Origin of the sequence: Psychrosphaera aestuarii, assembly GCF_017948405.1 — a bacterium.
Classification (GTDB): Bacteria; Pseudomonadota; Gammaproteobacteria; order Enterobacterales; family Alteromonadaceae; genus Psychrosphaera; species Psychrosphaera aestuarii.
In genome coordinates, this window is the sequence record NZ_CP072844.1 from 1557133 (window position 1) to 1787818 (window position 230686).

A 230686-nucleotide genomic window follows, 5' to 3' on the forward strand; every position below is an offset into this window, starting at 1 on the left:
TTACCAAAACAACACTTCACCAAGCCAGTGGCCAGATTCTCCGAAGCTAGTCTTGTAAAAGAACTTGAAAAACGTGGTATAGGCCGACCATCAACTTATGCATCGATTATAGGTACTATTCAAGACCGAGGTTATGTTCGGTTAGAAAGCCGACGCTTTTATGCAGAAAAGATGGGTGAAATTGTTACTGACCGCTTAGTAGAAAATTTCACTGACCTACTCAATTATGACTTTACGGCTCGAATGGAAGGCCGTTTAGATGAAGTTGCTCATGGCGACTTAGAGTGGAAAGCATTATTAGACAGCTTTTATGAAGAGTTTAAAGGTAACTTAGAAGTTGCATCTAGAGAATCAGACGAAGGCGGAATGCGCCAAAACACGCCAATTGAAACTGATATCGAGTGTGGGAAGTGCGGACGAAATATGAATATTCGTACAGCAAGTACGGGCGTTTTTCTTGGCTGTTCAGGTTATGCTTTACCGCCTAAAGAGCGCTGTACAAATACCATGAATCTTACTTCTGGTGATGAAGCTGAAAATGTCACTAGTGAAGAGCAAGAAGCAGAAGCATTGCGTCATATGAAACGTTGTCCAGTATGTGCCACGGCCATGGACAGTTACTTAATTGATGAAAAACGTAAGATTCATATTTGTGGTAATAATCCTGTTTGTGAAGGGTTTGTTGTTGAAAAAGGTGAATTTAAGCTTAAAGGCTATGATGGCCCTCTAATCGAATGTGATAAGTGTCAATCAGACATGGAGCTCAAATCTGGTCGTTTTGGTAAATACTTTGGTTGTACTAACTCTGAGTGTAAAAATACTCGTAAGCTGTTGAAAAATGGCGAAGCAGCGCCACCAAAAGAAGATCCAACGCATCTTCCAGAATTACCGTGTGAAAAGTCCGACGGTTATTTTGTATTACGTGACGGAGCTGCTGGTCTTTTCATGGCTGCATCCACTTTCCCTAAATCGAGAGAGACTAGAGCACCATTTGTTGAAGAGTTACAGCGATTTAGAGATAGAATTAGTCCTAAGTTTTACTATTTGGCAGACGCGCCAGCGCAAGACCCAGATGGTAATAAGTCTAAAGTTCGATTTAGTCGCAAGACGAAACAACAGTACGTTATGACTGAAGACGATAACGGCAAAGCAACAGGTTGGGCTGCATGGTTTACTGACGGTGAGTGGACTGTCGATGATGGTCGTAAAAAACCAAAAGCAAAAGCAAAACCTAAAGCTAAAAGTAAAGCCAAAGCCAAAGCAAAATAGTGCTAAGTGTATATAATTAAGTTTATGTAGCTCAGTATGAAAAATTTAAAGGCCCTCAGGAGTAAGTCACTCTATTGAGGGTCTTTTTGTAAGTAAAAACCCAAAGTTGCTCCTGCTAAGTATAAGTATAATTATAAGTATAAGTATAAGTATAAGTTTAACTATCCATGATCGATATTAGTGATATTCATTTAATACAAGTTGTCAGCCAAGTTGGAAGTATCACCAAAGCCGCCGAGCTACTTCACATATCTCAGCCAACATTAAGTAAACGTATTAGTCGACTCGAACAAAAGCTTAAGATGGCTTTGTTTTATCGAGACACTGGCGGTATGGTCCCTACAGAAGCAGCAAAACTATTAACTCACCGTAGCCAAACACTGACTTCACAATTAGCTCAGTTGGAGCGCGAGCTTGAACTAATGGCTAATTTAAAAGGCGATATGATTTCTATTGGTGTCGGGCCAATAGTAGAGCAAGACATTTTGCCAAAGGTGTTACTAGATTTTGTAGAGCACGAATATAATTTTAAAATCTCAACCGTGACCCTGTCATCAGAGGCGTTACTAGAAAACCTAATGAATGGCCGGTTAGATATAGTTATTGGAACATTTGGCGAAGAAGACGTTCCGACAAATTGTTTAGCGCCACTAAAATATAGCAACCGTTTTGTAGGCGTTGTACGAAGCGGCCATGCTTTGAGTAATCATAAAAAGGTTCACTTAAGTGAATTGATGGAATATAGGAATATTTCTCCAAGTATACCTAAAAACTTAAGTTTTAAGGCTTCTTTATTGATAAAGGATCGTGACTTCACGCCTTCTATAGCCTGTGAAAGTTACGATATAGCCAAGCGAGTAGTATTAAACTCTGATTACGTTACTTCTGGTCCAGAGGTACTATTTAGAAATGAATTTCTCTCAGAACAGCTAGTTAAGCTTGAGTTAGAGTCAGACTTGATTTGGGAGTGCCGCTGTTTAGTGAAACCTGAACGCAGTCTTGCTCCAGCTATACAAGAAGTCATTGGCTTATTTTCTCAGTACATGTCGCCCGTTGAAATGCCTTAAAGTTTGTTTTCAATTCAGATTGACTAAATTAGTCGCATTTAGATTGAAATTACCGCGACTAATGACATTTCTTTGTTAGGGGTATGAAAAAAGTTTATTACACCTTAGGCTGTTGCACCTTTAAACTCCGCTATCCAAATTTCGGCCTGCATTACAAAAGCGCCACGTCAAATTCAACATAAAAGGGTTTACAAACTCAATGAAAAATAATCAAGTACCGGCTAAATCTATTATCGCCTTATCTTTAAGCGCATTATTCATGTCGGAGGCTACAATAGCTGCCGGCTTTTATTTAAATGAGCATAGCGCGAACGGGTTGGGTAGAGCATTTGCAGGGCAAGCTGCTTTGGCTGAGAATGCAACGGTATTGTATTCAAACCCTGCGGCAATTACGCAATTTGATGCCGCTACGATGAGCCTATTTTTAAGCTACGTTGACCCAGGTATTAACTCTACAGGTTCTGTGACGCTTACTAACCAAGGGCAAAACTTGACGCTAAACGCGGATCAAGATGATGTTGCTGGCAGTGCTTTTATTCCAGCAGCTTTTTATGCTCGTCCATTAAACGAGAAATGGTCTATTGGTCTTGGTATGTATAGTAACTATGGCTTGGCCTCAGACTATGACGACAGTTTCACGGCATTACATTTTGGCGACCGAGCCGAGATTAAATCCGTTAACCTCAATCCTACCGTCGCTTACCGCCTATCTGACACAATTAGCCTAGGACTGGGGTTAAACGCAGTTTATAGCGAAGCTGAACTTAGTACGTCGGTTCCGGCTGTTATATCCGGCGCAATCGGTGGTATTGTGCCGCCATTAGCCTCTATTGCTAAAGTACAGGGTGATGACTGGTCATTTGGTTGGAACATAGGTGCATACTGGTTGCCTACTCCAAACACTACAATTGGACTTAGTTACCGCTCAGAAGTTGCTCTATCACTATCGGGCGATTTCAAATCTGATGTGGTTGCTGCATATAATCAAGCTGGCTCAGTAGATATTGATTTACCTGCACTTGCAGAGCTAGCAATAAGTCAAAAAGTATCAGAACAACTTTCTTTCCAAGCTAGTATCAACTGGTTTGGATGGAGCAGTTTTGACGTACTTGAAGCCAATTTAGAAAACGGTGTTGATGTGTTGTTAAAAGAAGAGCAATTTCACAACGCTAAAAAGTACAGTTTAGGAGCAACGTATATTCTGAATGCACAATGGGTTTTACGAACCGGTGTTGCCTATGATGAAGGTGCTGTTTCAGATGAGCACAGAAGTATAAGTATTCCAGATACTGACAGACGTTGGTTGAGTGCGGGCGCAAGCTACACGTTAAACGACGCACTATCTATCGATGCTGGTATTGTAAAAGTCTATGGTAAAGAAGCGAAAGTAAATGAACAAACAGCGTTTGGTCCGTTAACATCGACGTTAGAAGCGACCCAAAAAGCCTCTGCCACTATTTTATCCGCCCAAATAAACTATAAGTTTTAAAAACGAGTTTTAACGTTTAAAAAGGAGTTAAACCACTTTACAAAGTTATTTAGTGGTTTAACTCTGCCTTTTCTCTCATCAAACCGTCGGTAAGCTTTTCATCCAGTCCTTTAACCATGGTAAGGCTTTAGTTTCAGGCTCCAAAGTTTCACAAGCGTCTATTTTCAACATCGGTACTGGCGCAATGCCTTGTAACTCATAAAATAGCTCTTCCATTTTCTCGCCTGCACCACAAAAAGTAGGGTAACTTGAGTCACCCAGCGCAATCACACCAAATGGTTTTTGTTGCTGCATTGGCATAGTGTCGCGTGCTGAAAAGTAAAAACTTTCCAAATTTGAGGGTAGGTCGCCTTGCCCTGTAGTCGAGGTTATGACTAAACAAGCGTCAACATCATGAATATCGGTAACTAGTGCAGAACTGTTGTAAACGGTTGTATGCCCAGCGTCATGCAATGCTTGTTGAACGGTATTTGAAAGTTCTTGCGCGGCGCCGTAAACGCTCCCCATAATTAATGCAACTCGAGCCATGATGTGAATCTCCTAAACTTTGATAACAGCCATGTTAGCTAAAATAGTTAAACGAACAATAGCTAAACGAACAATAGTTAAACGAACTGAGGTAAAACATTGTATCGAAATTTATGTTGTCGGCCACCGACATTGTTCAAAAACGCTGGTTAAAGCCTCATCAAGAGGTGCATGTATACTGATACACTGTTTTGTAGTCGGATGTACAAAGCTAATACTAGCAGCATGTAATGCAAGCCTGTTGAGCGCTAAATGCTCACGAGCAGATTTATTTTGTTTACCATCACCGTGGTTAGTATCGCCAATAATCGGGTGTCTTATATGTGCCATGTGTCGCCGTAATTGATGTTTACGTCCCGATTTAGGGTTCAGCTCTACCAAAGAGTAGCGACTTTTTTCATAGCGTCCAGATGGAAAGGGTAGTTCGGCTGTGGCAATCGTTTTTAAATAGGTCAATGCTTCTTGTGGAGCTAGATCGGTTGCTCGGTTTTTATCTGCTATTTTGTCAAAGATACGTGTAAGAGCGTAGTCAATGGTAATTTGCTCTTGTGTATGACCACGAACCATAGCCAAGTAGGTCTTCTGTATTTCATCGTTTGCAAACGCTTTACTCATGGTGGCTGCAATTTCGCTACTTAATGCGAACACAAGCACGCCCGACGTGGGTCTGTCTAAGCGGTGGATTGGAAAAACGTGTTGACCAATAAGATCTCTAGTGAGTTGAAGCGCAAACAACGTCTCTCGTTTGTCAATTTCGCTTCGATGTACAAGTAAACCTGACGGCTTATTAATAGCAACTAAATCATTATCTTGATAAAGAATAGAAATCTCTGGGGCTTGATCAAAAACTATATTACGCATTATTAACTATTCAGTGAATATTTTACGCTAAGGATACCACTTAACGTCGCTAGCCCCTATAATTGGCAGGCTAAATAATTAAAAGGAAAACTAATGTCGACCGCGAACTCTAATAATCCAGTCCCAACAATTGCCGATTTAATGTTGCAAGCTGACGCCAATTGGCGCGTTTTTGATATGGGACGTCGTATCCAGTCGATTAGTAAAAGTGACTTTGCCGCTATCGAGAATGGCGAAAAACCGTATCCATTTCCTCTTCAGCAAAAAGCGAGGTTTGCTGTACTGTTTTGGGATCAAAAAGAGTCAAAACAAAGTGGCATGACAAACCCTTTTATTTGGTTTCTTCAATTTGAAGTTGATGAATTAGGCTTACTAAAACTGCAACAAAGAGATCATTTTATCTCTATTGTTATTAAAGAGTTAGGTTCATCAATAATAGGTGCAACAGACTCGGACAAGTTAGATAATCACCCTTATTCATTTACACCGGATCAAAATAGGCAAGCTGCGTTTAACGCGACGATAAAAGTTGCTTTGAAGCAACCGGCATCTATGTATTACGAACATGTGCAAGCTTATTTCACTAATCAGATTAGTATTGATAAGTGGCAAGAGTTGACGGTTCAGGGTATTGCTGACTTTGCCGCTCGTATTAATGAAAGTCAAAATGATTTAGCGTTGATAAATAATTTAGATCAATTGTCAGTTCAAATACTTAGCGTTTTAGGCGCGACGTTGGAGCATTCGAAGATTGGTATTAAATTAACGGAAAAATTGATAGTGCAGCAAAAGTTGGCGCTTGAAACATCTGATCACGAAGAAGTATTCCATTTATTAAGATGTATGGCAGGAAGTGAGTCTAAGTCATTAGTTCAGCAACAATTAGCTTTTTTACTTTCATCAGACGCGCTAAATGAGGAATCGTTATACTTGATAATAGCGGGTCGCTTTTGGAGTTATTTGACTGACGACTCACTACGTCATCTGTACTTTGATAAAATATCGCAACATACCAACCAACAGTTGTTTGCTGGTATATTTGCAGACTTAGTCGCAATACCAGAAACGAGACAGTGTGTATTAAGTTTACTTAGAGACCCATCTCGCTCTGCTTCAGTATCAAGAGCGATCGGGACCTTGTTCGGCCAATAATAAAATACGATTAATAATTGCTTTTATGCCGTTGCCTCTTGATGGACTTAATTGGTCCATCAAGCCTAGCTGATCAAGATAAGACGGCATATCGAACTCTAGTACTTGGCGATGAGATTTGCCATTAAACGCCGCGAGCACAATGGCGATTAAACCTTTCACTATTTTTGCGTCTGAACTGGCTGCTAATAGAAGTTGATCTTGGTGCCAGGAGGCAACTAACCAAACCTGACTTTCACAGCCTGCAACTTGGCTTTCCTCACGCTTAAGCGTTTCATCAAACGCTGGTAATTCTTTACCCATCAACATAATGCGTCGGTACTTATTTTGCCAGCCATGTTCTTTGTCCATTAGTGATAATACTGAGGCGTCGTTCAAGGTAAATGAGTTTGAAAAGTCCGCTATTGCTTGGTTCATATTGCTCTACTTGTTTTATATATCTAATAATTCTATGGTGTTTTTAAGGGCTTTTACGAACTGGTTTACGTCATTTAGTTCATTATAAACAGCCAATGATACTCGGATTGTACCGTCTGTACCGAGCGCCTGCATGAGTGGCATTGCGCAATGGTGGCCACAACGAACTGCAATTTGTTGTTGGTCTAACAGCATACCAACATCAGCGACTGATTCATCGTTTAAAGTAAATGAAACAACCCCAACATTGGCAGTCAAATCACCATATAGCGTTATGTTATCGATTGATTTTAGTTGGTTAAGGAGCGCTTTATATAAGTCGTCAATATGACTATGTTGAGTTTGGTACAGTTCGCTGTTCACAAAATCCAATGCGGCTTTAAGACCAATAACACCGGCAATATTTGGTGTGCCAGTTTCCAATAACGCAGGAATTGGTCTAAACGACGTTTTATCCCTTGATACTTGCGTGATCATTTCTCCACCAAACTGAACTGGATGCATTTCAGCCTTTTTACGTTCGGCAATATATAAAACGCCAATTCCTGTTGGACCATAAAGTTTATGACCCGAAAAGGCATAAAAATCGCAGTTTAATACGCTCACGTCAATTGGTAGGTGAGCAACAGCCTGTGCGCCATCAACTAGGGTCGTCGCACCAACTTCATTGGCTAACTCAACCATTTTCGCTACTGGATAAATACTTCCCAGTGCGTTTGATACGTGCTGAACCGCAACTAGTTTTGGTTTTGTTAATAAGACTTCTTGGTATTGGCAAAGATCTATTTGCCCGGTAGATGTTAATTCAATAATGTGTAGTTTAAGCTGCTTTTGCATAGCCAATTGTTGCCACGGCACAAAATTGGCGTGATGTTCAGATGCCAACACCACAATACCATCGCCAGGCATAAGGTGGTGCATTGCCCAGCTTTGAGCGACTAAATTGATAGAGTCAGTAGTACCTTTAGTCCAAACTATGTTAGATGGGGAGCCGGCACCAATAAAATTTGCAACCGCACTTCGAGCCTGTTCATATTGAGCCGTTGTATTTTTAGCAGCTTGATAGGAGCCTCGGTGAACATTGACGTTATTACAGCTGTAAAAAACTGACATTGCTTCGATGACAGATTTCGGCTTTTGAGTTGTGGCAGCACTGTCCAAATAGATCAAATCTGGATTGTTTGCAAAAAAAGGGAAATGTTTCTTTAGGCTCATAAATAACAGACATAAAAAAGGGCAAACTAAGATGAACCTAGTTTACCCGAATTTTATAAGGGCGTAAAAATTAACACTCGATTATATTAACCGCTAAACCACCTCTAGCGGTTTCTTTGTATTTGGATTTCATATCGTTACCAGTATCCCACATGGTTTTGATAACCTTATCGAGAGAGACTTTCTGGCCACCACTACCACGAAGCGCTAAACGAGCGGCATTAATGGCTTTGATTGATCCCATCGCATTCCGCTCAATACATGGCACTTGCACCAACCCACCAACTGGGTCGCACGTTAAACCTAAATTATGTTCCATACCAATTTCTGCTGCATTTTCAACTTGTTCAACGCTGGCACCTTGAATTTCGGCTAACGCGCCGGCCGCCATTGAGCAAGCTACGCCAACCTCTCCCTGACAACCCACTTCAGCACCTGATATAGAAGCGTTCTTTTTGTATAAGATGCCAATCGCACCTGCTGTTAATAAATAACGGACAATTAAGTCTTCGTTTAAAGGTTTAACAAACTTATGGTAATACATTAGTACTGCCGGAATAATGCCTGCAGCGCCGTTTGTTGGCGCAGTTACGACGCGACCACCATCGGCATTTTCTTCATTTACAGCGAGCGCAAAAAGGTTTACCCAATCCATAACAGTTAACGGGTCGTTCGATTGTTCGCTAGATAGTTTTCTGTGCAAAGCCGGAGCTCGACGGCGTACCTTTAAGCCTCCAGGTAATATGCCTTCAGTACGAATACCGCGATCGATGCAGGCTTCCATTACGTTCCAAAGTTCAACCAGTTGCTTGCGGACCACATTTTCATCAAGCCAAACTTTCTCATTGGCCATCATTAAGCCAGGAATGCTAACACCATCACGTTGACACATTTCTAGCAGTTCTGCGCCTGTTGAAAAAGGGTAAGGTACTGGTTGTGATTCGACTTGCTGTTGGGCGGTTTCTTTTTGAAGTTCAAAGTCTTCATGTTTAACAATAAAACCACCACCAATGGAATAATACGTCTGACTTAATAGGATGCTGTTGCCACTTTTAGCCGTTAATGTCATGCCGTTTGAGTGCAATGGTAATGTTTTCCGGCGATGAAAAATGATGGCATTTTTACTAGGAAAATCGATAGATTGTTTACCTAATAAAAGTAAGGTTTGACTAGACTCGATGTGAGCTAACTTTGTTGCTACCGTATCTGGGTCAATGCTTTCTGGCTCATCACCAAGTAGGCCTAAAATAACCGCTTTACCAGAGCCATGGCCAATTCCAGTTTGACCTAAAGAGCCAAATAACTCTGTTTGTATGCTTGTTACTTGTTCAAGCACACCTTGTTCTTTTATTAAATCGGCAAATTCTTTTGCTGCGCGCATCGGCCCAACGGTATGTGAACTGCTCGGCCCAATGCCGATACTGAACATATCAAAAACACTTAACATTATATTTTTCTATTTTTAGAAAACGATAAATAGATTGTAACTCAGTTTGTTATTATTCACACCATCATACACATGAGAATAACTTATTCGATATGGCGGATAAGTTTTTGTAAGATTGCAGCGGTGGCACCCCAGATAAGCTTGTTTTCATAACGTATAAAGTGAATTTTATGAGGCTTGCCTTGCCAGTTTGGAGTTAAATAAAATTGATGCTTGCGCTGTAAAAGGTACGAAAGCGGGATTTCAAAAATATCACTAACTTCTCCTTCATTTGCAACAAACTCTTGTGCTCCATCTACCAAAGCAACTAAGGGTGACATAGTAAAATGACTCACTGTATGAAGTTCGGGTAACCAACCTAAAGGTTGAATTTTTCGAGTGTCTAAGCCTATTTCTTCTTCACTTTCTCGAATCGCAGTATCTTTTAAGGTGTCGTCTGTTTCATCGTGTTTGCCACCGGGAAAACTAATTTGTCCGGGATGGTTTCGCAAATGATTTGCACGTTGAGTAAGTAGGATATGTAGTCCTTGAGCTCGCTCTATAACGGGAATTAACACCGCCGCTCTTTTTAATGGTTCGGCAGGGCCAAATCGACCATAGTCGGCTTCGTACTTTTGTTCAAAAGGACGTAAACATAAGCGAGATGCGAACTCTTCAGGGCTCATTTTTCTGTCATTCACCTTATTGCTGGTAGTTTATTAATCAATCGTTCTTGAGGTTATTGAGAATAGGCAATATTTTATTTACTTTGTCTAATGTTTCTTGATACTCATCTTCACAGACAGAATCAGCAACTAAGCCACCTCCAGCCCAACAATATATCTTATTGTTGTTACAGACTAGTGTTCTAATGGTTATATTAGTATCCATATCGCCGTTTGGTCGGATATAGCCTACCGAGCCACAGTAAACACTCCTCGGGTGCGGTTCGAGCTCATGAATGATTCGCATCGCACTTATTTTGGGTGCACCAGTTATAGAGCCACCAGGGAATGCCCCACGTAGCAAGTCTAACGAACTGGCAGAGTCTTTTAGTGTTGAGGTTATGGTACTCACCAAATGATGTACAGCGGGGTAACTTTCAATCTCAAAAATTTTAGGTACTTTAACTGTGCCGGGCTTAGACACTTTGGCAATATCGTTTCGCAACAAATCAACAATCATCAAGTTTTCTGCACGGTCTTTTTCTGCCGTTGCTAAGTCCATCGACATTTGTTCGTCTAACAAGTGATTATTACTGCGAGGGCGGGTGCCTTTAATTGGCTTAGTTTCAACTTCCCGGTTTTTGACCTGCAAAAAACGTTCTGGAGACAGACTGAGCACAGCGCCTTCCTCTAATCGAATAAAACTTGAAAAAGGCGCTTTATTTGACGCTCTTAGTGCTAAATATGCTTGCCATTCACAGCCACTATAATTGGCGTCAAAACGTTGTGCTAGGTTAATTTGATAACAATCACCAGAGGCTAAATACGACTTTACCTTGCCAAATTTATGTTGATAATCGGCAAATGTCATATTCGATAACCAAGGGCTGGTTAATTCAAATTTCGCCTCTAGTTTCTCTTTCGACGTTGTTGACGCAATTTCAGCAATTAACGCCTGCAACTCTGCAAAGTCTTTATTGGCTGTTTGTGATTGACTAAAAAACTCAATTTGATCATTGCTGTGGTTAAATATAATGCCGCTGTGGTAAATCCCAACAAACATATCTGGTAAGGTAATATCATGAGGCTTTGGTTGGGGCATGGCTTCAAAGCGGCCACCTAATTCGTAACCCCAATAACCCAGTGCGCCACCACAAAACGGTAAATCCTCTGAGCTATCAACAGTCAGCTTTTCTAGCTCTTGGTTGATCAGTTCAAGGGGGTCCTCTAAAGATGTTTTTGATTCTCCATCTTGCTTAATTATTTGGGTCAAATTGCCGGTTGTCTTAAACAGCACACTCGGTTGCCATACGCATAAACTAAATGCTTTAGCACCTTGTTCGGCATTAGCGCTGTCGAGAATAATAAACGAAGGCTTTTGCTGCAACCGAGACAAGAGTTGCTGAAAGTCAGGCTCAGACAAAAGTAAATTTTTTCGAAAAAGAGAATGCGACATTAGGTTTGATTAACTTATTTAGAATTCAATTAAACTATAGGCCAACAAAATTATACAGTTAACTTAAAAATTGCTGGTTTATTTGTTGGTTTCAATGGGCCAGAAGAGTATCATTATCAATATTAATTTTCAGTAATCATGATCAATTATTGAATCTTTGCCAAACTCGACGACAATAAACAATACGTTTTGTTTACAAAATCATATCAAAATAATTAGAGGTCGCTATGACGGTTATTCGCCAACAAGACTTAATCGATAGTATTGCAGACTCATTGCAGTACATGTCTTACTACCATCCACTTGATTATGTTCAAGCTGTTGAAAAGGCTTATCACAAAGAACAGAATCCAGCTGCTAAAGATGCGATGGCTCAAATTTTAATTAATTCCCGAATGTCTGCAGAAGGGCATCGTCCTATCTGTCAAGATACTGGAATAGTAACTTGCTTTGTAAAAATCGGTATGGCTGTGCAATGGGACAAAACCGACATGACAGTGCAGGAGATGGTTGATGAAGGCACTCGTCGTGCATATTTGAATCCGGAAAACCCGTTAAGAGCATCAATTGTTGCTGATCCAAACGGCGCACGAAAAAATACAAAAGACAATACGCCTTCGGTTGTGCACGTCGAAATGGTGCCTGGCGCAGGTATCGAAGTCATGATTGCTGCAAAAGGCGGTGGTTCTGAAAATAAATCAAAAATGGTAATGTTAAATCCATCTGACGATATTGTTGAGTGGGTTACTAAAACGTTACCGACTATGGGTGCAGGCTGGTGTCCACCAGGTATGTTAGGAATAGGCATTGGCGGCACAGCAGAAAAAGCAGCAGTTATGGCTAAAGAATCCTTAATGGATCCAGTTGATATTCAAGATCTTATCGAAAAAGGCGCGGAAACCTCAGACGAGCAATTACGTTTAGACCTATTAAAAGCAGTGAATGATTTAGGTATCGGTGCTCAAGGTCTTGGTGGATTAACAACCGTTGTTGATATTAAAGTTAAATCTTGCCCAACGCATGCCGCGTCAAAACCTGTTGTTATGATCCCAAATTGTGCAGCAACTCGTCACGTACACTTTCATTTAGACGGCAGTGGTCCAGCTAAACTTACACCGCCTAAATTAGAAGATTGGCCGGAAGTAACTTGGGAAATGGGGAAAAATGTTCGTCGCGTTAATGTTGATAGCATAACGAAAGAAGAAGTGTCGACCTGGAAAGCGGGCGATACAGTTTTACTAAGCGGAAAAATATTGACGGGCCGAGATGCGGCGCATAAGCGCATCAAAGACATGCTGGATAAAGGTGAAGGTTTGCCTGAAGGTGTCGACTTTAATGGCAGATTTATCTATTACGTTGGTCCAGTAGATGCTGTTGGTAATGAAGTCGTTGGCCCTGCAGGACCGACTACCGCCACACGAATGGATAAGTTTACAGACCTTATGTTAGGCGAAACTGGTTTAATGGGAATGATTGGTAAGGCCGAACGAGGTCCTGCTACTGTTGAGTCAATAGCGAAACACGGTTCTGTTTATTTAATGGCCGTTGGTGGAGCAGCCTATTTAGTTTCAAAAGCGATTAAAAAGTCGAGAGTTGTGGCGTTTGAAGACTTAGGAATGGAAGCAATATACGAATTTGAAGTAGAAGATATGCCTGTATCTGTGGCGGTTGATAGTACGGGAAATAACGTACATGTGACTGGCCCTGCGATGTGGAAAGGTAAAATTGCTGAGATGAACAAAAAGTAACGTAAATGTTTAAACAACCTTACTTTTGATATTTTATTGATAAGTTAATATGCCGAATAAAAAAGCCAGTTACCCCAATGTGACTGGCTTTTTGTTTATGGCGGGGTACAAAGTATGCACATTAAGCTGTTTGGAAGGTTATTCGCTTATTTAGTTATTCTGGTTATTGCTTTTACTGCAAAAACGGAGAATTTAGACGTCGTTACACAGCCAGCACATAATTCAGAATTCCTAGCTGTTTCAGCTAATGTAACTATTGATGCTCCAATTCAAAATGTGTTGCCGTTTTTTCATGGCGGTAATGCTTGTTGGCAATGGCAACTTAGGTGCAAATCGTCAAAAGTGTTAGCTAAATTAGATTCGCGACATCAAATCGTTTATACGGTTATTAATATGCCTTGGCCATTATCCGACAGAGACCTGATTTTTGATGTGGCTGTAAAAGGCGCGACGGCAACAGCTACCGGATTAATTTTGGACTCAAATGAAAACAGTTTTGATGAAAACAAAGAAAATAATCCCGTTTTAATATCCTTGAAACCCTACTCGGGCGAACTAGATCAATTAGTACAGAATGAAAAACTCGTTAGAGCGATGTCAACAATTGACTACTCGCTTTCGCCGATAAGTGAGCATCAAACCCAGCTATCTATTTATATGCATACAGAGTTTGGTGGCAGTGTATCGCCATCAATGATCAACACTCGACTCGAAAAGTCAGTACGCAAAGACATTAATGCTTTGTTACAACTGATTAACAAGAAAACACGACCACCTTCGTAGACTTAGTGACCACGGCGTAATATCTTAGCGTAATTAAGATATGTCATCTTTGACAGCAGGAAGTCATGCTAAAAATAAACAATATAGAAAAGTCATTTCGTAATGGTGATGAAGTAGTAAAAGCCCTTAACGGAGTATCATTAGAGGTGAAAGAAAATGAGTTTGTCGCTTTTATGGGCAGCTCTGGTTCTGGTAAGTCAACACTAATGAACATTCTTGGCTGTTTAGATACACCTACTCACGGCGAATATTACCTAAACGGTGAAAATGTTGCGCTAATGAGCGATGAGGATTTATCGAAAGTTCGAAATGAACATATAGGATTCATATTTCAAACCTTTCATTTACTACCAAAACTAGATGCGGTAGGGAACGTTAAATTACCCACTCGATACTCCAATATCTCAGATGAAGAAGCAACGGAAAAAGCCAAAGCCTTATTAATAAAAGTTGGATTGGAACACAGAATGTTTCACAAGCCCTTCGAAATGTCCGGTGGTCAGCGTCAACGTGTTGCCATTGCCCGGGCGCTTATTAATGAGCCGACCGTTATATTAGCCGATGAGCCTACGGGTAACTTAGATAGTAAAACATCAGAAGAGATCATGTCGTTACTAACAGCGTTACATAAGCAAGGTCAAACCATCGTCATGGTGACGCACGAAGACGATATTGCTGCTTATGCGCAACGAGTGGTTAGAATGAAAGATGGGCGAGTGTTAAGTATCGAGTCAAATGATGGAGAAGTGAGTAATGTCTAAACGTTTAATCATCATTTTACTATTGTCATTGTCCCTACCTACGGACTTGTTGGCAGAGCCGGTGTTACTTACCGGAGAGATTGCTTCGCTAGAAAAACAAATTGTATCGGCACCTAGAACCGATCGCTGGCAGATTCAAATTCAATGGATGCATGAGGAAGGCACCATTGCAAACGAAGGTGATTTGATTGCTGTTTTTGACTCAGGCTCGATTAAGTCACAAATTAAGCAAAGTGAGGAACGTCTTGCCGCCGAGCAATTAGTGCTAAAAAAGAAAAAATTAGATCTGCAACAAGCCGTGGTTAATGCTGAAGGGCAATTAAAAATAGCAAATCTAGAAGTTGAAAAAGCTAAGATAAACGCATCAGTTGTGTCTACTGATGTTAGCAAATATGACAAAGGTAAGTATCAACTTGATCTTGAGCGTGCACTCCTTGGAAAAATTCGTGCAGAACAAAACCTCGCAGTAAAAATAAAAGAAAAAGAACTAGAGTTGGTAAAACAAAATATTAACATTACAAAAATACAAGAAAATTTAGCTTACCAACAAAAGACGCTAGAGCGAGCGTCGGTTACTGCTCAAATTACAGGCCAAGTTACCCACATGATGCATCCTTGGAACGGAGAGAAGATTACTGCGGGCTCAATGTTACAGCAGTCGATGAAAGCAATGTTGGTGCAAGGGCAAGGTAGCTATCGGGTGCAAGCTTGGGTTCATGAAATTGATGTGAATAAAATTAGCGAGGGTGATACCGCAAGTTTAAAACTTGATGCATTTCCTAATAAACAATATCAAGGCGTTATATCTTCTATAGCAAGCCAATCGGAAAAAAAAGAAATGTGGAGCAACAGCGCTTATCACCGTCTATATCTTAGCTTTAACGAACAGCCAGAAGTAGAATTGTTACCGGGTATGAGTGTTCAGGTTGTTGTTGAGGAAAACAAATGAGACTACTTACGACTATTGCAGTTATCGCACCATTCTTGTTAGCGGCTTGCGGCTCACAACAGGAAACGGAACAGAGTAACAACCTTGTTACCCCTTTATCAGCAACAGGAACATTGATATCTACCGACTCCGCCACTATTTCTCCACCTAGCGTTTCTAGAATGTGGCAATACAAAATTCAATATCTAGCCAAAGAGAACAGCAAAGTTAAACAAGGCGATATTGTAGTTCGATTTGACCCTATGCAATTACGAAACGACTTAATGAGCAAGCAAAGTGAACTTGATGCCGCTATCAAGGAAAGAGAACAGTCAGATTTGATGCAAGAGCAAACACTTCAAGACCTAAAGCTCGCTAAAGCAGAAGCACAAATGAACCACGATAAAGAAAAACGCAAAGCGGAAATTGTCGATGCGTCGCGTTCCCGATTAGAAAAAGAGCGACAAATAAAGCAATATGAAATTGCCACTGCGATATTAGATCAAACAGAACAGCGCCTTAGCAACTATTTCGCTAGCAAAGTAGTTAATCAAGAAGTGTCTGATGCCCAAATTAATCGACTTACCCTTGAAGTAAATCGCATCAAGGATGAAATTGCATTATTAAATGTTAAGGCTCCTAAAGATGGCATTGTTATGTATGTCACGGAACAAAATGGTGAAAAGCCTGCCGTCGGTGAGTCAATTTGGCAGGGGCGACGAGTATTAACCATACCATCACTGGATAAAATCGCGATTCAAGCCCAGTTTGATGAGCCTGACACGACGAAAGTACGAGTTGGTAACGAAGTAAAAATAACGTTGGATGCTTATCCCGAGTTGCCATTTGTCGGCAAAATTACAACCTTAGGCCAATCGTATAAAAATAAATCAAATAGAAACCCGAAAATAGTTTTTGATGTCATTATTGATATTGAAAGTGTTGATCCAAAAATCATGAGACCAGGAATGAAAGTAAAAGTGGAACTTACATCAGGCATTAGCACACAAGGAGAAGTGTGATGAAATGGCGAATTGGAATTCTGATGTGGGCGGTGCTTAACATTGGTTGTTCGGAGCAACAAGACACAGTACCGACTTACAAGGTGGTTAAATCATCGCTAGATGTTGTGGTTCCTGCGAGTGGTGAGCTCGAGGCGGCATCAGCAAAAAAAATAAGCTCGCCTGGACGTCAACCTATGACAATTGCCTGGTTAGCAGAGGAATATAAAGAAGTGAAAAAAGGTGAGCTAATTGCCAAGTTTGACGGCGAACAGCTCAGCATAGACTCAAGAAAAGAGCAATTGGATATCGCACTTATAGAAAAAGACGTATTACGTAAGTCTGCCGAAAAAAGTCAATTAGAAACTGAACTTACTGCAGAAAAAGAACTTGTTGGTCAGGAGTTTGATTTTGCGAAGAGCTTTACGATAGATGATTTGCGTATTTACTCCCAGTTAGAAATCATAGAGTCAATGGAAAATACTGATTTCTTAAGTGCAAAAGATGAGTTTTTAGATTGGAAACAGGGCAGTATTCAATCGCAAAATCAAAGTGCGGTTGAAGTACTGGATATTCGAAAACAAGGCCATAACGCTAAACTAAAACAGCACCAACAAGCACTTGCCTTACTAGAAGTTAGAGCTCCCTTTGATGGCCTTTTAGTATTCGAAAAGAATTGGCGAGGTGAGTCATCAAATGTCGGTGATACCGTTTTTCCGGGGCGAACAATTGCCAAAATACCCAACTTAGAAAAGATGCTGGCACGTTTATTTGTTCTTGAAAAAGAAGCAATTGGATTAGCAAAAGGTCAACATGTGGAAATGACTCTTGATGCACTGCCTGACGAACGTTTTTACGGAACAATTATAGAAGTATCCGGCTTTGCACGAACTATAGAGCGCGGAAGCCCGGTTAAATATTTTGAAGTGACCGTTGGATTAGAACAAGCTGGAGATGAAGTTTTTAGACCCGGTCGTAAAATGAAAGCAAACATTCAAGTTGAAAACTACCCAGCCGTAGTTGCAGCACCTATTCAAGCTATTCACAATGAAGATGGCAACAATTATGTCTACTTGAAAAAAGGAAATGCTTTTATCAAACAAATAGTAGAAACCGGGGTGAAAAACCTCTATCTCGTAGAAGTTGTATCAGGTTTGTCAGAGGGAGATGAAATTGCTCTAAGTATTCCAGAGGGTCAAAAAAATGGATAAGTTTAAAGTGTTAATGCTTGATGCAATTGCAGAGTTGGCGTCACAGAAATTAAGAACATTACTGACTTTACTAGGCATGATATTTGGTGTTGGCGCCGTTATCGCCATGTTAAATATTGGTGATGGTGCAGAAAAAGAAGCACTTAAACTCATTGACTCTATGGGTGTGAACAATTTAATTATTCAAGGCAAACAGTTTAACTCAGATGAATTAAAAGAAGTTCGTCAAGATTCGCTCGGTTTGACTAAATCGGATGTTGCTGCGATTAATGCAACCTTACCATTTGTAACTGGTTTTACTGTTGAAAAATATATCGAAACTCACTCTTTATATAGTCAAGAGGGTAAGTCTGATGCAGTAGCAGTGGGCGTAAATGAAACATACTTTCAGTTAGCGAACCTGTCTCTTAGTCAAGGCCGAGTTATTGATGTTAATGATATTAAAAAAGTCTCACAAGTCGCTGTCCTTGGAGCTGACGTGGCAAAAGCTTTGTTCCCAAATGGGCAAGCGGTTGGACAACTTTTAAAGCTAAACCATGTCTGGTTAGAAGTGATAGGTGTATTGCAAGCACCGCAATTAAACAAAGATGAGTTTCAAGGAGTAAAGTTGGGGGGAGATAGAAATCGTGTCTTTATCCCATTATCAACAAGCTTGAAGAAATTTAGCTCAGATAAATTGGCCAGTGAACTTGATGTAATTAAAGTTTCCATTGAAAAGACATATAGCCCAATTTTAGCGTCCAAGGCCATTTCACAATTGTTATCGGCCCGTCACAGTGGTGTTGTAGATTACGACTTATTGATCCCATCGGAATTGCTGGCTCAACAAGAACAAACTCAACAGATCTTTAACATCGTAATGGCATGTGTGGCCGGGATATCATTACTCGTTGGCGGGATTGGCATCATGAATATAATGCTGGCTAACGTGTTAGAACGTACTAAAGAAATTGGCTTGTTACGTGCTGTGGGAGCCACAAAACAAGACATTAAGATGCAATTCATTACGGAAAGCTTTGTGATTTCTTTTTTAGGAGGTGTGCTTGGTGTCGTATTTGGTTTGTTACTCTCTGAAATTATCGGCTTTTATTCGCAATGGGCGGTAACGTGGTCAATGTCGGCTATCGTTCTGTCGTTAGGCATTTGTATGGTGGTTGGCGTGTCATTTGGGGCATTCCCAGCGATTAAAGCCTCAAGACTAAATCCTATTGAGGCACTACACTCTGACTAAATATAAGGAAAATCGGCCGTAAAGTAGCGGTCGATTTTAATTTAGCATAGTAATTTAATTTACATCCGTTACTATGCGCACTTATTTTTTTGTTAGGAGTGAAAATGGCGACGTTAGCTGGCTTTATAGCTATTTTTATGTGGGGTATGTTAGCAGCGTTAAGTGTTTTTACTAATCGTATTCCACCTTTTCAGTTATTATTTATCTGTTTTTCAATTGCGGCATCGTTAGTCTATTTTAAACGGCTTATATCCCGAGAACCGCTATTAAAGATGCCTTCCATGAATGTAAACCAATGGGCAGTAGGCGTTGTAGGCTTATTTGGTTTTCATATACTTTATTTTCTAGCTCTTCGATTTGCTCCACCAATTCAAGCAACCCTAATAATTTATTTATGGCCTTTAATGTTAGGTGTCATGGTTGCCAGCAAAGGTAATAAACGTTTTGCAATACTAGGCGGTGTCATCGGCTTTGCAGGTACTATTGTAATGATTGCTGGTGGTTTGGAAACAGCTCAAACTAATAGCGAACAAGCCTTAGTCGGTTATCTTTGTGCGGCAGCGTGCGCGGTTATTTGGGCCAATTACTCTTGGTTTTTATCTAAATCGGCAAGTGACGTCGAAGACATATCATGGGTGGCATTAGTAGTGGCGATAATATCACTGGCCTGCCACTTAATATTTGAATCTGGTGTTTGGGACCTTACTACAACTGAACTGGTAATGGTTATTTTGATAGGTATTGGACCGACAGGTGGTGCTTTCTATTTATGGGACATAGGGATGAAAAAAGGTAACCAGTCCTGGATTGCGTCTTTTAGTTTTGGTACGCCGGTTATTGCATCGCTAGCTTTGTTTTTGTTTGGTTTTAGTGATCTAACACTATCCATTGTTATTGCGGCTAGCTTGATTGTTCTTGGTGCCGTAGTAAGTAATAGTTTGAGCAAAAAGCAAGAGCTTGGTTAGGTATAATTAGAAGCAATGATTTGCCTTGTTTAGAAAATTGTTACTTGTCCAAAAGTAAGGAGCAGGCTTTTAATGCTGTGCTCCTTAATACTATTGTAGTCATTACCCTTATATGCGTTTAACCGACAAACCCTTCATCCACTAACAAATCTGAAGACTCAGCTGCGGCCCTGGCTAGGTCATCGACGATTTCATTTTCAGTATGTCCGCTATGGCCTTTTACCCAATGCCAAGCAATCGTGTGATCCTGAACCGCGTTGTCCAATGCTTTCCACAAATCTACATTTTTAACGGGCTGCTTTGATGCTGTTTTCCAGCCGTTACGCTTCCAGTTTTTAATCCACTTTGTTATGCCGTCTTTAACATAGTTACTATCTGTAGTGATATCTATTTTACAAGGCTGGCTTAATGCTTCTAAACCTTTGATAACTGCAAGTAATTCCATGCGGTTGTTGGTCGTGTTTTTATAGCCTTGTTTCAATTCTTTTTTATGGCCATTATAAATTAATAACGCACCGTATCCGCCGGGTCCCGGATTTCCTAGACAAGAACCGTCTGTAAAAAGTTGTACGGATTTCATAAACTCATTGATCCTAATGGGTGATTTTATTTTTAATTACAGAGTATACTCTAAGTATCATTTGCATAGAACATAGTAAACCATGGCTAAACGACAAATTATTTTAGATACAGAAACGACCGGTATCGACCCGAGAGCGGGACACCGAATTATTGAAATCGGTTGTATCGAGATGGTCAATCGCCGATTAACCGGAAATAACTTTCACGTTTATATCGATCCTCAACGTGAAATTGAAGATGAAGCCATAGGTGTCCACGGCATTACTAATGAGTTTCTGAGAGGAAAACCTTTGTTCAGAGATATCGCCGATGAATTTTTTGATTATATTCGAGGCGCAGAGTTAGTTATTCATAATGCACCTTTTGATATTGGGCATATGGATAATGAGTTTGGTATTTTGTGGCAAGACTGGACACAAACTTCAGAATTTTGCGCAGTAGTCGATACCCTTGTAATGGCTCGTGATAAGCACCCAGGCCAAAAAAACAGTTTAGATGCATTATGTAGAAGATATGAAATCGATAACTCTCATCGAATGTTACATGGCGCATTGCTCGACTCCGAGATACTAGCTGATGTCTATTTACGTATGACTGGTGGTCAGGTAGCCATGGATCTCGCACACCAATTAAAAGCTCAGCAGTTTGATGCGAGCGGTACAGTGCAGACTCAAATTAGACACCTAAAGGTAGTACAGGCTACAGACACAGAATTACAAGAACATCAGTCAAGGTTAGACATAATAGAAAAAGAAGGTGGTACACCATTGTGGCGAACGTCTCAACATTAAAAAACACTAGACATAAAGGCTTTACCTTTTCGTCCATTTTCCAAAAAGTGAAAAGTCTTTTTATATTGACTTTTTTGCTGAGCTACACCGTTTCGGCTATGCCAGGTGCTGCGCTACCAAAGGTTGTTAACCCCTTAAAGGCAGAAGCCCAACCAACGCTAGAAATGTTAAAAAACTTCAAAGGGCAAAATCAAATAAAGCTATTAAATAATAGATTTAGAATTGACTATGAAGTTGACGAGCTATTGTTGCTTTTATTTCGAAAACACGGGTCATCACCCGTTGTATTAGTTAGACCGGACGGCTCTAAAATATATGTAACGGCAGCTGAGACAGGCGAGGTAGACTGGCATGCCGATGTTAGTTACGACTTAATCAGGCTAAAAAATCCTATGCCAGGTCCTTGGCAAGCATTAGGTCGAATAGAAGATACCAGTAAAATACTCGTCTTATCAGACGTACAGCTTATTGTTCAATCACTGCCTAAACAAGTTTTTCAAACAGAGCGGATCAAGGCCAAAGCAAATATTACTAATGCTAGTGCCCTTATAAAAGATCCCGCACTTCGCGATGTAGTGCGTTTACGTGCCTATTTATACTCTACTAACGACTCAACCTTAGAAAACTTTGGTGCTGGCATATACACCTTAGGGGAGTTTTTCGATGACGGTCGTGTCTTAGATGAACGTCCAAGAGATGGAGAGTTTACCGTACAATATGACTTTAACTGTGAAGTTGGTCAATGGACGCCGAAATTTAGAGCAAATGCTGAGTTGTTCACTAGGGAATTAGTTCAAGAGGAAATTACGGTTTTACCCTCACCAATTAGCTTTTCTGTGGTCAAGGCCGAAGGCGACGAAAAATATCATTATGTAACCATAGCGGCAGATGAAACTTATCTCGATAATGACTCACTGGTATTTCAAGGAACAATAACTTACCCCAATGGCGATGTTGAAACATTTCATTTAAATGAAAAACAAAGCCGAGAGTTGAGTTTGTTTCAAGCGGATTACGGTCAGTTTGAAGTAAAGACAGATGTGTTTGGTGTAGATAAATCGGGCCGAGAGTTTGTGCTGTCGCCACCATCTTTCACTTTTGCGACTGAAATACCTGATCCTATAGTTGCAGAATCTAGTGGAGCGGGTAGTGAACAGGATAATGCAGTTACCGCAGAAAATATACTAACCGAGACTAACCAGTCTAACGACTCGCTCTCCCAGGAGCCTGTTGAGGAACCAGTGCCTGTTGCGCTAATTGTAATACTTAATTTAGTTATTTTAATTGTTGGCTTCTTATTTATATGGATCTTCGTTCTTAAAAACTCAATCCCAAATCCACTTAAATTAATAAAATTTAAAAAGAAAGCAAAAGATGCGGAAAAAGGCGATAAAGAAAATAAAGAAAAAGTGAGTGAAAAAGCACCAAAACAAGAAGGTTCTGATGATATTTTAGACCTTTCTTTGCCAGATGATTAGAAACTAAGCAAAAGAATCACTTTTTTACAAAAAGGTGTTGACGGTAGTGATTTCAAACTTTAATATTCGCGCCGTTGTTTAGCAAAGCTGACAACAAGTGATAAGCAACGGAGCGGTAGTTCAGTTGGTTAGAATACCGGCCTGTCACGCCGGGGGTCGCGAGTTCGAGTCTCGTCCGTTCCGCCAACATCACTTGTGCAATGCTAAATAAGTAAACTAAGCTGGAGCGGTAGTTCAGTTGGTTAGAATACCGGCCTGTCACGCCGGGGGTCGCGAGTTCGAGTCTCGTCCGTTCCGCCACTTAGTTTACAAAATATTATAGATTGGAGCGGTAGTTCAGTTGGTTAGAATACCGGCCTGTCACGCCGGGGGTCGCGAGTTCGAGTCTCGTCCGTTCCGCCATCTATAATGTCATCAAGGCTGGAGCGGTAGTTCAGTTGGTTAGAATACCGGCCTGTCACGCCGGGGGTCGCGAGTTCGAGTCTCGTCCGTTCCGCCACTTTGATGAAATCGATAAACTTTATTTTATCCCGAATAAAGAACCCATCTCCATATTCAGATAAACCGCACTTCAAATTTTGATATCTATCTATGCAGTAACATTTAATTTATGTTAATTCCTTAAATCCTTAAATCCTTAAATCCTTAAATCCTTAAATGTGACATTTAACTTTTGTTAGCTAAAACCCGTCACTGAACGTATTTTTCTTGTTTCATTACATCAATTTTTTAATTATGTTATACCTATAAAAATAACTAGATTTAATAATAACAAGAGGAAACTGCCATGCGTAAAATCGCATTTAGTACGACCTTGATTGCTTCAGCTATTCTTGCCGGGTGTACGGGCATTGAAGCACAAGATCCGAAAGTAGAAATCGATCCGAATCCATATCCAAGTACCTACCAACCGATGACACAAATGACGACCTTAATTAAAGGCGCAACCGTGTTAACAGGCACAGGTGAATTATTAGAAAACTCAGATGTATTGCTAGTAGACGGCAAAATTTCTGCAGTAGGTGCTGATATAGAGCATGGTAGTGCCACCGTTATCGACGGTAAAGGTAAATGGGTAACACCTGGAATAATTGACGTTCATTCACATTTAGGCGTTTATCCATCGCCAAGTGTTGAATCGCACAGCGATGGTAACGAAGCAACAGCGCCAGTAACTGCTGAAGTTTGGGCAGAACATTCAGTGTGGCCACAAGACCCAGGTTTTGAAGCTGCACGTGCAGGTGGTATCACAACACTTCAATTGTTACCAGGCTCTGCCAATTTAATAGGCGGTCGAGGTGTGACCTTAAAAAATGTTCCTTCACATACTATGCAAGGAATGAAATTCCCAGACGCACCATATGGTTTAAAAATGGCTTGTGGTGAAAACCCGAAGCGTGTTTATGGCAGCAAAAGTATTTCTCCATCAACTCGAATGGGCAACATGGCTGGGTATCGCCAAGCTTGGGCAGATGCCGAAGAGTATAAACGTGCATGGGAAAAGTATGAACGCGACTATCAAGCGGGTAAAAACCCAGAAGCGCCTGCTAGAGACTTAACACTAGATACGCTAAAAGGTGTATTAGACGGTGATATTAAAATTCATAACCATTGCTATAAAGCAGAAGAAATGGCGATGATGATTGATCTTGGTAAAGAGTTTAATTATCACTCGGGCACATTCCATCACGCAATTGAAGCCTACAAAATTGGTGATTTGTTGGCTGAGAACGGCAACTGTGCAGCAATGTGGCCAGATTGGTGGGGTTTCAAGATGGAAGCTTACGACATGATACTAGAGAATGTTGCCGTGGTTGATTCGTTCAAAAACTCCTGTGCAATTGTTCACTCCGATTCAGGAACAAGTATTCAGCGTCTTAACCAAGAAGCAGCAAAAGTAATGTATCGAGCCAATGAAAATGGTTTTGAGCTTACCGAAGCCGATGCTATTAAGTGGATAACTTACAACGCGGCGAAATCACTTGGTATCGAAAACAAAACCGGCTCTTTAGAAAAAGGCAAGGCGGGCGATGTTGTCATTTGGAATCAAAGCCCGTTTAGCTCATATGCAATAGCAGAGCAGGTATTTGTTGATGGCGCAAAAGTATTTGACGCAAACGACGATGCTTACAAAGCGAAGAGCGACTTTTTACTAGGTCAGCAATAAGGAGATAATCATGAAAAAGTTAAAATTATCATTAGTTTTTGCTGCCTTAACTGCAAGCTTTACTACGCTAGCGGACTCAGTAGCAATCACCAATACAACAGTATACACAGGTACAGAACAAGGCGTATTAACTGGCGCAAATGTTGTTATTGAAGACGGAAAAGTTGTTTCAATTAACCCTGCAGAATTGAATGTAGACTCAACCGTTGATGGTCAAGGTCGTATATTAACGGCAGGCTTTATCTCTTCTTTAAATCAGCTAGGTTTGGTTGAAGTAGATGCAGTATCGGCTTCTCGTGATATGTCGGCGAAAAAAGGCGGTATATCATTTGAACCATTTTTAGCCTTCAACCCAAATAGCACCTTAATTCCGTTCTCTCGCAAAGGTGGCATTACTCATAGTGTGATTGCACCTCGCGGCAGTGAAGGGATTTGGGCTGGTCAGGTATTTACAGCTAGCCTTTCAGGTGAGTACGACAGCGTTGTTGATACGAACACGGCAACATTGGCCTATTTTGGCTCTGAACGTCGAGGCTCACGAGCATCTAGCTTAGCAACATTTGAAAAAGAACTTCAAGATCAGCTAGATAAGCTTAAAAAAGCGAAAGAAAAGTCGAAAGACGATGATAAAAAAGACAGCAAAGCTCCAAGTAAAGAAGAGCAAATCTTAACTTCACTGCTAGATGGTTCAAAGCCATTAATTGCTGACGTTGAGCGAGCAACTGACATTCTTCACTTGCTTAAATTAAAAGAGCGCTTTGGTTTAAACCTTGTTTTGTCTGGTGCCAAAGATGCTGTTCGTGTAAAAGATCAAATTGCTGAAGCGGGTGTTCCTGTAATTATGGAAAGTCTATCAAACCTTCCAGGCAGTTTTGATTCATTGAATGCATCGTTAGAAAACGCGGCGGAATTAGAGCGAGCAGGCGTAAAGCTAATACTGACTCAACCTGATACCCATTTAAGCTATAACCTTCGTACAGACGCCGGCGTTGCAATTGCAAATGGCTTATCGCGAGAGGGGGCATTAAATGCGGTAACGAAAAATGTTGCTGATGTGTTTGGGCTTCCTGGCGGTGTTGTTGCTGAAGGCCAACCAGCTAACCTAGTACTGTGGAGCGGCGACCCGTTTGAAATTAGTACAAAAGTTGAAAATATTTGGATTGATGGCGAACAAGTAACAACTGAATCTCGTCAAGACAAATTACGCGATCGTTATACCTCTAAAGAGAAAAAACCACGCGGTTATATAAAGTAAATATTCAAGCATTTACTTATAAATCACAGGTCAGCTAGTCAGCTGGCCTTTTTTTATTCCAAATTTGCATATCGTGTTTGGCTTTTGGTTATATTAATTCTAGCGAATAGCTTTTATATTAGGTTCCTCTAATATAGTATTGTCGACTATAGTATTAGTGACATACAAACGAGAAACCTTTATGAAACCCGTAATATCTTCCTCCATCCAGCTAAGTTTAGATCACGCTAAAAAAATCTATGCGCTAATGTTGGTTTTTGTCATTATCGCGCTTTTCCAAATGCCATCTATTCAAATAGATACTGATCCGGAGAATATGTTACCGGCAGATAACGCTGCAAGAGTTTTTCATAATCAAACGAAAACAGATTTTTTAATGCACGACTCGATAGTTGTTGGCGCGGTAGAAAAAACAGATAACGGGGTATTTAACCCGGCAACGCTTAATGAAATAGCAGCGCTTACAAAAAATATAATGACGTTAGACGGTGTGATATCAAAAGATGTGATGTCGTTATCAGTTGTCGATAATGTCACACAGGAGTTAACACCTTCCGGTGCGAGCGCAATTCGCTTTGAATGGTTAATGAATCAAGCGCCAGATAATATAGAAGCCTCTCAAGCCGTTTTAGAAAAGATAAAGAAACTTCCTTTATTAAATAATACGTTAGCATCAGAAAACGGTAAGGCTGTTGCGATTTATGTGCCGATTGCCGACAAAAATAAAAGCTATGTAATTGCGCAGCAAATTCAACAAAGCATCGACGGTTTTGATACTACGGCTCAGTGGCATATAACTGGACTGCCTGTAGCAGAAGATAGATTCGGCTATGAAATGTTTGTGCAAATGGGTATTTCAGCGCCATTAGCGGGGCTTGCGATATTTATTTTATTGTTTGTATTGTTTAGAAACTTTAAGTTTATTACCGCGGCAATGGTCGTGGCGATGACAACTGTAATTATAACAATGGGTTTGTTAATTGGTATGGGCTTCACGGTGCATATTATGTCATCCATGATTGCAATATTTCTTATGCCAATCGCCGTCGTTGATTCAGTGCACATTATGTCTGAGTTTGCTGATCGCTATAAAGACGGGCAAGACAAAAAAGCAGTAATAAAAACAGTTGTTGAAGAACTATTTAGACCTATGCTTTTCACATCAGTAACGTCAACAGTAGGCTTTTTATCTTTAATGTTAACGCCAATACCGCCGGTACAGGTGTTTGGTGCATTTATTGGCTTTGGTATTATTTTGGCTTTTGTAACCACAATACTGTTTGTACCGGCTTATATAAGTCGTATGTCTACCGAGTCTCTTAAAAAATTACAAGAATCACATCAGCATAGCTTAGAGAACAAGAGTGGTTTGTCAGCCTTTGTACATGCAATTGGTGAAGTTGCGAAAAAGCGTCAGTTCTTACATATCGTCATTTTTGGATTAGTGTTTGTTTGGTCGGTTATTGGTATAGGTAAAATACAAATAAATGATAATCCGGTACGATGGTTTAAAGCGGATCATCCTATTCGAGTTGCAGATAAAGAGTTAAATGAACAATTTGCTGGCACATACGACGCTTATTTTGTACTAGAAGACAATAGTGAACTACCTACCGTTGAGAGCCTATTCAATCAAGCTTCATTGCCTAAGTCTTTAATAGATTGGAGCCAACAGGCATTAGATGACGTTTTAGCGAACGATCGTTCTAACAAAAACAGTAGCGATAAATTAAGCCAATTAGTCTACAAAATTGAAGATAAACTTTTTGAAACAACTAATGATGACGAAGTACGCTTTTTAGAATCTACATTAAAAACAATAGAGTCGGCTCAGCAGTCGGCGAAACGATTTACCTCACCTGAAGTGCTCAAATATATAGAGAACTTACAAACGCATTTATCAACAACCGGTTTGGTGGGTAAATCAAACTCACTTGCGGATATTGTAAAAGTGGTGAATAGAGAGTTGCGTAGCGGAGAGAATAAAGATTATCAGCTACCGAATTCGGCCAATGGTGTTGCACAGACATTAATTCAATATCAATCATCTCATCGTCCAGGCGACCTATGGCACTTTGTAACGCCAGATTATCGAAAAAGCTTAATTTGGTTACAATTAACAAGTGGCGACAATCAGCATATGACAGCAGTGATCGAGTCAATGGATAGCTATATTGCATCTAATCCACTACCAAAAAATATTTCAACGGGATGGGCTGGCAAGGCTTACTTAAATGTAGCGTGGCAAGAGCAGATGGTAACGGGCATGTTAGATAGTTTGATCAGTGCTTTTGTTATTGTCTTTATTATGATGGTTTTATTATTTAGATCAGTTCTTTACGGCGTCTTGGCCATGTTGCCACTAACCATTACTATTTCGTTTATTTACGGCTTAATTGGTTGGATCGGCAAAGATTATGATATGCCAATTGCCGTATTGTCTGCGTTAACATTAGGTCTATCGGTCGATTTTGCTATTCACTTTTTAGAACGCGCCAGAAGCGCTTTAAAAGAAACCGGTTCGATAAAAGATACCATCAATGTAATGTTTGGCGAACCGGCCAATGCAATCACCAAGAATGCTGCGGTAGTGGCATTAGGTTTTACACCATTGTTGTTTGCACCATTAGTACCGTACGTCACTGTAGGCGTGTTTTTGGCTAGCATAATGGCAGTATCAGCTCTGGTTACACTAATATTATTACCCGCTGTACTTACTCTTATTAACCGAGGTAAAGCATGAATAATTTAAAACAACTTTCTCTAACTGTCGCGACTGGTTTATTAGCCATAGGGCTGCAGGCACCGTTTAGCTTTATTACGCAAGCTCAAGAGGCTGATAAACGTACAGATGTAATTAGTGCACAGGAAATTATTAATAAGGCTGAATTAGCCGCTTATTATGCCGGTAATGACGGTAAGACTCAGGCTAGAATGATGATCATTGATGAGCAAGATCGTCGTCAAGTCCGTCAATTTACTATTTTACGTAAAGACGTTGAAGATGGTGGCGATCAAAAAATGCTTGTTTTTTTCTCTCGCCCAGCCGACGTAAGTGGCATGGTTTTTCGTGTCGAGAAACGTAACAAAATATCAGAGGATGATGATCGCTGGTTGTACTTACCTGGTTTAGATTTAGTAAAACGAATTTCAGCTGGGGATAAGCGCACTTCATTTGTGGGTTCTCATTTCTTTTATGAGGATGTGTCAGGACGCTCAACTAAAGCAGATACCTTTGAGCTCATTTCACAAAATGATACTCGATATATATTGAAGGCAACGCCTAAACAGCCAAATGAAGTGGAATTTAATTACTACCAGATCGAAATTGATAAACAGACCTACTTACCTATGCTTATTGATTTTTATGACTCAAACAATAACAAATACCGTAGTGTGGAGACGCTAGAAACAGAAACAATTTCAGGTCACGTTACCGTTACTAAGTCAAAAATCACCGATCTCAAGGCGGGAGGTTACACCTTGATGGAGTTTCGTAATATTAGCTATGACATTGGATTACCAGATAGCATATTTACCGAGCGTAGCTTAAAAACGCCACCTGTCGAATGGTTAAGAAAGTAGAGTGTGAGAAGTTGATATGAAATTTGCGCCGCACGATATTGTTGCTCAAGGTAAGCGTCTGTTTTTACAATTAGGCTTATGCACTGCTTTGTTGCTGACCGCGACTGTCAATGCAACAACAAGTAGCAAAGATGATTGGGGAGACGAGTGGGGCGATGATCCCTGGGCGGAAAAAACGCAATCTAGCTGGTCCAATATAGTGATGTTTGCGGAGTTGGCGTGGGGCACACGTTTAAATAATGATCCTGTTATTAATACCGACTCAACACTTCAGGACATTAGATTGCAAGGGCAAGCCGATTATAAGTTATCAAATTCAGCAATAAAAATGCGAGGTCAGGCTTTTTATGATGGCGTTCAGTCCAAGTGGCGAATGCAAGTTAGAGAGCTTAATTGGCAAGGAAAAATAAGTGAACGCTGGGATATTAAAGCTGGCCAACAAATATTAACCTGGGGCACCGGCGACTATCTATTCCTTAATGATATGTTTGCAAAAGACTGGCAAAGTTTTTTTTCTGGTCGCGATGATGAATATTTAAAAGCGCCACAATTTGCTTTTAAGGCATCAGGCTATTATCAGTTCGCCAATATAGATATTGTTATAACGCCAAAGTTCACTCCAGATCGCTACATCAATGGTGACGTTTTCTCTTTTTATAATCCATTGGCCGCACAAGCAAATGGTGGTGTCAATGTAGCGCCAGGTTTTGATGTGGGTAGTGACAATACGCCAGACAAACCTGAATACGCACTTCGGATAAAAAAACAAGTTGGCGCGACAGAATACGCCTTTTATGGATATAAGGGTTTTGATAAATCCCCCAATAGTATGACGGACGATTTTCAACCTACTTTTACTGCATTAAATGTAGTAGGTGCTAGTGTTATTGCGCCTTTGTTCGATGGCCTAATCAACGTTGAAGTGGCACATCACGATACAGTGGATGATTCAGGGAATAACCCGCTAATTCCAAATAGTCAAAATAAGCTTCTAATCGGCTACCAACAAGAGTTAATTTCGAACTTAACTGGCTCTATTCAGTTTCAATTTGAAAAAAGCTTAGACTTACCAAGCCAGCCCAATTCCGCCACGTCGACGTTACCTGAGAGCGTTAGGACACTGTGGACGGCGCAGCTCTATTATCGCTTGATGCAAGATACTCTTAACTTACAGCTGTTTAACTTTTACTCACCCTCTGATGAAGACGGTTACAGTCGTTTTAAAGTCAATTATCAACCTATTCAAGACTGGACAGTAAGCGCTGGAATAAACAAGTTTTGGGGTAAAAGAGCAGATAGCTTTTTTGGCCAGTTTGAAAATGCATCCAATGCGTATTTTACAATACGCCATTATTTTTAATTTATTAGTAGGAGAAACATTATGTCTTTAGAAAAAGCAGTCGCAGCCTTTGCGGGCTTTATGGTGTTGTTATCTGTAGTACTCACTGTTTACGTTCATGAAAATTTTATGTGGCTTACCGTTTTTGTTGGCGCCAACCTATTTCAACAAAGTTTTACTGGATTTTGTCCAGCGGCTATTGTCATGCAAAAGTTTGGCATTAAGACTGAAAAGCAATTAGCGCAGCAATAGTCATCTTAATTACTAGGGTACGCTAATATTTGTATGCCCTAGTAACTTTCGAACGAGGCCAGTTTAGCCTCGTATAATTTAACTTCGTTTACTTTAATCGGCGATTCTAAAGCTTTTTTTAAGTACTCTTTAGATGCCTTTTTCTTTCCTAATTTAAAATATGTTTTAGCCTGCGCGAGATAAACCTCATCGAGATAAGGCGCTAATAATTCAGCTTTCTGATAATACCTTAAAGCGTTGCTATACTCTTTTTTATCAAACTTAGTATGACCAATATCTAGCCAACGATATGGATTGTCATCATCTATATTTTCCATCTGTTCATTTAATACATTTGCTTTACTAATTTGATTTGTTTTTTCCAAAAGTATCTTGTAGCTATTCAGCAAGTTTAAAGAAGTTATGTTTTGCTCTAGCGCTTTTTCAATTAACATTATGCTCGCATCTGTATCTACTAGTTTGTCTAAAATTAAAGCGTGAGTGTTTATATTCTCGGGTGAATTAGGAAACAATTTCATAGCATTTGAGGAATATTTTAACGCTAAGTCGTATTCCATATTTGCATATGCGTCTGCTGACAAGTTCGCATAGTACATAGACAAAAACTCTTCGCTAGTGATAGTTCTACCAGGCAAATCTAATTGGTTTTTATAGTAGTCAATAATGATATGAGTTTTTCGAAAGTAAACCATGCCTTCTTCTTCAGGCTCTGGGGCTGCGTATATTTTTGTGCGAACATGTTGAGACGTCACTATATTTTTGCCTTGTTTATAATACAGTGGAGCTCCATTTATAATTTGATAGCTAATCTCAAGACCAACTAAGTTAGCAAAAGAGGTTGTTAGCATTGCTAAAGACATACAGTTTCCAGTTCTCTTCGCTAGTGCTTGAGTGGATGGTAGTGTCATATTGTTATAGTCAAAATTATTTATGAATTGATCGAGATAATTAAAAATTCGCTTGTGAGGTTGTACGGACGCGTTATACGAGGCATTATAAAAATCGAGAAATTTTTGCTTTTGCTTGTCACTTAATGTGAGTGCGTGGGCTGTAAACATGCGTTCATAAGGCAATATAGCCCAATCAGTCTCTTTTATTTTTTGTGGTTCAGAGAGCGCTGAAATGATTTCTTTAGGCTTTTGCGCACAGCCAAATAGAGAGATGCTTAAAAAGCATAAAATGAGCTTGTTAACTTTAATTATCATTAGATTACAGTTCCTTCTGAGTTACCATACTGATCTCCAGTATGCATTACTTAAAGGTGTAAGCAAATGAAAAACTACCTTTATAAAAAAGCGACCCTTAGGTCGCTTTAAAGTAATTTAGCCAAATCAGCATGCTTTACAAGGCAATAGCTTGCTTTAACTCAAACTTTCCTTCAAGCAGAGAACGGCCAAGAATGACGCCACTTGGTGAGTCATTGTTTAAACCAGAACCCTTAATATTTGTTAAAGCTAACTCGATATCAGCAAGGCTACTGATTCCACCAGAGGCTTGCCAGCTAATTTGTGGGTATTGTTGAGCTAACGTTTTATATAATGCTTGGTTTGGACCCTGAAGCGTTCCATCTTTACTAATGTCGGTACACAGCACATGTTTTAATCCGACAGATAAAAACTGTTCTACAACCGACTCTAAAGTAACGCCAGAGCTTTCTTGCCAGCCATGTGTCGCAATGTATTTATTGCCTTCACTATCTATATTCACATCAAGCGCTAATACAATGCGCTCGGCACCGTACTTTTCAACCCATGACATAACTAGTTCAGCGTTATTTACCGCAAGAGAGCCAATCACTACTCGAGTCACGCCAATTTCAAACAAGTCGATAATGTCTTGTTCAGTTCGAATACCGCCACCGGCTTGAAATTTCATTACCTCTAAATCAACCATCTGTTTGATCAAGGTTAATTGACGCTTAGTGGTATCTTTCGCACCGGTTAAGTCAACAATGTGCAACCATTCAGCACCATCAGATGCATATTGCTTTACCAGCTCAACTGGGTCGATTTTATATTCTGTTTTTTGTCCATAGTCGCCCTGGTATAAACGGACTACCGAGCCTTCAATTAAATCTATCGCAGGGATAATCATGACGATCCTATTTATAATTCAATAAAGTTTTTTAGTAATTGTTCGCCTGCTTTTCCACTTCGCTCTGGGTGAAATTGCACTCCAAAGAAATTATTATGAAATATAGCAGCTGAAAAAGGGTTCCCATATTCACATTTTGCTAAAGTGTTTGCCGATAAAGGAGCACAAAAGCTATGAACAAAATAGAAAAATGCACCTTGGTCAATATTATTAAATAGCGGATGTGGCTTATCTAACGTCACCTGATTCCAACCCATGTGAGGTAAGACTAATTCACCAACTTCCATACGCTCAATCGTTGTCGGAATTAAACCTAAGCATTTGACCGTATCGGTTTTTGAGGCAACCAAGTGTGAACCCGGTTTTTCGTTTGACGTTTGCGCCATCAACTGCATGCCCAGACAAATACCAAGAACGGGCTGAGTTAAGCCTTGTATGACTTCAATAAGCTGCTTCTGTTCTATGCTTTTCATTGCCGCAAATGCTGAACCAACGCCAGGTAAAAGCACTTTATCAGCGGCTTTTATCACAACTGGATCATCGGAGACAGTTACTGCAACGTTCAGTCGTTCAAATGCACATTGCACCGAGTAAATATTGGCGCAACCTGTATTTACAATAACTAAGTTCATTGTTTTTAGCTCGCTCGCCATTACAACGCCCCTTTTGTCGACGGAAGTACATTACCTTCAACTTTAATGGCCGCACGAAGAGCACGACCAAATACTTTAAATAAACTTTCTACTTGGTGATGTGCATTACCCTTTGTTGTAGAAAGGTGAAGTGTTAGCCCCATAGCCTGACTTAACGAGAAGAAAAAGTGCTCAACCATTTGTGTCGACATATCACCAACTCTAGCGTCGGTAAATTCAGATTTAAAAACTAAAAATGGACGGCCAGAAATGTCTAATGTTGCTTCCGCTTTACATTCGTCCATAGGTAATACAAAACCAAAACGTCCGATACCACGTTTGTCACCTAAAGCTTCTTTTAATGCCTGTCCTAGCGCGAGGGCTGTATCTTCAACAGAATGGTGATCATCTATATGTAAATCGCCATCTGTTGTTAAATCTAAGTAAAAGCCTCCGTGCGACGCTATTTGGTCTAACATGTGGTCAAAAAAGCCGATACCCGTTTGGATGTTAGACTTTTCTGTACTGTCTAAATCAACAAATACCTTAATATCTGTTTCTGAGGTGGTTCTTGTTACCGAAGCCTGGCGGTGATTTTCTTTTTGTTGCGTTAAAAACTTCTCTATTGCTAACCAGTCCATTTTTTCAGGAGAGTACTGAATTCCAACAATGCCCATATTTTCAGCTAGTTGAATATCGGTAATTCGATCGCCAATAACATAAGAGTCAGTAAAATCGACTTTACCTTGTTGAAGGTAATCTTTTACCAAGCCAAGCTTCGGCTTGCGGCAACTACAATCTTCGTGATCAAAGTGTGGACATAATAAAACATCATCAAAGGTGACACCCTGTGATTCGAAAAAGGCCATCATTTGATTATGAGGCGCATCAAAGTCCGCCTGTGGGAATGAATCAGTGCCTAGACCATCTTGGTTAGAAACCATAACCAGGCGATACCCTTTTTGTTGTAATCGTGTCAAAACGGGCACTACAAGAGGCTCAAAGACTAACTTTTCAAGTGAGTCAAGTTGCTTGTCGACAGGTGGCTCCTGTACTAAAGTTCCGTCACGGTCGATGAATAAGATTGATTGTTGCTTGCTCATAATGTTAATCCAGTGTTGATTCTAATTGAGTAAATACATCAATGACCGCATTCATTTCAGCTTCGCTGCCAATAGTGACTCGGATTGTATCATTGAGTAAAAGTTGTTTTGACTGATTTCTCAGTAGTATGTGTTTTTTGATAAAGGTGTTCATAACAAAGTCAGCGCTTAGTTTGCTTAGCTTTATCAATACAAAGTTTGTTTTGGAAGGATATACCGTTTGTGCGAAAGACCATTGCTGGGCTTCCTCTATAAAGGCATCACGCCTATTGTTCAATTCTGTAACACGAGTTTGCATCCAGGCAAGTCCTTTGTTTGACAATGCTTGAGTGGCCATTTGTGCAACTGGAGCAGGAATTGGATAGGGTGCAATAACTTTCTTTAATGCATCAATAATAGAGGCCGACGACAGCGTAAAACCGCAGCGTAAACCCGCTAAAGCAAATGCCTTAGATAAAGTACGTAATATGACTAGGTTAGGGTACTCTGACAGTAAGTCGACAACCGTCGCTTCACTACAAAACTCGATATACGCTTCATCGGCAACCACAATTGATTTCTCTTTGGTGGCGTTTAAAACAGCAATCAAATCATCCTTATCCATAATGTCACCTGTTGGGTTATTTGGTGAGCAAATAAATACGATTTGTGCATTGTTAGCTTGTTCAACAACAGAACTCACGTCTAATTTAAAAGTGACAGTTTGGCCACTATCAACTTCTAATAACGGCACTTTTAAAACGTTTACACCTGCAGTTTCTGCACTTATGGCATACATGCCATACGTTGGCGGACAAATTAAGATATTTTGGCCTGCGCTACAGAAGGTTCTAATTAATAATTCTATCCCTTCATCAGCACCACGAGTAGCTAGAACTTGATCGGTTGAGACCTGGGCATAACTGGCATAGGCATTTATTAATGGCTCAGGTTGAAAGTCTGGATATCTGTTATAAAGACTAGGGTCTGCGCTCACCTCTGGACTATACGGGTTTTCATTGGCATTTAGCCAAATAGTATCAAGGTCGTCACTTCCAGACATACTAAATAAACGCCTAGCAGATTCATAAGGTTTTAGTGACTTAAGCTCTTCACGAATTAAGCTTTCAACTAAATCGTTTGAGCTCATTTCATTTTTCTTTAATTGTGACGTGCTGGTTTTCATTTTTTTGTACCGCTTAGATTCGAATCGCTTACCGGCGAATCGTTTAATGTGTCTAACTTCGCAGTCAATGCATCTAGTCTAAGTCCCACGGCATTTCTATGCGCGTCTAGGCCTTCTGCTGCTGCTAATGTCATAATTGCTGGTCCAATTGCTTGTAAACCGCTAGGCGTAATCTCTTGAACGGTAAACTTACGAGTGAAGTCAGCGAGGTTTAATGAACTTAGTACTTTTGAATAACCATACGTAGGAAGTACATGGTTTGTCCCACTAGCATAGTCGCCCGCACTTTCGGGTGTATAAGCACCTAAAAACACAGAGGCTGCATTATCTAGTTTGCCAAGCCAATCTCTGGCGTTATCAAACTGGACAATTAAGTGTTCGGGAGCATATTGGTTGCTGATCTGTACAGCATTCTCTAGCGAACTTGCCAAAATGAATCGACTATTCGCAAGTGCTTTTTTAGCGATTTCAGCTCGAGGCAAGAGTGTCAATTGAGACTCAATATCCTGTTTGGTTTTTTCAATTAGTATTTGTGAGTCTGATACTAAAATTACTTGAGAATCTGGGCCGTGTTCTGCTTGAGATAGTAAATCAGCGGCAACGAATGCTGAATTGGCGTTCGCATCAGCTAGTACTAGCACTTCTGAAGGTCCCGCTGGCATATCAATAGCGGCACCTGCAGGATCTTGAGCGACAAGTTGCTTTGCTTCGGTAACAAAGCTATTACCAGGTCCGAATATTTTATCTACAGCAGCAATAGAGTTTGTTCCATAGGCCATTGCTGCAACGGCTTGAGCACCACCAGTTCGGTAAATTTCATTAATTCCGCATAATTTAGCCGCGTAAAGTATCTCAGCGGTTACGCCACCCTTGTTGTTAGCCGAGGTATCCGGCGGTGTACAAAGGACAGTTCGTTTACATCCCGCAATTTGTGCTGGCACACCTAACATTAGTACGGTTGATGGCAATGGCGCACTGCCACCTGGTATATATAAACCCACAGAGCTAATTGCTTGGGTGATTAGCTCACAAACAACACCTGGGCTCGTTTCAACTTTTACATTAGGCTGAACTTGCGCCTCATGGAATCGTTTTATTTGGCCGTATGCTAATTCTATCGCTGCTTTTTGTTCAGCACCAAGTGTAGCGATAATAGCGTCGGCTTGCTCTTGCGGGAGTGCTACCGAGTCTAATGTTAAGCCATCAAATTTCGCAGTTAACTCTAATAAAGCCTCATCACCTTTATCCTTAACTAACTGGATAATATCGGCAACCTTACTAGTTAAATCAGCTCGGTTTGCGATAGCTGGTCTAGCCAATGCGTCTTTTTGCTCGTCTAATGTCAGATCTTGCCACGTAATCATGTCGAAATTTACCTTTAGTAACTAACTTATTAGCCCATCATTTTTTCAATTGGCATTACCAATATCGACGTACAACCTAATGCTTTTAATTGCTCCATCGTTTCCCAAAATAGGTTTTCTGGACTCACTACGTGAATAGCGGCTTGTTCACTATTTGCAGATAATGGCAATACGGTTGGATCTTCAGCTCCAGGCAATAATTTTTTAACTTCTTCAAGTTTTGCAATTGGTGCGTGCAACATGATGTACTTAGACTCTTTGGCTTGCATTACACCATTAATACGCGGCAGAAGTGTGTCCACTAATGTTTGTTTTTCCGCTGTTAACGAAGCTGACTTCTGTATTAGTACTGCTTTTGAAACAAATATTTCAGTAGCTTCTTCCAAGCCGTTTGCTTCTAAGGTTGCACCCGTTGAAACTAAGTCACAAATAGCTTCCGCAATACCTGCTCGTGGAGCAACTTCTACCGATCCCGTTAGCATAACTGGCTGCGCGTTAATATTGTTCGCAACTAAAAAACGTTTTAATAAATATGGGTATGTAGTTGCAATTTTTGTATTATTTAACGACTCAAGGCCTTGATAATCAAATTCATTTGGTACTGCAATTGATAAACGACAGCCACCATACTCTAAGCGTTTAAGCGTTTTGTATTCAGCCGGTTCATTAGCGGCTTGACGCTCTAACATTTTTTCTTCTAATTCGTTTTCACCAATAAAGCCCAAATCAGCAATGCCATCCATTACCAATCCAGGAATGTCGTCATCACGAACCAACAGCAAGTCGATAGGCAAATTTGTTGAGTGTGCAATTAATAGCCTGTCACGAATCGATAATTTTACGCCAATGGCTTTCAGTAATTTAATTGACTCGTTGCTTAATCGACCTTTTTTTTGTACTGCAATTCTTAATCTATTCTTGTCTGTCATGTTCATTCCTAAATAATATTAATTTTAAATTTCAAAAGGGTAAAACCAAAATATTAAACTCTAAAACGAAAAAACCCCGGAAGATATTATCCTCCAGGGCTCAATGAATTTGTGCTTGGAGGACTTACAATAGCCTCCAGCGAAATTAGCCGAAAACTATTCCGTTGGTACGTGATGATGGAACCAAATTGTATTTACGTTTGACGAGTTCATGTTTCGATTTCTAATTTCGTTAAATTGATGGTGACAAACTAAACGGTATAACGAAAAAAATCAACCCTGCGTTTATAACAAATTGTAAAAAAAGTTAATCTATTTGCATATTGGTCGATAACTGGTTAATAATTAACCACAAGAGCTTGTTGACTGGCAACAAAGCCTTATGTCGTCAATTTAAATATATATGCTTAAAGGAAGAGGGTATAGATTATGGTGGACTTTATTTATAACGTAATTCGTCGCCCAATAGCGAACGATCCTGAACAAAAAGATATTTATCACGTTGATAAAGCGCACAAGGATGCAAAGACAAAAAGGATTGAAGATGATGATCCTAAACAACAAGGTAAACAAGGTTCCTCTTCAGAAGAACAAAGCTCGTCAAAGACTGATGTGGCTGATGCAAAATTAGCCGATTTAGAAAAAGATAAAGAACTCACCCCTCCAAAAAAGGGGCGAGGTAAATATGTCGATGAAAACGGAGTAGAGCATCTCGACTTTTACGCTTAGCCCTACAAATTATTTTATCTAGGCTGCATTCGTATTGCCCCATCCAAGCGGATAGTTTCGCCATTAATATATGCATTTGATGCAATATGAATGACTAAATCAGCAAACTCTTTAGGTAGGCCCATACGTTTAGGGAATTGAATATTTGCCACTAGACTTTCTTGAACATTGTCAGGCATTCCTAACAACATTGGTGTGCCCATTATGCCCGGAGCAACAGCATTAACTCGGATGCCTGTTCGCGCTAAGTCTCTTGCCATTGGTAGGCTCAAAGCAATAATGCCACCTTTACTTGCTGCATACGCTGATTGGCCCATTTGACCTTCATACCCAGCAACCGACGCCGTATTAACAATAACACCACGCTCTAACGCTTCGCCAAGCGCTTCATTTTTTGCCATTTGTTCTGCAACTTGAGATGCAACGTTAAACGTACCAATTAAATTAATATTTATGGCAGTCGCAAATTTACTAAGTGGCATCGCTTTTCCTTCGCGATCAAGTACTTTCGCCGCCGGTGCTATGCCCGCGCAGTTCACCAAAATATGAATAGCACCGTAAGCTTCCATTACTTTAGTTATGGCAGACGCAACCGATTCAGGGTTGGTAACGTCAACACTAACAAACATTGCATTGTCCGCTCCAAGCTCATTAACAGCTTGAATACCAGACTCTTCATTTAAATCAAAAATAGCTACTTTAATTCCTTTGTTAACTAAGCCTTCACTAGTTGCGCGGCCTAGGCCAGACGCTCCGCCAGTTACAATTGCAATTTTATTCTCTAATTCCATTATTGATCCTTATATCTCTTTTAATAATTCACGAGCGATAACAATTTTTTGAACTTCGCTTGTGCCTTCATAAATTGTTGTAATTCGAACATCTCTTGCCATGCGTTCAACTGGATATTCACTTATATAACCATATCCACCTAATAACTGAATTGCGTCATAACAAATTTCGTTGGCTTTTTCCGTTGCAAATAGCTTAGCCATAGAAGCCTGTTTTGAGAAAGGTAAACCTTGTTCTTTTAGGTAGGCTGCTTGTAAAAGAAGAAGTTTAGCCGCTTCTAATTCAGTGTAACGGTCGGCTAACTTCCACTGTAAACCTTGGAATTTGATCAAGGCCTGACCAAACTGTTCTCGTTCCGCAATGTATGCCCGAGCATAATCCATAGCAGCTTCAGCAATACCTAAAGCTAAAGAACCGATGCCAATTCGACCTCCGGCAAGCTCAGTTACCGCAACTTTAAAACCTTGGTTTTCTGTTCCCATAAGCGCTGAGGCTGGAATTCTGCAGTTTTCAAAACGAACTTCATTGGTCGCAGACGCTTTTTGGCCCATTTTATGTTCAGCGGGCGATATAACTAAGCCTGGAGTACCATTTTCAACTAAGAAGCAAGATATACCTTTTCCTTTAGGTGCAGATTTATCGGTGACTGCCCAAACCACAAACACGCCAGCATATTCAGCGCTAGTTATAAACATTTTAGCGCCATTCAGTATATATTCATCGCCATCTTTTATTGCCGAAGTTTTCATACCTGCTGGATCACTACCGGCCCCTGTTTCAGTTAAACAAAAGCCAGCGGCAGGGTATTCACCTGAACAAATTTTTGGAAGGTACTTTTGCTTTTGTTCTTCATTTCCAACAGCCTGTATTACTTCTGCAACCATATTAGTCACTGAGGTAGTTACGGCCGTGGAGGCGCATCCTTTTGCTAATTCTTTAATTGCCAAGCTGAACGCAATTGTTCCTACTTCGCTTCCACCATAGTCTGCACTGGTATTCAATCCCATAAATCCTAGCTCAGCAAGTTGTTGCAGGTTTTTTAACAGTATTTCTCGGTTGCCAGTTTTGTCGAGTTCTGCAGCATTAGGAGCAAGCTCATTTTCTGCAAACTGTCGCGCAGTATCTTGAATTAATTGTTGTTCTTCAGTTAAAGAAAGATTCATCGTTATGACTCTAGAAAAGTGCACCTAATTAGGCGCTATTGAACTTGCTCGACAATTTGCCAGAAAGCCAAGTTAATGAAAAGTTTAGGAATGAAATAGGTTGAAGCTGTATGTATTGAAAATTTTACTTAGTTATTAAAGTAGATCAAAGAGTCGTCGGTTAGTTAGACGGGCACAAATTAAGAATGCTTAATAAAAAGTATAATGAAATTTTGATATTAAAATTAATTTTCGATAAAAAGAGAGAAAGATAAAGATAAAGATAAAAATATAGAAAGTAATTAGGTTTTTTAAAAACAGAGGCTTTGAAAGTGGTGGGCGGTACTGGGCTCGAACCAGTGACCCTCGCCTTGTAAGGGCGATGCTCTCCCAACTGAGCTAACCGCCCACTTTCAAAGAGTGATTTTAATTGGTGGGCGGTACTGGGCTCGAACCAGTGACCCTCGCCTTGTAAGGGCGATGCTCTCCCAACTGAGCTAACCGCCCAATTAAAATCTGATAAAGTTGAAACCAAAACTTAAGGGTAAAGTAGTGGTGGGCGGTACTGGGCTCGAACCAGTGACCCTCGCCTTGTAAGGGCGATGCTCTCCCAGCTGAGCTAACCGCCCAACTTTATCTCTTAAACAGCTTTGCTGCTCAAGTGGTGCGTATTATAGGGAGGCCATAAAAAGAGTCAACACTATTTTTAAAAAAGAATTCCGTTCGAACATTTCTTAAACAAACTGCTCAAAAAAAACAAATTCAGAATAAATAACAGTCAAATTTAAAATGAATATATGTAATTTTTAGACTCAAGAGGTATTAATCACATTTATAACTACATGCATTTTGAGAATCACTAATCGTTTTCACTTAAAATACCGCATGCGCTCAATATTATTTCCCACTCGTGTTTTTTTACTGGTTGAATCGATAATCGGCCCTGTTTAACTAGCGTCATATCACTAAGTTCTTTAGTTGCTTTAATAGTGGTTAATGTTAAAAACTTTTTAGCGTGTGCATTGTATTGAATATCTATACTAAACCAGCGCGGATTATCCGGTGATGATTGTGCATCATAATATTTGCTCAAAGAATCAAACTGTAAAGGATCAGGGTAGGGCTCAGACACAACGATAGCGGAACCCGCGACACCCACGTTTTTACAACTAGAGTGGTAAAACAAAACACCATCACCTACTTTTATTTCGTCGCGCAATAAATTTCTAGCTTGATAATTACGTATACCGTCCCATCGTCCCGTACTATTCTTCTCCGCTTTTAAGCTATCGATGCTATATTCATCGGGTTCTGATTTAAATAACCAATATTGCATTTTAAGTCCCTCACGTTTTTCTATAGAATAGCGTGCAAATTTTAATGAATAAACTAAATGGATACATTAATGAGCGTTGTTACTCGTTTTGCCCCAAGTCCTACGGGCTATTTACACGTTGGTGGTGCACGTACTGCACTTTATTCTTGGTTATACGCTAAGCGTCATAACGGTAAATTTATTTTACGCATAGAAGATACTGATTTAGAACGCTCTACGCCAGAAGCCGTTCAAGCCATATTAGACGGAATGTCATGGTTAGGCATGGAAGGTGACGGAGAAGTTTTTTATCAAACTAAACGTTTTGATATTTATAAAAAATACGTTCAACAATTGGTAGACGACCAAAAAGCCTATAAATGTTTCTGTTCAAAAGAGCGATTAGAAACATTACGTTCTGAACAAGAAGCAAAGGGCGAACGCACTAAATATGACGGGAAATGTCGCGATTTAAGTGAATCGGAAGTTGCAGCCCACGGTGATGCTCCATTTGTAATTCGTTTCAAAAATCCACTAGGTGGCGCGGTTGAGTTTAAAGATTCAATTCGTGGTGACATGAGCATTTCGAATGAAGAGATGGACGATTTAATTATTCAACGTACTGATGGCACTCCAACATATAATTTCTGTGTTGTTATAGACGACTGGGAAATGGGTATGTCGCACGTTATTCGTGGTGAAGATCACTTATTGAACACGCCTCGTCAAATTAATATCTTTAAAGCATTAGGTGCAACCGTTCCTCAATATGCACACTGTTCAATGATTTTAGGTGATGACGGTAAAAAGCTATCTAAACGTCATGGCGCTGTAAGTGTAATGCAGTACCGTGATGATGGTTACTTGCCTCAAGCCGTTATTAATTATTTAGTACGCTTAGGTTGGTCGCATGGCGATCAAGAGATTTTTAGCTTAGAAGAATTATTTGAGTTGTTTGATATTAACGATATTAATAATTCTGCATCAGCGTTTAATACTGAAAAGCTAAATTGGATGAATCAACAATATATGAAGTCTTTACCTGCTGAAGAAGTTGCGACTCACCTGCAGTGGCATTTCGACAACATGAATGTTGATACAACAAAAGGCCCTAAATTAGCGTCTATTGTTGAAATTCAAGCTGAACGCGTTAAAACATTAAAAGAAATGGCTGAAATTAGCACTTATTTCTATCAAGATTTTGATGAGTTAGAAGAAAAGGCCGCTAAAAAACACCTACGCCCTGTAGCTAAAGAAGCGTTAATAGTTGCAAAAGAAAAGTTAGCAGCGTTGGACAACTGGCAAGCGGCTGACATTCAGGCAGCTATTAATGCGACAGCTGAAAAATTAGAATTAGGCATGGGTAAAGTAGGCATGCCATTACGGGTAGCAGTCACAGGTGGCGGTAATTCACCTTCATTAGATGTTACCCTTGAACTTATTGACCAGGCTAAAGTTGTAGAGCGAATTGAAAATGCTATTCATTTTGTTGAACAACGAGAAGCAGCTCAATAACAGGTGTTTCAAAAAGAGCAGGGTGATCGAAAAAGCATTTCGATAAAATCTATGTTTTTGTAGATGATAATAATAAGGCCGGTCAAATGATCGGCTTTTTTAATGATTTTTAACCATCTTGTTAAAAAAATAACCAAACAACCCAAACTTAGGTATTTTTATTAAAATAAGGGTTGACGAAAATATTCGGAGTGCATAGAATGCGCCCCGCAGTTGAGGCAAACATGCCGACGCTGTAGTTGATACCAGTTTTGTAATAAAGGGGCTATAGCTCAGCTGGGAGAGCGCTACACTGGCAGTGTAGAGGTCAGCGGTTCGATCCCGCTTAGCTCCACCAGTATCTATTACAAAATTGATTGATAAGTCTTAGTGCTCCCATCGTCTAGAGGCCTAGGACACCGCCCTTTCACGGCGGTAACAGGGGTTCGAATCCCCTTGGGAGTACCACTTATTACATCAACAGTTTAATTGTCCTGTGCTCCCATCGTCTAGAGGCCTAGGACACCGCCCTTTCACGGCGGTAACAGGGGTTCGAATCCCCTTGGGAGTACCAACAATTAACAACAAATTTAAGTCTTAGTGCTCCCATCGTCTAGAGGCCTAGGACACCGCCCTTTCACGGCGGTAACAGGGGTTCGAATCCCCTTGGGAGTACCACTTAAATTATAATGCTTTAAAAAGTCCTGTGCTCCCATCGTCTAGAGGCCTAGGACACCGCCCTTTCACGGCGGTAACAGGGGTTCGAATCCCCTTGGGAGTACCACTTTTTAACTACTTCAGTTACAAGTCTTCAGTGTTTAAACTAAAAACATAATCAAATTCAAATAGTTTCATTCAATCCATTTTTTTTAGTTATCAGTCTGATAACAAGCTTTCAATAACACTTTTCATCTCATCACGGATAATGATTTGCGCGCTTTTATTTGGGTGAATACCATCTCGCATCATGTAATTTGGATTTGTTGCAACTTTTTCCATGAAAAAAGGTAACAGTCGTATATCGTTTTTGGTCGCTAATGTTTTATATACGTTTTCAAACATGCTGGTATAGCGTTTTCCGTAATTCGGAGGAATTCTAACCTGCATGATTGCAACATTGATATTACGACTTTTAACCTCATCAATCATCGCTTGTAAGTTACTGCGCATGGTTGACACTGGGAAACCTCTAAGTCCATCGTTACCGCCAAGCTCAAGAATCACCCAATCATTTTCGTCGAGCTTTTGTCTTTCTAATACTTTTGGCAATCTAGCGATGCCTCCTCCGGTAGTTTCACCGCTGATACTCGCATTAATTAACGTTATATCTGAATTTTCTGTTACAAAAGTTTGCGCCAATAAATACGGCCAGCTCTCTTCGGTTTGCATACCGTAACCGGCGCTAACGCTGTCACCATACATTAATACCCTTTGTGTTTTGGCATTAATAGTCATCGAAAACGTGCAAAGTAGCGTAATGACAAAAAACAGGGAGCTTGTTTTGTTTAACCAGTTTCTTTTACTATGTAAATTCATTGCTTTGATTGGATCCTAACTTCATGAATAAAGATGCATTACCGGCGCTAGTTGCGCATAAAATCAGTAAAACCGTTGTATTGTCAAACTCTTCTAATAAAAACGCTGAAGCTGATAAAAAGATCACTATCATCAGCGATATTAACTTATCCATCAATAATGGCGAGTCAGTGGCCATTGTTGGCGCCTCAGGATCCGGAAAATCGACACTTTTAGGCCTACTAGCCGGATTAGATTTACCTACCACTGGCAAGATAGAGTTTTATGGAACGCAAATACAAAAATTGGATGAAGAGCAACGAGCTTCTATTCGTCGATCGGACATCGGATTTATATTTCAGCAGTTTCTACTCGTACCGAGTTTAACAGCTATTGAGAACGTTATGCTACCCGCTGAATTGTCTGACGATGCTGAGATACGTCAAAACGCAAGAACAAACGCGGCTAACTGGCTAGAAAAAGTAGGTTTGAGCCATCGTTTAGATCATTTTCCAAACCAGTTGTCTGGAGGAGAGCAACAGCGAGTTGCTATCGCTAGAGCATTTATTACTAAACCAAAACTGTTATTTGCCGACGAACCGTCTGCAAACCTCGACTCAGTAAATGGTCACTTAGTTGAGGATTTGTTATTTGATTTAAATAAAAGTGCCGACACTACGTTGGTTTTAGTCACACATGATCCTGCGTTAGCAAAGCGTTGTGAAAAGACATTTGTTCTAAAAGATGGATCGCTGAAACAACAAGGTGAGATTAAGCCAAGACTTGCGGAAGTAACCAACATAGAAAAGGCCAAACAAGATGCAAAATAAGTTTATGACTTGGCTTGGCTTATCGCTAAGACTCTTTAGGCGGGAGTTTGGCCGCGGTGAGCTTACCGTAATCGCGTTATCAATAGTGCTTGCTGTTTCATCAGTAATGGCATTGAGCAGCCTCACTGACCGTGTTCAACAATCTATTTTGGCAAAAAGTGCTGAGTTTTTAGCTGCTGATAAAGATTTAATTAGTCCAATTGAGATTAACCAAGAATATTTTGATAAAGCTGAGTCTTTAGGCCTCAATATCGACAAACATATATACTTTTCGTCGATGGCCTTTGCTGGCGAAAAAATGAATTTAGCGGTCGTAAAGGCGGTTACACAAAATTATCCGCTGAGAGGCGAGCTTACGGTTCAATCGACACAAGATTCAACTGACACCTTCGTAACTAAAGGTCCAAAGCCTGGCGTAGTTTGGATTAGCAAACGACTTTATTATGCGTTGGACAAGCCAGAGGAAATTGATGTTGGAGAAGCCAGTTTTAAAGTTGGTGGCATTATCGATGCTGAACCTGATGCGCCGTTTCAAGTCTTCAATTCGGGTACTCGAGTCATAATGAACGTGGCAGATATGCCAAAAACAGAGGTAATTCAACCTGGTAGTCGCGTTACTTATGCTGGTTTATTCGCCGGGTCAGAACAGCAACTCCAAAGTTACGAAGGGTGGATAACACCACAATTATCGGAAAGCCAAAAGTTCAGAGGTGTGAAAGAGGGCGCTTCTGGCATTACTAGTTCATTAGAAAGAGCTGAAAGCTTTCTTATGCTAGCAGGTGTTTTAGGTGTATTGCTTGCGGCAATCGCCATCTCGGTTTCTGCAAGACTTTACAGCCAACGACATTTAGATTCTATTGCGATAATGAAAACACTTGGCGCAAGTGTTAGACAAGTACAAGTCATTTACCTTTTTCAACTTTGCCTTATTGCAATAGTTAGTATTGCAGTAGGCTTAGTGATAGGTGCAGGCATGCAATCATTAGCTTTGTATTCTTTAGCAGATTATTTACCTAAAACACTACCACCCTTAGGATTGAAACCGTTTTTTGTCGCGACTATTACAGGTTTTGTTTGTGCTTTGATGTTCTCGGTACCTGCATTGTTGAAGCTGTTTAATGTACCACCATTAAGAGTACTTAGACGAAACTTAGGCGATGGCGTGACGTCGTCATTAAGCTCGCAAATTATAATGGTAGTGACTACCATTGCTCTAGTTTGGTTTTATAGCCAAGATCTCCGACTAACAGCAATCGTGCTTGGTGCTGGCGCTGTATTATCTGTGGTAATTATCATTGTATCTAGAGTACTCTTATCTGCGTGTAGAGTACTAAGTACAAAAACTAGCAATAGTGCACTTAAACTAGCATTGGCCTCACTACAACGCCGTTCAAAGGAGAACGTATCACAAGTCATCGGTTTTACGTTGGCGATAATGCTCGTATTGATATTGTACTCGCTAAAAAATTCAATAATACAAGAATGGCAAGAACAAATGCCACAGGGAGCGCCAAACCACTTCATTATTAACATAGCGCAATATGAGCTACCTGCTATTGAGGCTAGATTTGAAGAACAGGGGATAAAACCAGAACAATTTTATCCGATTGTTAGAGGTCGTTTAACTCAAATAAATGATGAGATTCTTAAGCAAAGAAGAGACAACGAGCAAGAAGACGGCGCTAAATTCAAAGGCAAAAAAGAGCTCCATGAAAAAAGTGAGTCCAACGAAAATAATGAAGAAGCGAAAGAAGAGGCTCGTACAGGTTTTGGTCGTGAGCTTAATTTAACGTTTACTCAAAAATTCCCTGATAATAACGAAATTATCGAGGGTGAATGGATGCCGGCAAATGTAGAAAAACAAGTATCAGTAGAAGCTAAAGTTGCAGAGCGTTTAGAGTTAAAACTAGGCGATCAGTTGTCGTTCTTAATCGGTTCTCAAACCGTTAGCGCAAAAATTACAAGTATTAGAACGGTAGACTGGAATAGTCTTCAACCGAATTTCTATATGATATTTAGTGATGATGTTATTGGCGATTTTCCAGCGACTTACATCACTTCATTTTATCTACCTAAAGAAGAAAAGTTATGGCTAAATGAGTTAGTAGCCGATTATCCAACTCTTAGTATTATTGATGTTGCTGCTATGTTAGAGCAAATTCAAAGTGTGATAGCGCAGGTGTCGGTTGCGATACAGTTTGTTTTATTAATAGTTGTAATAGCAGCAACACTGGTTTTATTAGCACAAGTTCAATCGTCTCTAGATGAAAGGAAAAAGGAGACGGTAATCTTTAGAACAATAGGTGCCAAAGGTTCAATAATTCGTAATGCGATTACGTACGAGTTTATTAGCTTAGGGGGAATAGCAGGCTTTATAGCGGCACTTGTTGCAGAGTTTAGCTTATACCTATTGCAAACTTACTCATTCAAGATGGACTGGGTGTGGCATTGGGAGTTGTGGCTAATTGGCCCGCTGGTTGGAGCTGCCTTTGTTGCAATAATAGGCTCACTAAGTACGCGGTCGTTGTTAAAAATCACACCTAGCGAGCTAATAAGACAATTGGCTTAGTATCTGAGGTTGACGCTTTTGGAATTAATCTTCCAAAAGCGTTTCAGCAACTTGCCCTATACCTTCGTTTCTTAATGGTTGTGACAACTCAGCTCGTTTTGAATCAATTAAGCTGATGCCTTCAACGATAAGATCGTACGCTTTCCATTCGCCAGTTTTGCTGTTTTTACGTAATTTGAAAATCATTGACAGAGGCTTACCACCTGGTTGTAGAAGTTCAGTTCGAACTGCTACCATTTTTTGACCAGTGACATCTTTTTTAGGCTCGTAATTTACTTCTTGATTATTGTATTGAACTAAGGCTGACGAATACGTTTCTACGAGGTTTCTTTCCATCGCATCAACAAATAAATCACGTTCTTCTTTTGTCGATTGTTTTAGTTGAGGACCTAAAATTTTATAAGCTGCAAATCTAACATCTACAAAAGGCAACAATTGTTGTTTAACAATCAATTCCATTAACTCTTTTGTTGTTTTTTCATCGCCACGAGACTTCGCATCAGTAACAGATTTAAAGACGACTTTAGATAAAGACTCGACGATATCGTAAGGAGAACTATCCGGTGAAATTTGTGTAATTTCACTTTGATACTTTGTTATCAGTTGCTCGGTATTTAACGGCTTGTTATCTAAAGAAGCAGCATAGCTTGGGATAAGTAATAAAAGAGCGGTTAGAGAAATTGATATTTTAAACATGACACAGAGTCCTTAATTTCGAATAGCAGAATTGTAATACCGACCGTTCGGTATGTAAACACTATTCTGTGTGATTTTTATATACAGCAATAAATTCATAAACTTTGTAGGAGGTACGAACCATATGCCTTTTTTTCTCACTTCTTTTGTAAGATAATTATAGTTGATATTTAATTTAGGGGTATTTATGCGTTTTGTAGACTCACACTGTCATTTAGACAGAATTGATCTTGAGAAAGAAAACATCGATTTTAAAGATTTATTCGATAACGCAAGTGCAAATAGCGTTGAACATATGTTGTGCGTCGCGATTTCAATGGATCAGTTCCCTGAGATGGTAGCAAAGTCTGAAGCATATCCTAATGTATCGTTCTCTTGCGGGGTTCATCCGTTACACGTTGGAGAAGACAAAAACTTTAGTTTATCCGATTTAACGTCATTAGCTTCAAATAAGCGAGTAGTCGCAATAGGCGAGACAGGTCTAGATTATTACTACTCAAAAGACTCTATTGCGGAACAGCAAAAGTCATTTGCTCATCACATCGAAGTCGGCAATGAATTAAACAAGCCTATTATTGTCCATACTCGTGATGCCAGGGAAGATACAATAGCAATATTAAAGGCTCACAATGCTGACAAGTGTCGAGGCGTATTACATTGCTTTACAGAGTCATGGGAAATGGCAAAACAAGCAATGGATTTAAACTTCTACATTTCTATTTCAGGCATAGTGACGTTTAAAAACGCTGTAGAGTTACAAGATGTGGTTCGCAAAATGCCATTAGACAGACTTCTAATAGAAACGGACTCACCGTATTTAGCGCCAGTTCCTTATCGAGGCAAACAAAACCAACCAGCTTATGTTAAGCATGTTGCTGAGTTTGTTGCTCAATTAAAAGGAGTGTCTGTTGAAGAAGTTGCAAATCAAACGACGCAAAACTTCAAAGATCTATTTACCACAGCTGAATTATAAATATTCACGTCCACGAACAACTTTGGTGATTCATTAACGTTGAATTTTAAACAAAAAAAAGCCCAGAACGATTCCTGATCTGGGCGAGGGAATGGCTCTTTTAGAGCCGTGCGCTAAACTTTAAGTACATCTCTGTACTTCTGTCAAATCATGATAATGAATCGACTACTGTCAATTAGATTAGCCCAATCAGACGATAAATGAAAGTTGACCTTTCTGATTTTTTTACTAGTTGTGATCAAGGGTTTAATACTGTGTGAAAAAGTTAAACCCCGCTTTTAAACTGGTTTTCCTCAGGTTATGCACAGCTTATTGATTGGATAAAATAGGGCTCAAAAAGCGTGCTTGTAAACCAATCTGTACGAATGCGTATTTTTTCCTAAAATGACTGCCATATTTTTTCAGCTACTGGCCCTAGTGTAGTGTAGCGATTTTTTATGATCCTAATCTCGCTAATAACCGGCGATGACATCTTATCAATTGGGAAACGTAAAAAATGACGTTCCATAATTTCATCCCAATAGCCATCTGTTATCGGGCCCCAACCTAGTTTGGCATGAAGTGCCGATAGCATTGACGTCAAGTTATTTACCTTAACGATACTTCGCCCTATAGGTTTCATTATTTTTGCCTGATTTAAGTTTACTCCAAACTCTCTAGGTAATAACTGAGGTAACTTTCGAAGTATCGACTCGTTGAGCTCTTCAGATTTATGCACCCCAAATGGCGCAACAAGATCTTTATGAACACAATAAAACATAGTCATAGGTTTTATTGTTTTAGACTGAAAGTCACCCTCACTGGCAAACGTCAATAACCAGGGTGTTATGGCCAGTTGAACTTCGTGCTTTAAAAGGCGGGATAAACTATTAAGTCGACTTTCCGTTTCAATGATAAGTTCGGTATCGGGAAATTGCTTTTGGATAGGTTGGAGGGTACTTAAAATAGAACTGACATTAGCTGTGTCTTCTATAGCAATAGCAACTTCATGCTCAATACCGGATTTTAGACTGGTGGTAAATTCACTTAGCTCGTGAAGATGATCTAATATCGCTTTCGATTTTTGGTAATAGGTCAATCCTTTTTCAGTTGGTTTAAGTCTATAATTTGTTCGGTCAAAAAGTGAAAAACCGATAAATTCTTCTAGTCTTTTTATAGTCATACTTATTGCAGGTTGCGTTTTAGATAATTTTTGCGCTGCAGAGTTGATGGAGCCGGTCTCAACAATAGTTACAAAAGTTTCTAATTGTTCTAGTTTCATTATTGATAATCCCCAAGAGTATAAGTAAATCTTATACTCTTATTAATTTAATATAAATATGAATTATCTAGATAGGTGATAAGATTTTACAAATCGCTTATAAATATAAGGTCTAATCAATGAGTTACTCTAAACTTTTCAATACAATTTCATTAGTCGCTATTATTAGCTCACAATTAGTTTTATCAGGATGCACTAAAGAAGAGAAAGACCTTGAGGCACCTTCGAATATAGTTAGACCTGCCAAATTAGCGCAGGTAAAACAAGTTAGTGGAGATACCATTCGGACTTTTCCAGCGACAGTGGAACCATCAACTTATGCCCACCTTGCTTTTAGAGTAAACGGCGAAATTGCCGAAATTAAAGTAGTGGCCGGACAAAACGTTAAAAAAGACGATGTGTTAGCCGTACTCGACGACAGCGATTTTATTATCCAGCATAAGCAAGCTCAAGCCCGTTTCAAATTAACTAGTTCTCAGTTTGAACGAGCCAATAAATTGTTAAAAGAAAAACTTATTTCGTCTGCAGAATATGATCAAATTAAAGCCGAATTAGACATTGCCTCTGCGCAACTTGATGCTGCAAAAAACAACCTTAAGTATTCGGTCATTAAAGCGCCATTTAGCGGCATAGTTGCCCACACTAATGTAGAGGCGTTTGAGTTTGTACAGGCTAAACAGCCAATAATGGAATTACAAGGGCGCGAAACAATTGACGTAGTAATTCAAGTGCCTGAACAATTGATGATTAAATTGCCAAAATCAACTAAAGCACAAACGTATCAGCCAACGCTAATTTTTGATGGCAATCAACAAAATAAATATAAAGTAACGCTTAAGGAACATGACATTATCCCAAATCCGGCGACAAAGTCTTATCAAGTCGTGTTTTCGTTACCAACACCTGAAGATATTAATGTGTTGCCTGGCATGACAGGTGCGCTGGAAGTTGAGCTCGATAAATTGCTAGCGAGTGATATAAATGCGTTAATTGTCCCAATATCAGCGGTATTTGTGCCAAATAGCAAAGTACAAGATTCCCAAGCGACTAATACCCAATTTGTTATGAAAGTACGAAAAGACATGAGTACCGAGCTTGTTGCTGTTGAAGTAGTTGAAACACGTCAAAGTGGAATGGTAATAAAAGCGTTAGAGGCTGGAAAGCTCATCTCAGGCGATAAGGTGATTGCGGCTGGTCCTCATTTGCTAGTTGAAGGACAAAGTGTTTCAGAATGGAAGCAAGAGAGAGGGCTGTAAAATGTCAGATAGTTTTGATATTGCGAAGTATTTTGTTAAGCAAAAGACGACCTCTTGGTTATTTGCATTAATTTTACTTATCGGCGGTACAATTTCTTACTTTCAGTTAGGCCAATTAGAAGATCCTGAATTTGTCTTAAAACAAGCGATTGTAATCACTCAGTACCCAGGAGCTTCACCCGTTCAAGTTGAGGAAGAAGTTACCCACCCGCTCGAAAATGAAATTCAAAAGTTAGCTTATGTTGATAACGTGAAATCGATAACAAGTGCCGGAATCTCACAAATTATCGTTGAAATGAAGTCAACGTATCGAAAAGCGGAGCTCAGACAAATTTGGGATGAGTTGCGCCGTAAAATAAACGATTACCGTCCACAGTTACCAGCAGGTACCGCGCCTACTATAGTTAAAGATGACTTTGGTGATGTATTTGGTGTGTTATTAGCTGTGTCTGGAGACGGCTTTACTAACGATGAATTAAATGATTACGTTGATTATATTCGTCGTGAGTTAGTTTTAATAAAAGGGATAGGTAAAGTCACGGTTGTAGGTACTGAGCAAGAGCAAGTTATCATTGAAATGTCACAAAATAGAATGGTATCGCTTGGTATTTCAACTGATTATTTGTATCAGTTATTAGCCCAACAGAATGTCGTATCGAACGCTGGATTTGTAAGAGTTGGAGATGAAAAAATCAGATTTGACCCAACTGGTGAGTTTGCCTCGGTTCAAGAGTTAGGTGATTTGGTAATTAGTCCACCGGGTCAATCAAAACGAATTATTTTGTCTGACGTCGCAGAAATTTATAAAGATTACGACGAGACGCCAAGTCATATAGTACGCCACAATGGAGCGCCATCAATTTATGTCGGCTTATCGTTTACTTCAGGTGCAAATGTGGTGGATGTGGGTTCCATCGTCTCCGAAAAACTTAAGGAGCTTGAGTTGCAACGTCCTTATGGCATGGATATCGATACGGTTTATAACCAACCCAAAGAAGTAGAGAATTCTGTATCAGGATTTATACAAAGTTTGGTGGAAGCGGTAGTTATTGTCATTATCGTTTTGCTGATATTTATGGGTGTAAAAACAGGTCTGTTAATTGGTGGAATATTACTATTGACTGTTTTAGGCACCTTTATTTTTATGCACATTTTAGACTTACAGTTGCACCGAGTCTCTTTAGGGGCATTAATTATTGCGCTGGGAATGTTAGTTGATAATGCAATTGTCATTGTTGAAGGTGTATTAGTTGGTATCCACAGAAAGATGAGTAAAGCAGATGCAGCGAGTTTAATTGTTCGTCAGACCAAATGGCCTTTATTAGCAGCTACTTTTATCGCGATAATTGCCTTTGCGCCAATTGGATTGTCACCAGATGCGACAGGCGAATTTGCCGGTTCTCTGTTTTACGTGCTACTTATATCGTTGCTATTAAGTTGGGTTACGGCCATTACCATAACACCGTTTTACGCGAGTCTACTGTTTAAAGAGGCAAAAATAACAAATGATGATAACGAAGAAAGCGACCCATATGCTGGCAAACTTTATGTATCGTACAAAAACTTTTTATCGAAAGCGTTAAGGTTTCCAAAGACGACAATGTTAGCCATGTTTTCGTTATTTGTTGTCGCTGTTATAGGTTTTGGTGCCGTTAAACAATCGTTTTTCCCAGCGTCTAATTTACCTATGTTTTATGTTGAATATCGATTGCCGCAAGGGTCTGATATTCGAGCGACTGAAGAAACCGGTAAACGCTTGGAAGCGGCAGTGATGGAAAATGAAAATGTAGCCTTTGTCTCAAATACAATAGGGCGTGGGGCTGCACGTTTTATGTTGACGTACAATATGGAGTTAAATTATAGCAACTATGGACAATTAATAGTCAGAGTGAATGACAAAGAACAATTAACGCCAGTGATGAAATCGGTTAGAAGCTATATTGAAAATAACTACCCAGAAATAGAGTCAAAGCTATTACGTGTTGAAATTGGTCCTGCACAAGCATCAAAAATTGAAGCCCGATTTTCTGGCTCAGACCCAGCGGTTCTGAGAAGTCTAGCCGACGAGGCCAAACAAATATTATTAGCTCAGCCGGATGCTAAAAATGTTTCGGACAATTGGAAAAATATGACTAAGGTCATGCGACCAAAGTTTGATGCAATTGCCGCTCGAGAAGTGGGGATCACAAAATCGGCAGTGGATGATCTATTACTAACAAACTTTATTGGTAAAACCGTGGGCGTATACAGAGAGGGAACTGAACGTTTACCGATTGTAGTACGGATGCCAGAGCAACAAAGAAATGTGATTGATAGCATAGAGGATATGCAAATATATTCGCCAGTGTTAGCTCAGTACGTGCCTTTATCTAAAGTGATTTCAGAGTTTTCAATGGAGTTTGAAGATCCTATTATTAACCGTCGAGATAGAAAGCGAACCTTAACAGTCATGGCGGATCACGACATATTGTCGGATAAAACAGCGGCACAGCTATTCGCTAAAGTAAAACCTGAAATAGAAAAAATTAAACTACCTGTTGGTTATGAGCTTACTTGGGGTGGCGAGTTCGAAGCCAGTAAAAAAGCCCAACAGCCAATTTTTAGTGCGTTACCACTAGGTTTTGCCTTAATGTTTATTATTACTGTTTTGCTATTTAACTCGTTTAAATTGGCTACAGTAATTTGGACTACCGTGCCATTAGCAATTATTGGAGTATCATTTGGCTTTTTAACTACGGGAATCGCCTTTGGCTTTATGAGTTTACTTGGTTTGTTAAGCTTATCCGGAATGTTAATCAAAAATGGTATTGTGTTAGTTGAACAAATCGAGTTGGAAAAAGAGGATGGTCGATCTTTTTACGATGCCATTATTCACGCATCAGTAAGTCGTGTCCGTCCTGTCTCTATGGCCGCTATTACTACCGTCTTAGGTATGGCTCCGCTATTAACAGATGACTTTTTTAAGAGCATGGCCGTGGTCATTATGTTTGGTTTGGGCTTTGCTACGGTACTAACCTTAGTTGTTGTACCTGTGATGTATTATTTATTAATTAAGCCAAAAGTAAACGAAGACTTAACTTCCTAACCGTTTTATTAAGTATTATTGTTACCGAATATAAAGGCCTGAGATTGTCGAACCACTCAGGCCTTTATTTCATTTAAAGTCGTTAAACTTTAATTCGAGTTATTTTAGTTGTTATTTGTGTAGCTCTTAAGAATAAACGTCTTGTTCTATCCGCAAGCTTTAGTAGCAATACATAAGCCAATGGTACGAGCAATAAACTGGTTGCCGTCGAGAATATCAATCCGCCCATGATAGCAATAGCCATTGGCGAATATTCAGGACTGCCGGTACCACCTATGTTTGCATCGCCGATAGCTAAAGGCAACAATCCTAGAATCGTAGTGGACACTGTCATTAATATTGGTCTCAACCTAGATGTGCTGCCTTCTACAACAGCTTCATACAAGCTCGCGCCTGCGTCTCGCAACTGGTTTATTCTATCCACTAAAACAATGCCGTTGTTAACCACGATACCCATTAAAATCAAAATACCTATCATAACCATCACGGACATGCTGGTTCCCGTGATTGCTAACGCCCAAAACGTACCTGATATGGAAAATAGTAATGAGGTTATTACCGCGGTTGGTAAAACGAGGCTTTCAAATAATGCTGCCATTACAATGTAAATCATGATTAATGCTAGTAACATATTAATCTGCATAACATTTTCGGCTTCTTTTTGACGTTCAAAACTACCGGTTAAACTCCATTTATAGCCATTTGGCAACTCAATTTGATTCATTAGTTGGGTAATTCGTTCTTGTGCTTGCTCTAACGTTGTACCTTCAGCTAAATTTGCGCCAATTGCTAAGTTTGTTTGACGGAATCTACGGTATATTTGGTTTAACCTTGGGGTGACCGTAATTTCAGCTAATTGGTCTAAACGGTAATCTATATTGCCTTTAGACATGACGATAATTGATTTAAATCGCTCAAGTGACTTCTCTACGTCATCAGAGAACTTTAGCCGAACCTGAATTTCACCGGCATTTGGATCTCTGTATGTTCGTAAATTCATCCCTCGCAGAGCCGATGATGCTGCTTGGGCTACCTCGCGACTACTCAGACCATATCTTTGTATTTTATCTCTATCGACAATGATTTGAATTTCTTTTTGATCGCCAGTAATTTCTGACTTTACATCTTCTAAGCCGTCTATGTTGGCTAATTGAGGTACAACTTGATCTGCTATTTCAATAAGCGTTTCGGTCGCAGCACCAGCCAGGCTAATCCTCACGCCACCGCCATTTCCTTGATCCCAACCAAATTGAGGTTTTGCAATTACTAGAGTAGGCCAGTTCGCTTCAATTGCTTTTTTGATCTCACTAGGCGACTTCGTTAGCTCTTTGTTCATATTTAGTGTTGAACGAGCAAAACCAGGGCGGTAATAAGAATAAACACTGTCGAACTCAAATAGTTCTTTGTTTTGGTATAAGTAGTCTTCCATTAGTACAACTGCTTTTTCAACTTCTTCTAAGCTTTGGTTGCCTTGGATATTATAGTTTAACCACATTCTACTATTGGAAACGCCACTTTCTTCATCGCTAGAGACCATGTTTAGTGGTATCACCATAGAAATAAACAATAAAAAACCGACAAAAAACGATTTCTTCTGATGCTTCATCACCACGTTAAGGGCTTTACGATAATATATTTGCCACTTGTCTTCACCGGTATGGGTTTTCGGGATGTTTTTAATCTTGCTAGTTAGTAACGGAATTAGTGTTTGTGCGATGAGTAAAGAGGCAAAAAGAGATATACAAATTGCAATAGCGACGTGCTCAAGGAATATTGTGACGTCTATTTTTTTACCAATAATGTTAGGCAAAAATACAATCGCCGTAGTGCAAGTTCCCGCAATAACCGCAAGAGAAACATGGTTTACCCCGTTTACGGTCGCGCGTTTGATATCGTCGTCCAATTGACGTTCGTGAAATATCGACTCGGTAACAACAACGGCGTTATCGACTAACATTCCAATAGCGAGCATCAGGCCCATGAGTGAGAGCACATTTAAACTATATCCCATCATGTACATAGCACCGAGTGTTATACAGATTGCAAATGGCACAGATAACACAACAATAATGGTTGTCGCAAAATGTCTCAAAAAGGCATACAACACTACAATTGATAAAAAGGCGCCAATTAAGCCTGCTTCGGTAAGATTTCCAAGTGAGGTGGTGACGTCCTCAGCAGTATTTTGCATAACAAATAGTGAGATACCATCAAATTGCGGATTGGTTTTTGCCTCTTCAACAACGGCCATCACGCGGGTTGCAACGTCAACTAGGTTAGCACTCGACTCTTTCATCACATCCATACCTATTGCATACGTTTGATGAAGGTGACGGCCTTCTTCTCGCTCAGGCAATTCGTAGCTAATATTTGCAACATCTTTAAGTTTTACGTAAGCGTTGATGGGCACATTTTCGACTTCTTCAATGCTTTTGAACTGCCCGTTAGGCGAAATAAGAATTTTACCTTGTGCGGTATTTAAAAAGCCCGCCGACTGGCTAAAGTTCATGCTACGCATAGTATTGATTATCGTTGAAACAGATAACTTATAAGCCGCTATTTTTGACTCATCTAATCGAATAGCAATTTCTCTTTTATCCACGCCGTAAAGGGTGACTTGTGAAACTCCAGGAACTCGCTCAATTGGCCTTTTAAGTTGTTTATCTAGGAGATCATAGGCAAACGACAGATCTCTATCTGAAGAAATGCGTAGATTAAAGACAGGAAAATCGCCGGTGTTAAATTGATAAACCATTATTCGTTCTAAATCGTCAGGTAAAAGCTCTCTAATTGCATCGATTTTTTCTCGAGCCTCAATAGACTTGGCACTTATGTTCTCATCCCATTTAAATGACAATCCGATATTTGCACCTGATTCACTAGACCAAGACTGTGCTTGTTGAATTCCCGTGATAGTAGCTAACACTTCTTCAACTGGTTTCGTTATTTGTCGCTCTACTTCAGCTGGTGTTGAATTTGGATACGGAATATTTATAAATAATTCAGGTATCTCTATACCCGGAAACTTTTCCAATGGCAGTAATCTACTTGAGATTGCACCCAACATTAAAAGCGACAGGAATAAGATCACTGTAGTGACAGGGCGACGCAATGCGAAGGTTGCTAACGAGGCTGAATGACTATTTTTATTTGATGGCAACGACATGTTCGTCTCCTTTTGCTTCAAACTGTTTAAGGTCAAATAGCCAATACAACGATGGGATGAAGATCAACGTGAGGACAGTTGCGAACACGAGTCCAAATATTACGGTAAGTGCCATAGGTGTACGCATTTCGGAACCGTCACCGAGTCCAATAGCCAGAGGGAGTAAACCTAAGGTGGTAGTGAGTGTTGTCATTACAATGGGACGAAGGCGAGTCTCTGCAGACTGTTTAATTGCCTCAAGCTTGTCAACACCTTGTTCTCGTAACTGGTTGATTCTATCGATTAGGACAATGGCATTGTTAACCACTATACCAGCAAGCATAATAAACCCGATGAACACCACCACACTGATATTGGTGTTGGTTAAGTAAAGCCCGTATATTGATCCAGCACCAGCGAGAGGTACGGTAAAGAGTATAATTAACGGATGAAGCAAAGATTCAAATTGTGAAGCCATTACGATATAAACCATAAAGACCGCTAATGCCAATGCCATCATTAAAGAGTTAAATGAAACCTCCATATCTTCATTTTGGCCATCAATACTGGTTTGAACATTAAGTGGTAAAGCACTGTCTTTTATAATTTCTTTTACGATGATAACCGCAGTAGCTAAGTCACCACTGTTGTAATTCACATCAATTAGCGCAACACGCTCTTGTTGAAGACGATTAATTTCGCTTGGGCCTGTTGTAAGTGTTATTTTGGCCACATCTTCAAGCGTAACAGACTTATCTGCAGTGGGGTTTATAATTAACTGATGCAGATCAGAAAGGGAGTTTCGTTTAGCTTCAGCCGTTCGAACTAAAATATCTACTTTTCGGTCGCCGACAACCAGTTTACTTGCTACCTTGCCGCCAACTTGAATCGCGACGATTTCAGAGACCTCTGAGGCACTGAGACCAAGTTGAGCTAACCTTGCATGATTAAAATCTAATGATATCTCTGGATTGCCGGTTTTTAATGTTGGGTTTATATCTGTTAGCAGTGAATGCTCGTTAAGTTTATTTACTAATTTGTCACTCGCTAGTGTTAAACCGTCTAAGTCATAGCTAGTTAAAACCACTTGAATTGGCGCCTTAAAGCTCATTAGTTGTGGTCGCTCTATGGTTGTGACAACACCTGGTATTAGTTTTAAATTATCACGTAATTCTTGAATCACGATTTCTTCGTCAAGTTTATTAGTCTGCTTTTTCATCACTACGTTTAAACGTCCCCAATTGTCGCCACTTTGTGCTGGAGAAGCATTAAGCAAACTACCTGTACCTACCATGCTATATGTTTTTTCTACAAGAGGGTGTGCATCTGCTAATACAGACAGTTTTGATAGATTTTGTTGTGTTACTGCCAGCTTAGTACCGGTAGGCATAAGTACGTCAACATAAAACTCTCCTTGAGACATAGGAGGTAATAATTCAGAGCCTAATTTGCTTATTAATGGTAGCGACGCAAGGGAGATAGTCATTATCGCGACGGTGACTGATTTAGGCCAGTTTAAGGCGACGTCTAATAGACTTTTATAGCCAGATGCTAGTTTTTCAAACGCCCAGTTAAAACCACTCGCGGTAGGCACCAATATAAAAGACAATAGTTTAGTTATTAATCTAAGTACTGATTTTAAGACGACAATTATAGATAAAGGTATCCAATATCCAATGATCTTTAGTAAGGCTTTAAATGGCCACACAATGAAATAGACTAGTTTGCCAAATTTAGTACGTTCCACATGCGGTTTTATGGTCGGCGCGACTTCAGGAATGTCAATGTGCTGTCTTTTTTCGCGAGACGCTAACATCGGTATTAAGGTGATTGATACGATAAGTGAAGCGAGGAGGGCAAAGGTTATTGCCATTGCTTGATCACTAAATAATTGACCTGCAATTCCTTCAACAAATGCCAATGGAAAAAACACAGCCATAGTAGTTAGGGTTGAGGCGGTAACTGCCATTGCTACTTCGTTTGTTCCGTTTAACGCAGCAAGTTTAGGTGCCATGCCTTTTTCTTTATAACGGGCGATATTTTCAAGTACTACAATGGCACTGTCTACTAAAAGACCTATTGCTAAAGCAATACCACCAAGACTCATGATATTTAATGATATTCCATTGCCATACATAAAATTGAACGTTGCGATAACAGAGACTGGAATAGATAGAGAAACGATAAATGTTGTCCATGCGTTTCTTAAAAACAAATAAAGTACCAACATGGCGAGTAACCCGCCGATAATACCTGCGGATTTAACTTCGTTAACAGAAGATTCAATAAACTCAGCTTGGTTATAAATAGTTTGTAGTTTTAGCTCGCCAGGCAAATTTTCATTAATTGGGATAAGTTGGTTTAAAACGGACTTAGCAACTTGTACTGAGTTCGCATCACCTTCTTTGTATAAAGAAATTTCGATACTCTCGTTACCGTTAATTTGCGTTATGGAATCGCGTTCTTTATGGCTGTCAGATACCGAAGCAATGTCGCCAAGTCGAATAATCTTTAGTTTATCTTGCTTAATAATAAGTTGTCGTATCTCTTCAATATTTTTGAATTGATTGATGGTTCTAACAAAGTAATCTTGGTTTATATCTTTAACTCTGCCTCCAGCCATATTAATGTTTTCGTCTTTTAAACGTTGTACTATGTGCTGCAGAGGAATTTGATGATGGTTTAATTTAAACTGATCTATCTCAATATGAATTTCTTGCTCTAAACCACCTCCGACGCGAACAGAGGCTACCCCTGAAATAGATTCTAAATTCCGTTTAATTTGTTCCTCTGCAAATATACGCACCGATTTCAAATCAATGGACGTTTGGTCAGAAACTAACGCAAGGCGCATGATTGGATCTAAACTGGGATTGAAGCGTAACAATACTGGCTTCTTAATGTCTAAAGGCAATTGCAGGATGTCTAGTTTTTCGCGAACGTTTAAGCTCGCCATATCCATATCGGTACCCCAATTAAATTCTAATATAACGTCAGATTGACCGGCCTTAGAAATTGAGCTCACTTGGCGAATATTTTTAACAATCCCGATAGCTTCTTCAATCGGTTTGCTGATTAACAGCTCAACTTCTGCTGGCGCTGCACCTGCATAATCAGTTCGAATAGTTAATGTAGGATAGGATAAGTCTGGTAATAAGTTTATGGCAAGTCGCGACAGTGAAACCATACCAAATAGCATCACAGCAAGGACAAACATCCAAATCGTTACCGGGCGCTTAATTGCAACTTCTACAATTTTCATGTTCATTCCTTTGAGTTATTGTTGTACGGCTACAATAGTGATTTCAGACTCGTTTTTAAGATTATTGTGACCGGCAACTATCAACGACGCGTTATCGTCTAATCCATTGACCACTTCAACTAAGCCATTATTGCGAAAACCTGTAGTTATCTCAGTTTTTACGGCTTTGCCGTCGATAATTTGGTAAACATAATTAGTATTATCCAGCGAAATTACGGCACGTGAAGGTGCGATTAAGGTATCTTTGTGAAGTCCAAGTTGTATATTTACTTCAGCAAACATACCAGGACGCAGATTGCCATCGGTGTTATCAACACGAAACACAACTTTAAAAGTACCATTATTTGAATCAATTACAGGATTGATTCGATCTATGTGGGCGGTATAAGTTTTATTTCCAATCGCAGGTAAGCTTAATTCTACTGGTTGTTTATGTTGAACTTCAGGAAGACGGCCCTCTGGCAGATAAATAACCCCTTCAAGTGCTTTTTGAGAGACAATATGGAATAGGTTTTGGTGTTGATATTGATGGACTAAGTTGCCTTTCTTTACATATCGATTTGAAATATAACCAGTAATTGGTGCAACAATCTTTGTTTCTGAGACGTCTAATTTTGCAATGTCGGTAGCAGCTTGCAACGATTGAAATTGCCACTGCAACTTTTCTAACGTGTCGGCACTCACAAATGTCTTGTTTTTTGCGGTGTTTAACCTTTTTAATTCACTTTGAACTTGTTCGAGTTCAGCTTGGCGTTGTTGTAATACAAGTTGATATCGAGTGTCGTCTAATTTAGCTAAAAGCTGACCTTCTTTTACGTAGTCACCTTCTTCAACATAAACTTGTTCAACTAAGCCCTGAACTTTACTAATGACATCGGCTTCAGCTGTTGACTCAAGAATAGCGTTAGCCGCGTAATAGTTAGCAATATTTGAGCGAACGATGTTTTCAGCTTCAACGGGAACTTTTATAACTTCTTCTTGTTTTGCTTCTTTGTCGATTGAAGCACTCGCGTCTTCACACGCTTGAAGTGACAAAAGTGTTGCACCGAAAATAATTGCAAGTGGCAGTCGTTTTAATTGGTTTTTGTTCATTACATTGGTCCATTTTAAATGCTATGTATTGAACGTTTATCGCATTACTCGTGCCATTATTTTATTTCTTTAAAATCAATTGGTTACAGCTTAATGAACAATGCTGTTGGGTGAGAGATACAAAAATATGACGAATTTGACTAATAGTTAGCTAAATCACTAAAAAATCAATAAAGAAATAAAGAAATAAAGAAATAAAGAAGTGTAGGAATATAGGAATATAAGAATAAAAAAAGCAGCCATTGGCTGCTTTTTTAAGACTAAATCAAAAGTTATCGTTTATCTGCAGGAACGTAATCACGTTTTGCTGGGCCAGTATATAACTGACGAGGACGACCAATTTTTTGACCTTTTTCGCTTAACATTTCGTCCCAGTGGCTGATCCAGCCAACAGTACGAGACATTGCGAAGATAACTGTGAACATGCTTGTAGGAATACCAATTGCCTTAAGAATGATACCTGAGTAGAAATCTACGTTAGGGTAAAGTTTCTTTTCAACAAAGTACGGGTCTTCTAACGCGATACGCTCTAGTTCCATTGCTACATCTAATAACGGATCATTGATGTTAAGTGCAGTTAGAACTTCATGACAAGTTTCACGCATTACTTTAGCACGCGGATCAAAGTTCTTATAAACACGGTGACCGAAGCCCATTAGACGGAACGGGTCTTCTTTGTCCTTCGCTTTAGCTACGAACTCTGGAATACGGTCAACTGAACCGATTTGTTGAAGCATAGTTAAACAAGCTTCGTTAGCACCGCCGTGTGCAGGGCCCCAAAGTGATGCAATACCAGCAGCAATACATGCATATGGATTTGCGCCTGAAGAACCTGCTAGACGTACAGTCGACGTTGACGCATTCTGTTCGTGATCAGCATGAAGCATGAAAATCTTATCCATCGCTTTCGCAATAACAGGATTAACTTTGTACTCTTCCGCTGGCACAGAGAACATCATGTGTAAAAAGTTTTCTGAGTAAGACAGTTTGTTTTGAGGGTAAACAAACGGCTGACCTATGCTGTATTTGTATGCCATTGCTGCGATCGTTGGCAATTTAGCCACTAAACGATATGCACTTCGTTTACGTTGAGCTGGATCGGTAATACTCAAGTCATCGTGGTAAAAGCTAGATAGTGCGCCTACAACACCACAAAGCATTGCCATCGGATGCGCATCAACTACAAACCCATGGAAGAAGTTTGCAATCTTCTCATGAACCATAGTGTGGTGAGTGATGGTTTCTTCAAATTCTTCTAGCTTTTCAGAAGACGGTAACTCACCGTGAAGAAGCAAATAGCATAACTCTAAGTATGAAGAGCCGTCTGCTAACTGCTCAATTGGGTAACCGCGGTGTAATAAAACACCTTTACCACCATCAATAAAAGTAATCTCTGATTGACATGAAGCAGTGGCCAAAAAACCTGGATCATATGTGAAAACGCCATGGCTACCCAGTGTACGAACGTCAATGACGTCGTTACCAGCTGTGCCTGACATTATTGGTAAATCAAATGGTTCTTGTCCTGTGACTTGAACTGTGGCCTTTTTATCTGCCATGCATGTTCTCCTCGAATATGTAGTTGTTTTAATTAATCATAGTCATCAGTATAGAAGAAAATGAAATAATTAAGATAAGTCATTAAAAAAATCACGCTATTGTAACTCTAAAGTAGAGTAAAAAGTCAATTTTATTGCACAAATGTTCAATTATTATTCATCTATTATTCTGACCTGTATAAATATTGCTCTTTAACACGTTAAATTTAAACAGAAATTGATATATCGTAAATCGCTATATATACTCCTTGTACTGCACTCGTATGCAGATACTGTTAGTTGTGCTTATTTAGATCAAATAAAATAAATTTTAAGTTCAACAAAACCATTGGTGTACTTCATCGGTATACTCTATAAATAAACAGCTCTGATAGGCAAGTAATCGTGAAAAAACAAAGACCTGTAAATCTAGATCTGACTACCATTTCAATGCCAGCTACGGCGAATGCGTCAATTCTTCACCGTATCACTGGTGTTGCGATGTTCTTCGCTCTGATCTTCGTTATTGTAGTTTGGGCCATTTCTCTTCAATCTGCCGAAGGCTTTGAATTAGCTAAACAGCTAATGCAAGGTGTTATAGGAAAGATTATTGCGATTGGTACATTGGCAGCACTTTCTTACCATATCATTGGTGGCATCCGTCACTTAATAATGGATATGGGACATTGGGAAGAGTTGGAGTCAGGTAACCTAAGTGCCAAATTGGCGATTGCTATTTGGATTGTAACAGTAATTTTGGCTGGAGTATGGATATGGTAATCAATCAAGCTTCGTTGAAAAGAGACGGTGTTCAAGATTACGTATCGCTACGCACAACTGCGTTGTTGATGACGGCATACACTTTCTTCATCTTATATGTATTCTTATCAACACCAGAAATGACGTATGAGATTTGGTCTGGTTTATTCGCGAATTTAGGCGTTAAGATTTTTACATTTATTACATTGCTTTGTATATGGGTTCATACTCGCATTGGCCTTTGGCAAGTTCTTACTGATTATGTTAAGAATTCGTCAGTTCGTGCAGTACTTAGCTTTATTCTTAACACTATTGGCTTGGCTTATGTTGTAGCAGGTCTATTTATTTTGTGGGGTGTTTAGTGAGTATTTCAGTTAGAGAATTCGACGCTGTTGTTATTGGCGCTGGTGGTGCGGGTATGCGCGCCGCTTTACAAATTTCAGAATCAGGCCAGTCTTGTGCACTGATTTCAAAAGTATTTCCAACTCGTTCACATACTGTATCTGCTCAAGGTGGTATTACAGTTGCGCTAGGCAATGCACACGAGGATAACTGGGAATACCACATGTATGACACGGTTAAGGGTTCTGATTTTATCGGAGACCAAGACGCGATCGAGTACATGTGTAAAACAGGTCCAGAGGCAATTTTAGAAATGGAGAATAAAGGTCTACCTTTTTCTCGATTCGAAAATGGCACTGTATATCAACGTCCTTTTGGCGGTCAGTCTAAAAACTTTGGTGGCGAGCAGGCAGCCCGTACAGCGGCTGCAGCAGATAGAACAGGCCACGCATTGTTACACTTGTTATATCAACAAAACGTTAAAAATAAGACTACCGTTTACAGCGAGTGGTACGCACTTGACCTAGTAAAAAATTCAGACGGTGCAATTGTAGGTTGTACTGCTATTGATATAGAAAGTGGTGAAGTAGTATTTTTTAAAGCGCGTGCAACCGTTTTAGCAACGGGTGGTGCAGGTCGTATTTATGCTTCAACTACAAACGCACATATTAATACTGGCGACGGCGTTGGCATGGCAGTTCGTGCAGGTGTTGCGTTACAAGACATGGAAATGTGGCAGTTCCACCCAACGGGTATCGCTGGTGCAGGTACGTTAGTAACAGAAGGTTGTCGTGGTGAAGGTGGTTATCTTCTAAATAAAGATGGCGAGCGTTTCATGGAACGTTATGCGCCAAATGCGAAAGACCTTGCGTCTCGTGACGTTGTTGCTCGTTCAATGATGACTGAGATTCGTGAAGGTCGTGGCTGCGATGGCCCTCAAGGTCCACACCTTAAGTTAAAACTTGATCACTTAGGTCGCGAGACGCTAGAGTCTCGTTTACCAGGTGTTTGTGAATTATCAAAAACATTCGCACACGTACATCCTGCAGACGAGCCAATTCCAGTAATTCCAACTTGTCATTACATGATGGGCGGTGTACCAACTAACGTAAATGGCCAAGCTTTAACTAAAGCAGAAGATGGTTCATTTAAAGAAGTTGAAGGTTTATTTGCTGTTGGTGAAATCGCTTGTGTATCTGTTCACGGCGCAAACCGTCTTGGTGGTAACTCACTACTAGATTTAGTAGTGTTTGGACGTGCTGCAGGTCAATACCTAGAAAAATATTTAGGTGAAGGCAAAGGCGCGACAGAAGTTACTCAAGAAAATATCGACGCAGCGTTAGAACGCTATAATCGTTGGGAAAACAACAAAACAGGCGAAGATCCGGTACAAATCAAGAAGGACTTGCAGCAATGTATGCAGTTAAACTTCTCTGTATTCCGTGAAGGTAAAGCAATGGCTGAAGGTCTTGCTGAACTGAAAGAAATTCGTGAGCGTTTAAAACATGCGAAACTTTCTGATAATTCTAGTGAATTCAACACTCAGCGTATTGAATGCCTTGAGCTAGATAACCTTATGGAAACAGCGTATGCAACTGCTGTAGCAGCAAACTTCCGTACAGAGAGTCGTGGTGCCCATAGTCGTGAAGACTTCTTAGAGCGTGATGACGAAAACTGGTTATGTCACAGTGTTTATGATCCGACTACAGAAGAAATGAGCAAGCGTGATGTAAACATGTCACCTAAATACCGTGAAGCCTTCCCGCCAAAAGCGCGAACTTACTAATAAGGTAGATAACGTATTATGAAAACTTTGAATTTCTCTATTTACCGTTATAACCCAGACGTTGATGATGCGCCATACATGAAAGATTACCAGCTTCAGGTTGAAGAAGGTCAAGACATGATGGTTTTGGATGCTCTTAATTTGTTAAAAGAGCAGGACCCAACTTTAGCGTATCGTCGCTCTTGTCGTGAAGGGGTTTGTGGTTCTGATGGCATGAACATGAATGGCAAAAATGGCTTGGCGTGTATTACACCATTGTCAGCTTTAGGTAAGGGAACAATTGTGGTTCGTCCATTACCTGGCCTTCCAGTTGTTCGTGACCTTGTTATTGACATGACTCAGTTCTACACTCAATACGAGAAAGTTAAACCTTTCTTAATTAATGATGACAAGCAACCGCCAGCGCGTGAACATCTTCAGTCTATTGAAGAAAGAGACAAGCTAGATGGTTTATACGAATGTATTTTATGTGCATGTTGTTCAACATCTTGTCCGTCATTTTGGTGGAACCCTGATAAGTTCATTGGCCCAGCTGGTTTGTTACACGCGTATCGTTTCTTGATCGATAGTCGTGACACAGCAACCGATGAGCGTTTAGCTGATTTGGACGATGCGTTTAGCGTATTCCGTTGTCACGGTATTATGAACTGCGTCAATGTTTGTCCAAAAGGATTAAACCCAACTAAAGCGATTGGTCATATTAAATCTATGTTATTGCAGAGGTCAGTCTAATCTTGGCAGAGTGTCCAGCGGTTATACTTTAACACTAAGGGTCGTTCCATTTACTTGGAAGGGCTCTTTTTTATTTTAATTTTGGTAATAAAAAGTCGTTAAGACTTACAAGGATATATATCTAATGCACGAAGGTGTTATGCAAACTTGGCTAGATAGTTCGCACTTATCAGCTAACAGCATGGTATATGTTGAGCAGATGTACGAATTGTACTTAGATGATGCAACGTCCGTTGCTGATGAATGGCGTGAAATCTTTGATCAACTACCTAAAGTAGAAGGTGTGTCGGTTGAAACTAAACATTCAGAAGTACGAGATCTATTCGCTCAACTAGCTAAAACCAAAGATCGCGTGGTGGTTTCGGCTGCCGACCAAGCTGATGAAAAGCAAGTTAAGGTTTTACAGCTTATCAACGCGTTCCGCTTTAGAGGCCATCAAAACGCTAATCTAGATCCTTTAGGTTTATGGGATCGAGAGAAGGTTAGAGAGCTAACTCTTGAACATCATGATTTGGCTGACGTTGACAAATCTAAAGAGTTTAATGTTGGTTCATTTGCTGTTGGCAAAGATAAAATGCCACTTGGCGAACTTTATCAAGCTCTTCAACAAACATATTGTGGGTCAATAGGTGCAGAGTACATGCACATTACTGACACTGATGAGAAGCGCTGGATTCAAAATAAGCTTGAGTCAATTAAAAGCAAACCCTCTTTCTCGAAAGAAATTAAGACTCGTATTTTAAAAGGCCTCGTAGCCGCAGATGGTTTGGAAAAATATCTGGGCGCTAAATTCCCTGGTGCAAAACGATTTTCATTGGAAGGCGGTGACTCTCTTATTCCAATGATAAAAGAAATTATCCATGCAGCTGGTGAGCAAGGCCAGAAAGAAGTTGTTATCGGCATGGCCCACAGGGGACGCTTAAATGTCCTTGTTAATGTTTTAGGTAAAAAGTCTGGTGAATTATTTGATGAATTCGGCGGAAAAGTAGATCCAAACTTAACAGCAGGTGACGTTAAATATCACCAAGGTTACTCTTCTGACTTCGAAACTGCTGGCGGCAATGTTCATCTTGCATTGGCATTTAACCCGTCGCATTTAGAAATCGTTAATCCAGTTGTTATGGGTTCAGTTCGAGCGCGTTTAGATCGCAGAGGCTGTGAAACGGGTCTTAAAGCATTACCAATTACCGTTCACGGTGATTCAGCTATCGCCGGCCAAGGTGTAGTACAAGAAACTTTTAATATGTCTCAGACAAGAGCATATAAAGTTGGTGGTACAATTCGTATTGTAGTTAACAACCAAGTTGGTTTTACAACGTCAAACAGCGAAGATACTCGTTCTACTGAATACTGTACTGATATTGCAAAAATGGTCCAAGCACCGATTTTCCATGTTAACTCAGACGACCCAGAAGCAGTAGCGCTAGTATCGCAATTAGCGGTCGATTATCGTAATAAGTTTAATCGTGATGTTGTTATTGATTTAGTTTGCTACCGTCGTCACGGTCATAATGAAGCTGACGAGCCTAGTGCAACACAGCCATTAATGTATAAAAAAGTTAAACAACATCCAGTACCTCGCGCGCTTTATGTTGAACAGCTTAAAAGCGAAAACGCCTTAAACGACGATGAAGTTAAGGCTTTGATGGATGATTACCGTGCTATTTTAGATAAAGGCGAGTGTACTGTAGAAGAGAAACGTCCGATGACGGAGCATTCTGCAGATTGGTCTCCTTATTTAGGCCATGACTGGGATATAGACTACGCAAAAGAAGTAGAGCTTTCCAAGTTAAAAGAGCTTGGTAAAAAGATTACTACTTATCCAGAAGACCACAAATTGCATTCTCGTGTTAAAAAACAATACGATGAACGCGTGAAAATGCTTAATGGCGACAAGAAACTTGATTGGGGATTTGCTGAGACATTAGCTTATGCAGATATCGTCGATAGAGGAATGAATATTCGTCTAACGGGTCAAGATTCTGGCCGTGGTACATTCTTCCATCGTCATGCCGTTTTGCACAATCAAAACGATGCTTCGACATACACCCCACTAGAAAACATCAAAAAAGATCAGGGACGTTTCGAAATTTACGATGCAGTTCTTTCTGAAGTTGGTGTACTTGCATTTGAATATGGTTATGCAACGGCACAACCAGATTCATTGGTCATATGGGAAGCACAATTTGGTGACTTTGCTAACGTTGCACAGGTTGTTATCGATCAGTTTATTAGCTCGGGTGAACAGAAGTGGGGCCGTTTATGTGGTCTAACTATGTTGTTGCCTCATGGCTATGAAGGTCAGGGGCCTGAACATTCGTCGGCACGCCTCGAGCGTTTCCTTCAGTTATGTGCAGATCATAATATGCAAGTTTGTGTACCTTCGACACCAGCTCAAGTGTTTAATATGATCCGACGTCAAGCTATTCGTCCAATGCGTCGTCCGCTTATAGTAATGACTCCTAAATCATTACTACGTCACCCACTTGCAGTTTCTTCTATGGAAGAGCTAGCAGAAGGTACATATCAAAATGTTATTGGTGAAATTGACGAAATCAATCCAGATAACGTGAAACGCGTTATATTTTGTTCAGGCAAGGTTTATTACGATTTGTTAGATCAGCGTCGTAAAAACGAACAACAAGATGTGGCGATTGTGCGTATTGAACAACTTTATCCATTCCCGCATGACGAAATGGAAAAAGTCGTTTCTGAATACAAACACGTTAATGATTTTGTGTGGTGTCAAGAAGAGCCTCAAAACCAAGGCGCTTGGTATTGTAGCCAACACCATTTCTGGAATTCAATTCCAAAGGGCGCGAATTTAACTTATGCGGGACGAGTTGCATCAGCATCTCCGGCAGTAGGTTATGCTTCTGTGCATGCTAAAGAACAACAAGCGTTGGTCAACGACGCACTAACGATTAAATAATCTCAAGGATTAACCATGACTACTGAAATTAAAGTTCCAGTATTACCTGAATCAGTTGCAGACGCATCAGTGGCTACTTGGCACGTTAAGGTTGGAGATAAAGTATCTCGTGACCAAAACTTAGTTGACATTGAAACAGACAAAGTAGTGCTAGAAGTAGTATCACCAGAAGATGGTGTAATAACAGAAATACTAGAAGATGAGGGTGCAACAGTACTTGGCGAACAAGTTATTGCTCGTGTCGGTGCTTCAGATGCTGCTCCAGCGGCAGATGCATCTCCGGCGAAAGAAGAGTCAGCTAAATCTTCTACTAGTTCACAAGAAAAACAAGTTGTTAAAATTAAGGTACCAGTGTTACCTGAGTCGGTAGCTGATGCAACAATTGCAACTTGGCACGTACAAGAGGGTGATTCGGTAGAAAGAGACCAAAACCTGGTTGATATTGAAACTGATAAAGTAGTACTAGAAGTAGTTGCTCCTGAAGCTGGCGTAATCTCGAAAATACTTCACGGCGAAGGCGATACTGTACTTGGCGAACAAGAAATTGCTGAAGTTACAGCGGGCGGCACTAGTGCTCCTAGCTCAGAAAGTTCGAACGAAGAAACTTCAAGTGCATCAGGCGATGAAGTTATGTCGCCATCGGTACGTCGATTAGTATCTGAAAAAGGTCTTGATGCTAGTAAAATTAAAGGTTCGGGTAAAAACGGCAAAATTACGAAAGAAGATGTTGAAGCATTTGCAACTAAAGCATCTGCGCCAGCCAAATCTGCACCAGCAGCACAGCCTGCGGTTCAAGTAGCAAGTGGTGACCGTACTCAAAAACGTGTACCTATGACTCGTTTACGTAAAACTATTGCGAATCGTCTATTAGAAGCGAAAAACTCAACGGCAATGTTAACGACGTTTAACGAAATTAACATGAAGCCAATTATGGACCTTCGTAAGCAGTATAAAGATGTGTTTGAAGAGCGTCATGGCGCTCGTTTAGGCTTTATGTCTTTTTATGTAAAAGCGGTAGTTGAAGCATTGAAACGTTTCCCTGCAGTAAACGCTTCAATTGATGGTGATGACATTGTTTATCACAACTACTTTGATGTAAGTATTGCGGTTTCAACACCGAGAGGCTTAGTCACTCCAGTTTTACGTGACTGCGATAAAATGAATTTTGCAGAAATTGAAAATGGTATTCGTGAACTCGCGATCAAAGGTCGTGATGGCAAGCTTACTGTTGAAGAAATGCAAGGTGGTAACTTCACCATTACAAATGGTGGTGTATTTGGTTCATTATTATCTACACCAATCATTAATTTGCCACAAACCGCTATCTTGGGTATGCATAAAATCCAAGACCGCCCAATGGCAGTAAACGGTAAAGTTGAAATTTTACCTATGATGTACTTAGCTCTATCTTATGATCACCGTTTAGTTGACGGTAAAGAGTCAGTTGGTTTCCTAGTAACAGTTAAAGAGTTATTAGAAGATCCTGCTCGTTTATTATTAGATATCTAATTACACGAAAATTAACGCAATAATCGGCATTTATATGTCCCTTTTATTGCACTAATTGAGGGGTTAACTATAATAGCCCCGCTTGTTAATTCTGGCTGTATTTAAGTTACAGCCTTTTACTTATAACAGAGATGGATAGAACATCATGAACTTGCATGAATATCAGGGTAAACAGTTGTTTGCTCAATACGGGCTTCCTGTATCTAAGGGCATCGCTGCCGAGACCCCAGCGGAAGCAGCAGCTGCTGCGGACCAAATCGGTGGAAACGAATTCGTAGTTAAAGCACAGGTACACGCCGGTGGCCGTGGTAAAGCGGGTGGCGTTAAGTTAGTTAAAACTAAAGACGAAATTAAAGCATTTGCTGAAAAGTGGTTAGGTGAGCGTCTAGTTACTTATCAAACAGATGAAAAAGGCCAACCAGTTAGCCGTATTCTAGTTGAAACTTGTACCGATATCGCACAAGAACTATACCTAGGTGCTGTTGTAGACCGTTCTAGCCGTCGTATCGTATTCATGGCGTCTACAGAAGGCGGTGTTGAAATTGAAAAAGTTGCAGAAGAGACTCCTGAAAAGATCCTTAAAGCAACAATCGACCCGTTAGTGGGTGCACAACCTTATCAAGGTCGTGACTTAGCGTTCAAACTTGGTCTTGAAGGCAAGCAAATTTCTCAGTTCGTTAAAATCTTTATGGGTTTAGCGAAACTGTTTAAAGAAAAAGACATCGAATTAATCGAAGTTAACCCATTAGTAATTACTCCAGCTGGTGACTTACATTGTCTAGACGCTAAAGTAGCGATCGATAGCAATGCTGTTTACCGTCACCCAGACATTAAAGAAATGCACGACCCTTCACAAGAAGACGCGCGTGAAGCTGATGCTGCGAAGTGGGAACTTAACTACGTTGCACTAGACGGAAACGTTGGCTGTATGGTTAACGGTGCTGGTCTTGCAATGGGTACGATGGACATCGTAAACCTAAATGGCGGTAGCCCAGCAAACTTCCTAGATGTAGGCGGCGGCGCGACTAAAGAACGTGTAGCAGAAGCATTTAAAATCATCTTATCTGATGACAATGTTAAAGCGGTACTTGTTAACATCTTCGGTGGTATTGTTCGTTGTGACATGATCGCAGAAGGCATTATTGGTGCAGTTAAAGAAGTTGGTGTTAACGTACCAGTTGTTGTTCGTCTTGAAGGTACTAACGCTGAGAAAGGTCGTGAAGTATTAGCAAATTCTGACGTAGACATCATCGCAGCAGAAAGCCTACAAAGCGCTGCTGAATTAGTAGTTAAAGCTGCAGAGGGTAAATAATGAGCGTTTTAATTAATAAAGATACTAAAGTAATCTGTCAGGGTTTTACTGGTGCTCAAGGTACTTTTCACTCTGAACAAGCGATTGAATACGGCACTAACATGGTTGGTGGTGTTACTCCTGGAAAGGGTGGTCAAACTCATCTAGGTCTTCCTGTATTTAATACAGTTGCAGAAGCGGTAGCTGAAACGGGTGCCGATGCATCTGTTATATACGTACCAGCTCCTTTTTGTAAAGATTCTATATTAGAAGCAGCGAACTCTGGAATCAAACTAATCGTTTGTATTACAGAAGGCATCCCTACTCAAGATATGCTTGATGCAAAAGTAGTATGTGACACATTAGGCGTGCGCCTAATTGGTCCTAACTGCCCAGGTGTTATCACTCCAGGAGAGTGTAAAATTGGTATCATGCCTGGTCACATTCATAAGCCTGGCCGTGTAGGTATTGTTTCTCGCTCTGGTACTCTTACGTACGAAGCAGTTAAACAAACTACAGATGCTGGTTTTGGTCAATCTACTTGTGTTGGTATTGGTGGTGATCCAATTCCAGGTACTAACTTCATTGACGTTTTAGAGTTATTTGAAAATGACCCTAAAACTGAAGCAATCGTTATGATTGGTGAGATAGGTGGTACTGCAGAAGAAGAGGCTGCGGCTTACATTAAAGATCATGTAACTAAACCTGTTGTTTCTTATATTGCTGGTGTAACAGCACCTGAAGGTAAACGTATGGGCCATGCTGGTGCGATTATTTCTGGTGGTAAAGGTACAGCAGACGATAAATTTGCAGCTCTTGAAGCTGCAGGCGTTAAGACTGTTCGTTCTTTAGCAGAAATTGGTAAAGCACTAAAAGAGAAAACAGGTTGGTAAAATCGTCAGAAATGACATTTTAGAACTTGATTGAAAGGCTGCCGAATGGCGGCCTTTTTTATGCGAGTAAGAATTTGGCGTTGAGGCAATTACATATTGCTTTCTACTTTGTTGCTGAAAGACTACAAATTGAAGACATGAAAAAGGCCCAAAAGGGCCTTTTAAAAATGTCATATTTTTTAATGCGTTGCATTTAAAACGCGATTAATTAGAACTTATAAACACCTTTCAGGTAGTAGAAGCCACCGTTAATACCGATAGGTGAGGTAACTGGATATTGTGCACCAGCAACTTCATTATCCCACATTGTATTTTCATCTGGCGTTTCATCGAGTAGATTTTTAGCACCAACTACGACCTCAAAGCTATCATTTACGTCGTACGCTACTTCTGCATCAACAGTTAACTCTGCGCTAATGTCTTCAATTGGTAATGCAGAATCTAGGTGATCTTCGTAAATACCAGCAAAGTAGTTAACACGAACCATCGCTCTCCAACCTTCGTTTGAGTGCGTTGTTGTGAAACTCCAACGGTGCTCTGGCAAGTTCTCTTCGATCATGCGTACACGTTCATCTGAAATATTGGCAGAGCTTCGTGTAACTTCGGTTTTTGTCCAGTTATACGCTAGAGCATAACGGTTTTCACCATCCATAAAGTCAGAGCTATAGTTTGCAACAATATCTAAACCTTTTGTCGATGTATCAAAGTCGTTAGTAAAGTAACTTACTTCTGAAAAGCTTGATGCATCTTGAACGCCTTGTGATAATAATAAATCGATATCAGACGGGGTTAGTTTAATACCTGAAACCGTAGCAATTCGGTCACTTACGTCAATGTTAAAGTAATCAGCCGTTACGAATAGACCATTGTCTAGCTCTGCAACAACACCAAAACTAAATGCTTTTGACTCTTCTGGTGTTAGGGCTTTACCACCTTTCAGTACAGAGATTGGATCTGTTGGAGGTAACGTAGCTCTATCAATTAGCTCACCACCAGTACCAAACGCAGTTGTTACGTTACGAACTGTTGATTGACCAATTGTAGGAGCTTTGAAGCCAGTGCTGTATGCACCCCTAACAGCAAACTGATCATTTAATTGATAACGACCTGCTAATTTACCTTTTGTGGTGTTACCGAAGTCAGAGAAGTCTTCAAAACGTAAAGCACCAGAAACCATGAAGTTATCATTTACGTTGTATTCAACATCAACGTAAGTTGCGAAGCTATTTCTGTCGTTTTTACCAGCACTTTTAGCTGATAAGCCCGGGAAACCATTTGAGCCGATACCAAAACCTTGAGCCGCTAACGGACCTATTTCCCAAGACTTATAATCGCCAGCAATACTTTCGTAAGACTCATGACGGAACTCAAAACCACCTGCAACGTTCAAATCACCGTCGTTAAAGCTATCGACGAACTTTGAGAAATCAATGTTAATAGCTTGCTCTGATTGTATGTATTTACCAGGTTTGAATGATGTTGGGCTATTTGGACCTAAGCTTGGGTTAATGGTATTACTAATCATGAAATCGACTTCATTAGAGCCAGCATAAAAGCTTATGTCATACATTAGCTCATCTATAAACGCATTACTTTCACCTTTTGTTCCTATGGCAATAGATGAATCCACGATTTTACCACCAAATTTAGGTGTAAAACCGCCAGGGAACATTTCATTGAAAGCAAAACAATCTGGATTGTTCGCTACTTCATCAATGTAGCGGGGGTTGTTTAGGACATTGGAGCCAACACGCAGATCTGTTGGGCAGTTGCCACTCATATCGCCTGTCATGTCCCCTACGAGTAATAATTGATGACCCTCATTTGGCTCGCCATCATCGTCTGTACCTATTACTCCATCACCATTAATGTCTGCTATCTCTAGGCCGCCGTCATATACACCACCACGGTTGTGAGGGTTACGGAAGTAAAAACCACCTTCAACTTCTCGCTCGGCATAGTTTAAGAACATATATGCTTCAGAGTCGTTGCTTAGCTCTAATCCAAAGTTACCAAATAGTTTTATATCGTCTTTAAACTCTGGGTTACCCCAAACCTGAGCTGGATCATTTACAAATGTATTTCCAGCGGCAATTAGACCTGCTGCGTCATCACGTTGCACACTTCGGCTTGTAGGATCTGATTCTTTGTATTCGAAAGAGAAGTTCGCAAAACCTTTATCGGTTAGTGGTAAACCTATATTACCGCCTAATTGCAACGTATCGCCATCACCTTCGTAATAAGAACCATACTTAACTTCAAACCGACCGCCTTCTGAAGCATCATTCAGAACAAAGTTAATAACACCAGCTATGGCATCAGAACCATATTGCGCAGCTGCACCATCACGCAGGACTTCTACTTGTTTAATTGCAACTGACGGGATAACTGATAAATCTGGTCCTTGAGCACCATCAGATAAACCACCACCTAAAAATGTAATAACAGCTGAACGATGACGACGTTTACCGTTAACTAAAACTAAAGTATGGTCGGCAGCCATGCCTCTAAGGTTAGCAGGGCGAACAAGGGTTGACGCGTCATTAATTGGTTGTTCGTTTACGTTAAACGAAGGAACAGTGGTCTGTAACATAGAGACCATATCTGTAGAACCTTGTTTATTAAATTCTTCAGCACTAATAACATCAACTGGGACTGGGGAGTCACCGACTGAGCGTGGTGCAGCACGTGTACCAACAACAGCTATCTTTTCGATGTTCTTTTCTGCTTTATCATCTTCTGCAAATGCGACCATAGGCGTTACCGCGCCTACAGTTAAACTTGATAATAAAGTGTATTTTAGTACCCGTGAAAGTGGCTTTAATTTATACATATATGTTCCCTTTGGTTATTCTTTTAAGTCTTTAATTATTATTTTGGAGTGTAAAGACCAATTAAACCTACAACGAAAAAAAGAATATTGCCAGTTGAACACGTTATTAAATGGTTAAAAAACACACAAATAGCGTTTTATTTGTTAAAAATGCGATAAATGGTTAGAAATGAAGGGTTAAAAAGTTGATTTTTGTGTTTGTTGAGGGTAGTTACTTGGTAAGGTCGTTGATAAGAGTTCAAAGTGAATATCTCTACTCACTTTGAACATCATAATTAGGTTATTTGCCGCCGTTTTTTATAATTTCTTGAGCTAAAATATCGGCAATTTCGTGCGTTGGTTTGTCTTCTTTCTCAGCGCGGGTGAAAATTTCTAGTAATGTATCGTAGATTTCTTCAACTTTTTTATTTGCTTTATCAGATGAATAGCCTTCGGGATCTTGTTCAAAAAAGATATTGATTATTCCACCAGCGTTAATTGCGTAATCTGGAGCATACAATATACCTCGTTCCTTCAAGTCAAAGCCGTGTCTAGGTTCTGCTAATTGGTTGTTTGCGCAACCAGCAACAATCTTTACTTTTAATTGAGGGATTGTTTGGTCATTGATAGTTGCGCCTAAAGCACAAGGAACATAAACGTCGGCATCGACGGAATAAATATCATTTAAACCAACGGCCACCGCGCCAAAGTCTGATACGGCTTTATCTATTGAGGCTTGATTAATATCACTAACAATTAATTTTGCATTTTCGTTGTATAGGCGTTCACACAAATACATACCAACGGAACCTAGGCCTTGTATAGCAAATGTAAGACCGTCTAAACTATCAGTGTTTAGTTTGTGCTTGACTGCGGCTTTGATGCCTAAGTAGGTACCATAAGCAGTGAAAGGAGCAGGGTTACCGCTTTTTCCTTCTAACCCAACAACATAATCTGTTTCTTTGTATGCATGCATGATATCTGCAGTCGTAATATTAACGTCTTCAGCAGAATAGTATGTACCATTCAAGTTATTTAGTTTTTTACCAAATGCACGAAACAGAGCTTCAGACTTAAGTTTTTTGGGGTCTCCAATAATTACAGCCTTGCCACCACCAAAATTTAGACCAGCTAGTGCATTTTTATAAGTCATACCTTTTGACAACCTAAGCACATCTACAAGCGCTTCTTCGTCGCTTGCATAATTCCAAAATCGACAACCACCAACCGCAGGCCCACAATTAGTATTGTGAACGGCAATAATTGCTCTTAAGCCTGTAGCTTCATCGTGGGCAAATACAACTTGTTCATGATTATCAAATTCAGCTTGAGAAAAAACAGTCAACGTCAACTCCATTTATATGGTCTATAAAATTTTGAGCGACTCTATCAGAGAATAAGCGGAACACATATAAGCGGAAGTGTGGGGCCAACTGGTTAGACCTCATTTTATTGTAAACAAAACTGGTCCATTTATAACGTGATTGAAAAAGCCAATCCAAGTTGGCCAAGTATTCCAAATTAATGTAAAACGTTTTGCGCTATTTTGAATAGGTCAACGGAGCACATAAGGGGTTGTTTTGCGATGCCTCCATCCATATAAACTTTACCGGCCGCGACGAAACCTTGCTCTTTATATTTATCAACCTCGTCTAACAATGAATCAAAGTAGACTTTTTGGAAGCCTTTTGCTCTTGCTAAGTTTAGTAACTCTTTAAAAACTTGTCGTCGTACTTTTGGTATACGATGCTTCATTAACACAGCAACACGGCTGATTTTGCCATCTTCGCATAAGCGGCCAGTGGCAATCGCTCGGCCTTCATCATCACGAATTAAAACATGCTGACATTGAATATCATGATGATCAAACTCTGATTCTAATGGGAATTGATATTCGTAAACAAATACTTGTTCACGAATGGCGCGAATTTCCTTTTTTGACTTCCTCCACGAAACTTTATCAGTTTTGTAGTTCATTTTTACTCGTCTATGTATAAGTAACCTGTATTAATAAGTGTAGTTAAAAGTGAAATATTTTCTAATTGGTTAAGGGAACTTTTTAGATTAAATTTGTCAAGACTCGCTTCACTATGTACCAGTTTTACGAAATCTAACTGAGAATCAATAAGTTTGAAATAAGTGCCGTTACAATAAAAGTGCAGGCCTTCATCATCTAAAAAGTAAGAGGTTTTTAGTGCTAAGACCTTATTGATTGTTGTATTGCCAGACTGAACCAATTGAATTAACTGAGTTTCACTCCACTCTTGCTCACTCGGAATGATATCTAACTCTCGAGTAGGCTCAGTCAAAAACTGGTGTAAAAAGCGGTCAAAATTATTGTTATCAAGAGCCTTTAACATAAAGTCCTTTAGCTTAGTAACAGTATCCATTGGCAGCGCAGAATTAAGCGGAGCTTCCTCTTTACAAGTATTGTTAACAAAACGCGCTTTACCTAATTCGTTTTCGTAAATAAAGTCGGCAAATGATGTCAGTAGCTCAGTTTGATTTGGTGATCTAAAACCTATTGAATAGCTAAGGCTTGGAGATAGTGTTTCACCGCAATGGGGTGCGAAAGGTGGAATGTACAATATATCGCCAGGCGCTAACAGCTCGTCAATTATTGGAGTAAGTGTTTCGACTTGTAAAAGGTCTTGAACTATTTCTTTTTGCATTAATGACTTGTCGACACTACCAACCTGCCAACGACGAGAACCGCTACCTTGAATAATAAAAACATCATACTGATCTAAATGAGCGCCAACACCACCATTAAGCGCACTGTATGAAACCATAACATCATCAACGCTCCATTCTGGAATAAAACCAACAAGCTGTCGAAGCGAATAAACATCTGGTATCCAGCGGTCAACACCTTGCACAAGCAAAGACCAGCCGTTTTCTCCTAAATCGTCATAATCCGCAAATGGTCCATGTTTGACATTCCATTTTTTATTCACGTTTTCGACAATTCGAGACTCTACAACTTCTTCCATGGCTAAGCCTGCTAAGTCGTTAGCGTCAATTGGATCTTCAAAGTTTTCTATAGCTTGTTTTAAAACAACAGGCTTTTGCTGCCAATAATTTTTTAAAAACTCTTCTTGAGAGATATTGGTCCAATTTATGTTCATGGTATGTGGGCCTTAATTTGCTAAAAATAAAGCCAGTCAAAAGACTGGCTTAAATAATAATCCAACGTATATGTGTAAATACTTTGATAGCTTAGTCTAAAAGTGCGATAAACTTTTCTGCGTCACCGATGTAATTTGCTGGAGTCATTAATTTTAACTCAGCTTTTACCGTATCTGGTAACTCTAAATTATCAATAAACTCGGCCATAACGTCTTTGTTTACCTTTTTACCACGAGTTAAATCTTTTAGTTTTTCATAAGGCTTTTCAATACCGTAGCGACGCATAACAGTTTGAATTGGCTCAGCTAATAATTCCCAATTATTATCTAGCTCGTCTAACAGACTTTGTTCATTTACTTCAAGTTTACTAATACCTTTTAATGTCGCTTGGTATGCAATGATCGAATGAGCAACACCAACCCCCAATGTACGAAGTACAGTTGAGTCAGTTAAATCACGTTGCCAACGCGACACAGGCAGTTTTGCTGCAAGGTGAGTAAAGATTGCATTTGCAATACCCAAGTTGCCTTCCGAATTTTCAAAGTCAATAGGATTCACTTTATGAGGCATTGTTGAAGAGCCGATTTCGCCTGCCACGGTTTTTTGCTTAAAGTGACCCATTGCGATGTAGCCCCAAACGTCACGGTCAAAGTCCAACAAAATAGTATTAAAACGTGCCATAGCGTCAAACAGTTCAGCGATGTAATCGTGAGGTTCAATTTGAGTTGTAAATGCATTCCAACTTAAGCCTAGGGACGTTACGAAGGCTTCTGAATGTTCATGCCAATTTTGCTCAGGGTAGGCCGATAAGTGGGCGTTGTAATTGCCTACAGCGCCATTAAATTTGCCAAGTATTTCTACATTTGCTATCTGGTCACGTTGACGTTGCAAACGAACATAAACGTTTGCCATTTCTTTACCCATTGTCGAAGGTGTAGCTGGTTGGCCGTGAGTACGACACATCATAGGAATAGATTTGTATTCGTTAGCTAGTTTTTTAAGCTCAGATAAGATTTTGTCACAATAAGGTAAAACGACTTCCTTTCTAGCTGCAGATAACATCAGACCATGTGAAAGGTTGTTAATATCCTCAGAAGTACATGCAAAGTGAATAAACTCATTTACGGCTGTCAGCTCTGCGTTATCGGCAACTTTTTCTTTTAAAAAATATTCTACCGCTTTTACGTCGTGGTTAGTGGTGCGTTCGATATCTTTAATTCGTTGTGCATCTTGTTCAGAGAACTCGTCAACAATTTTATTCAACAGCGTGTTTGCCGTATCAGAAAAAGCTGGAACTTCTGCAATGCCGTCCATCTGTGCTAATTTTTGTAACCAACGTACTTCTACGACTACACGATATTTGATAAGACCAAATTCGCTAAATATAGAACGCAGTTCTGACGCTTTGCTACCGTAACGTCCATCTACTGGTGAAATTGCTGTAAGTGCAGAGAGTTGCATGATGACCTCTTAACTGATTAGTGATAATTCTTTATTAAATGAAATCGCGCTTTGTAAAATTTTGTTTCTATTAAAAATAAATTGCCGGCGTTTTCCGCCCATTTGGCGCCATAGCACAGCCGCTCTAACACCGCCTAACAATAGTGCTCTAACTTGATTTTGAATTAAAGGCTGTTTTAGGTTTTGTGGCGTACCGATTACTTTGATTTTTTGACCAATAGGGCTGATGTTTTTGCTATAAATATCCGCAAAATTGCCAACGACAGAAGCGTCACAAATATCGAAGTGTTCAAGTCGACGCTCAATTTCTTTTAGTGAGGTTGTTAAGCCAGACAAAGCATGAGCGTTATTCAGTAGCTTTTTTGAAAGTGACATCATACCGGCTAAATAACGAGTTACTTCTACGTCTTTACTGGTAGCCTGTCCACTAAGCTGATGAACTAACAAATAACTACCTTGCTTTAACGCTGCGATATCTTGATAAACGTCGGTAACCGAGCCTGGCGAGGTGGCCATAACACCGCTCAACAAAGTACGCATTGCCACTGTATCAATAGCTTGCCCTTTAGAAACTTGCTGAATGAGCAACGCTGCTTCGCAGATGGCTGCCATAGCTATGGTTTGATTTCGTTGCTGGTCTGTCATATTAACGCAAATACTGCTCAATGATGCCGCCACCTAGGCATACGTCACCATCATAAAAAACGGCAGATTGTCCTGGTGTGACAGCGCGTTGTGGCGTGTCGAATAACACTTTGATAGAACCGTTTGCTAAATCTGGCGTAACCGCACATGGGATATCGTCTTGGCGATAACGAGTTTTTACTGTTAAACGCATTGGTGATTGGGGACCTTTGCCATCAACCCAGTTTAGCTGGTTTGCAACTAACCCATCGGAAAACAGTAAAGGGTGATTTTTGCCTTGACCTACAATTAAAACATTTCGTTTAACATCTTTGTCTACAACGAACCATGGTTGATCTTTAAATTCCTTTAAACCACCAATCAATAGGCCTTTGCGTTGCCCAAGTGTGTGATACATTAAACCTTCGTGTTGGCCAATGACTTCACCCTCAGGAGTTTCAATATCACCAGGTTGCGCAGGAAGAAACTTTTGCAGAAAGTCTTTAAATTTACGTTCACCGATAAAACAAATACCAGTGGAGTCTTTCTTATCTGCCGTAACTAGACCTTGCTCTTCGGCTATGCGACGCACTTCCGGTTTTTCTAACTCACCAACTGGAAATAACGTCTGTGCAATTTGTTTTTCGCCAATAGCGTATAGGAAGTAACTTTGATCTTTGTTTTGATCTAAGCCTCGCAGCATTTTCGTGTTAGTGTCATCTGCCGTGCGTCGCACGTAATGGCCGGTCGCAATATAATCTGCACCTAAGATTTCCGCTGAAAACTGCAGAAAAGCTTTAAATTTAATCTCTTTGTTACACATAATATCTGGGTTTGGAGTACGGCCTGCCTTGTATTCCTCGAGGAAGTGCTCAAAAACATTATCCCAGTATTCTGACGCGAAGTTAACGGTATGTAATTCAATACCTAACTTATCACAAACAGCCTGTGCATCTTTTAAGTCCTCTGCCGCAGCGCAATATTCATCATCGTCGTCTTCTTCCCAATTTTTCATGAAAAGACCTTCCACTTGATAACCTTGCTGTTGCAAAAGGTAAGCAGATACAGATGAGTCAACACCGCCGGACATACCAACGATGACTTTTTTAGTAGCGTTTTCGCTTAGCGTTTCAGAAGTAATATCAGACATAGTTGCAGACAAATATTCCAGACCGTTAAAATTTGCGCGGATTCTAACATAAAGCGCAGTTAATAAGTAAGTTCCAAGTACGGCTTTTTAAGGTTTTTCGATGAGTTTATATTCCCCAACCTCAATACCATCTATTGTCCAGTTGCCGACTCGATATCTAATTAGTCGTAAAGTAGGAAAGCCGATATGAGCCGTCATTCGACGAACTTGTCGATTTTTGCCTTCAGAAATGGTTATTTCAAGCCAGGTTGTGGGGATGGCCGCTCGTTCACGAATAGGCGGTACACGATCCCAGACCAAATCTGGTTCGTCGATTATGTTAACTTTAGCAGGTTTTGTCTTACCGTCTTTAAGTTCTACACCGTCTCGAAGTTGTTGTAATGACCCTTCCGTAGGAGCTCCTTCCACTTGAACCCAGTAACATTTTGTTGTTTTGTGGTCTGGACTAGCAATCTTGTTTTGAAGTGCACCGTCATTAGTTAAAACTAATAGACCTTCACTATCTCTATCCAGACGACCAGCCGCATACACGCCTTCAATATCGATATAATCTTTAAGGGTCTTTCGACCTTCTTGATCGGTAAACTGTGTAAGCACCTGAAATGGCTTATTGAAGAGCACTACCTTAGTAGGGCCAGAAAACTTTTTTTCTGAGATATTTGTTACACGGCTCGACGCAGTCGATTTGGGTCCTTTGATACTATATTTTTTTTTGCTAAAACGTTGAGTTTTAGCATTTGCGCCCTTATTTCGGGGGTGAGCATTATTTTTTACAGTTTTCATAGCGCTATTATCGATAAAGGTCTTTCAAAAAGTAGCGGTATTTTATAGTATGCTCAACCAAAATTCAGGCTTATATTCAGATAATCGTCCGCTATACTTAGTCGAACGAAAAACTCACTGCAAATGTAGGGAATCTAAATGACATCTAAAATCATCTATACCAAGACAGATGAAGCGCCAGCATTGGCGACCTATTCATTCTTACCAATCGTTGAAGCATTCAGTAAAACTGCTGGTATCGAAGTGGAAACGCGCGATATATCATTAGCGGCACGTATTATTGCTAACTTAGCGGACTTCCTACCGGAAGATCAACGTGTAAACGACGACCTAGCTTATTTAGGCCAGTTAGCAAAGACTCCAGAAGCAAATATCATTAAGCTTCCAAATGTATCTGCTTCAATCCCACAATTAAAAGCAGCGATTAAAGAGCTTCAAGCACAAGGTATTAAATTACCTGAGTTTCCTGAAGAAGCTAAGACAGATGAAGAACAAGCAATTAAAGCTGCTTATTCGAAAGTACTGGGATCTGCAGTAAACCCAGTTTTACGTGAAGGTAACTCTGACCGACGCGCACCAGGTGCAGTAAAGCAATATGCTAAGAAAAACCCACACTCTATGGGCAAGTGGGAGAAAACGTCTAAGTCTCACGTAGCTCACATGAGCGAAGGTGACTTTTTTGCGAGTGAAAAATCAACAACGATAGCTAAAGATGGTTCTTTAAAAATTGAGTTTGTTGGCGCAGATGGTTCTACTAAGGTTTTAAAAGATTCAGTTCCTGTACTAGCGGGCGAAGTTGTTGATGCAACATTTATGAGCGTTAAGGCATTAAATAGCTTTTTAGCTAATGAAATTGCCGACGCAAAAGAGCAGGGCGTACTATTCTCAGCTCACCTTAAAGCAACTATGATGAAAGTTTCTGACCCAATTATATTTGGTCACATCGTTAAAGTATTTTATAAAGACGTATTTACAAAACATGCAGCGACATTTGAAGCACTAGGTGTTGACGTTAAAAATGGTTTAGGCGATGTTTATGCGAAAATTGAAAAGTTAGACGCAGACAAACAAGCTGAAATCAAAGCTGATATTATGGCTGTATATGAAACTGCACCTGACTTGGCTATGGTTGACTCAGATCGCGGTATTACAAACTTACACGTTCCATCTGACGTTATCATCGATGCGTCGATGCCAGCAGCGATTCGTACTTCTGGTCAAATGTGGAACGCAGAAGGTAAACTGCAAGATATGAAAGCGGTTATTCCTGATCGTTGTTACGCAGGGGTTTACCAAGAAACAATTTCTTTCTGTATTGAGAATGGCGCTTTTGATCCGTCAACTATGGGTACTGTTCCTAACGTTGGTCTTATGGCTCAAAAAGCAGAAGAGTATGGTTCGCATGACAAAACGTTTGAAATAGCGGCTAACGGTACAGTAAAAGTTACAGATCAAGACGGTAACCTAGTATTTGAACATAATGTTGAAACTGGTGATATTTACCGTATGTGTCAAGTTAAAGACGCACCAATTCAAGATTGGGTAAAACTTGCAGTTAACCGTTCACGCTTATCTGGCATGCCTGCGGTATTCTGGTTAAACGAGAAACGTGCCCACGACGCAGAACTTATCAAAAAGGTAAATACATACCTGAACGATCACGATACAGATGGTTTAGACCTGCGTATATTAGCGCCTGAAGACGCGACTCGTTTCACACTTGAAAGAATCAAGAAAGGCGAAGATACGATTTCTGTAACAGGTAACGTACTGCGCGACTACTTAACTGATTTGTTCCCAATTTTAGAATTAGGTACATCAGCTAAAATGTTATCAATTGTCCCTCTAATGAATGGTGGCGGTTTGTTTGAAACCGGTGCAGGTGGTTCAGCGCCTAAGCACGTTCAACAGTTTGAAAAAGAAAATCATTTACGTTGGGATTCATTAGGTGAGTTCCTGGCATTAGCGGCATCGTATGAGCATTTAGCAAATACAGTAGGCAACGAAAAAGCACGTGTATTATCGTTAACACTTGATAAAGCAACGGCTAAGTTCTTAGATAACAACAAGTCGCCTTCACGTAAAGTGAATGAATTAGACAACCGTGGTTCTCACTTCTTCTTAGCACTTTACTGGGCTCAAGAATTAGCGGCACAAACGGATGACGCTGACCTACAAGCAACATTTAAAGCGGTAGCAGAACACTTGACTGCGAATGAAGATACAATCGTATCTGAGCTAAATGGGGTTCAAGGCCAAGCAATGGATATTGGTGGTTACTATAAACCATCTGACGAAAAAGGGTTTGCTGCAATGCGCCCAAGCAATACACTGAACGCAGGTTTAGCGCTTCTAGGCTAAAGTTACATTGCTGTTAATATTGAAGGTCACCTAGGTGGCCTTTTTTATTATCTAGGGATAGGTCACTAAACGCTTAAAAGATTGTTTTACTAAAAATAAAAAAACCGGCATAAAGCCGGTTTTTATATATGTAAAACTAATTAGATTAGAATTTTACGTTTACGCCAGTAAAGATACGACGACCAACAATGTCGTATTGTGCGTTAACAGTATACGCAGGAGGTAACTTATCAAATACGTTACGCATACCGAAGTTTACTGAAACGTCATCACTAAACATATAACTACCAGAAACATCGTGTGTCACTATAGTTGGGATCCAGTATGGGTCTAGATCTTCTGGTGAACCACCATTTGGTGATACGTCGTATGTTACAACGCGATCAATTGTACGCATTGTCCAGTTTACAACTAAGTCATCTAGTACATATGTAGTAGATAGACGTACTTGCAACTCAGGATCACCCACTTCACCTGTCTCTACGTTGATTTCGTCAGGACGATCTTGGAATTCAAACTGCTCTAGCTCAATTAGTTTAGAGACAAATAATTTGAATGATACGTCACCAGGTAGGTCCATACTTTCTAAAGACATACGGTAGTTAATTTCTGATTCAATACCAGAAACGTTAAGCGCCGCTGCGTTTAGAAGGCCAGAGCGAACTAAGTCGATATCTTTAGTTGTTGGGTCTCTGTCAATTGCACTACAGTACAACTCATCAGGACCGCCAGTCGCGTCTACACAGTTATCAGCAATGTTTTGAGCGGTTACAGAAATGATCGCATCTTTGATTTCAATATCATAATAATCGACAGTTACTGTTAGGTTTTCAATGAATTCAGGAACCCAAACTAGACCGTAAGTTGTTGACGTTGAAGTTTCAGAAAACAGATCCGGGTTACCACCAGAAATTGTATCGATACTTACGTTGTCATTAGCTTGGAAACCGGCAGGAATACCTAAAGCGGCACAGTTACCTGCGCGATCTGGATCGTCGTTTATGTTATCTGCATCACAAGGATCCGATACGCGTCCGAAACCTGGTGATTGAGGGCTGAATGCTTCTGATAAGTTTGGTGCACGAACCGCTTCACCGAACGTCGCACGTAAGCGCAGTTGTTCAATTGGTGCATACATTAAACCAACTTTCCATGCATCAGCAGTACCAGCGTGAGAATAGTCAGCAGTACGATAAGCCGCATCAATAGTTAGTTCTTTAGCAAAGTCAACATCCGCTAAAATTGGTAAGCTTACCTCAACAAAGCCCTCAGTTACGTCGTACTCACCAAATTCATCTGGTGTTGCTGCGCCTAATAAAGCGCCAGATTTTGTTAGCTCGTCCGTTATAGTGCTGTACGATTCCTCGCGATATTCGAAACCGGCTGCAAATCCAATAGGACCACCTTGTAACGAGAAGAACTCTTCGGTATCAGTAGCGATTGAACCACCAAATACTTCCTGAGTTATTTGGTCTTTTCTAGTTACGTCAGCTGAAACCCAATCACGAGCGGCTTGTGATGCTTGTGCAAAACCAAAAGGGTTGTATGCAACACAATTGCCAGCATCTACCGTTGCTGATGATGGATCAACACAAACTGCTTCACCTGTGTCAGGATCAATCATCGAGTTAACGGCTGCTGCAAAATTACCAGGAATTAAATCGTTTTCTGTGACACGAATATTATTTGACTCACCGTAAACATAAAACAATTCCCAATCAAAATTGGTATCGCCAAGTGTAAAGTAGCCATCAAAACCACCTACTACTCGGAACATATCACGTTCGTTGGCTGCAGAGCGGTTACCTAACTCGTCAAAGAATTTAGCCATAGGCACTACGCCGCTGCCACCTAAACGGTTACGAGCGTAATCACTTAAAAAGGCATTCTTTTCTACGTCGATTGAAATGTTACCGAAGCGGAAGCTTGGTTGGAATTGCTGAGCAATTTCGGCTGAGTTGTATTTGAAATCAGCAAAAAAGTTTACTTGATCTGAAAGTTCATAGTTCATTGTACTACCAACGTAGAAACGCTCTACGCTTGGATAGATATTTTCGTATTCTTCAGTAAAGAAACCTGTTGTACATCCTGCTGGTAATTGACCAAAGGCAAAACTGTTTGTTTGTGAACGTTTGCATTGTTCAATAACGTTGCCGTTGCGATCAAAGGTAAAGCGATCACCACCAAAAGGGTTCATCACGCCTGTATCATTAATCATTTCTGAACCAATATTTGGAGAACGAAGTTGATCTGGAATACCGTCGTCTTCACCTTCATCTAGGGTGTTAATGTAGCTTCCCCAGTTATCAAGCTGACGAATATCAGCAGACATCGTCTCTTCAATACGCTCAACACCAGCAAAAAACGTCACGTTACCTTTATCACTAGAAGCACCTGAAACAATACTGAAAGTGTGATTTTTTGCACCTACGCCCTCTGTTGAGCCACTTGCAGTTGCATTTAATTCAAGACCTTCAAAGTCTTCTTTTAATACCACGTTAATTACACCGGTTACAGCGTCTGAGCCATATATTGCTGACGCACCACCTGTGATAATTTCAATTCGTTCAATTAGTACGGCTGGGATTGTTGATAAATCAACTTGCGCAGAACCTGGAGAGCCTGCAACGTGACGCTTACCGTTTACTAGCACTAGTGAACGGTTAGCACCTAAACGACGTAAATCAGCCGAGCTTTGACCCGCATTTGCGTTGCTTCCGGCATTACCTGACAATGTGTTTGTTGCACCGATTGCTGGTAATTCAGCTAATACGCTACCCAAGTCTGGCGTACCAAAACGAGCAATTTCTTGTTGGCCTAAAACTAATACTGGAGTTGGAGTTGATAGTTCGGTTTTAGCGATTCGAGAACCGGTAACCGTAATCTTCTCAATTTCGTCTACTTTATTTTCTTCATTTTCTCGAGCAAATGCATTGGAGGCTGTAAATGCAAGCCCTGATACTAACGCTAAGCTTACAGCTTGGCTGAGTAATGTTTTCTTATTCATATTGTTCCTAGGTTTGTCTCTCTAATGGAGCTAAATATTGGTTAACATCCTGTTTTATGGTGTTACTTATATCCATATTTATTGATGTTTCGCGTGAAAACAACTAAAAACGTACTTTATATACAGATGTCTAGCAAACAAAATATGATAGTCTTGTCATTCCTATTTGATATATGTTGGTCTATTTGGTTATAAGGGTGGTGTTCTCGCTTTAATGAATGGTTCGCTAGCTAATGAATTACATTCCCTTTCGTTGCCTTTTTAATACAAAATTAAAAATTTAATACCATCTTAGATTGAATTAATAACCATTTGTTATTAAAGTCGAACCATAATAAAAAAGAACTAGAGTAAAACATGAAGAAATTATTAATAGGCGCATTAGTAGCACTGACATTTGGTGCAAATGCGAACAATGAAAACCAAAGTCAGAGTTATAAACTAATCACAGTTTCTACGTATCTTAACTTTTACTTAATGAATTTAAATGCTTGTGAGGATTTTCATCCAAGTACACGAGCAGAAGCTTATAAAGCAGAAGGCACCTTATATCCATATTTTGAAAAGCTTGATGCTAAAGTTGCTAAGCTAGACATCGACAAAGAAGATAAAATGGCGATCAAAAACACCGTTTCGGATCGCCGCAATAAACTCGATCAGCAAATTGCAGATGGTGAGTTTACATTAGAGCATTGCAATGCCGTTATTGGTCTTGTAAATGAAGGTTTAGACGAAGCGCTATTAGCTAACATCAAGTAACCTAATTAGCGATATAAAAAGGGCCTTAAGGCCCTTTTTTATATTTTATTAATATTTTTTAGTATCCAATCGGCTCTTTGCAAAAGAGCGTCTTTATCAGCATCTGTCTTTTTCTCCCAATTACGATAAACCATAGATTGCCGCGGGTTACTTTTAAACTTATTTTCGTGCTCCACCATAAAATTCCAGTATAGGGCATTAAAAGGGCACGCATTGTCTTCCGTTTTCAGCTTTACATTGTAGTGACAATTTTTACAGTAGTCGCTCATGTTATTTATATAATTGCCACTGGCCGCATAAGCTTTAGATGCTAGTAAGCCTCCGTCGGCAAATTGGCTCATACCACGAGTATTTGGCAGTTCTACCCACTCAATAGCGTCTATATAAATACCTAAATACCAATCATCGACTTGATCGGGATGTAACCCAGATATCAATGCAAAATTCCCTGTTACCATTAGCCTTTGTATATGATGCGCGTAGGCTGTAGTAAGACTTTGTTTTATTGCTTGGCTCATGCAAGCCATTTTTGTATTCCCATCCCAAAAATAGTCGGGTAGGTCATTGGTTGCGCTTAAGCCGTTTAATGACTTGTAGCTAGGCATGTTTATCCAATAAATACCGCGAACAAATTCACGCCAGCCAAGTATTTGACGAACAAACCCCTCAATTTGCTCCACAGACACTTTATCACTGTTTTGATATTTCGTTATCGCCTGCTTAATTACATAGCCTGGTGATAACATCTTCGCGTTTAATGCAAAAGATACCCTTGAGTGATAAAGGCTCCATAGTGAACTAGAGGTATCATTATTTTCGTAAACCATAGCATCTTGGTAATAACCAAAAAGTGGCAAGCAATTATCTAAAAAAAACGCCAACAGCTCTTTTGCTTGGCTTCTGTTAATTGGCCACAATAAACTATTTCCACCGGTGCCAATTGTTGAAATATTGTGCTTTTTTAGTCTGGCATTAATTGTTGAAACATCATTTGTAAATTGTAATGGTTGAGGTACTTTCTCTATATCCGCTTGTTTCATTTTATTTCGATTAGCGCTGTCGTAGTTCCACTCACCGCCAACTGGCTCATCACCATCCATTAATATATTAAATCGCTTACGAAGCTTTCTGTAAAAAGCTTCCATTCGATGAGCGGTGTTGAACTTAAAATAATTTTTAAGTTCACTTTGTTCTAAGAAAAAATGCTCAGTTGAAAATACTTCAATGTTGTTGAGGTAGTCATGACTTATTTTGGAGAGTTGCTCAGCAAGGCGATATTCATCAGGCTGTTGGTATTGAAATTGGTTTACATTAAAACGTCTCACTAATTCTATAATGACGTCATCCAATGTTTGCCCTTCAGTATCATCAAGTGTGAGATGAATCACATCATGACCAGCTTTCGTTAACGCGGTAGAAAAACTTTCCATCGCCGCAAAAAATGCCTGTATTTTTTGAACGTGATGTTTAACGTACTTTTGTTCTTGATGCAGCTCAGCCACAACATACAAAACAGAATTATCTTTTTCTTTGTACCAACTGTGATTCGCATTAAGTTGATCACCCAATATAAGGCGTAACGTTGAATAACTAGAATTCATGACACTCCTTCATCAGAAAGTATAGGCCAGTCGGCAGCATCAACACTGTCTAATGCTGTATTGTTTACTTTATCTGCCCAACGCTTTATAAATCGGCCTTCAGGGTCGTAACATTGTTGTTGTTTTTGTATATTAAACTGTCGTTTACCACGAGGATCGCAACCAACCCCTGCAAGGTACTGCCAGTTACCCCAATTAGACGCCACATCATAGTCAATAAGCATTTCTTGAAAATAGGCCGCGCCGTAACGCCAGTCTAAGTTTAGTTCATTAACAAAATAACTAGCGGTGATTTGTCTTGAGCGATTTGAAATATAACCGGTCGCTTTTAACTGGTTCATAATTGCGTTAATAAATGCCGATGGCGTGTTGGCATCACACCATTTTTTATATCGCTCAGCGTAGAATGAGTTGAGTGGCTTTTTATTGTTGATGCCCGAGAACTTAAAAAGTTTTTCTCTATATCTGGCACCATACCACTGAAAATATTCACGCCATAACAATTCAAACTTTATCCAATAGGTTGACTCATTAGCGCCATTCAACTGTTCGTATTTGACTATTTCATGCCAAATGTACTTCGGACTGAGCGAGCCAGAAGCGAGTGCAGCACTGAACTTAGTCGACGCGGTCCAGTTGTCTAAAAAGTTTCTTGTTTCTTTGTACGAACTCGCACAGTTTAAAGAAAAGTATTGGTGCAGATGCGCAACCACGTTTGTTTCGCCACCTTCAAATCCGGAATTAAAGTTACGCCGATTTGACGTAGCTTCTTTAAGCGCAACCTCAACGTTCGGATGCCTACAAAAGAGGTTGAAAGATTGTTCGAACTGAATATACAGCTGTTTGGTAATAGTCTCAGATGTTGTTAAAGCATCGTTTACTTTAGTAAGCCTTTCATATTGCGAAAAGAAACTATCAAGCGGCAACGCCTCTACAAGCTTTCTAAATTTAGAGAAACTATGGGGTAGTTCTTTTAAATCAAAAGGTAGTTCATGTTGTGCAAACAGTGTGTGTTGAAAGCGTTGGTGTAAGTTAACATCCGATTGCTGTAACAAGGTAAACAGATTTATTTCATCTGTTCCGACTGGGCTTGAAAAACCGACATCGGTAATTTTCCTATCGACCAATACTTTATTTAGATTTGATGCTTTATTTCCCAACACTATTTGAAAGGAAATACCTCGATTAGCTAAAACTAAGCCCAAGTCTTGTAAACACTCAGATAAGAACAGCAAACGATGATTACCTAAATAGGCGGAGTTAAAAAGCTGTACTTTGAGTTGACTAGGATCAAATAGATATATACAAGAGAGTGTTGCAGAAGGGTCTTGATTTACCTTAACTATAAAATCATCAAGTATTGGCAGATAATTAGAACGTAAATCGTTATCAAAAATATATAAAAAATTGGAGGCCATAATACACTTATAAAAGAGAGCGATGACCTCAATACGAATACCGACTCGTTTTAGTTTAGTCCTTTTCTTGACGGTTAGACTGAGCTTCAAATTGAGCTTTTTCTTGCTCTTTGAGTTCTTTTATTTTTGGCAATGCCAATCCCATTTCACGGCCTCTAAAACGGGCAAAATAGGTATTGCCAATAAACGCCGCTGTTAACAGTACCAGTTCAATCACAATGTAAAGTTTATTACCTTCAAAGGTCCAAATCGCAGTAAGGCCATGCAAATAGCACCACATGATAACAAAGTTACTCCATGCAAATGTATAAGGGTTTCCTTGCAAAATACCTTTAATAGCCGGTAAAAGCGGTAACCAAAATAAACACAAGGTAATATAAGCCAACGAGTTTGCGTTGGTGTCTAAAACAAAAAATAAAATAGGGTAATAGATAATGAGCCCAAAAAAGCCAACACTACCTATAATTTGAAGTTTTTTTACAAATTGGGCCATAGGTGCGGTTTTGAAATCTGTGGTTGTTGCTTGATGTTTATGCATGCGTAGTTATTTACTCATTTTTTTAGCAGTAGTAGCCAGGCGTTTACCTAGCGCAATTGCGATGTTTTTTTCACTTTCGGATAACGTATCTGATAGGTTTAAACCAGATACATGGCTTGCTCCATATGGCGTTCCACCCGACTGGGTTTTGTGTAAATGTGGCTCAGAGTAGGGGATACCTAATAGCATCATGCCGTGATGTAAAAGCGGTAGACTCATGCTAAGCAAGGTTGATTCATTGCCGCCATGCAAGCTCGAACTAGATGTGAAAACCGCGGCTGGCTTATCAATTAAAGCGCCAGATAACCATTCAGACGAAGTCGTTTCCCAAAACGCTTTTAATGGGCTGGCCATCATACCAAAATGACAAGGGCTTCCCATTGCTAAGCCAAGCGCATCTTTAAGATCGTTAGCTTGAACTAATGGGTAAAGACTCTCATCATCGTCGCTTTTAGATACGGTTCGGATTCTTGCTTCTACACCTTCAAGTTCAATCCCTTTAGCGATTGTTTTAGCTAAATTAAGAACAGATCCATGCTTTGAGTAGTAAAGCACCAAGATATAACTTGAAAGCATTAGATTATATCCAAGACGTTTTCTGGAGGTCTACCAACAACCGCTTTCTCTCCATTAACCACAATTGGACGCTCAATTAGTTTTGGCGTAGCAACAAGTAAAGCGATGAGTTCGGCATCAGTTAAATCTTTGTTATCGGCGCCAACTTCTTTATATTCGGCTTCTTTATGTCGAATGATATCTCTCACGTTCACACCTAACTTGTTAATAATTATGGTTAACGCATCGCTTGTTGGTGGCTGTTTCAAATATTCAACAACGTTTGGCTCAACGCCATTTGATTTTAATAACTCTAAAGTTTGACGACTCTTTGAACAGCGTGGATTGTGAAAAATAGTAACGCTCATTTAAATGGTTCCTTTGATATCTTTAATATACTGCTGACGCTCTCGATATTGATATTTTAACGCCTGGATACGGTTAATCTCAGCATTATCGTTTTTACCTAACATAGCCAATGCTCGGTCTAAAAATGTTATCGCTTCGTTATACCTGGCCATTAAGGCAAATAGTTCACCTTTAGTAATGTTGTATTTTGCCATATTTTTCGAATCTTTGTATGCATCGACTAGCATTTGTGTAGCAAGTAAATCACGTGGTTTATTTAGTAAATAGTATTCGAGTAGCTCTATTGCTCTGTCAGGCATTTTTGCCTCTAACGCTACGTTTGCATAATTCATCGTGACAACATAGTTGTTTGGTTTGATTTTATAGGCTTTGGATAAAGCCTCTAAGGCTAGTTCTGGTTTTTTGGCTGCAATAGCCAAATCTGAGTATGTGTCTAATAAATACAAATTGTTTGGTGCAACTTTTACTAAGCTTTCCCACAACTCAAATGCTTTATCAAATTGTTCATCGTCAACCAAACGTAATAGCAATTCATACTGAAGCGCAAATTTCTTATTGCCACTAGACTTGTCGATTAAGTTTGTTAGATCTTTGATTTTGTCGTATTCAGACCTTACGTAGCGTGCATTTATGCGTGCCTTGACTAACATAAATTCTAATGAGTCAGCATAAAACTTTTTTTCAAATTGCATTGCCCTAAGGCGGGCATCTGTTACTCGAGACTCCGGTAGTGGATGCGTGATCAAAAAGGCGGGTATGTCTGCTTTGTAACGAATTTGCTCTTGAAGCTTGGCAAAAAACTCGGCCGATGCATACGGATCGTAACCCGCATTAGCTAGAATATTCATGCCAATATTGTCAGCTTCTTGCTCGTTACCTCGAGTGTAGTTGATCATCGCTTGTTGAGTACCTGCTGATGTGGCCATCATCGATGCCATAACTAACTGGGGATTAATAGCGGCTAGAAGAATAGAACCCACAATACCTGCGAGAGTCAAAGGCGCACGATTATTAGCTGCTTCTTTTCCTCGTGCTAAATGGCGTTGAGTTACGTGCGCTATTTCATGGGCTAAGACGGATGCCAATTGACTTTCATTATCCGCTTTTGCAATTAACCCCGTATGAACGCCGATAAAACCACCGTAAAAAGCAAACGCGTTGATTTGGTTGTTGTTGACGCCAAAAAAGGTAAATGGAAAGTTTACGTCTTCTGACTTAGCGACCAATTTATTCCCTAAGTCGTTTAAGTACTCAATAATTAATGGGTCTTGAAGAATAGCCGTTTGACCTCTTAATTGGTCGTATATGATGTGGCCAAGACGTCTTTCTTTTTCAATAGATAAGGTACCCAGCGCGGAAGCACCTAAGTCTGGTAATTCATTATCGGAAGTCATCGAATGTGCAGATGCAGCGATTAGTGAAAATGAGGCTGCCAGACTAAGCGTTAATGTTAACTTTTTGAATCGAGAAAAAAGAGGTGGCATAGGTAATACAGTTATCCTTTTATTTGACTAGAGATGATTATGTCCTCAGGTGATTCAGTTGGACTTAGACTTTGCTTTTTAAAACCTTGATCAATACTGAGTCCTCTAATTTCATGAACGTCTACTTCATCTTCTAACATTGAAATCATTCGATTTACTACATTGTGTGCATGAATGATTAACGCCATATCTGCATCGTCGCCATTAACCAATGTAAAGGCGATAAATTTATGCAACTCTGGTATTCGCACTAAAACTTTCATTTGCGAAGGATCCCAACGTCTAAAATCTAATTTAGGATCATTTTCACGATACTCATCAATCAATAAGTTATTGACGTACGGAAAGGCTAAAAGTTCATAACCAGTGCGATTAAAAACATGATAAAGGCAGATACGAGGGCGCCGTTCAGGTTCAATGGCATGCTCCGCCATTGATTTATCGGCAGATTCAGGGATGCCTAAGGTGTCATAATTCCAGTTTTTACGATCGACTATTTTCTTAAAAGCATTATCAAAACCGTAGTGGATGAAGCCTTCTGCATCGGCAATAGATTTACCCACTAATTGAAAAAAAGCCGGTATTTCACCCCAGTTAATTTTCTTCTTAAAAGCATTAATATCTTTAATTTCTGCTTCGTCAGGTAAGCCGTATTTTTCTGGATATAAGCCCATAATTCTCTTTTATTTTTGCGTTTACTGCATTAAAAAATGTAAAGGTGTAGACTACACGCACTTAGACCATTTTGTTCAAGGGCCTAAATTTGAAGTCTAGTTACCAGTTTGATGCCAGAGGCTTAACTTGTCCACTCGCATTTGTACTTGTTAAGCAACAAATGATAAAAAATAACACAAAGGTTTTTCTATTAGATGATGAAATTACTCTATATAATTTCACTAGTTACCTTGAATCTCAAGGTGTTGCTTTTAATAAATCTGTACAAGACTCCATATATAAAATAAAACTATTGGATTAACGATAAGGTTTGGAACCCAATTATGTTCGAAGTAATCAAACAGTGGTACAGGAAAAACTTCTCCGACCCTAATGCCGTCACGCTCGCAATGGTTGTTATACTTGGCATGCTTGCCTTTTTTTGGTTTGGCAAACTCTTAACGCCGGTAATAGTCGCGGTGGTTTTTGCTTTCTTGCTTGAATGGCCTGTTAAAAAAGTGACCCGCTTAGGTTTAAGTAGAAATGTAAGTACAACAATAGTTATTGCCGCGTTTGTTGGTGCAATGACCACTATGATTGTAATGGTCATACCGGTTATATGGCAACAAAGCTTAAGTCTCGTCAAAGAATTACCGGAAATGATGAAAAACGTTAAGGATTTCATCCAAGAGATCCCAGAAAAATATCCTAATATCGATCCCATGTTAGTAGAACGAGTGATGGGGAACGTTGATAACAGGTTTGTAACTTTCGTTGAAGAGTTATTGCAAGGTGTAATGACATCGGTAACGGACATAGCTGCACTATTAATTTATCTTATTTTAGTCCCTCTAATGGTATTTTTTATGTTGAAGGATAAAGCTTCGTTATATGCAGGTTTTGACCGCTTATTACCGACGGAACGAACATTAATAACTCAAGTATCTAGCGAAATGAATCAACAAATTATTAACTATATCCGTGGAAAGTTAATAGAGATCCTTGTCGTTGGTGTGTCCACTTATATCGCGTTTGTCATAATGGACCTTAGATATGCGGCCGTATTAGGCTTGTTAGTGGGCTTGTCAGTTCTAATTCCATATATTGGCGCTGCAGTCGTTACTATACCTGTGGCAGCGGTCGCTTTATTTCAATTTGGTATAAGTCCTGATTTTTACTACGTGATGATAGCTTATGGCGTAATACAAGCGCTAGACGGAAATGTATTGGTGCCTTTATTGTTCTCTGAAGCAGTAGACTTAAATCCCGTTTATATTATTGTCGCAGTATTGTTTTTTGGCGGCCTTTGGGGCTTCTGGGGGGTATTCTTTGCAATACCGCTTGCATCGTTGGTTAAGGCGTTAATTAATGCATGGTCAGTGAAACAACCACCCGTAACGGAAGAAGCTTAAAAGAATAATATTTTGTGATAAAAAAGGCTCCTTGTTTGGAGCCTTTTTCGTACTAATAGAAGTGACAGCAATCAGCCGTTCAGTTATTTACTCAAGCTTTTACTGGTTTGCTAACACATCTAGAACAACTTGATGATGGTCTTTGGTTTTAAACTTATTGAAAAAATGTTTAATTTCACCGTCTTGACCAATAAGAAATGTTAAACGATGAATGCCATCATATTCTTTACCCATGAACTTTTTTAAGCCCCAAACGCCAAACGCATCAGCAACCTTATGATCTTCATCCGATAATAGAGGGAAGTTTAATTCATCTCTCTCAGTGAATTTAGTTAAACGTTTAACGGCGTCAGGGCTAATACCAACAGCTACGGTATTATATTTCTCTAAGTCAGATTTCACGTCTCTTAAATTTTGTGCTTGTACCGTACAGCCTGGTGTCATGGCCTTTGGATAAAAATAAACTAACACTTGATGCTGTTTAAGAACTTCAGCCAACTCAAAGGTTTCACCATTTTGGTCGAGTAAAGAAAACAACGGGGCTTTATCGCCCGCTTGTAACGTATTCATATCGGATACTCCTTTTAGGATACTTCAATAGTAATAGGACTAACGTGGCATTCCATATCATATGAATGACACAAGGCTAAAAAGTTTGTTTCAAACTGATTTAATGATTCTGAGTTTGGCAATGACACTTCGATTTGAGCTGATTGCCAGGTCTTTCCAGACCGCACGTCTGTGCTTGAGCGTAAGCTGGTAATATCGATACCTTGTTCTGCTAGGTATGAAGTAAACACCTTAATCGTACCGGCTTTATCAGGCCCTTCGATAGTAATAAGGTAATGGTTTGTAAGCTCATCGCTAAGGTGTCGCTTTTGAGTTCGTTTCATCATTGTTAGAAGCGACAAACTCATTGCTAATGGTGGTAACTGCGTCTCAAGTTGCAACAAGTCAATGTGTTCGCCTTCCAATAACATGATTATTGAAAATTCATTGGCGAATATTGCCATTTTACTATCTACAACGTTACAGCCGCATTGATAAACGAGGCCTGCGAGTTCGCTAACTAAACCTGTTTTATTTTCACCAATCGCGGTGAGTACAAGATACTGAGGGGCGGTATTAATAGTTGTCATAAATAATGAAAAAGTACTTCTAAAAATAATTCGGCCAAGCAGTTTAACATAACGGAATAAAAACGCATCAATGACGATAATCTTACTTGTTTATTCTAATTTGGCTAAGTAACATACCTTGCCATATAGATGGAGGAAGTATGAGTTTAAATCCCAAATTAACAGGTAGCTTTGTCGCGCTAATTACACCAATGCTAAATAATGGTGAAGTAGACTTTGATAGCCTAACTAGTTTAATTGAGTGGCATATATTAGCGGGCACTGACGGCTTAGTTATTTTAGGCACGACAGCCGAGTCTGCAACATTGAGCGAAAGCGAAAAAATGCAGGTTTTAACTCATAGTATTGATGTCAATAATCAGCGTTTACCAATAGTAGTTGGAAACGGGACTAATTGTACCGCTAGTACCATTGAAGTTACGCAAAAATATGACCATTTAGCCATAGACGGCTTTTTAACGGTAACACCTTATTACAACAAGCCGAGCCAACGCGGCATGATTCATCATTTTAAAGCAGTAGCAGCGGCCGCGACGAAACCAATTATTCTATATAATGTTCCTGGGCGAACGAATGTTGACTTGTCAAATGACTCGGTCAAAGAGTTAATGGCAGTAAGTAATATTGTTGGCATTAAAGACGCAACGGGTGATTTAACGAGAGTTAGACAACTTAAAGAGGCGAACCCTGATTTCATTTTACTCAGTGGTGACGATGCTAGCTCAAAAGATTTCTTACATCTTGGCGGGGATGGCGTAATATCTGTAACCGCTAACATCAGACCTAAAGAAATTGCTCAAATGGTAAGCCTTAGCCGTTCTGGGAAAGCTCAACAGGCACATGAGATTGATTCAAAACTTAGTGCATTGCATCATGACCTGTTTATTGAACCCAATCCTGTCCCAGTAAAGTGGGCATTGTTACAAGAAGATAAAATAAGTTCTGATTTTGTTCGTTTACCCCTGGTAACGATGGAACCAAAACACCATAGTGTTATCAAACAAGCGTTAGAACAAAGTAAATAATAATAAGATGGAGAAGTGCGTGAAATATCTTAAACCGGCCATTTTGGTTACTGTAGTATCTTTAACCACGGCTTGTACGACGGTTAAGAATTGGCTTAGTGATACGCCGAATGTAAATAATACCAAACAAAGCACAACAACTTTGGTTGTGCCAGAAGACTTATTGGCCCCAAATAAAAGCAATGAATTTAAGTTAGCGCCAAATAGCAAAACAGCCAACGCGTCAGAGGTCGTTACATCTCCTTCTAGTGTGCTTGAAATTTTTCAAGGCAGCTGGGTTAACAGTGACGATTCACATCCCTACAAAATAATGCTGGAAAAGCCACAACAGGTAGATAACTTTGATTCATTTTTGTCAAAAACTGTTGCTGATTTAATTGAAAGCCGAGGGTATAAGTTAATAAGCTCAAATGATGGCTATCGTATCGAAGTGGTAAAAGAGTCGGAAATAGGCTTTTGGTTTTGGAAAAACAGTATTGATACAGAACGATTTGTTTTTGATTTACATACTAAGGTGCAGTCACACGGAAGAAGCGGTGAGGCTTATATAGAGCCTATAGAGTTTCAAGTGTTAAGTAAGAATAATGCACCTAAGTTTTCTAAAGCTTACCGTATGCAACAACTTTCAATAGAAATGTTAAATCAATTATCTCTAGAGTTAAATTACCAATTTAGAGTGGTTGTTCAAAAACAACAAATATTGACAGACGTGTCGCTTGCAATGACTACCAACTCTTCAGGTGATTTTGTTATTTCTTCACAAAGAGAAATACAGCACGTTTACAAACAATTAGAAGATATTATTGAAGATCTAGGCTTTTCAATAGAAGAAGAAGACAAAGGACTATTTTTATATACGTTAAGTTACGATAAAAATAATAGCTCTATTTGGAATTCTATATTCGGCTCTGATTACGCGAATAAGTTATCGCTACCAAGTGGTCAATATGAGGTCGTATTGATAACAAGTATTGATGGTGTTTATGCTTCGTTTAGTGATGAAGCTGGGCAGCCTCTTAGCGAGAGTCAAGTAAAAGAGATATTTGATCTAATTATTAAAATAGTCAAAGAAGATGAGATTGAACTGTAAACTTTTTAGTTAACAAACGGTTCATTGAACAACGCCGCTCCTATAGCGGCGTTGCTGTGTTTAGTTTAGGTAGAGATAATTAAGGGACAAGATGCCAGCCTTAAATCGGATAATATTAATTAATACTCATATGCAGGGAGTTGTTGAGCTTAACCTTGATGGCCACACTAATATTTGTGGTACAAACGCCTCTGGTAAGACAACACTTCAGCGATTAATTCCAGTCTTTTATGGCGAGTATCCAAGTCGGGTTGTACCCGCCACTCGTGATTCCTTTGAGCGTTGGTATTTACCCCAAACTAATAGTTATATTATTTATGAGTATTTACGCGGCGACGATGATGTTGATGTATGTCAAGTCGTGCTGACATCTTCAGGTAAGGGCGTTGATTACCGATTAATAAACAAAAAATTTGAGTTGGCAGATTATTTGTCTCAAGGTGTATTAGAAGATCAACAAGCAACCAGTCCAACAGAATTGGTTCGTACAATTAAACGTGACGGTATTTTATGTTCTCGTAAGCTTAATACCAAAGAGTTCAAAGCCATCATTCAAAATGATAGGGCCGTGTTGGCAAGCCATAGAGATTTACCAGGTTATGCTCGATTATTTAGCTTGGCTTATGGAAACAAAAATCTTCGTCACATAGAAAAGTTAGCAAAAGCCGTTCACAGCAAAGAAGGCAAGATGGAAACCATCAAAGCGATGGTAGCTGCTATTTTAGAAGAAGACGGTATCACGCCAGGAGAGACTAAACTCAGCGCGACTAAAGTGGATGAGTGGATTAGAGAGTGCAAGCTCATTAAAGGTTTCGAAGCCATTCGACCAGAATTCACCAAACTTGAACAATCCTATTCTGATTTTAACCAAATTAATCAGCGCCTTGCAGAATTGAAGCAGCAAATTAGTCTAGATCAAAGCATTTTGGCTAAGTCAAAAGCAGAACTAGATGGTGCCATGTTGCAGAATAAACTCGATTATCAGCAGTTAGAGAATGTTTGGTCTGAACAACGCGATGAATTAAATCAGACACACTCTGCAGCTAAATCAGATGTGGAAATTTACACATCGAAACTTGATACCGTTGAGTCTGAATATGACGACTGGCAAGAAAAGAACATAGAGAAATATAAAGAAAGCCTTGAGCAACTTCCTCGCTGGAATAGTGAATTACAAAGCGCAGAGTCAAGATTAGTATTACTTACAGATCAACACCAAGATATAGAATCTAGATTTAATAAACAATTGATTGATATTCGAGATCAGCACGAACAAGAGCTCGAAGCTTACGTTGAACAAAAAGAAACGCTTAAAGATGCTCGAACTGAAAAGATGACCGATCAACACAGTCAACTAAGTGCGTTACAAACCAAGTTCGACAATGAATTAAACTCGCTTAATTCAGAATATCGAGAGCAAAAGTTCACGTTAGAAACCGAACTTACAAAGTTATCTACTTTAATCAACAATGTCGGGTTTACCCAACAAGAACAACATCAATTAGAGTTACTAGAACTTGCTGTACGTGAAGCGTCAGAGCTTGAAGACGTTGCAAGGGAGAAGTTGAAACAGGCACAGGATAGCTTGACTAAAGTAAAATCAAGTCAGTACCACGAAGACCTTAACTTACAAAAAGCAAGACAAGACGTCGCTGAGAAAGAAAAGGCCGTTGAGGCAGTTAATGCGATTTTATACCCAGGGCAAGGCTCATTACTTGAGTTCCTGCGCCAAGAAAAGCCGGGTTGGGAGAGTAATATTGGTAAGGTTATTAATCCTTCGTTATTACAACGGACAGATCTTGAACCAAGTCTTTCTTCTGGTAGTGATGAACATAGTTTTGGACTTGTTCTCGCGACAGCTAATATCAAACTGCCTGCTGATTGTGTACAAGAATCCGAATTACAAAACCGTTTAGACCTTGCTGAGCAGCAATTAAAAGATGCGTTAGAAGCTCAATATAGCTCAGAGTCTAAACTATCGGATATAAATAACGGGTTACGAACAGCTGAGCTTCAATGTGCAAAGGCACAAACAGAAGTTAACAATGCTTTACTTAATCGTAAACGTGCAATTCAAGATAAAGAACAAACAACACATGAGTTTCAAGCGGCACTTAAAGACAGAAAACAGCATTATCAAAAGCAAATAGCCCAACAAACCAACGCATTACAAACATTAAAAATGAAACAGGATGAGGCGCTTGATGAAGTTGCTGATCAGCAAAGAGACGCTGAAATGGAACTCAAGTCTCACTGGCAAACATTGATTAATGAAGTGGAACAGCAATTAGCTCAAATAGAAAGTCACATCGGTCAATGCCAAACATCGCTTAAGTCAGAAATAAAGCAACTTGAGCAATGGCAAAAGGACGAGTTAGCAAATAGAGGTGTTGATGTTGATGACATCGGTGATATCAAACGAAAGATTAAACAGCTCAAAGACGATATCAACACGACCGAAAAACACAGACATTTAGTCTTAGAATTTAATGTTTGGTACCAAACTAATTATGTAAAGCAAAAAGTCGTTTGGCAACAGCAATTGGCTGACGCACGACAATTAGAAGCGCAAAGTAAACGTGAGTTGGATAAGGCGTTAAATGCCTATAAACAAAACGTTGCGACAATAAAACAAGTTTTGACAGATACCGAAAAGGCGCTCAAGAATACGATAGAGCAAGAGCAACAAGCGCAACTAATATCCGCTCAAATTAAAAAGCTTAAGTTAGCTGATGTTCAACCTGTGCGAGAGTCTGGCAATATTGTCCAAAGGCTAAGCGAGGCAAGCAGTTTAATGGCCAAAAGGGAAGAGCAACTACAAGCAATTCGTCACTATGTTGATAATTTTGATCAAAAAATAGCAGCGCAAAGTGGTACCGGTTTTTATGACGCATGGGAGCGAAGTCGCGAGGCGTGCAGCACAATAGACGAAGACGGGTTGCGTCAAGTTGATGCGGTGAAATTAGTACCAGAACTAGACCAACTTATTAATGGTTTAATACCACAAAAATTAAATAGTATTCGTGAACAAGGCCGAATCTTTGGTTTGGCACTATCTGAGTATTACAAGATACTAAAAGATATTGAACAACATATTGGTTTACAGAGTGAACGAATAAGTAAAGAAGTTGATGAAGAGTTATTTTTAGATGGCGTTTCAGACTCTGCGGTTAAAATTCGCTCTAAAATAGATGAGTTAGAGTTTTGGCCTGATTTACAAAGGTTTAATGACCTGTACGCAAAGTGGATTGCATCTGGGGCACACACTCTGCCTGATGATGACTATGCACTTAGTATGCGAAGAGTTATAGATATCTTAGGTAAAGCTGCATTATCTGGTGGTATTAGCAAATTACTCGATATTGAATTACACATCAAAGAAAGTGGCCGAGAGTTAGTGATAAGAACAGACAGGCAACTTAACGAGTCTTCAAGTCACGGTATGGCCTATTTAATTTTATGTAAATTTTTATTGGCGTTTACGAGACTGTTACGTGGAAATAGTGATGCTATTATTCATTGGCCGATAGATGAGTTAGGTACCTTGCATCAGACTAATATCAAAAAAATATTTGATGCCTGTCAGAAGAATAAAATTCATGTGGTTGGTGCATTTCCTAATCCAGAATCAGAAGTATTGTCGTTATTTAAAAATCGCTATTTGATTGATAAGCAGAAACGTCAATTACAGGTCGTTGAGCCAAAAATTAACGCAATATCAAAACGCATTAAAGAAAAACTTAACAAAACAGAAACAAAGGAGATATCAGCATGATTAGTCAACAGGGCGTTGTGCTTGAGAAGCTGTTATCAGGTTTATTCATTTGTGAAATCACAGATGAAGACAGCTTCCGTTTCCTAAAAGTGTCGAGTAATCGCGAGGCCATTAGTCAGCAACTAAATGTATTAAATCGTCAACTCTCTAATGCTGCAGATGAACAAGTCTATTACGCGTCTTATCAAACGATAGGTGATAGTGAACGTGAAAAACTAACTAAACAATTTGAAGATGTTTCAAACCACTTATTACCATTGATTGAGTGGTTGTTGTTAGTTCAAGAAGCGCTTAATAAAGATCTCAGCTTATCTCAGGGTATGAACCTCCGCCTTAACGAGTTGCAAACGGTAATTGAAGATACACCTGCCTATGCAGAGCAATTAAACAAAATATCTCGTTATGCCATGTTTGGTTCAAAGGCGGCTGAATTAGACGCGCAATTAAAATTAATTTTCAAACGTTTAGTAGAGTTAGGATATTTAATTAAGCCAAACCAAGATAAGCAAATCTATACAGTGACAGGGAAGATCGATTACCTGTTTGATGTATTAAAGTTTATTGATGAGACTGAGCAGTTGGGCGTTTCAAAGAAAGCCGAAGATGCTATGTCTCAAACACATTTGTTGTAACGGCGGCGAATTATGAATAACAACTTGAAAAAAGCGGGTATCTCATTGCTAAATGCCTTGAGCAATCATTCCGAGTTGGTGATGCAAGCTTATTTCTCAGGCAGTATCAATGAGTCTGATTATTCGCCAAAGGTGATTAATAATTTATTAGACGTAAAAATCTTGTGGCGCCCTGAAAATGAGCGACAACTACGATTGCGTCCGTCATTACGTACCTTGCTTGAAGAAAGTCTACAAGATGAAAATAACCGACAAATTGACGCCAATATAGGATCAAGTTTGACGACGTTAAAAACGCAAGCGGAACACTATAAAGATGCGCTTGCCCAAGGGCGCTTTAAGGAGTCGGAAGCGGTATTGTCGGATGTGACAGAGCGTGTTTATAGCCTTACTGATATGTTAGCAACCAATGTTCGATTAATATGGTCGCGTATAAGTAATGAGTTTGGATATGTGTCAACTGTTGATGCCAAAATACGAGAAAACGAATTAGCACAGACTCAAGTATCCGAATTGTTAAACCAGTTAAGCTTGTTCCAATTTGATAAGTTGAGCGAAATTTCTGGTTCCCACAGAGAGTTACGCCATTTGCTGGTGGTTACCTTACAAAGTAGTTTTGCTCATTGTACTCAAGAGCTGAGTTTAGCGCAGAGTAAGCTAATGGACTTACTTGGCAGGTTTAGAGAGTTTAAAGGGCGAACGCGTTTGTTAAAAGGGTTCGTATTGCATCTTGAGCAACAACCAGACTTTAAGCCGCAATCTTACCCAATGTTATCGCATGTCCCTACGCTATTTAATGTTAGCGAAAGTATTATAAGTCCAGCAGCGATTGATGTTAACGATGTATCACAAGAACACGAGTTATTAACTATGGTCGATAAAATACGCCATATTAATCGCCGCCTCGTTCCTGTGCGCACTGGAAGTAATAGTTCGCCATTAGTAATGCAGGATACAGCAGCAATTGAATTAGAGGAAAGCCGTCTAAAAAATGCGGTAGAGGAGTTTTTCTGTGATGTCATTGAAGCGGGTAAAAATACGACAGCTTTAGATTACTACGCACAAAAACAATTAGACTTTGATCCGGAAGTTTGGCTTTATCAGGTCATTGGCGGTTATCATGGTTTACCTGAGCAAGACAAAGATTATTTTGCAATAGAAACGCTTGGTGCGCCAGATCCCGCGTTTAGCGGTAATTACGTTATCACCGATATTGAGATAGGTCTGCAATAACGCAGACCAGGAACTAATTTTCGTTAATTAACTCTTCTACAATACGCTTTAGTAAAAAGGTTTCTCGTTCTACAGACATGCCTTTTTTTGAGCTGTGCTTAATGGTTCGTTCGTTGTGGGCAATGGCTTCGAATATATTTACCCATTGTGGTGTCATTCCGTTTTGAACCTCATGAGGCTCAAAAGTAGGGGCAGTTAATTCACCTTCTATTTCACAGGTAAAACAATATGACTCCATGTGGATAATATCAAAACCCGGCTTATGCCAAGGTCTATATTCCTTGTATAAACCAAATTCTTTAATGTTCACTACTTTCTGCGCGCCGGTTTCTTCTTTTAATTCACGAACTAAACCCTCAGTAATGGTCTCTTCATTATCAACACCACCACCAGGTAAACTAAAGTCATCGTAGCGCTTGGTGTAAAGCATTAAAATTTGACGTTGATTTAACACAATAGCTCGTGTTGCTTTTCGTGTAAAAGTTAATGCATTTAAATCGCTAATTTCAGGGTGTATCGCAGTTGTTAATAAGCGCAAAATAACGGATTTCCATTTAAAAGTTTAGTTGTGTCAAGATTATGTTTCATTAAATGCAATACGCGGCTTAGCATTCGCTTTATATTCAATTGTTGGCGCACAGGCTAAAATTCGTTTTGATTTTATTTCGCCTTTGTTAACTAAAAACGATTTTGTGTCCTCGGCTCGACGTTGTCCTAAATCTATCAGTTGCTGAACTTGTTCAGCAGTAATTGATTTTTTACTTACACTACTTTGCTCATTTTCTTCAGCCTCTTTTGATAGTAGATCATCGATGACACTGATTGGGCATAGTCTTATATTAGTAGAGTCGTGTTTTTGCAACACGAGTGCTAATTCCTGTAACCGTTGAATCTCTTTGTCGGTAAGTGCGTCTTGCTGCGGCTCAAAAAGCATATCGTTAAATCTTAACTTTAAAACATGTTTACTGGCAGAGAGAGCAAAGTTTACAACATTAGCGTACGGCACAAACGTATTTATCAAATAGTCTTTTGCAGCTGACATCGTTGCGCGCTGGACAATAAGTGATAAAAAGCCACTAAAGCCAACAGAAGGGTTATTGAGGTCGCCATCAAAGGGAACATTAAGTTCAACATGCCCGTCGCCGTCTTTTAACATACCTAAAGCATAATTGAATGAGATTGCACCACCACTAAACGAACTCTCCTCGCCTTGATTAGATATGGCTGTCAAATCCACCGAGCGCATCAATAAATCAGCTTCACCTTCGATTTTGTTGCCGACAATATTGGCATTGATTGTACTATCTAGTTGCCCGGTATTTATATGATAACCAAGAGCAGAGCTAATGTAGGGAGAGATTGATGCTAAATCAATTTCATCTAATGTGATTTTTATATCGTGTTTAGGCGATTCTATAAACAGCTGGCTTCGGTCAGAGACATTGATTTGGGCATAGGTATTATTTGTAGCTGCTAAATCAAAAACACTTACTAATTGCGGTTGACTACTATCAATATCAGCGAGTCGAATTGATTGTACTTGTATTAACGAACGGAAGTTTGGCTCAACACTTAAATCAAGGGTGTTTAAGTTAAAAATACCGTTGTTTGATAGCTCTGCCAGTTTAAGCGTTATCGTCGGTCCCGAGGCTTTTGTCGACTCTGTTGTGGATTCGTTTGTGGACTCTGTTGCGGTTTCAATTGAGGCTTGCTGCGAACTTACTGTGTCAGTAGTCGTATTATTTTTAGAATTTGCTGTAACTTTGTCAGTCATGCTGTCTGAAGGTTGCGCAGGTGAGGGCAGTACAAGATTTGCTAAGGATTTATCTTTGTTGACTATAACATTAGTGGATAAGTCACCAATTATGATGTTCTCTATTGAAGCTAGACTATTGGATAGCTCGACGTTTTTAATCGTTAACTCAGTTAAATCTAATAATTTAGGTACTGTTTGGTCTTCATTTGGCATTAATTGCAAATTAACAAAGTTTGCGTCGGAAAAAGCGACATTATATTTCGGCACGGCATCGTTTAAGTCGACAATACTAGACACATTGTTGAGCTGAAAAGACGCTAAGGTCAACATGGTTTGTGCTGTTTTTACAGTACTGACATTGGTGTTTTTGAGTGATGTTTTGTACATCACATCAGCACGTAAGTTTTCGCCCGCAGTTACGTTAATCTCAGCGATATCGGTATGCCACTGCTCAAAATTAACACTAACATCTTGTGGTGAAGAAACTACCTTAGTGTCGTTTAACGTAAGGCCAGCTTGTTCTAAATAAACCGCAACGGTGTCAGGGTCATCAAAAGTAATTTGAGGGCTAAGTCCCAGCAGTATATTCGTTATTACAGAGAGGCCTTGATTATCATCGCTAAGTTTATAGGCCAGGTCGCTGTTTAATTTAAAGTTAAGAGCTTTAGGTTGCAGTTTATTATTTAGTTGAAGATCAAAATTCTCGATGGTTAAGTTTTTTAAATCTATGTTATGACGCTGATTATTTAGGTTGGTGTTAATTAAAATATTTGATAATTCAATGTTAGATATCAAAACATCGGTAATAAAAGGTTCACTCGGCTTGGCTTGTTCAGCTTGACTTTTTGTTTCTGAGTTTTTGTCAGCCGATTCACCGGTACTCGTTGTAAAATTGTCGGTAGACCATCCATTTAGTAGTAAGGCGTTGTCATCTTGTTTTGCCATATTAAGGGCGAGGCCCGATAGCTCAATATCGTTGATGATAAGACCCTGATTAAAAAGCGGTGCCAACTCAAGGTTAATTCTCATGGAATCAAAAGAGACTAATTCGGTTGTGTTGTTATGTAGCAAGGCGAAGTTTTTGACATTGAGCTCACTAATAAAGGGGTCATAACTGACTGACAAACTTTCTTTTAAAGTTAGATTTTGTTCAGCAAACGCATATTCCACGCCCCAACGAGTAAGATAGGAGGATAAAGTAAATAGCCCAACTATAACGGCAACAATGCTTGATACTAACAATAAAACAATGATTCTCTTCATTTTTCCTCCCTTACACATCGATTGAATAACTTAGCACTGATTGAATAAAATTGGCATTGATAATTAAAAATGTAACATTAAAAAGTGTATCGTTTTCACACCATTAAAGTATATACTCTAGGCTTATAAACGGATGAATCGTTGCTACTTTTTAGTTGGATAAACAATGCCTGTTTCAATTGCGTTTTTTGTTGTTGTTTTAGTTTGGTCTACCACACCGTTAGGGATTGTTTGGAGCAGTGAATCCATTGCACCCACTTTGTCTTTGTTAATGAGAATGTCAATTGCGGCAACGGTTGGTTTACTATTAATGTATTCCCTTAATATTAAACTTAATACTTCACGAAGAGCCTTCAAAGTATACTGTTTTTCTAGTATCAGTTTATCGGTTGGTATGCTGTTTTGTTATTTTGCCGCGCAATACATATCGTCGGGTCTTATGGCGCTGAGCTTTGGATTGACACCAATATTATCTGGTCTATTAGCACAACGTTGGTTGTCCGAAACTAAGTTTACTAAAACAAAAAAAATGTCGTTATTTATTGCGCTTACTGGCCTAGCAATTGTGTGTAGCGAGAATATGGTAATTAACGACGGCGCTATTTATGGCTTTACTTTCATTTTTGTTGGTGTGGTGTTATTTAGTTTAAGTAGCGTTTTGGTTAAAGGCGTAAAAATAGATCTTCATCCGTTATCAACTACAGTCGGCTCGTTAATAGTATCTCTGCCCGTATATCTATTAGCCTGGTTGTTACTCGATGGCGAAGTTAATTATGAACAGTGGCAGCCGCGAGCTGTGTGGTCAGTTATTTATATGGGAATATTTGCGTCGTTACTTGGTTTCTTAGCGTATTTTTACATATTACAAAAGTTGGAAACGAGTACTGTTGCATTAGTAACCATGTTGACGCCAGTTGTGTCTATGACTTTGGGCATACTTCTTAATAACGAACGTTTTTCTATGACTTTACTAGTCGGTGGCGTTTTAATAATGATTGGACTAGGTGTTTTTCAGTTTGGTAATCGTTTTTTTGCAAAATATAATCGAACAAAAAATAGTAATCTCGGCGTTTAGTTTGATCCAAGTTATGTTTTTCTGCTTTATCTTTTGATTACGGACTAAAATCACATATAATTCGCGGCATAAATTACGAGATTGGAATTATAATGTTATCTATTGTTGATTTTAAAGCTGATAATGCAGCTCAAGAGTTTGTTAAGTCTCTTCATGAAACTGGTTTTGGTGTTTTAAAAAACCACCCATTACAAAAAGATTTATTGCAGTCTATTTATGACAATTGGGCTGGATACTTCGCTTCAGAAAATAAACAAGACTTTCACTTTAATGTAGATACTCAAGACGGTTTTTTCCCAGATACAGTGAGTGAAACAGCCAAGGGTCACGATAAAAAAGACATTAAAGAATACTACCATTATTACCCTTGGGGCCAATGTCCAGAAGAGCTTCGTGAGCAAATTCATGCATATTATGAACAAGCTAACGAATTGGCATCGACGTTATTAGATTGGGTAGAAAAGCACTCTCCAGCAGACGTTGCAGCGAATTATAAAACGGCACTTTCTTCAATGATTAAAGACAGTGAACAAACGTTACTTCGAATTCTTCATTATCCACCGATTACTGGTGAAGAAGAGGCAGGCGCTATTCGTGCGGCCGCTCACGGTGACATTAACTTATTAACCGTGCTACCAGCAGCCAACCAAGGTGGTTTACAAGTTCAGAAGAAAGATGGTTCTTGGTTTGATGTACCTGGTGACTTTGGTTGTTTAGTGGTGAACATTGGTGACATGTTACAAGAAGCGTCAGGCGGTTATTTCCCATCTACTATTCACCGTGTAATAAACCCTGAAGGGGCGGATCGCAGTAAGTCGCGCATTTCTTTGCCACTATTTTTACACCCACGTCCTGATGTAGTGTTATCTGACCGTTATACAGCGGGTGAATACTTAGATGAACGTTTGAGAGAGTTAGGCGTTAAATAAGATGTTACCTGTCGGACAGTAACCAGCAAGGCTATTTAAGACGGCGCATAACGCATAAAAAAAGCGGAGTTTTTAAACTCCGCTTTTTAGTATCAAAAAATTAAAGCAATTTAGGGCAAATAATTAAATTACCAGCCACACTGACGATTAACGTTTTGCTTGTCTAACCAAGTCTTAAGCGGTGCAAAGTAATCGATAACTGCGGTAGCATCCATTTCTTTAGAACCTGTCATTGCCTCTAACGCTTCTTGCCACGGTTTGCTCATACCCATTTCCAACATAGCGTTGAGCTTTTTACCTACGTCTTTGTTGTTATAGATGGAACAGCGATGTAGCGGACCTGTTTCACCTGCAATGTTACATAGCTCACGATGGAACTGGAATTGCAGAATATGGGCTAGGAAATAGCGTGAATAAGGTGTGTTTGCCGGAATGTGATATTTTGATCCAGCATCAAAATCTGCTTCCGTTCGTAAAACTGGGGCTTTTACGCCTTGATATTCTTCACGTAACTTCCACCAACCTTCATTATATTGTTCAGCTGACAATTCACCGCTAAATACCTGCCAGCGCCATTTATCAACCATTAGACCAAACGGTAGAAATGCGACCTTGTCCATCGCCATACGCATAAGAAATGGCAAATCTCCTGATGCATCAGGCTCAGCGTCAATAAGACCAATTTCTTTTAAATATTTTGGTGTGATGGATAGTGCTACAGTGTCACCAATTGCTTCGTGGAATCCATCGTTTGCACTTCCTCGATATAGTAAAGGCTGTGTTTGGTTATAAGCACGTTGGTAAAAATTGTGACCAAGTTCATGATGGATAACGTTAAACTCTTCACCGGTTTGCTGAATACACATTTTGATGCGGTAGTCTGTTTCCGTTACGTCCCAAGCGCTAGCATGACAAACTGAATCGTGGTCGATTGGTTTATCAAATTGTGAGCGTGTCCAGAAGGTCTCTGGAAGTGGATCAAAACCCAATGACGTAAAAAAGCCTTCTGCTTGTTCAACCATTTTGATTGAGTCGTAATCATTAGCTTTTAACTTTTCAGTAACATCGATTCCGCTACCACCTGAAGGTGCAACAAGATCATAAATATTGCCCCAAGTTTGGGCCCACATATTACCTAATAAATGTGCTGGAATTTCGCCTTGTGCAGGTGCAACTTCATCACCATACTTTTCATTTAGCTTTGCTCTAACATGACAATGTAATGAGTCATACAGCGGCTTTACTTGGCCCCATACACGGTCCATTTCAGCGGCAAATGCATCTGGCTCCATGTCATACTTTGAACGCCACATAGCACCAACATCACTAAAGCCAAGATCTTTGGCGCCTTGATTGGCAATCTCAACCAAGCGTGTGTACTTGTCTTTCATGCTTGGAGATACTTTTCGCCAATCAACCCAAGCGTTTAACAAGGCTTCTGGATCATCAGAGGTTGCTAGGGTATTCGACAATTCAATCAAATCATATTTTGTACCTTCTGGAGTCTGACCAGAACCGTAAATCGCAGATAATTTACTTTCGATTTGTGCAAGTTCAGAAGCTAACTCAGGAGACTCCGCTGGAGCTGGTAAGGTAAGGCCTAAGCGAAGAAGGTTTAGCTTACGCTCTGTATCAAAATCCAATTTGAGGTCTTTGAATTTGGCTGCGCCATTAGCTAGTTCTATACCAAGAAGTTTAATTTCTTCATTAGCTTTAGAGGCGATAAATTGTGTATCTTCGGTGATATAGGTTTGTGCTACCCATTCGGCTTTAGCTGCATACTCATAAAGTTCAGCTAATCTTTTCTCAGCGTCGACAACATAAGCTTTAGCATCGTTAACCGTAAGAGTTTGTACTTGAGGTGTTTGCTGTGAAGGCGCATTGTTGACTGACTCATTACCACAGCCGACTAAAGCCATTGATACGGCACTTGCCACTATTAGGCTTGCCGAAATACGTTTGTTTTTCATATTTGATCCTGGTTCTATTTTTATTATTTGATCACTATGTCCGAAGTTAGATTAACTAAGCACAAGCGATTGCGCAATATTAGAATGTAAGTGGTGTTCTAAATGAATAGCAGATAACATTTCATCTGTTTTTTTGATAGTACGGATGGCTCTAAAAAACGACTCTGCCTGTGGATAGGTCATTTTAAGATAAACCATCCATTGCTTGACTCGGTTTGAATAATAAAGGCCTTTGTCACCCTCAATCTCATGTTTTGAATAGCTAATTAGCAAAGACAACACATCTACCCAAAGTAACGGTTCTTGGTCACCTTTAATCCAAGCTGCTAGATTCGGTAGGGCGAGTGCACCACGTCCAATCATTAGGTTGGTACAACCTGAACGTTGCTGACAAAGGTTCGCTTGTTCTGGGTTCCAAATTTCACCATTTGCAATCAATGGCGTGTCTACATGTTGGCTAATACTTTTTATTTGTTCCCAATAAGCCGGCGGTTTGTAGCCATCACTTTTAGTTCTTGCGTGAATAGCAATTTCCGAAACACCGCCCTCACTTAAGGCCTGTGCATTTTCAATGGCTAAAGATGAATCATCAAAACCGAGTCTCATTTTGGCAGTGACTGGTAAATTCGAATCAACGGCTGCTCTTACCGCCTTTGCAATACGGTATAGCGTATCAGGCTCTTTTAATAAAATCGCGCCACCACGACTTTTATTGACTGCTTTAGCAGGGCATCCAAAATTTAAGTCGATCCCCGGGCTTCCTAAACGTGTTGCTACAACAGCATTTTCGGCTAACCAATCTGGGTCCTGTCCAAGTAGCTGAATTCGTACTGGCGTGCCAGAAGGTGTTTTACAGCCGTTATATAATTCGGGGCAGTAGCGATAGAAAACGCGTTCAGGTAACTTTTGATCAACAATGCGGATAAATTCGGTAACACACAAATCAATACCACCAAAACTAGTCAGCATTTGGCGCATTAAATGGTCTATAACACCTTCCATCGGCGCTAATGTAATTTGTGGTTTGATCATTGTCATAGTCTTAATGTTTTAGGGGCGCGTATTATAATGACTTTGTGCAAGGGTGACCAGTTTATCACTTATATAGGGAAGCTGTTTTGTCGAAGCGATTGATGTTTTGCCTAACAATACATGGTAAATTGACCAAAATTAATTTACACACGGAGCTTATATGGAATACGTTCACACTATGGTTCGAGTAAAAGACTTAAATGAGTCTATGGCGTTTTATTGTGATTTATTGGGGCTAAAGGAAGTACATCGACAAGATAATGAGCAGGGGCGCTTTACATTAGTATTTTTAGCGGCACCAGACCAATTAGCAGAAGCTACCGAAACAAAAAAACCAACCATTGAGTTGACCTATAACTGGGATCCCGAGGAATATACGGGCGGCCGAAATTTTGGCCATTTAGCATTTAGAGTTAATGATATTTACGAATTATGTCAAAAGCTGCAGGATGGCGGCGTTGTGATTAATCGACCGCCGAGATGTGGACATATGGCATTTGTAAAATCTCCAGATGGCATCAGCATTGAATTAATACAAAAAAATGGGTCACTAGAGCCTAAGGAACCATGGGCGTCAATGCCTAATACGGGTAGTTGGTAAATCTTTTTTAAATACTGAAGTTGGCAACGGGGCTATTTATAGTTGCTGACTATCTAAATGTTCACATTGCCAACAAAACTCAAAGCTCGCGTGGTTGGTTTCGCCACAGTGCGAGCAGTCCCAGTCAGGTTTGTCGCTGTTGATATCGGTTTCAGTCGCGCGGCAAGCCGCTTTTGCTTCAGCTACGTCATTATCATTTAACACCCAAATTTGAGGCCATGCTTCAGTAAACGGTAACTCACCAATAGCTCCGGATATATATTCATTTTTAATCAAATGCTTAATGTCCAGTCGCTTTAGTGTTTCGATAAAGGGTTGTAATTCTAAAGTATTGCTACATTGATAAACTTTCTTCATTCACCCACCTGATTCAATATGTTGTTTTATACTATGACTTACTCTTCGATAATATGCCAAGTTAACTAAAAACAATTAATGCGATATGTACGAATAGTCTTTATAATAGCGCCTCGTTTTAAAGAGAGAGAGTAATATGCAACTGTTTGTTAATGACTTAACCGTGATAGATTTTTCATACCTGTGCACCCAAAGAGGCATGGTAGGTGAGAGTTGGATCGTTGATTTGACGTTACACGGTGAACTTGATGAACAAAACATGGTTTTAGACTTTGCTAAAGTCAAAAAACAAGTTAAGCGTATTATCGATGACACAGTTGATCATAAACTTGTTATTCCTACAGAGTTTGATGGTATTGCTGTTACTCACATAGAAAATAAAGATTATATTCGAGTTGATTTTGAGTCGACAAAGGGTGAAGTAATTTCAATTTCTAGTCCTGCGGATGCTTATTGCTTTATTGACGCTGAGCGTATAGAAATGCCTGACGTTATTACACATTTGGCCTCGGTAATTAAGCCGCAACTTCCTGATAACGTTAAAAAGGTTGAGCTGTCATTGCGAGCTGAGGACATATCTGGATTTTATTATCATTATACTCACGGTCTTAAAAAGCATGACGGTAATTGTCAACGTATTGCTCACGGACATAGATCAAAAATACAAATCTTTGAAAATGGCATGAAATCGCCAAGATTAGAAAAAGAACTTTCTTTATTGTGGCAGGATATTTACGTCGCTACATTAGAAGATGAAGTTACAGCAGAAGAACTAGAATTTATATCAAAACGAGATAACCAAGTTGCTTTTAAGTATGAATCATCACAGGGGCATTTTGAGTTAGCGATGGATAAATCATCAGTATATACCATGCCGGTTGATACAACTGTTGAATTAATTGCACAATATCTAGCAGATAAGTTAAAGACAGAAAACCCAGATAACAGCTACAAAGTAGTGGCTTATGAGGGTGTTGCCAAAGGTGCGATTGCCTTTTCGTAATATTATTTAAATGGTGCTATGACGGAGCAGAGCAAATGAAAATACTATTTATCTTCCTTTCTATTATTGCCTTTTCATTAAAAGCAGAGCTAATGAATACGCAGCTCCACGGTACCTTTTCTCAAGGTGGCTTAGTCTACGGACAGGCCACATTACCTCTTAGTAACGTAACGATAGATGGCATTAAGGTGCCAATTCATCCAAACGGAACCTTATTTGTTTTTGGCTTTGGAGTCGATGCGAAAGCTGAATCAGAATTAACCGTGACTTATAAAAACGGCGATATTGAAACTAAGACTTTGTCGGTATTACAAAGAGAATACAAAATTGATCGAGTGAATGGTGTTGCTTCAAAATACGTCTCTCCACCGGCTTCTGTGCTAGAAAGAATAAAAAGCGACTCGGCGTTAGTGAAAGCTGCGCGCGAAAAAATGTCTTTTAGAACTGACTTTTTAGAACCAACTATAAGGCCAGCAGAAGGAAGAATTAGTGGGGTTTATGGCTCTCGTCGAGTATTTAATGGCGTACCTAAACGTCCGCATTTTGGTCTGGACATAGCCGCCGTAACTGGAACTAAAGTTGTAGCTCCTTGGTCGGGGAAAGTGGTACTTGCCGAGCCTGACTTATATTATTCAGGTGGCACCTTGATTATTGATCACGGTTTAGGCGTTACTTCTACTTACATTCATTTAAGTAAATTAACGGTGAAAACTGGAGATACCATTAAACAAGGTGAAAAAATTGCTGAAATTGGTGCGACGGGCAGGGTAACTGGCCCTCATTTAGACTGGCGACTAAATTGGTTTAATCGCCGCCTCGACCCACAATTTTTATTAAAAAATTAAATTTCACCGACTTAAACATCAAGCCTTCGTTTTCAAAGCTTGTTGGTTAAGCAGCAATGAAAGATTAACTAAGCCATGCTCGTACTTTTGCGCGGTCAACGATAGAAAAACCCGCAACAAAGTCTGCGCTTGTTCTCATCTCTATGTCGGCGTGTAAGAGCCTATCCTTTCTAAAATAATGGATCTTATTTCCTTTATCTATTGCAGCATTTTTTACTAAAGCCTCAATACTATCAGTGTTGATTTTCAGGCTATTAAACGCAACGAGAACATCGCCAGTTGCTATGCCTGCCAACTGCGCCGGGGAGTTTTCCATAACTTGTTTTACGACAACTTCACCATTTATTTTAGCTAACGTAGCCCCAATCCAATAATTAGGAGCAGCAAGTTTCGGTTGTCCCACCGATTCTGTAGGTTTTGTATCATTAAACCATTGGCCGACTTTTTGTTGAGCATGGTAACTCAATTTTAAACCAACACTGTTAAACACTTCTTTTAAATCAATCTTTTCTTTATTGTAAAGCATACTTAGAAACTGCTTATAGTGAGTTTCAGACATAAATGTATGAAATAGACTTTCCAAATCCTGTTGACTGGTCCCTAAATTAGTCACGCCAAATTTATTCCAGGCCGTAGCCATAACTTCCTTTAAAGACTGTTCATTATTTGATTGCTGACGAATTGCTAAATCAGCAAAACAGGCAATAGCCGCGCCTTTTAAATAGTAACTTACAATCTGGTCGGGCGCAGTATCGTCTTGTTGATAGAACTTTGTCCACGTTAATAAACTACTCTCAGTAACCGACTGACGTAACTGTCCTTCTCCACGCTCAATTCTTGTTAGTGTTTTTGCCAATCCGTTTAAGTATGTTTCTATTGATATTGTGTTTGTGGCAACCAAGCTTAGGTCATCAAAATAAGAGGTCATACCCTCATAAAACCATAGCTGAGTGGTATACACCTCTTGATCTAGTTGGTATGGCATGAACTCTTTTGGCTTTAAGCGCTTCACGTTCCAAGTGTGCAAATATTCATGACTACACAAGCTTAAAAAAGTTTGATAACCATCACTTATTTCTTGTTTGGAACTGGCAATATCAAATCGGCTCGCAACTAGAGCAGTAGAATTTAGGTGTTCTAATCCGCCAAAACCGTTATCTGTGATCATAGTCAGAAATAAGTATTGCTCGACACCTTTTGGTAGGCCATTAAACATGTCTGCTTGATACTGACAAATCGGGGTTAAGTCGCGAGCAACCCGTTGCAAGTCACCAAAGTGTTGACCTACAGTGATCACATAATGCGGAATTTCATTGATCGTGAATTTGGCTATGTCTAATTCGCCAAACAATATTGGATAGTCAGTAAATGCTAAATAATTATCTGCACAGTAATCGCCCCAACTAAAGTCGTCTGTTTGATTTGCCTTGTCTAACCCTGTTGCTGGCGTCCAGTTCTTTGTTGAAGGGTCTTGTTGTTTACTAAGAGTTACATTGCATTTAAGTTGTTCAAGGCCCTTTACTGTAAAGCAACTACTGGCTGGATTGATAAAGCCGTATTCCTGATCTAAATATGCTTTTCGTACGCTTAAATCAAATGCATAGTACTTGTATTCAACTGTAACGGGACGTTGATTATGAGTCAGTTTTAAGGTGTTTTTAGAAACGAAGTTAATATCTAAAGAACCGTTTTCATCAAAAGCTTTAACATCAAGAACATGTTTTGCAAAATCCCGAATCATATAACTGCCAGGAATCCAATTTGGCATATATAACTCGTCAAATTTTGGAGTTGAAGGGTTATAGTTTATTTTTACAGAGAATAAGTGCGTTACTGGGTTTTCGATAGAAATAATATAATTGACAGCAGACATAACAAAATTTACCCATAGTGACTAAAAAATTAACAATTAATACAGAATACTTAAGTATTCTTAATAGTAAGTGTCATATTCGGTTTATAATAGAGCTAAATCCTTCAAGCTAATAGTGATCATATGGAATATTCAGAAAAAGTCCAAGCCAGAATTAATTATGCAACTACCTACACAACCAAAACCGTGTTCCCAGGTCGTACAAATCATCACAACACCCTATTTGGTGGAGAAGCCTTAGCCTGGATGGATGAAGTAGCGTTTATTTGTGCGACAAGATTTTGTCGTAAACCCCTTGTTACTATTTCCTCTGATCGAGTTGATTTCAAAGAGCCAATTCCAGCTGGGTCCATTGTTGAACTAGTGGCAAGTATTGCACAATTAGGTAGAACAAGTTTAGTGGTGGAAGTAAACATATTTATTGAAGGCATGTATCAAGATGATAAGCATAAAGCTATCTCTGGCTCGTTTAAATTTGTTGCATTAGATGATGATCGTAAACCAACACCAGTTTTGGCCGACATAGATATGTAAAAAGTTTTGGTTGTGCTTGTTTTTCGATGTGCTTACCGTTTATATTGCTACCAAATAATAATAAAAAAGATATAAACATATGAAAAATTTGCAGCAGTGGCTTTCAGAATATGGCGAAAGCCACCAAAACCGAACAAATAAAATCATTCACTACATCTGTGTTCCCGCTATATTTATGACGGTAATTGGCCTGTTGTGGAGTGTGCCGTTTCCGGCAGTTAACTTACCGAATTATGTTAATTGGGCTACGTTATTTTTAGTGCCTGCACTTATATTTTACTTTCGCCTTTCTTTAATAGTAGGTTTTGGTATGACAGTCACTTCTATTGTTATGATTCTATTTATAGCTTGGTGGGAAAGTAACGTAACCATGTCTGTGTTAGTCATGTCAGTCATTGTATTTGTCATTGCTTGGGTTTTGCAATTTATCGGTCATAAAATTGAAGGTAAAAAACCATCGTTCTTTAAAGACGTTCAATTTTTATTAATTGGCCCCGCATGGATTTTTTGTCACCTTTTTGGTCTTGGCAAAGAACAAAACTAACCTACCGTAATGCGACAAATGACCCTGTTCACGGGTCTATTTGCCGTATTTAACCCAACCTTCTCCTTATAATGTATTTATAACAGCTTTACGCTGAGGGGTGGAATTAATTTGAATTTTCAAACATTAATAGATGACAGAAAAAAGTTTTTCTGGATTTTACACATAGTAGGCTGGTGTAGTTTTGCACTAGTTCATTACATAGGCTCATTTGTAGATAATTTTAGAGACAGCTATGTTTTTATTATTATTTCCGACGCTTATATAGGGGCGATGCTAACTTTCCCGTTGCGTTACCTGTATCAAAAAGTATGGGACATGAAACCGAGTCAGCTTGTTTTAACGATTTTAAGCGCATCGTTTGTGGTGGGTATAACTTGGGGCGTTATTAAAAGGTTTAGCTTTTTTGAATTTTATAAATTTGGCTCGCATCCAGATGACTGGACCATATACTTTCAAAATACCTTAGGTAGTTTTTATATTGTCCTTTGTTGGAGCGGCTTGTACTTTGGTATCAAATATTACCAAATGCTACAAAAAGAGAGACAAAAAGTACTTACCGCAGCCAATATGGCAAACCAAGCACAACTTAAGATGTTGCGATATCAATTAAATCCACACTTTTTATTCAACACATTAAATGCAATTTCGACACTAATAATGTGTGAAGAAAATAATACTGCGAATAGAATGGTAAGCAAATTAAGTGAGTTTTTGCGTCATTCTTTACATACTGACCCCATTAAAAAAGTGCCTTTGCGCCAAGAAATTAAAGCGTTATCGTTGTACTTAGAAATCGAAAAAATTCGATTTGAAGATAGATTAGCGGTTGAATGGACAGTATCGGAAGACGCAGAACAAGCGCTAGTGCCAAGCCTGCTGTTGCAACCTTTGATAGAGAATTCTATCAAATACGCAATTGCCGCGTGTGATGAAGGTGGGATTATTTCCGTTAGTGCAAAAACCTTCGGCCATGATTTGCTTTTAGAGGTAAAGGATAATGGACCGGGCCTTGATAATGGCCATTATAATAATGGTCAGCAAGGTGTAGGTGTGGGTATTAAAAATATAAAAGAGCGTTTACAAAATTTATACGATGATCATTCTTTTGTATTATCATCGGTGGAACCTAATGGCTTAAAAGTTAATATTCGAATTCCATTAGAATTTGAACCTGAGTAGGACTGTTAAATGTTAAAAGCAATAAAAACAATAATAGTGGATGACGAGCCATTAGCTCGTAAAGGCTTACAAATTCGACTCAGCAAATTTGAGCGTGTAGACATAATAGAACAGTGCAAAAATGGCCATCAGGCTATTGAGAAAATTATTGAACTAAAACCTGATTTGGTCTTTCTAGATATCCAAATGCCGGGTATGACCGGATTTGATGTATTAAATAGGCTACAACAAGAATTAACAGAATTACCAAAGATTGTTTTTGTAACGGCCTATGACCAATATGCGTTAAAAGCGTTTGAAGTTCATGCTATCGACTATTTACTGAAGCCCGTGGACGAAGACCGTCTAAAAGAATGCATGCAAAAAGTAGAAAACAGTTTTTCTTCTTCTCACAGTTCAGAGCAGCAAATGCAACTGGTTAAATTTATGGCTCAACTCACGGGGTCTAATTCCGATGAAATACTTGACAGTTTAGCAAAAGGAGAGCCGTTAGCTGTCCAGGAATATCGCGATTACATTTCCGTTAAAGACGTTGGAGAGACAACTCGGTTGTCAGTCCATGATGTGCTTTGGGTTGATGCCGCTGGTGATTATATGTGTGTTCATTGCGCAGATGGTCAGACGCATATTTTACGAAAAACAATGAAACAACTTGAGCAAGAATTAAATCCTAAACTGTTTGTAAGAGTGCACCGTTCAGTATTAGTTAATAACAACGCAGTGAAGAAAGTCTTGACCTTAAGCAATGGTGAATATGTCATTCAACTCAACAATGAGCACGAAATTAGAGTAAGCAGAAGTTACCGAGACAAGGTAAGAGCGCTATTTTTATAGAACCTTGCTGAAAAAACGCCCAAAAAGTATAAATAGCCGAACTTTATTAGCGACAACGCCTTTAAATTTACAGTGATTAGGGGTAACTTAGCAGGCTATATTTTTAACAATGAAAAATCTGTGGGATAACTTTGGACAAAAAAGAATTCTATCGTGAGATAATCATGCAAGCTAAAGCGTTGTGTGAAGGCGAGCCGAATCTTATTGCTAACCTTTCTAATATAAGTGCCATTCTTTTCGAAAGATTAGATGACGTAAATTGGGCAGGTTTTTACTTAATGGGCAAAAGCGTTAACGGTGAAAGCGACGAGCTTATCCTTGGCCCGTTTCAGGGGCGCGCAGCATGTGTACGAATCCCTGTCGGTAGAGGTGTTTGTGGTACAGCAGTAGCTGAAAACAAAACGCAATTAATATTTGATGTTCATGAGTTCGAAGGCCACATAGCGTGTGACGCCGCCAGTAACTCAGAGGTAGTAGTGCCTATAGTAGTTGATGGTTCGGTCGTTGCAGTGTTAGACATTGACAGTCCGTCAGTGGGCCGTTTTGATCAAGAGGACGCAACTGGCATGGAACAGCTCGTTGAAATGATCCAAACTATTTGGCCATAAATTATAATGAAAGAGTTTATAGACGTTCGAGACTTTCTAGTCGGCATAGAAATCGTTGGTGATTGGGATGGCGAAGAAGAAGAAGTCGTAGAACGAATAAATGAAATGATTTATCAAGCATATGGCATGCTACCAGATCACGCCACACCTTTGATGGCGGAAAAATTATTTGACGAGTTTTGGGAAGCTGTCGCTGGACAAGACTTTGTTATAGAAAATGAATTAGATGAATTAGAAAGTTGGTTAACTAGCTTTGTAGTTCAGAAATTAGATGAAATAGAGAACGATTAATGCAATCTCAACAGAAAACAGACCTTAAAACAGTTATCGAATTTTTAGCAACTAAATTCCCTGAAAGCTTTAGCATCAAAGGAGCAGCTAAACCATTAAAAATCGGTATTTTTAATGACATAGCTTCAGAATTAAGTGAAGAAGATCCAGTCTCAAAAACACAAGTTCGTCATGCTCTACGTCGATACACTAACAGCTGGAGATACCTAGAAGCTGTTGAAAAAGGTGGAATGCGAGTGGATTTAGCTGGCCAAGATGTTGAGGCACTAACGTCTGAACATGTAGAGCATGCAAAAGCTCAACTTGCCGAAAGTAAAGCCAAGTTTGATGAAAAACGTAAAGCGCAAGCAAAAAAGGATGCACCAAAACGTCCAACTAAAGCCGTTAAAAACCCACCTAAACGTAAAGCGAAGCCAGTAGAAAAGGCCGCGGATAAAGAGTTGCAACCAGTTAAAGAATTGGTAAGCAATGAAGACTTTAGTGAAGGTACCTCTGTTTTAGTTAAGCTAGGAATGAAACCAATGGCAGCGACAATTGTCGAAGCTTCAAAAGGAGAGGTTTCAGTTCAATTATCTTCAGGTATGGTTATGAAGGTATCAAAGGATAGTATTTTTAAAGCATAGGAGCGTATATGCAGACAGTTAAGAACGTATTAGCAAGCTCGATAATCGCGTCTTTATCACTTTTTAGCGTGGCACACGCGGAAAGCAAGATAGAAGATTTTGTTGTTCCAGATTTGGTTCAAGAGGCCCAACACAAAGTGGCTTCCAAAAGGATCACTGCCTGGTTTTCTCGTTCGCATTATAAAAAAGTTCAACTTGATGATGAACTGTCTGCAAAAATTTACGATAGGTACCTGAGAAACTTAGACTATAACAAGAGTCTATTTCTCGCCTCTGATATTGAAAAATTTAGTCAATACGCCACAAAATTTGATGACGGCATCAGTACTGGTTCTTTAGATTTCGCTTTTGACCTGTTTGAAGAGTCAATCAAACGTCGAGTTGACCGCTACCGCCAAGCAATTCAGTGGCTTGAAAAGCCGATGGATTTTACGAAAAAAGATGTTTTTTATTTTGACCGTGAAGATCAGCCGTGGGCTACTACAGAAGCTGAGCTTGATGAGTTTTGGGCCAAAAAACTTAAGTATGATGCATTAAATCTTAAACTTGCAGGCAAGGATGTTGACGGGATAAAAGAAACATTAGAGAAACGTTATGTCAATGCTGTTCGACGCCTAACGCAGTCGCAAAATGAAGATGCGTTTCAGTTGGTGATGAATTCATTTGCACGAAGTATTGAAGCTCACACTTCTTATCTTTCGCCTCGTCGTGCAGACAGATTTAAAGTGGAAATGAATTTAGAGCTAGAGGGTATCGGTGCTGTTTTGCAGCCCGTAGATGAGTTCACCGTTATTCGTAGTTTAGTTCCAGGCGGTCCAGCAGATCAAACCAATCAACTAAAACCAGAAGATAAAATTATTGCGGTTGCGCAAGGCAGCGAAGATTTTGTTGATGTTATTGGTTGGCGCTTGGATGATGTTGTTGAGCTTATAAAAGGCAAGAAGGGCACTGAAGTCAAGTTACAGGTTGTCAGAGGTGATAATGCTCCAGGTAACTCTAAAGAAGTTGCCATTATTCGTGACAAAGTTCGTTTAGAAGATCGCGCTGCATCTTCAGAAATGTTTGAATCTAAAACCGGTGAGTTAGGCGCAAAAGTTGGCGTAATTACTATTCCTAGTTTCTATAACAACCTTTCGGAAGATGTTAAAGCTGAAGTTAAAAAGCTTAAAGATAAAAATGTCGAAGGCATTATCGTTGATCTTCGCGGAAATGGTGGCGGCTCACTAACAGAAGCTTCACTATTGACCGGCTTGTTTATTGATAAAGGACCCGTTGTTCAAATCAGAAATAGTATTGGCAATATTAGCCAACGCGGTGATTATGATGGTGTGAGTTACTATGACGGCCCATTAACGGTATTAGTAGATCGATATAGTGCTTCGGCATCTGAGATCTTTGCAGCAGCACTTCAAGATTATGGTCGCGCGTTAATCGTTGGTGAGCAAACGTTTGGTAAAGGTACAGTGCAAGAGCACCGTGGAATAGGAAGGGCTTTTGACCGTTTTGATAACAAGCTTGGTTCTATTCAGTTTACCATAGCGAAATTTTATCGAATTGACGGCGGTAGTACTCAAAACAAGGGTGTAGTGCCTGACATTATATTCCCATCTGCAATTGATGCAGCCGATTGGGGTGAAAGCCAGGAAGAAAATGCTTTACCTTGGGATAATATCCGTCCGGCTAAATATAAAACGTCTGCGCTCGTTTCAAGCCAGGTTGAAGTACTTAATAGACGTCACATTGCGCGTATAAAAAACGAGCCTGAGTTTGAATATTTGTTTAAAGATATTAAAGAATACAAAGCAAATAAAGATAAGAACTACATTTCGCTAAATGAAGCGGAACGAATAGCTGAGCGTGAAAAAAATAAATCAGAGCGGTTAATTCGAATAAATGAACGATTAAAACGTTTTGGTTTAGATGCAGTTGAATCAGTAGACGCAGATCTACCAAAACAGGTAGAAGAGCTTGACCCTTTCCTTGAAGAGTCTGCACGCATTATTTCAGATTTAATATCCTCTGGTCAGTTCGCTAAAGTGACGAAGTAGCCAGTCAAGGTGATGAAAAGCAGCCGTTGGCTGCTTTTTTAGTAAAAGATACAAAACAATAATAAAAATATTTAAAACTTTAAGGGGGACACATGTCAACAAATGTTGATCATGGTCAATGGTCTAGCAGACTAGCGTTTATATTAGCCGCAACAGGTTCTGCGGTAGGTTTAGGTAATGTTTGGAAGTTTCCATACATTATGGGTGAAAATGGTGGCGGTGCCTTCGTTATCGTTTATCTTGTTTGTATATTTGCTATCGGTATTCCGGTAATGATGGCGGAAGTCTTGATTGGACGTCGAGGCAGACAAAGCCCGGGTAATTCAGTTCGAGCGCTCGCGTTAGAGGCTAAAGCTAGTACAAAGTGGAGCCTTGTTGGCTGGGTTGGCTTAATTGCAGGTTTTTTAATTCTGTCTTTTTATGCCGTTATAGCCGGTTGGGCGGTCTCTTATATTTTTGAGTCAGCAGCAGGTAATTTTGTTGGCGCATCCCCAGAGAAAATTCAAACTATATTTAACGATCTGCAAAATGACTCAAGCACATTAATACTATGGACAACGATAGTATTAGCCGTTACAGGTCTAATTGTAGGTAAAGGTCTTAAAAACGGCCTAGAAAAAGCTGTTACATATGCAATGCCAACAATGTTCTTATTGCTACTGATCATAGCAGGTTACGCAGCAATTAACGGCGACTTTGCACAAACCATCCGTTTTATGTTTTATCCGGACTTTTCTAAGTTGACATTCTCAGGTGTATTAATTGCGCTAGGTCATGCATTTTTTACGTTAAGTTTAGCGTCTGGTGCAATGATGATATACGGCGCATATTTGCCACAGAAAACGAGCATAGCTCAATCTGTAGTTGCTATTGCAATAGCTGATACGGTTATTGCGCTTATTGCTGGTATGGCAATTTATCCAATTGTATTTGGTAATGGTTTAGAGGCAACTGCGGGTCCAGGACTTGTGTTTGTAAGCTTACCAATTGCGTTTGGACAAATGTGGGGCGGCATTGTGTTCGGAACCATCTTTTTTGTCATGCTTGGCTTTGCAGCATTCACATCGGCGATTGCTATGGTTGAATCTGCGGTAGCCTGGTTAGTGGAACGTTTGTCGTTTACACGTGGTAAAGCTGCGTTAACAGCAGTCGTAAGTCTATGGTTTGTAAGTATGCTAACGGTGTTTTCTTTTACCGGAGCAGAATGGGCAAAGTTAGACTTTGTGTTTGTAGGTAAACATGTTTCAAACTACTTTGAATTAATCGATCATTTAACAGCGGATGTTCTACTTCCTCTTGGTGGTTTAGCAACGGCTATTTTTGTCGCTTGGGTAATGCAAAAAGAAGCAGTTGCACAAGAACTTAACGTATCTGAAAAAGTATTTAGCGTCTGGTACGTTACATTGCGTTGGTTTACTCCAATCGCAGTTTTGTTCGTTTTTCTAAACCTAATAGGATTAGTGAGCTTTAGCTCTTAATCGAAGTATATTTTTTAGAGGATTTTCAATTGAAATCAACAAACCAACCTTCATTTTTTGATGCAATTATACCGCTACTGTTTCTTGTATTATTGCTCGCTGCCTCGGTAGCTTTGTACGGTGCAGATAGCTCATATGGACCTAATCAAATAGTCCTTTTGTTGGCTACTGGCGTAGCATGTTTAATCGGGATTAAGAACGGTTATAAGTGGCAGCAACTAGAAGAAGCAATGATTCATGGCATATCTGTGTCTATGGGAGCAATATTTATTCTTTTAGCTGTAGGTTCGCTAATTGGTACGTGGTTATTAGCAGGAACGGTCCCAACCCTTATATATTATGGTTTGCAAATCCTTAACCCTGATTGGTTTTATGCCGCAGCGTGTTTGCTAAGTGCGATTGTTGCAATGAGTATAGGTAGCTCTTGGACTACAGCCGCTACCGTTGGTGTTGCGCTTATGGGTATAGCTACAGGTATTGGTATGTCGCCAGCTATTGCTGCTGGAGCCGTGGTATCGGGTGCGTATTTTGGTGACAAAGTCAGCCCACTATCTGAAACAACTAACTTAGCACCGGCTGTTGCTGGTAGCGATTTGTTCGACCATATACGTCACATGTTATGGACAACCGTACCATCGTTCGTTATTGCTCTTATACTATTTACAATCCTTGGCTTTACTGAAGAAGCTAGCGCTGAAAGTGTGTCGATAGGCAATGTTCAAGAAATTATTAGTAATACTTATGACGTTTCATTAATTCACTTATTGCCACTTGTTGTTTTAGTTGTAATGGCGATAAAAAAAGTACCAGCGTTCCCAGCTATTTTTATAGGTGCATTAATAGGTGCAGTTTGGGGTTATGTATTCCAGCCAGACTTGCTTGCTAAAGTTGCCGGTGGTGATGATTTTATTCAAAAAATTGCGGTCGTTTGGAAGGCAATGTTTGATGGCTTCAGTATCGTTACTGGTGATGACAACATGGACAAGCTTCTAAGCGGTGGCGGTATGTCTTCAATGCTGAATACAACCTGGCTTATTATGACCGCGCTGATGTTTGGGGCGGTTATGGAAAAACTTGGTCTACTCGCTGTTTTTGTTCGTAGTATTTTATCAGCAGCTAAGTCATCAGGTTCTTTAATTACAGCTACAATCGGTACTGCGTTTGGTATAAATGTAGTGACTGCAGACCAATATATGTCGTTAGTAATGACAGGTCGTATGTATCGAGAAGAATACGAGCGCAGAGGATTAGCAAATGTTAATCTTTCTAGAGCTTTAGAAGACGGCGGAACAATTACAAGTCCTCTAATTCCGTGGAATACATGTGGTGCTTATATGGCGGGGGTACTTTTAGTTAGCCCTCTAGAATATTGGCAGTTCGCTTTCTTCAACTTAATTAACCCGATGCTGGCTATTTTATTTGCTTACTTAGGTATTAAAGTTCTTAAGAAGCAAGAGCAATAATTAATAAGACGGACCAATCATTATGGTCCGTCTTCAGTTTTACGGTTCATGTTTTAAGGTTTATTTATGACTGACACTAAGGTTCACAACCCTCAAGCTAAATATCGAAAAGATTATCAAGCCCCACATTACTTAATCACACAAACTAATTTAAATATTGATCTTTACGATCACCAAACTGTAGTTACTGCAGAATTGCATATACATAAAAGTCATGAACATGACTTACCTTTGATATTGGATTCAGAAGTAGAGAAGGTTTTGTCTTTATCTGTAAACGGGGAAACGTTGCAAACTGCTGATTATGAGCAAAGTACAGGAAGTTTAATTATAAAAAGTTTACCCGACACGTTTATATTGATAACAACGTCGGTTGTAGACCCAGCTAATAATTCAGCGTTAGAGGGTTTATACAAATCAGAGGGCGTATTTTGCACACAATGTGAAGCCGAGGGCTTTAGAAAAATTACACCGTATCTTGACCGTCCAGACATACTATCTGTGTTCACTGTTGAAGTGTGCGCTGATCAAAGTTACCAGCATATATTGGCTAACGGCAATTTAATCGCTAAGTCGTTAGATAATAAGACTGGAAGAGTAACCGCGACTTGGCACGATCCATTTCCAAAGCCTAGCTATTTGTTTGCCTTGGTTGCTGGCAGTTTTGACCTATTGGAAGATAAATTTGTTACTCGTTCAGGAAAAGAGATAGCGCTTGAACTGTATGTCGATAAAGGTAATTTACACTTAGCTCATCATGCTATGGCATCATTGATAAAGTCGATGGAATGGGATGAGAAGGTTTATGATCTCGAATACGATTTAGATACATATATGATAGTTGCCGTTGACTTTTTTAATATGGGTGCAATGGAAAACAAAGGGCTAAATATCTTTAATAGCAAATACGTTTTAGCCGACGAATCTACTGCAACAGATGCCGATTATCATGGCATTGAGTCAGTTATCGCTCATGAGTATTTCCACAATTGGACTGGCAATAGAATTACCTGTAGAGACTGGTTTCAGCTGAGTCTTAAAGAAGGTCTGACGGTATTTAGGGACCAACAATTTAGTGCCGATATGGGCAGTGAAGTAATCGAACGAATTAGTCACGCAAATATAATGCGTACAATGCAATTTGCTGAAGATGCCGGACCGATGTCACACCCAATTAGACCTGACAAAGTTATCGAAATGAATAACTTTTATACCGTTACCGTTTACGACAAGGGTGCAGAAGTCATTCGTATGTTGCACACTTTGTTATCAGCAAGTGGCTTCAAAAAGGGCATGGATCTATATTTTAAACGTTATGACGGCCAAGCTGTAACGTGCGATGATTTTGTAAATGCGATGGCTGATGCAAACGACGCCGATTTATCACAGTTTCAAAACTGGTACAGCCAAAGTGGTACACCGCTTGTTTCAGTCAAAGAAACTAAACACGATAATAGCCTTACATTAGAATTAAGTCAGACCGTTTTTGGACGAGAGTCTTCATTTAAACCCTTTGTTATTCCAATCAAATTTGAAATCCTATCGGCACAGACAGGACAATCACTCAAACGCGGCCAATTTATACTCGATGAGTTACGACAAACATTTAGCTTTGATATAACTGAAGAGGTGGACATCGTTCTTTTTGAAAACTTCTCAGCGCCCGTAAAAGTTAATAGAGATGTCCCGTTAAATCAAATGGTCAGAATCATTAACAATGCGAGTGATGGTTTCTGTCGTTGGGACATGCTGCAAAGCTTATGGCAAAAAGCGGCGGTTTCAGATGATAACTCAGGTGTTAGAGAAAGATTAATTGAAGTTATTAGCGACATCATTGACGACACTAAATTAGATGCGGCCGTAAAAGCCGAAATGATAAAAATACCAAGCTTTGAGTCATTAGCGGAAGGGTTCGACGTTATCGCTGTTGATAATATTCTTAATTTAAGGACCGAAATAGCTAAGCAGCTCGCAGCTTCAAAGTTTGAAGTGCTAGCAAGTGAAATAGATAAATTAGGTGTCATAGCCAATGGTTATGAAAAAGAAGTGGTTGCTAATCGTAGCTATAAAAGTGCATTGCTAAAACTTGCAGCTTACGCGAACACAAAGGACATGTTGGCGATAATTAGAAACCAATTCAAAGCAGCTAATAATATGACAGAAAAAATGGCTTGTTTAATAGCAGCTTCAATAGCTGATACTGATTTATGTAAAGAGATTACTGAGCATTTATATCAACAATTTACTGGGCAAGTTTTAGTGTTTGATAAACTTTCTCAAATCGTTGCTACAACAGAAAATGATGCTGTTTATCAGGCAATGTCAGATTGGTCAACTAAGGCAGAGTTTAATCGAGCTAACCCTAACCGAATACGTTCTCTATATGGGTCATTCGTGATGAGAAATCCAGCGATGTTTCACTCGCTTGATGGCAAGGGCTACGCATTCTTGAAAGATTTGTTAATTGAAATTGATAGTTCCAATTCACAATTAGCAGCAAGGCTAGTTGATCCCTTATTAGCTTACAAACGCTACGATACAAAACGAGCTTCATTAATGAAGCAATGTTTAGTTGATTTATCGAAAATAAAACTATCCAATGACCTTTATGAAAAAGTTAATAGCGCATTAGGTTAGGTTCTTTATTAAATGGCTAATAGAGTTTTTAGATTTTACCTGACACTTACTAACAGGGAGTGTCAGGAGTATTACAAAGGTTACTATACCTCTATAAAAGTAATGTCTGATGTAGGTATAAGTCTACAGTTTCCGGCACATCACATTAGAAGCTTTATGACTAGCTATGGAGTTTCAGGACGATTTGAATTGCACCTTGATGAAAACAATAAGTTTATTGCGCTACGTAAAATTTAGCTTAATTTAATGTATGGCATAATTTTAGTTGGCTGTATTTAAACTTAGCTCTTGCGTGCTCATCTAATTGGTGTAATTATTACTAGTAACTTTGCTCATCCGATGAGCAAATTAATCCTCACAAAAATTAAAAAATAATAAACCTAACGAGGACAGGGGAGAAAAACATGACTAAAGGGGAACGCAGGCTTGCGCTCAAACCATTGGCTATTAGCGTTGCTTCTGCTGTATTAGCAATGCAATCAATGGGTGCAACTGCCGCAAATTTTAAAGTTGGCAATTTCGATGTTTCATTCGATTCAACATTTTCTGCTGGTGCTGCTTATCGCTTAGAAGATCGCGATTTCAAAAGCAATATCGGTAAATCAAACAATCAACTATTTAACTGGGCGAATTACAAAGGATATGCACCTTTGTATGCTAATACTGATGTATGGGCAACGTCGGGTTCATATTCAACCAATGGTGACTTAGGTAACTTAAACTACGATGCGGGTGACTCGTTTTCTGAAGTTATTAAAGGTTTCCATGAGTTAACTATTAGTGCTGAAAACTACGGTGCTGTTGTTAGCTTCATGTATTACAAAGACTTCGCAGCAGAAGGTATCGGCTACAAGAATTCGGTAACAGGAAAATCATTCGATGTATGTCGTGATGAAGAAGCTAAAGAGTTAGTTTGTCAGGACTTCCGAGTTTTAGATGCGTATTTCTTTGCTGACTTTGATTTTAATGACGGCCAAAACCCAGTATCTATTCGTGTAGGTGAGCAAGTATTATCTTGGGGTGAAAGCACACTTATTCCTCATGGTATTAACGTAAGCCCTGTAGATATAGCACGTTTAAAGGCTCCAGGAGCAGATTTAAAAGAAGCGTTCATTCCTACGGGAATGGTTTGGGCAAACGTTGGTATTAACGAGGCTCTTTCTCTAGAAGCTTTCTATCAATACGAGTGGCAAAAAACGCGTTTACCGACTCCAGGTTCGTACTTCTCTACAAATGATTTTGCCGGTGCCGGTGGTCAGTACAACAATATCCAACTTAACTTTGCTTCAAACCCAGATTTAGACCGTGATGGTTTGATTGCTGGTCTGGATGAGTTGGGAATGATGGCAGCGACAGGTGCAGTTCCTTCAGAACAACTTGCACAAATGTATTTAGGTTATGCAACAAAGTTTGCAATTAGAGATTCTTCAAGCGATCGTGAAGCAAGCGATGATGGCCAGTTTGGTCTTAAGCTTGGATGGTTTGCGGAAGACTTAAACTACAGTGAATTTGGTTTTTACTATATTAACTATCATTCACGTCGTCCACTAATCTCTGGTGTAGCCTCTGATTTTAGTGCAGGCGCTATTGGTGCTGATCTTCAAACGATGGCGGTAGCGCAAGGTTCTGGTGGTTTATCTACTGAGCAGTTCAATAACTTAAATGCGTTTACCAAAGGCGTGATTGTTTTCCCTGAAGACATCAAACTATACGGCTTTAGTTTTAACACTACGGTTGGTACAACCGCATTGTCTGGTGAAATTTCCTACCGTGAAGGCGAGCCATTACAAATTGATGATGCAGAACTGTTATTCGCAGCAATGCCTCAACAGTTGGCAAACGCAGGCCTTCGCCAAGAACTTGATGGACTTTCTCAATATGGAAGAACCCAAGTAGAAGGTTGTGACATTCAAAGCCCTGAGCTAGGTGCAACAGCAGATGGCTTCTGTCGTTTAGATACACTTCAAGCGCAAGCTACCGTGATTCACTCGTTTGGTCCTAGTTTTGGTCTAGATAACTTTAATGCAGTATTTGAAGTTGGTTACATCCAAATTCAGGATATGCCTTCAGAAGACATGATTCGCTTTAATGCGCCTGGTACAGAGCGTAGTGGTCAAACTGGTGACGATGTAGCTGCAGGTGTTTTAGCTGGCGTACAAAATGGCACAGCGCCAGAGCAATTTTTCCCAACGGAAGATGCTTGGGGCTACCGCATAATTCTAGCAGGTGAAATAAACCGTGTATTCGGTTCGTTTAACGTTAAACCAAGAATTACGTTTGCGCACGATGTTGATGGTATTACACCAGATCCACTTTTCTTATTCCATGAAGATAAGAAATCAGCAAGCTTCGCAGTTGAAATCGATTATCAAAGCACATGGTCGTTTGGTATGTCTTATAACACTTTCTATGATGGTGTAGGCACAATTAACCAAACTTCAGATCGTGACTATGTGTCGTTTAACATTAAATATTCGTTGTAGAGGAACACTTTAAATGAATAAAATTACCTTATTATCTTCAGTCGTTGCTCTGGCGTTTGCGTCGGTAGGGGCTGATGCAAAAGTTCCAGCTGCGGAAGCAGCTAAATTAAAGGGTGAATTAACACCTTTAGGCGCGGTAAAAGCAGCAAATGCAGATGGCTCAATTCCTGCTTGGACCGGTGGTATCACTTCTGCACCTGCAGGTTATACAATAGGCATGCACCATCCAGACCCGTTTTCTGGCGACAAGGTGTTATACACAGTTACAAACGCGAATAAAGACAAATACGCTGAGTTTTTAACTCCGGGTATTAAAAAGATGTTTGAAACTTATCCAGATACTTACAAAATGGATATTTATCAATCACGTCGTACAGCGTCTTTCCCACAGTATGTTTATGATGCAACCATCGAAAATGCAAGTCGTGCTGAATTAGTTGAAGGTGGTAATGGAATTAAAGGTGCAGCAATTGGTGTTCCTTTTCCAATTCCGGCGAACGGGTTAGAAGCAATTTGGAACCATATTTTACGTTTCCGTGGTGAACAAACCACGCGTAACGGTGGTCAAGCAGCACCTACAGCAGATGGTGACTTCACTTACATTGGTTTTGATGAAGCGATTTCTATTGAGTACTCTCAAAAGTCTGCGACACCTGAGGCTTTAGAAGAGAGCAATATTTTGTTCCGCTTTAAACAAAACGTGACGGAGCCAGCTCGATTAGCCGGCACAGCATTACTTGTTCATGAAACTATGGATCAAGTTAAGAAACCACGTCAAGCTTGGACATATAACTCTGGTCAACGCCGTGTTCGTCGTGCACCAAACGTAGCATATGATGCACCAGGAACAGCGTCTGATGGTCTTCGTACAACTGATGACTTCGACATGTACAATGGCGCACCAGACCGTTATAACTGGGAATTGAAAGGTAAAAAAGAAGTTTTCATTCCTTATAACAGCTATAAACTACACAGCGATAGCCTGAAATATTCAGACATCATCAAACCAGGTCATATCAATACTGACTTAGTTCGTTGGGAAAAGCACCGTGTTTGGGTTGTAGAAGCAACGCTAAAAGATGGCATTAGCCATGTTTATAAAAAGCGTACTTTCTATATTGATGAAGACTCTTGGCAGATTCATATCGCTGACTTGTATGACAACCGTGATGAGTTGTATAGAGTTGCGGTAGCTTATGGTATCAACTATTATGAAGTACCAACTCATTGGAGTACTTTAGATGCATATTACGACTTGAACTCAAGACGTTATATTGCAATCGGTTTGGATAACGAACAAAAAATGTACGACTTCCAAACGGAACAAAATGCAAGTGACTATACTCCTGCAGCATTACGCCGCTCGAACAGATAGTGCATAAGCATTAACTTAATAAAACGGTTGGCAAGTCCAGCCGTTTTTACTTTAAACCGAGTACCAATAACCGAACACAAACTAAAAAACTAAGAGTTTTATGACAAAAATTTCCCTTTATCCTATCGTTTCTCTTTTAGTTGCTGCCTTTATAGCAACATCTGACGCCTCTGCGTCCGTAAAAATTTCAATAGACCCTACTAAATCAGTAAAAAGTGATCTTGCGAGTACCCGATTACTTACGGATATTATATCTGTGGGACAAAACCTCGTTGCAGTTGGGGAACGTGGTCATATTATACTCTCTGATAATGGAGTTGATTGGACACAAGCAAATGTGCCAGTGAACGTGTTACTTACTTCAATTGCATTTTCAAACGAAAGCGTGGGTTATGCAGTAGGTCACGATGCAACTATTTTAAAAACAGTGGATGGTGGTAAAAACTGGGAGTTATTAAATTACCAACCAGAGTTGGACCGTCCATTATTATCTATTACAGCGGTAAATAATTCTGTTATAGCCGTCGGTGCTTATGGCCTGTATTGGCAAAGTGATGACCTGGGTGTGACGTGGCAACAAGAATTTCATGATGAACTGTTATTAGCAGAAGATCGCGAATTCCTACTAGATATGAAAGAGTCTGACCCAGAAGTTTATGAAACGGAAAAACAGTACCTACTTCCGCACTTTAATGACATTTATGTGAATAAAGACACCTGGTATTTAGCAGGTGAGGCTGGCTTTTTAGCAACAAGTAATAACCAAGGTAAAGACTGGGTTAAATTACCGGTTGATTACTACGGCTCATTTTTTTCGCTCGCTAATAATAACAATAACGAACTCGTTGTTGCGGGCTTACGAGGCAATATTTTTGAGCAAAAAAATCAAGATAGTTGGTCTGAATTTACAATGAAAGGTAACGCGACAATAAACGACATCCTTGTTATTGACGGTGCTTTATATTTATTTGCCAATTCGGGTAATTTATACTTTTCTAAAACCGGTGATTCTTTTAACCATCATATATTTGAAGATGGCAAAGCAGTAATGGCCGGCGCATTAAAAAATAATAATATCGTTCTTGCTACTGAAGCAGGTATTAAATCAATTTCATTAGCAACACTTAAGTAAAAGAGATCTTCCTCGATGTTAATTCACTCTTTAGAAACATTTTTATTCCGACAAAGACCTTTAGTAATACTGATCTTTGCATTTTTTACAGCGGTTCTCGGCTATCAAGCTTCTAATATTCACTTGGATGCCTCTTTTAACAAGAATATTCCATTACAGCACGAATATATGCAGACGTATGTGCAGTACAGTGAGGAGTTTGGTGGCGCCAACACCGTTTATATTTCCGTGTGTGATAAAGAAGGCGATATCTTTAACCCACACTTTTTTGAGGCTTTAAAAGGGGTTCATGACCAGCTCTTTTTTATTCCAGGTGTAAATCGAACGCTGGTAAACTCTCTTTACTCTCCTAGCACACGCTTTATTGAAGTTGTAGAAGACGGTTTTGCCGGTGGTCCGGTGATACCAGCAGATTTCCAAGCAGATGCAACAGGCCTTGCTACCGTTAAACAAAACGTGGAGAAAGCAGGTATTGTTGGTAGAAGTGTTTCTGACGATTACTCGTGTGCCATGGTTTCAAGTCAGCTACTAGAGAAAAACCCTGAAACTGGTGAAAATCTAGATAGTATTGCGCTTGCAAATAAATTAGAAAAGCAAATTCGCGAGAAGTTTGAAGACGACAAAATTTCGGTCCACATTATCGGTTTTGCCAAAATGATTGGAGATGTTGCAACTGGTGCGAAAGACGTTGTGGTATTTTTTGCGATAGCAATTGCAATTACTTCGTTGATGGTATGGATATTCTGTCGCTCTTTGCTACTAACGGTTTTACCAATTGTATGTTCGTTCATGGCTGTTGTATGGCAGTTAGGAATGTTAAATACGCTAGGGTTTGGTTTAGATCCGATGTCGATACTAGTGCCATTTTTGGTCTTTGCTATAGGCGTTAGTCATGGCGTGCAAATGATCAACTCAATTGGTAAACGAGTACACGAAGGTATGACTGCAAGAGAAGCAAGTTGTGCAAGCTTTGTGAAGCTTCTAATTCCGGGCGGTATTGCTTTACTTTCAGACACTGTTGGATTCTTAACCTTATTAAACATTGATATTGGTATTATTCGAGAGCTGGCGATTACTGCCAGTGTTGGTGTAGCAATAATTATCTTCACTAACTTATTTTTGTTACCAGTTTTAGCGTCATATATTGACTTTGATAAACAATTTAAAGCACAGCCAGAGGGCACTCACGACCATATATGGCGTGCTATGTCATCGTTTACTAAACCAAAAGTGGCTTATTCTATTTTGTTTGTAACGGCGATGCTTTATGTGTTTGGTTACGTTAAAAGCCAAGATATGAAAATCGGTGATATGCAAGCAGGTGCACCGGCATTACATGCAGATTCTCGATACAACCAAGACACCTTTTTAATTACGGATCGTTACGCTATCTCAACAGATATCTTAAAGGTTATTGTTGAGACAAAAGAAAGTGGTTGTACGTATCATTCAGTAATGAATTTGATTGATCAATTCCAATGGCGTTTAGAAAACGTAGAGGGTGTTCAATCCGCGGTCAGTTTGTCTTCTGTAGCGAAAGTTGTTAACACTGGTTTTAACGAGGGCAACTTAAAATGGCGTTCATTGCCTAGAAATACTACTTCATTGGTTCAGTCAACGGCTAGAATTGAAACGAGCACCGGATTGTTAAATCGTGACTGTAGCGTTATGCCAATTATTCTGTTCTTGGAAGACCACAAAGCAGAAACTATCGAGCGAATTGTTGATGAAGTAAAAGCGGCACGTGCAGAACTTGAAACAGATGAAGTTAAATTTAGATTAGCGTCTGGTTCAGCAGGCGTAATGGCGGCAACAAACGAGGCTGTTTCTGCCGCTCAGGTGCCTATGCTTTGGTACGTGTATGGTGCAGTCGTTCTGCTGTGCTTAGTTAGCTTCCGTTCAGTTAAGGCAACTATTGCGGTTGTATTACCGTTATTTGTTGTTTCAACGTTAGCGCAAGCATTAATGACTTACTTGGAAATTGGCCTTACTGTTTCAACGATGCCAGTTATTGCGTTAGGTGTCGGTATCGGTGTCGATTATGGTATTTATATTCTATCTACTATGGTTGAATCGATTAGAAATGGTGAATCAACGAGAACGTCATACTTTAATGCGTTAAAAGAGCGCGGAAGTGCGGTCTTATTCACTGGTTTAACATTAGCAATTGGCGTGAGCACATGGGTATTTTCTGCACTTAAATTCCAAGTTGATATGGGAATACTATTAACATTCATGTTTTTAGTGAATATGTTAGGTGCAATTATCGTACTACCAGCGTTAGCATCGGTGTTATGGCCCAATCAACGTGAAAAAGAATAAAAAATTATAAATTAATTCTTTAATAACAAATGCATAAATATAAAAAAAAGCGACGTAAAGTCGCTTTTTTATTTAGTGCTTTTGCATAAGTGCCTAACTAGCTCATCAGAGCAGTTGTAATATAGGAAGACATTGAAAAAATTCATTTTAATTAGTTGGAGATTAGGGCTACACTTGTTGATGTCAAAAAAGTATAACAAATATCAGCATTTAAATATTTAAAAGGAAACTGTAATGACCTTGTTACGTAATTCCTCGTCTGTGATCCTTAAAAATGTCTCAAAGCTCATAGAAGAAAAATTGCCATTAGAGCGTCGTGCTCATGTAGAACAATTTGCATCTATTTTATTCGGAAATATCTCACAACAAGACTTAGAAAAAAGAATTGATGTAGAGTTATACGGTGCAGCTTTAAGTCTTTTTAACGCGTTTAGCGAGGCAAATACTGGTCAGCCTTTCATCCGAGTGTTTAACCCTGAGTTAGGGAAACATGGTTGGGAATCTGAACACACTATTGTGCAAATCGTTGTTAATGACTTGCCATTTTTAGTAGATTCCGTGCGTATGGCATTAAACCGCCTTAATATTACTTCTCATTTATTAATTCATACGCCTATTAAAGTTAACCGCGACAAAAAAGGAAACGTCAAAAGTTTTGTTGATCTAAAGTCAAACGACAAAACGACACACACGCAAACTGTTTTCTTAATTGAAATTGATCGTCAAGCGGACAGCAAACAAGTAAAAGCTTTAACTAAGGACTTAGAGTCTGTGTTGGCAGACGTAAGTATTGCAGTTGAAGACTGGAAACCTATCCAAGAAAAATTACAAAATTGCATAAATGAAGCGTCTAATTCAAAACATGCAGAACAATCGACGCTTAAGACCAGTATCGATTTTCTAAATTGGATCGCAGACCATAACTTTACGTTGATGGGATACCGACAATACAAGGTTTCTGGTGTTGAAGGTGATACTGAGATCACACCAGTTGCTGGCTCAGCGTTAGGATTGACTAAAAACAGAGAGCCAAAAGTTCGTGTTTTGTCAGACTTGTCCAACGCATCTCGCCAAGAAGCGCTATCAAACAATTTATTAGTGATTACAAAAACAGGCTCAAAATCGACAGTACATCGTCCTGCTTATATGGACTATATCGGTATCAAGATGTTTGATGATAGTGGTAAAGTTATTGGCGAGCACCGATTTATTGGTTTATACGGAGCGGGTTTTTATAACTCAAGCGTAAAAGACATTCCATTACTAAACGAAAAACTAAATCGAATTACTGAAAAAAGCACATTTGCCGTCGGCAGCCATGCTTATAAAGCGTTATTAAACGTGCTTGAAACCTATCCACGTGATGAGTTAATTCAAGCATCTGAGCAGCATCTGATGGAAGTTGCTTTAGGCGTTTTACAAATGCAAGAGCGCGATATGACTAAGCTATTCATTCGTAAAGATTCTTTCGGTCGATTTTATTCGTGCATGGTGTTTGTTAGACGTGAACGCTACAACACCGCCCTTAGACGTGATACGCAAAGTATACTGAGTCAAGCTATGAATAGTGATGAGGAAGTTGAGTTTAACACTTTTTTCTCAGAGTCACCGTTAGCCAGAACACACTATATCGTTAGAGCCACAGATCAGGATGTAGAATTAAACGTGAAAGATATTGAAAATAACTTAATTGAAGCCGCTCGTACATGGGACGACAAACTTTCATCCGCACTTAGCACCTCATATGGTGGTGCCAAAGGGAAAGAGCTTGCTGTTCGTTATGCCAATGCATTTCCATCATCTTATAAAGACCAAGTATTGCCTTCAACAGCAACGGTAGATATTCATCATTTAGAAAGTTTAACGGATGAAAATAAACTAAGTATGCTGTTTTACAGACCACAAGAAGAGTCTGATAAAAATGCCGTACGGTTAAGTTTGTTCCACAAAGATGAGCCAATTCATTTATCTGATGTATTGCCGATTCTTGAAAACTTTGGACTGCGTGTGATTGGTGAAACCCCTTATCAAGTAAAAACTGAGCAGGGCACTAGTTGGATCATGGACTTCACCATGCGCCTGACAAACGGCGATAATTCAGACTTTGAGAAAACTCAAGAGCTGTTTCAAAATGCCTTTGATGCAGTATGGAAAAATAACTTAGAGAATGACGGTTTTAACCGACTAATTTTAGGTGCGAAGTTAAGCGGTCGCCAGGCCTCAGTTATTCGTTCTTACGCTAAGTATATGCGCCAAATTGGTGTGACTTTCTCTCAAGCGTATATTGAGTCTACATTTGACCGATATCCGAAGATAGCTGGACAATTAGTTGAGCTGTTTACACTTAAATTTAGTCCAAAAAAAGTTAATGAGAAAAAGTACGAAAAACTAAAAGAGAAACTTTTAGTAGCTCTAGACGACGTAGCGAACTTGGACGATGATCGTATCATTCGTCTATACATCACGTTAATGGATGCAACACTGCGTACAAACTTTTACCAAAAGGCAAAAGATGGCTCGTTCAAGCCATATATCTCGTTTAAGTTGCTACCAGCGCAAATTCCTGAAGTCCCATTACCAAGACCTAAATTTGAAATTTTTGTTTACAGCCCAAGAATCGAAGGTGTTCACCTACGAGGCGGTAAAGTGGCTCGTGGTGGCTTGCGCTGGTCTGACCGAATGGAAGATTTCCGTACAGAAGTGCTTGGTCTAGTAAAAGCACAGCAAGTTAAAAATACAGTAATCGTTCCAAATGGTTCAAAAGGTGGTTTTGTTTGTAAGCAAATGCCAGTTGAAGGGGGTCGTGATGCGTTTTTTGCTGAAGGTCAAGAGTGCTACCGTATCTTTATTCGAGGCCTTCTAGACCTTACCGACAATATTGTACACGGTGAAGTTGTTCCACCTAAAGATGTGGTGCGCCATGATGAAGATGATACCTACTTAGTTGTAGCAGCAGACAAAGGTACCGCTACATTCTCGGATATTGCGAACGCTATTTCTGAAGAATACAATTTCTGGTTAGGCGATGCTTTTGCTTCCGGCGGAAGTGTTGGTTATGACCATAAAAAAATGGGTATTACCGCTCGCGGTGCATGGGAGTCAGTTAAACGTCACTTTAGAGAAATGGGCATTGATTGCCAAACGACCGATTTTACCTGTGTAGCTATTGGTGACATGGCCGGAGATGTATTTGGTAATGGTATGTTGTTGTCTAAACACACGCGCTTACAAGCTGCCTTTAACCATATGCATATCTTTATCGATCCAAACCCCGATGCGGCGTCCTCGTACGTTGAGCGTCAGCGTTTGTTTGAGTTACCTCGCTCTTCGTGGGAAGACTACGATAAGTCGTTAATCTCTGAAGGTGGTGGCATCTTCTCTCGTAGTTCAAAGTCTATTCCGTTAAGTCCTGAAATGAAAAAGATGTTAGGGACTAAAAAAGCGTCAATGGCGCCAAATGACTTGTTACGAGCATTATTAACGATGCAAGTAGATCTAATTTGGAATGGTGGTATTGGTACTTACGTTAAAGCTAAGTCAGAAACTGACGCACAAGTTGGTGACCGAGCAAATGACGCACTTCGCATAAACGGTTCTGAACTGAATGCTAAAGTCTTTGGTGAAGGCGGTAACTTAGGTTTAACGCAGTTGGGCCGTATAGAGTTCGCTCAACATGGTGGACGTATAAACACAGACTTCGTTGACAACGTAGGTGGTGTAGATTGCTCAGACAATGAAGTAAATATAAAAATATTACTAAATCAATTGGTAAACGAAGGTGAATTAACAAGAAAGCATCGTGATCAGTTACTTTACGATATGACTGATGACGTGTCTCAAATCGTTATTAAAGACTGTTACCGTCAAACACACACGATTTCTATTACTGAACTAAAAGGCGTGAGTTTAGTTAAAGAGCAATTACGTTTTATTCATGAGCTTGAGAAGTCGGGTAAATTAGACCGTGAATTAGAGTTTTTACCAAATGATGAAGAGATCGCAGAGCGCCAAGCAAAAGGAAAAGGCTTCACTCGCCCAGAACTTTCGGTATTGGTCGCTTATGGCAAAATGATCTTAAAAGAGCAGTTTGCTATTGAAGAAATTGACAGCAACCCTTACTACATTCCGCTGTTAGTTAAGGCGTTTCCACCTAAATTGCAAAAGAAATACGCTGAGCAAATACAGTTACATCCATTACGTAAAGAAATCATAGCAACTAAACTTGCTAATGAAGTCGTAAATGACATGGGCCTTAACTATGTCGTGCGTATGAAAGAAGAAACGGGCGCTACCGTTGAAGAAGTTCTAACATGCTACATGATGGCCCGGGAAGTATTTGATATGCCAAGTGCATGGTCGAAAATCGAAGCGTTAGACAACAAAGTGCCGGCAATTGTACAAACCGAAATGTTGCACCAACTTCGCCGTACTGTTCGTCGAGCTTCAAGATGGTTCTTACGTCATCGTAACAAAGCGTTAGGCTTGAATGAGACTATTGAGCACTACAAACCAAACTTTGATAAGTTGATGCAAAACTTAGGTGATTGCCTAGTCGAGAAAGAGAAGAAACAGTTGTTGGATGCTCAACAAAGTTTCGAGCGTGAAGGCGTGCCTAAAGATATAGCGAAATACGTTTCGCAATTGTCATCAATATTCTCTGTGATGGATATTGCCGATGTAGCCGCAAATACTAATCGCGATGTAACCGAAGTTGCCACTATGTACTTCCGTTTAGGCTCAGATTTAGGTTTGCATTGGTTCTTAGATCAAATTACGAATCAACCAGTAGGAAATCATTGGCAAGCACTAGCTAGAGCGAGTTATCGTGAAGAGTTAGACTGGCAACAACGTGCTTTAACTGCGACAGTATTGCAATTTAAGTCTGATAGCAGTGACTTAGACGTTATATACGATGAATGGATGGCATCATTTGAGCATATTCTAGGGCGCTGGCAACACATGATTGCTGAGTTTAAAACGACAGAAAGTCATGAGTTCGCTAAGTTCTCAGTGGCACTGCGAGAGCTCATGCTATTGAGCCATCATTGTGAAACGGCGGTTTAAATACTGTTAATTCTCAATTAAAATACGCCTCGAATATTCGGGGCGTTTTTGTAGCGCGGTCAATTTATATTAGGAAAGAAGAATGTTATTTGAAATAGCTAAAAAGTTCATGTTTAGCCAAGACCCAGAGTGGGCTCACGATTTTGCTCTAAATAACTTTCGTCGATTTGCGAATACGCCCATAAGTTGGGTATGGCAACAAAACGTAGAAAATAAACCGGTACAAGTTTTAGGATTAACATTCCCCAATCCGGTAGGGTTAGCAGCAGGATTAGACAAAAATGGGCGCTGTATAGATGCCTTTAGCCAAATGGGTTTTGGTTTTGTTGAAATTGGCACCATTACACCGCTTGCGCAGCCTGGCAATGAAAAACCAAGAATATTTCGTATACCAGAGCGCAACGCCATCATTAACAGAATGGGTTTTAATAATGATGGCGTTGATGCTTTGATAGAGAATGTTAAAAACTCTAATTATAACGGCATCTTGGGCATTAACATTGGTAAGAATAAAGATACGCCCAATGAAAGAGGCCACGAAGATTACGTAATTTGTATGCATAAAGTATATGAATATGCTGACTATATTACCGTTAATATTTCATCTCCAAATACACCAGGGTTACGAGACATGCAATTTGGTGACTCACTCATTACATTATTATCAGCGGTAAAACAGGCACAACTAGAGTTAGAAAAACAGCATAAAAAGTATGTTCCAGTGTTAGTTAAAATAGCGCCAGATATGGATGATATCGGTATTGAACAAGTAATTGAGTGCATAGTAAAGAATAGTATCGACGGAGTCATAGCAACCAACACCACGCTATCGAGAGATGCAGTTAAAGGTTTAAAACACGGTGACGAAATGGGCGGTTTGAGTGGCGATCCTGTTCGTGACATGAGTACAGAGGTAATTAAAAAAATCAGGTCGATTAATGCGACACTTCCAATTATAGGTGTGGGTGGCATTAGTAGTGCGAAGGCAGCTAAAGAAAAGTTAGACGCTGGAGCATGCCTAGTTCAGGTGTATAGTAACTTTATTTACCAAGGTCCTAAACTAATCAAAGATATAGTGAATGGTTTATAAACTGTTGACAGAAACTATAGCGCTTAATACTCTGGACTTAATTAATTAGCGATAAGACTAAGGGCTATATCTTGCAAAACTGCGTTACTAATGGAGAGGGCTGGTACTGGCTTGTTGATGACAGTAGTGGTTCATTCCTACTTAAATTAAGTGAAGATGTGGTATTTCCTACAGTGTATAAAGCATCCGAATTAATAAATAGTTTTCAAGATGAGCAATGTTTTACGACCTCAGATGCATTTTTATATAGCCTATTCAGAGATAAATTTTCAGCGGTAGCCATGGATGAGCAACAGGCCTTTACTTTGGCGGTAAACGCAACCGTAGCGAATCATTATTTAAAACCTCAGGCTATAAAAAGTTGGTTTTTTTCGGTTGCACAACACAAAGAAACAAAAATTATAAGACAGGGTGACTGGGTTGCCTTGAATGCTAAAGAACAGGCCATATATCTAGTGTTAGATACAGATCAACACGCTTCAAACGTTATTTTAGTTAGTGAACGTCATGTTATCGATGACTCTCGATTATATATTCGCGGAAAAGCATTACGCGTGCACAACGATCGATTAACGCCAGTTTCACATCAATTACAGGATTATCAATTATGAGCCGAGTTATTATTTTAGTGGCCGACGGTTTAGGTATCGGCAGTTCTGCAGACGCAGAAGCTTTTGGCGATACTGGCGCAAATACGTTCTTCCATATATATCAACATATGCTTCAAGAGCATAATCACGTTTTAAATATTCCTAATTTAGCGAAATTAGGTTTAGTTAAAGCTTGTGAAAACGCTAATAATATTAAATTCGAACAATTTCCTCAGACTAATATTGCCGGAGCATACGGTCATATGCAGGAAATTTCTACGGGCAAAGACACACCGAGTGGGCACTGGGAAATGGCTGGTGTTCCCGTTTTATTTGAATGGGGATATTTTTCGGAAAAAACTAACAGTTTTCCACCTGAATTTATCGAAGAACTAGTAAAAAGAACTGGTGTTACTGGCATTTTAGGCAATCGACACGCACCAGGTACCGATGTGTTGACTTGGCATGGTGAAGAACATATCAAAACCGGAAAGCCAATTTGTTATACAAGTGCAGATAGTGTTTTTCAAGTAGCTGCTCATGAAAGTCACTTTGGTTTAGAAGAGTTATATAGTTTTTGTGAGATAGCCCGAGAACTGTTAGATAAATATAATATAGGCCGTGTCATCGCAAGACCATTTTTAGGCGAAACACCATCTGAGTTTAAACGAACCGGGAATCGCAGGGATTACTCGGTATTACCGCCATCAGAAACGGTATTACAAAAAGTTGCAAGCGCTAATAAACAAGTGGTGAGTATAGGTAAGATTTCCGATATTTATGCCCATCAAGGCATTACAAAAGCGATAAAAGCCACGGGTCTAGAGGCATTAATCGATACTACGTTAAATGAAATGTCGAGCGACGACGGTGAAGGGATCATCTTTACCAATCTTGTTAATTTTGACCAAGACTACGGACATCGTCGAGATATAAAAGGTTTTGCTGAAGCTTTAGAATATTTTGATAGTCGTATTCCAGAGTTATTGGCTGCATTAAATGAAGACGACACATTATTAATAACGGCGGATCATGGTTGTGACCCTAGTTGGCCAGGTACGGATCATACTCGAGAGTATGTTCCAATTATTGCCTTTAAACCCGGTATTAAAGAGGTTAACCTCGGCTTGCGTGATACATTTGCTGACATGGGCCAAACGATCGCTGATATATTTCAAGTTGAAAGTACAGCGTATGGGACGTCCTTCAAAATGTCATTAAGTTAAATATTTATTTAATAACTTTAGACACTTGAAATAAAAATAGTGATCCTCATACTTAAATATGAAGTACAACAATACTGTTAAATCAAAACACGAAGCAAAGGAGATACAATGACTGACATTAACATTGGAATTAATGCGGAAGACAGAAGTAATATTGCCGAAGGTTTAAAGAAGTTATTAGCTGATTCGTACACGTTATACTTACAAACTCACAATTTTCATTGGAACGTCACTGGCCCTCAGTTCCGTGAGTTACATTTAATGTTTGAAGAGCATTATCAAGACTTAGCGTTGGCCGTTGATGATATCGCAGAGCGTATTAGAACTTTAGACTTTGTAGCGCCCGGTACATACAAAGAGTTTGCTAGATTAAGCTCAATAGAAGAAGTGGAAGGCGTTCCAGAGGCCGGTGTTATGGTTGATTTATTGACTAAAGGCCACGAACAAGTAGTTAAGACAGCGAGACATGTTCTTAAAATTGCGCAAGATGCTGACGATGAATCAACAGCAGCTTTAGTGGGCGACCGAATGAGAGTCCATGAGAAAAACTCTTGGATGCTGCGAGCTACAAGAAAATAAAGCACTGAAATGATTAAAGCGGCGAAAGCCGCTTTTTTTTTTTGAGAAAATTTTAAAATGCGATTTTTTAACGAGTAAAACAAGTATACACTTCAAAACATAATTTAGCGTCGATTTCCACTCAGAGTGTACTTTATGCTAGCAACATCTTTGCTTACTTTTTTGGCGTCATCTTTGTTGTCATCTCATCAGCCTTTTATCGCTGAGCCGACCGTGCTTCCTCTCGCACAACCCGCATTAATTCTTAAACATAAAGATAGAACCCAAAGTGGTGGTTTTAGCGCGCTTTATTTGACGCCTGACTGCAAAAATGCGTGGTTTATATCTGATTACAGCCAAGTAGACAACGCTGAGTTAGCAAAGCAACCTGTACTTCGTTCACAATGGTTCCAAACCAATAACGAATTTGACGAGGCAGGTAGGATAGTCGATATGACAGTGAAAGCGTCTGGTCAATTAAGAGATTTAAATGGCAAGATATTATCAGGCGCCGCAGAGTCAATAGTGTCATACAAGAACGGGTTTTTAGTCTCACTAGACGATCGTGGCGATTTGTTTTTCTATACGCATATGGAACAGGATCAATTTTCTAGGGAGCTAACATCGTCAAATCCCTCTTGGCAAAATAACAACCCATCCTTGGTTAATCTAGCGCTTAGTGCTAAACCAGTACTTAAGATAGCGCAAAAGCAACTAGGAAAGGGTAATTCGGGTTTAGAATCAATTACGCAATTAAACAGCGGCGAGATAGTTTCTATTTGGGAAAAATTTAAACTATCGGAACCGACCGTACCAGTTCGAGTCGTCAAGCCGTCTGGTGAAGTGATTAATAGCACTTATCAAGCAACCTCAAGTCCCAAAGATGCCGAAACCTTAAAAAGCGGAGACGTAATTGTAATGGAAAAAGACTGGCTTGGTGCGAAAGGCTCTAGGTTGCGTTTAGCCTTAATTAACCCAGAACAATTTGTAAGCGGCACTACAATCACAAGTCAGACATTATTTGATTACACGTCAACGGAGTATGATAATTTTGAGGGTATGGCTCGTTGTACAGTAAAGGGCAGGGAATGGATTTACTTAGTATCGGATGATAACGGTGATTGGCCGCGTAAGGATGTTGAAGACAAAGGTCGAAGTCGGCAGCGTACCTTATTTGTTGGTTTCGAAATTGATAGGCTTATAAATTCACTAAATAACAAATAACAAATAACAAATAACAAATAACAAATAACAAATAACAAATAACAAATAACAAGTATGATGTTGTAAAAACACGGCAACCGTTCTCAGGTTTTCGCTTTCCATTTTACTATTAATTGCGTAGCATTCACGCAATAAAAACGATAATAAACCCACGAGTATTTAATGGCACAGCTTTATTTCTATTACTCTGCGATGAATGCAGGTAAATCAACCACACTTTTACAATCCTCATTTAATTATAAAGAACGAGGTATGGAGCCGGTAATCTTTACTGCAGCCATAGATAATCGTTATGAAGTTGGGAAAGTTACCTCACGAATCGGTCTTGAAGCCCCGGCACATATATTTCAATCTGATAGCGATTTATTCGAAATAATAAAAAACCTTAAAGAATCACAACGCGTTGATTGTGTCATGGTTGATGAGTGTCAGTTTCTCACTAAAGAACAGGTTCATCAAATTACAGAAATTGTCGATATTTATAACATTCCGGTTCTTTGTTACGGGCTTCGTACAGATTTTAGAGGTGAGTTGTTTGCTGGCGCTCAATATTTATTAGCTTGGGCTGATAAAATTGTTGAATTAAAAACAATATGTCATTGTGGTCGTAAAGCAAACATGGTGTTACGTACAGACGAGACAGGTAAAGCGATAGCTGATGGTGAGCAAGTGCAAATTGGTGGAAATGAAAGATACGTCTCCGTTTGCAGAAAGCATTATAAAGAGGCGTTGCAATGATGTCAGAATCGATGAACGTTTTGCAATCGCAAATAAATTTTATTGCTGAGATGGATCTCTTAAAGTCGGTTAAAAGAAAAGCACTGATTAAATCAGACGGTAACCGTTACGAAAATAGTGCAGAGCATAGTTGGCACATCTGTATGGCTGCATCCGTGTTACAAGAGCATATTGACGAGCCGATTGATTTAATGCGCGTTACCCAGATGTTACTCATACACGACGTTGTCGAAATAGATGCAGGCGATACCTTTGCCTTTGCACCACAAGCTGATTTAGATAAACAGTTTGAGCTTGAAGACAAAGCGGCCAAACGAATTTTTGGTTTGTTACCAGCGCATCAGCAACAGTATTTCTATGAATTATTTCTGGAGTTTGAGCGTTCAGAAACAGTTAATAGTAAGTTTGCTAAAGCAATAGACAGAATATTACCGCTTATTCAAAACATGCAAAATGATGGCGGAAGTTGGGCGCAGCACAGTATTAAACGATCTCAGGTTTTAGCAAGAAATCATGGTTTACAGGATGTATCAATGTCACTGTGGAATTATGTGCAAGAACAAATAGATATAGCAACAGAAAAAGGCTGGCTTTTAAACGCTTAAAACACAACCTTCAGCTGAATGATATTTGCACACTAGCAGTCTACTTGTTATTTTAGGTCTAATAATAATAAGAGGCTGCATCCATGACATTGTTTAATCGACGTACTCCTGCTGTATTGTTTACAGCGACCATTTTTGCTACCAGCTTTGTATCAGAGTGTATAGCAAATCAAGGCTTAACAACCACCCAATTAGAACATTACACCTCAACTAAATCGATTGCCGAACTTCAACAATTGATTAAATCAGGCGAGTTAACCAGCAAACAATTAACTCAGTTTTATATCGATAAAATTGAAAAAGAAGATCATAAATACAATAGTGTCATCTCAATTAACCCAAATGCTATTGCCCAGGCAGAAGCATTAGATAAGTCAATTTCTAACTATAAAAAAGATCTGCCTTCTTTGTTCGGTATGCCTATTTTATTGAAAGACAATATTGAAACTAAGGAACTGGCAACAACGGCAGGGTCCTTAATCTTAAAAAACAATAGAACAAACAGAGATGCCCAATTAACTGAAAACTTACGTTCCGCTGGCGCTATCATACTAGGTAAAACAAATTTAAGTGAGTGGGCTAATTTCCGTTCTGAACGTTCTTCAAGCGGTTGGAGCGCTATCGGCGGCCAAACTAAAAATCCAAATGACGTGACAACTACACCTTGCGGCTCTAGTTCTGGTTCAGGTGCGGCGGTTGCAGCAAATTTCGCCATCGCAGCAATTGGAACCGAAACTAATGGTTCAATTACCTGTCCTGCAGCGGTGAATGGTGTTGTTGGTGTTAAGCCAAGCGTCGGTTTAGTGAGTCGTTTTGGTATTGTTCCAATTTCACCTTCTCAAGATACCGCTGGGCCTATGACTAAAAACGTTGACGATGCACAACGTGTACTTTTTGCGATGCAAGGCCGAGATAAAAGAGACGCCGAAACATTGGTAAAAGGGATTAACCCTGTTGGTTTAATAAGTTCACCTTTACAGCCACAAGAACTTAAAATAGGGGTGTTATATTCAAGTGCAGAATCACACGAACAGGTTAAACAAATCTTAGGTGCTACTCTGCGTAAACTGACAAACCAGGGCGTTAAGTTAGTTGACGGTTTAAAATTTGAGCCATATGACGGATTCTGGAATGACGGTTACACTCAATTATTACGAGAGTTTAAAACGTCATTAAATTTATACTTTGCTGAGTTACCAAATGATATTCCTGATGAACTAAACTCATTGACCTTAAAAGATGTAATAGCGTTTAATGAAGCAAATAGTGAAGCGGAAATGTCCTATTTCCAACAAGAAATATTCTTAAAGTCAGAAGCCACTGAAGGTATGTCAACGCAAAAATATAAAAACCTAAAGAAAAAATTAAAACGTGTTACAGGCAAAGAGGGTATCGACAAACTTCTAAAAGAACATGAATTAGACGCTCTAATCGCTATAACTCGTGGGCCAGCTTGGAAAATAGACTTGGTAAATGGCGACCATAGTAACGGCGGTGTCTCTACATTTTCTGCAATCTCAGGTTATCCACACATAACTATACCTGCTGGTAAGCTTCACGGATTACCAATCGGTTTATCAATAATGACAAGTTTTGGTGAAGATGAAAAAGCGTTACGTGTTTCAAAAGCTATTGAAAATATTTTGGAGAAGTAGTCTATGTACTTTGTGTCGAGTAAATTACTAGCTTGCTAATTTACTCGATATTTTTTCGACGATAGCGACTTTTAAGACCATAAACAGACAATTACGGCAGAGTTAGAAAAATAAAACTTTGCTTTTAAACTTACTGGTGGTAACATGCCGGCCCAACCAAACAGTAGCAAACGTTCTGTGTTGCTCGTCTGAATTAAATTTGTTTACATTGAATTGTACGACTCACCTTGTTGAGACGTGCGTTTTTTCGCGCGCAAATTATTCAGCAACCCACAGACTTTCCTACTAGTCTATTTTTGCTTTATAACTTCTTACATAGAGGACATCAAATGAACATTAATCCTATAACTACTGCGTTGGCGTTGGCGCTAGTTTCATCAGGTCTGACTGTTGCCAATGCGACAGCAGCGGAAGAAGTTGAGAAAAAAGCTGAAAAATCGAAAATGGAAGCGATTACGGTAACTGCAACCAAGCGTTCACAGGTTATTTATGAAGTTCCAATTGCAATGAGTGCATTTAGCGGAGCAGATTTAGATACGCAAGGCATAACAGGCATCACAGATGTTGGTAAATTTGTACCAAATCTAAATATCACAGGATTTTCTGCCGGCCATACATCTTCGGCTAACCCATTCATACGCGGAATTGGACTACAAGATCACCTAATTACCACGGATCCTGGTGTTAGTGTATATGTAGATGGTGTTTACTTAGGTCGTCAAGTTGGACAAAACTGGAACTTACAAAATATTGATCGCATAGAGGTACTTCGTGGACCGCAAGGTACATTGTATGGTCGTAACTCTATTGGTGGTGCAATAAACATTATTACTAAACAGCCAGATGCTAATCCGGTTACAAAGTTATCAGCTGAGGTTGGGACACGAGGGCGATTAAAAGGTGACGTTTTTGTTAACCGTGCAGTTAACGAAGATTTGGCAATTAATATTAGCGCTGGGTTTAATCGCAGAGATGGACTTGGTAAGTTTATCAATCTACCAGAAGCAAAATATGATGTTGGCGAGAGTCAAGAGTTTCACGGTCGATTTTCTTTAAAGTACAAAGTTACCGATGATTTAAAAATTGTTGTTACTGCTGATGCTAATGATGGTGAAGGTGGCTTAAGACCATATACAACTAAAATTAACGAAGTGCCTACTGGCGCATATTACACAGGCGAGCGTTTTGGATCGCCACTACCATCAGGTCCATTACGAAATTCTGACGTTGCCGCAAATCCTTTTGATAACGCTACCGGTACAATTGAAGTAACAGAGGTAAACAACAGCGCAAGTGGTGTTTCATTTACTGCGGATTACAATATATCTGATACTTTAGGTTCAAAATTCATTATCAGTAACCGTAGTTCTGAATACAAAGCCGGTTTAGACGATGATGGAACCATTTACGCATTAGATCACTACCCAGAGCGTGGTGAAGCGGATCAAACCTCAGTTGAGCTACAATTAAACGGCTATTATGGTGATGTAGATTTTGTTTCTGGTTTATATTGGTTTACCGAAGAAGGCAGTAATCGCCAAGGCGAAGACTCTAGCTTTAATGGCGGTTCAAACATGCTAGAGCTAGATCAAAAGACGACGAGTAAAGCCGTGTTTGTTAATCTAGGTTACGATGTAACTACAGATCTTCGTGTATCAGGCGGTTTACGTTATACAACCGACAAAAAAGAAGCCACCGCAAATGTAGGTATTGGTCCAACTTACGCTGAAGATGATTGGAGCCAAGTTAGCTACGATTTATCTGCAAATTATACGTTAGAAAACGGTTTAAACATTTACTCTAGCATTCAAAGTGGCTATCAAGGTGGACAGTTCCCAGCACGTCCATACTGTTTATTTGGCAACCCAGAGTGTTTTGTTGCATCAGACAACATTACGGCCGTAAACTACGAAATTGGATTAAAGGGTGAGGTAACAAGCGACTTTAATATGAGTATTGCGTTATTCAATACTAACTATGAAGATCTTCCTTATCAGGTTAATACAACATCGGAAGCTGGTTTCGATACACGTAACTTAGTGGTAACGCAAACTTCACAGGGCGTAGAGTGGGAAAGTACGGCTTACTTAACGGATAGCTTCTCTCTTCACACCAGTCTAGGTTACATTAATGTTGATGTAGACGAACAAGACGGCGTAAAACCAGTAGCGCCACTTACGCCTAAGTTTACCGCATCGATTAGCCCAGCCTATGTATTTGATTTAGATGATGGTTCAACTATCAACGCCAGAATCGATTACTCGTTTAGAGACGAAATGTATGGTGAGCCAAGTGCAGATGAAGGTCGAATGACAACTGTTGAATCTCGTTCACTAGTAAACTTTGACATTTCTTATGCTCCTGCAGGCGCTGATTGGAAAGTTTCACTTTACGGTCGTAACATTTTCGACAAACGTTATGATGATGCAAGATTAAACACTGGCGATTACTTATTGGTAATTAAGAGCAATGATGCAAGTGAGTTTGGTGTACGCTACAGCTCAAGCTTTTAATTAATAAAAGAAATATGATAAAAGAGCCTCCTAGTCAGCTAGGTTAGGCTCTTTTTTATTTTTAGAACTAGATTTAGGATGTATTTTGAATAATCAACCAAATAACCCGTTACATGGTGTAAAACTAGCGGACGTAGTTACAAAACTAGTAGAGCATTATGGCTGGGACGAGCTTAGCGCTCGAGTTAATATCAATTGCTTTAAAAACGACCCGTCCATCAAGTCTTCGTTAAAGTTTTTAAGAAAGACTGAATGGGCTCGTAACGAAGTTGAAGCACTTTATGTTGACACTTTTTTACAGCCGTCACCTTGGGGAAAGGTTTAAACTTAACTAATCACTGTATTGTTGATGAATTTTCAAAAACTCTTCTTTGTGGTTAAAGTAAATATCAACAAGGTGTGGATCAAACTTATTACCTCTTTCTTCATTAAGCAAGGCATCAACTTGCTGTAAGTCCCAAGCGGGTTTATAGCAACGAGCATTCATAAGGGCGTCAAATACGTCAGCTAACGCAACAATCCTTCCGTATATATGTATGTCGTTGCCTTTAAGGCCACGTGGGTAACCGGAACCATCAAAATTTTCGTGATGTTGTGCCGCCACGATTGAAGCGGCTTCCATAATAGGTAAATTCGAACTAAGTAACACAGATTCCCCAATTTGAGCGTGAGTCTTCATGACTTCCCAGTTTTCGCCTTCTAACTTACCAGGGCGATTAAGCACGCTATCTGGAATTCCAATTTTACCCACATCATGCAGTGGCGCAGCTAAAAATAGCTGCTCTACCTGTTCTTTGTCTAATCCGTACTTTTCACCTATTAACTTTGAATACAGTGCAACACGACGAACGTGATTACCCGTTTCTTTAGAGCGAGTTTCTGCGACTTCGCAAATTGAATATACTATTTCTTCTTGTGTTCGTTTTAACTCGTCATTAAGCCGAATATTTTCTATTGCTATAGAGATATTTTTACAAAAAATTTCGAGTATTTCAGTGTCGTAACGAAGCACATCATTCGCACCTTCTAGGTACAGAATTAACTCATTTTTACCTACGGTAGATATATAAAAAAACTCGGCTTCTTGATTGACCATTTTGTCGCGCGGTATTTGACTCGTGTTCAGTATGTTAGATATTTTATGTGTGATGAAACGATCATTTATTGATGCTCTACCATGATCAATACAAGCTAATAATTTTATTTGTTCTTTCGTTTTACTTGCAAAAGCGCTAGTGCTCTCAGCGAGAACAACGTCGGCATCAATATGCATCATGGCAGCTAATTGCTGTAAGGCACCCTCAGCGAAGTCTTTTAACGAGTTTTCTTGGAGTAAGGAAGATGTTGATTTAATGATTCGTTCAAGGCCTATTCGTGTTCGATTTATGGCTGTAATATCTCTATAGGATCGAAGAGCTGCATAGATTACCGTATTTAACTTTTGGTTAGTGAGCTCGGTTTTTTCTTTATAATCATTGATATCGTATTTTTTAATGACCTCATACTCTGGTGCTTGGCCAGGTTGGCCAGTACGCAATATGATCCTAACGTCATGGTTATCTAAATCATTACGAATGTAATCGACGAGCTCCAATCCAGCATTGTCAGTTTCCATTACAACATCAAGTAAAATAACAGCAATGTTGGTTTCTATTTCTAAAATACTTCTGGCTTCCGACGCTGAGTAGGCGTTATAAAAATTAAGCGGTTTATCTGCAAAGGAAAACGATTGTAGCGCTAGTTTAGTTACTGTATGGATACTAGGCTCATCATCAACTATGAGGACTTTCCAACCGTTCAAATCGATTTGGGTTTCGACAAATTCCTCTTGTAATTCTTCCATCGTAAATAAAGGTGCGTCATCGTTACTGGTCATGTCTACTACCTTATGTGGTTATTACATGTAACCTTAGTACCAGTATGTTCAAAGTGACAAGCAAGATCATAATTGACGCTACAAAAATTCGGTAATAGCGAGCTATAATGGCAAATGAATTTAACTAATAGATTGATTCAATGGACAATAAACTGTATTTACAAAAGAAAATGAAGGCTTTAATAGATATATTTTTTCACTTCTTTCTTTTAGGGTGTATTAGCTTTGGTGGGCCTGCGGCGCATATCGGATATTTCCAAAAGACATTTGTCGAAAAGCTTAAGTGGGTGTCGCAAGAACGCTATTCCGGTTACATCGCATTAAGTCAATTTTTGCCAGGTCCAGGTTCAAGTCAGGTTGGCTTTTCGATAGGTTATTCTAAAGGAGGCTTATTAGGTGGTGTCGCCGCCTTTATTGCGTTTACTGCGCCTTCTTTTATGCTCATGCTGATGTTAGCAAAATCTACAGCCATATCGACGACAGCGAGTCCAATTTTTTTGAATGTCGTGTCTATGCTAAAAATTTTAGCGGTAGCTGTTGTTGCTGACGCTATTTTTACTATGTATAAACAGTTCTGCAACAACGCAGCCACCATAGCAGTTACCTTACTCAGCGCGATTTTGCTTTGTATTTACAATAATATAATTATGCAGTTAGCCATCATTAGTATTTCATTACTAGCCGGTTCATTTTTTTACAAAAAATTAACCCTGTCAAACGTAAAAGTTACAACGACTAGAGCCGTGAATAAGGGGTTAGCGAAAGTTAACTGGTTTGTGTTTGGTACGTTTATCCTGTTATTTATTGTGCTGCCGTTGTTGACGCTTTTAGGCCCAAAAATAGCTTTGTTCTCTGATTTTTATCGAGCTGGAAGTTTAGTGTTTGGGGGAGGGCATGTTGTATTACCTATGCTTGAAGACATTATTCAGGGGCAATTAAGTAAAGACACTTTTATTTTTGGTTACGCTGCAGCGCAAGCGATCCCTGGCCCGATGTTTACTTTTGCGACGTTTTTAGGTGCCGAATTATTGTCTGATAATATGTTAGTCGGTGCTTTAATAGCAACGGTAGCCATATTTTTACCTGGATTTTTGTTAATTATTGCTTTTAAAGAATCGTGGCAAAAAATTAGTAAAATAAATCAGGTGGCAGGTGCTATCGCTTGTGTGAACGCCGCGGTTGTTGGGCTATTAATTTCTGCGTTTTATCAGCCGATATTAGTGAGCGCCATTCATAGCTATTTAGATGTTTTAATTGCTGTGGCCGGGTTTTTGGCATTAAGAGTATTGAAAATACCTGTACTATACGTCGTGGTTATTTATATGGTGGTAGGCGTTAGTATTACCATTTTTTAATAAATATTAAATGAGCCTGTTTACAGATAAGTCTTTAGTTAAATAATTACATGCGGTCATGATCAAACTCTGAAACTGGGGCTCTACTATACTGCCGTCATCCATCATTTCCTTTAAATCTGAATTGCTAACGGCAACTATTGACTCAAATTCAAGTTCACTTAAACCGCATTTTAATAGTGCAGTTAAACCCTCGGCGTTAATTTTTATCCAACCGTCTGAGTTATATTGTGGGAGATTTAAAAATTGCTTTTCAGCAACAAGCGTTAACTTAATATTTATTATGTATGACTCGTCTGCATACCAATTTGACGCCAAAGCTTGAAAATTAATCCAAGCTTGTAATTTTTCGATAAGAAAAGACGCACGCTGATCATTTTTGTCAAATATACCATTTGTTGATATTTCGATGGGCAACGCTTCTTTACTATTATTTGCCAATTGATCGAACATGCTAAGCCCTTTCTATTTTAGTAATTCGAGTGGTTTGAGGTACCAACCTTTCCTGATAATGTATCTTTGAGGTTTGAAAGCAAACCACTTGCACCAAATCGATAGTTAGACGACATAACCCATTCTGAACCAAGGATTTGCTCTGCTTGTATAAGGTAAGCCTTTGCATCATCAGCGGTACGGATTCCTCCGGCTGCTTTAAAACCAACTCGGCCACCGTTTTGCTTTATTACATTTAGCATTACATCTGCCGCTTCAAGCGTCGCGTTTACTGGTACTTTTCCAGTTGATGTTTTAATAAAGTCTGCGCCGCAATCTATCGCAAATTCACTGGCTGCTTTTATTGTATTTAAGTCACCTAGCTCACCAGATTCAATGATTACCTTTAACACATTGTGATCTGAACAGGCTTGTTTACTTTGCACTAGTACATCTTCACAGCGCTTCAAATTGCCATTAATAAAATCGTTATAGGGCAAAACTACGTCAATCTCGTCCGCACCGTCAGCAATGGCTTGCTCAGTCTCAGCTATAATTTGGTCGATGTCCTGATCGCCGAGCGGAAAGTTGGTTACCGTTGCAACCTTAACGTCATGCATACCGAGCTGAGTTAGAGTTTTTTTCGCAAGTGCGACAAACTTTGGATAGACACAAACAGCTGCAACATGCCCAAAGTCTGTAATTGTACTATTGCATAACTCGATAATAACGTCGTTAGTATCATCATCATTTAAAGATGTTAAGTCCATCAAGCCTAACGCTTGACGGGCATAGGCTTGATAGTCTTTCATTATGCGTCTGCCAATAAGTCTTGAAGTAAAGTAGTTAGTCGTTTTGCCGCTAATTGACCTTGTTCTAGCGTTTCATCGTGGCTTAGGTTCGTTGCAGATAAGCCGGCAGCTAAATTAGTAATGGTTGAAATAGCACATACCTTTAAGCCACAGTGCCTTGCCACAATCGCTTCTGGTACGGTAGACATACCAACTGCATCAGCGCCAAGCGTTCGCTGTGCTCTAATTTCAGCCGGAGTTTCAAACGTAGGACCAGATACCCAAATATAGGTGCCCCTGTACAAAGTTAAACCAGATTTCAACGCTGCTTTTTCAACTTTCTCACCTATGTTTCTATCGTAGGTTTGAGTCAAATCTAAAAAGCGCGGACCAATCTCATCGTCATTTGGACCGATAAGTGGATTAAAACCAGAGAAGTTAATGTGATCAGTGATCAACATAATACTGCCTGGACCCATGTCTTCTTTAAGCGAACCCGCTGCATTTGTTAAAATAACAGACTCACAACCAATGGCCTTAAAGCTTCTTAATGGGATTGCGATTTTTTCAAATGAGTGGCCTTCATAATAATGAAAACGACCTTGCATACAGATTACGTTTTTGCCACCTAATGTACCAGCGACTAATCGACCTGTATGGCCAACCACGGTACTTTGAGGAAACTCTGGAATATCTGCGTATGGAATGCTGATAGGGTCCAAAATTTGTTCCGCTAAATCTGCTAAACCACTACCTAATACGATAGCGACGTCAGGTTTAAAACCATTAAGTTGTTGTTCAATATATTGAGCACTGATTTGAAAATCTTTCACTGAATTATCCCGTTAATGTCTATATTTTCTGATCTGAAAAAGCACGCCATACTTCGGGTGGTCTAAATAGTGTAGATCACCTGAGTAGGTACGTCTTAGTTGTTTGAATGGGAAATTTTGTAGGTATTGTATTTCCAATAATGAATCGTCGGCCTGATTTCTTTCAGTAGACTCATTAAATTCGTTAAACTCGGAGACTGCTTTGTCTTTGTTTGCAGCTGATATTAATACGTTTTGTACGTCATTGGTCAAGTCATTTTGCACCAAAGCCGCATCCAATGACGATTCTTTCGCCAATATTGCATCTACATCAACTTTTTTGGACATTTTTTGACGGAAGTTAAAATCGGCATCTAGATAAAGGTAGTGATCCAGGTGGACAGTAATTGAACCATCAAGTTGCCACGTTTCTATAGGGAATGCGTTACGTTTCGGCATTACCAACGTATTTGTCGTAGGGTCAACAGCTGCGCCTGACTCTAACTTTGATAAAAACTTTTCAACATTGCTCCTAATGGAGCTCATCATCATTTGATTACTTGATAACGACTCTGGCGTTGCAGCGTCATTAAAATTATCCTTAGACACCTTTAAACTATCAATTTCGGTTATTTCGTAGCCATCGTAAGTAAAATTACCCGTATAGTTTTGACCTGCTTTCAAATAAACCGATACCGCATTGTTTTTTGCTAAACCAGGTTGTCTCCACCCAAGATGCAATAGTGTTTTTGTTCCCCAGTTATTGTCTAACTTTTGTGCTTGTTCCGTAAGTTTTAGATTGGCGTTATCCAACAGGTAGACACCACGATAGTCGTCGTAGTCGTAACCAATCATCTTAGTAGGAATTCTTGACCAATTGATATCGGTATAAAATTCTTGCTGCGCTGAAGGAAGGTAATTTATGTCTTCTGATATAGACCAAAATCCAGATAGAGACTCACTTGGCATCAGGCAAAGTTGGTTGGTTAATCGCCACTGTTTTTGAATGACGGTTTGATAGTCATTAAACAGCGTAAAAAACTCAGCTGGACTAAGAGGTGACAAACCTTGATCATCGCGTTTCTGCTTTACAACAAATGGGTCAATATCAGAATGGCAGTTAGGTAAATTAGAAAGCAAATTTTTGATATTGGGTTGTAGCTTTGATGCCTGGATGTCCCAAAAACGCTTGGGCTGTTTGTTTTTTATTTTTTGGTCGAAATTTTCTCTTATCGGTTTTTTATTTGTTCTCTCAAAAATAATAATCTCTACATCAAACCATCTACCATCGGCTGATTGTATTTTTTCTACTAAGTCTTGGTTTTCTTTTCTAGGTGGTTTTTCCGCTAACGTATAAGGGTTAGTGACCTCGCTAAATAAACCACTCAATTCACTGGGTACAGATAATGAACGTTTACTGTCGACTGCAGCAAGCGACTGTCCCATACTAGTTATAACCAATATTGATAAGAGACAACTTGTCTTTTTCCAATTGTTTTGAGTGTGTTTACTTAACAACTTCTATTCCTTAAATTTGGCTAACGCTCGCTAATCTCATTACAACATGATTAGTGTACGTTAGCGCAAATAATTGTTCTATACTTTTTGCTTATGCTCAAAGTCATTTAACATCGCATTTATATACTTTAATCTGTCTTCAGTGTCTTTATTATCTATGCTGAATTTTAAGGTTTGGCCACCGTCCAGTTTGTAAGTCGTTGGATGACTTTGAATTAGACTAATTAGGAATATTGGATCTACTTTTGTTGAGTCCGAAAATTCAATACGACCACCTTTCGGCCCAGCTTCAATTTTGGTAATACCAAGTAGTTGAGCACGTTGTCTAAATTCACTAATTCTAAATAGGTTTTTAGCCGCGTCGGGTAGCAGGCCAAAACGATCAATGAGTTCAATTTTAATATCATCTAAGTCATCGGTATTTTTTGCCGTTGCTATTCGTTTGTATAAACTCAAGCGCATATTAACGTCATGAATATAGCTGTCTGGCAATAGGGCAGGGATTCGCAACTCAATTTCCGTTTGTTTGGAGGTTAAAACATCTAAACTAAGCTCTTTACCTTGTTTTAAGGCTTCGACAGCTTGCTCTAACATATCCATATAAAGCGTAAATCCAATGGTTTGAATTTGACCAGTTTGATCATCACCTAAGAGTTCACCCGCGCCACGAATTTCTAAGTCATGAGTGGCCAAGGCAAACCCCGCTCCAAGGTCTTCTAACGACTCAATTGCCTCAAGACGTTTAACCGCATCTTTACTAATCGCTTTAGGTGGTGGCGTTAAAAGATAAGCGTAGGCTTGATGGTGAGAGCGACCCACGCGGCCTCGAAGTTGATGTAGTTGCGCTAAACCAAGCTTGTCAGCACGTTCCATGATAATGGTATTTGCGGTTGGAACATCTATCCCAGTTTCAATTATCGTTGTGCATACCAATACGTTGTAGCGTTGATGATAAAAGTCGCCCATCACTCGCTCTAATTCTTTTTCACGCATTTGCCCGTGAGCAACGACAACTCGGCATTCAGGCATTAATGCTTCGATAGCTCGAGCTCTTTGCTCTATGGTCTCTACATTGTTATGTAAAAAGTAAACCTGACCACCGCGGTTTGTCTCACGCATTATTGCTTCTTTAATAAGTTCATCATTAATTTGGCGAACAAAGGTTTTTATCGCTAAACGTTTAGCCGGAGGTGTGGCAATTATGGATAAGTCTCGCATTCCACTCATTGCCATATTTAACGTTCTTGGTATTGGCGTTGCAGTAAGCGTTAGTATATCCACATTAGCGCGCAGTTTTTTGATTGCTTCTTTTTGCTTAACACCAAATCGGTGTTCTTCATCAATGATCAATAAACCGAGGTCTTTAAATTTTATATTGTCTTGTATTAACTTGTGAGTACCAACAATAATATCGACTTGACCAGATTCCAATTGTTCTAATATAGCGGTTTGTTGTTTTCCTGTTTTAAATCGCGACAAAACCTCTACTTTAACGGGCCAATCAGCAAAACGGTCAGTAAAGTTTTCATAATGCTGTTGGGCAAGCAATGTCGTTGGGACTAATACTGCGACCTGTTTACCATCATTTACAGCGATGTAGGCAGCACGCATGGCAACTTCGGTTTTGCCAAACCCAACGTCACCACACACTAAGCGATCCATGGCCTGTGGTGATTTCATGTCATTAACCACGGCATTAATCGCACTTTGTTGGTCTTCAGTTTCTTCAAATGGAAAAGAGGCTGAAAATTGACGCCATCCGTCGCGTTCTAATTCATATTTATAACCTGGTTTTGCTTCTCGCTGTGCGTAGATGTCTAACAATTCTGCAGCGACATCTTTTATTTTTTCTGCTGCTTTTTTTCGAGCCTTTTCCCACGCGTCTGAGCCAAGTTTGTTTAATGGTGCTGAGTCAGATTCACCGCCTGTATAACGTGATAGTAAATGTAAATTTCCTACAGGGACGTAAAGTTTAGCCTCATTCGCATATTCAATAGTGACAAATTCACTAGTGAGACCACCAGCATCAATGGTTTCTAGACCTTTATATCGTCCTACGCCATGCTCAATGTGGACAATAGCTTGGTCTACTTTAAGCTCTGCCAAGTTTCTAACGAGAGCGTCCGTCGATATCGACTTCTCTCTTTTGTTTCGTTTTCGCTGAGCGACGCGTCCACCAAGTAACTCAGTTTCTGTAATAAATGACACAGGTACTGACTGACCATCAATATCGGTGATCAACACAAAACTGTTTTCTAAGCTCGTTATTACAATACCAACGTCGGAGTCGGATTTAATGAAGTCTTCAATGCTTTTGTATTGTGTAGGCTTAATTTGAGCTTGTTTTAAAAGCTCTAAAAGCGTCTCTCGACGACCTGCTGACTCAACGCTAAATAAAACGCGACCTTGTTGGGCTTTTGATTCGACAATATGAGATAGAACTTTTGTAAATGGTTGTTTTAACTGCGAATCTATATTGATATCGTCAATTAATTGCGTATTAGCATTAAATTTACCGGCGCCACTGGCCACACCTACTTGGATATTAATTTGTGGCCACTGACTTATGGCCGCGAATAACTCGTTAAATGCCATAAATAGTTTAGCTGGTGGCAGTAACGGCCTCAGAGGATCAACGTTTAAATTATCATGCCGTTTTTGTGTTTCACGCAAATAAAGCTCTGCTTGCGCTTGTATATCGCCGGCAAGTACCAAGTGGCAATTATTTGGTAAGTAGTCGAAAAGAGTATCAGTTTGTTCAAAAAACAAAGGCAAGTAATATTCTATTCCCGCAGGGAAACTCGCTTCAGAGACTTGTTTATATAAACTGTCTTTTTCATTTCTTACGGTAAACTGGTCACGATAGTTTTGACGAAAGACTTCTATGCCGGCTTTGTCCAAAGGAAATTCATGTGCCGGTAGTAAATTTATTTTCTCTACTTTATCTTTACTACGTTGTGATTCGGTGTCGAAAATTCTAATTGAGTCTATTTCATCATCAAAAAAATCCAGTCGGAAGGGCTGGTCACTTCCCATTGGATATAAATCCAATATCGAACCTCTTACCGAATATTCTCCGTGCTCAATTACCTGTTCAACATTTCGGTAACCATTTTCTTGTAATTGTAACGCCAGCGCTTGAATGTCTTTTTTATCGCCTTCGGTAAATACAAAACTATTACCCATGATGTAAGACTTTGGCGCAATAAAATGCATTAATGTACTAACTGGAACAATAACGACGCCACGAGCCATATTTGGCAATTGATAAAGCGTTAGCAATCTTTGCGATATGATATCTTGATGCGGAGAAAAGGTATCGTAAGGCAGTATTTCCCAATCTGGGAAGGTAAAAACAGGATGTGTGTCTCGAGGCAGTAATGTACTTAGTTCACTTTCTAAACGGTGGGCATTAGGTGTGTTTTCTGTAACAACGACGGTTACATGATCTGAGTAATAAGCTGCTTCGGCAATAGCGAGCGCCTTACTGCTGCCGGCTAATCTAGACCAAGTTATTTTATCTGCTTTTTTGTCGGTTACCGATTTGACCTTCGGCAAAGGCAGTTTTAACAATTGTGGAAGCACAACAATCCCTAATGTTGATGAAAGTGACATAAACAAATAGCCTGACCATCAAGGAAAGGCTATTTGTGAAATCACTTATCTTGATTAATCACGGTATATTTTTAATAAGTCGCCGTAATGATCGATTCTACGATCTCGCATAAATGGCCATATACGGCGTACAGATTCACTACGACTTAACGATACGTCAAATTGCAGAATTTGATCATCTTCATCGCCCGCGTGTGCCAAAATTTCGCCTTGTGGACCGGCAATAAAGCTATTTCCCCAAAATTGAATACCTTCACTTTGTGAACTAGGATCGGATTCATGTCCAACGCGATTACAAGAGATGACCGGCAAACCATTCGCAACAGCATGAGCACGTTGTGATATTACCCAGGCATCTAGCTGTCTTTTTTGTTCAGCTTCATCATCTCTTGGGTCCCAACCTATAGCAGTTGGGTAAATTAACAGGTCAGCACCAGCCATGGCCATCAGTCTTGCTGCCTCTGGAAACCATTGGTCCCAACAAACTAAAACACCGAGTTTACCAACAGATGTTTGAATTGGCTGAAAACCTAAATCGCCAGGTGTGAAATAAAATTTTTCATAGAAACCGGGATCATCCGGGATATGCATTTTACGATATTTACCAGCAATTGACCCATCACTATCAACAACTACGGCGGTATTGTGATAAATACCTACAGCACGTTTCTCAAATAACGACAATACGATAACAACACCCAGCTCTTTAGCTAGGTTGCCAAACATGTCGGTGGATGGTCCCGGTATTGTCTCGGCTAAATCAAAACAGTCTGTATCTTCTGTTTGGCAAAAATATAAGGAACGATGTAACTCTTGTAGCACGATGAGCTTTGCACCCTCATTTGCCGCTTCACGGACGCCTTGAATTGTTTTTTCGATATTGTGCGAAACATCACTTGAATTACTGTGTTGAACTAAGGCAACACTTAATGTTTTATCAGTCATAATTTTTTCTTAAAAATTAAAGTGTACTTTAACTATAGGTTAGTGAATAACATCTGCAGGTATTTGCATGGTTAGACAATGCAAACTACCAAATTGTTTTATAACGGTAGAACAATCGACACCAATAACTACTCGTTCCGGGTGCGCAAGACCAATAATGCGAAGCGCAGTCTTATCATTTTCATCGTTGTAAGTCGGCACGAGTACAGCGTTATTTATTATCAGATAATTAGCATACGTAGCCGGTAAAAGTTCACCATTTTCATCAACTTTTGCATTTGGCATAGGTAACGGGAAAAGGGTATAAGGCGTATTATCTTTACCTGTTGCTTGAGCAAGCTGCTGTTCCATTTTGTTTAACGCTAGGTAATGCGGATCATTTTTGTCGGTGCATTGAACGTATACAATTCCTTTAGGAGCAAAACGAGCTAACGTGTCAATATGCGCATCGGTATCATCGCCAGCTAAATGTCCGTGCTCTAGCCATATGACCTTGTCCATACCTAAGGCTGTTTTTAACTCTTGTTCAATTTGTTGCTGTGATAAATGCGCATTTCTATTAGGGTTAAGTAAACATGTTGTTGTGGTTAACAACGTGCCATTACCGTCACTTTCAATACTGCCACCTTCTAAGATCAGGCTATGTTTATTAGCTAATGTTGGACTACAGAAATCTTGTTGTAGTAAGTGACTAGTAATATCGTTATCAAAATTTGATTCATATTTGGCGCCCCAGGCATTAAAGGTAAAATCAAGCAATTGTGTATTGCCATCTTCATCCGTCAGCGTAATTGGCCCGTGATCGCGCGCCCAAGTATCGTTGCAAGGCGCAATAAACCAACGAACCTGTTTTAAATTAATATTGGCGTTTTTTAATAATTCGTTAACATGAAGCTTTATTGATTCATTATGACAAGCCAGCACCAACAATTGTTGTTCAGTAATATGTTTCGCCAATTGTACATAAACAGTTTCGATGTCACTTAAAAACGGTGACCAGTCTGTTTCTTGGTGAGGCCAAGTTAGCATAATCGCGGACTGATTTGCCCACTCAGCAGGAAGGGTATATGCCATTAGCTTTTCTCGTTTTGACGTTGCTGTGTTTTCTTTAAAAGTTGTTTAGATTGCTGATGTAAAGACGCTCTCACTACAATTTCTCTGTCTTCATCACGAATACGATGAAATAGAACTGTGTACTCATAGCTGCCATCAGCATTTGATTTTGTCGCGATTATACGACCTAAACAATAAATAGCGGTAGCTTCATCATTAAAAAATAATTTGCAGATTAAAAAGTGTGTCTCCGCATATCTTTCTTTTGAACAAAATACAAAACCTCCGCCACCAAAAGATAGTGTGGAGTGGCGTTGGTCGCTTTCATCCTCTGCTTGCAAAATATAATGCATCATTAAATCAATTTTACGACTTTGCGCTTTTAAATAATCCGCCAAAGGTTCGATAACATCGCCTAATTGGCGTAATGGACGAAGCATAGTCTGTTCAACGCCTTTTAAGTCTGAAGCGAGCTTGTAAGGTAATGGAATATCAGCCTCAAAGTCAGCGTCATTTGGCGTATTTGCCAATACATCACCCACATTGATATTTATATCAATAGAATGGCTCATCTGGAAGTATTCAGTAAATTGCTCTAAATCAGTCTCATTGATCATCGTTTTGTTCCCTGATAGCCAGTGATGGTGGCTTGTACTTTGTATATGAAACGCATATTATCGAACCTTGCACTTTCCTTCATCATTTAAATTAAAAAGATTCAAACTCTTACATGAATTTACCTATTAGTTTAGTTATAGCTCGACGTTACGCAAAAGCATCTAAAGACGGCAAATTTGTTGGTCTTATCTCGTTATTTTCTCAAGCTGGTATTACTCTTGGCGTAATGGCACTTATTATAGTCATTTCTGTGATGGATGGTTTTGAAGGCTTATTAAAGGATCGAATTTTAGGCGGTGTGCCGCATATAGTCATTACTACAAACGATGATGATCAGACAATTGATATCAGTGACATCGAAAAGCTGGTAAAAACTTCGATGCCGGAAACTCAAGCACAAATCATTCAGCAGCTGCCCCTTGTGCAATCCACGGCAATTATGCAACTACCAGAGAACTTTAAGGGATTGCTTGTTCAGGGGCTTTCAGATAGTAATAACATTCCATTAGGTTTATCGAATGCAATGCAAACAGGGCAGTGGTCATCTTTGATGGACGTTAAATATGGAATTGTAATTAGTCGCTTTATGGCTTACGACAATGGCCTAGCAATTGGTGATAATGTACGTTTAATTCTAAGTGGTGCTTCTCACTACACACCATTAGGTCGATTACCAGCCCAACGTAATTTTAAAATTGTTGGCTTATTTGCTACAGAGAGTGAATTGGATCAACAACTTGTATTCACACGCTCACAAGACCTTAATCGATTGCTAAAAAAACAACCACAGAGCCTTCAAGGCGTTAGATTAGTATTATCGGATCCTTTCAATGCCAAAGCTATTGAGTCCGAATTACGCAAGTTAATGCCTCAGTCCAATTATAAGATAAGCAGCTGGCATGATACTCACGGTAAGTTATTTGATGCGGTAAAGATGGAAAAGAACATGATGTGGATCATGTTGAGTTTAATCGTCGCTGTCGCAGCGTTTAATATCGTATCGGCGTTAGTAATGATGGTTACTCAAAAGCAAGGCGAAGTAGCTATATTAAAAACACTTGGCATGAATGCTAAACAAATAGCACAAATATTTACATTGCAAGGTTGTTATAACGGCGTTGTAGGGGCGCTATTAGGCGCCATATTAGGATCAATTGTCGCGTTAGGAATAAATAAATTTATGTTAGTAACCGGCATTAACTTACTAGGTGTGCCAGGCATGGGTTTACCGGTTGTTTATAGTTTTGAAAAAGTAGTATTAATTGCGTTGTTTGCAATTGGTTTGGCGTTTATTGCGAGTATCTATCCGGCAAGAAGAGCAGCGTCGCTAGCACCGGCCGATGTGCTGCGTTATGAATAGTATAAAGGATTGACAGATGAATGTTGTTGATTGTAGAAATTTGAAAAAATCATATTCGGGTGTAACCACTACCGATATATTAAAGGGCATTGACTTAGCAATCAGACCCGGTGAGCAAGTTGCTATTTTGGGTCAATCTGGTTCGGGCAAAAGCACCTTGTTACATATACTCGGTATGCTAGATCTTCCGACGTCTGGCGATGTGCGCATTTTGGGACAGTCTAATAGCGACTTATCTGATTCACAGGCCGCTAAATTTAGAAATGATAATTTAGGTTTTATCTATCAGTTTCATCACCTATTGATGGAGTTTACAGCACTTGAAAACGTCGCAATGCCTTTGCTGATAAGTGGCATTGATACCGTTGAGGCAAACCGCAGATCGACCGAACTTTTGTCCCTAGTCGGGCTAGCCCATCGCTTAACACACTTACCGTCACAATTATCCGGTGGTGAGCGACAACGAGTAGCTATCGCCAGGGCCCTCGTTAATCAGCCAAAACTGGTACTTGCAGACGAGCCAACTGGTAATTTAGATAAGCAGAATGCCCAACAAATTTTTGATTTGTTCTTAAAAGTTAATCAAGAATTAGGTACAACGCTGGTGGTAGTGACACACGATCAGGTATTAGCCGAACGATTTGATCGAGTTATTAAATTAGACGATGGAATTGTAATTTAATGGCAAGTACTAAATCAGTTAAAACCAATAATACCATCGCCTGGCAACTAGCGAGGCGTTATTATAAAACCGGTGTGCAAAGCCCATATATTAGGTTTATTAACAGAGCGTCACGTATTGGTTTTGCAATAGGTGTGGCCGCTTTGATTATTGGTTTGTCTGTTATGAATGGTTTTGAACGTGAACTAAAAAAGACATTACTTTCTGTTATTCCCGATATTGAATTTAAAGCGGTATCGGGCTCATTACCCAATTGGCCAAGTACAGCTAAACAAATTCTTGGCAACACTAACGTTGTTGCAGTGGCACCGTTTATAGAATTGAATGCTATGGTACAAAAGCAAAATGCAATGGAAGCGGTCGTTTTAAAGGCCGTAGACCCTTTGTTGGAGCCGAGCATTAACGCAACAAGTAAATATATGGTCGCCGGCGAATGGTTTTCGCAACAAACAGAGATTGACGGCTTACCTCCTGCAATAATCGGCGCTGGACTAGCTGAAAAACTCGGCCTTGAGCTGGGTGAGCGACTGGAGCTGTTGTTACCAAAAATTTCTGATACCGGGCGATTGTCTGCGCCAGAATATTTAAATTTTGAGATTGACGGCATCTATAAAATTGGCGGCCAAATGGATCATGGTCAAGTATATGTGCCCCTTAGCGTTGTTCAGAAAAGCCAAGGCTTTTCAGCTGAACAAGTGCAAGGTGTTAAAGTCGCATTAACCGACCCTTTTATGGCAAACCGAGTCGCCGCAGAAGTAGGCAGTGAAATTACCGAGTTCGTCTATATTATCGACTGGTTTCGAAGCCAAGGTCATGTATACAACGACATCATCTTAGTGAAAGACATTATGTATTTAGTGATGGTCTTGGTAATGTCAGTGGCCAGCTTTAACATAATATCTTCATTATCGATGGCCGTTCAGGAAAAATATGGCGATATAGGCATTTTAAAAACATTAGGCTTAACACCTCAAACGGTAAAAAACACCTTCGTATTAATGGGCCTATTTACCGCAGTTCGTGGAATATGTTGGGGTGTACTAGTCGGCGTTATTGTCGCACTGTTTCTTCCCGAGTTGTTTCAAATGCTTGAATACGTATTTAACGTAAAAGTGCTTGATGGGGATGTATATTTTATTGCCTATTTACCTAGTGAAATAAATTTTTTGCAAGTTTTAGTAATTGCTGGAACCGCTTTAACTATTGCGCTGATAGCGAGTTTATACCCGGCTACAAAAGCATCAAAATTAACGCCGATTGAATTACTAAATTAAGCAAGATGTTATCGGCGTTATTTCCTAGTTATAAGGGTTTAATATTTAGTCTTTATATTAGGTTTTAATTTTCCAATGGCAGGTTTCACCTGCAAAAAATGGCACAATTGGCTCTCCATTTGGAAGGGTAATCGTGTTAGGTATTGTCCAATCTTCTTTGACTAATGTGACAGTCCCTTTATTTCTCGGTAAACCGTAAAAATCGGCTCCATAGTGAGACGCAAAGCCTTCTAGTTTATCTAATGCGCCTAACTCTTCGAATACGTGAGTATACAATTCTAACGCGGACCATGCACTGTAGCAGCCAGCACAACCACAAGCGTTTTCTTTTTTTGACTTTTCATGGGGCGCAGAGTCGGTACCTAAGAAAAACTTAGGGCTACCAGTTGCAACTACACTTCGAAGTGCTTGCTGGTGAATATTTCGTTTAAGCACTGGCAAACAGTAGTTGTGTGGACGAATACCGCCTACTAGTAAGTCATTTCTATTTAATAGCAGGTGTTGAGGCGTAATTGTTGCCGCAACGTTATCAGAAGCGTTCAGGACAAAATCCACTGCATCTTTGGTCGTGATGTGTTCAAACACAACTTTTAAGTTGGGGAACGCATTAACAATTCGAGTCAGGTTGCGGTCGATAAATTCCTTTTCACGGTCGAAGATGTCTATGTGATGATCTGTAACTTCACCATGCACCAACAACAACATGCCTTGTTGTTCCATTTCAGCAAATATTGGAAACAAATCGTCTAAAGCACTTACTGCGGCATCGGAATTAGTTGTCGCTCCAGCAGGGTATAACTTTGCGGCCACAGCTCCGGCGGCTTTAGCATCAATGATGTCTTGTTTACTGGTATTGTTTGTCAGATACAGAACCATTAAAGGTTCAAAGTTACTACCTGTTGGTTTAGCTGCGTTAATACGGTCACGATAAGACGTAATCATTGAAGCGTTAGTAACGGGTGGAACAAGATTGGGCATAACAATGGCTCTATCGAAACAACGAGCTGTAGCCGCAACGGTCTCTTTGAGTATGTCACCATCCCGAAAATGAAGATGCCAATCGTCAGGTGTTTGTATGGTAAGTTCTGTCATATCAATTCCTCAAATCATCCAGTTTTATGCTGTCATTATTAATTATTCGTTTAATTTGGCTACTTTGTTAACTCTCTGTTCAAACGCATTAATTTTCTTCTTTGCCAAGATTTTTTTACTGAGTAACGCCACATCAAATCAATGCCAAAAAAGCCAATTACAGCGCAAATAGTTGCTGCGACTAAACACCCAGTAATAAATGCAGGACCAATGGTTGATAGACTCGCTACTAACCAGTCCCAACTTAATTCAAATTTAAATGGTTGTTTTTCACCACCTAAAATCCATTCGCCCAACAAATAACAGCCATAAAATAAGGGTGGCATTGTCAGTGGATTGCTAACCCAAACCAACGCTACGGATATTGGTAGGTTTACTTTGAAAACGATGGCACCAAGCGCTGATAACCACATTTGAAAAGGTACGGGAATAAAAGCGTTAAAAAGTCCGATAGCAAACGCACCACGAGCAGAACGACGATTTAAGTGCCATAAGTTCGCATCATGAAGAACGTCACCGAACATATTAACGGCTTTGTTTTGTTTAATTTTATTATGATCAGGTAAAAACCTTTGTATGAATTTCTTAGGCATAGTATGAGCTCGAATCAAGAATTCTGTACTTGTCAAAATGAGTCGCTAAGTTACATTAAATTTAGGATTTTGTAATTAGAGAATTAACACATTAGTTAAGGAATTATAATTGAACAAATGGTTCGCGGGTTTTTTAATCGGTTGTGGCCTGTTTTTGTTCAGTCCTAGGTTGATATCAGCTGGTGAAGTCACACTCATTCTAATTACATGCATTCTTGCTGTTGTTTGTCGAAATTACATTAGGTGCAAAAAAAAATCTAAGTCTGTTTTTAGTTTAATAATCGCTTTGTGTTTTGGTGTTGTATGGCAGTCAACGACAAGTGCATGGTTTTTTCAATTAGGGCCAATAGGGCCTTTGTTAGATACCGGGATCCCTGTTGTTATTAAAGGTGAGGTTTTAAATGTCGTAATTGACCTACCTTGTTCAAAAGATCAAGACCTACCAACTTCAGGATCCCTTGATATACGAATAGCAGAGGTTAATCACAAGCCGATAAGTTGGTTACAATCAGAACAAATTATTCGAGTGAGCTGGTATGACAAACCTATACGATGCGTTAGCAAAGTCGGCATGGGAGCAATTGTAAGCTTTAACGCCATATTGAAGTCTATTTGGGGTTATGAAAATAGCTATGGATTTAATCAGCGCAAGTGGTTATTTGCGCAGCGCATTAATGCGAAAGGAACCATACAAGACGAGATTGTAGTTGATACTGATAGCACTTTAGATATAGACCAACGGCAAATCATCACAAATAAAGTAACGACATTATCAAAGCAAGCTAATTTATTTCACAACGATTTAATCCTAGCGCTTACTACAGGTGACAAACAACTAATTAGTCAAGAAAAAAAACAACGTATTAATAGCCTAGGCCTTGGTCATTTTTTAGCTATTTCAGGTTTACATATTGGTTTGTTATACGGCTTAGTATATCTGCTTATACGTTTTGTTTATTTAACGGCTAGTTTGGCTCTGTTCAGAACATACAGATTTGTAGGCACCGTTATTCCAACACAAAATACAACTCCGTATATACTACAAAGCGTTATCTCGATAATCCTAATATGGGGATATGTTATTCTAATTGGAGCAATTCCTTCTGCTGTTCGAGCTGCGTCTGCAATAACTATTTATCTATTTATTCGTTACACAAAAAGTACCTTTGAGCCATTTAATGTACTTTTAGCGGTGGCGACGATATCGGTAATTTTTGAACCTTGGTCGTTTCTTAATTCGTCTTGGTGGTTAAGTTTTTATGCAGTTTTGGGTATTTTAATATTCGTCAGATTTGTTCGATTACAGTACACCTTTAAATTACATGGCTTGTACAAATATCTTATAAATTTAACTTTATACATTACTTTATTTCAGCTGTTTATATTCGTATGGATGTTACCCATAATCTTTTGGTTTTTTGGTGGGGTGGGCACATTTTCGGTAATAACCAATCTTTTATTTAGTCCAATATTTGCGGCCGTTATTATGCCTCTAATTGCGTTCGGTGCTTTGTTTATATCTATAAGTGAACCAATGGCTGCACTATTTTACAGTTTGGCAGATTTGGCGTTGATTACGATGTTTGATGCTTTTATTTATTTGCAGCTTTATAAAAGTTGGTGGTCGGGGTCGGATAGTACACTTCAACTTGTTATTGTAGTAATAATATTGGCGCCAATAATACTGCTTAGCTTGTTTAAACTGGTTTCTCCAATGTCTATTTGCCTTTCCACAGCCTTCAAAACAGTTACCAGAACTGATCTAAAAGCTAAAAAAAATGGGGGTCTATTTTGCAGTATTAATAACAAGTCAATTTATATAGCTCTCATATGTTTGTGTATAGTCGTTGGTCAATTTTTATTAGAAGGTATGCCAAACATTGACCAAAAGACAAACACGCAATCCAATAAAAAAGCGAAGTTAGACTCAAGCCCAGAAATAACTATTTTTGACGTCGGACAAGGAAGCGCAATGATGGTTACAACCGGCAATATGGTCACGGAAAGATCACTGCTTAGTAACACAATTCTTTTTGATCTTGGTCCGTTGTTTAATAATGGATTTAGCGCTACGGAGTCGGTAATTGTTCCAACACTGCAGCGTCGAGGAATTAAGACCATTGATCAAGTTATATTAACGCATCTTGATGCTGACCATGTTGGCAACGCCAATGCACTTATCGCAGCGGGTTATAATCCTGCGTTAGATGATTGCGACAACATTGATAACTTGCCATCTATCGAAAATTGGCCAGAGGTAACATTTCAAATTCTATGGCCTAACCAAACTCGATGGCAGTATTTAAATGAGGTTTGGCCGATATTGTCGCGTAATGATCGTAGTTGCGTGATTTTAATTACCGAAACATCATCAGACACAAAGATATTAATCACAGGTGATATCAGCCATAAGGTTGAGCGAGTGTTGGTCGACGCTTATTATGCCGACTCTTTGGATTTATCTGCTGACATACTTATTGTTCCACATCACGGCAGTCGTCATAGTTCCTCTAAACCTTTTATATATGCTGTTGCGCCCAAAGTTGTCATTTATAGTAGTGGTGTAAATAATCGTTTTGGCATGCCGTCAGAACAGGTGTTATCAAGATACGGACGTTATAATGTGCAGCAATTTAATACTGCTAGATCAGGGCAATTAACGATTAAGTTTGATTCAGATAAAAGCACGTTTGTTGTTAAAGAAACGTTACATAAGTGGAGCCCTTTTTGGAAAAAGCAAAATCCTTTTAGCATTCATGGACAAATACGGTAGAATTAGGCTAATTATTTGATATTAAAATGAAGCACTGGACTGTACTTTGGAAGAAAATTACTCAACGACGTTTAAAAGACTTGCGGGTTATATAAAACCATACGCAATGGGTTTTGTGTTAGCTCTTGTTGGTATGCTGGGTTACGCGGGAATAGACGTACTTTTTATTTCGGAAATACAAACTTTTATCGATGAAGGGATCACCGCTAAAAATAGTGAAGTGCTCGCTGCTGCGCCTTTGTTTGTTATCGTAGTATTCATACTACGAGGCGTGTTTAATTATATGGCCACGTTTGGACTCGGTTGGGTCGGCTCAAATATTGTCATGAAGTTGCGTCAAGAGCTTTACGAAAAGATGTTAGCTTTGCCGGTGAGTTATCACGATAGTGAGTCAAACGGTAGTTTGATCTCAAAAATTACCTTTGACACAGAGCAAATTGAAAACGCTTGTAGTCGAGCTTTGATGACGTTAGTAAGAGAAGGCGCTATGGTAATAGGGTTGCTTGCTGTTATGTTTTATCACAGCTGGAAATTATCAATTGCTATTTTAATTTTAGTACCAGTGGTCGCATTTATTGTTAGTTATGTCACCAAACGTTTTAGAGTAATATCAAAAAAGATTCAGTCAGCCATGGGTAACGTAACCCGTCAATCAGAACAAATGTTATCGGGTCACAAGGTTATTTTAGCGTTTGGTGGTCAGGAAAAAGAAACTAAATCCTTTTTTGATGTTAATAATCATAACCGTCAACAACGAATGAAAATGGTTGTTACCAAAACGTTAAGCGTCTCTTCTATTCAGGTTATTGCATCTTTTGCTTTAGCTGCGGTTTTATATTTATCAGCGCAGCCAGAAATGCTAGATAGCTTATCGCCTGGTACTTTTTCCGTGGTCTTGTCATCAATGATGATGTTACTTCGACCGCTTAAAATGTTAACCACGGTAAACAGTGAATTTCAACGTGGACTTACCGCGGCCAAAAGTGTTTTTGAAGTTCTAGATGTTGAGTCAGAACTAAATACTGGTACAGCCATAAAAGAAAAGATTAATGGTCACTTAGCATTCTCAAATTTGAGCTTTGCCTATCCTGGTACAGATAAAAAGGTTATCAATAACTTTACACTAGATATCAAGCCAGGCAAGACTGTGGCCCTTGTTGGCCGCTCCGGTAGTGGTAAGACAACGATATCCAATTTCGTACCGCGTTACTATTTTCCGCAAGAAGGTGAAATCACCTTAGATGGCCTTAACATTAACGAATATGAACTTAAAAACTTACGATCACACATCGCCATTGTTTCACAGCAAGTCGTTCTGTTTAACGATAGTATCGCAAATAATATTGCCTACGGTTCGTCACGCGTTACTAGAGAAGATATTGAACAAGCGGCAAAGCTTGCGCACGTGCTTGAGTTTACCGACCAAATGGAAAATGGGTTGGATACTGAAGTTGGAGAAAATGGTGTGCTTTTATCAGGCGGTCAGCGCCAACGCATTGCAATTGCGAGAGCGATTTTACGCAATGCACCTATTTTAATTTTAGATGAAGCAACATCGGCCTTAGATACTGAGTCTGAGCGAGCAATTCAAGACGCAATGCAAAACTTAATGACCAACCGAACAAGTATCGTTATTGCCCATCGCTTATCGACAATTGAAAATGCAGACCAAATAGTCGTGATGGACAAAGGTCAAATTATCGAACAAGGCACACATTCAGACCTTTTGATAAAAGGTGGCGCGTATGCCGCGTTGCACCAATTACAGTTTGGTGATGAATAAGTGAGTAACATTGAGCAGGCGTGGTATACAAATAAAAAATGGATATGGGTATTTCTTCCATTCACTTTGTTGTTTTGGTTGATTAGTGCTTTGCGACGTTGGCGCTATAAAGACCATAAGTTAGCCAGCGCAGATTGTTCCTTGCCCGTGATTGTAGTTGGCAACATTACGGTTGGTGGCACAGGTAAAACGCCATTCGTTATCTTTTTAGTTGAACTTTTAAAAAAGCACGGGTATTCACCGGCTATTGTAAGTCGTGGTTATGGGGCTTCTAAATTAGGCCCTAGTTTTCCTCGGCTCGTAAACTTAATCAGTGATCCAAGTTTAACTGGCGATGAACCAAGTTTATTAGCCATGCGCACAGGATGCCCTGTCGTTATTGATGCAAATAGGAATGTTGCTGTTAAATATGCGTCACAAATTAGCGGAGTCGATATTATTATTTCCGATGATGGGCTACAGCACTATAAAATGTCCAGAGACATCGAGATTGTATTAATTGATGGTGCTCGCAAGTTTGGCAATGGCTTTTTACTGCCCATGGGGCCATTAAGAGAGTCCGAATCTCGTCTTGCTTCAGTGGATATTTCAGTAGTAAATTCCGGTTTTATTGCTGCAAGTGATGTTACTTCTGAACTCGAATATGATTATCGATTAGCTGCAACAAATGTGATTCAAATTTTAACGGGCGATAAAACGGCGTTAAGCGATGAGCACCGGAAGGTTCATCTAGTATCAGGTATTGGCAACCCTCAGAGATTCAAAGATACGGCGATAAAATCAGGCTTAAATGTGATCAGTGAACATTGGTTTCCCGATCACCATAATTTTACTAAAGCCGACTTTGATAATCTTAAGTTAACTTCGTCAGATGACGAAATCGTATTAATGACAGAAAAAGATGCAGTTAAGTGTCGCAAGTTTGCCCAATGTAATTGGTTTGTTTTACCTATTGATGCCATTATCTCTTCGTCATTAGAGCAAGTGTTATCAGATAAACTTAGATTATTAACCTCAAAAACAATCAACAAATAAAAATAATTAACGGAATATGTTATGGCTTTTGATAAAAAACTTTTAAATATAATTGCTTGTCCAATTTGTAAATCGCAACTGCACTATGCAGAGAAGAGCAATGAATTGGTTTGTAAAGTCGACAGAATCGCGTACTCAATTAATGAAGATATCCCGGTAATGTTAGAAGGTGAAGCTCGCCAGCTTACATTTGACGAAATTGAACAATATAAATAACCAATAGGCACTTATGAACAACGATATGACACAAAGCGGTAAGTTTGTAGTTGTAATTCCAGCTCGTTACGATTCAACTCGATTACCAGGTAAACCCCTTGCAATGATTGATAATCGTCCTATGGTTCAATGGGTTTATGAACGTGGAGTAGCATCTGGCGCAGAACAAGTTATCGTAGCAACTGACGACGAACGAGTGTATTCAGCGGTTAAAGCTTTTGGTGGCGAGGTCTGTATGACTTCAAAAACACATGAGTCTGGTACAGAGCGATTAGCTGAGGTTGTAAAGCAATACAAGTTTGCGGCAGATACCATTATTGTTAACGTTCAGGGCGATGAGCCAATGATCCCAGCGGTCAATATTAAACAGTTAGCTGCCAATTTAATAAAGTTACAGGCACAAAACGTAGGTATGGCGACACTAGCAGAAAGTATTTGCTCTTTTAACGAGTTATCTAATCCAAATGTGGTCAAAGTGGTAACTGACAAAAATGGCTTAGCTCTTACATTCTCTCGCTCTGCATTACCGTTCGACAGAGACCAGTTCTCAAAGACGCCAAACCCAGAATTGAGATTTCCATATCTTCGCCATATTGGTATATATGCTTATACAGCGGGTTTTATCCAAGAGTATATTAGTTGGCCAACATCACAGCTAGAGCAAATTGAGTCGTTGGAGCAATTACGCGTATTATGGCAAGGCCACAACATTCACGTTGACTTAGCCATTGAGCCACCACCGGCAGGTGTAGACACACCTGAAGATCTTGAACAGGTCAGACGGTTAGTCGCTAGCCTTAAACAGCAGTAACCAGCGATCGTATTGTTGGATAATAATTGAGATAGGAAAACTTTTGGTAATCAATACTGTATTCACACACTTAGACTTTTATGTTGTTAATAAACCTGCGGATGTGGGCTTTCATGATGAGGGTGATCTAGGCAGTGGTTTTTTTAATCAATGCTGTAAGCATTTTGGTGAAATCTTATATCCAGTTCATCGATTAGACAAAATCACCTCTGGTTTATTAATATTAGCTCGAAATAAGAACGCAGCCGACTGGTTCCAAAAAGCATTTTCAACACACATCATCTCTAAGTTTTATGTTGCCATTTCTGCGAACAAACCTAAAAAAAAGCAAGGTAGTGTAATTGGTGATATGGAAAAGTCGAGACGCTCCCAATGGCGACTGCTAAACAGCAAAGTTAATCCGGCTATTACTCGTTTTTTTAGCTATTCGATTGCGTCAGATATACCAGGTTTGAGGTTATTTTTAGTTAAACCGGAGAGTGGTAAAACCCATCAAATTCGCGTTGCCCTCAAAAGCTTATCCTCTGCAATATTAGGTGATGAGTTATATGGTGGTCAACAAAGTGATAGAGGCTATTTACATGCAGTTCGATTAGACTTTGATTATAAAAATGAATCAATTTCAGTGATTTGTATGCCACAAGAAGGTAAATATTTTATCTCTGAGATTAAGCATATCCAACAAGTGGTTGAATCTGCATTGACAAATAACTGGCCCGGAACAAAATTGAGAGCAAACGATTAATGAGTGATTACAATACTCGCTTTGGTGGAATTTCTAGGCTGTATGGCTCGGATCAAGGTTTATGGCTGCAACAGGCGCATATTTGTGTGGTTGGCATAGGTGGTGTTGGTACATGGGCAGCAGAAGCGCTAGCTCGAACAGGTATTGGCAAATTAACACTCATAGACTTAGACGACATTTGCACTACTAATACGAACCGTCAAATACACGCTTTATCGTCTTCAATAGGTAAAGCAAAGGTTGATGTTATGGCCGAGCGTATTAAATTAATAAACCCAGATTGCGACATAACCTGCGTTGAAGACTTTGTGACTTCAGACAATCTGTTTGAAATTTTTGGAACTAAAGCCGATCCAAAATTTGACGTTGTAATTGATGCCATTGATAGTATTGCTGCCAAAACAGCATTGATTGCACATTGTAAGCGAAACAAAATTTCAATCGTTGTCACAGGTGGTGCCGGTGGCCAGATGGATCCGAGTCAAATTCAATATGGTGACTTAGCAAAAACAACTCATGATCCTTTGTTATCAAGAGTAAGAAATCAACTAAGACGAGATTTTAACTTTAGCAAAAATCCAAAACGCAAGTTTTCTATTGATTGTGTTTATAGCACTGAGCAATTGCGTTATCCGCAACTTGATGGAACCGTATGTGCTGCAAAAACGATGACAGAAAGCTCGACTAGGTTGGATTGCAATATGGGTTTTGGTGCCGCCACAATGGTGACCGGAACCTTTGGATTTTTTGCAGCATCTAAGGCCATCGACAAGCTACTCTCAAAAAAAGCACGGCAGAATATGGATAGCGCAAAATGAGTTTATTAATTAACATTCCAAACCGAAATGTTGACTCGCTGGTAGCAAAGCTGGAACAACATATTCCAACATCACAAATCCAAGTTTGGCCAAATATAACGTCCCCTGAGTCTATTAAGTTTGCATTGGTGTGGAAGCATCAACCAGGAAGTCTATCGGACTTATCTAACTTAAAAGGAATTTCCTCGTTTGGCGCAGGCGTTGATTCGATTTTGAGTGATAGTGAATTACCGGAAGTACCTATTGCACGAATTGTTGACGAAGATCTTGCTCTTAACATGACTAACTATGTGGTGACATTAATTAACTCTCATCGCCTTAGGCTTGATATGTTTGCTAAGCAACAAACAATGGCAATGTGGAAACCCAGAGGATTACGTAAAGGAAAAACGGTAGGTGTGTTAGGGTTAGGGCAATTAGGGCAGGCGGTATGTCATACACTTAGTAATTGTGGTTTTACTGTAACAGGCTGGAGCAACTCAATAAAAGAAATACCTGGAGTCGATAGTGTTACTGGACTCGTAGGTTTTGACAAAGTTATTGCTGAGTCTGATTATTTAGTTTGCTTGCTTCCGTTGACGGCATCGACCAAAGGAATTATCAATCGGCACGTGCTGCATAAAATGAAAACAGATGCTGTTTTAATTAATGTGGCAAGAGGCGGACATGTTGTTGAGCAAGATCTTATTGAGGCCTTGTATGACAAAGAGATTGCAGCTGCATATCTTGATGTATTTGATATTGAGCCTTTACCTGAAACTCATCCTTATTGGCGCACACCAAATTTAACTATAACTCCACACATATCAGCGGTAACTAATATCAACACCGCTGTTGATCAAATTGTTGCTAACTATAATAGAGTGATGTCTGGTCAGTTAATGACAAACACAATTGATAAAAATCGCGGCTATTAACGTCGCGCTAAGTTTTATCTCAGATCTGTTTTATTGTTTGTGCCATTTGGTTTTAATAAAATCTGCACATCGCTCTGCCACCATAATGGTAGGTGCATTTGTATTTCCACCAATTAGATTGGGAAAAATTGACGCATCAACAACCCGCAGACCTTCAATGCCAAACACCTCTAATTTAGAATTTACAACCGCACCTTTATCTGTGCTTAAACCCATTTTACAGGTACCAATAGGGTGATATACGCTGTCGGTTCCATTTCTTATACTTTCAATTAATTGCTCGTCAGCAAGATTTTGATCGTTATTAATGGAGTCTGGTTTAAATTGTTGCATGATAGGGTGCTGCAAAATTGAGTTTGCAATTTTTACACCCTTTAACATTGTCGTTAAATCGTCTGGATGAGACAAAAAGTTAGGGTCTATTTTGGGGGCCTGATTTGGATCAGCACTGGCTAGTTTAATGGTACCAACGCTTTTAGGTCGCAATACACAGGTATGGTTACTAAAACCATGTTTTAGGCTGGTTCGCCAATCCCGAGCGTGATCTTTAACCGTTGCAACTACAAAATGGAACTGTATATCTGGGCGTTCTAAATGGGGTTCTGTTTTCAAAAAGCCCCCAGTTTCAGCAAAATTACTGGTACATAACCCAGTACCGTTACTGAAATATCTAAAGGTCTGTTTAAGCATGTTAAAAGCGCCGGGCACAGAAAAACCAAAAAGATCGGTTCGAGGGGATGAAAAACAACTTACATAGTCTGGGTGGTCTTGTAGGTTTTTTCCTACGCCAATTAGATTGTGAATAGGTTTTATAGCGAACTTTTCAAGTTCGTTGCAATCGCCAATGCCAGACAACATTAATAATTGTGGAGATTTAATAGCACCTGCACAAACGAGTACTTCTTTGCTCGCGTACAGTTTATCTCCTTGGATAGTTTCAACGCCTACACATTTCCCTTCTTTTATAATTAACTTAGCGACATTAACTTTTGTTTTAATGTGTAAATTAGCTCTATAGCGTATGGGTTCTAAATAGGCTCGCGCTGCGCTGTAACGCTGACCATTATATTGAGTGACTTGGTAACGTCCCATTCCTTCTTGATCTTCGCCATTAAAATCATCACAGTGTTTATATCCGCAGGCAATACCGGCCTCTACAAAAGCATCAGCGATCGGATGGTTAGAATACGAGTTTGATACGAACAAAGGTCCTGAAGAGTTGTGTAAACTGTTGGTGAAGTTTTGATTGTTTTCTGATTTTAAAAAATACGGTAATACACTATCCCAACCCCAACCAAGTGATTTCCAGTCGTCATAGTCGTGTTGGTGTCCGCGTGCATAAATCATCGCATTTATAGCGCTACTACCACCAAGTACTTTTCCTCTTGGTTGATACCCAATGCGATTGTTCAGACTAGTTTGAGGTGTCGTTTCAAAGGCCCAGTTATTGTAACGGGTTGGAACCATAGTTACAGCACCCGCAGGCATTTTGATAAAAGGACTTGTGTCGTCATTACCAGCTTCTAACAATAAGACCGAAAACGAGCTATTTTCAGAAAGACGAGCTGCTAATACAGATCCCGCTGAACCGCCACCTATAACGATAAAATCAAAATCATTTTTCAAAGTTTCTTCCTACTCTTTATATCTTTGCTTGATTTCGGCGGGCATGTGTTGAATAAACATAGTGTTTATGCCTTCAAGTAACGTAAAAAAGGGGGTCAAAGTAGATACAGAATCACCTTCAATTTCTGCTAACGCGTAGGCAATAGCTTCGAGCGTTGATAATCCATTATCTACAGTCGTTTTTCGTATAGCATATTGACTTTCATAATGCTGTGACAGAGAAACCTGAGGTAATTTGGCAAGCCATTGTTGAGTCAGGATTAGCTTTTTGGCTTTACGCCATGTTCCATCTATAACGATAAGCTGTTGAATCGAGTCTTCATCGGTTTTTTTGAACTGGTTTATCGTTATTGCCGTTTCTGATGGAAACAGTAAAGCTGTGTTTAGTATTTTTATACCAGAAGACTTAAGCTCTGCTAATGACGGTTCATCTGATTCGTGAATTATCCTTATATTATTGGATAACTTAGGTAATAAGCGTGCCGTATTCTTAGCGTGATGACCTTCCTTGTCACACTGAATGATCACGATAGATGTTTGATGATTTGTTGTCGTAATGAATTTGCAAATACAAGTTTGCAGGGGATTATAACAATTATCGCAGCGCTTTCTTTTCAAGGGTTATCCCTTGCTCTTTAGCGTGTCTTGATAAGGAGGCCAGCCCATTGCTTTACCTGCTAATACGTGTAAGTGAATATGATATACCGTTTGGCCGCCGTCGTTATTACAATTCATAACACAACGGTAACCTGATTCAGCAAAACCCATTTGTTTCGCTATATTTGCAGCTGCAACATAGAGCTTTCCCACCAACTGAGCTTGTTCTACTGTTATATCATTTGCCGTTCGTATTTGTATTTTAGGGATAACCAAAAAGTGTATTGGCGCTTGAGGATTTATATCATTAAAAGCAAGCACTTCATCATCTTCATATATAATAGTTGCCGGTATTTCTTTACTAATAATTTTGTCGAATATAGTTGCTTCTGACATTGTGAGTAGGTGTCCAAAAATTTAATATATTGCAGAACTTTACTAATCAAACACAAACGAAGCAACAATACTCTTATGTAAATGTGTATTTATTTACGTTACTGTTTTTTTGTATAGTTTAATTGGGTATGATTGCCATCTAATACTAAGGACTGCCATTTATTGTGAATTTTCAAGTGACCAAAATAACCCAATTTATCATTGTAGTTTTACTCTTTGCTTTTTCTGGCATCGCCACGGCTGACGAAGTCAAAGATCTTTATACTGGTAAGATTTTGGTTACGGACAAGTCTCAAGCAACTCGTGTAAAAGCACATCGTTGGGCTATAGAGCAAGTCTTAACCAAAGTTACCGGTTCGCGAGATATACTGGAAAATAAAACCGTTCAATATGAAGTTAGAGCTAAAACTGCTAATTACATAAAATCGTTTACCTTCGATACAGACGCTCAAAATAGAACATTTTTAATAGATAAGTTTGATCAAACAAAAATTGATCAGTTAATTCGAAATGTTGGCGCGGCAATCTGGGGACAACGTCGCCCCAAAGTAGCAATTTGGTTAGTCGTTGAAGAGGGCATGAATCGCCGAATTGTTAATTCTAGTGATTATCCACAAATCTCTGAAGTCATATTACAAAGCGCTGAAAATCGGGGTCTACCAAGTGTTATTCCTAACATGGACGAAACGGACCAACAAGCTGTTTTCACATCAGATATTTGGGCTAAATTTGACGGTGTCGTAAACAATGCGACGGCCAGATATAACGCAGAATATTTTGTTATGGCTAGATTAAGGGCTGTTGATAATTTTAAAGAGCCCGAATATAAAAGCGGTTGGTTAGTCGATTACAGCCTTTTTAAAGGACGCCAGTTTTTAGATAAAAGTACATTTAACGGAGAGCAATTCTTTGTTTTAAAAGAAATGGTTAACAAGGTAGGTGATTACTTTGCCAGTCAATACGCAATAAATAACCAAAAAATTCAACAGCAAAATATCGAGTTTACGATTAATAATTTGAATTCAATGATTGATCTAAAAAAGGTAGAGAATTATTTGATGGAATTGCCGCCTGTTAAGAAGGTTTACCTTCACGAAGTGAATGCTGATCAAGCTCGATTTACTCTATGGTTATCTGGTCAAGGGTTAGACGTTATTAAAGGCTTGTCTTTGCTACCTAATTTTCAGCGAGAGCAGTCACCGAACGCTGTTGAAAAAGTAGCGCTTTCTGTTGAGCAGCAACTAGAGCAACTAACAAAAGAATATACAGATCAAAACAGTAATGATGGCAGTTTAGAAAAAGTAAATTCCCAAATAACTGAGCTTTATTATCGCTGGGTTGCAAACTGATGCAGCTTCTTTTACCAGTTACTTATAATAGTACGCAAACCTTCAGCTCTTTTGTAGAGAGTGAAGGGCTCGCAGGCTTAGTTGTTAAAGAACTAAAACAAGCAATAGATTCTGACGACTTTACCGCCCATTATTTGGCAGGTCAGCACGGCGTTGGATGTACTCATTTACTAAATGCGGCTTGTCACTATGCCGACGAGATAGGTAAAAGCAGTATTTTATTGCCGCTTGAACAAGTGTTAGCTGCAGAGCCAGGCTTAATAGATGGGTTGGACTCGGTTGACGTTGTGTGTATAGATAACATCCACTTAGTTGCTGATAACCATGAGTGGCAAACTGCTTTATTTAATTTATTTAACGCGCTTCTACAAAACAAAGCGACCGTTATCTTCGCAGGACACGAAACTCCAGCGAATTTAGCTTTGTCGTTACCTGACTTAGCATCAAGACTACAATGGTGTACTTTATATCAGCTACCTGAGTTAACAGAAGCATTAAAAATAGAAGCACTTATACAACATGCACACTTGATGGAGTTTGAGGTGACCGAAGAGGTTGCTAAATTCATGATCAACCGGCTACCAAGAAATATGATATTTTTGATGCAGGCTCTTGATACAATGGCCAAACAAAGCATAGCTAGAAAACGAGTAGTAACAGTACCATTTGTAAAAGACGTACTAGGAATTTAAAGCATAATTGCTCGTAAAACAGTAAAAACGTCTAAATTTTGAGCGCGATAGTGTAGCAAGCATTCCTTAGTGCAAAATATTTAAGAAAATCCCCCAAAATTAGCCAAATAGAACTAAAATCTTGAATTGATTTACGTTAGTATTTACGGCTAAAAAAATTAATCCATATCTCACCAGAACGTCATTGACCGAAAAGAGTGTTCCATGAATTTAGAAGAAATAGTTGGCTTAGCAAAAGAAGCCATCAACAACGCTAGCGACATTGCAACGTTAGAAGAAGTTCGCGTAGAATTTCTAGGTAAAAAGGGCAAAATTACCGAGCTACTTAAAAGCCTAGGTAAAATGGACCATGAACAGCGCAAAGAAGCTGGTCAGGCTATCAATGTTGCAAAAGGCGATGTTCAAAAGGCATTAACAGTTCGCAGAGAAGCACTGCAAGCCGAAGCATTAAATGCAAAACTAGCAGCAGAAACAATTGACGTAACTAAAGCTGGTCGTGGTATTGAGCCTGGAAATATTCATCCAGTGAATCGAACAATAGAGCGAATTCAACAATTTTTTGGCGACTTAGGTTTTGAAGTTAAACAAGGTCCAGAAGTAGAAGATGGCTTCCATAACTTTGATGCACTAAATATCCCAGAGCACCATCCAGCTCGTGCTGATCATGATACCTTCTACTTTACTGCTGATACGGTCTTACGAACTCAAACATCAGGCGTTCAAATCCGTACTATGGAAACAGAAAAACCACCATTGAGAATAATTTCTCCGGGACGTGTCTATCGTAATGATTACGACCAAACACATACACCAATGTTTCACCAAGTTGAAGGTTTAATGGTTGATAAGAACGTAAGTTTTGCTGAGCTTAAGGGCATACTGCATGACTTCTTACATCAGTTTTTTGAAGAAGATTTACAAATTCGCTTCCGTCCTTCTTATTTTCCATTCACAGAACCATCGGCTGAAGTTGATGTTATGGGAAAAAATGGTAAATGGTTAGAAGTCTTAGGCTGTGGCATGGTTCATCCGAACGTTTTACGTTCTGTAGGTATTGACCCGGAAGAATATACAGGGTTTGCATTTGGTATGGGTGTTGAGCGATTAACCATGTTGCGATATGGCGTAAATGATTTACGTTCTTTCTTCGAAAACGATCTTCGTTTCTTAAAGCAGTTTAAATAGGAGTTCATCCAATGAAATTTAGTGAAAAGTGGTTAAGAGAATGGGTGAATCCGGCAATTACAACGGATGCTTTAAGCGAACAGTTATCAATGGCTGGCTTGGAAGTTGACGGCGTAGAACCGGCAGCAGCAGATTTTACTGGTGTCGTTGTTGGTGAGGTTGTTGAGTGTGGAAAACATCCAGAGGCAGACAAGTTACAAGTTACTAAAATAAATGTTGGACCTGCAGGAGATGGCGAGTTAATCGACATAGTATGCGGTGCAAAAAACTGTCGATTAGGCTTAAAAGTAGCTGTTGCTATGGTAGGCGCAGTTTTACCTGGCGATTTTAAAATTAAAAAAGCTAAGCTTCGTGGCCAACCGTCATTTGGTATGTTGTGCTCTTGGTCAGAGCTTGGCATGGCTGACGACTCGGATGGTATTTTAGAGTTACCTCAAGATGCTCCTTTAGGTACTGACGTAAGAGATTATCTAGACTTAAATGATCAAATCATTGAGATAGATTTAACGCCAAACCGTAGCGACTGCTTGGGCATACTTGGCGTTGCAAGGGAAGTTGGTGTACTTAATAACGAAGATGTAAAAGCGTTAAACGTTGAAGACGTACCAATGTCAATCGACGATAAAGTTTCAATTGAGCTAGAAGCGCCAGCATCATGCCCTAGATACTTAGGTCGTGTAGTAAAAGGTATTAACGTTAATGCAACTACGCCACTGTGGATGACTGAAAAGCTTCGCAGAAGTGGTATTCGTTCTATTGATCCTGTTGTTGATATTACCAATTTTGTGTTGTTAGAGCTTGGTCACCCAATGCATGCGTTTGATTTATCAAAGATTGAAAGTGGCATTAAAGTACGCTTAGCAAATAAAGACGAAACACTTGTTTTGCTAGATGAGTCTGAAGTTAAGTTAGACGATAAAACTTTAGTTATAGCTGATCACAATAAACCATTAGCGATTGCTGGCGTATTCGGTGGCTTAGAATCAGGGGTAACGTCAGAAACTAAAGATGTGCTTTTAGAGAGCGCATTCTTTTCACCGGTTACTATGGCAGGTGCTGCTCGTCGTTATGGCTTACATACTGATGCATCTCACCGCTATGAGCGTGGTGTAGACTTTAAACTTCAACGCACGGCAATGGAAAGAGCAACTCAATTATTGTTAGAAATTGCCGGTGGTCAAGCAGGCCCAATAGTTGAAGCGGTGGACAATGAGCAGCTGCCTAAAGAGCCTGTAGTCTCTTTGCGTCGTGAACGACTTGATAGAGTGTTAGGTCATGTCATCAGTGACGATGAAGTGACTACGATATTAAGCCGATTAGGTTTAGATGTTACTTTTGAAAATGGAACTTGGTCAGCTGTTTCACCTAGTTTCAGATTTGATATTAATATTGAAGAAGATTTGATTGAAGAAGTGGCAAGAGTATATGGATATAATAATATTCCAAATATTGCGCCAGTAGCATCATTAAAAATGCCTAGCCATCCAGAACGGTTAGTTTCCAAAGCGACCTTTTCTTCGACCTTAGTTGATTTAGGTTATCAAGAGGCTATTACGTATAGTTTTGTTGATCCTAAAGTACAAAACGCATTATATCCTGGCGTAGACGGTTTAGTTTTGCCACACCCAATCTCAGCAGATATGTCTGTTATGAGATTAAGTCTTTGGGCTGGACTTCTACCTGCAGTCGTAAATAATCAGAAACGTCAGCAAAGCCGTGTACGTTTATTTGAAACAGGCTTGAGGTTTTTACCAGATAACACGGCAGAAATGAATATTCGTCAAGAAGCTATGTTGGCTGGTGTCATAACAGGTACTCAACATAGTGAATACTGGGACGGAAACCCAAGAACCGTAGACTTTTACGACATAAAAGGCGACGTTGAAGCGCTTCTGGCAAAAACGGCAGATTCGCAAGGTATAGAGTTTATACCTATGCCTAAAGATGATAGAAATAGTGCGGCTTTACATCCTGGTCAGTCAGCTCAGATAATTCGCAACGGTAAAATCATAGGATATGTCGGTGCAGTTCATCCACAAGCTGAAAAAACTATTGGATTAAACGGTAAAACTTTTGTTTTTGAACTAATCTTGTCAGAGATCGAAAATAGAAATTTACCGTCAGCCAAGCCGGTTTCTAAATACCCATCTAATCGCAGAGATATCGCGGTTGTGGTAAAAGAATCAATAAATGCCGATCAAATATTAAAAGAAATTAAAAATATTGGCGGAAATCAATTGGTTGACCTAAACTTATTCGATGTGTACCGTGGAGAAGGTATAGAAGATGGTAATAAGAGTTTAGCCATCTCGTTAGTACTACAAGATGTTGAAAAAACATTGGAAGAACAGGATATTAGTACTAAAATTGAACAAGTAGTGAATATGTTAACTGATAAATTTGACGCGACGCTAAGGCAATAGAACTATGGCATTAACCAAAGCAGAAATAGCAGAACATTTGTTTGAAAAAGTTGGTCTTAATAAGGCTGACTCAAAAGGGTTGGTGGAAGATTTTTTTGAGAAAATTAGAGAAACTCTAGAAAGTGGCCAACAAGTAAAGCTTTCTGGCTTTGGGAACTTCGAATTACGCGAGAAAAAGTCAAGACCAGGTAGAAACCCTAAAACGGGTGAAGATATTCCTATCTCCGCCCGTAGAGTTGTAACATTTAGGCCTGGGCAAAAGCTTAAAGCAAGAGTTGAAGTGGGCACTGCCGAACTAGTTAAGCAAGCGAAGTAGTAAAATCATTACAAATAAAAAAACCAGCTATAAGCTGGTTTTTGTTTGTATAGGTTTTGAAGAATATAAATTAATAAAAACCCTGTGGAGTGCGGCTGTCAGTGCCTAAAGTCGATAAATAATCTAACCAGAAATTAGCAGGGTTATAACCATCGCCTTTCTTAACAACTGTATAGCCAGAAGATTTAACTACAGGTGCTTTTTTGTCAGCTTTAACCGCTTTTTTAGCAGTAGCTTTCTTCTCTTTAGCTGGCGCAGCTTCTTTAGACGCAGGCGCTGTTCCAGACAACTCTTTTGTCATCTCTTCGATAGCTGCTAAACGTACGTTTTTACCACCATCGACGCTATACCAACCACCTTTTGCTTCTACTGAAGGCTCTTTTCCATTTTTTGCTAAATAAGCCGCAGTGAAGTCAGACAAGACTTGATCTTTGTCTAGTTTACTCATTGTAATTACCTAAATATTTTTAAAAAAAAAGATGAGCTTTATTTATACAAACTTTCAACTGAAAATTCAACTTTCTAGCGAAATTAGCCGGTTATAGATAGAAAATACCACTATATTTATCCTTTACTGCGCTTTTTATAAAAATATTAGTAGAATAATAACTTCATGTTTTAGAGGAATAATTTTATGTCAGTAACACTTTCTGAATTGATTAATCATTTAGACGAGCTATTAGATGTTAAAAACATCAACGATTATTGTCCAAATGGTCTACAAGTCGAGGGTAGAGATCAAGTAACTAAATTAATTACAGGTGTAACGGCTTCGGAAGCGTTAATAGATGCTGCTATACAACATAAAGCTGACGCAATATTAGTCCACCACGGTTACTTCTGGAAAGGCGAATCACAAGTAATAAAAGGAATGAAAAAAAAACGAATCGCAAAGCTACTTAAACATGATATTAGTTTAATAGCATATCATTTGCCGATAGATATTCATCCCACGCTTGGTAACAACGCGCAACTAGCTAACAAGCTCGATATTATTGATATTAGCCCCGTAGCCGGCGTAAAACCGAACGGCATATTAATGCAAGGTAAGTTGGCTAATCCAATGGCTGCCGATAAGTTTGCTAAACTTATTAAGTTGTCCTTACTTAGAGAACCTCTTGTGAATACGGCACGAAATACAGATATATCAACTATCGCTTGGTGCACGGGCGGTGGCCAGAATTATATCGACATTGCAGCTGAACATGGGTTTGATGCGTTTTTAACGGGCGAAGCTTCTGAACAAACCATTCATAGCTCAAGAGAACAGGGAATAGACTTTTTTGCAGCTGGTCATCACGCTACCGAACGGTACGGTGTCGCAAATGTTGGAGAGTACTTAAGTGAAAAGTTTTCGCTAGAAGTGCAATTTATCGATATCCACAATCCGGTCTAATATGAATAGTTCAGATCAAAATTTTAACAATAGAAACACGACGTTTAAAAAAAACATTTATGGAACTAGCAAAGGATTGGTTCGTGAAGCTGTCCTTATGCGTGATCTGAAAGAGTATTTAGATTTAAAAGGCCCATTAAAAATCTTAGATGTAGGTGGCGGACAAGGTCAAATAGCGTTGCAACTGGCAGAGCTTGGCCATGAGGTAACGGTTACTGATATATCAACGGAAATGCTTAATGTTGGAAGACTCGCCGCAAAAGATAAACAACTGACTAATATCGAGTTTTATGAGCTTGATCTAAAAAACTTACGAGAACAGCTTAATGGACATTTTGACTTAGTGCTTTGTCACGCTGTTTTTGAGTGGTTAAGTGATCCTCGTAGTGCGTTTTCAGTACTAAAAGATATGTGTACCAATAGCGGTGCCATCTCCTTTATGTTTTACAACCATGTAGGCCAAACGCTCAGCAATTTAATCTATGCTAACTTTGATTATATTAAAGCGGGTATGAAAGCTAAGAAGGTGGTGAAACTTAATCCTCAGTCAGCCTTACATCCAGACCAAGTTTTAAATTGGATTGAAGAGGAGGGCTTGTCCATTACAATAAAGTCTGGTGTTCGCGTTTTTCATGACTATATTAGAGATTTAGAAAAATGGCAGAGCGATACAGCTAATATTATTGAAATGGAATTAACGTATAGTCGCCAAGCGCCGTACACAGACATTGGTAGATATATGCACCTAATTTTAGAAAATAAGGGTTATAAGGTAAATTTATGAAACTATATGGTTCAATTACTTCCCCATACGTCCGACGCCTAAGGATTTTATTAGCACAAACTCAATACGAATTTGAAGCGGTAAATATATTTGGTGAGTCTCGTGAAGCGTTAAAGGAAATTAATCCAACACTAAAAATTCCAATGTTCGAAGATGCTTCGAACCCAAACCTTCCTATTTTGTTAGATTCAAATTTAGCCTACGAGTACATATCTGAACTTTTAGATATTCCGGCACTCGATTGGTCTCAGAAAAATGATTTGGCGTTAATTAATAGTTGTAATGACTCACTGGTGAATATGATGATACTGACTCGGTCAGGCGTTGATACTAGTGATGATAAACTTTATTTTAATATCCAACGCGAACGGTGTGCCTCTACCTTCCACTATTTTAATAAAAAGATTAGTGACGGAAAGTTGCAAGACTGGAACTACATTACTATTAGCTTATTCGTTTTAATTGAATGGGCAGGGTTTCGTAATCTTTTTGATTTTTCTAGCTACGAATCGATACTGAAGTTTGTCGAAGAAAATCAACATCACGTTGGGGTTAGTGAAACAGCACCTAGCGAATAAGAAAACAAGAACCCCGAGCTACTTTAAGTCACAATTTAGAAATATAAAGTAGAGCGGGGCATGATCGTTAAACGTAACTTACATCATCCACGCATAACTCATTTTTAAGAACACACTGCGAGTGTCTTTAGTTAAACGAGTTAAGTCGTCGTCTTGATAACCACCATCAGAATAGCCAACAAAGAAGAGTGTTTGTGGGTTTACTTTATAAGAAAAAAGCAATTGGGTTGATACACTCTTAAACTGAGAGTTGAAATCATCCCTAAGCTCTTCTTGAACTAAAGGATCATAGTTTTCTAACTGACGATTAATGTCATAACCGACAATCGATAATCGCAAAAAGCTGCGGATTGAAAATTGGTAGCTCAGCCTGAAGTCTATTAGATTAGCGGTGTAAATTTCTTTGCTATTGTAGTGCATATTAGAGAATGTAAAGGCCAAACGCGTCTCCATGTGTTTGTTTAGATGCCAAGTAACTTTCGGCTCCCATACCATTACATCGCTCAGTCTAGAGTTGCTATAGTCAATACCTTTACCAAGTTTAAAAAAGTTGCCGACCCATATATGTGAGTTAGGTTTAAACTCTAACCATGACGTAAACTCATATTCATCAAACTCTTCTGTGTTGCCTTCAATTTGAAGTGAAGAATCGTCAATTCTGTTACCAACCTTAGTTCTTGTAGTAAAGCCATGACGGAAGAATGACTGTTTAGGACCGTTGACGTTTAAATAAAGCTCAGCTTCTTGTTCAATCTTTTCGCCATTTTGGTTGTAAGTCCAGTCGACATCGCCGGCTAATTGCATGCGAGTCCACCAGTTATTATCGTCACCACGCCATATTCTTCCACCGCCTAATACAGACTTTTGGTGATCAGTATTATTAAAAAATGCAAGGTCCGCTCGAAAGTTTTCGCCAATGTTCATATGAGTCGCATTAAAAAACCAATCACGGTTCATGTGATTATAGTGAATTCTATAGGCAATATCGGTACCATTAATTTGTTCAGCTCTTAAAGATTGCTCTGAACTATAATTACCAGAATTTTTAATTTCGTCTACATAGCGTTGACTGAGATATGTATCAGAGGATAACAATTGTATATTTAGTCGATTGTTTTGATTTGGCTGATAGCGCGTATCAACGCTAGTTAGGTAGTTGTGATACGAATCATTTTTTCTTAGTGTTGTCGTTGCACCGACATTTAAATCATCGTTAACGGTGTAGTTATAACGAAATGCTCCGTTTGTCGTTTTTTCTTCAATCTCAAAAACATTTGAACCAAGGTTGCCCGGCAAAAGAAATAGAGCTGTTTTATCATCAGCAACAAAGGCGCCAAATGCGTGGTCATCTACCTTACCTGTAATTTTACCGCCGTAATCAGGATCTTGAATATTTCGCGTATATACGAGGTTAATAGGTGTACTAAAGTAGTCTTCATTCGCTAAAAAGAAAGAGCGTCGTTCTGGAGTAAATAGAGCAAAAGTGTTGTTAACATTTAATTGACCTGAGTCTGCTTCAACCTGTGAAAAGTCGGGATTTAAAGTAGCATTTAAAGTTACATCAGGTGTAATACCCCATTTCAAATCTAAACCAACATCGGTGTTCGACTCACTTTCCCATTCACCAAGAGCCACTGTATTACCACTAGTATTAATGTCACGAGTTTCTGTTGTACCACTTACAAGTGTCGGTACAAGAGTTAAATTCTTACCTTGTTTCGCACCTTTAAACCCCTCGATGGTAGGCATTTGGCACACCCAACACTCGTTGCCTTGGTCCATTTTTGCGTTAGATATACGTAAGCGTTCATCCCTTGGATAAAAGCGTACCAACTCGTAACCCCATTGTTGAATGTCTAACCTGTCGTTAAAGTTTAAAATGCGCAAAGGTATCGCGATTTCTACGGTATAACCAAAGTCTGTAATTTGACCAGCAGAATCCCAGATGCCATTCCAGGCTGAACTTTCTCTGCCTGTGAGGGCATTTTCGATTGAGTCAGTCTGTGTCCCTAATGGATTAATAAAGAATTGGTAGGCTAAAGTGTCATCGTTGAAACTGTCAATTTTTAAACCAACTAAGTCATCGTTCCAGTTTTTATCTCTGTCCCTCAAAAATGCGCGTATTTTAGTCGGCTCTGGATCATATGCTTTAAACGCGACATATAGAGTATCGCCATCTTCCATCATAAAAGCTTCTGTTTGCACTGGCGCCAGAATGTTTTCATGGGGAAAGGTGACGTTGTTAACCAAAAATCTTCTAGCTTTACCCCACGATGATTCGTCAATTATACCGTCCACTACAATTTTCGATGTTATGCGCGGTATCTCTGTCGGTGTGTAGACGTCGTTAATATGCGGTGTGGCGATATTTTTTGACGCATTAGCAAGTACTATGGAAGGTGTACATAAAAGGAATACTGCTAACCTTTGGGTAAATCCTTTGTTCATTATTGCCTCTATTTACTATATTCGTTATTTAAGGGCAGGAGCCTTATAGCTTATAGCGAATTATTCTAACTGAATAAATAAATGAAAATTGCAAATTGCGATGAGCTACAACTGTGCTCGGATAAATAGCTCAATCAAAGGAAATATTGTTAATGGTTAATAATAAGTCGTTTTTGGTGTAGGGCTTCTGTAAAAACTGAGTGTTAAATTGTTGGTAGTCCTCTTTTGATAGTTTTCCGTCAGTAAAGCCAGAGGTGTAAATTACGGGTAAAGAGGGAATTTTATTTCTAATTTTCGTAGCCAACTCCTTCCCGTCAATACCATTAGGTAAGATAATATCGGTAAACAATAAGCTTATGTCAGAGTTTTTATCTAATATTTGTAGCGCTTCAACGCCATCAGTTGCGAGTAAAACGTTGAAACCAAGCTCATTAAAAATATAGGTGGCTACTTTTGCTACCATAAGAGTGTCTTCGGTTATTAGTATTGCTGAGTTTCTTTATTAGCCTCACAAAGACCGTTGATTCTATCTATTTTGATTAACTCTTTATCGGTAAAAGTGTTTAACTGCTGCAAATTCATGAATCTAGATATTCTAAACTTTTGGATATAGAAAAGGCATAACGCAAAGCAAAACCCCGCCAAAAACGGTAAAAAAATGTTAATAAGACTTAGCATGGGCATAGATTACCTAGTTATTAATTATTGCTATTTAAAACTGAAAACTTCTCTTGTCAGTATAGGTAATTATTTAATTTATGGACTATATATAGCCTAATGAGCAATTAAAACTTAGTAAAATTACCGTTATAACAAAGGAGCGCCCTCCAACATGGTGGTAGATAAGGTCAAGAGTCACACTAAAGCTAAACATATATTATTGGTAGATGACGTTAATTTAATGTGCCAATTTTTAAATGAGACTCTAAGAGTGATTCCTAATGTTGAATGCCACACAGCTTCTCGTGTAACCACCGCAGATACGATATTACAACGCTATGCCATTGACCTTGCCATAATAGACTTAAATCTTCCCGATGGTTCTGGTTTAGACATAGTGAAAAAAATTAGAAAAGGGGAGTGTAAAGGAGAGCATGATATTCCTATTCTGATTTTTTCCGGAAATACATATAAACAAGCAGTAAAAGAGTGTTTGCTTTTTCAGGTAAGCGACATCGTTGCTAAACCAATAATTGCTATCGAATTAAGAAAAAGAGTTGAAAATCACTTAAATTCGCAAAAGAAAATTAAAGCTCCAGAATATTATTGTGAAATAGATAAAAAACTTCTCGCTGACGCACCACCTAAAGTAAACAAGCCTTCTCCTTCAATTGTAAATGCGACTCAAACAAACTCAGCGGTAAACCGCCTAAAAACAGAAACAAAGCTTGATGATAGTGTAAACCAATTTATTAAATGGCCAAGCGATGCCACTACAGGTTTTCATCAAATAGACAGGCGCCTAAAAGACTTGTGTTTTCAACTTAACCATTTTCATTTTTATAGAACTGAAAAAGATGTTTACCCAACGGCTAAAGAAGATATTAAAAAGATATCCATGTGTTTAGACGATCTAAATTTTGCAATAAGACCGATAAAAGCGGCTCAACCAACACTGCCAATTTGGAAGCCATTTTACGAAAGAATAAAGATGACAGAAGAACTGCCTTTCCAAAAGTATTCCACGCCAAAGATATCATCGGAAAATAAGACATTTTTTAGTAAGAGTTTGAGGACCGCATGGATGGGAATATTAACTAAACCAATTATTCAAAAAAAGAAGTAACCGTCTATGAAAAAAACATTTTGTGTTGACGATTTAATAATGAACTTTGAGGGCTTACCTGAAGTTATGCTAATCGATGCGCTTGAGTCCTACTGTAATGAGGCTCAGGTTTATATTAATGAGCTTAGATCTGCAGATACAGAAACCGCTGTTAGACACGCGCATAGTATTAAAACTATGTCTAAAATGGTGGGAGCACGTTTTATGGCTACAATATGCGAAGAGTTTGAAAAGTCTGAAGGGAATGGAAAAGTAAAGAAAGAGCATATTTTGGCACATTGGCCTGAAGTAAAGATAGAAATAGAGACATACGTTGCGAGTTTGAAGTATTGATAAATTAGATTATTTTTTATTTACAGAAAAAATAGGAAGAAGTATCAGTCGAATTTATAATACTTATTGACCATTAAAAGATTAATGGTTGCGGGAGCCGGATTTGAACCGACGACCTTCGGGTTATGAGCCCGACGAGCTACCAGACTGCTCCATCCCGCGTCAGTAGACTGAACGTTTATATTAAATTCGTCTGTTCAGGACGAACGGCTTCCAAACTAAATTGGTTGCGGGAGCCGGATTTGAACCGACGACCTTCGGGTTATGAGCCCGACGAGCTACCAGGCTGCTCCATCCCGCGCCAGTAGACTTAAACGTTTATTTTAAATTCGTCTGTTCAGGACGAATGGCTTCCAAACTAAATTGGTTGCGGGAGCCGGATTTGAACCGACGACCTTCGGGTTATGAGCCCGACGAGCTACCAGGCTGCTCCATCCCGCGCCAGTAGACTAAACGTTTTAATTAGCGTCTTACGTTTACCAAGACGTTGCATCTGCACCCTGTGCTTCAGCGAGGTGCGTATACTAACGACTTAAAATTTAATTGCAACACCTGAATTAAAAAAACTGTAATAAATAGGTCTTTTGAATAAATTTGCTATAATGTCTGCAAATTTTCTAAGTTTAGTGATTATGCCAAATTTTATAGCCTTAACATCTGCGGGAATAGAGCCGCTTTTAGCCGACGAATTAATAGAGTTAGGTGCCACTGATGTGAGCCCAAGACTTCAGTCTGTTCAGTTTTCCGCCACTTTTGAAACAGCAATTAAAATCTGTTTTTGGTCACGATTAGCGACACGTGTAATGAAACACGTTATCGATATCAGTGGCAACACCAAAGAAAAAATATATGACGGTGTTATTGGCTTTGATTGGCACCCTTACTTTATTAAAACGAACAGTTTCTCAGTTGAGTTCGTTGGAACCGATAAAAGTATAAGAAATAGTCAATTTGGAGCGTTAATTGTTAAAGACGCGATCGTTGATAATATAAGAGAAGAAACAGGGAAACGTCCTGACGTAGATAAGTCGGATCCTGATCTCAAAATACATGCGCGACTGTTTAAAGGTCGTTGTAATGTATTTGTCGACTTTTCTGGATCATCATTACACCAGCGCGGTTATCGAGTAGAGCAAGGTGCGGCACCATTAAAAGAACACTTAGCAGCAGCAATAATAAAGCGTAGTGGATGGGATCAAAATAGCCCCTTTGTTGACCTTTTTGCCGGTTCAGCAACATTGTTAATTGAAGCCGCTATGATGCATATCAAACGAGCTCCCGGTTTAAACAAACGAACTTTCCCGTTTGTAAAACACCCAGAGTTTTCTGTAACTAAATATAATGCGATACGCCAAGATGCTATTGACGCTGAGGTACCAGCATCGACTCAATTTATTGGTTTTGAAATATCAAATTATGTAATAGGCAAGGCAGAGTCAAATATACAACAAGCAGGTTTAGAAGAGGTTATTAGTATAAATCAGCAAGATGCTGCAAATGCAACGGTAAGCAAAAAGCTTAAACCAGGTTGGATTGTCTCTAACCCTCCTTATGGTGAAAGGATTGGCGATGCAATAGAATTGTTATCGCTATTTAAGCGTTTGGGCCTTAACCTTAAAAAGAATTACGAAAATTGGCATGTTTCACTATTAACGGGACAGACATTACTTCTTAAATTACTGCGACTGCAAAAAAGCCGAGAATTTAAATTAAAAAATGGTCAAATTGAAACGGTACTTGCAAACTATGAGTTAACGCCACAACAATGCGAGCTGTCAGAAAGTGCATTAAGCGGCGAGTACTACTTGTCAAAAGATGGCCAAGCATTCTCAAAACGCGTAGACAAAAATTTAAAAAGACTTAAAAAGTGGGCGAATAAAGAAGGCATCACTAGTTACAGAGTCTACGATGCTGACATTCCTGAATATAATGTAGCCGTTGATTACTACGACGGTCGAGTAGTGGTGTATGAGTATCAGGCACCTAAAACCGTTAAAGAAAGCGTAGCGGAAATTCGTTTACTCGATATATTGAGTATCCTTCAACAGAAGTTCGACTTAAATGCTGAAAACTTTGCCATTAAAGTGCGAAAAGCACAAAAAGGCAAAAAGCAGTATGAAAAAGAAGATAGTAAGTTTCATCGCTTTGCCGTAAGTGAGTTTAATGCTCAGTTTTATGTCAATATTCACGACTATTTAGATACGGGCTTGTTTCTTGATCATCGCTCTACTCGCCAAGAGTTTGCAAGCTGGTGTAGTGGAAAAAGTGTATTGAATTTGTTCTGTTATACAGGTAGCGTATCTGTGCATGCCGCACTAAACGGGGCAAAAAGAGTCACTAGTGTCGATATGTCCAATACATACTTAGATTGGGCGAAAGATAATTTTTCGTTAAACAATATTTCTGAAAAAGGTCACTATTTTCATCGAGCGGACTGCTTAGATTGGTTAGCAAAATCGCGAGATAAGTTTGATCTTGTGTTCCTTGATCCACCATCCTTTTCAAATTCCAAAAAAATGGATCGCACTTGGGATGTTCAGCGTGACCACGTTGAGATCTTAGAGCTAGTAAAAGACCGATTGACTCCTGGCGGTGCAGTATTATTCTCAAACAATTTAAGAAAGTTTAAATTGGAAAAAGAAGCTATTGAGGCACTAGGCTTTGATATACAGGACATCAAAGAGAAAACCTTGCCAGAAGATTTTAAGCGTAACCAGAACATTCATCATTGTTGGAAGTTAACACTTAAAGATAATGGCTAGTTTATACCTTTTATCAACGGCGGGTTGCCATTTATGTGATACCGCCGTACATATATTAAATGATCGTCATATAGAATTTGAACTAGTGGAAATATTAGACGATGACCAACTAGTCGCGCAGTATGGTGATAAAATTCCCGTTTTAATTGCTCAGGGAGCAGAACAAGCTTTGTTCTGGCCGTTTGATGCATCACAAATAACCCAATATAAAGAGTATTATGGAATTAGTTAGACTGAGTAACGCCCAATTAGCTTTTGGTAGTCATCCGATATTAAATCATGTCGATTTTCAAATTAATGCAGGTGAACGTGTTTGTATCGTCGGTCGCAATGGTGCAGGTAAGTCGTCATTATTAAAAGTTATCAGTGGTGATCAATCGTTAGACGATGGACGGATTCAATTTGTTAATGATGCAACTGTAGCTAGGTTAGAGCAAGATCCGCCAAGAGGCCAGCACGGTACAGTTTTAGAATTTGTTAGTGCAGGGTTACAACACGTAAAAGACTTGATGAATGAGTTTAATGATGTCGCAATGAAAGTAGCGGAAGATGAGTCATTAATGTCGAGAATGGAAAAAATTCAACAAGAAATTGATTTGCACGAAGGCTGGACGTTAGACCTAAGGATATCTCAAACTCTAACGACCTTAGGTTTGTCGCCAGAACAAGATATTAATAAATTGTCAGGAGGCTGGTTACGAAAACTAGCACTTGCTAGAGCGTTAGTTAAGCAACCAAATATTCTACTTTTAGATGAGCCTACAAACCACTTGGATATAGATGCCATTGCTTGGTTAGAAAGTTTTCTAAAAGAGTTCAAAGGGGCAATTGTATTTATTTCTCATGACAGAGCGTTTATACGCGCGATGGCCACGAGGATAATTGACTTAGACCGCGGTAATGCTACTAGTATCGTTGGAACATACGATTATTACTTGGAAGAAAAACAACGCCTTCTAGAAGTTGAAGAGCAGCAAAACGCTTTGTTTGACAAAAAATTGGCCCAAGAAGAAGTATGGATTCGCCAAGGTATAAAAGCACGTAGAACCAGAAATGAAGGCCGTGTAAGGGCGCTTAAAGACTTACGGGTGCAAAGAAAAGGGCGTATCGACGCGCCAACAACTGCAAATATGTCGATACAACAAGGTGAAAAGAGCGCCAAAAAAGTATTTGAAGCGAAAGACATAAGCTACTCAATTCCGGGCAAAACATTAATTAACGACTTCTCTTGTTTAGTAATGCGAGGAGACCGTGTAGCATTAGTTGGTCCTAACGGAGTTGGTAAATCTACTTTAATCAAGCTTTTGTTAGGAGACATAGCGCCAGAACAAGGAATTATACATATAGGTGAAAACTTAAATGTTGCTTACTTTGATCAACACCGTTTAGCGCTAGATATTGAAAAAACAGTTCAAGACAATGTCGCCGACGGTAAGCAAGAAATCGAATTTAACGGTTCATCGCGCCATGTGCTTGGGTATTTACAAGACTTCTTATTCCCTCCAGCTCGTTCACGTACACCAGTAAAAGCGTTATCTGGCGGCGAAAAAAATCGACTATTACTTGCGAAGCTTTTTGTTAAACCATCAAATGTATTAATTCTTGATGAACCAACAAATGACTTAGATGTGGAAACATTGGAATTATTAGAAGAGTTAGTCGCGAATTACCAAGGTACGGTTTTATTAGTGAGCCATGATAGGGAGTTTATCGATAATACAGCGACGACTATCTGGGCATTTGAAGGCAACGGCTATATAAATAAAGTTGTTGGCGGTTACGCTGATTATCGAGATTACCTTGCCCGTATTGAGTCAAATGACAAAACCAAGAATTCCGATGCTGAAAAAAAATCTCAACCAAGTATAGTGAGCAAACCAGTAAAAACTTCGAGCAAGAAAAAACTTTCATATAAAGAGGCTCGCGAGTTAGAATCGTTACCAAAATTATTGGAATCTCTAGAGAAAGATATAGAAGAGGCGCAACTTATCGTAAATTCGCCTGACTTTTTTAAGAGTAGTAGTGACCAAACACAAAAAGCATTGAACCAATTAGCTGAATTAGAGTCGAAGATGGAAATTGCCTTCGCACGATGGGAAGAGCTAGAAGAACAACAACAAAATCAATAGGTAGTATTTATTTTGAACAAGGTGAAAATTTCTAAAACTGCGGTGGCAGTCGCAACGTTACTTATAAGTACTGCATCTCATGCAGCTAAATATAAAGTTGTAGAATTATCAGTTGCCCCAGATTACAGGCAGAGTTTTGGTATCGCTAATAACGATGTAGGTGATGTATTAAGTATTTCAAGGGACAGTGTAAATTTTCCGTTTTACTTTGATGTGTTATCGTCAACAACACACTCCATTTTGAGAGCAAATTGTGGTGTGTCCCAAGAAGAATTAGATGCCGAAGCGTTAGATGCTTCTTCAGCAGCATGCTTAAAGTCAGAGTTAGCCCGTACGTCTTCTACTTCAACCATCTATGCCTATAACTCGGCATTTCAGAAAGTAGGTGATATAAAAACAAGCTACTTTGGAAATAATTATGATAATGGCGTACTTAATTTAGTTGATCAAATAGATGAACGCCTTGGCACTTATACAAGAAGTAATACTGAGCAGTTATCTAATATCAACAATTCGGGTGTAGCGGTTGGTACTGTATCAGCGCCATATGTTTATTCAACCGTTGATATAGAAACAACAGAGGGAGAACTGACTCCAACAATTCTGTTTTCTCGAGAATATAATAAGAGAGCCGTATTATTAAGTAATGGTGAAGTTGCTATAATTGAGCCAACGAACACTACCTATGGTGGCGTTTCAAGTGCATTTGATATCTCAGAAACAGGATATGTATCAGGCATTCAATCAATTGGGGTGACTGATAATTTTACTTCGCAAATAGAAACGGGCTGTGAAGACTCTAATTTACCTTTAGAAGTATGTCAGTGGAGTTATACCGTCCAGGGTAATGTATTTAAATTGCGGCCTGTAGTTTGGAAACTTGATTCAAATAATTCGGTTGTAGAAACAATAACATATGATTTAGCTTTTGAACCGACAGAGGTGCAAACTGGCAATTATACGGCATATGCGGCGGCAGTAAACGATGCAGGGATCGCCGTAGGTTATGGTGATGCACCACTTTTCAACTCTTCAAGTACGACCGCTGTTGCTAAGTACCCTTTAGTGTTTGCTAACGGCGAAACTAAACATATTTTATCAGAAAGTGATGGCTATGATGCTGGTTATGCTGTTGATATCAATAATCAAAACTTAGTTGTTGGTAAGGTTCAAAAGTTTTTTGACGGTCAATTTAACGACACATTTTTTGTTTATGACTTAAACTCGGATACCCTGGAGTTTCCAGTCGTGTTTTATAAAGGTAGCCAAGCGATAGGTAATTCCATTAACAATAATGGAATCGTCGTAGGTGAAGGCGAATACGAAGTTACAACAGCAAATCAACGTCGTAAACATGCGTTTATCTACAATGCTATTAGTAAAGAGTTTAATAATATTAACGATTTAACTGAGTGCAATTCAAGTTATGAGGTAATTGAAGCTCGTGACATTAATAACAACAATGAAATAGTCGCAACTGCCCTCAAGACGGTGGAGCAAAGAGATGCGTTAGGTGAAGTTGTTAAAGATGACTCAGGTGAAGCAGTTACTGTGGAAGTCCCAGTTGCTGTTTTATTAGAGCCTATCGATGGTGGCTCAGTGGATGTATGTGCTGAAGACGTATCAGTACCATATGAGCGAAAAGGTTTTGCTAATAGCATTTTGTTAATTTCACTTTTAGGTGTGTTTGTAGTTATTAGACGCCGATTTTTATAACTCTTTAATCTATGTATTAAGCCCATGTATATCATGGGCTTTTTTAATTGTGACGAATTTATTGCAAATAAACAGTTGATCATAATTCTGTAATTTACTATTCATATACATAGGCACTGACGAGAAAAAGGTATTTATTCAAATTAGTGCTCGTATAACAATAAACAAAATATAGAGGTTATGCCTATGAAAAGACAAAAACGTGATCGCTTAGATAGAGCTCATTCGCAAGGTTATAAAGCAGGTATTACTGGACGGTCTAAAGAAGCTTGTCCATATCAATCTCAGGATTCTAAATCGCAGTGGCTTGGAGGGTATCGAGAAGCCATAGGTGACAAAAACTATGGTTTGTTTAAATAGTTAATATGATAGCCACAAAAAAGCTCGTAAATAACGAGCTTTTTTATTGAATTAGATATTCGGACTTAAAATGACGATGTGTCAGTAAACAAACCGACTTTTAAATCTTTTGCTTCATAAATGACTTTACCATCAACAGAAACAGAACCGTCAGCTAAACCCATATAAAGTTTTCGTTTAATAACACGCTTTAAGTCGATTTTATAAGTCACTTTACTTGCAGTCGGTAATATTTGTCCCGTGAACTTTACCTCACCCACGCCAAGTGCTCTGCCTAATCCTGGCCCACCTGACCAACCTAAAAAGAATCCGACCAGTTGCCACATAGCGTCTAGACCAAGACAGCCTGGCATCACAGGGTCGCCTTTAAAATGACATTCGAAAAACCATAAGTTTGGATTAATATCGAGTTCAGCAATGATTTGACCTTTTCCGTACTCACCACCTTCATCAGTAATGGAAATGATTCTATCCATCATTAACATGTTGTCAGATGGTAAGCGACTATTTCCCGGTCCGAATAGCTCGCCGTTACCGCATGCAATTAAATCGTTTTTATCGTAGCTATTTTTCTGTACCATATTGTTATTACTTATTTCCACCAAGATTTAGAGAACTGGTAATTTAGCTTACACTTGTACGCTAAACAACTCTGAACAGTGAAATAGTCACTGATATCTTAACTTTAGGTTAAAAGAATGCCCTTAACAAACGCTGAAAAACAAAAACGTTATAGAGAGCGTAAAGCTCAAGCAGGAAAGAAAGAAGTAAGAGGATACTTGACCGAGCCGGCTCAACAGTGTTTGGAGGATATTAGACAACAAACGGGCTGGGATGACAGTACAATATTATCAAACGCATTAAGATTAACTTACGCAGCCCAAAAGTGTGGTCAAGTTAAAATATTAAATAACTGGTTGTTAAAAAATAGTAAATAAGGATTATATCGCTTTGTTGATCACCTGGTAGGCTGATAAAAGCGCTTTAAACTGTTCGCTCGAACCACCTCTGTCGGGGTGTAAGATTAGACTCCTTTTTTTAAAGGCCGCCTTTAGCTCCCTCTTACTTGGTATGCTATTAAACTGGAACACGGATAAAGCTGCAGTCAAAGTATTCTGATAATGGCTGTTATAGCGTACCCAAAACGAATCGAATAGAGCATCAACTTCGCTTTGCTTTGCATCAAAATTATCCCAATCTAAATAAAACGCTTGCAGCTTATCGTCACCGATTGCAGGCATGTTGATTTCATTATTATTAGATCCTGAGACTTCTTTATCAGTTTTAAACAAGACAAGTTTTATAGCTAAGGCGCTAATATGTACTGTAAAGTTACCTTGTTTTTCTCCTTCGAGTTTTAGGCGATACAGAGAGTTAAATACAATAAAATGGGTGTGAAAAAGCGACAAGGTGTGGCTTAAAGCATTTTCTGAAAAAATCTCATAAGGTTTTAATTGCAGTATTTTTATTAATTCAAATTCAGATAATGTTCGCTTTGTGATTATTTCAAATATAGATGCATCAAGGTACGCTAACCTTGATGCATCTATATTAAGTGGTGATACATTAGACTTCATAGACTAACGGATCAGTTATTCCATTTTTAGCGAATGCTTCTAAACGTTCCTGACAAGCGCCACAAGTCCCACATGCTCTCTCTCTACCATTATAACAAGTCCAAGTTAAGCTATAATCTAAGCCCATTGAAATCCCGTCAGCTAATATTTCTATTTTGTCATTATTGATATAAGGCACTGCTATATCAACGGGTTCGTAGTTTGCGATGGCCGATACATCCTGCATTTTGCTTACAAACTCAGGACGACAGTCAGGATAAATGGCATGGTCTCCAGAGTGTGCACCGTAGTATACCTTTGTCGCGCCAAGGCTAACGGCGTAGCCAATTGCCAACGATAACAATATCATGTTTCTATTTGGCACTACGGTCTGCTTCATACTATCGGCTTCATAGTGACCGTCGGGAACGTCGATATCATCGGTAAGCGAAGAACCCGCTATAATAGAATTGATAGCACTAATATCGACAATTTTGTGGTTAATTTTTAATAAATCGCACGCCCGTTTCGCATATTCCACTTCTTTAACGTGACGTTGCCCGTAATTAAAGGTGAGGGCATACACGTCATAACCGTCTTTTATTGCTTTATTTAAAACAGTGTATGAGTCCATACCACCAGAGTAAATGACCACGACTTTTTCAGTCATAAAAAATCCTATTTAGAACCAAACATTTTATGTTCAAGTTTTGTTATACTTTGCGATTAACAGATTTTAATGTATTCGGCGCCAGATCAAAAGGTAACTATTCTTAAACTATAGAATAACCTATGGTGTTTTATTAGGTTGGGTATGACAACATATAAAATAAATGAGTTTTTTGAAACGATCCAAGGTGAAGGCCAATATACTGGCACAGCTGCGATTTTTATTCGACTTCAAGGTTGTCCAGTGGGTTGTTCGTGGTGTGATACAAAACACACTTGGAATGTGGACGGCGATAAGGAAATAACATTAAAGAATGTTATTGAAAAGAATAGTGAAACTGAACAATGGGCAGATGCTAATGCAGAACAACTACTCAGTTTTATACAGTCGCAAGGTTATCGCGCCAAACATGTAGTGATCACAGGCGGTGAGCCAGCAATGTACGACCTAGTGCCACTATGTGATTTATTACATAAAAATGGTTATTCGACACAGATTGAAACAAGTGGCACTTTTGAACTGAAAGTTCCTGATTTAACTTGGGTTACTGTATCTCCAAAAATTAACATGGCCGGTGGTTACGAAGTGTTAGCGAATTGTATGGCAAGGGCTAACGAGATTAAGCACCCGATAGCCCGAGAGAAGCATGTCGAGGAGTTGGAACATTTAATTGCAAAAGCACCAATAGCCGATAACGCACTAATATATCTACAACCGATTAGTCAAAAGGTATCAGCAACTAAGCTAGCAATAGAAACCTGCAAAGATAAAAACTGGCGTTTATCAGTGCAGGTTCATAAATACATAGGTATTAGCTAGTTTAGTCTATTAAGCTTTAATTGTTGCGTTCTTCATGCTGCTTACAAAGGCTGCTAGCGCAGCTAATAGCTCAGTTTGATTGTTAAGATTTTGTTCTATTATCTTAACAATTGCTGAGCCTGAAATGGCACCAGTTGCACCAGACAAAATAGCTTCATTTACCTGCTCAGGCGATGAAATACCGAAACCTAGCACAGGCGGTGCAGCTTTGTATTCGATTAGCTTATTTATCATGACCTCCGGAGGCATATTTGCTTTTGTTTCCGCACCGGTAACACCTGCACGACTTAACAAATAAGTATAACCACGAGAGTATGATGCAATTGCGCGTAATGTTTCATCGGTTACGTGCGGCGGTACAATAAATACAGCTTCAATTCCGGCATTCTTTGCTGCTAACCTAAAAGGTTTACTTTCCCTAACAGGTACATCGGCCACTAAAACAGAGTCAACCCCGGCCTCAGCGCAACTTTGATAAAAGCTAGATAGGCCTTTCGCCATAACTAAATTACTATAAAGCAACAAGCCGATTGGTGTGTCTGGAAACTCGTCTCGAACTTTTCTAATAATATCTAAGCAGTCTTGAGTTGTAATTTTATGTTCTAACGCTCGAATGTTGGCTTTTTGAATCGTTGGCCCGTCGGCAATTGGATCTGAAAATGGCAGACCTAACTCTAGTGCATCTGCGCCAGATAGAATTAATTGACGAATGATTTCATGGCTTCGCTCAAGCGATGGATCACCAACGGTTACAAAAGGAATAAAAGCTCCTTGTTTTGCGGCTTTTAATTCATTAAAAAGTTTACTATATCGGCTCATTTTAAGCGTCCTTGTTTTGTTCGGCTAATACCGCATGAACGTGGGCAAGATCTTTATCGCCGCGCCCTGACAGATTGACCAAAATAACTTGTTCTTTACTAGGATTTTCGTTTGCTAATTTTAGTGCATAGGCAAGTGCATGAGAGGACTCGACTGCTGGGATAATACCTTCTTTCTTAGCGAGAACTTGAAATGCGTCTAACGCTTCATCATCGTTAATTGCAACATAGTCTGCTCGTCCAGTTGCTTTTAAATGCGCATGCTGAGGGCCAACGGCAGGGTAGTCTAATCCCGCAGAAATTGAGTAGGACTCCTCAATTTGCCCATCTTTGTCCTGCATTATGTGGGTATATGCACCGTGAAGTATACCGGTGGAGTCGATACCCTTGTCAATTACTGCCAATGCCGCTCCGTGTAAACCACTGTCTAAACCTTTACCTCCAGGCTCTACACCGATAAGTTGAACACCGTCTTCTGGAATGAAATCATTAAACATTCCAATAGCGTTAGAGCCGCCTCCAACACATGCCATTACGATGTCTGGAAGTTTGCCTTCAGCTTTTAATATTTGCTGCTTGGATTCTTCACCAATCATTTTTTGAAAATCGCGCACTATCGTCGGGAATGGGTGAGGGCCTGCAGCTGTGCCAAGTAAATAGTGACTTTCTTCATATGTAGAGGCCCAATCACGCATTGCTTCATTAACTGCATCCTTAAGCGTACCTGAACCTGAATTAACAGGAATAACTTGTGCTCCCATTAACTTCATTCTGAACACATTGGGTTGTTGACGTTCGATGTCTTTTGCGCCCATGTAAATTCTGGCTTCTAATCCCAATAACGCACAAGCTAAAGCTGTTGCTACACCATGTTGACCGGCTCCGGTTTCGGCGATGACACGTTTTTTGCCCATTCGCTTGGTTAAAAGCGCCTGGCCTAATACTTGGTTAGTTTTGTGCGCGCCACCATGCAATAAGTCTTCACGTTTAAGGTATATTTTTGTTTTTGTACCCGCCGTCAAGTTCCTGCATAACGTAAGTGGTGTAGGGCGACCAGCATAGTCCTTTAGTAGCGCATTAAACTCACTATGGAATGCATCATCGTCCATCGCTTCAATGTAGGCTTGTTCTAATTGCTCAAGCGCAGGTACAAATAACTCAGGTACGAACATACCACCAAATTCACCGAAATAAGCCGGCAGGGTCTTTTTAATCGAATTCATGTTGTTCCTTTAGAGACGTTGTACGACTCGTTATTTTAGAAAATACAGTATTTATTTTTGATGTTGATTTTTGTCCAGGTGAATCTTCTAACCCTGAATTAAAATCTAAGCCGATAACAGGAAGTGATAGTGCAGAACTAAAGTTCTCTTGATTTAATCCACCCGCTAAAAATATTTTAGGAGATGTAAAATCTTCTTTTAAGGCAGCTAGCACTGACCAGTCAAAAGTAATTCCTGTCCCGCCTAATTCACCACTATCACTTTTTGCATCTAAGACAATTCTATCCACATTTGGCCATTTTTCTGGTAAAGCCTCACCAGCACCGATAGAAATAGCTTTCCAAATTTCTGTACCATGGCCTGACTTTGCCAGAGCATCTTTAATAAGGGTTATGTAGCTATCGTCTTCAGTACCGTGCAATTGAATTGCACTTAGTGGTAAATGAGCGACTAATTGCAATAAAAAATCGATCGGTTGGTTTTGTACAACAGCAACAATACTTAAACGGTTTAATGGATTGTTCGTTGAGGAATTGGCCGATGTTACAATTTCCTTTGCTTGTTCAAGACTTATCTGTCTTTTACTGCCTTGTGCGAATATAAAACCTGCGTAACTAGCTCCCGCGTTTGCAATATCATTAAGTTGTTGTGAATTAGTCAATCCACATACTTTATGTTCACCGAAGGTTAGTTTTTGACACGCACGCTTTATGTCTTTTTCAGCCATCAACGAGCTACCTACCAAAAAGCCATCCACTAAATGTGACAATTGATTTATTTGTTGATGGTTATAGATGCCTGACTCTGAAATAAGTAGGGTGTTTTGTTTTTGTGAGGAAGGTGCGTTCAACCTAAACACCTCCTCGAGTAACACCGTTTGTTTCAAATCGGTTGATAAGTCTCTTAAGTTTCGATTATTTATACCTATGATGTTAGCTTCGAGTTCAATTGCTCTTAGCATCTCTTCCTCGTTACTAACTTCGGTTAATACATCAAGCCCTAAATCATTCGCGACGCTTGAAAGCTCTTTGTATTCGTTATCATTGAGTACAGATAGCATAAGCAACACCGCATCGGCACCGTAAAAACGGGCTAAATAAACTTGATAAATATCAACAAAAAAATCTTTACATAATATCGGCTGAGCAAGCAACTCTCGAACTTTGGGTAGCCTTTCAAAGTCACCTTGAAAGTACTTTTCGTCAGTAAGAACAGAAACACAACTTGCGTAGTCTTTATATGCCGTACAGATTTCTTCTAAATCAAATCGCTCACGAATTAAACCTTTTGACGGACTGGCTTTCTTTACCTCTAAAATAAAGCCACGCCCATTCTTTTGTTTGTCATTTTTTATAGCGTCGAAGAAGCTTCGTGTTGAATTTGATAAGCCTGAGATAAAAGTTTCCAACGGTAACAATGCTTTTCGGTTTGATACTTCTTCGCGTTTATCAAGAACTATCTTTTCTAATACATTCATTTTGCTATCCATTAACCTTTATTTGCAATGTCGACAAAATTTGTGAGCGTCGTAAGTGCCTGACCTGAAGCTAACGCGTTCTTAACTTGATTTGCAGCGTCTAAAAGTGAGTCAGCTCTACCAGTAAGTAATAGTAACGGTGCCGTATTAATTATTACCGCAGCGTTATGTGCTGGAGAACCTTTACCTGCAAGCACTTGACGAATAATACTTGCGTTATGAGCTGGTTCACCACCCACCAAATCTTTCACCGTATATCTTATTTGACCGAAGTCCTCTGGCTTAACCGTAAACTCTGATATCTCACCATCGATTAACTGAACGACTTTCGTTTTATCATGGACTGCAATTTCATCCATACCAGCACCGTGAACCACCCATGCGCGTTTTTTACCAAGTAACTTCAACGATTCTGCCATAGGGCGACATAGATCTGGATCGTATACCCCAATAATACAAGTTGTCGCCTTCGCTGGGTTAACTAAAGGACCAAGCGCATTAAAAATAGTGCGAGTTCGTAAAGTTTGACGAACGGGCATCGCATGCTTAATACCACGATGATAATGAGGCGCCATTAAAAATGTTAAGTTTGATTCAACTAAACATTTTTTTGCCACTTCAGGCGTCATATCAAGGGGTACACCAAGCTCTGAAAGTACATCAGCAGAACCTGTGCTAGACGAAACCTTTCGATTGCCATGTTTTGCCATTTTTAGGCCCATACTAGCGGCAACAATCGCACACAACGTACTTATGTTAATGGTATTGGTACCATCACCACCTGTACCGCAATTGTCTATCGTGTCGAAGTCTAAAGATGGAAAAGGCACCGCATTATCGGCTAATGCCATTGCCGCCCCCGCAATCTCCTCGGCTGTTTCACCTCGAACTTTTAAAGCGCTCAGTAAAGCAGCCAACGGAATGTCATCCATTTCGCCATTTACTACATCGGTAAACAATTTGTATGTTTGTTCTTTTGTTAGAGAGCGATTTGTCATCGCTAAATGAATAAGATCCAATTGTACTGTGTTCATATTATTGACCACTTTCCTTTAATAAATAGTTAATACTTTGCTCTAGTAGTTTCGCTCCGAGCGTTGTCAAAATTGATTCCGGGTGGAACTGAAAACTAAGGATCCGATTATTTTCATCAATAAACGCCATTGGCATATTATTGTAATGCCCGATCACCATTAAATTTTCCGGAACAGTCGTTGCTACTAAACTATGATAACGAGCTACGGTGAGATTTCTTGGTAATCCATCAAAAATAGGGTGCTCCTCACACTGAATCACTGACGATTTTCCGTGTACAGTTTCGCCTGCTAAACCAACTTTACCACCGAAATACTCCGCAATTGCCTGATGTCCTAAGCAAACACCAAATATTGGAACTACGCCACTTAATGACTTCAGTAAGTCACTCATGCAAGGTGAGTCTGAAGGAGTGCCGGGGCCAGGAGAGAAAAACAGAATGACCGATTTACCAGTTTTTTGTAATTCAAACACCTTTGACTCTATCGTGTGTTTCGACACCGTATTTCTATATACGGTAACTTTATGATTTAGTTTCTCTAATTCATCAACTAAATTGTAGGTAAATGAATCTTGGTTATCGATAAAGACGATGTCAGCCATTTACTTTTCTCCTTCGTTAACACTTCGATTTGCATTTAGCACTGCTTTGATAACTGCTCTAGCTTTATTACTAGTCTCATTAACTTCAGACTCAGGATCAGAATCAAACACGACACCAGCACCAGCCTGAACAAAAGCTTTACCGTCTTTTACAAATGCACTTCGAATTACGATACAAGTATCCATATCACCACGACCGTTTAAATAACCGACAGCACCGCCATAGCTACCTCGTCTTGTTTGTTCTACTTTACGGATTAATTCGGCTGCTTTAATTTTTGGCGCGCCTACCAAAGTTCCCATATTCATACATGCTTGATATGCATGCAATGCATCTAAATCATCTTCTAACTCACCAATGACACGGGAAACTAAATGCATTACATAGGAATATCGGTCTACTTTTAAGAAGTCTTTTACATATCGTGAACCGGTTTTACTTATTCTAGCAACGTCATTACGTGCTAAGTCGACAAGCATGATATGTTCAGACACTTCTTTTTTATCATTTCTGAGGTCTAGCTCGATTCGTGAATCCAAATCTTTATCTATTTTACCTTTGTTATCAAAGCCACGAATACGCGTACCAGCGATCGGATATACCTCTACATTTTTTGACTCCGCTTCAAACTTTAATGCGGACTCCGGTGATGCACCAAATAGTTCAAAACTAGGATGTTTTAAATAAAACATGTAAGGACTTGGGTTATCGGCTTTTAGCTGTTTGTAAGCGGACATAGCGTCGGAGCAATCGAGCGTAAAACCGCGTGAAGGTACCACTTGAAAAACGTCACCTTGAATAATGTTATTTTTTAAATTAGTGACAGTTTCTTTGAAGTTTTTGTCGGAAATATTAGGCACTGCAGAATCAAAATTCACATCAGAATAGGTAGTAGGGGTTGGTTCTGTGTGTTCAATAGAATTTACGCTATTTTTAAGATCTTCTAATCTACGGCCAATGGCGAAACAAGTTTGATATACACTATCGCCACTAAATACATTGCCGATCAAATCCGTCGATTTTTTTTGGTGGTCAATGACCAGCATAGTTTCAGCAAGATAAAACGAATAATCGGGACATGTATTAAAACCATCAGGAACGCTAGGAAGTGTTTCGAAATTAGCGATCATGTCATAAGCAAAAACACCGCCTAAGAATACTGAAAATACATCTTCTTCATTATGAGAAATGTTTTTTATAACAGCGCGTAACACTTCAAAGGCATTTAACTGCTTTAGTCTAGCTCTTTCATCAGTATCTAAACATATACTTTCAAAAGTAAGCTCTAACGTATGTTCGTTGCGTGTAGCCTGAACTTCTTTACTGTCAATGCTATATATATCGGAATTGAAGATAGAGTAAAGATAGTCTATCACCGCGTTACCATTTTCAGATTTAGCCGTTGCGATTACTTTGTGTCCAAAACATTCAAAAACAACTGCTGCGTCAATGAGCATTAAACTCTTTAAATTATCTTTACTATCGATTTCGGCTGATTCCAATAACAAACTATGCTCGCTGTTGTTTGCTAATTGTTCAAACGCAATGGTCGGTGATGCTACATATTTGCATGGCATAACTAGACTAGTTGCTTCACCTGGCTTGGTTTTAATTTGACTAAATAACATCTTTTACTCTTTCTATTAATATTTCCGAAATGCAGGTATAAAAAAACCCGCAATAAGCGGGTTTGTTTTTTGAAATTAGTATCTTAAAAGTTAGATACAGATCATCCACCCGCGTTAAATAGGAATGCTCCACCAATGCCAGCTACGAGTTGAATGTAAGTTTGTCATCTGAATATCTTTCTAATTTGTTTAAGAGCGTATATAAAAACGCGTTTTGTAGCTGGTGTCAATGATAATTTTAATCAATAGCGGTAGTTAAGGCAGTATGTCATAATACCGGGATGAATAGCATGCATAAAAATGAGATCGCGTTAAAGTATGATCTCCATACACACACTACTTGCTCCGATGGGGTGTTAAGTCCAACCGAGTTAGTATTTAGAGCGGATAATAAACAGGTTGATGTATTAGCGATTACGGACCATGACAGTCTTGCGGCACTAGCAATTGCACAAGAAGAAATTAAATTAAGAAATTTAAAAGTTAGGCTTGCTTCGGGCGTTGAAATATCAACGAGGTGGCATGGTTTTGAAATCCATGTAGTAGGTCTATGTATTGATACCCAAAATAAGACACTTAATGTTTCGTTACAAAAGCAACAACAACAGCGTGAAGGCCGAGCTGAGCGAATCGCACAAAAATTAGAAAAAAAAGGTATTTCGGGAACGTTAGAACTGGCAAAAAGACATGCCAACAATGGAGTGATAAGCCGCACTCATTTTGCCAAAGCGTTAATGGAATTAGGCGCAGTGAATTCATTTGATCAGGCTTTTAAGAAATACCTCGGCAAAGGCAAGGGTGCATACGTAACGCCTGAGTGGATGAGTGTATCCGATGCGGTTGAATTAATTCGTGCTGCAGGAGGTATATCAGTCATAGCTCATCCAGTTCGTTATGACATGTCTAATAAATGGCTACGAAAACTAGTAGCAGAGTTTGCAAGTGTTGGCGGTGATGCGTTGGAGGTAGGATTAACTCAAATGAGTCCAGACCAACGAAGATTTATTTCTGACATTGCAAAAGAGCATAGTCTATACAGTTCACTTGGATCTGATTTTCATGCTCCAACAAGGTGGACAGAGTTAGGGCGAGGTATTTACTTAAGTGAAAACTGTATACCGGTTTGGCAGCATCCAAGCTGGCGCTTAGCCTAAATAGTAAAATTTAGATAACAAGAGAACAACATGAGCCAATTTTTTCATATACATCCAGATAACCCTCAAGGACGGCTAATTAGTCAAGCTGTCCAAATTATTCGTCAAGGCGGAGTGATTGTATATCCAACTGATTCTGGGTATGCCATTGCATGTGCGCTGGGCGATAAAAAGGCAATGGATAGAATTGTTCAGATAAGAAAAATAGATAAGAATCATAATTTTACCTTGGTGTGTAAAGATTTTGCAGAGATTTCAAATTTTGCTAGGGTGGATAATCAAGCCTTTAGGGCGATACGTGCACACTCTCCTGGTCCGTACACGTTTATTTTTAAAGGCACTAAAGAAGTTCCAAAACGTGTATTAAATGAGAAACGTAAAACAATCGGGATACGTATTCCAGATAACAAAATAGCGCTAGCTTTGTTAGAAGAACTCGGTGAACCTCTAATGTCCACTTCGTTACTATTGCCAGGTGAAGATTTTGCAGAGTCTGATCCAGAAGAAATTCGTTTTAGAATAGAAAAACAAGTCGACCTAATTATTCACGGCGGTTACCTCATTGAAAAGCCAACTTCTATAATTGACTTTTCTGAGGGTGAACCTCAAGTTATTCGTCACGGTGAAGGTGACGTTAGTTTATTTGAATAAGATGACAACCGAGTTAGATACAACGCAAATGATTCAACAAGATCTTCCCTTAGCGTTAGTGAGAGGAGAAATTGTTATAGACCGTCCACAAGACTTGTTTATACCTCCAGATGCAATGGAGGTGTTCTTGGACGCTTTTGAAGGACCACTAGATTTTTTGTTGTATCTAATTAAAAAACAAAAGTTTGATATTGTCGATCTGCCTATTTTTGAAATAACTCAACAATATATGAAGTATGTTGAGTTGATGCGCGACTTAAAACTTGAGTTGGCTGCTGAATACTTAGTAATGGCGGCTTTGCTGGCAGAGATTAAATCAAGATTGTTGTTACCAAAACACGATGAACTTCAAGAAGAAGAACATGACCCGCGGGCAGAGCTGATTCGTAGACTGCAACAATACGAAGTTATAAAATCTGCAGCCTTAGATTTAGATAACCTTCCTCGTTTAGAAAGGGATCACTGTATCGTTTCCGCATTACCTCCAAGTGACATGGAAATACAGATAGAATCACCTAGTATCGATATTCAAGAGTTGGTCATGGCGTTTCAAGACATCTTAAAGCGTGCGAATGCTTTTCAGCATCATGAAATATCTAAAGAGCGTCTTTCCACAAGAGAACGAATGTCACAGATATTAGAAAAATTAAGGCATAACCGCCAATTTTTTCCATTTGAACAACTGTTTGATGTTAGTGAAGGAAAAGCGGGTGTAGTCGTAACATTTTTAGCCATTTTAGAATTAGTAAAAGAGTCCATGTTAGACGTCGTTCAAGCTTCGGCTTTTGGTGTTTTGCATGTAAAATACAAAGGAGCAGACCTTGAGTGAAATAAAAGTAGGTCTATTTTCTAAAAACCAATTAAAATCTATTATAGAAGCTGTTGTATTTAGTCAACGAAAACCAATTTCAATTGCACAAATTCAAAGTTTGATTTTTCCTGATGACAACATCAAAAAATTGGATATTGAAGCAGCTTTAGAATTATTGAAAAAAGATTATAAAAACAAGTCAATCGAGTTAGTAGAATTAGCAACAGGTTTCTGCTTTCAAACTAAACAAGAGTATGCGCCTTGGGTTAGTCGGTTGTGGCATGAAAAGCCTGCAAAATACAGCAGAGCGTTATTGGAAACCCTAGCGCTAATTGCATACCAGCAGCCAATTACTCGCGGTGAAATAGAGGATGTTAGAGGTGTATCTGTGAGCTCTAGCATTATCAAAACATTAATTGACCGAGAGTGGGTAAAAGTAGTAGGGCATAAGGAAGTCCCAGGTCGGCCATCCTTATATGGAACGGATAAAAACTTTTTAGATTACTTTGGATTAAGGTCATTGTCTGAGCTTCCGACCTTAATGGAACCAGAATCCATTGAACTAATTGCCGGTAGATTAGAAAAAGAATTAACACATGACGGTGACTAGACATCGTTATGTACAAATTAAATAGTAGAGAAATTATATAAATGAGTGAAAAACTACAAAAAGTATTAGCACGCTGCGGCGTTGGCTCGAGACGTGAAATGGAAACGTATATTTCAAGTAATAGAGTCAGCGTAAACGGCAACGTTGCCAAACTTGGCGATCGTGTTGAAGGTACAGAAACAATCAGAGTTGATGGCCATATTGTTGATATTAGATCGCAAGAAGATGAAATTTGTCGTGTAATTATGTACAACAAGCCAGAAGGTGAGATGTGTACACGTAAAGATCCAGAGGGTCGCCCGACTGTTTACGATCGTTTACCACAGTTAAAAAATAGTCGTTGGATTGGCATTGGTCGTTTAGACGTAAATACGTCAGGGCTTTTATTGTTTACCAATGACGGCGAATTAGCTAATCGATTAATGCACCCGAGTTATGAAGTAGAGCGTGAGTATTCGGTGCGCGTATTTGGTGAAGTTACGAATGAAAAACTTCATAATTTGACTAAAGGTGTTGAATTAGAAGATGGAATGGCAAAGTTCGATCGTGTTAAAGCCGAACGTAATTCAGATGACGAAAGTAAGAACAAATGGTTCAGTGTTAGCCTAAAAGAAGGTCGTAATAGAGAAGTACGTCGTTTATGGGCGTCTCAAGAGCTAACGGTTTCAAGGTTAGTGCGCGTAAGGTACTCTGAGATAAAACTAGACAGACGATTAATCCAAGGTGGATGGAAAGAACTTGGTTTGGACGAATTAAACCAGTTACGTAAAAAAGTTGGTCTAGACAGAGAACTTCGCGAATTCAACCCGAATATACAAAAAGATACCGCGCAGACAAGACGCGTCGCTCATGCTCGAATTAAACGAGCCGTTAAAAAGCATAAAATGCGTCAAGCGAAACAAAAATAAGTTTTAGGCCCCTGTAATAAAACAGGGGCTTTTCTATTCAGGGTCTTTATATTTTTCGTAAATCGCTACAAACTCTTCATAATTGTCAATGAACAGCGTGACTAATTCAGGATCAAATTTACGACCAGACTGCTCCACAATAAATGAGTTTACGGTCGACTGATCCCAAGCCGGTTTGTAACACCGTTTACTCATTAATGCGTCAAACACATCAGCAATCGCAGTAATTCGTCCATAAATATGGATGTCTGTCCCTTTTAGACCAGCAGGGTAACCCGAACCATCCCAATTTTCGTGGTGCTGCCCAGCAAGTATTGCACCTGCTTGGAATATCGGCTTTTTTAAATGGTTTAATGTATTAAAGCCAACTTCAGCGTGGGTTTTCATTATTTCCCATTCGGCGTCAGTAAGCGGTCCAGGCTTATTTAATATACTGTCAGGAATTGCAACTTTACCTACGTCATGTAGTGGAGAGGCAAAAAACAATTCGTCACATTGCGCTTCACTTAAGCCGTATTTCTGTGCCATTAACTTTGAGTACATAGCAACGCGGCGGACATGATTGCCAGTCTCTTTAGAGCGAGACTCAGCTAACTCGCATACGGAATAAATAATGTCTTTTTGAGTCGTAGATACTTCATCGTAAAGTTCGATATTTTCCAGCGCTATTGCAACATTTTTACAAAATAGCTCTATTAAAAAATAATCTGTAGGGGAAATGTTTGTGTTGCCCCTAATGGCTAGGACGAGCCGTTTTTCGCCATAAGAATTGGTGAATACTATTCGGTTACTTTCAGTAATAAACTCGCTGCCCTGATGATACTCTGTGATTGAGGTTAATTCAGTAATGAGATCATTCTCATCCTCTATGTTTGGGTTTTGATTTCCCGACTTTACTGATGCTAGAACTTTTACCGTCGATGAGTCTCGTGTCGCCATTACCGCATCATATTCCATTAATACGAGATCATTATCGACATACAAAATAGCAGCAAGCTGCTCAAGAGCACCCTGCGCAAAACCCTGTAGTGAGCTTTTTTCTAAAATACTTGCAGTTGCATCGATAACTTTTTCAAGGCCTTTTCTATGTTTGTCGAGAGCAACAATATCGCGATAAGATCGAAGGGCGGTATATAATATTGAGTGTAGTTTATTGGCTGTTAACTCAGTTTTTTCGTTGTAACCGTTAATATCGTATTTTTCGATAACTTCCATTTCTGGTGCTTGTCCAGGTTGCCCTGTTCTTAGAATAACCCGTACATTATTATTATTTAATTCGTTTCTAATATAGTTTACTGTTTTTAATCCAGCATCATCGGTTTCCATTACTACGTCTAATAAAACCAAGGCAATGTCGTTATGATTAGCCACAATTTGGCACGCTTGTTCGCCAGAATATGCATGTAAAAAATGCAAAGGACGGCTCGCAAATTCAAAATGACCTAATGCAATTTCAGTAATTTGATGAATACTTGGTTCATCATCGACGATGAGAATATTCCATGGTTTAAGTACGTCCTTCACTTCATGTTCATCTACAGGCGCTTCTGGAGCGAAAACAAAAGAGGTGTTTGCACCGTCATTTGACATACTTTCTTTGTCCTTAACATTAAACATCGGATGATGTGCTACTTTTATAATAGTGTCGGTGCCCATAACACTATGACTACTATTAATTTAATAGGCGAGGAAGGTGAATTTGTCAATATTTTCTAGAACTCTAATTTTTGTCATTGGTACATCTATGTTTGCCCTTATTGTTCTGATTTCCCTTACCGTAAACTTCAGTAAGTCATACATAAATGAAAATCTAAATGAGCGAATAGAAGCGCTGGTAAGAAGCCAAGAGATAAAGGTTGAACAGTCCCTTGATAACTTAGGAGAACTCGCTTTGAGTGTTGCCAATAACTCCCAACTTGCTGTTAGTGTTGCCAACTTTATAAATGAAGACTCACCAGAGAACTTTGTTTCAATTCGTAAGCTACTTAACGACTTGATGGAAACGTCAGGTATGTTAGTAAAAATAGATGTTTTGGCAAAGGACGGCAAAGTTATATCGTCGTTAGGACAGTTAAATAATTTAGTGAAAGGCGAAGATTTAATAGCGAAGAGTAATAAAGCGAATTATGGCTTTCATCGTATAAGTAAATCTTTTGTTGGAAAAACTTACTTACATGTTAAAGAGCCAATTTTTGTAAACGCACAGTTAATCGCGGAGGTCGATATTGTCATAGATATTACATCGTCTGTAGAAACATTTTATGACAATGCAGGATTTGGTGATGATGGTTTTACGCAGGTCTACACCGTTAGCCAAAGTGGCAAATGGATAGCGCTATCAGACTTGTCGGTTGTTGAAGATTTAAAACCAAGTATTTTAATAAACAAAGTTAAATATGACGGATTTCTTAATAATATTCTAAACACTAGACAACCATTGATCACTATCGAAAAACAAATTCCCGGCCGAGCGCTAGTAGTTTCAGTAAATATTGCAAGCGCAGAAGTATTTAATGCGATTGATACCTTTTATCTCTATTTATTCTCAGCCTTTATTTTAGTTATGTTAGTAACCTTGTTTATTGGATTTACATTCAGCCGACAAATTACTAAGCCAATAACGTATTTAAATAATAAAGTAAGTGAAATAGCCACCGGTAAAAAAAATATAGAAATTGATTATCATCATAAAGACCCATCTGAAATAAAAACGCTATCTTACAATATTGAGATAATGGCAAAAAATTTGTGGCACATGAATCAAGGTCTTGAGGACATAGTAAATGAACGGACAGCACAGTTAACAAAACTAAATGAAAGTCTTGAAATCACAGTTTCTGATAGAACAAAAGAGTATCAAGAGGCGAATAGCTCATTATTACAGGCGTTAGAAGAATTACACGACACCAAAAACGAGCTAGTAAAATCGGAGAAAATGGCCTCGCTCGGTGAGCTTGTCGCAGGGGTTGCTCATGAGATAAATACTCCGTTAGGAGTTGCGGTAACGGGCGTAAGTCAGGCATTGTCGCAACTTAAGCAACTCGAAAAATTTAAAAATACTGGCACGCTTACGGCCACTAGCTTTGATACTTATATTACCGAGTCAAACAAACTTCTGTTATTGATGACAGATCAACTAAATGTTGCTTCCAGTTTAATAAAAAATTTCAAAGAAGTTGCGGTTGACCAGAATAACTTCGATATAAGAACCCTCAAACTGCGTGAGTATTTAGATAAAATATTTGATACTGTAAGACCCAAATACCGGCCAACACAGATCAACCTCAAACTAGATTGTCCGAATGAAATATATATTGCAACTCGGCCAGGTGCTTTTTCCCAAGTTATCTCAAACCTTCTAATTAACGCGTTAATACATGGATATGAAAAAGGAGATGTAGGCTGTGTCGAAGTAAGGTGCATAGAACTAGATGATATATTAGTAATAAAGGTTATCGATGATGGAAAGGGGATTAAAACAGAATATCTAGAACGTGTGTTTGACCCTTTTTATACAACAAAACGAGGTCAGGGTGGCAGTGGACTAGGGTTAAGTATTGTTTACAATATAGTTAACGAAGCGTTGAAGGGGAAAATTACTGTAAAAAGTACAGAAAACATGGGATCTCAGTTTATTATTGAGATCCCAAAGCAAATTAAAGGAGATCAAGTCTAGCTTTGTAGATCAATAGATTGACCTTGAATATCTAGTGTTAAGTCAGACATAAGATGTACATAAGTCGGGATTATATCTGCCGGTGTTTTAAGGGCTGTTACATCTTCACCCGGGTAAGCTTTAGCTCGCATTTTTGTTTTAGTCGCACCCGGATTAATTGCATTAACTCGCATACCTATGTGAGCATATTCATCACTCATGGTTTGCATGAGGCCTTCTGTGGCAAATTTTGAAAACGCATATTCACCCCAAAACGCGCGTCCTTTTTTACCGACAGTACTGCTCGTGAATATTACCGAAGGGTGAGGGGCTTTTTTAAGCGCTGGGATAAGAGCTTGAGTTAAAAAGAACGTAGCCTTGAAATTAACTTTCATGACTTTATCAAAAGAATCTTCGTTAATATGTTCTATTGGATTTAAAGAATTTAATATCGACGCATTGTTAAGTAACCCATCTAAGCGACCGAACTGATCGAGTATGGTTGCCGCCATGTCTTGGTAGTTTTTCACCGTAGCGCCTTTCATATCTAAAGGTACAATAGCCGGTTGTTTACCACCGTTATGGACTATTTCATCGTAAACAGCTTCGAGCTTTTTTACTGTTTTGCCGAGTAATATGACTTCTGCACCATATTCAGCGAAAGTTATTGCAGCTTGTCTCCCGATACCGTCTCCGGCACCCGTTACTAATATAACCTTGTCATTTAATAGCGTTTTATCTTCAGGAAGTTGATCAAGTTTCATAAAATATCGTTATAAAAGAATTTAAGTAGCAGTATGTTACAGGTCATCACGGTTAAATTCATTAATAGATGAAAATTTTTACATTGATTTTGACGCTAATACTAGCTTATTGTTTTTTTCTAATGTAACTTTGACTGGTCTAAGCTGTTAATAATGTCCCAAATTAAAATAAGACGTAGAAACGTCAATAAAAATAATAACTAGGACTCTGGGGAGAGAAATGAAAAAATTAGTACTTAGTTTAGCAATTACAAGTGCACTAGGCCTTACCGCCTGTGATGATACAACACTTGCTGATGTTCAAACAGAAAACGCGCAACAGCGCACTGAGTTGGAAGCGGCGGCGGTAGCCAAGGCAACCACACCAAGAATTAGAGTGGTATTTAACCCATCAGCGGGTGAAATATCTGTACCAAACGACCTTTTATATAGCGGAACTACAGACGGTACATTAGAAATGCCTTCTGAAGTTGCTTCTAAGTCGGCTGGCGAAGCAGTTGATTTTAGCAACCCACAATCTGCAATCGGTGCTCTTGATGGTTGGGGTACACAAAACTCTTTCACAATTGCTTTGGATTATACCAGTGCTAGCGACGTAACTATCGACGCTAACTCGCTTATGGTTCCTGGCGCGGTTGATGTTTATAAAGTAGAAAAATTCCCAAGTTTGACGGATGCAGAATGTATGGATCCGGCAAAGTCAGGCTTATTATGTAAAGGCGAAGAGAAACTAACATTTGGCGTAGATTACTTTGCTAGATTGGTCGGTGGCTCTATAGCGATAATTCCACTTAAGCCATTTGAAGGTGGTGCGAGCTATGTTGTTGCGCTTAGCGATAAAGTCGTTGATAGCAACGGCAACGCCTTATTACCATCGAGCACGTATAACAGTGTAAAAACTGATATTAATACCGCTCCACTAGTACTTCCTTCGATACCAACATCTGAACTAAATGCTACTCAAGCGGGTATCCGTTTACTTCAAACGATGATAAATAACTTTGAAGACGTTTTGGAAGCAGATTTGGGCGCGGATGGTGCGTCTATTGTTTATACACAAGCCTTCACTGTTCAGTCAGCCGGTTTGCCTTCAGCAGATCCGCTACAAGTAGTTAAAAAACTGAATGGACAAACATTTGGTGCAATGGCGCAAGCTGACGCAACTTCTGTTGTAATGCCAATGAGACGTGTTACTACAGCGGTTCCAATTGACGCCGAAGGCAATACTGTTGATGTAGAATTAACCGTTGCTATGGCACTAGCTGCAGCTGGCGCGATTCCAAACGACCCAACATCACAAGCATACGCTTTGTATAACTCGGCTAACTTGTTTGGCGCTATGGTTTCGTTACCATACTACCTAGAGGATGGCACTGATGCGTTATCAAGTCGTTGGAAAGCGATGTGTGATAGTGGCGCAACGTTAAATGCATTGTCAGCTGAGCAAAAAGCAGCATTAGCCGCTGGCGCTGGTGATAACCATGAAATGTGTGTGCAACTTGGTCTTGCGGATTTTGGTGTCGACACTGCTCGCCATTTGACAAAATACAATCCGATTCCTGCTGTACAAAGTGTTCAAAATGTACCAGTTCAAATCACGGTTCCAAATATTGATAATGCAAACTTGGTTCGACCAGCGTTTGGGCTTACAGAGCCACTAGTTAAACCGGAGAATGGCTGGCCTGTAGTTATTCTTCAGCATGGTGTAACTTCTAAAAAAGAAGATATGTTGGCAGCAACAGGTATCTTATCTGCAATGGGTTTTGTAACTGTTGCGATTGATCACCCGCTGCACGGTCAACGTGGTTTTGTAGTGGAAGTTGAAGGTGCAGACCCTATTGTAGTAAATGCTTCTTCAGGTATACCTGGGAATAATCCGACAGCATACTTGAACTTACAAAGCTTGTTATCAGCGCGTGATAATATGCGTCAATCTATTGCTGATGCTTTAAAATTACGTCTTTCAATTAATGCCTTAGTAGATTTTACTAACCCAATGGCACCAGATATGAAAGTTATAGATACATCGAACGTTCATTATTTAGGGCATTCTTTAGGCGCAATTACTGGTGCTGGTTTTACCGCCGTTGCGAACACACCGACTGGTGTTCCTGAACTAGACGCACTTTATAAGATTAACAGCTCGGTATTATCTAACCCAGGTGGTGGTGTTGGTAATTTCTTAGTTGAATCTGGTGCATTTGGGCCATTGGTGCAAGCGTCAATTATCTATGGCTTAGGTAATGAGTTAACTGCAGCGTTAGCCGCAAATCTGCAACCAGAAGCATTTGCAGCAATTGTTCAAGCTAACCCACAACAATGTGGTCCAGCGCTAGATGCTAACTTTAACGTTGTTGATCAAAACGTAGCGTTAGTTTGTGCGTACCAAGCACTAAAAGCGCAAGCTGAAGCGGAAAATAACGTGGAGTTATTAGCCGGAATGCAAGCAGGTTTTGCTCAGTTCTCTTTTGCGGCTCAAACTGTTATAGATTCATCAGACCCGACAAACTATGCAAGTCTGCTTAAAGCAAACGGTACGCCTGTATTAGTTTACGAAATGGTTGGCGATGAAGGTAGCGAAGTCGCAGGTTTAGGCCTTAACCCATCAGACCAAGTTGTACCAAACTCTGTTACAACAAACCCTCTGGCAGGTACAAGTGGCTTTGAAGCAGTAATGGGGCTTTCCAAAGTAACAGACTGTGGTATGTCTGAAACAGGCTTCCAAAGCATTGTTGAGTTTAAATATGGTTCTCATGGCACTGTACTTAGCCCAGCAACATCGTTACCTATGCCGTATCCTCAGCTTTATTCTGCAGTAAATGCTGAAACCATTATTATGGCTGGTACTTTCTTTGGGTCGAACGGTAAACTTGTTAATATTACACCGACAGCCATTGGTGCTGGTATAATAGAGGGCGTTGACGCGGAAACTGCGTGTCAAACACCCGCTCCGTAATAGATAACGTAACGTTACAAATAAAAAACCAGCTTAGGCTGGTTTTTTGTTTTTATTAAGAAATAATACACAATATTAAAATCATCATTAAGATTAAAAATCTATCAGGAGTAAGACTTGGAATTTTTATACGAATACGGTTTATTTATAGCCAAAACAGCTACTATTGTTGTAGCGATAGCCTTAGTTATTGGCGTTATCGCTGGTGCTGCGATTAAGCAAAAGCAAAGTCGTAAAGGGGAATTAAATTTAGAGTATATTTCTGAAGATTTTGAAGATGACATAAAAGATTTAAAAAAAGCACTACTAAGTAAAGAAGAAGCAAAATCTTTTGAAAAGCAACAAAAGGCAGAACAAAAGAAAAAGAAAAAACTCGAAAAGAAAAATCCGCAAGATGACAAACAGAAGTCTAGGTTATTCATTGTAGACTTTGACGGTGATATCGACGCAAGTGCAACAGAGTCACTTCGTGAAGAAGTAACAGCAATTATCTCAATTGCACAAGACGGCGATAGAGTTTTGATTAGGTTAGAAAGCCCTGGTGGTGTAGTACACGGCTATGGATTAGCTGCCTCCCAAATATCACGATTAAAAGCAAAAAATATTCACACTACTGTTGCGGTTGATAAAGTTGCAGCATCAGGTGGATACATGATGGCTTGTGTTGCAAATGAAATCGTAGCGGCACCATTCTCTATCATTGGATCAATCGGTGTTATTGCCCAATTACCTAATATAAATAAATTACTTAAAAAACATGATGTCGAAATTGAACAACATACTGCTGGTGAGTTTAAACGAACGTTAACGGTTATAGGTGAAAATACTGATAAAGCGCGCGAAAAGTTTAAAGAGGAACTTGAAGAAACACATGTATTGTTTAAAGAGTTTGTCGCTAATAATCGTCCTTCTGTCGATATTAATGCCGTAGCAACTGGCGAACATTGGTATGGTACTCAAGCCCTTGCGCTTAATTTGATAGATAAAGTGATGACAAGTGATGATGTGGTCCTAGACGCAATGGAAGACTACAACGTATTTAAAATAGAATATAAAGTAAAACATAATATTGCAGAAAAGCTTGGTTTCGCCGCGTCATCCGCATTAACAAAAATGTTTGGAAAACTTAGCACTTGGTCTATTACTAACTCTAAGTAAAAAAATAGGATTTTAACGAATGTATAACAATAAAATCAGTGTTAAACGGTTGCTACTGTTAGGACTTGCAAGCGTTGTAATTACAACGACAACATCGGTGTTAGCAGCCTCTGATACCAAGATTACGTTAGAAAAAATTATGTCTGATCCAAGTTGGATTGGTCATACGCCACAAGCAGCTGCCTGGCTACCAGATTCACGTCATGTAGTTTATCAACAAAAACAAGACAGCTCGGTAATTAACAAACAGTTTAGATTGGACACAAGCAATATTAATAGTGTTAAAAATGTCGCGATTACTGAATACCACAAAACAAAGTTAAACCAGACTGTTTATAACATTGATAAGACCCTCGCTTCTTATGTTTTTGAGGGTGATATATATTTGTGGAATACCGCTTCAAGTCAAGTACAACAGATAACCTCAACGAGTGATTACGAGTCGTCTCCTCAGTTTCTAACAGATGGTAGGCTCGGTTATTGGGAGTCTAATCGTTTCATTTCTTATGATTTAGCAACAAAATCTAAGAAAGAGCTTTTTAAAATAGCTTTGACCGACAAACCAGAAGCACCCAAAGGTCCTCAAGATATCATTGCTGAAGAACAACATAAGCTTATTCAATATGTCTCAAAACAGCACGCTGACTCTAAAGAACGTTTTGAAAATAAAGTGGCTATTAAAAAGACAAATAAGTTCGTAAACAATAGTACTTTTTACTTCGGTGAGGGGAATGTAGTTTCGTTAGCAAAAGTGGCACCAACAGGCGACAAAGCGATCGTTGTTGTTCAAAAAAGAACAAGCTGGCGTGGAGAGGGCGATGTTATGCCTAATTACATTGCCGATGATGGACGTATAGAGATCGAAAAAGTACGTCGCCGTGTTGCAGATGCAAAGCCTGTACAACAAGAGTTTTGGTTTGTTGACTTAAGTAAAAATGAGAAATTTGAGTTAAAAATTAATAACCTTCCAGACTACGATAAAGATGTCTTAGCTAAAATAAAAACTGAAAACTTTAAAGCAGAAGGAAAAAAATACGAATCTAAAAAAGCTCCTAGAACAATAAATTTGTTGCAAGACTGGACTTGGGATCAAGGAGCCGTTGTTTGGCATAACAACGGAAAAAACGTCGCAATAATGTTGGAAGCTTGGGACAATAAAGATCGTTGGTTGGTCACTGTCGATTTTAAAAATAATAAGTTAATACCGCAACACCAGCTCCATGATGAAGCTTGGATAAACTACACGTTTAATCAATTCGGCTGGTTTAACAAGTCGAATAAGTTATATTATTTATCGGAGCAGTCAGGATATTCTCATGTTTACACAAAAGATATCGCTACTAAAAAAGTAATTCAACACACGTCAGGCGATTTTGAAGTTTCGTCGTTAGTGTTAACTAGTGATGACAGCCACTTTTATTTTAGAGCGAATATTAACCATCCTGGTGAGTATCACGTTTACCAGTTATCAACAGCGAAAACGACTGAGCCTAAAGCGTTAACGACACTTATTGGTGAAAATACCTTCAAGCTAAGTCCGGACGAGACCAAATTACTCGTTGAACATTCCAGTTTGCTCAGACCAACAGAATTGTTTTTAATTGATTTGTCATCTAATAAAACACAGCAATTAACTGATACAGTCAGCCAGGAGTTTATTTCAATGCCATGGATTAAACCTGAAATCATTGCTGTACCTTCTAGTCATACTGATAAACCAATATATGCACGCGTATATATGCCTAAAAACGTTAGTTCTGGCTCTCCTCGTAAAGCCGTTATTTTTAATCACGGAGCAGGATATCTACAGAATAGTCATA

At 39.3% G+C, this 230686-nt stretch carries 191 protein-coding genes and 15 tRNA genes (2 of these 206 running past the window's edge); 123 read left to right on the forward strand and 83 right to left on the reverse strand.

Features of this window, described 5'->3' with window-relative positions:
* From topA to J9318_RS07145, 3 genes are all read left to right on the forward strand, one after another.
* Positions 1-1269, forward strand: the end of a protein-coding gene (topA, locus tag J9318_RS07135) for a type I DNA topoisomerase (protein WP_210559272.1). It extends 1410 nt beyond the left edge of the window; only the last 1269 of its 2679 coding nucleotides appear in the window; its start codon lies off the left edge, out of view; the stop codon is at positions 1267-1269.
* A 167-nt stretch (positions 1270-1436) separates the two neighbouring features.
* Positions 1437-2336: a LysR family transcriptional regulator gene (locus J9318_RS07140; RefSeq protein ID WP_210559273.1), complete on the forward strand. Its 900-nt coding sequence runs from the start codon at positions 1437-1439 to the stop codon at positions 2334-2336.
* Positions 2337-2535: 199 nt separating this feature from the next.
* The gene (locus J9318_RS07145) at positions 2536-3825 is read left to right on the forward strand and encodes an OmpP1/FadL family transporter (protein ID WP_210559274.1); all 1290 of its coding nucleotides are present in this window, start codon (positions 2536-2538) and stop codon (positions 3823-3825) included.
* A 78-nt stretch (positions 3826-3903) separates the two neighbouring features.
* Here the strand turns inward: J9318_RS07145 and J9318_RS07150 are convergent, their stop codons facing one another.
* Both J9318_RS07150 and truC read right to left on the reverse strand, forming a co-directional pair.
* Positions 3904-4353, reverse strand: coding sequence for a flavodoxin domain-containing protein (locus J9318_RS07150; RefSeq protein WP_210559275.1), 450 nt, complete (start codon positions 4351-4353; stop codon positions 3904-3906).
* A gap of 111 nt (positions 4354-4464) precedes the next feature.
* Positions 4465-5214, reverse strand: coding sequence for a tRNA pseudouridine(65) synthase TruC (gene truC, locus J9318_RS07155; protein WP_210559276.1), 750 nt, complete (start codon positions 5212-5214; stop codon positions 4465-4467).
* A gap of 93 nt (positions 5215-5307) precedes the next feature.
* Here truC and J9318_RS07160 point away from each other — a divergent pair, with 93 nt between their 5' ends.
* A complete protein-coding gene (locus tag J9318_RS07160; protein WP_210559277.1) occupies positions 5308-6366 on the forward strand; it encodes a DUF3549 family protein in 1059 nt (352 codons plus the stop codon).
* On the opposite strand, the gene J9318_RS07165 is transcribed toward J9318_RS07160, so the two are convergent.
* From J9318_RS07165 to pabB, 5 genes are all read right to left on the reverse strand, one after another.
* Positions 6334-6783: a SufE family protein gene (locus J9318_RS07165; protein WP_210559278.1), complete on the reverse strand. Its 450-nt coding sequence runs from the start codon at positions 6781-6783 to the stop codon at positions 6334-6336. The genes J9318_RS07160 and J9318_RS07165 overlap by 33 nt on opposite strands.
* Before the next feature lie 15 nt (positions 6784-6798).
* A complete protein-coding gene (locus J9318_RS07170) occupies positions 6799-7998 on the reverse strand; it encodes an aminotransferase class V-fold PLP-dependent enzyme (RefSeq protein ID WP_210559279.1) in 1200 nt (399 codons plus the stop codon).
* A 70-nt stretch (positions 7999-8068) separates the two neighbouring features.
* Positions 8069-9445, reverse strand: coding sequence for an L-serine ammonia-lyase (locus tag J9318_RS07175; protein WP_210559280.1), 1377 nt, complete (start codon positions 9443-9445; stop codon positions 8069-8071).
* Between the two features lie 83 nt (positions 9446-9528).
* The gene (locus tag J9318_RS07180) at positions 9529-10110 is read right to left on the reverse strand and encodes a CoA pyrophosphatase (RefSeq protein ID WP_210559281.1); all 582 of its coding nucleotides are present in this window, start codon (positions 10108-10110) and stop codon (positions 9529-9531) included.
* Between the two features lie 37 nt (positions 10111-10147).
* The gene (gene pabB / locus J9318_RS07185; RefSeq protein ID WP_210559282.1) at positions 10148-11545 is read right to left on the reverse strand and encodes an aminodeoxychorismate synthase component I; all 1398 of its coding nucleotides are present in this window, start codon (positions 11543-11545) and stop codon (positions 10148-10150) included.
* Positions 11546-11772: 227 nt separating this feature from the next.
* On the opposite strand from pabB, the gene J9318_RS07190 reads away from it, so the two are divergent.
* From J9318_RS07190 to J9318_RS07225, 8 genes are all read left to right on the forward strand, one after another.
* Positions 11773-13293, forward strand: coding sequence for a fumarate hydratase (locus J9318_RS07190; RefSeq protein WP_210559283.1), 1521 nt, complete (start codon positions 11773-11775; stop codon positions 13291-13293).
* A 114-nt stretch (positions 13294-13407) separates the two neighbouring features.
* Positions 13408-14076 carry an SRPBCC family protein gene (locus J9318_RS07195; protein WP_210559284.1) on the forward strand — a complete coding sequence of 223 codons (669 nt, stop codon included), beginning with the start codon at positions 13408-13410 and terminating at the stop codon, positions 14074-14076.
* A gap of 65 nt (positions 14077-14141) precedes the next feature.
* Positions 14142-14837 (forward strand): ABC transporter ATP-binding protein, encoded by a 696-nt coding sequence (locus J9318_RS07200; protein WP_210559285.1) that lies wholly within the window; start codon positions 14142-14144, stop codon positions 14835-14837.
* Entirely contained in the window at positions 14830-15786 is a 957-nt protein-coding gene (locus J9318_RS07205) for an HlyD family secretion protein (RefSeq protein WP_210559286.1), read from the forward strand. Before J9318_RS07200 ends, J9318_RS07205 begins: the two co-directional genes overlap by 8 nt.
* Positions 15783-16787: an HlyD family secretion protein gene (locus J9318_RS07210; protein ID WP_210559287.1), complete on the forward strand. Its 1005-nt coding sequence runs from the start codon at positions 15783-15785 to the stop codon at positions 16785-16787. The genes J9318_RS07205 and J9318_RS07210 overlap by 4 nt, the downstream gene beginning before the upstream one ends.
* Positions 16787-17977 (forward strand): efflux RND transporter periplasmic adaptor subunit, encoded by a 1191-nt coding sequence (locus tag J9318_RS07215; RefSeq protein WP_244731591.1) that lies wholly within the window; start codon positions 16787-16789, stop codon positions 17975-17977. The genes J9318_RS07210 and J9318_RS07215 overlap by 1 nt, the downstream gene beginning before the upstream one ends.
* Positions 17970-19208, forward strand: coding sequence for an ABC transporter permease (locus tag J9318_RS07220; protein ID WP_210559288.1), 1239 nt, complete (start codon positions 17970-17972; stop codon positions 19206-19208). The genes J9318_RS07215 and J9318_RS07220 overlap by 8 nt, the downstream gene beginning before the upstream one ends.
* Before the next feature lie 104 nt (positions 19209-19312).
* Positions 19313-20173: a DMT family transporter gene (locus tag J9318_RS07225; RefSeq protein WP_210559289.1), complete on the forward strand. Its 861-nt coding sequence runs from the start codon at positions 19313-19315 to the stop codon at positions 20171-20173.
* Between the two features lie 118 nt (positions 20174-20291).
* Here J9318_RS07225 and rnhA read toward each other — a convergent pair whose 3' ends face one another.
* Positions 20292-20753 carry a ribonuclease HI gene (rnhA, locus tag J9318_RS07230; RefSeq protein WP_210559290.1) on the reverse strand — a complete coding sequence of 154 codons (462 nt, stop codon included), beginning with the start codon at positions 20751-20753 and terminating at the stop codon, positions 20292-20294.
* Positions 20754-20835: 82 nt separating this feature from the next.
* Between rnhA and dnaQ the strand changes: the two genes are divergently transcribed.
* The 12 genes from dnaQ (at position 20836) to J9318_RS07290 (ending at position 31622) form a co-directional block, all read left to right on the forward strand.
* Entirely contained in the window at positions 20836-21546 is a 711-nt protein-coding gene (gene dnaQ / locus J9318_RS07235; RefSeq protein ID WP_210559291.1) for a DNA polymerase III subunit epsilon, read from the forward strand.
* A gap of 65 nt (positions 21547-21611) precedes the next feature.
* Positions 21612-23024 (forward strand): TIGR03503 family protein, encoded by a 1413-nt coding sequence (locus tag J9318_RS07240; RefSeq protein WP_210559292.1) that lies wholly within the window; start codon positions 21612-21614, stop codon positions 23022-23024.
* Positions 23025-23133: 109 nt separating this feature from the next.
* A tRNA-Asp gene (locus J9318_RS07245) sits at positions 23134-23210 on the forward strand.
* A gap of 37 nt (positions 23211-23247) precedes the next feature.
* Positions 23248-23324 (forward strand) — tRNA-Asp (locus tag J9318_RS07250).
* Between the two features lie 25 nt (positions 23325-23349).
* Positions 23350-23426 (forward strand) — tRNA-Asp (locus J9318_RS07255).
* Between the two features lie 20 nt (positions 23427-23446).
* Positions 23447-23523, forward strand: a tRNA-Asp gene (locus J9318_RS07260).
* 288 nt (positions 23524-23811) lie between these two features.
* Positions 23812-25191, forward strand: coding sequence for an amidohydrolase (locus J9318_RS07265; protein WP_210559293.1), 1380 nt, complete (start codon positions 23812-23814; stop codon positions 25189-25191).
* Positions 25192-25201: 10 nt separating this feature from the next.
* Entirely contained in the window at positions 25202-26446 is a 1245-nt protein-coding gene (locus J9318_RS07270) for an amidohydrolase family protein (protein ID WP_210559294.1), read from the forward strand.
* A gap of 181 nt (positions 26447-26627) precedes the next feature.
* Positions 26628-29189, forward strand: coding sequence for an efflux RND transporter permease subunit (locus J9318_RS07275; RefSeq protein WP_210559295.1), 2562 nt, complete (start codon positions 26628-26630; stop codon positions 29187-29189).
* A complete protein-coding gene (locus J9318_RS07280) occupies positions 29186-30031 on the forward strand; it encodes an outer membrane lipoprotein-sorting protein (RefSeq protein ID WP_210559296.1) in 846 nt (281 codons plus the stop codon). The genes J9318_RS07275 and J9318_RS07280 overlap by 4 nt, the downstream gene beginning before the upstream one ends.
* A gap of 16 nt (positions 30032-30047) precedes the next feature.
* Positions 30048-31391, forward strand: a complete 1344-nt coding sequence (locus tag J9318_RS07285; RefSeq protein ID WP_210559297.1) for a hypothetical protein — start codon at positions 30048-30050, stop codon at positions 31389-31391.
* A 21-nt stretch (positions 31392-31412) separates the two neighbouring features.
* Entirely contained in the window at positions 31413-31622 is a 210-nt protein-coding gene (locus J9318_RS07290) for a YgaP family membrane protein (protein WP_210559298.1), read from the forward strand.
* A 38-nt stretch (positions 31623-31660) separates the two neighbouring features.
* On the opposite strand, the gene J9318_RS07295 is transcribed toward J9318_RS07290, so the two are convergent.
* From J9318_RS07295 to hisG, 7 genes are all read right to left on the reverse strand, one after another.
* Positions 31661-32827: a tetratricopeptide repeat protein gene (locus J9318_RS07295; protein ID WP_210559299.1), complete on the reverse strand. Its 1167-nt coding sequence runs from the start codon at positions 32825-32827 to the stop codon at positions 31661-31663.
* A 136-nt stretch (positions 32828-32963) separates the two neighbouring features.
* Positions 32964-33716 carry a 1-(5-phosphoribosyl)-5-[(5-phosphoribosylamino)methylideneamino]imidazole-4-carboxamide isomerase gene (gene hisA, locus J9318_RS07300; protein ID WP_210559300.1) on the reverse strand — a complete coding sequence of 251 codons (753 nt, stop codon included), beginning with the start codon at positions 33714-33716 and terminating at the stop codon, positions 32964-32966.
* Positions 33717-33727: 11 nt separating this feature from the next.
* On the reverse strand, positions 33728-34369 hold the full coding sequence (gene hisH / locus J9318_RS07305) for an imidazole glycerol phosphate synthase subunit HisH (protein WP_210559301.1): 642 nt from the start codon (positions 34367-34369) through the stop codon (positions 33728-33730).
* A complete protein-coding gene (gene hisB / locus J9318_RS07310; protein WP_210559302.1) occupies positions 34369-35451 on the reverse strand; it encodes a bifunctional histidinol-phosphatase/imidazoleglycerol-phosphate dehydratase HisB in 1083 nt (360 codons plus the stop codon). Before hisB ends, hisH begins: the two co-directional genes overlap by 1 nt.
* Before the next feature lie 4 nt (positions 35452-35455).
* A complete protein-coding gene (gene hisC / locus J9318_RS07315; RefSeq protein WP_244731593.1) occupies positions 35456-36616 on the reverse strand; it encodes a histidinol-phosphate transaminase in 1161 nt (386 codons plus the stop codon).
* Entirely contained in the window at positions 36613-37980 is a 1368-nt protein-coding gene (gene hisD / locus J9318_RS07320) for a histidinol dehydrogenase (protein ID WP_210559303.1), read from the reverse strand. The genes hisC and hisD overlap by 4 nt, the downstream gene beginning before the upstream one ends.
* Before the next feature lie 29 nt (positions 37981-38009).
* Positions 38010-38909 carry an ATP phosphoribosyltransferase gene (gene hisG, locus J9318_RS07325; protein ID WP_210559304.1) on the reverse strand — a complete coding sequence of 300 codons (900 nt, stop codon included), beginning with the start codon at positions 38907-38909 and terminating at the stop codon, positions 38010-38012.
* A 429-nt stretch (positions 38910-39338) separates the two neighbouring features.
* Here hisG and J9318_RS07330 point away from each other — a divergent pair, with 429 nt between their 5' ends.
* Positions 39339-39638 (forward strand): hypothetical protein, encoded by a 300-nt coding sequence (locus J9318_RS07330; RefSeq protein ID WP_210559305.1) that lies wholly within the window; start codon positions 39339-39341, stop codon positions 39636-39638.
* Positions 39639-39652: 14 nt separating this feature from the next.
* Here the strand turns inward: J9318_RS07330 and J9318_RS07335 are convergent, their stop codons facing one another.
* The 6 genes from J9318_RS07335 to J9318_RS07360 all read right to left on the reverse strand — a co-directional run bounded on the left by J9318_RS07335 (position 39653) and on the right by J9318_RS07360 (position 42908).
* Complete coding sequence (locus tag J9318_RS07335) at positions 39653-40429, reverse strand: SDR family NAD(P)-dependent oxidoreductase (RefSeq protein WP_210559306.1); 777 nt, start codon at positions 40427-40429, stop codon at positions 39653-39655.
* Positions 40430-40438: 9 nt separating this feature from the next.
* A complete protein-coding gene (locus J9318_RS07340) occupies positions 40439-41593 on the reverse strand; it encodes an acyl-CoA dehydrogenase family protein (RefSeq protein ID WP_210559307.1) in 1155 nt (384 codons plus the stop codon).
* A gap of 312 nt (positions 41594-41905) precedes the next feature.
* Positions 41906-41981 (reverse strand) — tRNA-Val (locus tag J9318_RS07345).
* Positions 41982-42003: 22 nt separating this feature from the next.
* A tRNA-Val gene (locus tag J9318_RS07350) sits at positions 42004-42079 on the reverse strand.
* Positions 42080-42125: 46 nt separating this feature from the next.
* Positions 42126-42201: transfer RNA gene (locus tag J9318_RS07355), tRNA-Val, on the reverse strand.
* A gap of 230 nt (positions 42202-42431) precedes the next feature.
* Positions 42432-42908, reverse strand: coding sequence for an EVE domain-containing protein (locus tag J9318_RS07360; protein ID WP_210559308.1), 477 nt, complete (start codon positions 42906-42908; stop codon positions 42432-42434).
* Positions 42909-42977: 69 nt separating this feature from the next.
* On the opposite strand from J9318_RS07360, the gene gltX reads away from it, so the two are divergent.
* The 6 genes from gltX (at position 42978) to J9318_RS07390 (ending at position 45165) form a co-directional block, all read left to right on the forward strand.
* Positions 42978-44402, forward strand: a complete 1425-nt coding sequence (gltX, locus tag J9318_RS07365; RefSeq protein ID WP_210559309.1) for a glutamate--tRNA ligase — start codon at positions 42978-42980, stop codon at positions 44400-44402.
* Positions 44403-44663: 261 nt separating this feature from the next.
* Positions 44664-44739 (forward strand) — tRNA-Ala (locus tag J9318_RS07370).
* A gap of 34 nt (positions 44740-44773) precedes the next feature.
* Positions 44774-44849, forward strand: a tRNA-Glu gene (locus tag J9318_RS07375).
* A gap of 30 nt (positions 44850-44879) precedes the next feature.
* Positions 44880-44955, forward strand: a tRNA-Glu gene (locus J9318_RS07380).
* 28 nt (positions 44956-44983) lie between these two features.
* Positions 44984-45059 (forward strand) — tRNA-Glu (locus J9318_RS07385).
* A gap of 30 nt (positions 45060-45089) precedes the next feature.
* Positions 45090-45165, forward strand: a tRNA-Glu gene (locus tag J9318_RS07390).
* A gap of 92 nt (positions 45166-45257) precedes the next feature.
* On the opposite strand, the gene J9318_RS07395 is transcribed toward J9318_RS07390, so the two are convergent.
* On the reverse strand, positions 45258-45917 hold the full coding sequence (locus J9318_RS07395; protein ID WP_244731595.1) for an arylesterase: 660 nt from the start codon (positions 45915-45917) through the stop codon (positions 45258-45260).
* 23 nt (positions 45918-45940) lie between these two features.
* On the opposite strand from J9318_RS07395, the gene J9318_RS07400 reads away from it, so the two are divergent.
* Together J9318_RS07400 and J9318_RS07405 are read left to right on the forward strand one after the other, a co-directional pair.
* Positions 45941-46726: an ABC transporter ATP-binding protein gene (locus J9318_RS07400; RefSeq protein ID WP_210559310.1), complete on the forward strand. Its 786-nt coding sequence runs from the start codon at positions 45941-45943 to the stop codon at positions 46724-46726.
* Positions 46716-49295: an ABC transporter permease gene (locus tag J9318_RS07405; protein WP_210559311.1), complete on the forward strand. Its 2580-nt coding sequence runs from the start codon at positions 46716-46718 to the stop codon at positions 49293-49295. The genes J9318_RS07400 and J9318_RS07405 overlap by 11 nt, the downstream gene beginning before the upstream one ends.
* Before the next feature lie 24 nt (positions 49296-49319).
* Here J9318_RS07405 and J9318_RS07410 read toward each other — a convergent pair whose 3' ends face one another.
* Positions 49320-49991, reverse strand: coding sequence for an MlaC/ttg2D family ABC transporter substrate-binding protein (locus J9318_RS07410; protein ID WP_210559312.1), 672 nt, complete (start codon positions 49989-49991; stop codon positions 49320-49322).
* A gap of 187 nt (positions 49992-50178) precedes the next feature.
* On the opposite strand from J9318_RS07410, the gene J9318_RS07415 reads away from it, so the two are divergent.
* Positions 50179-50964, forward strand: a complete 786-nt coding sequence (locus J9318_RS07415; RefSeq protein WP_210559313.1) for a TatD family hydrolase — start codon at positions 50179-50181, stop codon at positions 50962-50964.
* A gap of 379 nt (positions 50965-51343) precedes the next feature.
* Here J9318_RS07415 and J9318_RS07420 read toward each other — a convergent pair whose 3' ends face one another.
* On the reverse strand, positions 51344-52225 hold the full coding sequence (locus J9318_RS07420) for a LysR family transcriptional regulator (protein ID WP_210559314.1): 882 nt from the start codon (positions 52223-52225) through the stop codon (positions 51344-51346).
* 119 nt (positions 52226-52344) lie between these two features.
* On the opposite strand from J9318_RS07420, the gene J9318_RS07425 reads away from it, so the two are divergent.
* Together J9318_RS07425 and J9318_RS07430 are read left to right on the forward strand one after the other, a co-directional pair.
* The gene (locus tag J9318_RS07425; protein ID WP_210559315.1) at positions 52345-53481 is read left to right on the forward strand and encodes an efflux RND transporter periplasmic adaptor subunit; all 1137 of its coding nucleotides are present in this window, start codon (positions 52345-52347) and stop codon (positions 53479-53481) included.
* A gap of 1 nt (position 53482) precedes the next feature.
* Positions 53483-56566, forward strand: coding sequence for an efflux RND transporter permease subunit (locus J9318_RS07430; protein ID WP_210559316.1), 3084 nt, complete (start codon positions 53483-53485; stop codon positions 56564-56566).
* A gap of 82 nt (positions 56567-56648) precedes the next feature.
* Here the strand turns inward: J9318_RS07430 and J9318_RS07435 are convergent, their stop codons facing one another.
* The 4 genes from J9318_RS07435 to J9318_RS07450 form a co-directional block, all read right to left on the reverse strand.
* Complete coding sequence (locus tag J9318_RS07435; protein WP_210559317.1) at positions 56649-59732, reverse strand: efflux RND transporter permease subunit; 3084 nt, start codon at positions 59730-59732, stop codon at positions 56649-56651.
* Positions 59713-62973 carry an efflux RND transporter permease subunit gene (locus J9318_RS07440; RefSeq protein ID WP_210559318.1) on the reverse strand — a complete coding sequence of 1087 codons (3261 nt, stop codon included), beginning with the start codon at positions 62971-62973 and terminating at the stop codon, positions 59713-59715. The genes J9318_RS07435 and J9318_RS07440 overlap by 20 nt, the downstream gene beginning before the upstream one ends.
* Before the next feature lie 15 nt (positions 62974-62988).
* A complete protein-coding gene (locus J9318_RS07445; RefSeq protein ID WP_210559319.1) occupies positions 62989-64065 on the reverse strand; it encodes an efflux RND transporter periplasmic adaptor subunit in 1077 nt (358 codons plus the stop codon).
* Between the two features lie 272 nt (positions 64066-64337).
* Entirely contained in the window at positions 64338-65624 is a 1287-nt protein-coding gene (locus J9318_RS07450) for a citrate synthase (protein WP_210559320.1), read from the reverse strand.
* 384 nt (positions 65625-66008) lie between these two features.
* Between J9318_RS07450 and sdhC the strand changes: the two genes are divergently transcribed.
* From sdhC to sucD, 8 genes are all read left to right on the forward strand, one after another.
* On the forward strand, positions 66009-66383 hold the full coding sequence (gene sdhC / locus J9318_RS07455) for a succinate dehydrogenase, cytochrome b556 subunit (protein WP_210559321.1): 375 nt from the start codon (positions 66009-66011) through the stop codon (positions 66381-66383).
* Positions 66377-66724, forward strand: coding sequence for a succinate dehydrogenase, hydrophobic membrane anchor protein (gene sdhD, locus J9318_RS07460; protein ID WP_210559322.1), 348 nt, complete (start codon positions 66377-66379; stop codon positions 66722-66724). Before sdhC ends, sdhD begins: the two co-directional genes overlap by 7 nt.
* The gene (sdhA, locus tag J9318_RS07465) at positions 66724-68490 is read left to right on the forward strand and encodes a succinate dehydrogenase flavoprotein subunit (protein WP_210559323.1); all 1767 of its coding nucleotides are present in this window, start codon (positions 66724-66726) and stop codon (positions 68488-68490) included. Before sdhD ends, sdhA begins: the two co-directional genes overlap by 1 nt.
* 18 nt (positions 68491-68508) lie before the next feature.
* Positions 68509-69222: a succinate dehydrogenase iron-sulfur subunit gene (locus tag J9318_RS07470; RefSeq protein ID WP_210559324.1), complete on the forward strand. Its 714-nt coding sequence runs from the start codon at positions 68509-68511 to the stop codon at positions 69220-69222.
* Positions 69223-69346: 124 nt separating this feature from the next.
* Positions 69347-72154 (forward strand): 2-oxoglutarate dehydrogenase E1 component, encoded by a 2808-nt coding sequence (sucA, locus tag J9318_RS07475; RefSeq protein ID WP_210559325.1) that lies wholly within the window; start codon positions 69347-69349, stop codon positions 72152-72154.
* A 15-nt stretch (positions 72155-72169) separates the two neighbouring features.
* Positions 72170-73663, forward strand: coding sequence for a 2-oxoglutarate dehydrogenase complex dihydrolipoyllysine-residue succinyltransferase (odhB, locus tag J9318_RS07480; RefSeq protein ID WP_210559326.1), 1494 nt, complete (start codon positions 72170-72172; stop codon positions 73661-73663).
* 145 nt (positions 73664-73808) lie between these two features.
* Positions 73809-74975, forward strand: coding sequence for an ADP-forming succinate--CoA ligase subunit beta (gene sucC, locus J9318_RS07485; protein WP_210559327.1), 1167 nt, complete (start codon positions 73809-73811; stop codon positions 74973-74975).
* Positions 74975-75847, forward strand: a complete 873-nt coding sequence (gene sucD, locus J9318_RS07490; RefSeq protein ID WP_210559328.1) for a succinate--CoA ligase subunit alpha — start codon at positions 74975-74977, stop codon at positions 75845-75847. Before sucC ends, sucD begins: the two co-directional genes overlap by 1 nt.
* Positions 75848-76055: 208 nt before the next feature.
* Here the strand turns inward: sucD and J9318_RS07495 are convergent, their stop codons facing one another.
* The 8 genes from J9318_RS07495 to J9318_RS07530 form a co-directional block, all read right to left on the reverse strand.
* Positions 76056-78680 (reverse strand): TonB-dependent receptor plug domain-containing protein, encoded by a 2625-nt coding sequence (locus tag J9318_RS07495; RefSeq protein WP_210559329.1) that lies wholly within the window; start codon positions 78678-78680, stop codon positions 76056-76058.
* A 280-nt stretch (positions 78681-78960) separates the two neighbouring features.
* Complete coding sequence (locus J9318_RS07500; protein ID WP_210559330.1) at positions 78961-80004, reverse strand: Leu/Phe/Val dehydrogenase; 1044 nt, start codon at positions 80002-80004, stop codon at positions 78961-78963.
* 176 nt (positions 80005-80180) lie between these two features.
* The gene (locus J9318_RS07505) at positions 80181-80636 is read right to left on the reverse strand and encodes a GNAT family N-acetyltransferase (RefSeq protein ID WP_210559331.1); all 456 of its coding nucleotides are present in this window, start codon (positions 80634-80636) and stop codon (positions 80181-80183) included.
* Positions 80637-80638: 2 nt separating this feature from the next.
* Entirely contained in the window at positions 80639-81787 is a 1149-nt protein-coding gene (locus tag J9318_RS07510) for a cupin domain-containing protein (RefSeq protein ID WP_210559332.1), read from the reverse strand.
* A gap of 91 nt (positions 81788-81878) precedes the next feature.
* Positions 81879-83249: an adenylosuccinate lyase gene (purB, locus tag J9318_RS07515; protein WP_210559333.1), complete on the reverse strand. Its 1371-nt coding sequence runs from the start codon at positions 83247-83249 to the stop codon at positions 81879-81881.
* Between the two features lie 9 nt (positions 83250-83258).
* On the reverse strand, positions 83259-83894 hold the full coding sequence (gene hflD / locus J9318_RS07520) for a high frequency lysogenization protein HflD (protein ID WP_210559334.1): 636 nt from the start codon (positions 83892-83894) through the stop codon (positions 83259-83261).
* 1 nt (position 83895) lies between these two features.
* On the reverse strand, positions 83896-85023 hold the full coding sequence (gene mnmA, locus J9318_RS07525) for a tRNA 2-thiouridine(34) synthase MnmA (RefSeq protein WP_210559335.1): 1128 nt from the start codon (positions 85021-85023) through the stop codon (positions 83896-83898).
* A gap of 87 nt (positions 85024-85110) precedes the next feature.
* Positions 85111-85806, reverse strand: coding sequence for a pseudouridine synthase (locus J9318_RS07530; protein WP_210559336.1), 696 nt, complete (start codon positions 85804-85806; stop codon positions 85111-85113).
* Between the two features lie 138 nt (positions 85807-85944).
* On the opposite strand from J9318_RS07530, the gene J9318_RS07535 reads away from it, so the two are divergent.
* Positions 85945-88167, forward strand: a complete 2223-nt coding sequence (locus J9318_RS07535) for an NADP-dependent isocitrate dehydrogenase (protein WP_210559337.1) — start codon at positions 85945-85947, stop codon at positions 88165-88167.
* 145 nt (positions 88168-88312) lie between these two features.
* On the opposite strand, the gene J9318_RS07540 is transcribed toward J9318_RS07535, so the two are convergent.
* Complete coding sequence (locus tag J9318_RS07540; protein ID WP_210559338.1) at positions 88313-91174, reverse strand: TonB-dependent receptor domain-containing protein; 2862 nt, start codon at positions 91172-91174, stop codon at positions 88313-88315.
* 357 nt (positions 91175-91531) lie between these two features.
* Between J9318_RS07540 and J9318_RS07545 the strand changes: the two genes are divergently transcribed.
* Positions 91532-91933 (forward strand): hypothetical protein, encoded by a 402-nt coding sequence (locus J9318_RS07545; RefSeq protein ID WP_210559339.1) that lies wholly within the window; start codon positions 91532-91534, stop codon positions 91931-91933.
* A gap of 38 nt (positions 91934-91971) precedes the next feature.
* On the opposite strand, the gene J9318_RS07550 is transcribed toward J9318_RS07545, so the two are convergent.
* Genes J9318_RS07550 through J9318_RS07580 form a run of 7 tightly spaced genes read right to left on the reverse strand, consistent with a single transcriptional unit; the run spans position 91972 to position 98572 of the window.
* The gene (locus J9318_RS07550) at positions 91972-93534 is read right to left on the reverse strand and encodes a cryptochrome/photolyase family protein (RefSeq protein ID WP_210559340.1); all 1563 of its coding nucleotides are present in this window, start codon (positions 93532-93534) and stop codon (positions 91972-91974) included.
* Positions 93531-94952, reverse strand: a complete 1422-nt coding sequence (locus J9318_RS07555) for a DASH family cryptochrome (protein WP_210559341.1) — start codon at positions 94950-94952, stop codon at positions 93531-93533. The genes J9318_RS07550 and J9318_RS07555 overlap by 4 nt, the downstream gene beginning before the upstream one ends.
* A 55-nt stretch (positions 94953-95007) precedes the next feature.
* On the reverse strand, positions 95008-95490 hold the full coding sequence (locus J9318_RS07560) for a DUF2069 domain-containing protein (RefSeq protein WP_210559342.1): 483 nt from the start codon (positions 95488-95490) through the stop codon (positions 95008-95010).
* Between the two features lie 6 nt (positions 95491-95496).
* The gene (locus J9318_RS07565; protein ID WP_210559343.1) at positions 95497-96066 is read right to left on the reverse strand and encodes an NAD(P)H-dependent oxidoreductase; all 570 of its coding nucleotides are present in this window, start codon (positions 96064-96066) and stop codon (positions 95497-95499) included.
* Complete coding sequence (gene arsC / locus J9318_RS07570; protein WP_210559344.1) at positions 96066-96413, reverse strand: arsenate reductase (glutaredoxin); 348 nt, start codon at positions 96411-96413, stop codon at positions 96066-96068. The genes J9318_RS07565 and arsC overlap by 1 nt, the downstream gene beginning before the upstream one ends.
* Positions 96414-97898: a beta-barrel assembly-enhancing protease gene (gene bepA / locus J9318_RS07575; protein WP_210559345.1), complete on the reverse strand. Its 1485-nt coding sequence runs from the start codon at positions 97896-97898 to the stop codon at positions 96414-96416.
* 11 nt (positions 97899-97909) lie between these two features.
* The gene (locus J9318_RS07580; RefSeq protein ID WP_210559346.1) at positions 97910-98572 is read right to left on the reverse strand and encodes a hypothetical protein; all 663 of its coding nucleotides are present in this window, start codon (positions 98570-98572) and stop codon (positions 97910-97912) included.
* An 89-nt stretch (positions 98573-98661) separates the two neighbouring features.
* On the opposite strand from J9318_RS07580, the gene J9318_RS07585 reads away from it, so the two are divergent.
* Together J9318_RS07585 and J9318_RS07590 are read left to right on the forward strand one after the other, a co-directional pair.
* Positions 98662-98874 (forward strand): sulfurtransferase TusA family protein, encoded by a 213-nt coding sequence (locus tag J9318_RS07585; protein WP_210559347.1) that lies wholly within the window; start codon positions 98662-98664, stop codon positions 98872-98874.
* Between the two features lie 22 nt (positions 98875-98896).
* Positions 98897-99964 (forward strand): AI-2E family transporter, encoded by a 1068-nt coding sequence (locus J9318_RS07590; protein ID WP_210559348.1) that lies wholly within the window; start codon positions 98897-98899, stop codon positions 99962-99964.
* A 99-nt stretch (positions 99965-100063) separates the two neighbouring features.
* Here J9318_RS07590 and bcp read toward each other — a convergent pair whose 3' ends face one another.
* Both bcp and J9318_RS07600 read right to left on the reverse strand, forming a co-directional pair.
* Positions 100064-100534, reverse strand: coding sequence for a thioredoxin-dependent thiol peroxidase (gene bcp / locus J9318_RS07595; protein ID WP_210559349.1), 471 nt, complete (start codon positions 100532-100534; stop codon positions 100064-100066).
* A gap of 14 nt (positions 100535-100548) precedes the next feature.
* Complete coding sequence (locus J9318_RS07600) at positions 100549-101103, reverse strand: glycine cleavage system transcriptional repressor (RefSeq protein ID WP_210559350.1); 555 nt, start codon at positions 101101-101103, stop codon at positions 100549-100551.
* A gap of 140 nt (positions 101104-101243) precedes the next feature.
* Between J9318_RS07600 and dapA the strand changes: the two genes are divergently transcribed.
* The 5 genes from dapA to J9318_RS07625 all read left to right on the forward strand — a co-directional run bounded on the left by dapA (position 101244) and on the right by J9318_RS07625 (position 108858).
* Entirely contained in the window at positions 101244-102128 is an 885-nt protein-coding gene (gene dapA / locus J9318_RS07605) for a 4-hydroxy-tetrahydrodipicolinate synthase (RefSeq protein ID WP_210559351.1), read from the forward strand.
* A gap of 19 nt (positions 102129-102147) precedes the next feature.
* Positions 102148-103218, forward strand: coding sequence for an outer membrane protein assembly factor BamC (gene bamC, locus J9318_RS07610; protein ID WP_210559352.1), 1071 nt, complete (start codon positions 102148-102150; stop codon positions 103216-103218).
* Positions 103219-103309: 91 nt separating this feature from the next.
* Positions 103310-106993 carry an ATP-binding protein gene (locus tag J9318_RS07615; protein ID WP_210559353.1) on the forward strand — a complete coding sequence of 1228 codons (3684 nt, stop codon included), beginning with the start codon at positions 103310-103312 and terminating at the stop codon, positions 106991-106993.
* Positions 106990-107625: a hypothetical protein gene (locus J9318_RS07620; protein ID WP_210559354.1), complete on the forward strand. Its 636-nt coding sequence runs from the start codon at positions 106990-106992 to the stop codon at positions 107623-107625. Before J9318_RS07615 ends, J9318_RS07620 begins: the two co-directional genes overlap by 4 nt.
* 12 nt (positions 107626-107637) lie before the next feature.
* Positions 107638-108858, forward strand: a complete 1221-nt coding sequence (locus J9318_RS07625; protein ID WP_210559355.1) for a phosphoenolpyruvate carboxylase — start codon at positions 107638-107640, stop codon at positions 108856-108858.
* A 13-nt stretch (positions 108859-108871) separates the two neighbouring features.
* On the opposite strand, the gene J9318_RS07630 is transcribed toward J9318_RS07625, so the two are convergent.
* Both J9318_RS07630 and J9318_RS07635 read right to left on the reverse strand, forming a co-directional pair.
* Positions 108872-109396, reverse strand: a complete 525-nt coding sequence (locus J9318_RS07630) for an NUDIX hydrolase (RefSeq protein ID WP_210559356.1) — start codon at positions 109394-109396, stop codon at positions 108872-108874.
* A gap of 39 nt (positions 109397-109435) precedes the next feature.
* On the reverse strand, positions 109436-111877 hold the full coding sequence (locus J9318_RS07635; protein ID WP_210559357.1) for a DUF748 domain-containing protein: 2442 nt from the start codon (positions 111875-111877) through the stop codon (positions 109436-109438).
* A 166-nt stretch (positions 111878-112043) separates the two neighbouring features.
* Between J9318_RS07635 and J9318_RS07640 the strand changes: the two genes are divergently transcribed.
* Both J9318_RS07640 and J9318_RS07645 read left to right on the forward strand, forming a co-directional pair.
* Entirely contained in the window at positions 112044-112952 is a 909-nt protein-coding gene (locus tag J9318_RS07640) for a DMT family transporter (protein ID WP_210559358.1), read from the forward strand.
* 89 nt (positions 112953-113041) lie between these two features.
* Positions 113042-113881: an isopenicillin N synthase family dioxygenase gene (locus tag J9318_RS07645; RefSeq protein ID WP_210562405.1), complete on the forward strand. Its 840-nt coding sequence runs from the start codon at positions 113042-113044 to the stop codon at positions 113879-113881.
* A 128-nt stretch (positions 113882-114009) separates the two neighbouring features.
* Here the strand turns inward: J9318_RS07645 and J9318_RS07650 are convergent, their stop codons facing one another.
* Complete coding sequence (locus J9318_RS07650) at positions 114010-115851, reverse strand: M2 family metallopeptidase (protein WP_210559359.1); 1842 nt, start codon at positions 115849-115851, stop codon at positions 114010-114012.
* Between the two features lie 51 nt (positions 115852-115902).
* A complete protein-coding gene (locus J9318_RS07655; RefSeq protein WP_210559360.1) occupies positions 115903-116883 on the reverse strand; it encodes a tRNA-dihydrouridine synthase in 981 nt (326 codons plus the stop codon).
* Positions 116884-117043: 160 nt separating this feature from the next.
* Between J9318_RS07655 and gloA the strand changes: the two genes are divergently transcribed.
* On the forward strand, positions 117044-117484 hold the full coding sequence (gene gloA / locus J9318_RS07660; protein ID WP_210559361.1) for a lactoylglutathione lyase: 441 nt from the start codon (positions 117044-117046) through the stop codon (positions 117482-117484).
* A gap of 36 nt (positions 117485-117520) precedes the next feature.
* On the opposite strand, the gene J9318_RS07665 is transcribed toward gloA, so the two are convergent.
* Complete coding sequence (locus J9318_RS07665) at positions 117521-117841, reverse strand: putative signal transducing protein (protein WP_210559362.1); 321 nt, start codon at positions 117839-117841, stop codon at positions 117521-117523.
* Between the two features lie 136 nt (positions 117842-117977).
* On the opposite strand from J9318_RS07665, the gene J9318_RS07670 reads away from it, so the two are divergent.
* Positions 117978-118844, forward strand: coding sequence for a 6-pyruvoyl trahydropterin synthase family protein (locus tag J9318_RS07670; protein WP_210559363.1), 867 nt, complete (start codon positions 117978-117980; stop codon positions 118842-118844).
* A gap of 35 nt (positions 118845-118879) precedes the next feature.
* Positions 118880-119689 carry a M23 family metallopeptidase gene (locus tag J9318_RS07675; RefSeq protein ID WP_210559364.1) on the forward strand — a complete coding sequence of 270 codons (810 nt, stop codon included), beginning with the start codon at positions 118880-118882 and terminating at the stop codon, positions 119687-119689.
* A 64-nt stretch (positions 119690-119753) separates the two neighbouring features.
* On the opposite strand, the gene J9318_RS07680 is transcribed toward J9318_RS07675, so the two are convergent.
* Entirely contained in the window at positions 119754-121562 is a 1809-nt protein-coding gene (locus tag J9318_RS07680) for a M61 family metallopeptidase (RefSeq protein ID WP_210559365.1), read from the reverse strand.
* A gap of 123 nt (positions 121563-121685) precedes the next feature.
* Between J9318_RS07680 and J9318_RS07685 the strand changes: the two genes are divergently transcribed.
* From J9318_RS07685 to J9318_RS07815, 27 genes are all read left to right on the forward strand, one after another.
* Positions 121686-122096 carry an acyl-CoA thioesterase gene (locus J9318_RS07685; protein ID WP_210559366.1) on the forward strand — a complete coding sequence of 137 codons (411 nt, stop codon included), beginning with the start codon at positions 121686-121688 and terminating at the stop codon, positions 122094-122096.
* 79 nt (positions 122097-122175) lie between these two features.
* Complete coding sequence (locus J9318_RS07690; RefSeq protein ID WP_210559367.1) at positions 122176-122640, forward strand: Mpo1 family 2-hydroxy fatty acid dioxygenase; 465 nt, start codon at positions 122176-122178, stop codon at positions 122638-122640.
* A 111-nt stretch (positions 122641-122751) separates the two neighbouring features.
* A complete protein-coding gene (locus J9318_RS07695) occupies positions 122752-123822 on the forward strand; it encodes a sensor histidine kinase (protein WP_210559368.1) in 1071 nt (356 codons plus the stop codon).
* A 9-nt stretch (positions 123823-123831) separates the two neighbouring features.
* Entirely contained in the window at positions 123832-124656 is an 825-nt protein-coding gene (locus tag J9318_RS07700; protein ID WP_210559369.1) for a LytR/AlgR family response regulator transcription factor, read from the forward strand.
* A gap of 131 nt (positions 124657-124787) precedes the next feature.
* The gene (locus tag J9318_RS07705) at positions 124788-125264 is read left to right on the forward strand and encodes a GAF domain-containing protein (protein ID WP_210559370.1); all 477 of its coding nucleotides are present in this window, start codon (positions 124788-124790) and stop codon (positions 125262-125264) included.
* Positions 125265-125270: 6 nt separating this feature from the next.
* On the forward strand, positions 125271-125555 hold the full coding sequence (locus J9318_RS07710) for a VIT1/CCC1 transporter family protein (RefSeq protein WP_210559371.1): 285 nt from the start codon (positions 125271-125273) through the stop codon (positions 125553-125555).
* A complete protein-coding gene (gene proQ, locus J9318_RS07715; protein WP_210559372.1) occupies positions 125555-126178 on the forward strand; it encodes an RNA chaperone ProQ in 624 nt (207 codons plus the stop codon). The genes J9318_RS07710 and proQ overlap by 1 nt, the downstream gene beginning before the upstream one ends.
* Positions 126179-126186: 8 nt before the next feature.
* Positions 126187-128226, forward strand: coding sequence for a carboxy terminal-processing peptidase (gene prc, locus J9318_RS07720; RefSeq protein WP_210559373.1), 2040 nt, complete (start codon positions 126187-126189; stop codon positions 128224-128226).
* A gap of 92 nt (positions 128227-128318) precedes the next feature.
* On the forward strand, positions 128319-129704 hold the full coding sequence (locus tag J9318_RS07725; protein ID WP_210559374.1) for a sodium-dependent transporter: 1386 nt from the start codon (positions 128319-128321) through the stop codon (positions 129702-129704).
* 29 nt (positions 129705-129733) lie between these two features.
* Positions 129734-131167 (forward strand): Na+/H+ antiporter NhaC, encoded by a 1434-nt coding sequence (gene nhaC, locus J9318_RS07730; protein WP_210559375.1) that lies wholly within the window; start codon positions 129734-129736, stop codon positions 131165-131167.
* A 66-nt stretch (positions 131168-131233) separates the two neighbouring features.
* Positions 131234-133804, forward strand: a complete 2571-nt coding sequence (gene pepN / locus J9318_RS07735) for an aminopeptidase N (RefSeq protein WP_210559376.1) — start codon at positions 131234-131236, stop codon at positions 133802-133804.
* A gap of 12 nt (positions 133805-133816) precedes the next feature.
* A complete protein-coding gene (locus tag J9318_RS07740) occupies positions 133817-134041 on the forward strand; it encodes a DUF2835 family protein (RefSeq protein ID WP_210559377.1) in 225 nt (74 codons plus the stop codon).
* Positions 134042-134208: 167 nt separating this feature from the next.
* Positions 134209-136287, forward strand: a complete 2079-nt coding sequence (locus J9318_RS07745; protein ID WP_210559378.1) for a DUF1302 domain-containing protein — start codon at positions 134209-134211, stop codon at positions 136285-136287.
* A 13-nt stretch (positions 136288-136300) separates the two neighbouring features.
* Positions 136301-137662, forward strand: coding sequence for a DUF1329 domain-containing protein (locus J9318_RS07750; RefSeq protein ID WP_210559379.1), 1362 nt, complete (start codon positions 136301-136303; stop codon positions 137660-137662).
* A 100-nt stretch (positions 137663-137762) separates the two neighbouring features.
* Complete coding sequence (locus tag J9318_RS07755) at positions 137763-138794, forward strand: WD40/YVTN/BNR-like repeat-containing protein (protein ID WP_210559380.1); 1032 nt, start codon at positions 137763-137765, stop codon at positions 138792-138794.
* A 15-nt stretch (positions 138795-138809) separates the two neighbouring features.
* On the forward strand, positions 138810-141116 hold the full coding sequence (locus J9318_RS07760; RefSeq protein WP_210559381.1) for an efflux RND transporter permease subunit: 2307 nt from the start codon (positions 138810-138812) through the stop codon (positions 141114-141116).
* A gap of 234 nt (positions 141117-141350) precedes the next feature.
* Positions 141351-146180 (forward strand): NAD-glutamate dehydrogenase, encoded by a 4830-nt coding sequence (locus tag J9318_RS07765; protein ID WP_210559382.1) that lies wholly within the window; start codon positions 141351-141353, stop codon positions 146178-146180.
* Between the two features lie 82 nt (positions 146181-146262).
* Entirely contained in the window at positions 146263-147270 is a 1008-nt protein-coding gene (gene pyrD, locus J9318_RS07770) for a quinone-dependent dihydroorotate dehydrogenase (protein WP_210559383.1), read from the forward strand.
* A 71-nt stretch (positions 147271-147341) separates the two neighbouring features.
* A complete protein-coding gene (locus J9318_RS07775; protein WP_210559384.1) occupies positions 147342-147881 on the forward strand; it encodes a cell division protein ZapC domain-containing protein in 540 nt (179 codons plus the stop codon).
* Positions 147878-149086 carry a phosphopentomutase gene (locus J9318_RS07780; protein WP_210559385.1) on the forward strand — a complete coding sequence of 403 codons (1209 nt, stop codon included), beginning with the start codon at positions 147878-147880 and terminating at the stop codon, positions 149084-149086. Before J9318_RS07775 ends, J9318_RS07780 begins: the two co-directional genes overlap by 4 nt.
* Before the next feature lie 108 nt (positions 149087-149194).
* Positions 149195-149665 carry a Dps family protein gene (locus J9318_RS07785; protein WP_210559386.1) on the forward strand — a complete coding sequence of 157 codons (471 nt, stop codon included), beginning with the start codon at positions 149195-149197 and terminating at the stop codon, positions 149663-149665.
* A gap of 135 nt (positions 149666-149800) precedes the next feature.
* Positions 149801-150868, forward strand: coding sequence for an esterase-like activity of phytase family protein (locus tag J9318_RS07790; RefSeq protein ID WP_210559387.1), 1068 nt, complete (start codon positions 149801-149803; stop codon positions 150866-150868).
* Positions 150869-151030: 162 nt separating this feature from the next.
* Positions 151031-151606 carry a thymidine kinase gene (locus J9318_RS07795; protein ID WP_210559388.1) on the forward strand — a complete coding sequence of 192 codons (576 nt, stop codon included), beginning with the start codon at positions 151031-151033 and terminating at the stop codon, positions 151604-151606.
* Positions 151607-151617: 11 nt separating this feature from the next.
* Positions 151618-152211, forward strand: coding sequence for an HD domain-containing protein (locus tag J9318_RS07800; protein WP_210562406.1), 594 nt, complete (start codon positions 151618-151620; stop codon positions 152209-152211).
* Between the two features lie 83 nt (positions 152212-152294).
* Positions 152295-153866, forward strand: coding sequence for an amidase (locus J9318_RS07805; RefSeq protein WP_210559389.1), 1572 nt, complete (start codon positions 152295-152297; stop codon positions 153864-153866).
* Between the two features lie 329 nt (positions 153867-154195).
* A complete protein-coding gene (locus tag J9318_RS07810; protein WP_210559390.1) occupies positions 154196-156379 on the forward strand; it encodes a TonB-dependent receptor in 2184 nt (727 codons plus the stop codon).
* An 85-nt stretch (positions 156380-156464) separates the two neighbouring features.
* Positions 156465-156704, forward strand: a complete 240-nt coding sequence (locus J9318_RS07815; RefSeq protein WP_210559391.1) for a VF530 family protein — start codon at positions 156465-156467, stop codon at positions 156702-156704.
* A 6-nt stretch (positions 156705-156710) separates the two neighbouring features.
* Here J9318_RS07815 and J9318_RS07820 read toward each other — a convergent pair whose 3' ends face one another.
* A complete protein-coding gene (locus J9318_RS07820) occupies positions 156711-158255 on the reverse strand; it encodes a DUF3369 domain-containing protein (RefSeq protein ID WP_210559392.1) in 1545 nt (514 codons plus the stop codon).
* Between the two features lie 140 nt (positions 158256-158395).
* Between J9318_RS07820 and chrA the strand changes: the two genes are divergently transcribed.
* On the forward strand, positions 158396-159610 hold the full coding sequence (chrA, locus tag J9318_RS07825; RefSeq protein WP_244731598.1) for a chromate efflux transporter: 1215 nt from the start codon (positions 158396-158398) through the stop codon (positions 159608-159610).
* 6 nt (positions 159611-159616) lie between these two features.
* On the opposite strand, the gene J9318_RS07830 is transcribed toward chrA, so the two are convergent.
* From J9318_RS07830 to J9318_RS07865, 8 genes are all read right to left on the reverse strand, one after another.
* Complete coding sequence (locus J9318_RS07830; RefSeq protein WP_210559393.1) at positions 159617-160063, reverse strand: hypothetical protein; 447 nt, start codon at positions 160061-160063, stop codon at positions 159617-159619.
* A gap of 17 nt (positions 160064-160080) precedes the next feature.
* Positions 160081-160854 carry a deoxyribose-phosphate aldolase gene (gene deoC / locus J9318_RS07835; RefSeq protein ID WP_210559394.1) on the reverse strand — a complete coding sequence of 258 codons (774 nt, stop codon included), beginning with the start codon at positions 160852-160854 and terminating at the stop codon, positions 160081-160083.
* Entirely contained in the window at positions 160854-161666 is an 813-nt protein-coding gene (locus J9318_RS07840) for a purine-nucleoside phosphorylase (RefSeq protein WP_210559395.1), read from the reverse strand. Before J9318_RS07840 ends, deoC begins: the two co-directional genes overlap by 1 nt.
* 12 nt (positions 161667-161678) lie before the next feature.
* The gene (locus J9318_RS07845; RefSeq protein WP_210559396.1) at positions 161679-163091 is read right to left on the reverse strand and encodes a CsiV family protein; all 1413 of its coding nucleotides are present in this window, start codon (positions 163089-163091) and stop codon (positions 161679-161681) included.
* A 150-nt stretch (positions 163092-163241) separates the two neighbouring features.
* The gene (gene mfd, locus J9318_RS07850; protein WP_210559397.1) at positions 163242-166778 is read right to left on the reverse strand and encodes a transcription-repair coupling factor; all 3537 of its coding nucleotides are present in this window, start codon (positions 166776-166778) and stop codon (positions 163242-163244) included.
* A gap of 54 nt (positions 166779-166832) precedes the next feature.
* Positions 166833-167723, reverse strand: coding sequence for a carbon-nitrogen hydrolase (locus J9318_RS07855; protein ID WP_210559398.1), 891 nt, complete (start codon positions 167721-167723; stop codon positions 166833-166835).
* 39 nt (positions 167724-167762) lie between these two features.
* Positions 167763-168797, reverse strand: coding sequence for an agmatine deiminase family protein (locus J9318_RS07860; protein WP_210559399.1), 1035 nt, complete (start codon positions 168795-168797; stop codon positions 167763-167765).
* The gene (locus J9318_RS07865; protein WP_210559400.1) at positions 168797-169393 is read right to left on the reverse strand and encodes a PilZ domain-containing protein; all 597 of its coding nucleotides are present in this window, start codon (positions 169391-169393) and stop codon (positions 168797-168799) included. The genes J9318_RS07860 and J9318_RS07865 overlap by 1 nt, the downstream gene beginning before the upstream one ends.
* A 113-nt stretch (positions 169394-169506) precedes the next feature.
* On the opposite strand from J9318_RS07865, the gene J9318_RS07870 reads away from it, so the two are divergent.
* Genes J9318_RS07870 through J9318_RS07880 form a run of 3 tightly spaced genes read left to right on the forward strand, consistent with a single transcriptional unit; the run spans position 169507 to position 172710 of the window.
* The gene (locus J9318_RS07870) at positions 169507-170754 is read left to right on the forward strand and encodes a lipoprotein-releasing ABC transporter permease subunit (protein ID WP_210559401.1); all 1248 of its coding nucleotides are present in this window, start codon (positions 169507-169509) and stop codon (positions 170752-170754) included.
* A 16-nt stretch (positions 170755-170770) separates the two neighbouring features.
* A complete protein-coding gene (gene lolD, locus J9318_RS07875) occupies positions 170771-171436 on the forward strand; it encodes a lipoprotein-releasing ABC transporter ATP-binding protein LolD (RefSeq protein ID WP_210559402.1) in 666 nt (221 codons plus the stop codon).
* A complete protein-coding gene (locus J9318_RS07880) occupies positions 171436-172710 on the forward strand; it encodes a lipoprotein-releasing ABC transporter permease subunit (RefSeq protein ID WP_210559403.1) in 1275 nt (424 codons plus the stop codon). The genes lolD and J9318_RS07880 overlap by 1 nt, the downstream gene beginning before the upstream one ends.
* 57 nt (positions 172711-172767) lie before the next feature.
* Here J9318_RS07880 and pyrC read toward each other — a convergent pair whose 3' ends face one another.
* Together pyrC and J9318_RS07890 are read right to left on the reverse strand one after the other, a co-directional pair.
* Positions 172768-173802 (reverse strand): dihydroorotase, encoded by a 1035-nt coding sequence (gene pyrC / locus J9318_RS07885; protein ID WP_210559404.1) that lies wholly within the window; start codon positions 173800-173802, stop codon positions 172768-172770.
* Between the two features lie 59 nt (positions 173803-173861).
* The gene (locus tag J9318_RS07890; RefSeq protein ID WP_210559405.1) at positions 173862-174395 is read right to left on the reverse strand and encodes a DUF2062 domain-containing protein; all 534 of its coding nucleotides are present in this window, start codon (positions 174393-174395) and stop codon (positions 173862-173864) included.
* A gap of 109 nt (positions 174396-174504) precedes the next feature.
* Between J9318_RS07890 and J9318_RS07895 the strand changes: the two genes are divergently transcribed.
* Genes J9318_RS07895 through J9318_RS07930 form a run of 8 tightly spaced genes read left to right on the forward strand, consistent with a single transcriptional unit; the run spans position 174505 to position 183493 of the window.
* A complete protein-coding gene (locus J9318_RS07895) occupies positions 174505-177168 on the forward strand; it encodes a ComEC/Rec2 family competence protein (RefSeq protein ID WP_210559406.1) in 2664 nt (887 codons plus the stop codon).
* Positions 177169-177214: 46 nt separating this feature from the next.
* Positions 177215-178951, forward strand: a complete 1737-nt coding sequence (msbA, locus tag J9318_RS07900; protein WP_210559407.1) for a lipid A export permease/ATP-binding protein MsbA — start codon at positions 177215-177217, stop codon at positions 178949-178951.
* Positions 178952-179986, forward strand: coding sequence for a tetraacyldisaccharide 4'-kinase (lpxK, locus tag J9318_RS07905; RefSeq protein ID WP_210559408.1), 1035 nt, complete (start codon positions 178952-178954; stop codon positions 179984-179986). It begins immediately after the preceding gene.
* A 21-nt stretch (positions 179987-180007) separates the two neighbouring features.
* Positions 180008-180202, forward strand: a complete 195-nt coding sequence (locus J9318_RS07910; protein WP_210559409.1) for a Trm112 family protein — start codon at positions 180008-180010, stop codon at positions 180200-180202.
* 13 nt (positions 180203-180215) lie between these two features.
* On the forward strand, positions 180216-181013 hold the full coding sequence (gene kdsB / locus J9318_RS07915) for a 3-deoxy-manno-octulosonate cytidylyltransferase (RefSeq protein WP_244731600.1): 798 nt from the start codon (positions 180216-180218) through the stop codon (positions 181011-181013).
* Positions 181014-181056: 43 nt separating this feature from the next.
* Positions 181057-181758, forward strand: coding sequence for a TIGR01621 family pseudouridine synthase (locus J9318_RS07920; RefSeq protein ID WP_244731602.1), 702 nt, complete (start codon positions 181057-181059; stop codon positions 181756-181758).
* The gene (gene tcdA, locus J9318_RS07925) at positions 181758-182576 is read left to right on the forward strand and encodes a tRNA cyclic N6-threonylcarbamoyladenosine(37) synthase TcdA (RefSeq protein ID WP_210559410.1); all 819 of its coding nucleotides are present in this window, start codon (positions 181758-181760) and stop codon (positions 182574-182576) included. Before J9318_RS07920 ends, tcdA begins: the two co-directional genes overlap by 1 nt.
* Positions 182573-183493, forward strand: coding sequence for a 2-hydroxyacid dehydrogenase (locus J9318_RS07930; protein ID WP_210559411.1), 921 nt, complete (start codon positions 182573-182575; stop codon positions 183491-183493). The genes tcdA and J9318_RS07930 overlap by 4 nt, the downstream gene beginning before the upstream one ends.
* 30 nt (positions 183494-183523) lie before the next feature.
* Here J9318_RS07930 and J9318_RS07935 read toward each other — a convergent pair whose 3' ends face one another.
* The 3 genes from J9318_RS07935 to J9318_RS07945 are packed head-to-tail and all read right to left on the reverse strand — an operon-like array spanning position 183524 to position 186112.
* Positions 183524-185119, reverse strand: coding sequence for a GMC family oxidoreductase (locus J9318_RS07935; protein ID WP_210559412.1), 1596 nt, complete (start codon positions 185117-185119; stop codon positions 183524-183526).
* Positions 185120-185128: 9 nt separating this feature from the next.
* Positions 185129-185737 carry a tRNA-uridine aminocarboxypropyltransferase gene (locus J9318_RS07940; protein ID WP_210559413.1) on the reverse strand — a complete coding sequence of 203 codons (609 nt, stop codon included), beginning with the start codon at positions 185735-185737 and terminating at the stop codon, positions 185129-185131.
* A gap of 3 nt (positions 185738-185740) precedes the next feature.
* Complete coding sequence (locus tag J9318_RS07945) at positions 185741-186112, reverse strand: histidine triad nucleotide-binding protein (protein WP_210559414.1); 372 nt, start codon at positions 186110-186112, stop codon at positions 185741-185743.
* 164 nt (positions 186113-186276) lie between these two features.
* On the opposite strand from J9318_RS07945, the gene J9318_RS07950 reads away from it, so the two are divergent.
* The 5 genes from J9318_RS07950 (at position 186277) to J9318_RS07970 (ending at position 192077) form a co-directional block, all read left to right on the forward strand.
* A complete protein-coding gene (locus tag J9318_RS07950; protein ID WP_210559415.1) occupies positions 186277-187461 on the forward strand; it encodes a DUF2066 domain-containing protein in 1185 nt (394 codons plus the stop codon).
* The gene (hda, locus tag J9318_RS07955) at positions 187461-188153 is read left to right on the forward strand and encodes a DnaA regulatory inactivator Hda (protein WP_210559416.1); all 693 of its coding nucleotides are present in this window, start codon (positions 187461-187463) and stop codon (positions 188151-188153) included. The genes J9318_RS07950 and hda overlap by 1 nt, the downstream gene beginning before the upstream one ends.
* Before the next feature lie 204 nt (positions 188154-188357).
* Entirely contained in the window at positions 188358-189338 is a 981-nt protein-coding gene (gene pheS, locus J9318_RS07960) for a phenylalanine--tRNA ligase subunit alpha (protein WP_210559417.1), read from the forward strand.
* Between the two features lie 11 nt (positions 189339-189349).
* Positions 189350-191761: a phenylalanine--tRNA ligase subunit beta gene (pheT, locus tag J9318_RS07965; protein WP_210559418.1), complete on the forward strand. Its 2412-nt coding sequence runs from the start codon at positions 189350-189352 to the stop codon at positions 191759-191761.
* Positions 191762-191765: 4 nt separating this feature from the next.
* On the forward strand, positions 191766-192077 hold the full coding sequence (locus J9318_RS07970; RefSeq protein ID WP_210559419.1) for an integration host factor subunit alpha: 312 nt from the start codon (positions 191766-191768) through the stop codon (positions 192075-192077).
* A gap of 70 nt (positions 192078-192147) precedes the next feature.
* On the opposite strand, the gene J9318_RS07975 is transcribed toward J9318_RS07970, so the two are convergent.
* Positions 192148-192525, reverse strand: a complete 378-nt coding sequence (locus tag J9318_RS07975) for a hypothetical protein (RefSeq protein WP_210559420.1) — start codon at positions 192523-192525, stop codon at positions 192148-192150.
* Between the two features lie 186 nt (positions 192526-192711).
* On the opposite strand from J9318_RS07975, the gene J9318_RS07980 reads away from it, so the two are divergent.
* The 3 genes from J9318_RS07980 to J9318_RS07990 are packed head-to-tail and all read left to right on the forward strand — an operon-like array spanning position 192712 to position 194835.
* Positions 192712-193473, forward strand: a complete 762-nt coding sequence (locus tag J9318_RS07980) for a Nif3-like dinuclear metal center hexameric protein (protein ID WP_210559421.1) — start codon at positions 192712-192714, stop codon at positions 193471-193473.
* Position 193474: 1 nt separating this feature from the next.
* The gene (locus tag J9318_RS07985; RefSeq protein WP_210559422.1) at positions 193475-194257 is read left to right on the forward strand and encodes a methyltransferase domain-containing protein; all 783 of its coding nucleotides are present in this window, start codon (positions 193475-193477) and stop codon (positions 194255-194257) included.
* Entirely contained in the window at positions 194254-194835 is a 582-nt protein-coding gene (locus J9318_RS07990) for a glutathione S-transferase family protein (protein ID WP_210559423.1), read from the forward strand. Before J9318_RS07985 ends, J9318_RS07990 begins: the two co-directional genes overlap by 4 nt.
* Before the next feature lie 78 nt (positions 194836-194913).
* Here J9318_RS07990 and J9318_RS07995 read toward each other — a convergent pair whose 3' ends face one another.
* Positions 194914-197283 (reverse strand): carbohydrate binding family 9 domain-containing protein, encoded by a 2370-nt coding sequence (locus J9318_RS07995; protein ID WP_210559424.1) that lies wholly within the window; start codon positions 197281-197283, stop codon positions 194914-194916.
* Positions 197284-197413: 130 nt separating this feature from the next.
* Positions 197414-197746, reverse strand: coding sequence for a response regulator (locus J9318_RS08000; RefSeq protein ID WP_210559425.1), 333 nt, complete (start codon positions 197744-197746; stop codon positions 197414-197416).
* Between the two features lie 369 nt (positions 197747-198115).
* Here J9318_RS08000 and J9318_RS08005 point away from each other — a divergent pair, with 369 nt between their 5' ends.
* On the forward strand, positions 198116-199069 hold the full coding sequence (locus J9318_RS08005; protein WP_210559426.1) for a response regulator: 954 nt from the start codon (positions 198116-198118) through the stop codon (positions 199067-199069).
* A 6-nt stretch (positions 199070-199075) separates the two neighbouring features.
* Positions 199076-199402, forward strand: coding sequence for an Hpt domain-containing protein (locus tag J9318_RS08010; protein ID WP_210559427.1), 327 nt, complete (start codon positions 199076-199078; stop codon positions 199400-199402).
* Positions 199403-199487: 85 nt separating this feature from the next.
* On the opposite strand, the gene J9318_RS08015 is transcribed toward J9318_RS08010, so the two are convergent.
* From J9318_RS08015 to J9318_RS08025, 3 genes are all read right to left on the reverse strand, one after another.
* Positions 199488-199564: transfer RNA gene (locus tag J9318_RS08015), tRNA-Met, on the reverse strand.
* Positions 199565-199626: 62 nt separating this feature from the next.
* Positions 199627-199703 (reverse strand) — tRNA-Met (locus J9318_RS08020).
* Positions 199704-199766: 63 nt separating this feature from the next.
* Positions 199767-199843, reverse strand: a tRNA-Met gene (locus J9318_RS08025).
* 191 nt (positions 199844-200034) lie between these two features.
* On the opposite strand from J9318_RS08025, the gene rlmKL reads away from it, so the two are divergent.
* The 5 genes from rlmKL (at position 200035) to rmf (ending at position 206369) form a co-directional block, all read left to right on the forward strand.
* Positions 200035-202164 carry a bifunctional 23S rRNA (guanine(2069)-N(7))-methyltransferase RlmK/23S rRNA (guanine(2445)-N(2))-methyltransferase RlmL gene (rlmKL, locus tag J9318_RS08030; RefSeq protein ID WP_210559428.1) on the forward strand — a complete coding sequence of 710 codons (2130 nt, stop codon included), beginning with the start codon at positions 200035-200037 and terminating at the stop codon, positions 202162-202164.
* Positions 202157-202396, forward strand: a complete 240-nt coding sequence (locus J9318_RS08035) for a glutaredoxin family protein (protein ID WP_210559429.1) — start codon at positions 202157-202159, stop codon at positions 202394-202396. Before rlmKL ends, J9318_RS08035 begins: the two co-directional genes overlap by 8 nt.
* Positions 202383-204293 carry an ATP-binding cassette ATPase Uup gene (gene uup, locus J9318_RS08040; RefSeq protein ID WP_210559430.1) on the forward strand — a complete coding sequence of 637 codons (1911 nt, stop codon included), beginning with the start codon at positions 202383-202385 and terminating at the stop codon, positions 204291-204293. The genes J9318_RS08035 and uup overlap by 14 nt, the downstream gene beginning before the upstream one ends.
* Positions 204294-204314: 21 nt before the next feature.
* Positions 204315-206009, forward strand: a complete 1695-nt coding sequence (locus tag J9318_RS08045) for a DUF3466 family protein (protein WP_244732058.1) — start codon at positions 204315-204317, stop codon at positions 206007-206009.
* A gap of 186 nt (positions 206010-206195) precedes the next feature.
* Entirely contained in the window at positions 206196-206369 is a 174-nt protein-coding gene (gene rmf / locus J9318_RS08050; RefSeq protein WP_210559432.1) for a ribosome modulation factor, read from the forward strand.
* Positions 206370-206434: 65 nt separating this feature from the next.
* On the opposite strand, the gene fabA is transcribed toward rmf, so the two are convergent.
* A complete protein-coding gene (fabA, locus tag J9318_RS08055; protein ID WP_210559433.1) occupies positions 206435-206950 on the reverse strand; it encodes a bifunctional 3-hydroxydecanoyl-ACP dehydratase/trans-2-decenoyl-ACP isomerase in 516 nt (171 codons plus the stop codon).
* Positions 206951-207067: 117 nt separating this feature from the next.
* Here fabA and J9318_RS08060 point away from each other — a divergent pair, with 117 nt between their 5' ends.
* Positions 207068-207307 carry a hypothetical protein gene (locus J9318_RS08060; RefSeq protein WP_210559434.1) on the forward strand — a complete coding sequence of 80 codons (240 nt, stop codon included), beginning with the start codon at positions 207068-207070 and terminating at the stop codon, positions 207305-207307.
* A 3-nt stretch (positions 207308-207310) separates the two neighbouring features.
* Here J9318_RS08060 and J9318_RS08065 read toward each other — a convergent pair whose 3' ends face one another.
* The gene (locus J9318_RS08065) at positions 207311-207946 is read right to left on the reverse strand and encodes a DNA-J related domain-containing protein (RefSeq protein WP_210559435.1); all 636 of its coding nucleotides are present in this window, start codon (positions 207944-207946) and stop codon (positions 207311-207313) included.
* Positions 207936-208595, reverse strand: coding sequence for a 7-cyano-7-deazaguanine synthase QueC (queC, locus tag J9318_RS08070; RefSeq protein ID WP_210559436.1), 660 nt, complete (start codon positions 208593-208595; stop codon positions 207936-207938). Before queC ends, J9318_RS08065 begins: the two co-directional genes overlap by 11 nt.
* A 144-nt stretch (positions 208596-208739) precedes the next feature.
* On the opposite strand from queC, the gene queE reads away from it, so the two are divergent.
* On the forward strand, positions 208740-209414 hold the full coding sequence (gene queE / locus J9318_RS08075) for a 7-carboxy-7-deazaguanine synthase QueE (protein ID WP_210559437.1): 675 nt from the start codon (positions 208740-208742) through the stop codon (positions 209412-209414).
* Positions 209415-209423: 9 nt separating this feature from the next.
* Here the strand turns inward: queE and trpA are convergent, their stop codons facing one another.
* From trpA to J9318_RS08105, 6 genes are read right to left on the reverse strand one after another with little or no spacing between them, the layout of a single operon-like run.
* Positions 209424-210233, reverse strand: a complete 810-nt coding sequence (gene trpA, locus J9318_RS08080) for a tryptophan synthase subunit alpha (RefSeq protein ID WP_210559438.1) — start codon at positions 210231-210233, stop codon at positions 209424-209426.
* A gap of 1 nt (position 210234) precedes the next feature.
* Positions 210235-211455, reverse strand: coding sequence for a tryptophan synthase subunit beta (gene trpB, locus J9318_RS08085; RefSeq protein WP_210559439.1), 1221 nt, complete (start codon positions 211453-211455; stop codon positions 210235-210237).
* Complete coding sequence (trpCF, locus tag J9318_RS08090; RefSeq protein ID WP_210559440.1) at positions 211442-212932, reverse strand: bifunctional indole-3-glycerol-phosphate synthase TrpC/phosphoribosylanthranilate isomerase TrpF; 1491 nt, start codon at positions 212930-212932, stop codon at positions 211442-211444. The genes trpB and trpCF overlap by 14 nt, the downstream gene beginning before the upstream one ends.
* A gap of 11 nt (positions 212933-212943) precedes the next feature.
* On the reverse strand, positions 212944-213966 hold the full coding sequence (trpD, locus tag J9318_RS08095; RefSeq protein WP_210559441.1) for an anthranilate phosphoribosyltransferase: 1023 nt from the start codon (positions 213964-213966) through the stop codon (positions 212944-212946).
* 1 nt (position 213967) lies between these two features.
* On the reverse strand, positions 213968-214570 hold the full coding sequence (locus tag J9318_RS08100; RefSeq protein ID WP_210559442.1) for an aminodeoxychorismate/anthranilate synthase component II: 603 nt from the start codon (positions 214568-214570) through the stop codon (positions 213968-213970).
* The gene (locus tag J9318_RS08105; protein ID WP_210559443.1) at positions 214571-216199 is read right to left on the reverse strand and encodes an anthranilate synthase component 1; all 1629 of its coding nucleotides are present in this window, start codon (positions 216197-216199) and stop codon (positions 214571-214573) included.
* Between the two features lie 290 nt (positions 216200-216489).
* Between J9318_RS08105 and J9318_RS08110 the strand changes: the two genes are divergently transcribed.
* Genes J9318_RS08110 through rluB form a run of 5 tightly spaced genes read left to right on the forward strand, consistent with a single transcriptional unit; the run spans position 216490 to position 220333 of the window.
* Positions 216490-217353 carry a PHP domain-containing protein gene (locus tag J9318_RS08110; RefSeq protein WP_210559444.1) on the forward strand — a complete coding sequence of 288 codons (864 nt, stop codon included), beginning with the start codon at positions 216490-216492 and terminating at the stop codon, positions 217351-217353.
* Positions 217354-217383: 30 nt separating this feature from the next.
* Positions 217384-218004 (forward strand): L-threonylcarbamoyladenylate synthase, encoded by a 621-nt coding sequence (locus J9318_RS08115; RefSeq protein WP_210559445.1) that lies wholly within the window; start codon positions 217384-217386, stop codon positions 218002-218004.
* A 1-nt stretch (position 218005) separates the two neighbouring features.
* The gene (locus J9318_RS08120) at positions 218006-218833 is read left to right on the forward strand and encodes a segregation and condensation protein A (RefSeq protein ID WP_210562410.1); all 828 of its coding nucleotides are present in this window, start codon (positions 218006-218008) and stop codon (positions 218831-218833) included.
* Entirely contained in the window at positions 218826-219425 is a 600-nt protein-coding gene (gene scpB / locus J9318_RS08125; protein ID WP_244731604.1) for an SMC-Scp complex subunit ScpB, read from the forward strand. Before J9318_RS08120 ends, scpB begins: the two co-directional genes overlap by 8 nt.
* A 41-nt stretch (positions 219426-219466) precedes the next feature.
* Positions 219467-220333, forward strand: coding sequence for a 23S rRNA pseudouridine(2605) synthase RluB (rluB, locus tag J9318_RS08130; RefSeq protein WP_210559446.1), 867 nt, complete (start codon positions 219467-219469; stop codon positions 220331-220333).
* Between the two features lie 33 nt (positions 220334-220366).
* Here the strand turns inward: rluB and J9318_RS08135 are convergent, their stop codons facing one another.
* On the reverse strand, positions 220367-221923 hold the full coding sequence (locus tag J9318_RS08135) for an HD domain-containing phosphohydrolase (RefSeq protein ID WP_210559447.1): 1557 nt from the start codon (positions 221921-221923) through the stop codon (positions 220367-220369).
* Positions 221924-222026: 103 nt separating this feature from the next.
* Between J9318_RS08135 and J9318_RS08140 the strand changes: the two genes are divergently transcribed.
* Complete coding sequence (locus tag J9318_RS08140) at positions 222027-224009, forward strand: ATP-binding protein (protein WP_210559448.1); 1983 nt, start codon at positions 222027-222029, stop codon at positions 224007-224009.
* Here J9318_RS08140 and J9318_RS08145 read toward each other — a convergent pair.
* A complete protein-coding gene (locus J9318_RS08145) occupies positions 224006-224752 on the reverse strand; it encodes a YciK family oxidoreductase (protein ID WP_210559449.1) in 747 nt (248 codons plus the stop codon). The two genes, J9318_RS08140 and J9318_RS08145, sit on opposite strands and share 4 nt — an antisense overlap.
* A gap of 220 nt (positions 224753-224972) precedes the next feature.
* On the opposite strand from J9318_RS08145, the gene J9318_RS08150 reads away from it, so the two are divergent.
* From J9318_RS08150 to J9318_RS08160, 3 genes are all read left to right on the forward strand, one after another.
* Positions 224973-227708: a VolA/Pla-1 family phospholipase gene (locus tag J9318_RS08150; protein ID WP_210559450.1), complete on the forward strand. Its 2736-nt coding sequence runs from the start codon at positions 224973-224975 to the stop codon at positions 227706-227708.
* A gap of 117 nt (positions 227709-227825) precedes the next feature.
* Positions 227826-228866 carry a protease SohB gene (sohB, locus tag J9318_RS08155; RefSeq protein WP_210559451.1) on the forward strand — a complete coding sequence of 347 codons (1041 nt, stop codon included), beginning with the start codon at positions 227826-227828 and terminating at the stop codon, positions 228864-228866.
* A gap of 19 nt (positions 228867-228885) precedes the next feature.
* On the forward strand, positions 228886-230686 hold the 5' portion of the coding sequence (locus tag J9318_RS08160; protein ID WP_210559452.1) for a S9 family peptidase. The gene runs 629 nt beyond the window's last position; 1801 of the gene's 2430 nt are visible here — the first part of the coding sequence; it begins with the start codon at positions 228886-228888; its stop codon lies beyond the right edge, outside the window.

What these genes read in the sequence shown, in the direction of transcription:
- J9318_RS07140 (WP_210559273.1), top strand. Translation starts at nt 1,437, where the DNA reads ATGATCGATATTAGTGATATTCATTTAATACAAGTTGTCAGCCAAGTT.
- J9318_RS07145 (WP_210559274.1), top strand. Translation starts at nt 2,536, where the DNA reads ATGAAAAATAATCAAGTACCGGCTAAATCTATTATCGCCTTATCTTTA.
- J9318_RS07150 (WP_210559275.1), bottom strand. Translation starts at nt 4,353, where the DNA reads ATGGCTCGAGTTGCATTAATTATGGGGAGCGTTTACGGCGCCGCGCAA.
- truC (WP_210559276.1), bottom strand. Translation starts at nt 5,214, where the DNA reads ATGCGTAATATAGTTTTTGATCAAGCCCCAGAGATTTCTATTCTTTAT.
- J9318_RS07160 (WP_210559277.1), top strand. Translation starts at nt 5,308, where the DNA reads ATGTCGACCGCGAACTCTAATAATCCAGTCCCAACAATTGCCGATTTA.
- J9318_RS07165 (WP_210559278.1), bottom strand. Translation starts at nt 6,783, where the DNA reads ATGAACCAAGCAATAGCGGACTTTTCAAACTCATTTACCTTGAACGAC.
- J9318_RS07170 (WP_210559279.1), bottom strand. Translation starts at nt 7,998, where the DNA reads ATGAGCCTAAAGAAACATTTCCCTTTTTTTGCAAACAATCCAGATTTG.
- J9318_RS07175 (WP_210559280.1), bottom strand. Translation starts at nt 9,445, where the DNA reads ATGTTAAGTGTTTTTGATATGTTCAGTATCGGCATTGGGCCGAGCAGT.
- J9318_RS07180 (WP_210559281.1), bottom strand. Translation starts at nt 10,110, where the DNA reads ATGAGCCCTGAAGAGTTCGCATCTCGCTTATGTTTACGTCCTTTTGAA.
- pabB (WP_210559282.1), bottom strand. Translation starts at nt 11,545, where the DNA reads ATGTCGCATTCTCTTTTTCGAAAAAATTTACTTTTGTCTGAGCCTGAC.
- J9318_RS07190 (WP_210559283.1), top strand. Translation starts at nt 11,773, where the DNA reads ATGACGGTTATTCGCCAACAAGACTTAATCGATAGTATTGCAGACTCA.
- J9318_RS07195 (WP_210559284.1), top strand. Translation starts at nt 13,408, where the DNA reads ATGCACATTAAGCTGTTTGGAAGGTTATTCGCTTATTTAGTTATTCTG.
- J9318_RS07200 (WP_210559285.1), top strand. Translation starts at nt 14,142, where the DNA reads ATGCTAAAAATAAACAATATAGAAAAGTCATTTCGTAATGGTGATGAA.
- J9318_RS07205 (WP_210559286.1), top strand. Translation starts at nt 14,830, where the DNA reads ATGTCTAAACGTTTAATCATCATTTTACTATTGTCATTGTCCCTACCT.
- J9318_RS07210 (WP_210559287.1), top strand. Translation starts at nt 15,783, where the DNA reads ATGAGACTACTTACGACTATTGCAGTTATCGCACCATTCTTGTTAGCG.
- J9318_RS07215 (WP_244731591.1), top strand. Translation starts at nt 16,787, where the DNA reads ATGAAATGGCGAATTGGAATTCTGATGTGGGCGGTGCTTAACATTGGT.
- J9318_RS07220 (WP_210559288.1), top strand. Translation starts at nt 17,970, where the DNA reads ATGGATAAGTTTAAAGTGTTAATGCTTGATGCAATTGCAGAGTTGGCG.
- J9318_RS07225 (WP_210559289.1), top strand. Translation starts at nt 19,313, where the DNA reads ATGGCGACGTTAGCTGGCTTTATAGCTATTTTTATGTGGGGTATGTTA.
- rnhA (WP_210559290.1), bottom strand. Translation starts at nt 20,753, where the DNA reads ATGAAATCCGTACAACTTTTTACAGACGGTTCTTGTCTAGGAAATCCG.
- dnaQ (WP_210559291.1), top strand. Translation starts at nt 20,836, where the DNA reads ATGGCTAAACGACAAATTATTTTAGATACAGAAACGACCGGTATCGAC.
- J9318_RS07265 (WP_210559293.1), top strand. Translation starts at nt 23,812, where the DNA reads ATGCGTAAAATCGCATTTAGTACGACCTTGATTGCTTCAGCTATTCTT.
- J9318_RS07270 (WP_210559294.1), top strand. Translation starts at nt 25,202, where the DNA reads ATGAAAAAGTTAAAATTATCATTAGTTTTTGCTGCCTTAACTGCAAGC.
- J9318_RS07275 (WP_210559295.1), top strand. Translation starts at nt 26,628, where the DNA reads ATGAAACCCGTAATATCTTCCTCCATCCAGCTAAGTTTAGATCACGCT.
- J9318_RS07280 (WP_210559296.1), top strand. Translation starts at nt 29,186, where the DNA reads ATGAATAATTTAAAACAACTTTCTCTAACTGTCGCGACTGGTTTATTA.
- J9318_RS07285 (WP_210559297.1), top strand. Translation starts at nt 30,048, where the DNA reads ATGAAATTTGCGCCGCACGATATTGTTGCTCAAGGTAAGCGTCTGTTT.
- J9318_RS07290 (WP_210559298.1), top strand. Translation starts at nt 31,413, where the DNA reads ATGTCTTTAGAAAAAGCAGTCGCAGCCTTTGCGGGCTTTATGGTGTTG.
- J9318_RS07295 (WP_210559299.1), bottom strand. Translation starts at nt 32,827, where the DNA reads ATGATAATTAAAGTTAACAAGCTCATTTTATGCTTTTTAAGCATCTCT.
- hisA (WP_210559300.1), bottom strand. Translation starts at nt 33,716, where the DNA reads ATGATTATCCCTGCGATAGATTTAATTGAAGGCTCGGTAGTCCGTTTA.
- hisH (WP_210559301.1), bottom strand. Translation starts at nt 34,369, where the DNA reads ATGGCGAGCGAGCTAAAAACAATGAACTTAGTTATTGTAAATACAGGT.
- hisB (WP_210559302.1), bottom strand. Translation starts at nt 35,451, where the DNA reads ATGAGCAAGCAACAATCAATCTTATTCATCGACCGTGACGGAACTTTA.
- hisC (WP_244731593.1), bottom strand. Translation starts at nt 36,616, where the DNA reads ATGAAAACCAGCACGTCACAATTAAAGAAAAATGAAATGAGCTCAAAC.
- hisD (WP_210559303.1), bottom strand. Translation starts at nt 37,980, where the DNA reads ATGATTACGTGGCAAGATCTGACATTAGACGAGCAAAAAGACGCATTG.
- hisG (WP_210559304.1), bottom strand. Translation starts at nt 38,909, where the DNA reads ATGACAGACAAGAATAGATTAAGAATTGCAGTACAAAAAAAAGGTCGA.
- J9318_RS07330 (WP_210559305.1), top strand. Translation starts at nt 39,339, where the DNA reads ATGGTGGACTTTATTTATAACGTAATTCGTCGCCCAATAGCGAACGAT.
- J9318_RS07335 (WP_210559306.1), bottom strand. Translation starts at nt 40,429, where the DNA reads ATGGAATTAGAGAATAAAATTGCAATTGTAACTGGCGGAGCGTCTGGC.
- J9318_RS07340 (WP_210559307.1), bottom strand. Translation starts at nt 41,593, where the DNA reads ATGAATCTTTCTTTAACTGAAGAACAACAATTAATTCAAGATACTGCG.
- J9318_RS07360 (WP_210559308.1), bottom strand. Translation starts at nt 42,908, where the DNA reads ATGCAATATTGGTTATTTAAATCAGAACCCGATGAATATAGCATCGAT.
- gltX (WP_210559309.1), top strand. Translation starts at nt 42,978, where the DNA reads ATGAGCGTTGTTACTCGTTTTGCCCCAAGTCCTACGGGCTATTTACAC.
- J9318_RS07395 (WP_244731595.1), bottom strand. Translation starts at nt 45,917, where the DNA reads ATGAATTTACATAGTAAAAGAAACTGGTTAAACAAAACAAGCTCCCTG.
- J9318_RS07400 (WP_210559310.1), top strand. Translation starts at nt 45,941, where the DNA reads ATGAATAAAGATGCATTACCGGCGCTAGTTGCGCATAAAATCAGTAAA.
- J9318_RS07405 (WP_210559311.1), top strand. Translation starts at nt 46,716, where the DNA reads ATGCAAAATAAGTTTATGACTTGGCTTGGCTTATCGCTAAGACTCTTT.
- J9318_RS07410 (WP_210559312.1), bottom strand. Translation starts at nt 49,991, where the DNA reads ATGTTTAAAATATCAATTTCTCTAACCGCTCTTTTATTACTTATCCCA.
- J9318_RS07415 (WP_210559313.1), top strand. Translation starts at nt 50,179, where the DNA reads ATGCGTTTTGTAGACTCACACTGTCATTTAGACAGAATTGATCTTGAG.
- J9318_RS07420 (WP_210559314.1), bottom strand. Translation starts at nt 52,225, where the DNA reads ATGAAACTAGAACAATTAGAAACTTTTGTAACTATTGTTGAGACCGGC.
- J9318_RS07425 (WP_210559315.1), top strand. Translation starts at nt 52,345, where the DNA reads ATGAGTTACTCTAAACTTTTCAATACAATTTCATTAGTCGCTATTATT.
- J9318_RS07430 (WP_210559316.1), top strand. Translation starts at nt 53,483, where the DNA reads ATGTCAGATAGTTTTGATATTGCGAAGTATTTTGTTAAGCAAAAGACG.
- J9318_RS07435 (WP_210559317.1), bottom strand. Translation starts at nt 59,732, where the DNA reads ATGTCGTTGCCATCAAATAAAAATAGTCATTCAGCCTCGTTAGCAACC.
- J9318_RS07440 (WP_210559318.1), bottom strand. Translation starts at nt 62,973, where the DNA reads ATGAAAATTGTAGAAGTTGCAATTAAGCGCCCGGTAACGATTTGGATG.
- J9318_RS07445 (WP_210559319.1), bottom strand. Translation starts at nt 64,065, where the DNA reads ATGAACAAAAACCAATTAAAACGACTGCCACTTGCAATTATTTTCGGT.
- J9318_RS07450 (WP_210559320.1), bottom strand. Translation starts at nt 65,624, where the DNA reads ATGGCAGATAAAAAGGCCACAGTTCAAGTCACAGGACAAGAACCATTT.
- sdhD (WP_210559322.1), top strand. Translation starts at nt 66,377, where the DNA reads ATGGTAATCAATCAAGCTTCGTTGAAAAGAGACGGTGTTCAAGATTAC.
- J9318_RS07470 (WP_210559324.1), top strand. Translation starts at nt 68,509, where the DNA reads ATGAAAACTTTGAATTTCTCTATTTACCGTTATAACCCAGACGTTGAT.
- sucA (WP_210559325.1), top strand. Translation starts at nt 69,347, where the DNA reads ATGCACGAAGGTGTTATGCAAACTTGGCTAGATAGTTCGCACTTATCA.
- odhB (WP_210559326.1), top strand. Translation starts at nt 72,170, where the DNA reads ATGACTACTGAAATTAAAGTTCCAGTATTACCTGAATCAGTTGCAGAC.
- sucC (WP_210559327.1), top strand. Translation starts at nt 73,809, where the DNA reads ATGAACTTGCATGAATATCAGGGTAAACAGTTGTTTGCTCAATACGGG.
- sucD (WP_210559328.1), top strand. Translation starts at nt 74,975, where the DNA reads ATGAGCGTTTTAATTAATAAAGATACTAAAGTAATCTGTCAGGGTTTT.
- J9318_RS07495 (WP_210559329.1), bottom strand. Translation starts at nt 78,680, where the DNA reads ATGTATAAATTAAAGCCACTTTCACGGGTACTAAAATACACTTTATTA.
- J9318_RS07505 (WP_210559331.1), bottom strand. Translation starts at nt 80,636, where the DNA reads ATGAACTACAAAACTGATAAAGTTTCGTGGAGGAAGTCAAAAAAGGAA.
- J9318_RS07510 (WP_210559332.1), bottom strand. Translation starts at nt 81,787, where the DNA reads ATGAACATAAATTGGACCAATATCTCTCAAGAAGAGTTTTTAAAAAAT.
- purB (WP_210559333.1), bottom strand. Translation starts at nt 83,249, where the DNA reads ATGCAACTCTCTGCACTTACAGCAATTTCACCAGTAGATGGACGTTAC.
- hflD (WP_210559334.1), bottom strand. Translation starts at nt 83,894, where the DNA reads ATGACAGACCAGCAACGAAATCAAACCATAGCTATGGCAGCCATCTGC.
- mnmA (WP_210559335.1), bottom strand. Translation starts at nt 85,023, where the DNA reads ATGTCTGATATTACTTCTGAAACGCTAAGCGAAAACGCTACTAAAAAA.
- J9318_RS07530 (WP_210559336.1), bottom strand. Translation starts at nt 85,806, where the DNA reads ATGAAAACTGTAAAAAATAATGCTCACCCCCGAAATAAGGGCGCAAAT.
- J9318_RS07535 (WP_210559337.1), top strand. Translation starts at nt 85,945, where the DNA reads ATGACATCTAAAATCATCTATACCAAGACAGATGAAGCGCCAGCATTG.
- J9318_RS07540 (WP_210559338.1), bottom strand. Translation starts at nt 91,174, where the DNA reads ATGAATAAGAAAACATTACTCAGCCAAGCTGTAAGCTTAGCGTTAGTA.
- J9318_RS07545 (WP_210559339.1), top strand. Translation starts at nt 91,532, where the DNA reads ATGAAGAAATTATTAATAGGCGCATTAGTAGCACTGACATTTGGTGCA.
- J9318_RS07550 (WP_210559340.1), bottom strand. Translation starts at nt 93,534, where the DNA reads ATGAATTCTAGTTATTCAACGTTACGCCTTATATTGGGTGATCAACTT.
- J9318_RS07555 (WP_210559341.1), bottom strand. Translation starts at nt 94,952, where the DNA reads ATGGCCTCCAATTTTTTATATATTTTTGATAACGATTTACGTTCTAAT.
- J9318_RS07560 (WP_210559342.1), bottom strand. Translation starts at nt 95,490, where the DNA reads ATGCATAAACATCAAGCAACAACCACAGATTTCAAAACCGCACCTATG.
- J9318_RS07565 (WP_210559343.1), bottom strand. Translation starts at nt 96,066, where the DNA reads ATGCTTTCAAGTTATATCTTGGTGCTTTACTACTCAAAGCATGGATCT.
- arsC (WP_210559344.1), bottom strand. Translation starts at nt 96,413, where the DNA reads ATGAGCGTTACTATTTTTCACAATCCACGCTGTTCAAAGAGTCGTCAA.
- bepA (WP_210559345.1), bottom strand. Translation starts at nt 97,898, where the DNA reads ATGCCACCTCTTTTTTCTCGATTCAAAAAGTTAACATTAACGCTTAGT.
- J9318_RS07580 (WP_210559346.1), bottom strand. Translation starts at nt 98,572, where the DNA reads ATGGGCTTATATCCAGAAAAATACGGCTTACCTGACGAAGCAGAAATT.
- J9318_RS07590 (WP_210559348.1), top strand. Translation starts at nt 98,897, where the DNA reads ATGTTCGAAGTAATCAAACAGTGGTACAGGAAAAACTTCTCCGACCCT.
- bcp (WP_210559349.1), bottom strand. Translation starts at nt 100,534, where the DNA reads ATGAATACGTTACAAGCGGGCGATAAAGCCCCGTTGTTTTCTTTACTC.
- J9318_RS07600 (WP_210559350.1), bottom strand. Translation starts at nt 101,103, where the DNA reads ATGACAACTATTAATACCGCCCCTCAGTATCTTGTACTCACCGCGATT.
- dapA (WP_210559351.1), top strand. Translation starts at nt 101,244, where the DNA reads ATGAGTTTAAATCCCAAATTAACAGGTAGCTTTGTCGCGCTAATTACA.
- J9318_RS07615 (WP_210559353.1), top strand. Translation starts at nt 103,310, where the DNA reads ATGCCAGCCTTAAATCGGATAATATTAATTAATACTCATATGCAGGGA.
- J9318_RS07620 (WP_210559354.1), top strand. Translation starts at nt 106,990, where the DNA reads ATGATTAGTCAACAGGGCGTTGTGCTTGAGAAGCTGTTATCAGGTTTA.
- J9318_RS07625 (WP_210559355.1), top strand. Translation starts at nt 107,638, where the DNA reads ATGAATAACAACTTGAAAAAAGCGGGTATCTCATTGCTAAATGCCTTG.
- J9318_RS07635 (WP_210559357.1), bottom strand. Translation starts at nt 111,877, where the DNA reads ATGAAGAGAATCATTGTTTTATTGTTAGTATCAAGCATTGTTGCCGTT.
- J9318_RS07640 (WP_210559358.1), top strand. Translation starts at nt 112,044, where the DNA reads ATGCCTGTTTCAATTGCGTTTTTTGTTGTTGTTTTAGTTTGGTCTACC.
- J9318_RS07650 (WP_210559359.1), bottom strand. Translation starts at nt 115,851, where the DNA reads ATGAAAAACAAACGTATTTCGGCAAGCCTAATAGTGGCAAGTGCCGTA.
- J9318_RS07655 (WP_210559360.1), bottom strand. Translation starts at nt 116,883, where the DNA reads ATGATCAAACCACAAATTACATTAGCGCCGATGGAAGGTGTTATAGAC.
- gloA (WP_210559361.1), top strand. Translation starts at nt 117,044, where the DNA reads ATGGAATACGTTCACACTATGGTTCGAGTAAAAGACTTAAATGAGTCT.
- J9318_RS07665 (WP_210559362.1), bottom strand. Translation starts at nt 117,841, where the DNA reads ATGAAGAAAGTTTATCAATGTAGCAATACTTTAGAATTACAACCCTTT.
- J9318_RS07670 (WP_210559363.1), top strand. Translation starts at nt 117,978, where the DNA reads ATGCAACTGTTTGTTAATGACTTAACCGTGATAGATTTTTCATACCTG.
- J9318_RS07675 (WP_210559364.1), top strand. Translation starts at nt 118,880, where the DNA reads ATGAAAATACTATTTATCTTCCTTTCTATTATTGCCTTTTCATTAAAA.
- J9318_RS07680 (WP_210559365.1), bottom strand. Translation starts at nt 121,562, where the DNA reads ATGTCTGCTGTCAATTATATTATTTCTATCGAAAACCCAGTAACGCAC.
- J9318_RS07685 (WP_210559366.1), top strand. Translation starts at nt 121,686, where the DNA reads ATGGAATATTCAGAAAAAGTCCAAGCCAGAATTAATTATGCAACTACC.
- J9318_RS07690 (WP_210559367.1), top strand. Translation starts at nt 122,176, where the DNA reads ATGAAAAATTTGCAGCAGTGGCTTTCAGAATATGGCGAAAGCCACCAA.
- J9318_RS07700 (WP_210559369.1), top strand. Translation starts at nt 123,832, where the DNA reads ATGTTAAAAGCAATAAAAACAATAATAGTGGATGACGAGCCATTAGCT.
- J9318_RS07710 (WP_210559371.1), top strand. Translation starts at nt 125,271, where the DNA reads ATGAAAGAGTTTATAGACGTTCGAGACTTTCTAGTCGGCATAGAAATC.
- proQ (WP_210559372.1), top strand. Translation starts at nt 125,555, where the DNA reads ATGCAATCTCAACAGAAAACAGACCTTAAAACAGTTATCGAATTTTTA.
- prc (WP_210559373.1), top strand. Translation starts at nt 126,187, where the DNA reads ATGCAGACAGTTAAGAACGTATTAGCAAGCTCGATAATCGCGTCTTTA.
- J9318_RS07725 (WP_210559374.1), top strand. Translation starts at nt 128,319, where the DNA reads ATGTCAACAAATGTTGATCATGGTCAATGGTCTAGCAGACTAGCGTTT.
- pepN (WP_210559376.1), top strand. Translation starts at nt 131,234, where the DNA reads ATGACTGACACTAAGGTTCACAACCCTCAAGCTAAATATCGAAAAGAT.
- J9318_RS07740 (WP_210559377.1), top strand. Translation starts at nt 133,817, where the DNA reads ATGGCTAATAGAGTTTTTAGATTTTACCTGACACTTACTAACAGGGAG.
- J9318_RS07745 (WP_210559378.1), top strand. Translation starts at nt 134,209, where the DNA reads ATGACTAAAGGGGAACGCAGGCTTGCGCTCAAACCATTGGCTATTAGC.
- J9318_RS07750 (WP_210559379.1), top strand. Translation starts at nt 136,301, where the DNA reads ATGAATAAAATTACCTTATTATCTTCAGTCGTTGCTCTGGCGTTTGCG.
- J9318_RS07755 (WP_210559380.1), top strand. Translation starts at nt 137,763, where the DNA reads ATGACAAAAATTTCCCTTTATCCTATCGTTTCTCTTTTAGTTGCTGCC.
- J9318_RS07760 (WP_210559381.1), top strand. Translation starts at nt 138,810, where the DNA reads ATGTTAATTCACTCTTTAGAAACATTTTTATTCCGACAAAGACCTTTA.
- J9318_RS07765 (WP_210559382.1), top strand. Translation starts at nt 141,351, where the DNA reads ATGACCTTGTTACGTAATTCCTCGTCTGTGATCCTTAAAAATGTCTCA.
- pyrD (WP_210559383.1), top strand. Translation starts at nt 146,263, where the DNA reads ATGTTATTTGAAATAGCTAAAAAGTTCATGTTTAGCCAAGACCCAGAG.
- J9318_RS07780 (WP_210559385.1), top strand. Translation starts at nt 147,878, where the DNA reads ATGAGCCGAGTTATTATTTTAGTGGCCGACGGTTTAGGTATCGGCAGT.
- J9318_RS07785 (WP_210559386.1), top strand. Translation starts at nt 149,195, where the DNA reads ATGACTGACATTAACATTGGAATTAATGCGGAAGACAGAAGTAATATT.
- J9318_RS07790 (WP_210559387.1), top strand. Translation starts at nt 149,801, where the DNA reads ATGCTAGCAACATCTTTGCTTACTTTTTTGGCGTCATCTTTGTTGTCA.
- J9318_RS07795 (WP_210559388.1), top strand. Translation starts at nt 151,031, where the DNA reads ATGGCACAGCTTTATTTCTATTACTCTGCGATGAATGCAGGTAAATCA.
- J9318_RS07800 (WP_210562406.1), top strand. Translation starts at nt 151,618, where the DNA reads ATGAACGTTTTGCAATCGCAAATAAATTTTATTGCTGAGATGGATCTC.
- J9318_RS07805 (WP_210559389.1), top strand. Translation starts at nt 152,295, where the DNA reads ATGACATTGTTTAATCGACGTACTCCTGCTGTATTGTTTACAGCGACC.
- J9318_RS07810 (WP_210559390.1), top strand. Translation starts at nt 154,196, where the DNA reads ATGAACATTAATCCTATAACTACTGCGTTGGCGTTGGCGCTAGTTTCA.
- J9318_RS07820 (WP_210559392.1), bottom strand. Translation starts at nt 158,255, where the DNA reads ATGACCAGTAACGATGACGCACCTTTATTTACGATGGAAGAATTACAA.
- chrA (WP_244731598.1), top strand. Translation starts at nt 158,396, where the DNA reads ATGGACAATAAACTGTATTTACAAAAGAAAATGAAGGCTTTAATAGAT.
- J9318_RS07830 (WP_210559393.1), bottom strand. Translation starts at nt 160,063, where the DNA reads ATGTTCGATCAATTGGCAAATAATAGTAAAGAAGCGTTGCCCATCGAA.
- deoC (WP_210559394.1), bottom strand. Translation starts at nt 160,854, where the DNA reads ATGAAAGACTATCAAGCCTATGCCCGTCAAGCGTTAGGCTTGATGGAC.
- J9318_RS07845 (WP_210559396.1), bottom strand. Translation starts at nt 163,091, where the DNA reads ATGGGACAGTCGCTTGCTGCAGTCGACAGTAAACGTTCATTATCTGTA.
- mfd (WP_210559397.1), bottom strand. Translation starts at nt 166,778, where the DNA reads ATGTCACTTTCATCAACATTAGGGATTGTTGTGCTTCCACAATTGTTA.
- J9318_RS07855 (WP_210559398.1), bottom strand. Translation starts at nt 167,723, where the DNA reads ATGACTGATAAAACATTAAGTGTTGCCTTAGTTCAACACAGTAATTCA.
- J9318_RS07860 (WP_210559399.1), bottom strand. Translation starts at nt 168,797, where the DNA reads ATGGCATATACCCTTCCTGCTGAGTGGGCAAATCAGTCCGCGATTATG.
- J9318_RS07865 (WP_210559400.1), bottom strand. Translation starts at nt 169,393, where the DNA reads ATGATCAATGAGACTGATTTAGAGCAATTTACTGAATACTTCCAGATG.
- J9318_RS07870 (WP_210559401.1), top strand. Translation starts at nt 169,507, where the DNA reads ATGAATTTACCTATTAGTTTAGTTATAGCTCGACGTTACGCAAAAGCA.
- lolD (WP_210559402.1), top strand. Translation starts at nt 170,771, where the DNA reads ATGAATGTTGTTGATTGTAGAAATTTGAAAAAATCATATTCGGGTGTA.
- J9318_RS07880 (WP_210559403.1), top strand. Translation starts at nt 171,436, where the DNA reads ATGGCAAGTACTAAATCAGTTAAAACCAATAATACCATCGCCTGGCAA.
- pyrC (WP_210559404.1), bottom strand. Translation starts at nt 173,802, where the DNA reads ATGACAGAACTTACCATACAAACACCTGACGATTGGCATCTTCATTTT.
- J9318_RS07890 (WP_210559405.1), bottom strand. Translation starts at nt 174,395, where the DNA reads ATGCCTAAGAAATTCATACAAAGGTTTTTACCTGATCATAATAAAATT.
- J9318_RS07910 (WP_210559409.1), top strand. Translation starts at nt 180,008, where the DNA reads ATGGCTTTTGATAAAAAACTTTTAAATATAATTGCTTGTCCAATTTGT.
- kdsB (WP_244731600.1), top strand. Translation starts at nt 180,216, where the DNA reads ATGAACAACGATATGACACAAAGCGGTAAGTTTGTAGTTGTAATTCCA.
- tcdA (WP_210559410.1), top strand. Translation starts at nt 181,758, where the DNA reads ATGAGTGATTACAATACTCGCTTTGGTGGAATTTCTAGGCTGTATGGC.
- J9318_RS07930 (WP_210559411.1), top strand. Translation starts at nt 182,573, where the DNA reads ATGAGTTTATTAATTAACATTCCAAACCGAAATGTTGACTCGCTGGTA.
- J9318_RS07945 (WP_210559414.1), bottom strand. Translation starts at nt 186,112, where the DNA reads ATGTCAGAAGCAACTATATTCGACAAAATTATTAGTAAAGAAATACCG.
- hda (WP_210559416.1), top strand. Translation starts at nt 187,461, where the DNA reads ATGCAGCTTCTTTTACCAGTTACTTATAATAGTACGCAAACCTTCAGC.
- pheS (WP_210559417.1), top strand. Translation starts at nt 188,358, where the DNA reads ATGAATTTAGAAGAAATAGTTGGCTTAGCAAAAGAAGCCATCAACAAC.
- pheT (WP_210559418.1), top strand. Translation starts at nt 189,350, where the DNA reads ATGAAATTTAGTGAAAAGTGGTTAAGAGAATGGGTGAATCCGGCAATT.
- J9318_RS07970 (WP_210559419.1), top strand. Translation starts at nt 191,766, where the DNA reads ATGGCATTAACCAAAGCAGAAATAGCAGAACATTTGTTTGAAAAAGTT.
- J9318_RS07975 (WP_210559420.1), bottom strand. Translation starts at nt 192,525, where the DNA reads ATGAGTAAACTAGACAAAGATCAAGTCTTGTCTGACTTCACTGCGGCT.
- J9318_RS07980 (WP_210559421.1), top strand. Translation starts at nt 192,712, where the DNA reads ATGTCAGTAACACTTTCTGAATTGATTAATCATTTAGACGAGCTATTA.
- J9318_RS07985 (WP_210559422.1), top strand. Translation starts at nt 193,475, where the DNA reads ATGAATAGTTCAGATCAAAATTTTAACAATAGAAACACGACGTTTAAA.
- J9318_RS07990 (WP_210559423.1), top strand. Translation starts at nt 194,254, where the DNA reads ATGAAACTATATGGTTCAATTACTTCCCCATACGTCCGACGCCTAAGG.
- J9318_RS07995 (WP_210559424.1), bottom strand. Translation starts at nt 197,283, where the DNA reads ATGAACAAAGGATTTACCCAAAGGTTAGCAGTATTCCTTTTATGTACA.
- J9318_RS08000 (WP_210559425.1), bottom strand. Translation starts at nt 197,746, where the DNA reads ATGGTAGCAAAAGTAGCCACCTATATTTTTAATGAGCTTGGTTTCAAC.
- J9318_RS08005 (WP_210559426.1), top strand. Translation starts at nt 198,116, where the DNA reads ATGGTGGTAGATAAGGTCAAGAGTCACACTAAAGCTAAACATATATTA.
- J9318_RS08010 (WP_210559427.1), top strand. Translation starts at nt 199,076, where the DNA reads ATGAAAAAAACATTTTGTGTTGACGATTTAATAATGAACTTTGAGGGC.
- rlmKL (WP_210559428.1), top strand. Translation starts at nt 200,035, where the DNA reads ATGCCAAATTTTATAGCCTTAACATCTGCGGGAATAGAGCCGCTTTTA.
- J9318_RS08035 (WP_210559429.1), top strand. Translation starts at nt 202,157, where the DNA reads ATGGCTAGTTTATACCTTTTATCAACGGCGGGTTGCCATTTATGTGAT.
- uup (WP_210559430.1), top strand. Translation starts at nt 202,383, where the DNA reads ATGGAATTAGTTAGACTGAGTAACGCCCAATTAGCTTTTGGTAGTCAT.
- rmf (WP_210559432.1), top strand. Translation starts at nt 206,196, where the DNA reads ATGAAAAGACAAAAACGTGATCGCTTAGATAGAGCTCATTCGCAAGGT.
- fabA (WP_210559433.1), bottom strand. Translation starts at nt 206,950, where the DNA reads ATGGTACAGAAAAATAGCTACGATAAAAACGATTTAATTGCATGCGGT.
- J9318_RS08060 (WP_210559434.1), top strand. Translation starts at nt 207,068, where the DNA reads ATGCCCTTAACAAACGCTGAAAAACAAAAACGTTATAGAGAGCGTAAA.
- J9318_RS08065 (WP_210559435.1), bottom strand. Translation starts at nt 207,946, where the DNA reads ATGAAGTCTAATGTATCACCACTTAATATAGATGCATCAAGGTTAGCG.
- queC (WP_210559436.1), bottom strand. Translation starts at nt 208,595, where the DNA reads ATGACTGAAAAAGTCGTGGTCATTTACTCTGGTGGTATGGACTCATAC.
- queE (WP_210559437.1), top strand. Translation starts at nt 208,740, where the DNA reads ATGACAACATATAAAATAAATGAGTTTTTTGAAACGATCCAAGGTGAA.
- trpA (WP_210559438.1), bottom strand. Translation starts at nt 210,233, where the DNA reads ATGAGCCGATATAGTAAACTTTTTAATGAATTAAAAGCCGCAAAACAA.
- trpB (WP_210559439.1), bottom strand. Translation starts at nt 211,455, where the DNA reads ATGAATTCGATTAAAAAGACCCTGCCGGCTTATTTCGGTGAATTTGGT.
- trpCF (WP_210559440.1), bottom strand. Translation starts at nt 212,932, where the DNA reads ATGAATGTATTAGAAAAGATAGTTCTTGATAAACGCGAAGAAGTATCA.
- trpD (WP_210559441.1), bottom strand. Translation starts at nt 213,966, where the DNA reads ATGAACACAGTACAATTGGATCTTATTCATTTAGCGATGACAAATCGC.
- J9318_RS08100 (WP_210559442.1), bottom strand. Translation starts at nt 214,570, where the DNA reads ATGGCTGACATCGTCTTTATCGATAACCAAGATTCATTTACCTACAAT.
- J9318_RS08105 (WP_210559443.1), bottom strand. Translation starts at nt 216,199, where the DNA reads ATGTTATTTAGTCAAATTAAAACCAAGCCAGGTGAAGCAACTAGTCTA.
- J9318_RS08110 (WP_210559444.1), top strand. Translation starts at nt 216,490, where the DNA reads ATGCATAAAAATGAGATCGCGTTAAAGTATGATCTCCATACACACACT.
- J9318_RS08115 (WP_210559445.1), top strand. Translation starts at nt 217,384, where the DNA reads ATGAGCCAATTTTTTCATATACATCCAGATAACCCTCAAGGACGGCTA.
- J9318_RS08120 (WP_210562410.1), top strand. Translation starts at nt 218,006, where the DNA reads ATGACAACCGAGTTAGATACAACGCAAATGATTCAACAAGATCTTCCC.
- rluB (WP_210559446.1), top strand. Translation starts at nt 219,467, where the DNA reads ATGAGTGAAAAACTACAAAAAGTATTAGCACGCTGCGGCGTTGGCTCG.
- J9318_RS08135 (WP_210559447.1), bottom strand. Translation starts at nt 221,923, where the DNA reads ATGTCAAATGACGGTGCAAACACCTCTTTTGTTTTCGCTCCAGAAGCG.
- J9318_RS08145 (WP_210559449.1), bottom strand. Translation starts at nt 224,752, where the DNA reads ATGAAACTTGATCAACTTCCTGAAGATAAAACGCTATTAAATGACAAG.
- J9318_RS08150 (WP_210559450.1), top strand. Translation starts at nt 224,973, where the DNA reads ATGAAAAAATTAGTACTTAGTTTAGCAATTACAAGTGCACTAGGCCTT.